Source organism: Pseudomonas ceruminis (assembly GCF_021602025.1).
GTDB classification, from domain to species: domain Bacteria; phylum Pseudomonadota; class Gammaproteobacteria; order Pseudomonadales; family Pseudomonadaceae; genus Aquipseudomonas; species Aquipseudomonas ceruminis.
The window spans coordinates 112,587-295,332 of sequence record NZ_BQHW01000006.1 but is presented as its reverse complement, the minus strand read 5'-3'; the positions used below and the strand labels follow the sequence as shown (position 1 = coordinate 295,332).

167 protein-coding genes, 1 other RNA gene and 1 pseudogene (1 of these 169 running past the window's edge) are annotated in these 182,746 nt (G+C 62.4%); 73 read left to right on the top strand and 96 right to left on the bottom strand.

Annotated features, from left to right (window positions below):
• Positions 1-46: 46 nt before the first annotated feature.
• A complete protein-coding gene (locus L6D80_RS10420) occupies positions 47-970 on the bottom strand; it encodes an AAA family ATPase (RefSeq protein WP_182387312.1) in 924 nt (307 codons plus the stop codon).
• Between the two features lie 581 nt (positions 971-1,551).
• Between L6D80_RS10420 and L6D80_RS10415 the strand changes: the two genes are divergently transcribed.
• Positions 1,552-3,267 (top strand): SulP family inorganic anion transporter, encoded by a 1,716-nt coding sequence (locus L6D80_RS10415; RefSeq protein WP_176514787.1) that lies wholly within the window; start codon positions 1,552-1,554, stop codon positions 3,265-3,267.
• Positions 3,268-3,420: 153 nt separating this feature from the next.
• On the top strand, positions 3,421-4,431 hold the full coding sequence (locus tag L6D80_RS10410) for a DUF4917 family protein (protein ID WP_176514789.1): 1,011 nt from the start codon (positions 3,421-3,423) through the stop codon (positions 4,429-4,431).
• 35 nt (positions 4,432-4,466) lie between these two features.
• Here the strand turns inward: L6D80_RS10410 and L6D80_RS10405 are convergent, their stop codons facing one another.
• Both L6D80_RS10405 and L6D80_RS10400 read right to left on the bottom strand, forming a co-directional pair.
• Positions 4,467-5,687, bottom strand: coding sequence for a class I SAM-dependent methyltransferase (locus L6D80_RS10405; protein ID WP_176514791.1), 1,221 nt, complete (start codon positions 5,685-5,687; stop codon positions 4,467-4,469).
• Positions 5,688-5,771: 84 nt separating this feature from the next.
• Positions 5,772-6,389 carry a TPM domain-containing protein gene (locus L6D80_RS10400; protein WP_176514793.1) on the bottom strand — a complete coding sequence of 206 codons (618 nt, stop codon included), beginning with the start codon at positions 6,387-6,389 and terminating at the stop codon, positions 5,772-5,774.
• Positions 6,390-6,579: 190 nt separating this feature from the next.
• On the opposite strand from L6D80_RS10400, the gene bglX reads away from it, so the two are divergent.
• The 4 genes from bglX (at position 6,580) to L6D80_RS10380 (ending at position 13,631) form a co-directional block, all read left to right on the top strand.
• A complete protein-coding gene (gene bglX, locus L6D80_RS10395) occupies positions 6,580-8,868 on the top strand; it encodes a beta-glucosidase BglX (protein WP_054899362.1) in 2,289 nt (762 codons plus the stop codon).
• Between the two features lie 81 nt (positions 8,869-8,949).
• Positions 8,950-10,707 carry an ATP-binding protein gene (locus tag L6D80_RS10390; RefSeq protein WP_054899361.1) on the top strand — a complete coding sequence of 586 codons (1,758 nt, stop codon included), beginning with the start codon at positions 8,950-8,952 and terminating at the stop codon, positions 10,705-10,707.
• The gene (locus L6D80_RS10385; RefSeq protein ID WP_176514794.1) at positions 10,701-12,035 is read left to right on the top strand and encodes a sigma-54-dependent transcriptional regulator; all 1,335 of its coding nucleotides are present in this window, start codon (positions 10,701-10,703) and stop codon (positions 12,033-12,035) included. Before L6D80_RS10390 ends, L6D80_RS10385 begins: the two co-directional genes overlap by 7 nt.
• A gap of 276 nt (positions 12,036-12,311) precedes the next feature.
• Positions 12,312-13,631, top strand: a complete 1,320-nt coding sequence (locus tag L6D80_RS10380) for an MFS transporter (protein WP_054899514.1) — start codon at positions 12,312-12,314, stop codon at positions 13,629-13,631.
• Positions 13,632-13,762: 131 nt separating this feature from the next.
• On the opposite strand, the gene L6D80_RS10375 is transcribed toward L6D80_RS10380, so the two are convergent.
• A complete protein-coding gene (locus L6D80_RS10375) occupies positions 13,763-14,515 on the bottom strand; it encodes a COG4705 family protein (RefSeq protein WP_054899359.1) in 753 nt (250 codons plus the stop codon).
• Positions 14,516-14,858: 343 nt separating this feature from the next.
• Here L6D80_RS10375 and L6D80_RS10370 point away from each other — a divergent pair, with 343 nt between their 5' ends.
• Both L6D80_RS10370 and L6D80_RS10365 read left to right on the top strand, forming a co-directional pair.
• On the top strand, positions 14,859-15,146 hold the full coding sequence (locus tag L6D80_RS10370; protein ID WP_176514796.1) for a hypothetical protein: 288 nt from the start codon (positions 14,859-14,861) through the stop codon (positions 15,144-15,146).
• 117 nt (positions 15,147-15,263) lie between these two features.
• Entirely contained in the window at positions 15,264-15,869 is a 606-nt protein-coding gene (locus tag L6D80_RS10365; protein ID WP_176514798.1) for a flavin reductase family protein, read from the top strand.
• On the opposite strand, the gene L6D80_RS10360 is transcribed toward L6D80_RS10365, so the two are convergent.
• Together L6D80_RS10360 and L6D80_RS10355 are read right to left on the bottom strand one after the other, a co-directional pair.
• On the bottom strand, positions 15,870-16,103 hold the full coding sequence (locus L6D80_RS10360) for a hypothetical protein (protein ID WP_054899356.1): 234 nt from the start codon (positions 16,101-16,103) through the stop codon (positions 15,870-15,872).
• Positions 16,104-16,159: 56 nt separating this feature from the next.
• Positions 16,160-16,453, bottom strand: a complete 294-nt coding sequence (locus tag L6D80_RS10355; RefSeq protein WP_054899355.1) for a putative quinol monooxygenase — start codon at positions 16,451-16,453, stop codon at positions 16,160-16,162.
• A gap of 202 nt (positions 16,454-16,655) precedes the next feature.
• Here L6D80_RS10355 and L6D80_RS10350 point away from each other — a divergent pair, with 202 nt between their 5' ends.
• Positions 16,656-17,576 carry an AraC family transcriptional regulator gene (locus tag L6D80_RS10350; protein WP_176514800.1) on the top strand — a complete coding sequence of 307 codons (921 nt, stop codon included), beginning with the start codon at positions 16,656-16,658 and terminating at the stop codon, positions 17,574-17,576.
• 35 nt (positions 17,577-17,611) lie between these two features.
• On the opposite strand, the gene L6D80_RS10345 is transcribed toward L6D80_RS10350, so the two are convergent.
• A complete protein-coding gene (locus L6D80_RS10345) occupies positions 17,612-19,249 on the bottom strand; it encodes a 5-guanidino-2-oxopentanoate decarboxylase (protein ID WP_176514802.1) in 1,638 nt (545 codons plus the stop codon).
• A 114-nt stretch (positions 19,250-19,363) separates the two neighbouring features.
• Here L6D80_RS10345 and L6D80_RS10340 point away from each other — a divergent pair, with 114 nt between their 5' ends.
• Entirely contained in the window at positions 19,364-20,239 is an 876-nt protein-coding gene (locus tag L6D80_RS10340) for a LysR substrate-binding domain-containing protein (protein ID WP_054899352.1), read from the top strand.
• Positions 20,240-20,303: 64 nt separating this feature from the next.
• On the opposite strand, the gene L6D80_RS10335 is transcribed toward L6D80_RS10340, so the two are convergent.
• Positions 20,304-20,918, bottom strand: a complete 615-nt coding sequence (locus L6D80_RS10335; protein WP_054899351.1) for an NAD(P)-dependent oxidoreductase — start codon at positions 20,916-20,918, stop codon at positions 20,304-20,306.
• 27 nt (positions 20,919-20,945) lie between these two features.
• On the bottom strand, positions 20,946-21,821 hold the full coding sequence (locus tag L6D80_RS10330; protein WP_176514803.1) for an MBL fold metallo-hydrolase: 876 nt from the start codon (positions 21,819-21,821) through the stop codon (positions 20,946-20,948).
• 101 nt (positions 21,822-21,922) lie between these two features.
• Between L6D80_RS10330 and L6D80_RS10325 the strand changes: the two genes are divergently transcribed.
• Together L6D80_RS10325 and L6D80_RS10320 are read left to right on the top strand one after the other, a co-directional pair.
• Positions 21,923-22,831, top strand: a complete 909-nt coding sequence (locus tag L6D80_RS10325; RefSeq protein ID WP_054899349.1) for a LysR family transcriptional regulator — start codon at positions 21,923-21,925, stop codon at positions 22,829-22,831.
• A gap of 94 nt (positions 22,832-22,925) precedes the next feature.
• Positions 22,926-23,099 carry a hypothetical protein gene (locus L6D80_RS10320; RefSeq protein WP_176514806.1) on the top strand — a complete coding sequence of 58 codons (174 nt, stop codon included), beginning with the start codon at positions 22,926-22,928 and terminating at the stop codon, positions 23,097-23,099.
• Between the two features lie 20 nt (positions 23,100-23,119).
• Here L6D80_RS10320 and L6D80_RS10315 read toward each other — a convergent pair whose 3' ends face one another.
• A complete protein-coding gene (locus L6D80_RS10315; protein ID WP_054899348.1) occupies positions 23,120-23,989 on the bottom strand; it encodes an isocitrate lyase/PEP mutase family protein in 870 nt (289 codons plus the stop codon).
• Positions 23,990-24,373: 384 nt separating this feature from the next.
• On the opposite strand from L6D80_RS10315, the gene L6D80_RS10310 reads away from it, so the two are divergent.
• On the top strand, positions 24,374-25,825 hold the full coding sequence (locus L6D80_RS10310; RefSeq protein ID WP_176514808.1) for an MDR family MFS transporter: 1,452 nt from the start codon (positions 24,374-24,376) through the stop codon (positions 25,823-25,825).
• A gap of 86 nt (positions 25,826-25,911) precedes the next feature.
• Here the strand turns inward: L6D80_RS10310 and ttgR are convergent, their stop codons facing one another.
• Positions 25,912-26,544, bottom strand: coding sequence for an efflux transport transcriptional regulator TtgR (gene ttgR, locus L6D80_RS10305; protein WP_054899346.1), 633 nt, complete (start codon positions 26,542-26,544; stop codon positions 25,912-25,914).
• A gap of 257 nt (positions 26,545-26,801) precedes the next feature.
• Between ttgR and ttgA the strand changes: the two genes are divergently transcribed.
• The 6 genes from ttgA (at position 26,802) to L6D80_RS10275 (ending at position 35,758) form a co-directional block, all read left to right on the top strand.
• The gene (ttgA, locus tag L6D80_RS10300) at positions 26,802-27,956 is read left to right on the top strand and encodes a toluene efflux RND transporter periplasmic adaptor subunit TtgA (RefSeq protein WP_176514815.1); all 1,155 of its coding nucleotides are present in this window, start codon (positions 26,802-26,804) and stop codon (positions 27,954-27,956) included.
• 3 nt (positions 27,957-27,959) lie between these two features.
• Complete coding sequence (ttgB, locus tag L6D80_RS10295; RefSeq protein WP_054899344.1) at positions 27,960-31,112, top strand: multidrug efflux RND transporter permease subunit TtgB; 3,153 nt, start codon at positions 27,960-27,962, stop codon at positions 31,110-31,112.
• Positions 31,109-32,563 (top strand): AdeC/AdeK/OprM family multidrug efflux complex outer membrane factor, encoded by a 1,455-nt coding sequence (locus L6D80_RS10290; protein ID WP_054899343.1) that lies wholly within the window; start codon positions 31,109-31,111, stop codon positions 32,561-32,563. Before ttgB ends, L6D80_RS10290 begins: the two co-directional genes overlap by 4 nt.
• A gap of 252 nt (positions 32,564-32,815) precedes the next feature.
• Positions 32,816-34,069 carry an OprD family porin gene (locus L6D80_RS10285; protein ID WP_176514818.1) on the top strand — a complete coding sequence of 418 codons (1,254 nt, stop codon included), beginning with the start codon at positions 32,816-32,818 and terminating at the stop codon, positions 34,067-34,069.
• Positions 34,070-34,217: 148 nt separating this feature from the next.
• Positions 34,218-35,141, top strand: coding sequence for a LysR family transcriptional regulator (locus L6D80_RS10280; RefSeq protein ID WP_054899341.1), 924 nt, complete (start codon positions 34,218-34,220; stop codon positions 35,139-35,141).
• A gap of 92 nt (positions 35,142-35,233) precedes the next feature.
• Positions 35,234-35,758, top strand: coding sequence for an Mpo1 family 2-hydroxy fatty acid dioxygenase (locus L6D80_RS10275; RefSeq protein ID WP_176514820.1), 525 nt, complete (start codon positions 35,234-35,236; stop codon positions 35,756-35,758).
• Between the two features lie 123 nt (positions 35,759-35,881).
• On the opposite strand, the gene pcaC is transcribed toward L6D80_RS10275, so the two are convergent.
• The 9 genes from pcaC to pcaR all read right to left on the bottom strand — a co-directional run bounded on the left by pcaC (position 35,882) and on the right by pcaR (position 45,395).
• Positions 35,882-36,274, bottom strand: a complete 393-nt coding sequence (gene pcaC / locus L6D80_RS10270; RefSeq protein WP_010952489.1) for a 4-carboxymuconolactone decarboxylase — start codon at positions 36,272-36,274, stop codon at positions 35,882-35,884.
• 10 nt (positions 36,275-36,284) lie between these two features.
• The gene (gene pcaD, locus L6D80_RS10265; RefSeq protein WP_176514822.1) at positions 36,285-37,076 is read right to left on the bottom strand and encodes a 3-oxoadipate enol-lactonase; all 792 of its coding nucleotides are present in this window, start codon (positions 37,074-37,076) and stop codon (positions 36,285-36,287) included.
• An 11-nt stretch (positions 37,077-37,087) separates the two neighbouring features.
• A complete protein-coding gene (locus L6D80_RS10260; RefSeq protein ID WP_054899338.1) occupies positions 37,088-38,440 on the bottom strand; it encodes a 3-carboxy-cis,cis-muconate cycloisomerase in 1,353 nt (450 codons plus the stop codon).
• 9 nt (positions 38,441-38,449) lie between these two features.
• Positions 38,450-39,739 carry an MFS family transporter gene (locus L6D80_RS10255; protein WP_054899337.1) on the bottom strand — a complete coding sequence of 430 codons (1,290 nt, stop codon included), beginning with the start codon at positions 39,737-39,739 and terminating at the stop codon, positions 38,450-38,452.
• Between the two features lie 141 nt (positions 39,740-39,880).
• Positions 39,881-41,086: a 3-oxoadipyl-CoA thiolase gene (pcaF, locus tag L6D80_RS10250; RefSeq protein ID WP_176514824.1), complete on the bottom strand. Its 1,206-nt coding sequence runs from the start codon at positions 41,084-41,086 to the stop codon at positions 39,881-39,883.
• Entirely contained in the window at positions 41,083-41,862 is a 780-nt protein-coding gene (locus tag L6D80_RS10245; protein WP_054899335.1) for a CoA-transferase subunit beta, read from the bottom strand. The genes pcaF and L6D80_RS10245 overlap by 4 nt, the downstream gene beginning before the upstream one ends.
• On the bottom strand, positions 41,859-42,719 hold the full coding sequence (locus L6D80_RS10240; RefSeq protein WP_054899334.1) for a CoA transferase subunit A: 861 nt from the start codon (positions 42,717-42,719) through the stop codon (positions 41,859-41,861). The genes L6D80_RS10245 and L6D80_RS10240 overlap by 4 nt, the downstream gene beginning before the upstream one ends.
• Positions 42,720-42,852: 133 nt before the next feature.
• On the bottom strand, positions 42,853-44,196 hold the full coding sequence (gene pcaK / locus L6D80_RS10235) for a 4-hydroxybenzoate transporter PcaK (protein WP_176514826.1): 1,344 nt from the start codon (positions 44,194-44,196) through the stop codon (positions 42,853-42,855).
• Positions 44,197-44,519: 323 nt separating this feature from the next.
• Positions 44,520-45,395 (bottom strand): pca regulon transcriptional regulator PcaR, encoded by an 876-nt coding sequence (gene pcaR, locus L6D80_RS10230; RefSeq protein ID WP_054899332.1) that lies wholly within the window; start codon positions 45,393-45,395, stop codon positions 44,520-44,522.
• 469 nt (positions 45,396-45,864) lie between these two features.
• Here pcaR and L6D80_RS10225 point away from each other — a divergent pair, with 469 nt between their 5' ends.
• Positions 45,865-46,065 carry a hypothetical protein gene (locus tag L6D80_RS10225; protein ID WP_054899331.1) on the top strand — a complete coding sequence of 67 codons (201 nt, stop codon included), beginning with the start codon at positions 45,865-45,867 and terminating at the stop codon, positions 46,063-46,065.
• 312 nt (positions 46,066-46,377) lie between these two features.
• The gene (locus L6D80_RS10220; protein WP_176514828.1) at positions 46,378-47,850 is read left to right on the top strand and encodes an inorganic phosphate transporter; all 1,473 of its coding nucleotides are present in this window, start codon (positions 46,378-46,380) and stop codon (positions 47,848-47,850) included.
• A 62-nt stretch (positions 47,851-47,912) separates the two neighbouring features.
• On the opposite strand, the gene L6D80_RS10215 is transcribed toward L6D80_RS10220, so the two are convergent.
• A complete protein-coding gene (locus L6D80_RS10215) occupies positions 47,913-49,385 on the bottom strand; it encodes a helicase HerA-like domain-containing protein (protein ID WP_176514830.1) in 1,473 nt (490 codons plus the stop codon).
• On the opposite strand from L6D80_RS10215, the pseudogene L6D80_RS30260 reads away from it, so the two are divergent.
• The 5 genes and pseudogenes from L6D80_RS30260 to L6D80_RS10195 all read left to right on the top strand — a co-directional run.
• Positions 49,321-50,568, top strand: a pseudogene (locus L6D80_RS30260) (HAMP domain-containing protein); the annotation flags it as partial. The gene L6D80_RS10215 and the pseudogene L6D80_RS30260 sit on opposite strands and share 65 nt — an antisense overlap.
• Before the next feature lie 93 nt (positions 50,569-50,661).
• A complete protein-coding gene (locus L6D80_RS30255) occupies positions 50,662-51,426 on the top strand; it encodes a methyl-accepting chemotaxis protein (RefSeq protein ID WP_371263284.1) in 765 nt (254 codons plus the stop codon).
• A 199-nt stretch (positions 51,427-51,625) separates the two neighbouring features.
• Positions 51,626-52,747 carry an N-acetylglucosaminyl phosphatidylglycerol synthase gene (locus tag L6D80_RS10205; RefSeq protein WP_176514834.1) on the top strand — a complete coding sequence of 374 codons (1,122 nt, stop codon included), beginning with the start codon at positions 51,626-51,628 and terminating at the stop codon, positions 52,745-52,747.
• The gene (locus tag L6D80_RS10200) at positions 52,740-53,504 is read left to right on the top strand and encodes an N-acetylglucosaminyl phosphatidylglycerol deacetylase (protein WP_054899326.1); all 765 of its coding nucleotides are present in this window, start codon (positions 52,740-52,742) and stop codon (positions 53,502-53,504) included. The genes L6D80_RS10205 and L6D80_RS10200 overlap by 8 nt, the downstream gene beginning before the upstream one ends.
• Positions 53,501-54,493 (top strand): glucosaminyl phosphatidylglycerol flippase, encoded by a 993-nt coding sequence (locus L6D80_RS10195; protein ID WP_054899325.1) that lies wholly within the window; start codon positions 53,501-53,503, stop codon positions 54,491-54,493. Before L6D80_RS10200 ends, L6D80_RS10195 begins: the two co-directional genes overlap by 4 nt.
• Before the next feature lie 184 nt (positions 54,494-54,677).
• On the opposite strand, the gene purU is transcribed toward L6D80_RS10195, so the two are convergent.
• Complete coding sequence (purU, locus tag L6D80_RS10185) at positions 54,678-55,529, bottom strand: formyltetrahydrofolate deformylase (protein WP_051098430.1); 852 nt, start codon at positions 55,527-55,529, stop codon at positions 54,678-54,680.
• 297 nt (positions 55,530-55,826) lie between these two features.
• Between purU and mvaT the strand changes: the two genes are divergently transcribed.
• Complete coding sequence (gene mvaT, locus L6D80_RS10180) at positions 55,827-56,204, top strand: histone-like nucleoid-structuring protein MvaT (RefSeq protein WP_054899324.1); 378 nt, start codon at positions 55,827-55,829, stop codon at positions 56,202-56,204.
• An 82-nt stretch (positions 56,205-56,286) separates the two neighbouring features.
• Here the strand turns inward: mvaT and sbcB are convergent, their stop codons facing one another.
• The 3 genes from sbcB to L6D80_RS10165 all read right to left on the bottom strand — a co-directional run bounded on the left by sbcB (position 56,287) and on the right by L6D80_RS10165 (position 58,639).
• Positions 56,287-57,723 carry an exodeoxyribonuclease I gene (gene sbcB / locus L6D80_RS10175; RefSeq protein ID WP_176514835.1) on the bottom strand — a complete coding sequence of 479 codons (1,437 nt, stop codon included), beginning with the start codon at positions 57,721-57,723 and terminating at the stop codon, positions 56,287-56,289.
• 46 nt (positions 57,724-57,769) lie between these two features.
• Complete coding sequence (locus L6D80_RS10170) at positions 57,770-58,135, bottom strand: PilZ domain-containing protein (RefSeq protein WP_054899322.1); 366 nt, start codon at positions 58,133-58,135, stop codon at positions 57,770-57,772.
• A 117-nt stretch (positions 58,136-58,252) separates the two neighbouring features.
• Positions 58,253-58,639, bottom strand: a complete 387-nt coding sequence (locus tag L6D80_RS10165; RefSeq protein ID WP_054899321.1) for a hypothetical protein — start codon at positions 58,637-58,639, stop codon at positions 58,253-58,255.
• Between the two features lie 214 nt (positions 58,640-58,853).
• On the opposite strand from L6D80_RS10165, the gene pyk reads away from it, so the two are divergent.
• On the top strand, positions 58,854-60,308 hold the full coding sequence (pyk, locus tag L6D80_RS10160) for a pyruvate kinase (protein ID WP_054899320.1): 1,455 nt from the start codon (positions 58,854-58,856) through the stop codon (positions 60,306-60,308).
• Between the two features lie 77 nt (positions 60,309-60,385).
• Here pyk and L6D80_RS10155 read toward each other — a convergent pair whose 3' ends face one another.
• Entirely contained in the window at positions 60,386-61,306 is a 921-nt protein-coding gene (locus L6D80_RS10155; RefSeq protein WP_176514909.1) for an iron-sulfur-binding ferredoxin reductase, read from the bottom strand.
• A 250-nt stretch (positions 61,307-61,556) separates the two neighbouring features.
• Here L6D80_RS10155 and L6D80_RS10150 point away from each other — a divergent pair, with 250 nt between their 5' ends.
• The gene (locus L6D80_RS10150; RefSeq protein WP_054899319.1) at positions 61,557-63,080 is read left to right on the top strand and encodes a fumarate hydratase; all 1,524 of its coding nucleotides are present in this window, start codon (positions 61,557-61,559) and stop codon (positions 63,078-63,080) included.
• 41 nt (positions 63,081-63,121) lie between these two features.
• On the opposite strand, the gene L6D80_RS10145 is transcribed toward L6D80_RS10150, so the two are convergent.
• Positions 63,122-63,994, bottom strand: coding sequence for a carbon-nitrogen hydrolase family protein (locus L6D80_RS10145; RefSeq protein WP_176514838.1), 873 nt, complete (start codon positions 63,992-63,994; stop codon positions 63,122-63,124).
• Positions 63,991-64,581 carry a GNAT family N-acetyltransferase gene (locus L6D80_RS10140; RefSeq protein WP_054899317.1) on the bottom strand — a complete coding sequence of 197 codons (591 nt, stop codon included), beginning with the start codon at positions 64,579-64,581 and terminating at the stop codon, positions 63,991-63,993. The genes L6D80_RS10145 and L6D80_RS10140 overlap by 4 nt, the downstream gene beginning before the upstream one ends.
• A gap of 115 nt (positions 64,582-64,696) precedes the next feature.
• Between L6D80_RS10140 and L6D80_RS10135 the strand changes: the two genes are divergently transcribed.
• Positions 64,697-65,095 carry a nuclear transport factor 2 family protein gene (locus tag L6D80_RS10135; RefSeq protein ID WP_176514840.1) on the top strand — a complete coding sequence of 133 codons (399 nt, stop codon included), beginning with the start codon at positions 64,697-64,699 and terminating at the stop codon, positions 65,093-65,095.
• A gap of 42 nt (positions 65,096-65,137) precedes the next feature.
• On the opposite strand, the gene L6D80_RS10130 is transcribed toward L6D80_RS10135, so the two are convergent.
• From L6D80_RS10130 to L6D80_RS10105, 6 genes are all read right to left on the bottom strand, one after another.
• Positions 65,138-65,716, bottom strand: a complete 579-nt coding sequence (locus L6D80_RS10130; protein WP_054899315.1) for a DJ-1/PfpI family protein — start codon at positions 65,714-65,716, stop codon at positions 65,138-65,140.
• A 79-nt stretch (positions 65,717-65,795) separates the two neighbouring features.
• Complete coding sequence (locus L6D80_RS10125) at positions 65,796-66,953, bottom strand: phospholipase D-like domain-containing protein (RefSeq protein WP_176514842.1); 1,158 nt, start codon at positions 66,951-66,953, stop codon at positions 65,796-65,798.
• A gap of 1 nt (position 66,954) precedes the next feature.
• On the bottom strand, positions 66,955-67,536 hold the full coding sequence (locus tag L6D80_RS10120) for a YceI family protein (protein WP_176514844.1): 582 nt from the start codon (positions 67,534-67,536) through the stop codon (positions 66,955-66,957).
• A 44-nt stretch (positions 67,537-67,580) separates the two neighbouring features.
• Positions 67,581-67,877, bottom strand: coding sequence for an amidase (locus L6D80_RS10115; RefSeq protein WP_176514846.1), 297 nt, complete (start codon positions 67,875-67,877; stop codon positions 67,581-67,583).
• The gene (locus tag L6D80_RS10110) at positions 67,874-68,953 is read right to left on the bottom strand and encodes a serine hydrolase domain-containing protein (protein WP_176514848.1); all 1,080 of its coding nucleotides are present in this window, start codon (positions 68,951-68,953) and stop codon (positions 67,874-67,876) included. The genes L6D80_RS10115 and L6D80_RS10110 overlap by 4 nt, the downstream gene beginning before the upstream one ends.
• 47 nt (positions 68,954-69,000) lie before the next feature.
• On the bottom strand, positions 69,001-69,888 hold the full coding sequence (locus L6D80_RS10105; protein ID WP_054899310.1) for an acyl-CoA dehydrogenase middle domain-containing protein: 888 nt from the start codon (positions 69,886-69,888) through the stop codon (positions 69,001-69,003).
• A 149-nt stretch (positions 69,889-70,037) separates the two neighbouring features.
• Between L6D80_RS10105 and olsB the strand changes: the two genes are divergently transcribed.
• Positions 70,038-70,793 (top strand): L-ornithine N(alpha)-acyltransferase, encoded by a 756-nt coding sequence (olsB, locus tag L6D80_RS10100; protein ID WP_054899309.1) that lies wholly within the window; start codon positions 70,038-70,040, stop codon positions 70,791-70,793.
• Positions 70,793-71,581 carry a lysophospholipid acyltransferase family protein gene (locus L6D80_RS10095; RefSeq protein WP_176514850.1) on the top strand — a complete coding sequence of 263 codons (789 nt, stop codon included), beginning with the start codon at positions 70,793-70,795 and terminating at the stop codon, positions 71,579-71,581. The genes olsB and L6D80_RS10095 overlap by 1 nt, the downstream gene beginning before the upstream one ends.
• A gap of 50 nt (positions 71,582-71,631) precedes the next feature.
• On the opposite strand, the gene L6D80_RS10090 is transcribed toward L6D80_RS10095, so the two are convergent.
• A complete protein-coding gene (locus tag L6D80_RS10090; RefSeq protein WP_054899307.1) occupies positions 71,632-72,216 on the bottom strand; it encodes an acyl carrier protein phosphodiesterase in 585 nt (194 codons plus the stop codon).
• Positions 72,217-72,368: 152 nt separating this feature from the next.
• Here L6D80_RS10090 and L6D80_RS10085 point away from each other — a divergent pair, with 152 nt between their 5' ends.
• Both L6D80_RS10085 and L6D80_RS10080 read left to right on the top strand, forming a co-directional pair.
• Positions 72,369-72,671, top strand: coding sequence for an ArsR/SmtB family transcription factor (locus L6D80_RS10085; RefSeq protein WP_054899306.1), 303 nt, complete (start codon positions 72,369-72,371; stop codon positions 72,669-72,671).
• Between the two features lie 18 nt (positions 72,672-72,689).
• Positions 72,690-73,739, top strand: coding sequence for an alkene reductase (locus L6D80_RS10080; protein WP_054899305.1), 1,050 nt, complete (start codon positions 72,690-72,692; stop codon positions 73,737-73,739).
• A gap of 67 nt (positions 73,740-73,806) precedes the next feature.
• Here L6D80_RS10080 and L6D80_RS10075 read toward each other — a convergent pair whose 3' ends face one another.
• From L6D80_RS10075 to L6D80_RS10065, 3 genes are all read right to left on the bottom strand, one after another.
• A complete protein-coding gene (locus L6D80_RS10075) occupies positions 73,807-74,634 on the bottom strand; it encodes a hypothetical protein (RefSeq protein ID WP_054899304.1) in 828 nt (275 codons plus the stop codon).
• 87 nt (positions 74,635-74,721) lie between these two features.
• A complete protein-coding gene (locus L6D80_RS10070) occupies positions 74,722-75,717 on the bottom strand; it encodes an NAD-dependent epimerase/dehydratase family protein (RefSeq protein WP_176514852.1) in 996 nt (331 codons plus the stop codon).
• A 49-nt stretch (positions 75,718-75,766) separates the two neighbouring features.
• A complete protein-coding gene (locus L6D80_RS10065; RefSeq protein WP_176514854.1) occupies positions 75,767-76,657 on the bottom strand; it encodes a LysR family transcriptional regulator ArgP in 891 nt (296 codons plus the stop codon).
• 90 nt (positions 76,658-76,747) lie between these two features.
• On the opposite strand from L6D80_RS10065, the gene L6D80_RS10060 reads away from it, so the two are divergent.
• The 10 genes from L6D80_RS10060 (at position 76,748) to L6D80_RS10015 (ending at position 90,524) form a co-directional block, all read left to right on the top strand.
• A complete protein-coding gene (locus L6D80_RS10060) occupies positions 76,748-77,347 on the top strand; it encodes a LysE/ArgO family amino acid transporter (RefSeq protein ID WP_176514856.1) in 600 nt (199 codons plus the stop codon).
• Between the two features lie 207 nt (positions 77,348-77,554).
• A complete protein-coding gene (locus tag L6D80_RS10055; RefSeq protein ID WP_054899300.1) occupies positions 77,555-78,151 on the top strand; it encodes a superoxide dismutase in 597 nt (198 codons plus the stop codon).
• Between the two features lie 329 nt (positions 78,152-78,480).
• On the top strand, positions 78,481-80,532 hold the full coding sequence (locus L6D80_RS10050; RefSeq protein ID WP_054899299.1) for a putative bifunctional diguanylate cyclase/phosphodiesterase: 2,052 nt from the start codon (positions 78,481-78,483) through the stop codon (positions 80,530-80,532).
• Positions 80,533-80,679: 147 nt separating this feature from the next.
• A complete protein-coding gene (locus L6D80_RS10045) occupies positions 80,680-82,017 on the top strand; it encodes an imelysin family protein (RefSeq protein ID WP_176514858.1) in 1,338 nt (445 codons plus the stop codon).
• 158 nt (positions 82,018-82,175) lie between these two features.
• On the top strand, positions 82,176-83,603 hold the full coding sequence (locus L6D80_RS10040) for a di-heme oxidoreductase family protein (RefSeq protein ID WP_054899297.1): 1,428 nt from the start codon (positions 82,176-82,178) through the stop codon (positions 83,601-83,603).
• Positions 83,604-83,622: 19 nt separating this feature from the next.
• A complete protein-coding gene (locus tag L6D80_RS10035; protein WP_054899296.1) occupies positions 83,623-84,687 on the top strand; it encodes an imelysin family protein in 1,065 nt (354 codons plus the stop codon).
• A gap of 2 nt (positions 84,688-84,689) precedes the next feature.
• Positions 84,690-85,787 carry a DUF1513 domain-containing protein gene (locus L6D80_RS10030; RefSeq protein WP_054899295.1) on the top strand — a complete coding sequence of 366 codons (1,098 nt, stop codon included), beginning with the start codon at positions 84,690-84,692 and terminating at the stop codon, positions 85,785-85,787.
• A gap of 213 nt (positions 85,788-86,000) precedes the next feature.
• The gene (locus tag L6D80_RS10025; RefSeq protein WP_176514860.1) at positions 86,001-87,149 is read left to right on the top strand and encodes an efflux RND transporter periplasmic adaptor subunit; all 1,149 of its coding nucleotides are present in this window, start codon (positions 86,001-86,003) and stop codon (positions 87,147-87,149) included.
• A gap of 13 nt (positions 87,150-87,162) precedes the next feature.
• Positions 87,163-90,207, top strand: a complete 3,045-nt coding sequence (locus tag L6D80_RS10020) for a multidrug efflux RND transporter permease subunit (RefSeq protein WP_176514862.1) — start codon at positions 87,163-87,165, stop codon at positions 90,205-90,207.
• A gap of 47 nt (positions 90,208-90,254) precedes the next feature.
• Positions 90,255-90,524, top strand: a complete 270-nt coding sequence (locus tag L6D80_RS10015) for an MFS transporter (protein ID WP_223849182.1) — start codon at positions 90,255-90,257, stop codon at positions 90,522-90,524.
• 89 nt (positions 90,525-90,613) lie between these two features.
• Here the strand turns inward: L6D80_RS10015 and L6D80_RS10010 are convergent, their stop codons facing one another.
• The 5 genes from L6D80_RS10010 to colR all read right to left on the bottom strand — a co-directional run bounded on the left by L6D80_RS10010 (position 90,614) and on the right by colR (position 94,323).
• Positions 90,614-90,847, bottom strand: coding sequence for a hypothetical protein (locus L6D80_RS10010; RefSeq protein WP_054899291.1), 234 nt, complete (start codon positions 90,845-90,847; stop codon positions 90,614-90,616).
• Positions 90,844-91,545 carry a lipopolysaccharide kinase InaA family protein gene (locus L6D80_RS10005; protein ID WP_054899290.1) on the bottom strand — a complete coding sequence of 234 codons (702 nt, stop codon included), beginning with the start codon at positions 91,543-91,545 and terminating at the stop codon, positions 90,844-90,846. Before L6D80_RS10005 ends, L6D80_RS10010 begins: the two co-directional genes overlap by 4 nt.
• Before the next feature lie 6 nt (positions 91,546-91,551).
• Positions 91,552-92,232: a class I SAM-dependent methyltransferase gene (locus L6D80_RS10000; protein WP_054899289.1), complete on the bottom strand. Its 681-nt coding sequence runs from the start codon at positions 92,230-92,232 to the stop codon at positions 91,552-91,554.
• A 113-nt stretch (positions 92,233-92,345) separates the two neighbouring features.
• Entirely contained in the window at positions 92,346-93,650 is a 1,305-nt protein-coding gene (locus tag L6D80_RS09995) for a sensor histidine kinase (RefSeq protein ID WP_176514864.1), read from the bottom strand.
• A complete protein-coding gene (gene colR / locus L6D80_RS09990) occupies positions 93,640-94,323 on the bottom strand; it encodes a two-component system response regulator ColR (RefSeq protein ID WP_003255215.1) in 684 nt (227 codons plus the stop codon). Before colR ends, L6D80_RS09995 begins: the two co-directional genes overlap by 11 nt.
• Before the next feature lie 181 nt (positions 94,324-94,504).
• On the opposite strand from colR, the gene L6D80_RS09985 reads away from it, so the two are divergent.
• Complete coding sequence (locus tag L6D80_RS09985) at positions 94,505-95,236, top strand: phosphatase PAP2 family protein (RefSeq protein WP_054899287.1); 732 nt, start codon at positions 94,505-94,507, stop codon at positions 95,234-95,236.
• Between the two features lie 93 nt (positions 95,237-95,329).
• Here the strand turns inward: L6D80_RS09985 and groL are convergent, their stop codons facing one another.
• The 5 genes from groL to L6D80_RS09960 form a co-directional block, all read right to left on the bottom strand.
• Positions 95,330-96,970 (bottom strand): chaperonin GroEL, encoded by a 1,641-nt coding sequence (groL, locus tag L6D80_RS09980; RefSeq protein ID WP_176514866.1) that lies wholly within the window; start codon positions 96,968-96,970, stop codon positions 95,330-95,332.
• A gap of 48 nt (positions 96,971-97,018) precedes the next feature.
• Entirely contained in the window at positions 97,019-97,312 is a 294-nt protein-coding gene (locus L6D80_RS09975; protein ID WP_009395550.1) for a co-chaperone GroES, read from the bottom strand.
• 237 nt (positions 97,313-97,549) lie between these two features.
• Positions 97,550-98,011, bottom strand: coding sequence for an FxsA family protein (locus L6D80_RS09970; RefSeq protein ID WP_054899285.1), 462 nt, complete (start codon positions 98,009-98,011; stop codon positions 97,550-97,552).
• Between the two features lie 66 nt (positions 98,012-98,077).
• On the bottom strand, positions 98,078-98,809 hold the full coding sequence (locus L6D80_RS09965; RefSeq protein ID WP_054899284.1) for a HugZ family pyridoxamine 5'-phosphate oxidase: 732 nt from the start codon (positions 98,807-98,809) through the stop codon (positions 98,078-98,080).
• Positions 98,810-98,932: 123 nt separating this feature from the next.
• The gene (locus L6D80_RS09960) at positions 98,933-99,943 is read right to left on the bottom strand and encodes a DUF481 domain-containing protein (protein WP_176514868.1); all 1,011 of its coding nucleotides are present in this window, start codon (positions 99,941-99,943) and stop codon (positions 98,933-98,935) included.
• A gap of 153 nt (positions 99,944-100,096) precedes the next feature.
• On the opposite strand from L6D80_RS09960, the gene L6D80_RS09955 reads away from it, so the two are divergent.
• Entirely contained in the window at positions 100,097-100,450 is a 354-nt protein-coding gene (locus L6D80_RS09955; RefSeq protein WP_082422700.1) for an MGMT family protein, read from the top strand.
• Between the two features lie 43 nt (positions 100,451-100,493).
• Positions 100,494-102,041, top strand: coding sequence for an AmpG family muropeptide MFS transporter (locus L6D80_RS09950; RefSeq protein WP_176514870.1), 1,548 nt, complete (start codon positions 100,494-100,496; stop codon positions 102,039-102,041).
• Between the two features lie 72 nt (positions 102,042-102,113).
• On the opposite strand, the gene L6D80_RS09945 is transcribed toward L6D80_RS09950, so the two are convergent.
• The 3 genes from L6D80_RS09945 to L6D80_RS09935 all read right to left on the bottom strand — a co-directional run bounded on the left by L6D80_RS09945 (position 102,114) and on the right by L6D80_RS09935 (position 104,993).
• Complete coding sequence (locus L6D80_RS09945; protein WP_054899281.1) at positions 102,114-103,358, bottom strand: MFS transporter; 1,245 nt, start codon at positions 103,356-103,358, stop codon at positions 102,114-102,116.
• Positions 103,359-103,550: 192 nt separating this feature from the next.
• Positions 103,551-104,393 carry a mechanosensitive ion channel family protein gene (locus tag L6D80_RS09940; protein WP_054899280.1) on the bottom strand — a complete coding sequence of 281 codons (843 nt, stop codon included), beginning with the start codon at positions 104,391-104,393 and terminating at the stop codon, positions 103,551-103,553.
• Positions 104,394-104,507: 114 nt separating this feature from the next.
• Positions 104,508-104,993: a YajQ family cyclic di-GMP-binding protein gene (locus L6D80_RS09935; RefSeq protein WP_012312882.1), complete on the bottom strand. Its 486-nt coding sequence runs from the start codon at positions 104,991-104,993 to the stop codon at positions 104,508-104,510.
• 102 nt (positions 104,994-105,095) lie between these two features.
• Here L6D80_RS09935 and L6D80_RS09930 point away from each other — a divergent pair, with 102 nt between their 5' ends.
• Genes L6D80_RS09930 through L6D80_RS09920 form a run of 3 tightly spaced genes read left to right on the top strand, consistent with a single transcriptional unit; the run spans position 105,096 to position 108,652 of the window.
• Positions 105,096-106,013, top strand: a complete 918-nt coding sequence (locus L6D80_RS09930; RefSeq protein ID WP_176514872.1) for a putative 2-dehydropantoate 2-reductase — start codon at positions 105,096-105,098, stop codon at positions 106,011-106,013.
• Between the two features lie 40 nt (positions 106,014-106,053).
• Entirely contained in the window at positions 106,054-108,084 is a 2,031-nt protein-coding gene (locus L6D80_RS09925; RefSeq protein ID WP_176514874.1) for a sensor histidine kinase, read from the top strand.
• Position 108,085: 1 nt separating this feature from the next.
• Complete coding sequence (locus L6D80_RS09920) at positions 108,086-108,652, top strand: cob(I)yrinic acid a,c-diamide adenosyltransferase (protein WP_176514876.1); 567 nt, start codon at positions 108,086-108,088, stop codon at positions 108,650-108,652.
• A 77-nt stretch (positions 108,653-108,729) separates the two neighbouring features.
• On the opposite strand, the gene L6D80_RS09915 is transcribed toward L6D80_RS09920, so the two are convergent.
• From L6D80_RS09915 to secA, 4 genes are all read right to left on the bottom strand, one after another.
• Complete coding sequence (locus tag L6D80_RS09915) at positions 108,730-109,674, bottom strand: Nudix family hydrolase (RefSeq protein WP_176514878.1); 945 nt, start codon at positions 109,672-109,674, stop codon at positions 108,730-108,732.
• Entirely contained in the window at positions 109,671-110,303 is a 633-nt protein-coding gene (locus tag L6D80_RS09910) for a glutathione S-transferase family protein (protein WP_054899275.1), read from the bottom strand. Before L6D80_RS09910 ends, L6D80_RS09915 begins: the two co-directional genes overlap by 4 nt.
• 154 nt (positions 110,304-110,457) lie before the next feature.
• Positions 110,458-111,675, bottom strand: a complete 1,218-nt coding sequence (gene argJ / locus L6D80_RS09905) for a bifunctional glutamate N-acetyltransferase/amino-acid acetyltransferase ArgJ (RefSeq protein WP_176514880.1) — start codon at positions 111,673-111,675, stop codon at positions 110,458-110,460.
• A 178-nt stretch (positions 111,676-111,853) separates the two neighbouring features.
• Positions 111,854-114,589, bottom strand: a complete 2,736-nt coding sequence (secA, locus tag L6D80_RS09900; RefSeq protein WP_054899273.1) for a preprotein translocase subunit SecA — start codon at positions 114,587-114,589, stop codon at positions 111,854-111,856.
• 293 nt (positions 114,590-114,882) lie between these two features.
• On the opposite strand from secA, the gene L6D80_RS09895 reads away from it, so the two are divergent.
• Complete coding sequence (locus L6D80_RS09895) at positions 114,883-115,338, top strand: DUF721 domain-containing protein (protein WP_176514882.1); 456 nt, start codon at positions 114,883-114,885, stop codon at positions 115,336-115,338.
• 62 nt (positions 115,339-115,400) lie between these two features.
• On the opposite strand, the gene lpxC is transcribed toward L6D80_RS09895, so the two are convergent.
• The 18 genes from lpxC to rsmI all read right to left on the bottom strand — a co-directional run bounded on the left by lpxC (position 115,401) and on the right by rsmI (position 134,813).
• Positions 115,401-116,312, bottom strand: coding sequence for a UDP-3-O-acyl-N-acetylglucosamine deacetylase (lpxC, locus tag L6D80_RS09890; protein ID WP_054899271.1), 912 nt, complete (start codon positions 116,310-116,312; stop codon positions 115,401-115,403).
• A gap of 112 nt (positions 116,313-116,424) precedes the next feature.
• Positions 116,425-117,621: a cell division protein FtsZ gene (ftsZ, locus tag L6D80_RS09885; protein ID WP_054899270.1), complete on the bottom strand. Its 1,197-nt coding sequence runs from the start codon at positions 117,619-117,621 to the stop codon at positions 116,425-116,427.
• 55 nt (positions 117,622-117,676) lie between these two features.
• Positions 117,677-118,933 (bottom strand): cell division protein FtsA, encoded by a 1,257-nt coding sequence (gene ftsA / locus L6D80_RS09880; RefSeq protein ID WP_051098537.1) that lies wholly within the window; start codon positions 118,931-118,933, stop codon positions 117,677-117,679.
• Positions 118,934-118,947: 14 nt separating this feature from the next.
• Positions 118,948-119,817 (bottom strand): cell division protein FtsQ/DivIB, encoded by an 870-nt coding sequence (locus L6D80_RS09875; RefSeq protein WP_054899269.1) that lies wholly within the window; start codon positions 119,815-119,817, stop codon positions 118,948-118,950.
• A gap of 6 nt (positions 119,818-119,823) precedes the next feature.
• A complete protein-coding gene (locus L6D80_RS09870; protein ID WP_054899268.1) occupies positions 119,824-120,780 on the bottom strand; it encodes a D-alanine--D-alanine ligase in 957 nt (318 codons plus the stop codon).
• Positions 120,777-122,225, bottom strand: coding sequence for a UDP-N-acetylmuramate--L-alanine ligase (gene murC / locus L6D80_RS09865; RefSeq protein ID WP_054899267.1), 1,449 nt, complete (start codon positions 122,223-122,225; stop codon positions 120,777-120,779). Before murC ends, L6D80_RS09870 begins: the two co-directional genes overlap by 4 nt.
• Positions 122,218-123,297, bottom strand: a complete 1,080-nt coding sequence (gene murG, locus L6D80_RS09860) for an undecaprenyldiphospho-muramoylpentapeptide beta-N-acetylglucosaminyltransferase (protein ID WP_176514884.1) — start codon at positions 123,295-123,297, stop codon at positions 122,218-122,220. Before murG ends, murC begins: the two co-directional genes overlap by 8 nt.
• Positions 123,287-124,498: a putative lipid II flippase FtsW gene (gene ftsW, locus L6D80_RS09855; RefSeq protein WP_176514911.1), complete on the bottom strand. Its 1,212-nt coding sequence runs from the start codon at positions 124,496-124,498 to the stop codon at positions 123,287-123,289. The genes murG and ftsW overlap by 11 nt, the downstream gene beginning before the upstream one ends.
• On the bottom strand, positions 124,498-125,844 hold the full coding sequence (gene murD, locus L6D80_RS09850; RefSeq protein WP_054899264.1) for a UDP-N-acetylmuramoyl-L-alanine--D-glutamate ligase: 1,347 nt from the start codon (positions 125,842-125,844) through the stop codon (positions 124,498-124,500). Before murD ends, ftsW begins: the two co-directional genes overlap by 1 nt.
• Before the next feature lie 6 nt (positions 125,845-125,850).
• On the bottom strand, positions 125,851-126,933 hold the full coding sequence (gene mraY, locus L6D80_RS09845; RefSeq protein WP_054899263.1) for a phospho-N-acetylmuramoyl-pentapeptide-transferase: 1,083 nt from the start codon (positions 126,931-126,933) through the stop codon (positions 125,851-125,853).
• The gene (locus L6D80_RS09840) at positions 126,933-128,300 is read right to left on the bottom strand and encodes a UDP-N-acetylmuramoyl-tripeptide--D-alanyl-D-alanine ligase (RefSeq protein WP_176514886.1); all 1,368 of its coding nucleotides are present in this window, start codon (positions 128,298-128,300) and stop codon (positions 126,933-126,935) included. The genes mraY and L6D80_RS09840 overlap by 1 nt, the downstream gene beginning before the upstream one ends.
• Positions 128,293-129,783 (bottom strand): UDP-N-acetylmuramoyl-L-alanyl-D-glutamate--2,6-diaminopimelate ligase, encoded by a 1,491-nt coding sequence (locus L6D80_RS09835; RefSeq protein ID WP_371263282.1) that lies wholly within the window; start codon positions 129,781-129,783, stop codon positions 128,293-128,295. Before L6D80_RS09835 ends, L6D80_RS09840 begins: the two co-directional genes overlap by 8 nt.
• Positions 129,780-131,513, bottom strand: a complete 1,734-nt coding sequence (locus L6D80_RS09830) for a peptidoglycan D,D-transpeptidase FtsI family protein (protein WP_176514913.1) — start codon at positions 131,511-131,513, stop codon at positions 129,780-129,782. Before L6D80_RS09830 ends, L6D80_RS09835 begins: the two co-directional genes overlap by 4 nt.
• Complete coding sequence (gene ftsL, locus L6D80_RS09825) at positions 131,513-131,806, bottom strand: cell division protein FtsL (protein WP_054899260.1); 294 nt, start codon at positions 131,804-131,806, stop codon at positions 131,513-131,515. Before ftsL ends, L6D80_RS09830 begins: the two co-directional genes overlap by 1 nt.
• Positions 131,803-132,750 (bottom strand): 16S rRNA (cytosine(1402)-N(4))-methyltransferase RsmH, encoded by a 948-nt coding sequence (gene rsmH, locus L6D80_RS09820; RefSeq protein WP_371419517.1) that lies wholly within the window; start codon positions 132,748-132,750, stop codon positions 131,803-131,805. Before rsmH ends, ftsL begins: the two co-directional genes overlap by 4 nt.
• Positions 132,747-133,202 carry a division/cell wall cluster transcriptional repressor MraZ gene (gene mraZ / locus L6D80_RS09815; protein ID WP_016395508.1) on the bottom strand — a complete coding sequence of 152 codons (456 nt, stop codon included), beginning with the start codon at positions 133,200-133,202 and terminating at the stop codon, positions 132,747-132,749. Before mraZ ends, rsmH begins: the two co-directional genes overlap by 4 nt.
• 308 nt (positions 133,203-133,510) lie before the next feature.
• Positions 133,511-133,870, bottom strand: an RNA gene (gene rnpB, locus L6D80_RS09810) — RNase P RNA component class A.
• A 67-nt stretch (positions 133,871-133,937) separates the two neighbouring features.
• Complete coding sequence (gene rsmI / locus L6D80_RS09805; protein WP_054899258.1) at positions 133,938-134,813, bottom strand: 16S rRNA (cytidine(1402)-2'-O)-methyltransferase; 876 nt, start codon at positions 134,811-134,813, stop codon at positions 133,938-133,940.
• Between the two features lie 188 nt (positions 134,814-135,001).
• Here rsmI and L6D80_RS09800 point away from each other — a divergent pair, with 188 nt between their 5' ends.
• The 5 genes from L6D80_RS09800 (at position 135,002) to L6D80_RS09780 (ending at position 138,767) form a co-directional block, all read left to right on the top strand.
• On the top strand, positions 135,002-136,819 hold the full coding sequence (locus L6D80_RS09800; protein ID WP_176514888.1) for a penicillin-binding protein activator: 1,818 nt from the start codon (positions 135,002-135,004) through the stop codon (positions 136,817-136,819).
• Positions 136,819-137,190, top strand: coding sequence for a YraN family protein (locus L6D80_RS09795; protein WP_054899256.1), 372 nt, complete (start codon positions 136,819-136,821; stop codon positions 137,188-137,190). The genes L6D80_RS09800 and L6D80_RS09795 overlap by 1 nt, the downstream gene beginning before the upstream one ends.
• 86 nt (positions 137,191-137,276) lie before the next feature.
• Complete coding sequence (locus L6D80_RS09790) at positions 137,277-137,870, top strand: phosphoheptose isomerase (RefSeq protein WP_012274070.1); 594 nt, start codon at positions 137,277-137,279, stop codon at positions 137,868-137,870.
• The gene (locus tag L6D80_RS09785) at positions 137,867-138,445 is read left to right on the top strand and encodes a BON domain-containing protein (protein ID WP_054899255.1); all 579 of its coding nucleotides are present in this window, start codon (positions 137,867-137,869) and stop codon (positions 138,443-138,445) included. The genes L6D80_RS09790 and L6D80_RS09785 overlap by 4 nt, the downstream gene beginning before the upstream one ends.
• 103 nt (positions 138,446-138,548) lie before the next feature.
• Positions 138,549-138,767, top strand: coding sequence for a YgdI/YgdR family lipoprotein (locus tag L6D80_RS09780; RefSeq protein WP_176514889.1), 219 nt, complete (start codon positions 138,549-138,551; stop codon positions 138,765-138,767).
• A 45-nt stretch (positions 138,768-138,812) separates the two neighbouring features.
• Here L6D80_RS09780 and L6D80_RS09775 read toward each other — a convergent pair whose 3' ends face one another.
• From L6D80_RS09775 to rplM, 7 genes are all read right to left on the bottom strand, one after another.
• Positions 138,813-139,244, bottom strand: coding sequence for a ClpXP protease specificity-enhancing factor (locus tag L6D80_RS09775; RefSeq protein ID WP_054899253.1), 432 nt, complete (start codon positions 139,242-139,244; stop codon positions 138,813-138,815).
• A gap of 10 nt (positions 139,245-139,254) precedes the next feature.
• Positions 139,255-139,878 (bottom strand): glutathione S-transferase N-terminal domain-containing protein, encoded by a 624-nt coding sequence (locus L6D80_RS09770; RefSeq protein WP_054899252.1) that lies wholly within the window; start codon positions 139,876-139,878, stop codon positions 139,255-139,257.
• A gap of 117 nt (positions 139,879-139,995) precedes the next feature.
• Positions 139,996-140,775, bottom strand: coding sequence for a cytochrome c1 (locus L6D80_RS09765; protein ID WP_054899251.1), 780 nt, complete (start codon positions 140,773-140,775; stop codon positions 139,996-139,998).
• Positions 140,775-141,986 carry a cytochrome b gene (locus L6D80_RS09760; protein ID WP_054899250.1) on the bottom strand — a complete coding sequence of 404 codons (1,212 nt, stop codon included), beginning with the start codon at positions 141,984-141,986 and terminating at the stop codon, positions 140,775-140,777. The genes L6D80_RS09765 and L6D80_RS09760 overlap by 1 nt, the downstream gene beginning before the upstream one ends.
• Positions 141,986-142,579: a ubiquinol-cytochrome c reductase iron-sulfur subunit gene (petA, locus tag L6D80_RS09755; protein ID WP_054899249.1), complete on the bottom strand. Its 594-nt coding sequence runs from the start codon at positions 142,577-142,579 to the stop codon at positions 141,986-141,988. Before petA ends, L6D80_RS09760 begins: the two co-directional genes overlap by 1 nt.
• A gap of 263 nt (positions 142,580-142,842) precedes the next feature.
• On the bottom strand, positions 142,843-143,235 hold the full coding sequence (rpsI, locus tag L6D80_RS09750) for a 30S ribosomal protein S9 (protein ID WP_054893989.1): 393 nt from the start codon (positions 143,233-143,235) through the stop codon (positions 142,843-142,845).
• Between the two features lie 14 nt (positions 143,236-143,249).
• Positions 143,250-143,678: a 50S ribosomal protein L13 gene (gene rplM, locus L6D80_RS09745; protein WP_008097538.1), complete on the bottom strand. Its 429-nt coding sequence runs from the start codon at positions 143,676-143,678 to the stop codon at positions 143,250-143,252.
• A gap of 258 nt (positions 143,679-143,936) precedes the next feature.
• Here rplM and L6D80_RS09740 point away from each other — a divergent pair, with 258 nt between their 5' ends.
• Entirely contained in the window at positions 143,937-144,977 is a 1,041-nt protein-coding gene (locus L6D80_RS09740; protein WP_054899248.1) for an NADP(H)-dependent aldo-keto reductase, read from the top strand.
• Between the two features lie 254 nt (positions 144,978-145,231).
• Positions 145,232-146,152 carry a GlxA family transcriptional regulator gene (locus tag L6D80_RS09735; RefSeq protein ID WP_176514917.1) on the top strand — a complete coding sequence of 307 codons (921 nt, stop codon included), beginning with the start codon at positions 145,232-145,234 and terminating at the stop codon, positions 146,150-146,152.
• 81 nt (positions 146,153-146,233) lie between these two features.
• Here L6D80_RS09735 and zapE read toward each other — a convergent pair whose 3' ends face one another.
• From zapE to L6D80_RS09720, 3 genes are all read right to left on the bottom strand, one after another.
• Positions 146,234-147,328, bottom strand: coding sequence for a cell division protein ZapE (zapE, locus tag L6D80_RS09730; RefSeq protein ID WP_054899247.1), 1,095 nt, complete (start codon positions 147,326-147,328; stop codon positions 146,234-146,236).
• Between the two features lie 85 nt (positions 147,329-147,413).
• Positions 147,414-148,763 carry a tryptophan--tRNA ligase gene (locus L6D80_RS09725; protein ID WP_176514891.1) on the bottom strand — a complete coding sequence of 450 codons (1,350 nt, stop codon included), beginning with the start codon at positions 148,761-148,763 and terminating at the stop codon, positions 147,414-147,416.
• A gap of 25 nt (positions 148,764-148,788) precedes the next feature.
• Positions 148,789-149,424 (bottom strand): alpha/beta hydrolase, encoded by a 636-nt coding sequence (locus tag L6D80_RS09720; protein WP_176514893.1) that lies wholly within the window; start codon positions 149,422-149,424, stop codon positions 148,789-148,791.
• A gap of 136 nt (positions 149,425-149,560) precedes the next feature.
• Here L6D80_RS09720 and L6D80_RS09715 point away from each other — a divergent pair, with 136 nt between their 5' ends.
• A complete protein-coding gene (locus L6D80_RS09715; protein ID WP_054899244.1) occupies positions 149,561-149,998 on the top strand; it encodes a Z-ring associated ZapG family protein in 438 nt (145 codons plus the stop codon).
• Positions 149,999-150,125: 127 nt separating this feature from the next.
• Here L6D80_RS09715 and L6D80_RS09710 read toward each other — a convergent pair whose 3' ends face one another.
• On the bottom strand, positions 150,126-151,322 hold the full coding sequence (locus L6D80_RS09710; protein ID WP_176514895.1) for a methionine gamma-lyase: 1,197 nt from the start codon (positions 151,320-151,322) through the stop codon (positions 150,126-150,128).
• A gap of 127 nt (positions 151,323-151,449) precedes the next feature.
• Between L6D80_RS09710 and L6D80_RS09705 the strand changes: the two genes are divergently transcribed.
• The gene (locus L6D80_RS09705) at positions 151,450-151,929 is read left to right on the top strand and encodes an Lrp/AsnC family transcriptional regulator (protein ID WP_054899242.1); all 480 of its coding nucleotides are present in this window, start codon (positions 151,450-151,452) and stop codon (positions 151,927-151,929) included.
• A gap of 147 nt (positions 151,930-152,076) precedes the next feature.
• Here L6D80_RS09705 and cysN read toward each other — a convergent pair whose 3' ends face one another.
• From cysN to L6D80_RS09690, 3 genes are all read right to left on the bottom strand, one after another.
• A complete protein-coding gene (gene cysN / locus L6D80_RS09700; protein ID WP_054899241.1) occupies positions 152,077-153,978 on the bottom strand; it encodes a sulfate adenylyltransferase subunit CysN in 1,902 nt (633 codons plus the stop codon).
• 16 nt (positions 153,979-153,994) lie between these two features.
• Positions 153,995-154,912, bottom strand: a complete 918-nt coding sequence (gene cysD / locus L6D80_RS09695; RefSeq protein ID WP_003251799.1) for a sulfate adenylyltransferase subunit CysD — start codon at positions 154,910-154,912, stop codon at positions 153,995-153,997.
• A 223-nt stretch (positions 154,913-155,135) separates the two neighbouring features.
• Positions 155,136-155,894, bottom strand: coding sequence for a Nif3-like dinuclear metal center hexameric protein (locus L6D80_RS09690; protein WP_054899239.1), 759 nt, complete (start codon positions 155,892-155,894; stop codon positions 155,136-155,138).
• Between the two features lie 168 nt (positions 155,895-156,062).
• Between L6D80_RS09690 and algW the strand changes: the two genes are divergently transcribed.
• Complete coding sequence (algW, locus tag L6D80_RS09685) at positions 156,063-157,223, top strand: Do family serine endopeptidase AlgW (RefSeq protein ID WP_054899238.1); 1,161 nt, start codon at positions 156,063-156,065, stop codon at positions 157,221-157,223.
• 185 nt (positions 157,224-157,408) lie between these two features.
• Here algW and L6D80_RS09680 read toward each other — a convergent pair whose 3' ends face one another.
• The 4 genes from L6D80_RS09680 to L6D80_RS09665 form a co-directional block, all read right to left on the bottom strand.
• Positions 157,409-158,173 (bottom strand): amino acid ABC transporter ATP-binding protein, encoded by a 765-nt coding sequence (locus L6D80_RS09680; RefSeq protein WP_054899237.1) that lies wholly within the window; start codon positions 158,171-158,173, stop codon positions 157,409-157,411.
• A 10-nt stretch (positions 158,174-158,183) separates the two neighbouring features.
• Positions 158,184-159,281 (bottom strand): amino acid ABC transporter permease, encoded by a 1,098-nt coding sequence (locus L6D80_RS09675; RefSeq protein WP_054899236.1) that lies wholly within the window; start codon positions 159,279-159,281, stop codon positions 158,184-158,186.
• A 10-nt stretch (positions 159,282-159,291) separates the two neighbouring features.
• Entirely contained in the window at positions 159,292-160,470 is a 1,179-nt protein-coding gene (locus tag L6D80_RS09670; RefSeq protein ID WP_054899235.1) for an amino acid ABC transporter permease, read from the bottom strand.
• Between the two features lie 67 nt (positions 160,471-160,537).
• Positions 160,538-161,566: an amino acid ABC transporter substrate-binding protein gene (locus L6D80_RS09665; RefSeq protein ID WP_054899234.1), complete on the bottom strand. Its 1,029-nt coding sequence runs from the start codon at positions 161,564-161,566 to the stop codon at positions 160,538-160,540.
• 333 nt (positions 161,567-161,899) lie between these two features.
• On the opposite strand from L6D80_RS09665, the gene L6D80_RS09660 reads away from it, so the two are divergent.
• Both L6D80_RS09660 and rhlB read left to right on the top strand, forming a co-directional pair.
• Positions 161,900-162,556, top strand: a complete 657-nt coding sequence (locus L6D80_RS09660) for an alpha/beta hydrolase (protein WP_176514897.1) — start codon at positions 161,900-161,902, stop codon at positions 162,554-162,556.
• 101 nt (positions 162,557-162,657) lie between these two features.
• Positions 162,658-164,118 carry an ATP-dependent RNA helicase RhlB gene (gene rhlB / locus L6D80_RS09655; protein WP_176514899.1) on the top strand — a complete coding sequence of 487 codons (1,461 nt, stop codon included), beginning with the start codon at positions 162,658-162,660 and terminating at the stop codon, positions 164,116-164,118.
• Between the two features lie 74 nt (positions 164,119-164,192).
• Here rhlB and moaE read toward each other — a convergent pair whose 3' ends face one another.
• The 5 genes from moaE to L6D80_RS09630 form a co-directional block, all read right to left on the bottom strand.
• Positions 164,193-164,639: a molybdopterin synthase catalytic subunit MoaE gene (gene moaE, locus L6D80_RS09650; protein WP_054899231.1), complete on the bottom strand. Its 447-nt coding sequence runs from the start codon at positions 164,637-164,639 to the stop codon at positions 164,193-164,195.
• A 2-nt stretch (positions 164,640-164,641) separates the two neighbouring features.
• Complete coding sequence (gene moaD, locus L6D80_RS09645; RefSeq protein ID WP_054899230.1) at positions 164,642-164,887, bottom strand: molybdopterin converting factor subunit 1; 246 nt, start codon at positions 164,885-164,887, stop codon at positions 164,642-164,644.
• Positions 164,887-165,357: a cyclic pyranopterin monophosphate synthase MoaC gene (gene moaC / locus L6D80_RS09640; RefSeq protein ID WP_054899229.1), complete on the bottom strand. Its 471-nt coding sequence runs from the start codon at positions 165,355-165,357 to the stop codon at positions 164,887-164,889. The genes moaD and moaC overlap by 1 nt, the downstream gene beginning before the upstream one ends.
• 138 nt (positions 165,358-165,495) lie before the next feature.
• Complete coding sequence (locus L6D80_RS09635) at positions 165,496-166,890, bottom strand: PhoH family protein (RefSeq protein WP_054899228.1); 1,395 nt, start codon at positions 166,888-166,890, stop codon at positions 165,496-165,498.
• 282 nt (positions 166,891-167,172) lie between these two features.
• A complete protein-coding gene (locus tag L6D80_RS09630) occupies positions 167,173-168,300 on the bottom strand; it encodes a polysaccharide deacetylase family protein (RefSeq protein WP_054899227.1) in 1,128 nt (375 codons plus the stop codon).
• A gap of 136 nt (positions 168,301-168,436) precedes the next feature.
• Here L6D80_RS09630 and yaaA point away from each other — a divergent pair, with 136 nt between their 5' ends.
• From yaaA to L6D80_RS09580, 10 genes are all read left to right on the top strand, one after another.
• Positions 168,437-169,216, top strand: a complete 780-nt coding sequence (gene yaaA, locus L6D80_RS09625) for a peroxide stress protein YaaA (protein WP_054899226.1) — start codon at positions 168,437-168,439, stop codon at positions 169,214-169,216.
• 946 nt (positions 169,217-170,162) lie between these two features.
• The gene (locus tag L6D80_RS09620) at positions 170,163-171,479 is read left to right on the top strand and encodes a nucleotide sugar dehydrogenase (RefSeq protein ID WP_054899225.1); all 1,317 of its coding nucleotides are present in this window, start codon (positions 170,163-170,165) and stop codon (positions 171,477-171,479) included.
• A 69-nt stretch (positions 171,480-171,548) separates the two neighbouring features.
• Positions 171,549-173,030 carry a glycosyltransferase family 2 protein gene (locus L6D80_RS09615; RefSeq protein ID WP_176514901.1) on the top strand — a complete coding sequence of 494 codons (1,482 nt, stop codon included), beginning with the start codon at positions 171,549-171,551 and terminating at the stop codon, positions 173,028-173,030.
• A gap of 37 nt (positions 173,031-173,067) precedes the next feature.
• The gene (locus L6D80_RS09610; protein ID WP_176514903.1) at positions 173,068-174,234 is read left to right on the top strand and encodes an alginate biosynthesis protein Alg44; all 1,167 of its coding nucleotides are present in this window, start codon (positions 173,068-173,070) and stop codon (positions 174,232-174,234) included.
• 12 nt (positions 174,235-174,246) lie between these two features.
• Positions 174,247-175,707: an alginate biosynthesis TPR repeat lipoprotein AlgK gene (algK, locus tag L6D80_RS09605; RefSeq protein WP_176514905.1), complete on the top strand. Its 1,461-nt coding sequence runs from the start codon at positions 174,247-174,249 to the stop codon at positions 175,705-175,707.
• A complete protein-coding gene (locus L6D80_RS09600; RefSeq protein ID WP_054899221.1) occupies positions 175,704-177,182 on the top strand; it encodes an alginate export family protein in 1,479 nt (492 codons plus the stop codon). The genes algK and L6D80_RS09600 overlap by 4 nt, the downstream gene beginning before the upstream one ends.
• Before the next feature lie 19 nt (positions 177,183-177,201).
• Positions 177,202-178,761 carry a mannuronan 5-epimerase AlgG gene (algG, locus tag L6D80_RS09595; RefSeq protein ID WP_054899220.1) on the top strand — a complete coding sequence of 520 codons (1,560 nt, stop codon included), beginning with the start codon at positions 177,202-177,204 and terminating at the stop codon, positions 178,759-178,761.
• 13 nt (positions 178,762-178,774) lie between these two features.
• Positions 178,775-180,217, top strand: coding sequence for an alginate O-acetyltransferase (locus L6D80_RS09590; RefSeq protein WP_176514907.1), 1,443 nt, complete (start codon positions 178,775-178,777; stop codon positions 180,215-180,217).
• Between the two features lie 7 nt (positions 180,218-180,224).
• On the top strand, positions 180,225-181,328 hold the full coding sequence (locus L6D80_RS09585; protein WP_054899218.1) for a mannuronate-specific alginate lyase: 1,104 nt from the start codon (positions 180,225-180,227) through the stop codon (positions 181,326-181,328).
• Between the two features lie 117 nt (positions 181,329-181,445).
• Positions 181,446-182,746, top strand: partial view of an MBOAT family O-acyltransferase gene (locus L6D80_RS09580; protein ID WP_054899217.1) — the 5' portion only. It continues 157 nt past the right edge of the window; the window shows 1,301 of its 1,458 coding nt (coding positions 1-1,301); its start codon is at positions 181,446-181,448; its stop codon lies off the right edge, out of view.

Sequence of the window (182,746 nt, the reverse complement as noted above, 5' to 3'; positions counted from 1 at the left end):
AACACGGAGAACCGGTCGAAAAAGCTCTCCGTACATGATTTTTCGGTCACTTTTCGTCCAATGACGCTGTAGGTGCCTGGAAAATTGCAACTTGCCGCGGCTGCACGACAAGTTGATCGGAGCATCCATAAGTCTCGTCAAATAGCGACTTGACGTTGACTAGAAAGTCGTGAGGCAAAGTTTGCTGACAGAGAGGACATGCATTATCGGAGTGGCTTAGGAAAGGTAATGCTTTTTCAACCCAATCTGAATTTCCCAGTTTCTGGATAAGGTCTGAAAGGTAAGAGTCACCGGAGGGTGTAATGACCTTAGCCAAGATAGGATCATTTTCGAGTATTGCGCCCGCGAAACTTATCTCAGGCAAGTTGGGAATTGGCTGCGCGTCCGAAGAGCTTAGCGCCTCGGCAGCTTCGGCTAGTTCTTTCTCCGTCCGGACTGGGCTTGTAGGGAGTGGGGTTTTTTCTAGCTGGTCTTTAAAGGCTTCCTTCTGCCTCGGGCCACGAAAACAAGCAGCAAGAGCGCCCTTTTCAACTCCCAACCTTATCTCCCAAAGAGCGTCCCTGTAAGCAGTAGTTGCTTTAGTATGTAGCTCGTCGACTTCAAAACGCTTCGAAGTTATGCGCTCGATTTCCTTACCTGCCGATTCTACGCTTTGCTGCAGTTCCGCAATCTTTTCTTTCGCGTCAATATTTCCTTCGTTCAGGGTGAAAATTCCAGGATGGTTATCATGGCTAAAATTCCGCTCAATGAACTTCTGGTTATACACAAAGACTTGATCCTGCTTAATCACTGGATCAACTTGACACGTCCGATATCGATTACCTGCTAGATCCTGCAAATAATCGCCAACAGTCGATTTTCCAGAGCCATTGAGACCATATACGAGGTTAATGCGTTTTAATGGCCCGAGAATGACGGGCTTGTCTTTGGGGTAGCTGGTGACGTCCTTTAATGAAATTGTGTTTATCATTTGAGCATTCCATTGACCGGCATGTGTTAATTTTTATTGGCAGATAAAGCTCGCTATACGGCGAAAACTATAGCAGCGTAATGGCGATTTCATAGCCCCATCCTACCGTAGCGGTGCAGGCGGGTCGGGGCAGGTTAATCAGCTCACTGTACGCGGCTCGCAGGTGCTTTCGGCTGCTCCGGCAACATCCGGGCTTTGCTCGACTGGTGAGTGAAGGATGGATCGGTGAGTGATGACGGCAGGGGCTGGGTTTGCGGGGGCTGGGGAGGGGCGCCCGGTTACACACTTACACACTTGTAAGGGGCTTCTGTCCTATAAAGGTTCGATTCCCTCTACCCGCTCCAGCCTTGCTTCTCTCAAGCACCCTTCCAGCGGCACTGCAAACACTCTTCATCCGGTGGGCAGATTGCCCTTGATGATGCGCCCCTCCTGCACGATATCCTCAAGACGGTTACGATCTTGGCCCATGGCCATCCCCCGCGTGTTCCGCTTGAATGCGCGGCGGACGAATCCACTTGCAAGCAAAACGGCTTAGGCGCATATGCTTTCTGGATTCGCGAAACATTTCGAAAGGACTGCGCATGTTTCTCTCACGCTGGCTACCGGGCCTCGCCAATCTGCTGCATTACCGCCGCGAGTGGTTCCACGCCGACCTACAAGCCGGCCTTTCGGTGGCAGCCATCCAGATCCCCATTGCCATCGCCTATGCGCAGATCGTCGGCCTGCCCCCGCAGTACGGCCTCTACGCCTGTGTCCTACCAATGATCGTCTATGCCCTGATCGGCAGCTCACGCCAGTTGATGGTCGGCCCTGACGCTGCCACCTGCGCGATGATCGCCGGTGCCGTGGCGCCGCTGGCCCTGGGCGACCCACAACGCATTGCCGAGCTGTCTGTGATCGTCACCGTGCTGGTCGGGGTAATGCTGATTGCAGCCGGACTGGCCCGCGCCGGGTTCATCGCCAGCTTCTTCTCGCGGCCTATCCTGATCGGCTACCTCAACGGGATCGGCCTGAGCCTGATCGCCGGGCAGTTGTCCAAGGTGGTGGGCTTCAAGATCGAGGGCGATGGTTTCATCCTCAGCCTGATCAACTTCCTGCAGCGCCTGAACGAGGTCCACTGGCTGACGCTGGCCATCGGCCTTGCCGGGCTGGCCTTGCTCATCGGCTTGCCACGGCGCTACCCGCGCCTGCCGGCGGCGCTGGTTACGGTAGCGGTGTTCACCGTGCTGGTTGGCCTGTTCGGCCTTGACCGGTTTGGCGTGGCCATCCTCGGCCCGGTGCCGGCCGGCATGCCGCAACTGGCATGGCCACAAAGCAACCTGGCCGAAACCAAGAGCCTGTTGCGCGATGCGCTGGGTATCGCCACAGTCAGCTTCTGCAGCGCCATGCTCACCGCCCGCAGCTTCGCCGCCCGGCACGGCTATGCGATCAATGCCAACCATGAGTTCGTCGCCCTGGGCGTAAGTAACCTGGCAGCCGGAATATCCCAAGGGTTCGCCATCAGCGGCGCCGACTCGCGCACCGCCGTCAACGACATGGTTGGCGGTAAGAGCCAACTGGTCGGCATCATCGCCGCCCTGGTGATTGCCCTGATCCTGCTGTTTTTCACCGCGCCGATGGCCTGGATCCCGCAGGCGGCGCTGGGAGCCGTGCTGCTGATGGCCGGGTGGGGGCTGATCGATGTCAGGTCGCTGGGGGTCATCCGGCGCCTCAGCCGCTTCGAATTCTGGCTGTGCCTGCTGACCACCGTCGGCGTACTGGGCCTGGGCGTCCTGCCGGGTATCGTGTTTGCCGTGACCCTGGCCATCCTGCGCTTGCTGTACACCATCTACCAGCCAACCGACGCAGTGCTGGGCTGGTTGCCCGGCACAGAGGGCCAGGTGGACATCCGCAAGCACAAGGAGGCTCGCACGGTGCCCGGGCTGGTGGTGTACCGCTTCGACGACGCGATCCTGTTCTTCAACGCAGACTACTTCAAGATGCGCCTGCTCGAGGCCGTGCAAAGCCAGGCCAACCCCCAAGCCGTGCTGTTCGATGCCGAAGCCGTCAGCAGCATCGATGTCAGTGGCATCGCCGCCCTGCGCGAGGTCCGCGACACCCTCGCCGCGCAAGGTATCTTCTTTGCCATCGCCCGTGCCCGTGGCACGTTTCTGCGCATGCTGGTGCGCTCGGGCATAGCGCGGGAGATGGAGGACAAGCTGCTGTTTGGCTCGGTGCGGGCGGGAATACGGGCGTACCGGGTGTGGCGCAACAGGCGCCAGGGTCAGGGCGACACTGTGCCCCACGCAGCCCCCTGACGTTCTTCGGCGGCTTTCGGCCGGTCAGCGCCAAGAGGGCCGCCAAGGGCCAGCGCAAGCAAAACGAGGCCGCTCGCCTGAACCCCGCCCTCGCACACCTTGCATGGCGTGCTAAAGTCGCCCCCGTTTCCCGCCCCACCGAATGGACCCAGCATGCCCGCACTCCACGCCCACCTCGCCACCTGGCCGGAACTCGCCCAACACCATCCCTGCGATGCCCTGCTGCTGGGCAACGGCGCCAGCCGCGCGCTGTGGAAACCGTTCGGCTATTTCTCGCTGTTCGAGCAAGCCCAGCGCGCCGGGCGCAAGAAAGGCCTGGCGATCAGCGACCAGGCCTTGTTCAAGTCGCTGGGCACAGAGCTGTTCGAGCCGGTGTTGAGCATCCTCAACCATACCGTGCGCGCCAACGCCGCCCTGGCGATCAACGCCACCGCGCCGCTGAACCGCTATTACTCGATCAAGGAAGCGCTGATCCACGCCGTGCGCACCGTGCACCTGCCCTGGCCGCTGATGCCGGCGGCCACCCTGGCGTCGATCAACCAGGCGCTGCGCGCCTATCGTAGCGTCTACACCAGCAACTACGACCTGATCCTGCCCTGGGCCGTGCAGCACGCCCCCCAAGGCTTCGCCGCGCTGTTCGACGAACAGGGTTTCTTCGATGTTCGCCGCACCCGCAGCCAAGGCACGCGGGTACTGCACCTGCACGGCGGCCTGCACCTGCTCAAACTGCCGGACGGCACTACCCGCCAGCGCAGCGCCGAAAGCGCCGAACTGCTCGACGGCTTTGCCGTGAACATTCCGGGGGAAGTGCCGTTGTTCGTCAACGAAGACCGCAGCGACGAGAAACTGCGGGCCATACGCCATTCGGACTACCTGGCCTGGTGTTTGGCCCAGCTGGCCCAGGAACGTCAGGGGCTATGCCTGTTCGGGCAGCACCTGGACAGCAGTGACCAGCATGTGCTCGAAGCTATTCGCCAGGCGCAACCGGCGCATCTTTCCATTGCCATCCGGCCACTGGGCGAGGCGTCGGTGCTGAATCAGAAGCGGCATTTCAATGAACGCTTCGGGGATTTGCCAGGGACTGCGCTGCATTTCTTCGATGCGAGTACCCACCCGTTGGGGCTGGCGGAGCTGGCGATTGAGGTACCCGTAACTCGCAGCTGAGACGGGCCGTGCTGCGAGCGTTCAATAGGCAGCAGTTACGCGGGGATCAACCCATCCGCGCGTAGCAACGTCTCCAGGCAATGTTCCTGTACCCCGTAGAACGCCTTCAGCTGCGCAATCTTCTCCAGCAGTGCTTGCGCCTCTACCGGCTGCTTGCGCTTGACCGCGAGAATCATCTTGTTCTTGTTAGTGTGTTCCAACGAGATGAACTCGAACACCTTGGTCTCGTAGCCACAGGCCTCCAGGTACAATGCCCGCAAGCTGTCGGTGAGCATTTCCGCCTGCTGCCCCAGGTGCAAGCCATACTGCAGCATCGGCTGCAGCAGCCCTGGGCTGTGCAGTTGCGGGCGGATCTGTTTGTGGCAGCACGGTGAGCACATGATGATCGCGGCATTGCAACGGATGCCGGTATGGATGGCGTAGTCGGTAGCGATGTCGCAGGCATGCAGGGCGATCATCACCTCGATGGCCTCGGGCACCACGCTGCGCACATCCCCGCACTGGAACACCAGGCCAGGGTGATCGAGCCGCGCAGCTGCGGCGTTGCAGAGGTCGACCATGTCCTGGCGCAATTCCACACCGGTCACCTGCGCTTCGCGCCCCAACGTGTTGCGCAAGTAGTCGTGCATGGCGAACGTCAAGTAGCCCTTGCCCGAGCCGAAATCGGCCACCCGCAACGCCTGTTCGGCCGGCACCGGCGCATTGGCCAGGGCGTGGCCGAACACCTCGATGAATTTGTTGATCTGCTTCCACTTGCGCGACATCGCCGGGATCAGCGCGCCCTGCGCATCGGTGACACCAAGGTCACGAAGAAACGGTCGGGACAGTTCCAGATAACGCTTCTTCTCTCGGTCGTGGCCGGTACTGGCAACAGCGTCGCGAGGCGCCTGCGCACCGTGGCGCTGGAGCATCGGCTTGCCTTTCTTGCTGAAAGTCAGTTGCACCTCACCGTCCGCGTCGAACAAGTGGGCATTGCGAAAGCCGTCCGGCAGCAACTCGGCGACCAGCGCCTGCGCCTGGTCCAGCGGCAGGTTGCGGGTGATGTCGCGGGTTTGGTGGCGGTACACCAGTGACAGGTGCACCAGCCCTTTGACCTGTACCGGCTTGGCGATGATGCGCTGCAGGGTCTGGTCACTGCCGACGTGGCGTGCCAGCACCAGCTTGACCAGGGTATTGCCGTGCAGGGCGGCATTGAGCAGGTCAAGAAACTGGGTGCGCGCATCCGGCGCGGTGGAAGCGGAAGTACTGGCGGACATGAAAAGAAGGTGCCTCGGATAGCGGGGAGCGCACAGCGCAATGCCTCGTATTCTACAGCCCGGTGCCTGCTTGTGGGAGCGCACTCAGTCCAGAATCACCAGGCGATTGGGCAGCTCGTTACGCGCATGGGTACGTGGCAGTTGCTCGCAAAGCCGTTCCCCGCATGCCTCGATGCACTCGACAAAGCCCTCCAAGGTACGGCCCTGACGCACCTGCTCGGCAAAGCGGGCGACCATTTGAGCACGCGCCTGGGCATCGAGGTGGCGGTCGATGCCCTGGTCTACCAGGATTTCCACATGCCGCTCTGCTTCGGCAACAAAGATCAGCACGCCGGTTGCTCCCACGGTGCGCTGCAGGTTCTGTGCGCTGAACTGCTCACGGGCAAGGCTCGATGCCCGCCAGCGGCGCAAGGCATCAGGTATGAGCCAAGCGGCCAGGCGCGGGTTGCGCAGCAGCAGGCACAAACCAATGAACAGCAATGCGTTGGCCACCAGCACCCCGCGCATACCGGGCCAGCCAAGCGACAGTTGCAACAGTCCCGGCACAGCCAGCGCCAGCACGGCGGCCCAGAACAGCGGCAGGTAGGCATAGTCGTCGGCACGTCTGGCCAGCACGGTCACCAGTTGTGCATCGGTGCACCGCTCGACCCGGGCAATGGCCTCGGCAATCAGGCGCTGCTCGTATTCGTTGAAGGGGGTCATGCCTTGGGTCTCTGGGTCGTTCTTATAGTTGTTGTCCCGGCATTCGGGTGTTCCTCTGCGAGCGACATATTCAGGCATAATCCGCCGCAGGAACAAATGCTCGCGAATCGTACAACAATAGCCGCCTGAAAACTTCGGCCGCGCACGTATCCGCGTGGATACGGCACAGGCCTCGACAACGGAATTGAAGATGAAACTGTCTTTGCTGGGCCTGGCCTTGGGCCTTGCCAGTCAGGTGGCGTTCGCCGCCCCCACCGCCCCGTCCCTGCAAGACAAGCAGGCCTTCATCGAGCATCTGATCAGCCAGATGACCGAGGCCGAAAAGATTGGCCAACTGCGCCTTATCAGCATCAGCCCAGAGATGCCGCGCGAGAAGATCCGCGAAGAAATCGCCGCCGGGCACATCGGCGGCACCTTCAACTCACGCACCGCCCCCGAGAACCGGCCGATGCAGGACGCCGCCATGCGCAGCCGCCTGAAGATACCGATGTTCTTCGCCTTCGACACCATCCACGGTGAACGCACCATCTTCCCGATCGGCCTCGGCCTGGCTGCCACATGGGACATGGACGCCATCGCCAAGGTCGGCCGCACCTCGGCCATCGAGGCCTCTGCCGACGCGCTGGACATGACCTTCGCCCCGATGGTCGACATCGCACGCGACCCACGCTGGGGACGCACCAGCGAGGGCTTCGGCGAGGACACCTACCTGACCTCGAAGATCGGCCAGGCAATGGTCCGCTCGTTCCAGGGCAGCAGCCCGGCCAACCCCGACAGCATCATGGCCATCGTCAAGCACTTCGCCCTGTATGGCGCAGTGGAAGGGGGCCGCGACTACAACACGGTCGATATGAGCCTGCCGAAGATGTACAACGACTACCTGCCGCCCTACCGTGCCGCGCTCGACGCCGGTGCCGGCGGGGTGATGGTTGCGCTCAACTCGATCAACGGCGTGCCGGCCACCTCCAACACCTGGCTGATGAATGACCTGCTGCGCAAGGAGTGGGGCTTCAAGGGCGTGACCATCAGCGACCACGGCGCCATCCAGGAACTGATTCGCCATGGCGTCGCGCGCGACGGACGCGAGGCAGCCAAGCTGGCGATCAAGGCCGGGATCGACATGAGCATGAACGACACCCTGTATGGCCAGGAGCTGCCAGGGTTGCTCAAATCCGGCGAAGTGAGCCAGGGCGAGCTGGACCAGGCCGTGCGTGAGGTGCTCGGCGCCAAATACGACATGGGCCTGTTCAAGGACCCGTACGTGCGCATCGGCAAAGCCGAAACCGACCTCAAGGAGTACTATGGCGAAGACCGCCTGCACCGCGACGCCGCCCGCGACGTGGCACGCCGCAGCCTGGTGCTGCTGGAAAACCGCACGCAAACCTTGCCCCTGAAAAAAGCCGGCACCATCGCCCTGGTAGGCCCATTGGCCGATGCGCCGATCGACATGATGGGCAGCTGGGCCGCCGACGGCAAGCCGGTGCACTCGGTTACCGTGCGCGAAGGCCTACGCCGGGCTGTAGAGGGCAAGGCCAAGCTGGTGTACGCCAAAGGCTCCAATGTCACTGGCGACAAGGCAATCCTCGATTACCTGAACTTCCTCAACTTCGATGCCCCGGAAATCGTCGATGACCCGCGACCGGCCGCCGTGCTGATCGATGAAGCGGTCAAGGCAGCCCAGCAGTCCGACGTGGTGGTGGCCGTGGTCGGCGAATCGCGCGGCATGTCCCACGAGTCGTCGAGCCGCACCACGCTGGAAATCCCGGCCAGCCAGCGCGAACTGATCAAGGCGCTCAAGGCCACCGGTAAGCCGCTGGTGTTGGTGCTGATGAACGGCCGCCCGTTGTCGATCGCCTGGGAGCGCGAGCAAGCCGATGCCATCCTCGAAACCTGGTTCGCCGGTACCGAAGGCGGTAACGCCATCGCCGACGTGCTGTTCGGCGACTACAACCCGTCCGGCAAGCTGGCCATCACCTTCCCGCGCTCCGTCGGGCAGATTCCGATGTACTACAACCACACGCGCATCGGCCGGCCGTTTACCCCAGGCAAGCCAGGCAACTACACCTCGCAGTACTTCGAAGAGCCCAATGGCCCGCTGTATCCGTTTGGCTACGGTTTGAGCTACAGCCACTTCGAGCTGTCGGGCCTGAGCCTTTCCAGCAAAGACCTCAAGCGCGGTGCCACCCTGGACGCCAAGGTCACTGTGAAGAACACCGGCAAGCGTGATGGCGAGACCGTCGTCCAGCTGTACCTGCAGGACGTTTCGGCCTCCATGAGCCGCCCGGTCAAGGAGCTGAAGAACTTCCAGAAGCTGATGCTCAAGGCCGGTGAATCGCGCACCCTGAGCTTCCGTATCAGCGAGGAGGACTTGAAGTTCTACAACGGCCAGCTGCAGCGAGTGGCGGAGCCCGGGGAGTTCGAGGTCCAGGTCGGGCTGGATTCCGAGGCCGTGCAGCAACAGCGTTTCGAACTGCTGTAAGGGTGTGCAGGCAGTGCCGACCCTATTGCCGGCAAGTCGGCGATAGGGTCATCAATGAAACCCCATCATCGGACTCGCCCCATGCTCTTATCCTTTCGCGCCCTGCGTCTGGGGCTGATCATCCTGCTGATTGTGGTGGGCACTGCGCTCAGCGCCGGCTGGGCCATGCACCAGGCCAAGCGTCAGGCCATGGAAGAAGATGCCCGCCGCGCCAGCCAGCAGTTGGGGTTGTACGCCACGTCGCTGCATACCCTGATCGAACGCTATCGAGCCTTGCCCGCGGTACTGGCGCTGGACCCGGAACTGATCGCCGCCCTGCGAGGGCCAATCAGTGAACCAGAGCAGGATGCGCTCAACCGCAAGCTGGAACGCATCAACGGCGCCGCCAACTCCTCCACCCTGGAACTGCTGGACCGGACTGGGCTGGCCGTAGCGGCCAGCAACTGGCGCCTACCTACCACCTATGTCGGCTCCAACTATGGCTTTCGTCCCTACTTCAAACAGACCCGCAGCCAGGGCACGGGCCGCTTCTATGCAGTTGGCGTGACCAGCGGGGTGCCGGGGTACTTCCTGTCCAGCGCGGTTACCGACGAACAGGGGCGCTTCCTTGGCGCCATGGTGGTCAAACTGGAGTTTCCCCAACTGGAACGCGAGTGGCGCCAGGGCAACGATATCCTGCTGGTCAGCGATGCCCGCGGCATCACCTTCATCGCCAACCAGGACGGCTGGCGTTACCGCGAGCTGCAACCGCTCAGCGGCGCGGACCGAGCCGAACTGGCCGCAACCCGCCAGTATGACAAGCAGCCGCTGGTACCGCTCAAGCATGAGGTGCTGACCCGTTTCGCCAACAGCAGCCACCTGAGCCGTGTGCTAGGGCCCGATGGGCCTGCCGAGTACTTGTGGGAAAGCCTGCCCCTGGACAGTGAAGACTGGACCCTGCACCTGCTGCGCAAGCCACAAGTGCTGGCTGACGGCCGCAACGCCGCGCTCGGGGCCGCTGCCGTGTGGCTGAGCCTGGTTTTCGCCGCACTGTTCGTCAGCCAGCGCCTGCGCCTGGCACGCCTGCGCCAGCGTAGCCGCGAGGAGCTCAAGCGCCAGGTCGAGGAGCGCACCCAAGAGCTGCGCACTGCCCAGGAGGGGCTGGTGCAATCGGCCAAGCTGGCCGCGCTCGGGCAGATGTCGGCAGCCATGGCCCACGAGATCAACCAACCGCTTACCACCCAGCGCATGCAACTGGAAACCTTGCGCCTGCTGCTTGACCACGGTCGCTACGACGAAGCGCGCCAAGCCTTGGAACCCCTGGAGCACATGCTGACGCGCATGGCCGCCCTCACCAGCCACCTCAAGACGTTTGCCCGCAACAGCCCGGTCGGTTTGCGCGAACGCCTCGACCTGGCGACCGTCGTCGATCAGGCCCTGCATCTGCTGGAAACACGCATCCGCGGCGAAGGCGTCGAAGTGGCCCTGTACCTGGCGCGTCCGGCCTGGGTGCGGGGCGATGCAATCCGCCTCGAACAAGTGCTGATCAACCTGTTGCGCAACGCCCTGGACGCCATGACCGACAAGCGCTACAAACGCCTTGAAATCCGCATCGAGCCCGAGCACGAGCTGTGGCGCCTGAGCGTCCTTGACTCCGGCGGCGGTATTGCCGACGCCGACCTGGCCAAGGTATTCGACCCCTTCTTCACCACCAAGCCGGTCGGTGAAGGGCTTGGCCTGGGTCTGGCTATTTCCTATGGCATCATCCACGAGGCCGGCGGCCAGTTGCATGCCGAAAACCTGCCGGGCGGTGCGCGCCTGAGCCTTACCCTGCCCCGCGACCTGGAGCCTGTATGTTGAATTCAGTGATCGTCGTCGATGATGAAGCAAGCATCCGCAGCGCCGTTGAACAATGGCTGAGCCTGTCCGGTTTCAGCGTGCAGTTGTTCGCCTGCGCCGAGGACTGCCTGGCCCACTTGCCACGGCACTTTGCAGGGGTGGTCATCAGCGATGTACGCATGCCTGGCATGGGTGGCCTGCAACTGCTCGAACGCCTGCAGGCTGATGACCCGGACCTGCCGGTGATCCTGCTGACCGGCCATGGCGATGTGCCGATGGCCGTGGAAGCCATGCGCAATGGCGCCTATGACTTCCTTGAAAAACCCTTCACACCGCAGCACCTGCTCGGCAGCCTGCGCCGCGCCCTGGAAAAACGCCAGCTGGTGCTGGAAAACCGCCGCCTGCACGAGCAGGCCGATCTCAAGTCGCGCCTGGAAGCCACGTTGCTGGGCATGTCCCAAGGCCTGCAGCAACTACGCCGGCAGGTGCTGGACCTGGCCAGCCTGCCGGTCAATGTACTGATCCGCGGTGAAACCGGCAGCGGCAAGGAACGCGTGGCGCGATGCCTGCATGACTTCGGCCCGCGTGCGAGCAAACCCTTCGTCGCACTCAACTGTGCTGCCATCCCGGAATCACTGTTCGAGGCGGAACTGTTCGGCCACGAGAGTGGCGCCTTCACCGGGGCCCAGGGCAAACGCATTGGCAAGCTGGAGTATGCCAACGGCGGTACGGTGTTCCTCGACGAAATCGAAAGCATGCCCCTTGCCCAACAAGCCAAGCTGCTGCGGGTCATTCAGGAGCAGAAACTGGAGCGGTTGGGCGCCAACCAGAGTATCAGCGTTGACCTGCGCATCATTGCCGCGACCAAGCCCGACCTGCTCGAAGAAGCGCGCGCCGGGCGCTTTCGCGAAGACCTTGCGTACCGCCTGAACGTTGCCGAACTGCGCCTGGCCCCCCTGCGCGAACGGCGCGAGGACATCCCGCTACTGTTCGAGCATTTCGCCCATGCGACGGCCGAGAAGCTTGGCCGCGCGACCACTCCGTTGTCAGGTGCGCAACTGGCGCAGTTGCTGTCACATGATTGGCCGGGCAACGTGCGGGAACTGGCCAATGCTGCGGAACGCCATGCCTTGGGGCTGGGTTCGCCAAACCTTGAGGGCTCACCCGGTGCCCAGTCACTGGGCGAGCAGATGGAAGCTTTCGAGGCGCAATGCCTGCGGGCCGCGCTGCGTTTGCACAGGGGAGAGATCAAAGGCGTCATGGAAACATTACAGCTGCCACGGCGGACGCTGAACGAAAAGATGCAACGGCACGGGCTGATACGCGAAGACTTCATCACACGGGAGTGAGCGGATATCCGCCTACCAACCCCCTTGAATGAGCAAGAATCCGCCTATTTCTACATTCACTGGCAGGCGCGGCTGATCATCTAGCGTTAAACACCGGATCCCGCCGATCAGGACGCTGCCCAGCTACAGCGCGGCCTCCAGGGGTAGCGCTTTGCGTCTTGGGGCAACCAGTGCCCCCAAATGAATCGCCACGCACCCATTTGGCACACCTTCTGCAATTGCCAGGGCAAGCTGCGCCCTGGCGCGCTCCACAAAAACAACGAGAAGGTATCCCTGATGGATAACGCCACCTCCCTGCCCGCCGGGGCGGCCACCGCGCCCGCCGCGGAAAAAACCACCGCCAGCCGCCTCAAGTCGATCTTCAGTGGCTCGATCGGCAACATGGTCGAATGGTACGACTGGTACGTCTACGCCGCATTCTCGCTGTACTTCGCCAAGGCCTTCTTCCCGGCCGGCGACTCCACTGCCCAATTGCTCAACACCGCCGCAATCTTCGCCGTGGGCTTCCTCATGCGCCCGATCGGTGGCTGGCTGATGGGCCTGTACGCCGACCGCAAAGGCCGCAAGGCCGCACTGATGGCCTCGGTACTGTTGATGTGCGCCGGTTCCCTGGTCATCGCCCTGACCCCGGGCTATGAAACCATCGGCGTTGCCGCACCCGTGCTGCTGGTCATCGCGCGCCTGATGCAAGGCCTTTCGGTGGGCGGCGAGTACGGCACCTCGGCCACCTACCTCAGCGAGATGGCCAGCAAGGACCGTCGCGGTTTCTTCTCCAGCTTCCAGTACGTCACCCTGATCTCCGGCCAGCTCATCGCCCTGGCAGTGCTGATCATCCTGCAGCAGACGCTGACCACCGAGCAGCTGTATGCCTGGGGCTGGCGCGTACCGTTCGTGATCGGCGCGCTGTGCGCGGTGGTTGCCCTGTACCTGCGCCGCGGCATGGAAGAGACCGCTTCCTTCACCAAGAAGGAAAAGGCCAAGGAAAGCCTGATGCGCACCCTGATGCGCCACCCCAAGGAACTGATGACCGTCGTCGGCCTGACCATGGGCGGCACCTTGGCGTTCTATACCTACACCACCTACATGCAGAAGTACCTGGTCAACACGGTAGGCATGAGCATCAGCGACTCGACCACCATCTCGGCGGCCACGCTGTTCCTGTTCATGTGCCTGCAACCGATCATCGGCGGCCTCTCTGACAAGATCGGCCGCCGGCCGATCCTGATCGCCTTCGGCGTGCTGGGTACCCTGTTTACCGTGCCGATCCTCACCACCCTGCACACCATCCAGACCTGGTGGGGCGCGTTCTTCCTGATCATGGCAGCGCTGATCATCGTCAGCGGTTACACCTCGATCAACGCCGTGGTGAAAGCCGAACTGTTCCCCACCGAAATCCGCGCCCTGGGTGTAGGCCTGCCCTACGCACTGACCGTTTCGATCTTCGGTGGCACCGCCGAGTACGTGGCGCTGTGGTTCAAGAGCGCTGGCATGGAGAGCGGTTTCTACTGGTACGTCACGGCGTGCATCGCCTGCTCGTTGCTGGTTTACGCCACCATGAAAGACACCAAGCAGCATTCGCGGATCACCACTGACTGACAGTGATCCAGCCCCTTGAAAAAGCGCCCCGAACTAGGGGCGTTTTTTTTTACGCTGAGAAAACGCCACCACCACGTTCAAACGGGCCGAACAGCGCAACCAATCGGCTCACCAGAAGCCGCGAAGCCAACTCAAGACATCTCCAACGCCTGGCGCGGGCCACGCCGTTGGTACCAGGTCGCCATCAGTACCAAGACCAGCAGCACGCCCCCCAGTACTGCCGAAGACCCGATCGTGCCGAAATCCAGCCCGCCTTTTTCGTGAGCCTTGGTCAGGAAATCACCCAGGGTTGCCCCGAACGGACGGGTCAGCACGAACGCGATCCAGAACAGCACCACGCCAGGGATTCGGGTCCAGGAACGCGCGAGTACCACCAGCCCGATCAGGCTGCCGATCAGCAGCGCACCACCGGCAAAACCCAGGCCTGAATCATCGGCAAGGTAATCACCCAGGGCAGTACCGAGCGTGTTGGAGAACAGAATCGCTACCCAGTAGAACAACTCGCCTGCGCGGGTCCTGATGCGGGTAACGTCAAGCGGGTTGCCGCTCAGACGCCAGACGAGGAAGGTCAGTAGCAAGATGCCGACCAGAATGGCCGAACCCGCCGCATAGCCCAGCCCCAGGGTACGGTCCATGAAATCGGACATGGTGGTGCCGGCGGTGCTGGTTGAGAGAATCACCAACCAGTAGAGCACCGGATGGTAGCGCCGCGAATACAGCTGGCCGAACAAGGTCAGCAGAAACACGCTGATCAACAGCATCGAGCTGACTGCATAGCCAACGTCTAGGGTCATCGACAGCAGGTCACCGGCCGTCTCGCCCAGCGTTGTGGCGCAGATCTTCATGACCCAGAAGGCCAAGGTGATTTGCGGAAGTTTGTTCATTGTTTGCCGCTCCATATTCAGGTGCGGCGATGGTGATGAGCAATGCTTGAAAAATCGGTTGGCGCTATATGAAAAAAGCGTAATGCCGTGCGCAAATACGATTTTTCGTTCTTAACCGCCCATTAATTCTGCCCCCCCATCCTGCAGTCCCTGGCGAAGCAATCAGTCACCTCGGGTTAACACGCTAGAAGATTACGGCGCCTACAGCGCTTCAGGCGCCGCGCCTCAACATATCGATTAAATTGATTTTTTAGCCCTATTTTTTGCGCTTTTTAATCAAATTAACAGGCGTAGCATTGAACCCATAGAAGCACAAAACCTCTCGAACCACGGAGCAACGACCATGAAAAACAAACTGATCCTCACCTTGGCCCTCTCGGTTTTCGCCACCGGCGCTTTCGCAGAAGATGGCTTTGACCGCACCAGTGCTCATAACTTCGCGGCCGCACAAAGCCAGGCAGCCACTTACGCTGAAGATGGTTTCGACCGCACTGGCGCCCAACGTTTCGCCGAAGACGGCTTTGACCGCACCGGCGCTCAACGCTTCGCCGAAGATGGCTTCGACCGCACCGGCGCTCAACGCTTCGCCGAAGACGGCTTCGACCGCACCAATGCCCACCGCATCAGCTGATCCCTGATGCGTGTCCCCGCCCGGCTTCGGCCGGGCTAGATCATTTGCAGGCGTGCACAGGCTTGGCACACTAGGCACCTCGTCCCCCAAGAGGTAGGGCCAGCAAGCCCAACGCAGATGTATTACTACGAACCCGCCAAAGGCCACGGCCTGCCCCACGACCCGTTCAATGCCATCGTCGGTCCTCGCCCGATCGGCTGGATTTCCTCCCACGACAGCCAAGGTCGGTTGAACCTCGCGCCCTACAGCTTCTTCAACGCCTTCAACTACATCCCTCCGATCATCGGGTTCTGCAGCGTCGGGCGCAAAGACAGCCTGAACAATATCGAGCAGACCGGTGAATTCGTCTGGAACCTGGCGACGCGGCCCTTGGCCGAGCAGATGAACCAGAGTTGCGCAGCCGTTGCGGCTGACGTCGATGAATTCCAGCTCAGCGGCCTCACGCCCGCAGCCTCGCGCATCGTCAAGGTGCCACGGGTAGCGCAAACCCCGGTGGCGTTCGAATGCAAGGTAAGCCAGATCGTCCAGCTCAAGCGCGCGGACCAGGCTTTGGTGCCCAGCTGGCTGATTCTGGGTGAGGTGGTGGCGGTGCACATTGCCGAGCACCTGCTCAAGGACGGCATCTACGACACCGCAGCCGCCGAGCCGATCCTGCGCGCAGGTGGCCCGGCGGATTATTTCGAGCTGGGCAACCTGTTCAAGATGGCCAGGCCCCAGGCCTGATCACCAGGTCAGCTCGCCTTCCTCGCCAACACCTTGAAGGCGCTCGAGCTCGGCGCAGGCGGCCTCGTCGGCCGCCACAGCGCTCTGGAACACCTGGCCATCCAGTACCTTGTGAAAGCGCGGAGCACCACCCGTGCCCAGTGCCTTGACGGCGATGGCGGCGTTGTAACCACCGCCCTCCACGGGGACCATCGCCGAAACCGCTTCGAAATGCGGGAATTCTCTACGTGCCATGTTGCTATCCGCGTCGTTGATCGAGAGGCGGCATTCTACCCTGAGTGGGCAGGCATTCAATCGAAGGTATGCAGGTCCAGGCTGCTGACCACCTGCGCCTGCACCAACTCACCGAACACCTCAAGTGTGGGTGAAGCGAAGTAGCCACTCATTGCCTGCTGGTCTTGCCAGCTACCGCTGAGCAACCACAGGTCGGCATCGGCCTGGGAGCGCTGCACGGTAAAGCTCAGGCAGCCGGGTGTGCGCAACGAGGGCTCGAGCAGGTCGCGCAGACGCGCGCCAAGTTCTGCCGAACGACCGCTGCTGGCACGGATGAAAGCCAAGTGGGTGACCGGTTGACGTAGGGTCATTTGCACAATCTCCTTGAAGCATGCAGGCGGAAAACCAGGCTGCCAAGGTTAGGGGTACGCGCGCGCGGGGCGTTAGGCTATTACTGCACAGGGATTGCCTGATCCTGCAGCGCGGCAGGATCAGGCAATCCCTGTGCAGCTTTCGACTAGCGCCCGCCATTGCCCAAACCTATGCTGCGTCGGTCAGCAGAGGAAAGCCATCATGACCACTCCCCCGTCCCTAGACCCCGCCCTGGAACTGCAACGCCAGGAGCTGGCCGAGCTGATCCTGCGCCATGCCGGCGAGCCACAGGGCACCGTCTCGGCCATCGACGACCTGTACCTGGTGCGTTACACGGAGAATGTGCGCTCAGTGCCGACCCTGGCCCTACCGGCGCTGTGCATACTGGCCCAGGGCAGCAAGAGCCTGTTCCTTGGTGACGAGCAATACGCCTACGACCCCTTGCACTACATGGTCGTGTCGGTGACCTTGCCCCTGAGCGGTGCCAGGCTCGATGCCAGCGCGGAAAACCCCAGCCTGGGCCTGCGCCTTGACCTGGACGCAGCCGAAATCAGTCAGCTGATCGCCGAAAGCGGGCCGATGCTGGTGCCCAACCTGCCGTCCGGCCGCGGCCTGTATGTGGAAAGGACCGATCCACAACTGCTCGATGCCTTGTTGCGCCTGATCCGCCTGCTGGACTCACCACGCGACATCGCCATGCTGGCGCCGCTGATCCGCCGAGAAATCCTCTACCGCCTGCTTCGCGGGCCGCAGGGCTACCGCCTGTACGAAATTGCCCTGGCCAACAGCCAGACCCATCGGGTGTGCCAGGCCATCACCTGGCTCAACCAACACTTTCAGCAACCGCTGCGCATCGAGGACCTGGCGCGGGAGGTCAACCTCAGTACCTCGACCTTGCACCACCGGTTCAAGGCCGTGACCTCGATGAGCCCTCTGCAGTACCAGAAGCAGTTGCGCCTGCAGGAGGCGCGCCGGCTGATGCTGAATGATGGCCTGGAGGCGGCAGTGGCGGGCTATCGGGTAGGTTACGAAAGCCCGTCGCAGTTCAGCCGCGAGTACAGCCGGCTGTATGGCGCGCCGCCGATCCGTGATGTGGCACGGCTGCGGGCAAGCGCTGGCTGACGTTTATCCAGGCCAGCGTGGGCGCCCGCTGGCCATCAGCCCAAGACTGCCGCTTGCCACTGGTGCTGATCGACCTGGATCAATGTCGGCCCCTTGCGCTCTGCCGCACGGCCAAGTGCAGCCAGCAGTTGCGCCACATCGCCGACCTCTTCGGCCTCAGCCCCCAAGGCACGTGCCACACCAATGAAGTCCGGGGTATGGATATCCACCCCGACTGGCGTGATAGCGCGGTTGACCATGTACTTCTTGATCTCTTCGTAGCCCTGGTTATTCCACAGCAGCACGATCAGCGGCACCTGCGCCTCCACCGCACTGGCCAGCTCCGGCAAGGTGAATTGCAGCCCACCATCGCCAATCAGGCACACCGCCGGTGCCCGTTCGGCCGGCTGCTCGGCACTGCCCAACCAGGCACCCATGGCTGCTGGCAGCGCATAACCCAAGGTGCCGTAACCTGTCGAAGCGTTGAACCAGCGGCGCGGCTGGTCCATGTCCAGCGTCAGGTTGCCGGTGTACACCGGCTGTGTCGAATCGCCTACCAGAATCGCATTGGGCAGGCGCTCGAGGATGCTGGTCAGCAGGCGGGTCTGGCTCAGGGTCGGCTGATCCCAGCTAGCGGCAAGCGACGCCCGCAGAAGCTGGGCACGCGCTGCGCCCCAACGTTCATCGCGCTGCGGCTGCGGCTGTTGTTGCAAGGCGTCGAACAACGCCTCGGCGGCGAGCTTGGCGTCAGCCACCAAGGCCAGTTCCGGCAGGTAGTTACGCACCGTCTGGTCAGGGTCGATGTCGACCCGCAGCAAACTGCCCGGGATCTCGAAACCACCCTTGAACGTCACGTCATAATCGGTCTCGGCCAGCTCGGTACCGATTGCCAGCACCACATCGGCTTCAGCCACCAGCGCACGGGTGGCGACCAGCGACTGGGTCGACCCGATCTGCAGCGGATGGTGGGACGGCAACAGGCCTTTGGCATTGATGGTCAACGCCACCGGCGCCTGCAGATGCTCAGCCAGGCGGGCCAAGGCAGGCCCTGCGGCCAGCGCCCCACCGCCTGCCAGGATCAACGGTTTATGTGCCTGGGCCAGGCGCTCGGCCATGCGTGCCACGGCCTGTGGCGCTGCCCCTGCCCGGCTGCTGCGCACCGGGCGGGCCGGCAACAGGTGGTCAGCCGGCTCGACCAGTACATCCAGAGGGATCTCGATATGCACAGGCCGCGGCCGGGCGCCCTCGAACACGGCGAAGGCGCGGGCCAGTACCTGCGGCAAGTCAGCGGCGCTCATCAAGGTGTGCGAAAACGCCGCCACGCCGGCCACCAACGCGCCTTGGTTGGGCAATTCATGCAACTTGCCACGGCCACCGCCCAGTTGATCCCGCGACTGCACACTGGAAATCACCAGCATGGGAATCGAATCGGCATAGGCCTGGCCCATGGCGGTGGTGATGTTGGTCATCCCAGGGCCAGTAATGATGAAGCAGACCCCCGGCTTACCCCGGGTCCGTGCATAGCCGTCGGCCATGAAGCCAGCGCCCTGCTCGTGGCGTGGCGTGACATGGCGAATGGACGAGCCCGCCAGGCCTCGGTAAAGCTCCACGGTATGCACGCCGGGGATGCCGAAGACATGGTCCACACCATAGCCTTCAAGGAGTTTGACCAGTACTTCGCCGCAGGTTGCCATCGAATTTCACCTTGGATCTTGTTGGAGTCTGTGCCCATTGGACCCAAGCCAACGCTATCGCCACAAGGTAAAAAAACACATACTAGCCATGTCCTTTAATCATGGCTTGCTGCAATGAAACGCCTTCCGCCGCTACCGGCCTTGCATACCTTCCTGGTCACCGCCCAGCACTGCAATTTCACCCGTGCCGCACAGCAGCTGCATATCACCCAGGGTGCCGTCAGCCGACAGGTCGCGGGCCTCGAAGCGCACTTGGGCTATGCCTTGTTCCAGCGCCAGGCCCGTGGCTTGAGCCTGACGCGTGAGGGCCAGGACTGGCTGCCACGCGTGCAGCAGATATTCGCCCTGATCGAACAAGGTGTGCGCGAAGTGGGTGGGCACAGCGCCACCTTGCAGCTCAAGGCGCCGACCTGCGTGATGCGCTGGCTGCTGCCGCGCCTGATGGAGTGGCAGGCCCTGCGCCCGGACGTACCGGTGGAATTGACCACCACGGTGCAACATGGCGTGGATTTTCGCCGCGAAGGCTTCGATGCGGCGGTGGTCTATGGCGACGCACCGAACCATGGGCTGCGGGTGCGCAAACTGTTCGACGAGCAGCTCACGCCAGTGTGTGCGCCTTCACTCTTGGCCGGGCCCGTGCCGCTGCAAGAGCTCGCGGACCTGAACCGCCACATGATGTTGCACCCCTCGCGTGATGAACATGACTGGCGGCTGTGGCTACAGGCCGCTGGAGCAACGCTCGAGGCACAGGGGCGCAAGCAGCATTTCGAAACGCTGGACATGGCAATGGCCATGGCCTCACAGGGGACTGGTGTGGCGATTGGCGATTGGGCCTTGATTGGCGATGACCTGCGCAATGGACGGCTGTGCATGCCGTTCGCGCTGAAGGTGCTGACCGGAAAAGGCTATTACCTGGCCTGCCAGGCGAGGAGCCTGCCACCGGGGCTGGTGGAGCTGATGGACTGGCTCGAGGACCGCGCCCATCAGTGAACGCCCTCGCCGCTGCCCCACCCCACAAGCCCCAGCACAGCACTTGTGGGGTAGGTTTGACCACTCAGTAGCCGACAGTAAAGCGCTGACGCGAATGCGCCGGTTTCTCCAGCTCATCGATCATGGCGATGGCATAGTCGGCAAAGCTGATCCAGCTCTTGCCTTCGGCCCCTATCAGCAGGTGGTCCTTGCCCAGCGTGTAATGGCCCGTACGCGCGCCTTCGACGAACTCCGCCGAGGGTGAGAGGAACGTCCAGTCAAGGTCCGCCTCCTTGCGCAATTGCTCAAGAAAAACCACCCCGGCACTGGCCTCGGCCTTGTACGCCTCAGGGAAATCAGGGCTGTCGATGACCCGATGCCCGGAAGGCAGCAGCAGGCTGCCGGCGCCGCCCACTACCAACAGCCGCTTGACCCCGGCACGTTTGACCGGCTCGATGATCGCGTGGGGCGAGAGGGTCGAGAAATGCGCGGCACTCAACACCGCATCGACGCCGCTGACAGCCGTTTGCAACGCATGGCTGTCCGTGGCATCCAGTGCCTTTACGGTAACACCTGGGCGCCCCTGCAAACGCGACGGGTCACGGGCAATGGCCACCACGTTGTGCCCGCGGCGCAACGCTTCTTCCAACAACTGGCTGCCGGCCCGGCCGGTGGCACCGATGATTGCGATCTTGCTCATGGGAAACTCTCCATCAGTTGAACGGAATTACCACTTCATCTCGCCCTTGGCGACCTTGGCGCCGAGCGCTAGGGAGCTTTCGTCGGCAAGGTCCGGGTAACGTTTCTTCATAGCGGCAATCAACGCGGTAGCGTCTTTCGCCCGGGCGGTTTGCGCATCGAATTCACGAATATAGTTAGCCGTGAAGCGCACCGCCTTCAGCGAGCGGTCACTTTGGCCCAGATAGTGGCCGGGGACGACGGTGCGCGGCGCGAGCGCTTCGATGTGCTCAAGCGTACCGAGCCAGTCGGCGTGGGACTTGGCCGATTGGGTATCGGCCATCCATACATGGATGTTTTCTGACACCACCACACCCCCGACCACCGCCTTGATCGACGGTATCCACACAAAGCTGCGCTGTGGTTGCGGGCCATCCAGGCCAATGACTTCCAGCGCTTGCCCCTCCAGCGTCAGGCGGTTGCCCGCGAGCACTTGGGGCACCACCAGCCGCACGGGCGCGTCGCCCCCCATCTGCGGCCCCCAGAAGGCCAGCTTGGCTTCCATCGTCTTGCGGATATGGTCAACGGTGGCCGCTGAAGCCAGCACCTTGGCATCTGGGAAGGCCTCGGTGAGCGTCGCCAGGCCAAAGTAGTAATCCGGGTCGCCATGGCTGATGTAGATGTTGGTCAGGCGCTTGCCGCTGGCACGTAGGCGCGCAACCAGTTGTTCGGCCTGGGCCTTGCCGAACTGGGCATCGACCAGAATGGCGTCTTTTTCGCCGCTGACAATCACCGAACTCACCGGGAAGATCGCCTCATGCCCTGGGTTGTACACGTCCAACCGCAGCGGCTCGGTAGCCTGGGCCTGCCCAGCCAGCGCAATACACGTCAGCACCAGGCTGCGTAATGGGGAGAAGATCGACATGCTCAAGACCGTCCAAGAAGAATGATCAACAGCATAGTTGCCCGATCCATCGCAAAAAATGCGATGCTCAGACATAGTTTGTTTCTAAAATCGGGCAAATCATGGACCGTCTCAACGCCATGCGCGTATTCGTCAGCGTCGTCGACCTGGGTAGCCAATCGGCGGCGGCAGATCACCTGCAGCTGTCCCGCCCCGTGGTTTCGCGCTATCTGGCAGAGCTTGAGGACTGGGTAGGCGCACGGCTGATGCAGCGCACTACCCGCAAGCTGAGCCTGACTTCAGCAGGCCAGCAGACCTTGCCCCGCTGCCGGCAAATGCTTGAACTGGCCGGTGACCTGCAAGCTGCTGTGCGCCAGCCGGACGAGGCGCCGCGTGGCAAGCTGCGCATCAGTGTCAGTACCTCCTTCGGCCAGGCACAATTGGTCGATGCCATCGCCGAATACGTGCGGCGCTACCCCGGCGTGAAAGTCGAGCTGCAAATGCTCGATCGCACGGTCAACCTGGTGGACGAGCGCATCGACCTGGCCATCCGCACCAGCAACGAGCTGGACCCCAACCTCATCGCCCGGCGCTTGAGCGTATGCCGCTCGGTGGTTTGCGCGGCGCCGGCTTACCTGCATGAACGTGGCACGCCCCAGCGAGTCGAGGACCTGAGCCAGCACAATTGCCTGACCCACGCCTACTTCGGCCACAGCCTGTGGCACTTCGAGGTAGATGGGCAGCAGGTCGCCGTGCCGGTGGACGGCAATATCAGCGCCAACGAGGCAATGACCCTGCAGAAGGCTGCGCTGGCCGGTGCGGGGGTGGCCATGCTGCCGAGCTACCAGGCTGCCCCGGCACTGCACAGTGGCGCGCTGGTGCGCCTGTTGCCCGAGGCACGCCCGCAGGAGCTGAACCTGAATGCGGTGTACACCTCGCGCAAGCACATGCCGGCGACCTTGCGCAGCATGCTGGATTTTCTCGCGCAATGGTTCAGCCAGGAGCCGGAATGGGATCGGGCGCTAGTGTGAACTGCCGCCCAACCGTGGCAGCAGCAACAGGCGCCAGCCAGCGTTTGGCCTATGCTTGAAGTATCACCTGTGGTCGAAGCAGGAGGTAAGCAACATGGGCATCAAATCCAGAAGAGTCGCCCTTGTCATGGCCTTGACTGCGGTTGCGGGGCTGTACGGCTCAGCCTGCTGGCGCGCCGAACTGCTGCGCAGCCAGCCAAGCGCCGCCGCCAGTTGCGAGCAGGAACACTGCGTGCCCCACACCGCAACCTTGAGCGCCGTTCGTTGAGCTGAACGGCGCCATGCCGGTCACTCTTCGACGCTCATGTATTCCTTGGCCCAGCGGATGTAGTCCTCGGGCTGGGTATAGGTGTGCGAAAGCTCGGTGGCGCTGAGGTTTTCAGACTTGTTCTGCTGGCCGCGCTGCAGCCGCAGGCAGTCGTAGGTCGCCTTGATCGAGGCGAAATAGGCCGCGTGGCCGTCTACCACGATACGCACGCCCAAGCGCGCCAGCCGCTCGTCGTCGCGCAGGTTGGGGTTGGCGTAGGTCACCAGCATCAGCGGCACACTCAGGTGCTCGGCAATCTGCTCAAGCTGCTCGAAATCCTTCACACCGACCATGCAGATACCGTCGGCACCGGCCTTCTGGTAGCTCTGGGTACGCACGATGATTTCTTCAGTGCTCAGTACGCCGGCATTGGTGCGGGCGATGATCGACAACGAGGAATCGACCCGCGCCTCAAGGGCCGCTCGGATCTTGCCGACCCCTTCCTCGACCGAGATCAGGTCGGTGGACTTGCGCCCGAACTGGGCTGGCAGCAGGGTGTCCTCGATGGTCAGCGCAGCCACGCCGGCGCGCTCCAGCTCGGTGACCGTGCGCATCACATTAAGCGCATTACCGTACCCATGGTCAGCATCGGCGAGCACGGGCAACTGGGCGACGCGACCGATTCGGGTGGCCTGCTCGACGAACTCGCTGAGGGTGATCAGGGCGAAGTCTGGCGCGGCCAGCACCTGTAACGATGCCACCGAACCACCCAGTATGCCGACTTCAAAACCCAGGTCGGCGGCGATGCGCGCCGACATCGGATCGAACACGGATGCCGTGTGATAGCAGGAACCTGAAGCGAGCAGCTCGCGGAAGGCAAAACGCAGATCTTGATGGGAAGCCTTGGGCATGATCACTCCGCTAATACGTGAAATTGAACGGTTGCTACCGACCCCTGTAATCGGGTCTACCTGACCTGTTCCAACCGTCGCCATCTGGGCGGTCATGCTCGACATGCAGGCAGAGGGATAAAAGGTGTGGGATACAGCGACCCGAAAATCCAGCGACATCAGGACGCACCAAGCTGGTGCAACCCCCGGATTTCAGCCTCTGCGGCCTGGCAACGATATCACGCAGCCATGCAGCACTGGATGAATGCGCCAATGCCGATCTTGCATAGGGGATGCAGATAGTACATAGGAAGCTACCTAAGTCGAGTTACAATCCGGAGAAATCGCGCCGGCCATTCGCACGCCCATGGCTACGCGCAGCTTTCGGCCAGACAAGGTATCTCCGTGACAGCCGCCCTACCCCCGACCGCCCTGCGCAATGTCCTCACGGCCTTGATGCTGGCCATTTTCCTCGGCGCCCTTGACCAGACCATCGTCGCCGTCTCCCTGCCAGCCATCTCTGCGCAGTTCAACGATGTCGGCCTGCTGGCATGGGTAATCTCCGGCTACATGGTGGCAATGACCGTGGCCGTGCCGATCTACGGCAAACTGGGCGACCTGTATGGCCGGCGGCGCATGATTCTCACCGGCATCAGTGTGTTCACCCTGGCCTCGATCGCCTGCGCCCTGGCCCAGGACATGCAGCAACTGGTCATGGCGCGGGTACTGCAGGGCATCGGCGCGGGCGGAATGGTTTCGGTAAGCCAGGCGATCATCGGCGACTTTGTGCCCCCGCGCGAGCGTGGCCGGTATCAGGGCTACTTCAGCAGCATGTACGCGGTGGCCAGCGTGGCTGGGCCGGTGCTGGGCGGCTGGTTGACCGAGTACCTGTCGTGGCGCTGGGTGTTCTGGGTCAACCTGCCACTGGGCCTGGTCGCACTCTGGGCGATCCGCCGCGCCCTTGCCGGTATGCCTGTGCAGCGCCGTCAGGCCCGCGTGGATTACGTTGGGGCCGTATTGCTGATCCTTGGCCTGGGCAGCCTGCTGCTGGGCATCACCTTGGTGGGGCAGGGTCACGCCTGGACCGCGCCGCCTGTACTGGCGTTGTTTGCCTGCGCGGGGTTAGGCCTGGCGTTGTTCATCGGTCACGAACGACGCTGCCAGGAGCCGTTGCTGCCCCTTGGCCTGTTCGGCAACCGGGTGGCTGTGCTGTGCTGGGGAGTGATCTTCTTCGCCAGCTTTCAATCGATCTCGCTGACCATGCTAATGCCCCTGCGCTACCAGGGCATCACCGGTGCCGGAGCGGACAGCGCCGCGCTGCACCTGCTGCCCCTGGCCATCGGCTTGCCCATGGGCGCCTTCACCGGCGGGCGCATGACCAGTTTCACCGGGCGCTACAAGCCACAGATTCTGGCCGGTGCGCTGCTGATGCCGGTGGCAATCTTCGCCATGGCCATCACTCCCCCACAGTCCGGGCTGCTCAGTGCGGTATTCATGTTGCTGACTGGCATCGCCTGTGGCCTGCAGTTTCCCACCTCGCTGGTGGGCACGCAGAGCGCGGTGGACATCAAGGATATCGGCGTGGCCACCAGCACCACCAACCTGTTCCGCTCGCTGGGCGGGGCCATGGGGGTGGCCTGTATGTCCAGCCTGCTGCTGATGCTGTTGCATCAAGGTGGCTTCGCGTTGCTAGGCAACCCGTTGCTGGGGAGTTTGCAAGCAGGGGAAGCCGATCCCGCCACCCAGGCGCGGTTGCTGGAGACCTTCCGCGAGCTGTTGCTGGGCAGTGCCGGGATCGCCCTGCTGGGGCTGCTGACCGCGTTGGCGCTGCCAGACCGGCAACTGCGGGGGCGCTAGGATTGCCAGGCCGCGTTGCGGCCCTTGGCGTTTAATCCTGCCTTAATTCACTTGGGAAACACTTCCTCACAAACCTTAACAAAGTGTCATTTGCGCAGCGCCGGGCTCAAGCGCAGCATATCCAGCACTGTGTCGACCCATTTTTCGGCATCGCGCAACAAATCGAAACTGTCCGGCAACAACAACCAGCGGCCGATCAGGCCATCGACATAAGCAAACAGGGCTACGGTTGCACGCTCGACGTCCAGCCCCGCGGGCAGTTGCTCACGGCGCACTGCATTGGCCAAGGCCCGGGTGATGCCCTCATGGCAATCCAGCACAGCGCTCTGGCGCTGCTGGCGGATTTCACACATGTCATCGGTGAACTCGCACTTGTGATGCAGGATTTCATTGATACGCCGGGTACGGGCATCGAGCACCAGCTCGTTGAACACTTGCAGCAGCAGCTTGCGCATGCAGCCAAGCGGGTCGAGTTCGTCCTCGCTTTCACTGGCGCGTGCCAGGTGGTCATGTGTTTCGTGCAGGCTGTCGAGCAGCGCCTGCACCAGTTCCGCCTTATTATTGAAGTGCCAGTAAATCGCCCCTCGGGTCACGCCCGCCAGTTCGGCGATGTCAGCCAGTGTGGTTCGCGCAACCCCGCGCTTGTAGAAGGCCTTTTCCGCCGCCTCGATGATCTGGGCGCGGGTTTCCTGGGCTTCTTCTTTGGTTCGACGGACCATGGCAGTACAACCTCATCTGGGCCCGCAGGCACTTCGCCTGTGGGGAAACCGCCGGGGGCACCTCTGCAGGGCGCCTACCGGATGGGCTAATCAAGGACCGGGGGACATACACAAGAACCACCCGACGCTATTTACAAACAACCGTGAATGTAAGTATATTCGTTAGTAAGCTATTTATCCACCCGATAGCATTTTTTCTGACAAGACTCTTCCATTACTCTTGAGCGTCTCCCTGCTCTTGCGACCCGAGGATCCTCATGCAATTCAAGCCAGCCGTTACCGCTCTGGTTTCCGCCGTCGCCCTGGCAACCCTGCTAAGTGGCTGTAAGAAAGAAGAAGCCGCGCCCGCAGCGCAGGCTCCTCTGGTCGGCGTCGTTACCTTGCAACCGCAACCCTTCACCCTGACCTCGGAATTGCCCGGTCGCACCAGCGCGTACCGCGTTGCCGAGGTGCGACCGCAGGTGAACGGGATCATTCTCAAGCGCCTGTTCAAGGAAGGCAGCGACGTCAAGGAAGGTCAGCAGCTCTACCAGATCGACCCTGCCGTGTACGAGGCGACCCTGGCCAATGCCCAGGCCAACTTGCAAGCGACCCGCTCGCTGGCCGAGCGCTACAAGCAGCTGATCGACGAGCAGGCGGTCTCCAAGCAGGAATACGACGACGCCAATGCCAAACGATTGCAGGCCGAGGCATCGCTCAAGAGTGCCCAGATCGACCTGCGCTACACCAAGGTACTGGCACCGATCAGCGGCCGCATCGGTCGTTCGGCCTTCACCGAAGGTGCCTTGGTCAATAACGGCCAGACCAACGCCATGGCCACCATCCAGCAGCTCGACCCGATCTACGTCGATGTCACCCAGTCCACCGCCGAGCTGCTCAAGCTGCGCCGCGACCTGGAAAGCGGCCAGCTGCAAAAGGCCGGTGACAATGCCGCTTCGGTGCAACTGGTACTGGAAGACGGCAGCCTGTTCAAGCAGGACGGTCGCCTGGAGTTCTCCGAAGTCTCGGTCGATGAGACCACCGGCTCGGTCACCTTGCGCGCCATCTTCCCCAACCCTGAGCACACCCTGCTGCCGGGCATGTTCGTGCATGCGCGGCTCAAGGCCGGGGTCAACGCCAACGCCATCCTGGCCCCGCAACAGGGCGTGACCCGCGACCTCAAGGGCGCGCCGACCGCGCTGGTGGTCAACCAGGAAAACAAGGTCGAACTGCGCCAACTCAAGGCCAGCCGTACCCTGGGCAGCGACTGGCTGATCGAGGAAGGCTTGAACCCAGGCGACCGCCTGATCACCGAAGGCCTGCAGTACGTGCGTCCGGGCGTCGAAGTCAAGGTCAACGAGGCCACCAACGTCAAGAAGCCAGGCAGCCCTGATCAGGCCAACGCGGCCAAAGCAGACGCCAAAGCGGAGTAAACCATGTCGAAGTTCTTTATCGATCGCCCGATCTTCGCCTGGGTGATTGCCTTGGTGATCATGCTGGTTGGCGCCTTGTCGATCCTGAAGCTGCCGATCAACCAGTACCCGAGCATCGCACCGCCGGCCATCGCCATCGCCGTGACCTACCCGGGCGCCTCGGCGCAGACCGTGCAGGACACCGTGGTACAGGTCATCGAGCAGCAGCTCAACGGTATCGACAACCTGCGTTATGTGTCCTCGGAGAGTAACTCCGACGGCAGCATGACCATCACTGCCACCTTCGAGCAGGGTACCAACGCCGACACCGCCCAGGTCCAGGTACAGAACAAGCTGAACCTGGCCACCCCGCTGCTGCCGCAAGAAGTGCAGCAGCAAGGTATCCGCGTCACCAAGGCAGTGAAGAACTTCCTGCTGGTGATCGGTCTGGTGTCCGAAGATGGCAGCATGACCAAGGACGACCTGGCCAACTACATCGTTTCCAACATGCAGGACCCGGTCTCGCGGACCGCCGGTGTGGGTGACTTCCAGGTATTCGGCGCGCAGTACGCCATGCGTATCTGGCTCGATCCGGCCAAGCTGAACAAGTTCCAGCTGACCCCGGTCGACGTCAAGACTGCGGTTGCCGCGCAGAACGTGCAGGTTTCCTCCGGCCAGCTTGGCGGCCTGCCAGCCATGCCAGGCACCCAGCTCAACGCCACCATCATCGGCAAGACCCGCCTGCAGACCGCCGAGCAGTTCGAGAAGATCCTGCTCAAGGTCAACAAGGACGGCTCCCAGGTGCGCCTGGGCGATGTTGCCGAGGTCGGCCTGGGTGGTGAAAACTATGCCGTCAGCGCCCAATTCAACGGCATGCCGGCGTCCGGCCTGGCGGTGAAACTGGCCACCGGCGCCAACGCGCTGGATACGGCAAAAGCCCTGCGCCAGACCATCAGCGACCTGGAACCGTTCTTCCCGCCAGGGGTGAAAGCGGTGTTCCCGTATGACACCACCCCGGTGGTCACCGAATCGATCAGCGGGGTTATCCACACCCTGATCGAAGCCGTGGTCCTGGTGTTCCTGGTGATGTACCTGTTCCTGCAGAACTTCCGCGCCACCATCATCACCACGATGACCGTGCCCGTGGTATTGCTGGGTACCTTCGGCATCCTTGCCGCCGCAGGCTTCAGCATCAACACCCTGACCATGTTCGCCATGGTCCTGGCCATCGGCTTGTTGGTGGACGATGCCATCGTTGTGGTGGAGAACGTCGAGCGGGTCATGTCCGAGGAAGGCTTGCCACCCAAGGAGGCGACCAAACGGTCCATGGAACAGATTCAGGGTGCCCTTGTGGGTATCGCCCTGGTGCTGTCCGCGGTACTGCTGCCGATGGCCTTCTTCGGCGGCTCTACCGGTGTGATCTACCGGCAGTTCTCGATCACCATTGTGTCGGCCATGGGCCTTTCGGTCCTGGTCGCGCTGATCTTCACCCCGGCGCTGTGCGCCACCATGCTCAAGCCGCTTAAAAAGGGCGAACACCATGAGGCCAAGGGTGGTTTCTTCGGTTGGTTCAACCGCAACTTCGACCGCAGCGTAAACGGCTACGAGCGGAGCGTCGGTGCCATCCTGCGCAACAAGGTGCCGTTCCTGCTCGCCTATGCGCTGATCGTGGTCGGTATGATCTGGCTGTTCGCACGCATTCCAACGGCGTTCCTGCCCGAGGAAGACCAGGGCGTACTGTTCGCCCAGGTACAGACCCCGGCTGGCTCCAGTGCCGAGCGTACCCAGGTGGTGGTCGACCAGATGCGCGAATACCTGCTCAAGGACGAAGCCGATACCGTAGCGTCGGTGTTCACCGTCAACGGCTTCAACTTCGCCGGTCGCGGCCAGAGCTCGGGTCTGGCGTTCATCATGCTCAAACCGTGGGGCGAGCGCTCCAAGGAAAACAGCGTATTCGCCCTGGCCCAGCGCGCCCAGCAGCACTTCTTCACCTTCCGCGATGCGATGGTGTTCGCCTTCGCCCCGCCTGCCGTACTCGAACTGGGTAACGCTACCGGCTTCGACGTGTTCCTTCAGGACCGCGGCGGTGTAGGCCATGAAAAACTCATGGAAGCGCGCAACCAGTTCCTGGCCAAGGCCGCACAGAGCAAGGTGCTCAGCGCCGTGCGCCCGAACGGCCTGAACGATGAACCGCAGTACCAGCTGACCATCGATGACGAACGTGCCAGCGCCCTGGGCGTGACCATTGCCGACATCAACAACACCCTGTCGATTGCGCTGGGTGCCAGCTATGTCAACGACTTCATCGACCGTGGCCGGGTCAAGAAGGTGTACATCCAGGGCGAATCGAACGCACGGATGAGCCCGGAAGACTTGCAGAAGTGGTACGTGCGCAACGGTGCGGGCGAGATGGTGCCGTTCTCCTCCTTCGCCAAAGGTGAGTGGACCTACGGTTCGCCTAAGCTGGCCCGCTACAACGGCGTCGAGGCGATGGAAATCCTCGGTGCCCCGGCCCCGGGTTACAGTACCGGTGAGGCCATGGCCGAGGTAGAACGTATCGCCGGCGAGTTGCCAGGTGGTATCGGCTTCTCCTGGACCGGCATGTCCTATGAGGAAAAACTCTCCGGCTCGCAGATGCCGGCACTGTTCGCCCTCTCGGTACTGTTCGTGTTCCTCTGCCTGGCGGCGCTGTACGAAAGCTGGTCGATCCCTATCGCAGTTGTGCTGGTCGTACCGCTGGGTATCATCGGTGCGCTGATTGCTACCAGCTTGCGCGGGCTGTCCAACGATGTGTACTTCCTGGTCGGCCTGTTGACCACCATCGGTCTGGCGGCGAAGAACGCCATCCTGATCGTGGAGTTCGCCAAGGAACTGCACGAGCAGGGCCGCAGCCTGTATGACGCGGCGATCGAGGCCTGCCGCATGCGTCTGCGCCCGATCATCATGACCTCGCTGGCCTTCATCCTGGGCGTGGTACCGTTGACCATCGCCAGCGGCGCCGGTGCCGGTAGCCAGCACGCGATCGGTACGGGTGTGATCGGCGGCATGATCAGTGCGACCGTGTTGGCAATCTTCTGGGTACCGCTATTCTTCGTCGCAGTGTCGTCGCTGTTCGGCAGCAAAGAGCCGGAAAAGGACGCCACCCCTGAAACTCCACGTTATGAGGCTGGGCAATGACCAAGTCTTTGTTGTCCCTGGCGGTAACCGCTTTCATTCTGGGCGGCTGCTCGCTGATCCCTGACTACCAGACCCCGGAGTCGCCGGTGGCTGCGCAGTGGCCGCAAGGCCCAGCGTACTCGCCGACCGAGTCGGCCGACGTGGCCGCCGCCGAACAGGGCTGGCGCCAGTTCTTCCACGACCCGGCGCTGCAGAAGCTGATCCAGACGTCGCTGGTCAACAACCGCGACCTGCGTGTCGCGGCCCTGAACATCGACGCCTACCGTGCGCAATACCGCATCCAGCGTGCCGACCTGTTCCCGGCGGTTTCCGCCAACGGCAGCGGCAGTCGTCAGCGGATACCGGCGAACATGTCGACCACGGGTGAATCGAACATTACCAGCCAGTACTCGGCCACCCTGGGTGTCAGCGCCTACGAGCTTGACCTGTTTGGCCGGGTGCGCAGCCTGACTGACCAGGCCCTGGAAACCTACCTGTCCAGCGAGCAGGCACGCCGCTCCACGCAGATCGCCCTGGTGGCCAGCGTGGCCAACGCCTACTACACCTGGCAGGCAGACCAGGCGCTGTTCAAGCTGACCGAAGACACCCTCAAGACCTACGAGGAAAGCTACAACCTGACCCGCCGCAGCAACGAAGTGGGTGTAGCGTCGGCGCTCGACCTGAGCCAGGCACGCACCGCCGTGGAAGGCGCGCGGGTCAAGTATTCACAGTACCAGCGTCTGGTTGCCCAGGACCTCAACAGCCTCGCCGTGCTGGTCGGTACGGGTATTCCGGCCGACCTGCCCAAGCCACTGGACCTCGATGCCGACCAGTTGGCTGAGGTACCCGCTGGCCTTCCGTCCGACATCCTCCAGCGTCGCCCGGATATCCAGGAAGCCGAGCACCTGCTCAAGGCCGCCAATGCCAACATCGGCGCAGCCCGTGCAGCGTTCTTCCCGAGCATCAGCCTGACCGCCAATGCCGGGACCCTGAGCCCGGACATGGGCGGGCTGTTCAAGGGGGGGTCGGGCACCTGGCTGTTCCAGCCGCAGATCAACCTGCCAATCTTCAACGCCGGCAGCCTGCGCGCCAGCCTGGACTACTCGAAGATCCAGAAGGACATCAACGTCGCCAAGTACGAAAAGACCATCCAGACTGCCTTCCAGGAAGTCTCCGATGGCCTGGCGGCGCGCAAGACCTTCGAAGAGCAGCTGCAGGCGCAACGCGACCTGGTGCAAGCGAACCAGGATTACTACCGCCTGGCCGAGCGCCGGTACCGCATCGGGATCGACAGCAACCTGACCTTCCTCGATGCCCAGCGCAACCTGTTCAGCGCACAGCAATCGCTGATCACCGATCGCCTGTCGCAGCTGACCAGCGAGGTCAACCTGTACAAGGCGCTCGGCGGTGGCTGGTACGAGCAGACCGCGCAAGCCAATCAGCAGGCATCGGTCGACACCGTAAAACGCTGATCCAACGGCAACAGCATCAAGCCCACCCTCGCGGTGGGCTTTTTGTTGCGACCTGGACTGGCAAACAATTAACCAACTGGAACATTCCGTTCGATTATCGCCCTCTTCCGCTTGCGGCGAATTGCCTCTCCCCCGCTCCTCCACGCACCATCGCCGTCAGCAACGTTGCCCAGGTTCATCACTAGCCCCGCACCTGCAGGCCGCACCCTGCAGCGCACCGGCTCGCCAATAAAAACAAGAGATCCACGACAGATGAGCATTTCGCACCCTGCACGCCAGCTGCTGCCCGGCCTGTTGGCCGTGTCCTGCGCCCTCCCCGCATCCGCCGCCGACAACGGGTTCTTCGAGGACGCCAAGGCTACCCTCAACCTGCGCAACTTCTACATCAACCGCAATTTCGTCGACCCGGCCTACCCACAAGCCAAGGGTGAGGAGTGGACGCAAAGCTTCATCCTTGATGCACGGTCCGGCTTCACCCAGAGCACAGTTGGTTTTGGCGTAGACGTACTGGGCTTGTATTCGGTCAAGCTGGACGGCGGCAAAGGCACCGCCAACACCCACCTGCTACCGGTGCACGACGACGGCCGCCCCGCCGACGATTTCGGCCGCCTGGCCGTGGCGCTGAAGGCCAAGTGGTCAGAGACCGAACTCAAGGTCGGTGAATGGATGCCGGTGCTGCCAATCCTGCGCTCGGACGACGGCCGGTCGCTGCCGCAAACCTTCCGCGGCGGCCAGTTGACCTCGAAGGAAATCGACGGCCTGACCTTGTACGCCGGTCAGTTGCGCGGCAACAGCCCACGCAACGATGCGAGCATGGAAGACATGTCGCTCAATGGCCGCGCGGCCTTCACCTCTGACCGCTTCAACTTCGGTGGTGGCGAATACACGTTCAACGACAAGCGCACGATGATTGGCCTGTGGGACGCCCAGCTCAAAGACATCTATCGCCAGCAATACCTCAACCTGGTTCACAGCCAGCCGCTGGGCGACTGGATCCTAGGCGCCAACCTCGGTTACTTCATCGGCAAGGAGGATGGGGCCAAACGTGCCGGTCAACTCGACAACCGCACCGCCTCGGCAATGCTGTCGGCCCGATACAAAGGCAACACCTTCTACGTCGGCCTGCAGAAGGTCAGCGGTGACGATGCCTGGCTGCGGGTCAATGGCACCAGCGGCGGCACACTGGCCAACGACAGTTACAACGCCAGCTTCGACAACGCCAAGGAACGTTCTTGGCAGGTGCGCCATGACTTCAATTTCGTCAGTGTCGGCATCCCGGGTTTGACCCTGATGAACCGCTATATCAAAGGCGACCATGTGGCGGCCGGTGGCGTCGAGGATGGCAAGGAGTGGGCACGGGAGACCGAACTGGCTTACGTGGTGCAGGCAGGTAGCTTCAAGGACCTGTCGGTGAAGTGGCGTAATTCCACGATGCGCCGGGACTTCAGCACCAACGCGTTCGATGAGAACCGGCTGATCGTGAGCTATCCATTGAATCTGCTGTGAGCTCACAGGCCTCTTTGCGGGCTCACCCGCAAAGAGGCAGGCTGGCCCATGAAATAACAAAAACGAATAACAACCTAAATAAACCTTCGTTGACGACATAAGATGTAACCGATTAAATCTAGCCCTGTTTTCCATCGCAGAGCTCGACATGGACCTTCGCCAACTGCGCTATTTCATCGCCCTCACCGAGTACCGCAGTTTCGTCCGCGCCGCCGAGGCCATGGGCATCACCCAGCCCGCGTTCAGCCGTGCCATCCAGGGCCTGGAGCAAACCTTCGGCTGCCCGTTGGTCGACCGCGCCAGCAAAGCCCTGCAGCCAACCCCGGAAGGCCTGGTAGTACTGCAGCACGCCCGTCGCCTGGTACAAGGCGCCGCGCAGCTCAGTAACGAAGTGCTGCAGATGACCAAGCTCGATGCCGGCGAACTGCACTTTGGCAGCGGTCCGGCCCTCGCCGTGCGCCTGGTCCCGGAGGCACTGCGCCATTTCATCGGCAACCACCCTGGCATCCGCACCGCACTGCTGGTGGACAATGCAGAACGCCTAGGACAAGCGCTGCGCCGCGAGCAAATCGAATTCTTCGTCGACGACATTCGCCCGTTCGAAGCCGACCCCAACTTCCATACCGAAACCCTCAGCCCCCGCCCGGGCCTGTTCTTCTGCCGCCCTGGCCACCCCTTGCTGGCCAAGGACAGCCTGTCGACCAACGATCTTTTCGCCTACCCGCTGGCCAGCGCCCTGCTCGCCCCCGGCGTACGCAAACGCCTGGCCAACCTGAGTGGACGCAGCGACTTTACCCCGCACCTGCAGACCGAGCACCTGGCGGTGTTGCGCAGTGTGGTGCAATCCACCGATGCCATCGGTACCGCCAGCGAGGAAGCCGTCGCCGAAGACCTCGCCGCCGGGCGACTGGTACGCCTGCACTGGCGCAACCTGCCACCGGCGCTTGAGGTACTGAGCGTGCGCTGTGGCGTGGTCACCCGCAGCGGCTACCGCCTGTCGCCCGCCGCGCGGGCAATGATCGAAACCTTGGTGGAGCTGGATGCGCCCCTGCGGACTGCTGCCATTCGCTGAAGTGATGATAGTGGTGGGCTGCAGGCTATTCTGAGCACTATAGGCCAGCACAGGCCCAACCCTGCACAACGGCCACCCAGGGAGGAACAACAATGAAAAACCTCGTCGAACACCTGAGCCAGTACGCCAACTACCACCGTGACCCACGCAACATAGCCACCCACTTCGTCGGCATTCCGCTGATCGTGGTGGCAGTGACTATCCTGCTGTCCCGCCCGGGCTGGGACGTGGCGGGCCTATGGCTGTCCCCTGCCCTGCTGGCAGCTGCGGCCTCGGTGTGGTTTTACTTGCGCCTGGACCTGCGCTTTGGGCTGGTCATGGGCCTGTTACTGGGCCTGTGCCTGTGGCTTGGCCAGGCACTGGCGGTGCAGAGCACAGCACTGTGGCTCAGCGCCGGGCTGGGGGCGTTCGTGGTCGGCTGGGTCATCCAGTTCGTCGGGCACTATTACGAAGGCCGCAAGCCGGCCTTCGTCGACGATGTCAGCGGCCTGATCATCGGGCCATTGTTCGTGGTCGCGGAAGCGGCGTTCATGCTTGGCTTCTGCCCAGCGCTGAAACGGGCCGTGGAGGCCAATGCGGGGCCAGTGGCGCTGCGGCAGAAGAACGCTGCTGCATGAACATGCAGTGATTCGGCTGGCCGTTTCGCAGGCAACACCTCCCCCCCCTCAGCGCAACATCACCGTTGCACTGAGGGGGGGGCAGCAGGCCTGCCACGTGAAACGGCCGGATCAGACTATCAATTACTGCCGCGACTCCACGCCCAACTCATCCCACACCGACTCCGCCAGGTGGAAGGTGGCATTGGCGGCCGGGATCCCGCAGTAGATTGCGCTTTGCATGAGCACCTCCTTGATCTCGTCACGGGTCACACCGTTGTTGGCGGCTGCCCGAAGATGCAACTTGAGCTCGTCGTTGCGGTTCATGCCGATCAGCATGGCGATGGTGATCAGGCTACGGGTGTGCCGCGGCAGCCCCGGACGGGTCCAGATATCACCCCAGGCATGCCGGGTGATCATCTCCTGGAACTCGCCATTGAAGTCGTTGAGCTTCTCCAGGCTGCGGTCCACATGGGCATCGCCGAGCACCGCGCGGCGTACTTGCATGCCGGCGTCGTAACGTTGCTTCTCATCCATCGCAAATTCCTCAGCGGGCCAGCAGGAAGTCGAGTACGCGACGGCTGAATGCCTCGCCAATCTCGACATTGGACAGGTGCGCTGCCGGGAACTCAGCGTACTTGGCCCCCAGGATAGCGTCCTGCAGGAAGCGCCCATGTTCAGGCGTGGTGACCACGTCCTCGGTACCAGCGACGACCAATGTCGGCACCTGGATACGGTTCAGTTGCGCACGGTAGTCGGCATCGCGCACCGCTGCGCAGTTGGCGGCATAGCCCTCAGGGGAGGTTTGCGCGAGCATCTGGCAGATGCGCTGGGCCTGGGCCGGTTGGGCCTGGGCGAAAGCAGGGGTGAACCAGCGGGCAATGGAGGCGTCACGCAGATCCGCCATGGCTTGCTTGCCGCCCTTGAGCACGGTGTCGATGCGGGTGTTCCACACCTCGTCATTGCCGATCTTCGCAGCCGTGTTGCACAGCGTCAGGCTGTGCAGGCGCTGGCCTGCATGAATACCCAGCCACTGCCCGATCAGACCGCCCATCGACAGACCGACGAAGTGTGCCTGGGGGATATCCAGGGCATCGAGCAGCGCCAGCACATCGCGACCCAATTGCTCGATGCTGTAAGGGCCTTCAGTGACCAGCGAGGCACCGTGACCACGGGTGTCGTAGCGCAGCACACGCAGGTGCTCGCTCCACAGTGGAATCTGACGGTCCCACATGCCCAGATCGGTGCCGAGGGAGTTGGACAATACCAGCACCGGCGCGTCGTCCGGGCCGTCGAATCGATAGTTCAGTACGCCATCGGCCAGTTGCAAATGCGCCACAGCGGTCTCCTTCAGGCAGTCAAACGTTGATGTTCAGCCACGGCGCGCGCCACCCAGACGCGGGCCTGGCCCAGGTAATGGGCCGGGTCTAGCAGACGGTCGAGTTCTTGCTCGGTCAGCTCGGCGGTGACCTGCGGCTCGTCACCGAGCACGGCGCGCAACGGGCGCTGTTCGGCCACGGCGCGCTGGCAGCATTGCTCCAGCAGATGATGGGCGCGGTCGCGGCCCACGCGCTGGGCGAGGACAATGCTCACCGCTTCGGCCAGCACCAGGCCCTGGGTCAGGTCAAGATTGCGGCGCATACGCTCGGCGTCCACCTCCATACCCTCGGCAATCACCTGGGCCTGGCGCAGCGCGCCGGACACCAGGCAGCAGATGTCCGGCAGGGTTTCCCACTCGGCATGCCACAGGCCGAGACTGCGCTCATGTTCCTGCGGCATGGCGGTGAACAGTGTCGAGAGCAGGCCCGGCACGCGGGTGGCAGCGCCGATCAGTACTGCCGCCCCCACCGGGTTGCGCTTATGCGGCATGGTTGACGAACCACCCTTGCCGGGCGCCGAAGGCTCGAACACTTCCCCGGCCTCGGTCTGCATCAGCAGGCTGATATCACGGCCGAACTTGCCCAGGCTACCGGCAATCAGGCCCAGCACAGCGGCAAACTCCACCAGGCGGTCGCGCTGGGTATGCCAGGGCTGCTCGGGCAGGTTCAGCTTGAGCTGTTCGGCCAGGCCCTCGGCGACCGCCATCGCCTTGCTGCCCAGCGCCGCAAGGCTGCCAGAGGCGCCGCCGAACTGCAGCACCAGCAGACGCGGGCGCAGTTCCTGCAGCCGTTGGCGATGCCGAGTGATGGCGCCGAGCACGCCTGCCAGCTTCATGCCCCACGTCACCGGTGTTGCATGTTGCAGCCAGGTGCGGCCTACCAAGGGCGTATCGGCATGCTGCAGGGCCTGGTGCGACAGGGTGTCGGCCAACTTGGCCAGGTCGGCCTCGATCAACGCGAGGGCGTCACGCAATTGCAGCACCAGCCCGGTGTCCATCGCGTCCTGGCTGGTGGCCCCCAGGTGCACATAACGTTCGGCCTCCGGCACACCACTGGCGATCACCTTACCCAACGCCTTGACCAGCGGGATGGCCGAGTTGCCTGCCGTGGCAATGGCATCGGCCAGCGCACGGGTGTCATAGCGCTCGGCCTGGCAGGCGGCCTCAATGGCGGCCACCGCGCTGTGGGGCACCAACCCAGCGCCGGCTTCGGCGCGGGCCAGAGCCGCCTCGAAATCGAGCATGCCTTGCAGGCGGCCACGGTCAGAGAACACCTCGCGCATGGCCGGCGCGGTGAAGTAGGCGTCGAACAATTGGTGGGTCATGCAGCGTCCTTAGTCATCATGGTGCAGGTACGCCGCCTGTTTCGGCAGGCGCAGGCTAAACAGGAAAGCGATTGCCATCATGGCCGTCACGTACCAGTAGAAGGTGTTTTCCATGCCCAGGGTTTTCAGGCCAAGCGCCACGTATTCGGCCGACCCCCCGAACACCGCGTTGGCCACCGCATACGCCAGGCCTACGCCCAACGCGCGCACCTGCGGCGGGAACATCTCGGCCTTCACCAGGCCGCTGATCGAGGTGTAGAAACTGACGATGCACAGCGCCAGGGTTACCAGCACGAACGCCATGAACGGGCTGCTCACGGTCTTCAACGCCATCAGCAACGGCACGGTGAACAGCGTACCCAAGGCCCCGAAGAGCAGCATCGAATTGCGTCGGCCAATGCGGTCAGAGAGCATGCCAAAGAACGGCTGCAAGACCATGAACAGGAACAGCGCACCGGTCATCACGTAGCTGGCGTTCTTGGCCGTCATGCCGGCAGTGTTGACCAGGTACTTCTGCATGTAGGTGGTGAAGGTGTAGAAGATCAGCGAGCCGCCAGCGGTGTAACCAAGCACGGTGATGAAGGCTGCGGCGTGGTTGCGGAACAGGCCTTTGATGGAACCGGCGTCCTTGTCCTTGCGGGTTTCGGCGCTGCTGGTTTCGTGCAGCGAGCGGCGCAGCATCAGCGAGATCAACGCCGCGACGGCGCCGACCACGAACGGTACACGCCATCCCCAGGCACGCAGTTCGTCTTCGGTCAGCAGTTGCTGCAGGACCACCACCACCAGCACAGCCAGCAGTTGGCCGCCAATCAGGGTCACGTACTGGAACGACGCGAAGAAGCCACGCTGGCCACGCAGCGCCACCTCACTCATGTAGGTCGCGGTGGTGCCGTATTCGCCCCCCACCGACAGGCCCTGGATCAAGCGGGCGAGCAACAGCAGCGCCGGCGCCCAGGTGCCGATGCTCGAGTAGGTGGGCAGGCAGGCGATCATGAGCGAGCCGAAGCACATCATCAGCACCGAGATCATCAGCGAATTCTTGCGGCCATGGCGGTCGGCCAGGCGGCCGAAGATCCAGCCACCAATGGGACGCATCAGGAAGCCCGCAGCAAATACACCAGCCGTATTGAGCAACTGCACGGTGGGGTCGTCGGAGGGGAAGAAGGCCGGGGCGAAATAGATCGCGCAGAAGGCATAGACGTAGAAGTCGAACCATTCCACCAAGTTGCCGGAAGAGGCACCGACGATGGCGAAGATGCGTTTACTGCGTTCTTCACCGGTGTAATAGGCTGAGGTCATGACGGTTTTACTCCTGGAAGGTCCTAGGTAAGTCTAGACATACCTAGTAACACACCGTTCCGCTTCAGGGGCTAGCAATTGGCCTTGTGTCGTACAACACCGGCCGCTTCGCGGGTAGACCCGCGAAGCGGCCGACGCAGGTTAAACGCGCTCGATGGCCAGCGCCAAACCTTGGCCGACGCCCACACACATGGTCGCCAAGGCCTTGCGACCACCCTGCTTCTCAAGTTGATGCAACGCCGTCAGCACCAGGCGCGCACCACTCATGCCCAGCGGATGGCCCAAGGCGATTGCGCCACCGTTCGGGTTTACCTGCGGCGCATCATCAGCCACGCCCAACGCGCGCAGCACTGCCAAGCCCTGGCTGGCGAACGCTTCGTTGAGTTCGATCACGTCGAAATCGCTTACCGCAACGCCCAGGCGCTCGGTCAACTTGCGTACGGCTTGCACCGGGCCGATACCCATGACCCGTGGCGCCACACCCGCGCTGGCCATGCCCAGCACCCGGGCACGCGGGGTCAGGCCGTGCTGCTTCACCGCTTGCGCCGAAGCCAGGATCAAGGCCGCCGCACCGTCATTGACACCCGAGGCGTTGCCGGCAGTGACAGTCTTGTCCGGGCCATTGACCGGCTTGAGCCGTGCCAGTGCCTCAAGTGTGGTTTCCGGGCGCAAGTGCTCATCGTGCTCGACGAGGGTTTCGCCTTTCTTGTGGGCGATACGCACCGGCACGATCTCTTCGGCGAAGAAGCCGGCAGCCTGGGCCGCCGCGGCCTTCTGCTGACTGCGCAGGGCAAAGGCATCTTGGTCAGCGCGCGAAACCTGGTAATCGTCGGCGACGTTATCAGCCGTTTCAGGCATCGAATCCACGCCGTACTGGCTTTTCATCAGCGGGTTGATGAAGCGCCAGCCGATAGTCGTGTCTTCCAGCTTCATGTTGCGCGAGTAGCCGCTCTCAGCCTTGCCCATGACAAACGGCGCACGGGACATCGACTCGACGCCGCCGGCGATGGCCAGCTCCATCTCACCGCTGGCGATGGCACGAAAAGCAGTGCCGATGGCGTCCATGCCCGAAGCGCACAGGCGGTTGAGGGTCACGCCGGGGATGCTCTCGGGCAGGCCGGCCAGGAGCAACGCCATCCGCGCCACGTTGCGGTTGTCCTCACCGGCCTGGTTGGCGCAACCGAAAAACACTTCGTCGAGTTGCTCCCACTGTACCGAGGGGTTGCGCTCGATCAGCGCCTTCAGCGGCACCGCCGCCAGGTCGTCGGCACGTACGCTGGCCAGGGCGCCGCCGAAGCGGCCGATGGGGGTACGGATGGCGTCACAGATGAATACCTCACGCATCATGCTTCTCCTGCTACCTGGCCATGAGCAACGGCGGTACGGGCTTCCAGATCGCGTAGTGCGCCCAGCTCGACATCGGTCGGCGCGCTGGTGCTTTGTACGTTTTCAGCGAAACGGATTGGCCAGCCGGTGGCGGCGACAATCTGCTCGCGGGTCACCCCTGGGTGGATCGAGGTCACGACGAATTCGTGGGTACCAGCCTCCGGCTCCATGATGCACAGGTCGGTGATGATACCGACCGGCCCTTCGCCCGGCAGGCCCAGCCGCTTGCGCGAATCCCCGCCTTCACCGTGGCCGACCGAAGTGATGAAGTCGAGCTTGTCGACAAACGCACGTGGCGACTGTTTGAGGATGATCAGCACCTGCTTGGCCGAGCCAGCGATCTCCGGCGCGCCACCGGCGCCCGGCAGGCGGGTCTTGGGCGCATGGTAATCACCGACCACGGTGGTGTTGATGTTGCCGAAGCGATCGACCTGGGCTGCACCCAAAAAGCCAACATCGATACGGCCCCCTTGCAACCAGTAGCGGAAGATCTCGCCAGTGGGCACCACTGTATCAGCGGTTTCGGCCAGCTCACCGTCGCCGATCGACAGGGGCAACACGCTTGGCTTGGCGCCGATCGGGCCGGACTCGTAAATCAGCACCACGTCTGGCGACGAGGTCAGGCGCGCCAGGTTGGCGGCCTTGGACGGCAGGCCAATGCCGACGAAGCAGACAGCCCCGTTACGCAGGCGACGGGCAGCGGCAACGGTCATCATTTCAGAGGTGGAGTAGCTCATTGTGCAGCCTCCGCGGTGCTGGCCAGCTTGGCCTTGAATTCATTGAAGTCGGCGGTACCACGGATATAGGTGTCGATCCAGGCGCTGAACGACTCGCGGTTGCGCGCGATCGGGTCCCAGTCCTGATAGAAGCGGTTGTCACGCTCGTAGTAGCCATGGGCGTAGGACGGGTGCGCGCCCCCCGGGACCAGGCACACGGCGCTGAGGGCCCAGGTCGGCAGCACACAGGCGTTCATCGGGGCCTGCAGGTCATCAACGATCTCTTCGACGGTGACGATGCAGCGCTTGGCTGCAAGGGCCGCTTCTTTCTGCACGCCAAGGATGCCCCACAACAGTACATTGCCTTTGCGGTCGGCCTTCTGCGCGTGGATTACAGTCACATCCGGGCGCACCGATGGCACGGCGGCCAGCACTTCACCGGTGAACGGGCAAGTGACGCTCTTGATCAGCGGGTTGACCTTCGGCAGGTCGGAACCTGCGTAGGCACGCAGCACCGCGAACGGCAGGCCGGACGCACCGGCAACATAGGCATTGGCAAGGTCGGCGTGGCTATGCTCTTCGATGTCGATCGCATGCGGCCATTGCTTTTCGACCGCATCGCGCAGGCGGTGCAGCGACCCTACGCCCGGGTTCCCCCCCCACGAGAAGATCAGCTTGCTGGCGCAACCGGCGCCGATCAACTGATCGTAGATCAGGTCCGGGGTCATGCGTACCAGCGTCAGGTCGCGCTTGCCCTGACGGATGATCTCGTGGCCGGCAGCGGTCGGGATCAGGTGGGTGAAGCCTTCGAGGGCGACGGTATCGCCGTCCTGGATGAACTGCTTCACGGCGTCGTGAAGGGGGAGAATTGCAGCCATGTGGAGACTCCTGGTCAGGGTGCTACGTTGAACTCAGATTAAGGAGACAGGTGGGTGACTTACAATCCGATAATCGACTATTGGTGCGATTATCGAACGATTTGTTGTCTCCCTATCCATTCCCTGCTTCCAGTCAGGTCGCGTCTGCGTGGCTGACCAGCCCCTTCACGATCACCCCCACCGTCGCCAACGCCGCTGGCACCAGCAGCGCCGTCAGCACTTGCTCGAAGTTCCAGCCCAGGCCCAGCAGGGTAGCGCCACTCCAGGCCCCTAGAATCGCGCCGAAGCGCCCGATACCCAGCATCCAGGACACACCCGTGGCACGCCCCTGGGTCGGATAGAACCGCGCCGCCAACGAAGGCATCGCCGACTGCGCGCCGTTCACGCACATCCCGGCAATGAGCACCAGGGCCGCCAGCAGGGTAATGTTGCCCAGGCTCTGCCCGACTGCGTAGGCAAATACGCCCGCCAGCAAGTAGAAAACGCCGATGACCTTGTGCGGGTTGTAGCGGTCCATGGCCCACCCCACTGCCACTGCACTGAGCACGCCACCGAACTGGAACAACGCACCGATGAACGCCGCCTGTTCCATGCTCGCGCCACTGTCGCGCATCAGCGTCGGCAGCCAACTGGTCAGCAGGTAGACGATCACCAGGCCCATGAAATAGGTCAGCCACAGCAGCAAGGTGCCCAGCCCATAAGTACCGGAGAAAATCACGGCGAAGACATTGCGCGCCGCCACGGCTTTCTGTTCCGGTACGCTGAAGCTGGCTGCCTGCGCCACGACGGCGGGGGCAATCGGTGCCAGGGTCTTGCGCACCTTGTCAGTACCACGGTTGCGTACGACCAGAAAACGCGCCGACTCCGGCAGCCACACCATCAGCACCAGCGCCAGCAACAGCGGCAGCACGCCACCGATCACCAGCAGGCTGTGCCAGCCGTACGCCGGGATCATCTTGGCGGAAATGAACCCACCGCCCGCCATGCCCAGGTTGAAGCCGCAGAACATGCTGGTCACCAGCAACGACTTGAGGCGCTCCGGGGTGTATTCGGACAGCAGCGTGGTGGCGTTGGGCATCCCAGCGCCCAGCCCCAGGCCCGTCAGGAAGCGCAGCACCAGCAACTGGTCGACGTTGCCGGCATAGGCCGAGGCCAGGCTGAAACCACCGAACACCAACACCGCCCCTACCAGTACACCCTTGCGCCCGAAGCGGTCGGCCAGTGGCCCGGAACCCAAGGCGCCGAACACCATGCCGATCAACGCGGCGCTCATCACCGGCCCCAGGCTGGCGCGGTCGATCCCCCACTCCTGGGACAAGGCCGGCGCGATGAACCCCATGGCCGCCGTGTCCAGACCATCGAGAAAGACAATCAGGAAGCAAAGGATCACCACCCGCCATTGATAACGCGACAGCGGTTGTTCATTGATGAACGACTGAACGTCGAGACAGTTCCCGACAGATTGGGGTTTGTTCATTGTTGTTATCCAGTGATTGGGCACGGTCAAGCCACTGCACAAGCGCAACCAGTACAGGGTTCAATGTCGAAGAAGTGCGGCCTGGGTCAGCCTGGATACAACGGTACTGCGTGCGGGTGCGGCCGCAGCAGCGAAAGGACAGTAGTCATGGTATGCGTCTCTTATGTTTTTTGTTCGGTCGGCAAAGCCGACCGTTGCGAGAGACATTAATCAGTGGATGACGGGGGCGCAATTCGCCTGGCGCGACACTGTGCGTTTATCGAACAGGAAACGGCCGGCGTGTTCGATAACAGCGCACGGCGCCACCTGAACCCGAACGTGCTTCAGCCAAACAGTTGGTGACAAAGGTCACGGCTGCAAGCCAGCAGGATCGGCAGGAATCGCTGTTCCAGTTCGCTACGGCTCACACGCCCTACATGGGTACTGACATTCAACGCCGCCAATACCTGGCCCGAGGCGTCGTAGATTGGCACCGCGATAGACCGTAGTCCCTGCTCCAGTTCCTGATCGACCACGCACCAGCCCTGCGCGCGCACCTGTTGAATGCAGGCGAACAACGACTCGGCATCATGCAGGGTACGGCTGGTGCGGGCCTTGAGGTCAGCACGGTCGAGGTATTCACGTAGGCTCGTATCGTCCATCGCCGCCAACAGGATACGGCCCATGGAAGTGCAATAGGCCGGCAAGCGCCCGCCCACCGACAGGTCGACCGATATCAGCCGCTCGACCGTAGCCGAGCGGGCTATATAAAGAATGTCGTCACCTTCGAGCGTGGCCATGTTGGCGGCTTCGTGCAACTGATCGCTGATGCGGTCCAGGTAAGGCTGGGCCGAGACCGCCAGTGGCGTCGAAGACAGGTAGGCATGCCCAAGGGTCAACACCTTGGGCAGCAACGAGTAGGTGCGCCCATCGGTGGTGGCATAACCGAGCTTGATCAGCGTATGCAGGCAGCGGCGTACGGCTGCCCTGGGGATCTCGGTACGATGGCTTATCTGCGCGATGGTCAGGTGGCGCTTGCGCTCCTGGAAGGCCTGGATGACAGCAAGGCCCCGTGCCAGCGAGGTCATGAAATCCGGATCACCGGTAAAGGCCTGGATGCGCTTCGCCGGGGAGGCCACGATGGGCGGCGCCATCGCAGGCACGCTCGGACGCGCAGGATCGGCACTGGCAGATTCGTTGCCCGTGGTTTCGTCACTCATCGCTCACCTCAAAAAATCGCAGCCTCGTGCGATTATCGAACAAACGGCCGATAATCGCAATTGACCGCTGACACGTTTGCTTATACCTTTCTCCTGCCACTTGTGGCTTCTTTGGAGAGACTGGTCAGGTACCCACCGTAGAAGTCCCCAGGCAACGGCCTCGCCTTGTGCGAGGCCGTTTTTCATTACGCGCTGCCTTGCCTTCAACCGTCACGAACTTTCCCTCCACGGTTCGCTCAAACTTTGCACGGGCAGGCACCTACCGGACAACTTCTGTCACTTGATGTCAGCATGGGTAAATAACGCTGTTTGGCGATTTGCCGATTGCTATAATCGCTAGTGCTGGCCCGGATCAACTGGCCCGGTAATAGAAGCACCCGCCTGGGCTTATCCGCCAACTGGCGCATCATGCGCATGGGCAACTTGCACCTGCAGGGGCATCGACCCTTCTACTTATTTAGGTACTACTGTGACGAAAGATGAACTGCGCGCGGAACTTGAGCGCCAGGCTGAACGTTACAAGGAAGTTTACGGTGGTGAGGTCACCACCTATGCCGCTCAACCGGACCCTGAACGCAAACCCTGGCGCAAACGTGCCACGGTTCAGGACCAGGCCTTCAGCCAGGAACTGGAAAAAATGGAAAAGGAGCTGCGCAGCGAGGAATCCTGAGCCGTCGCTCACCGCCACTGCGTCGCGGGCCGTTGCCCACGACGCGGCTTATCCTTACCGAAAGGCTGAGGATGAAATGGATTTATACAAATTTCATACAACCGTTTGAACTCTAGCCGCAACGGCTCATTCTCAGACGTTTGAAGATTTTTTGCTGTTTTCGGTTTTTTTAGCGGAAGGTTTTTGGCTTTAACGGGGCGACTGCCGCCGCCTGAAGCCATTTGCAACGCTGCCATCGGTCAGCAGCGGGTGCATCGATTGCCAAGGTTTTCTGGCATAATCCGGCCCCCCTATGACCGCCAGACAACCTTCATGATCGATTTATTCAGCGGACTGGATGCCTGGGTATTGGTGAGCCTGCTGCTTGCCCTGACCTTCGTGCTCGCATTCGAGTTCATCAATGGCTTTCATGACACCGCCAACGCGGTAGCCACCGTCATCTATACCAAAGCCATGCCACCACACCTGGCCGTGTTCTTCTCCGGGGTGTTCAACTTCCTCGGCGTTCTGCTCGGTGGTGTCGGGGTGGCCTACGCCATCGTTCACCTGCTCCCGGTCGAACTGCTGATCAATGTGAATACCGGGTATGGCTTGGCCATGGTCTTCTCGTTACTGGCTGCAGCCATTACCTGGAACCTGGGCACCTGGTACTTTGGTATCCCCGCCTCCAGCTCGCATACCCTGATCGGTTCGATCCTCGGCGTAGGCCTGGCCAACGCGCTGATCAACGACATTCCCCTGGGTGACGGCGTCAACTGGCAGAAGGCGATCGACATCGCCATGTCGCTGGTGGTCTCGCCCATGGCCGGCTTCGCCATTGCTGCGCTGGTGCTGATCGGCCTCAAGTGGTGGCGCCCGCTGTCGAAGATGCACAAGACGCCCGAACAGCGTCGCAAGCTCGACGACAAGAAGCACCCGCCGTTCTGGAACCGCCTGGTGCTGGTGATTTCGGCAATGGGCGTAAGCTTCGTGCACGGTTCCAACGATGGTCAGAAAGGCATCGGCCTGATCATGCTGGTGCTGATCGGCATCGTACCGGCCAAGTTTGTGCTCGACCTGAACAGCACCACCTACCAGATCGAGCGCACCCGCGATGCGACGATGCACCTGAGCCAGTTCTACCAGCGTAACGCCGCCACCCTGGGCGAGTTCCTGGCCCTGGGCAAGGCGCAGTCCAGCGACCTGCCAGAGCAGTTCAGTTGCAACCCGCAACAAACCGAGCCGACCATCGCCGCACTGCAGTCCTCGCTGCAAGGCGTGACCGATTACCGCGCCCTGGATGCTGAAAAGCGCGTCGAAGTACGCCGCTACCTGCTGTGCCTGGACGACACGGCGAAGAAGGTCGGCAAGCTCCCAGGCCTGGATGCGCGTGAAAAGGCTGATCTCGACAAGCTGCGTAAAGACCTCACCGCCACCACCGAATATGCGCCCTTCTGGGTGATCGTGGCCGTAGCCCTGGCCTTGGGCCTGGGCACCATGGTCGGCTGGAAGCGCGTGGTACTGACCGTAGGCGAGAAGATCGGCAAACAGGGCATGACCTACGCCCAAGGCATGTCGGCGCAGATCACCGCGGCGTGCGCCATCGGCATGGCCAACGTCTTCGCCTTGCCGGTTTCCACTACCCATGTGCTGTCCTCCGGCGTGGCCGGCACCATGGTCGCCAACAAGAGCGGCCTGCAGGGCGGCACCGTGAAAACCATCCTGCTGGCCTGGGTGCTGACCCTGCCGGCATCGATGGGCCTGGCAGCCGGCCTGTTCTGGCTGGCGTCCAAGGCGCTTGGCTGAGTCACCGCTCCAACAGAAAAGGCGCCTTGCGAGGCGCCTTTTTTTTGAGCAAGCGCTGGCGATTACCGCTTCTTGCCCCCCAGCAACGACCCCATCAGCCCACGCACCAACTGCCGCCCCAGCTGATTGGCTGCCTGGCGCACCGCGGACTTGATCGCCTGCCCAGCCGCACTCTGCAGAAACTCCCCCGCCTTGTCGGCCAGGCTTTCTTCTGCCTTCGGCACCGGCGCAGGCTCCACGGGCTCTCTCTTGCGCTGGGTGAGCATTTCGTAGGCCGACTCCCGGTCGATAGGTTTGTCATAACGCCCCAGCAAAGGTGACGCAGCGATCAACGCCGTGCGCTCGGTCGCACTCAATGGGCCTATACGCGACTGCGGCGGCGCGATCAGGACGCGCTGCACCATCGCCGGCGTGCCCTTTTCCTCCAAGGTACCCACCAGCGCCTCGCCTATACCCAGCTCGGTCAGCACCGCCAGGGTGTCGAAGGCCGGGTTAGGACGGAAGCCGTCGGCCACGGCCCTGAGCGACTTCTGCTCCCTGGCGGTGAATGCCCTCAAGCCATGCTGAATACGCAAGCCCAACTGAGCCAGCACGGTATCTGGCAGATCACCCGGCGACTGGGTGACGAAATACACACCGACACCCTTGGAGCGAATCAGCCGTACCACCTGCTCCAAACGGTCCTGCAGCGCCTTGGGCGTACCATTGAACAGCAGATGGGCTTCGTCGAAAAACAACGCCAGTACTGGTTTGTCAGCATCCCCGCGCTCCGGCAACTGCTCGAACAACTCGGCCAGCAACCACAGCAGGAAGGTGGCATAGACCTTGGGCGCCTCATGCACCAGCCGGCTGGCATCCAGTAAATGGATCCGGCCACGGCCGTCACCCTCGGGCCGCAGAAGGTCTTCCAGTTGCAGCGCCGGCTCGCCGAACAGCGCTTCGGCACCTTGCTGTTCCAAAGTTGCCAGGCGCCGCAACAGCGCCTGGGTCGAGGCAGAGGTCATCAGCGCACTGTCTTCACCTAACAACTGTGGGTTGTCTTTAAGGTGCGCGAGCAGCGCCTTGAGGTCCTTCAAGTCCAGCAATAAAAGGCCTTCTCGATCGGCCACCTTGAACGCTGCGTAAAGGGCCGCCTGCTGGCTGTCGGTCAGCTCCAGCAGATTGCCCAGCAGCAGCGGCCCCATTTCGCTGAGGGTGGTGCGCAATGGGTGGCCCGATTGCCCGGCAATATCCCACAGGGTTACCGGATAGGCCTGCGGGGTGTACCCCAGCCAGGGCATGCCGGCAATCCGCTCGGCCACCTTGCCCTGCGGCGAACCGGCCGCGCCGAGCCCGCACAGGTCACCTTTCACATCCGCCGCAAACACCGCCACGCCCGCATCACTGAAACTTTCCGCCAGGTGCTGCAAGGTCACGGTCTTACCCGTGCCGGTGGCACCGGCAACCAGCCCATGGCGATTTGCCAGGCGCATGGCTTGCTTGATGGGCTGGCCATCAAGGCCGCCTCCTACAACTAAGTCCGAAGATTCCGACATCTTTTCAATCCTCTACTCAAGCTTTACCGCATTTCGGCCGATACCTCGGGGTGATATTGCCTTTGAAGACAGGAACAACCCAAAAGGACGTCCCGGGATGTTGCACTGTTTTATAGCTGTATTCGTGCGAACGCCCGATAAAAACCTTAGCGGAATCGATTACGTCATGAACAAAAGCCTGCGTTTCAGCCACAAAATCCTATTGGCCGCCTCACTGATCGTGATACTCGCCTTCAGCCTTTTCACCCTTTACAACGATTATCTCCAGCGTAATGCGCTCCGCGAAAACCTGGAGAATTATCTGGCTGAAATGGGCACCTCCACTTCGAACAATATTCGCAACCTGCTCGAAGGCCGTATCAAGCTGATCGAGAACCTGTCGCAGAACATCGCCCTGCAACCTGCCAACGCCGAAACGCTGATGGGCCAGAACGCCTTGATCTCCAGCTTCCTCACCGTCTACCTGGGCAAGGTCGACGGCGGCTTCAGCGTGCGCCCCGACACCAAGATGCCTGACGGCTACGACCCGCGCCCCCGCCCCTGGTACAAGGACGGCATGAACGCTCAGGGCGCCCTGCTCACCGAGCCTTACATCGACCTGACCACCAACAAGATGGTCATTGGCATCATCAGCAAAGTGGCCTCCAGCGTCGGCGTCGTCGGCGGCGACCTGGACCTGGACGGCCTGGTGCAAATCATCAACTCGCTGAACTTCGGCGGCATGGGTTACGCCTTCCTGGTCAACGACCAGGGCAAGATCCTGGTCCACCCGGACAAGGCGCTGGTCATGAAGTCGCTGTCGGACCAGTTTCCGCAGCACACCCCCAAACTCTCGGGTGAGCTGACCGAAGTGCAGGTCGACGGCCAGACGCGCCTGCTGACCTTCACCCCCATCAAGGGCCTGCCATCGGCCAACTGGTACATCGGCCTGTCGGTAGATAAGGACAAGGCATTTGCCATGCTCAGCACCTTCCGCACCTCGGCGGTGATTGCCACCGTCGTCGCGGTGGTCATCATCATCGGTCTGCTGGGCCTGCTGATCCGTGCCCTGATGCAGCCATTGCTGACCATGACCCGCGCCATGGAAGACATTGCCGAAGGCGAAGGCGACCTGACCAAGCGCCTGAAGATCCACAACCACGACGAGTTCGGCATCCTCGGCACTGCCTTCAACCGGTTCGTCGAGCGCATCCACAGCTCGATCACCGAAGTGTCCTCTGCCACCGAACAGGTCAATGAAGTGGCGCTGCGGGTAATCAGCGCCTCCAACTCGTCGATGGCCAACTCCGACGAGCAATCCAACCGCACCAACAGTGTGGCCGCGGCCATCAACGAACTGGGCGCTGCCGCCCAGGAAATCGCTGGCAATGCCGCTCAGGCCTCTCAGCATGCCAGCTCGGCGCGCCTGTTGGCCGAAGAAGGGCAGCAGGTGGTGGAGCGCAATATCGCTGCGATGAATCGGCTGTCCGACCTGATCGTCACCTCCAGCGCCCATATCGAGACGCTCAACAGCAAGACCGTGAACATCGGACAGATCCTCGAGGTGATCACCAGCATTTCCCAGCAGACCAACCTGCTGGCACTCAATGCCGCGATCGAAGCGGCCCGCGCCGGTGAAGCGGGGCGTGGTTTCGCCGTGGTGGCTGACGAGGTGCGCAACCTGGCGCACCGTACTCAGGAATCGGCGCAGCAGGTGCAAACCATGATTGAAGAACTGCAGGTGGGTGCCCGCGAGTCGGTCGACACCATGGGCCAGAGCCAGCGCCACAGCCAGGACAGCGTGCAGATCGCCAACCAGGCCGGCGAACGCCTGGACAGCGTGACCGTGCGTATTGGTGAGATCGACGGCATGAACCAGTCGGTGGCCACAGCCACTGAGGAACAGACCGCCGTGGTCGACTCCATCAACATGGATATCAACGAGATCAACATGCTCAACCAGGAAGGTGTCGAGAACCTGCAGGCTACCCTGCGGGCCTGCTCGGACCTCGAGCAGCAGGCCACCCGCCTGAAGCATCTGGTGGGCAGCTTCCGGATCTGAAGCCAAGCTACAGGCTACAAGCTTCAAGGCTCAAGTCAGGCGCAGGCGCTGCCTCGCCCTACTGGTAGCTTGTAGCTTGTAGCGTGAAGCTCACAGCTAATCCAACCGAACAAACTATCCTTCAGGAAGGTCAACCTTTAGGCGCGTCATCGCCGGCCCATTACAGCCGGATGACAGACCCGAAGACGATCCCGGAGGGATGCTGATCGTGCACATCGCTGACATCACCATGTTCTACGCCCCCGCCAGTGGCGGCGTACGTACTTATCTTGATGCCAAACACCATCGCCTCGGCGCCCTTCAGGGCGTACGCCACAGCCTTTTGATCCCTGGCGCCAGCGCGCGCCACGCCGATGGCATCTACCAGGTCCCAGCCCCTCCCCTGCCCTTTGGCAACGGCTACCGATTCCCGGTGCGGCTGGCCCCCTGGTGCAATGTGCTGCGCCGCCTAAAGCCTGACCTGATCGAAGTCGGCGACCCCTACCTGACCGCCTGGGCGGCGCTGGAAGCGCGGCGCCAGCTCGATGTACCCGTGATTGGCTTCTACCATTCCGACCTGCCGTTGCTGGTGAGCAATCGCATGGGCAACTGGTTCACACCCAATGTGGAAGCCTATGTCAGCAAGCTGTACGGCAATTTCGACCGGGTGCTCGCCCCCAGCCAGGTCATGGCCGACAAACTGCGCCGCCTGGGCGTGCGCGATGTGCATGTACAGCGCCTGGGCGTCGACCTGGCCACCTTCAACCCCATGCACCGTGACCTGCAGTTGCGTGCCGAGCTGGGCATCCCCGACACCAGCCGGCTGCTGGTCTTCGCTGGCCGTGGCTCACGGGAAAAGAACCTGCCCATATTGCTCGACTGCATGCAGCGCCTTGGCCGCCCTTACCACCTGTTGCTGGTGGGCTCCAACATGCCGGCCAACGTACCCGACAACGTCAGCGTGATCGACCGTTTCTGCACACTCCCGGAGGTCGCCCGCCTGGTGGCCAGCGCCGACCTGCTGGTGCATGCCGGCGACCAGGAAACGTTCGGCCTGGTCATCCTCGAAGCCATGGCCAGCGGGACACCGGTGGTCGCAGTACGTGCAGGCGCCTTCGGTGAAATCGTCAACGAGCAGTGCGGGCGCCTGTGCCGCGCCAATGATGGCCTGGCCATGGCCACGGCAGTGCGCGAAGCCTTCGAGGAAGGGGTACGCAAGCTCGGCGCTCAGGCGCGCCAACATGTAGAGCAGCATTATTCCTGGGACAACGTCGTCAACGGCCTGCTGCAGCACTATCAGGCCGTACTGGGCCACGAGACGAAGGTGCGCGCCCATGGCTGAGGGTAATGACGCACCGCGCAGCCTGATGCTGGTGCTGCACGACATCGCGCCAGAAACCTGGCCGGACTACCAGCCGTTCGTGCAGGCGGTGGATGAAATGGGCAATGTGCCCATGACCTGGCTGGTGGTGCCCGACTTCCATCACCGCAATCCACTGGCGCAGTCCCCCAGCTTTTGCCGCCTACTGGAAAAGCGCCTGGCACGGGGCGACGAGCTCGCGCTGCACGGTTTTTTCCATGCCGACGACGGGCCTGCACCCGGGGGGCTGGGTGAGTATTTCATGCGCCGCATCTATACCCATGAGGGTGAATTCTATGGGCTCGACCAGGCGCAAGCCTTGCAGCGCCTGGAAGAAGGCCTGGCGTTGTTTGCCCGGCAGGGGTGGCCGGTATCCGGGTTCGTCGCCCCTGCCTGGCTGATGAGCGAAGGCACGCGCCAGGCCTTGCGCCAGCTGCCGTTGCGTTATACCAGCACGCCACAGCACCTGTACCGCTTGCCGGACTTTACCGCGTTCGATGCCCCCGGCCTTGTGTGGAGTGCCCGCAGCGCCTGGCGCCGTGGCGTGTCGCGGGTGGTCTGTGACTGGCAGTGCAGGCGCTGGCGTGCGGCAGAAACCTTGCGTCTGGGGCTGCACCCGGTGGACATGCGTCACCGCTCATCACGCCATTACTGGTTGCGCACGCTCGACAACCTGCTGCTGCAAGGCCGTGAACCGCTGACCAAATCGGCCTGGCTGGAGCGCCAGGTGGTCGCATGAACCGTCTGGGCTGGCTGGGCCTGGCCCTGCTGTTTGCAGTGCTGGTCCCGACCGTGCTGGGCGGCAACGAACTGCTACCCAGGCTCAAGGCCTTCGACCCTGGGCTGATGCTCATACTCCTGGGCATGATATTGACCTGTTGGGTCATCAATGCCATACGCCTGCGCCTGCTGCTCGGTCAGCAGGGTGCCCGGTTGGGGCACATGCGCAGCCTCGGCGTGGTGATGGCCACAGAGTTCGCCATCTGCACCACCCCCGGCGGTAGTGGCGGGCCTCTTGCACTGATGGCCTTGCTTGCGCGCGATCGTATCGGTCCCGCACGCAGCGGCGCGGTGTTCGCCATGGATCAGTTGAATGACTTGGTGTTCTTCTTCTGCGCGATGCTGGCGATTGCCGGATACGCCCTGTTCCACAGCCTTGGCCGCAGCCAGGAAAGCATGTTGCTAGGTAGCGCCCTGTTGCTGTGCTCGGCCTTAGCAGTCATCGTCGCGCTGCTACGTTACCGGCGTGCCGTGATGCGCTTCAACGGGCGGATGCTGCAGCGCGTGGGCATGTCCGAACGGCGCAAGCGCCGTTGGGCTCGCAAACTCTTGCACTTCATCGACGCCCTGGCGCAAACCTGGCAACTGCCCAAGCGCACCCTGGCCCTGGTATTCACCCTCACCTGCGCGCACTGGAGCCTGCGCTACAGCGTGTTGTACCTGGTGTTAAGGGGGTTGGGCGTGGAATTGTCGTGGATCCCGAGCTTTCTGGTGCAGATGCTTTCGCTCAGCGCCGGGCAGTTCAGCCTGTTGCCAGGCGGTGCTGGTGCTGCCGAGCTGACATCAGCCAGCCTGCTCTCGCCGCTGGTGGGCAGCTCGACCGCCGCGGCGGCAATCCTGATCTGGCGTGCAGTCACTTACTACTTTTATCTGCTTGCCGGGGGCCCGGTGTTTGTTTGCCTGTTGGCGCGGCCGCTGCTGGAGCGTTGGCGGCGTCAGACGGGTTGAGCTGGCGCCAGAGCTCGGCAGCGCCGGGGAAGTCGGTACCGTCTTCCTCGCTCAGGGCGTCGGGGTCGAAGCGGGCCAGGCAGCCTTCACCGAGGGTCGCTGGTGGCAAGGCGGTGGGCTTGTTGCGGGAGTTTGCCATTACATCCCTCAAAGTAATGGGGCTGCGCTGCAGCCCCCGGGTGTGTCAGTCGAACACCACCGTTTTGTTGCCATGCACCAGCACGCGGTCTTCCAGGTGATAACGCAAGCCGCGGGCAAGCACCATCTTCTCGACGTCACGGCCGAAGCGGACCATGTCTTCGATGCTGTCAGCATGGCTGACACGTACCACGTCCTGCTCGATGATCGGGCCGGCGTCCAGCTCTTCCGTCACGTAGTGGCAGGTTGCACCAATCAGTTTCACCCCACGCAGGGCGGCCTGATGGTAGGGCTTGGCGCCGACGAACGAGGGCAGGAAGCTGTGGTGGATGTTGATGACCTTCTCGGCGTAATCCTGGCACAGTTGCGGCGGCAGGATCTGCATGTAGCGCGCCAGTACCACCACATCCGCCGCATGCTCCTGAACCAGGCGCGACACTTCGGCAAACGCCGGTGCCTTGTCTTTCGGGTCGACCGGTACATGGAAGAACGGGATGCCATGCCACTCGACCATACTGCGCAAGTCGTTGTGGTTGGAAACAACACAAGGAATCTCGCAATCCAGTTCGTCCGTGTGCCAACGGTGCAACAAATCGGCCAGGCAGTGGGACTCACGGCTGGCCATCAGCACCACGCGCTTCTTCTGGGCCGAATCGGTAATGCGCCAAGTCATGGAGAACTCTTCGGCAATCGGCGCGAACGCTTCGCGGAACGCCTCGATACCAAAGGGCAGAGATTCAGCGCGGATTTCATGGCGCATGAAGAACCAACCACTCTGTTCATCGGAGTGGTGGCTGGCTTCGTTGATCCAGCCATTGTACAAGGCCAGGAAATTACTGACTTTCGCCACGATGCCTACGCGGTCGGGGCAGGCGATCACCAGACGATAGGTGCGCATGAATTAAGACTCCAGAACTTCGCAAAGGCGCCCATTCTAGCGGCCCTCCCGGAAAAACGCAGTAATCATTGCACCCTGCGCAGCCGGCGCCACTACCGGCCGCTGCCGCAGCAGCAGTCAGCGACCGCATGATGACAATCACACTGCCTTGCACGCCCTTATGTAAATTTTTCTTAACCTAGCGATAATTTGTCACAGCACAATTAACAGTTGAGTGCCTGATTAATATGTTTACTTGAGAGTATGGCCTGTCTATTATTGCCCCACACATCCCGAACACGCATTAAGGAACACTCCATGTCCCTGATCAACGAGTACCGCGCTACCGAAGAAGCCATCAAGGAACTTCAGGCCCGCCTGGCCAACCTGTCGCAGGATGACAAGCTGAAAAAAGAACTGGAGTTCGAAGGCAAACTGCGCACACTGATGGGTGAATACTCCAAGTCGCTGCGCGACGTCATCGCCCTGCTCGACCCCGAGTCGAAACTGAGCAAAGCACCGCGCGGTGCCGCCAAGACCACTACCACCAAGCGTGCGCGCAAGGTCAAGCAATACAAAAACCCGCACAACGGTGAAGTGATCGAAACCAAAGGCGGCAACCACAAAACCCTGAAAGAATGGAAAGCCAAATGGGGTGGCGATGTGGTTGAAGGCTGGGCAACTCTGCTGGACTGATAGTCCACGCCCCGCCTTGCATATTGCAAACAAAAACGCCGGCTCGATGCCGGCGTTTTTGTTTGCCATTCAAATAAGCGATTCAAAGACTGATGGCAAATTGCTCACGGCGCTCAAGGGCATGGGCCTGCCAAGCTTCCAGTACACGCCGCCCCGCTTCACCGGCAGTGGCCCAGGCGCTCTGCAGGGCCCGCTCGAAGTCGCCCAGCGTGTTAGGTGCGCCCCACTGCGGATCACTCAGCCGCTGCTGGCAGAAACCATACCAGCGCTGACGCTCCTCGTGGCTCAAGGTGTCCGGGAAGTTGCGCGCCCGGTACCGGAACAGTAATTCAGGCAAGCGCGGATCATCGAACATCCAGTGGCCCTGGGCCAACTGCGCAGGGTCCAGCGTGCGAACTTGCTCGCACAGGCGCCGGTCACGGTCCCCAACAAAACCGTCATACAACTGCTGTTCCGGATCTTCACTCGGGGCAAAATCCTCTTTGCCGTAGATATGCTCAAGCTTGTATTGCCACGCTTGCTGTTGATGGGCCAACGTTTCACCGCGTGTTTGCAAAAGCGCCAAATCGATACCGAGCCGTTGTTGATCCACCGGGCGCAACACCGAGAGCGGCGCCAGCACCGGGCAGCGATTGATCTGTACTAACTTCAGCGGTACCGGTAATTGGCCTTCAGACAATTCCTCATGCCGCGTGTACAGACGCTCACGAAGTACGTCGGCACTTTCCCTTAATAACGGTAGGGTTTCCTGGTGCAGGTCGCACACAATCAGTGCGTTGCGATTACGCGGGTGCCAGGCCAACGGCAAGACCACCCCCAGATAATTACGCGCCGCCGAGAACCGGCCGGATATATGTACCAACGGCTGCAACAAACGGATTTGCTCCATCACTTTGTGCTTGCTGCGCAACTGGAACAGCCATTCATACAATTTGGGTTGTTTCTGCCGTATCAGACGCGCCAGGGCAATGGTGGCCCGCACGTCGGAAAGGGCTTCATGCGCGTGCCCATGGTCAATGCCATTGGCTTGGCTGAGCAGTTCCAGACGCAAACTGGTGCGCCCGTCCTGTTGTGGCCACTCGATACCCTCGGGCCGCAGGGCATAGGCCGTGCGCACCACGTCAATTAAATCCCAGCGGCTGTTGCCACCCTGCCATTCCCGGGCATACGGGTCGAAGAAGTTGCGGTACAGGCTATAACGGGTGACTTCATCGTCGAAGCGCAGGGTGTTGTAACCGGCGCCGCAGGTGCCTGGTCGCGCCAACTGTTCATGTACGCGGGTCATGAACTCAGCCTCGCACAGGCCCTGGCTGGCCAGCTGCTGCGGCGTGATCCCGGTCACCAGGCATGCTGCCGGGTGGGGAAGAATGTCATCGGATGGGCGGCAGTAAAGGCTGATCGGCTCATCGATCTCATTGAGCTCGAAGTCGGTGCGCAGACCAGCCACCTGCAGCGGCCGGTCACAGCGCGGGTTGATGCCGGTGGTTTCGTAGTCGTGCCAGAAAATGCTGGAGGTCACGGGGTCGTCCTGTTTCAAGGTCGCCCCGATTCTAGCGGACCTGACCTCAGACGGAAGCGTTGGCCGGGCGGAAACTGAAATAGTCGCGTAGCGAGCGCACAAAATCTTCGTATTCGCGCGGTGCCTGCAGCAACATGAACCCCGCATCGTAATGGCCTGGGGTCTGATCTTCGCGGCACCACAGGCAACTGGCCGTCAGCTGGATGAACTGGAAGCCGCCACCGGTGAGGGGCAAGCGCAATTGCAGTTCAAAATCCGGCCCGACCAGTATGGGTAACTGGCTGATCAACATCAGGCCGTCTTCAGAGGCATTACCTAGCTGCCCGATCAGTTGGCCGGTGAACGCGTTATAGACCTTGAGTACACAAGGTAGCTGGTGGCGCTCGATATGACGCTGGTTGAACGTAGTCACAAGTGCAGTCCGTACCCGGTGCCAGGAATACGCGGTACTGGCGGTTGTTGTAACAGCTGGTTAACAGATTAGCGCAGCGCGCGCGGCAAATCTCGTGAAATCAACCATACCTTTGCATTAACGCCAAGGAGCAGTAGTCACCGGGCTGGCCACCGCCGGTTCGCCAGCGCGATAGTGCCCTAGCTTCTCCAAGGTCTGCAGGCGGGCCTTGGCCCGGTAGGCGTATTCGTTGCGGGGGTACTGCTGGATCAGGTACTCATAGGTTTGCGCTGCATCCACAAAAAGCTTCTGGCGCTCCAGGCATTGTCCGCGCAGCAGCGACACTTCCGGGTGGATGAACGGCCTTGCGCGGCTGGTGCGGTCGACCTGCGACAATTCCAGCATGACCCGCTGGCAATCGCCACGGTCGTAGGCGCGGTAGGCATTGTTCAAGTGATGGTCCATGGACCAGCGGGTGCAGCCGACGGCGCTGGCCGCCAAGGCTAAAACGATCAGGGCTCGCATGGGGGATCTCCTTTGGTAGGCAGTTTATCGGCCTTGCGGGATTTTTCTTCAACCTCCGGCTGCAAGAGAGGCACCGGCGCTCATGCGCCTGTAGCGTGCCGCCTGTAACTTGCCGCTGCCCTACCTGGGTTACTTGCAGGTAGTGCAACGGAACAATGACTACAGCGCGATTCAGGAGTAGCCTTTCGCTGCGCTTCACTATAGGAGTCTGTGCATGACCATCCGCCGTACCAAAATCGTCGCCACCCTTGGCCCCGCCAGCAATTCGCCGGAAGTGATCGAACAGCTGATCCTTGCCGGCCTGGACGTGGCACGCCTGAACTTCTCCCACGGCACCCCGGACGAGCACAAGGCGCGCGCCCGCCTGATCCGTGACATCGCCGCCAAGAACGGCCGCCATGTCGCGCTGCTGGGCGATCTGCAGGGTCCGAAGATCCGCATCGCCAAATTCAGCAACAAGCGCATCGAACTGAAAGTCGGTGACAAGTTCACCTTCTCCACCGCCCACCCGCTCACCGAAGGCAACCAGGACATCGTCGGTATCGACTACCCGGACCTGGTCAAGGACTGTGGCGTCGGTGACGAGTTGCTGCTCGACGATGGCCGCGTGGTCATGCGCGTCGAAACCGCCACTGCCGATGCCCTGCATTGCGTGGTGATCATCGGCGGCCCGCTGTCGGACCACAAGGGCATCAACCGCAAAGGTGGCGGCCTGACCGCTCCGGCCCTGACCGAAAAAGACAAGGCCGACATCAAGCTCGCCGCGCAAATGGACCTGGACTACCTGGCCGTTTCCTTCCCGCGTGATGCCAAGGACATGGAATACGCTCGCAAGCTGCGTGACGAGGCAGGTGGCAGTGCCTGGCTGGTCGCCAAGATCGAGCGTGCCGAAGCCGTTGCCGACGACGAAACCCTCGACGGCCTGATCGCTGCTTCCGACGCCGTGATGGTTGCCCGTGGCGACCTGGGCGTGGAAATCGGCGACGCCGAGCTGATCGCCATCCAGAAGAAGATCATCCAGCACGCCCGCCGTAACAACAAGGCGGTGATCGTGGCGACCCAGATGATGGAGTCGATGATCCAGAACCCGATGCCGACCCGCGCCGAAGTCTCCGACGTGGCCAACGCCGTGCTGGATAACACTGACGCGGTGATGCTGTCGGCCGAAAGTGCCGCTGGCGCTTATCCGATCGAAGCCGTACAGGCCATGGCCCGCATCTGCCTGGGTGCCGAAAAGCACCCGACCAGCCAGAAGTCCAGCCACCGCCTGCACACCACCTTCGAGCGCTGCGACGAAAGCATCGCCCTGGCGGCCATGTACACGGCCAACCACTTCCCGGGCGTGAAAGCGATCATCGCGCTCACCGAGAGTGGCTATACCCCGCTGATCATGTCACGCCTGCGTTCGCACGTGCCGATCTTCGCGCTCTCGCCGCACCGTGCCACCCAGGCGCGTGCCTCGATGTTCCGCGGCGTCTACCCGATTGCCTTCGACCCGGCGTCGCTGCCGGCCGACAAGGTCAGCCAGGCAGCGGTCGACGAGCTGCTCAAGCGTGGGCTGGTGGAGCAAGGTGACTGGGTCATCCTGACCAAGGGCGACAGCTACCACACCATCGGTGGCACCAACGGCATGAAGATCCTGCACGTGGGTGATCCGCTGGTTGGCTGATCCCGTACCGGGCCGCACTGCGGCCCATCGCCGGCGAGCCGGTCGGCGATGGGCCCAGCTCAAACAACCTATTGCTCTCAGGCATGCTCGACAAATACATCGGCAAGCACCTGATTCCTCGGCACCCCCGCAATGAACAGCCGCCGGGCAAACCGCTCGACACTTCCAGGTGCGCCACATAGCAGCGCAATGGTCTGCCGTGACGACGGTCGCAACCCCGCCAGCGCTTCATCCAGCTGATTGACCAGCACCCGTTCGACACTCACGCCTTCACGTTCCAGCAAAGGCTCAGCCAGGTAATGCCCCGCGTGGTCATGGGCCACATGCATCACCCTGATCTCGCCGCCATGGCCCTGCCGCACCGCCTCGCGCAAGATGCCCCACAGCGGCGCAAGCCCGGTACCCGCCGCCAGCAGCCACAACGGCCGTGCGTGCCAGTCGGGGTCGTAGTGCAGCGCCCCACCCCTGAGTTCACCCAGGCGCAGCACGTCGCCCACCTGCAACTCCCGCGCCTTGTCGCAAAAGGCACCGGGCCGCCGGCAGTCGATATGGAATTCGAGGAAGTCGTCCTCACCCGGCAGGCTGGCCAAGGAATAAGGCCGCGCAACGCTACCGTTCCACAACACCAGATGCTGGCCAGCCTGGTAACGCAGCGCACGCTCGGGGCGCAGGCGCAAGCGCAGCACATCGCCATACCAGTCCAGCGCACACACCTGCGCGGCAATACCATCCTGCACCGGGTCGAACACCGCCACGCGCAGGTCGCTTACCACTCGGCACTGGCACGCCAGACGCCAGCCCTGGGCATGCCTGTCCAATGCCAAGGCCTCGGGCAAGGCATCCGTCGGCTGCCCGTCCAGGCAGTGCACCAGGCAGGCATGGCAACTGCCAGCCCGACAGCTGTACGGCACATTCAGGCCTGCCTCGTTCAGGGCATCGAGCAGGTTGCTGCCAACCGGCACCGTCCAGCGGCGCTCACCCACACACAGCTCTGGCATCTTCATTACATCCCCGGGTATCTATCGCCACTCTAAGGCAAGCCGTCATCGGCAGCAAAAAGGATGCCGAGCCCCCTGCCGACCAAGGTCCAGACCGTCCGCAGGTGTTTCGCCCACCGATGCGCGCTATACTGCCGCGCCTTTTTGCGTTGGCCTGACCTGCCAACGCCTTGCCAGGCGTTTCGACACGCTGGTCGGCACCGTCGGAAAGCCTTTACGAATGTTCCCGTCTTTAAGAGGAGCGCGCTGCATGACCGTGATCAAGCAAGACGACCTGATTCAGAGCGTCGCCGACGCCCTGCAATTCATCTCGTACTACCACCCCGTCGATTTCATCCAGGCGATGCACGAGGCCTACCTGCGTGAAGAGTCGCCCGCTGCGCGTGACTCCATCGCCCAGATCCTGATCAACTCGCGCATGTGCGCCACCGGCCACCGCCCGATCTGCCAGGACACCGGTATTGTCACCGTATTCGTCCGCGTAGGCATGGATGTGCGTTGGGACGGCGCCACCCTGAGCGTCGACGACATGATCAACGAAGGTGTGCGTCGCGCCTACAACCTGCCTGAAAACGTCCTGCGTGCTTCGATCCTGGCCGACCCGGCGGGTGCCCGCAAGAACACCAAGGACAACACCCCAGCCGTCATCCACTACTCGATCGTCCCCGGCGACAAGGTCGAAGTCGATGTCGCCGCCAAAGGCGGTGGTTCCGAGAACAAGTCGAAGATGGCCATGCTCAACCCGTCCGACTCGATCGTCGACTGGGTACTCAAGACCGTCCCGACCATGGGCGCTGGCTGGTGCCCGCCTGGCATGCTCGGCATCGGCATCGGTGGTACCGCCGAGAAGGCTGCAGTCATGGCCAAGGAAGTGTTGATGGAGTCCATCGACATTCATGAACTCAAAGCCCGTGGCCCGCAGAACCGCATCGAAGAGATCCGCCTGGAGCTGTTCGAGAAGGTCAACCAGTTGGGCATCGGCGCCCAGGGCCTGGGCGGCCTGACCACCGTGCTCGACGTCAAGATCATGGACTACCCAACCCACGCCGCCTCGCTGCCGGTGTGCATGATCCCCAACTGCGCCGCCACCCGTCACGCGCACTTCGTGCTCGACGGCTCTGGCCCTGCCGAGCTGGAAGCGCCGTCGCTGGACGCCTACCCGGAAATCGTCTGGGAAGCTGGCCCAAGCGCCCGTCGCGTCAACCTCGACGACATTACCCCAGAAGAAGTCGCCAGCTGGAAGCCGGGCGAAACCATCCTGCTCAACGGCAAGATGCTCACCGGCCGCGATGCGGCGCACAAGCGCATGGTCGAGATGCTCAACCGTGGCGAAGCGCTGCCGGTCGACCTCAAAGGCCGCTTCATCTATTACGTCGGGCCGGTCGACCCGGTCGGTGACGAAGTGGTAGGCCCCGCCGGCCCGACTACCGCCACCCGTATGGACAAGTTCACCCGCCAGATTCTTGAACAGACCGGCCTGCTGGGCATGATCGGCAAATCCGAGCGTGGCCCGACCGCCATCGAAGCAATCAAGGACAACAAGGCCGTGTACCTGATGGCCGTGGGTGGCGCCGCCTACCTGGTGGCCCAGGCGATCCGCAAGTCCAAAGTTCTGGCCTTCGCCGAGCTGGGCATGGAAGCGATCTACGAGTTCGAAGTCAAGGACATGCCGGTCACCGTCGCGGTGGACAGCAACGGGGAGTCGGTGCACATCACCGGCCCAGCCCTGTGGCAGAGCAAGATTGCCGAGAGCCTGGCTGTTGAAGTGAAGTAAGGCAGTTGTAACAGTGACGGCCCCTCGGGGCCGTCGCCGTTTCAGAGGATCCGTTCGAACTGCTCTGGCCAATCGCGCCGGGTAAACACCTGCCCCTGCTCCCTGACCCGCCGAACCTCAGCCAGATTGAGTTCGCACACCAGCCACTGGCTGTTGACCGGGTTCAGTTCCTCACTCAGGGCAACCACACCATCCCCCGGCATTCCATGATCCGGCGGCACGAATAGCCCCGAACGCCCGGTGTTTTCATCCAGTGCCGGCGACCAGGCTGCCTGGCCCACGGTCGTGGCCTGCAACACCGCAATCTGGTTCTCCAGCGCACGGGCCTGGGCGCCGATGCGCACACGGTGGTAGCCGGCCGCGGTATCGGTGCAGCTGGGCGCCAGAATCAGGTCCGCCCCCGCTTCAGCCATGCCCCGCGCCAGCATCGGAAATTCATTGTCATAACAGATCAGAATACCCAGGCGCCCCAGCTCGGTATCGAACACCTTCAGCCCCTGCCCCGCCGCAATGCCCCAATGCTCACGCTCGAAGCGGGTCATCATCAATTTGTCCTGATGCCCTAGCACACCCTCTGGCCCGAACAGCCAGGCGCGGTTACGGTAGTGTCCGTCACTATCGAGCACAGGCAGGCTACCCGGTTGCAGGTACACGCCCCACCGCCGGGCAATGCTTGCGCACAGCGCCAGCCAAGGTGCAATCAAGGGCTGGATGCCAGCGATCGAAGCTTTCAGATCGCCCCGCTGCCCAGCAGGCAACTGGCCACTGAGCACCAGACCGGCGTATTCCGGCAGCAGCAACAGCTGGGCGCCCGACGCTGCCGCTTCGGCGCACACACCTTGCAGGTGCGCGGCGTAGGCATCCCAGGTTTCATGCAATTCGATCGCGTACTGGCAGGCCGCCAAACGGATCATATGGGCAACTCCTTGAGCCAGAACGACATGATCTTTTCAGACGCGGCCTGCTCATCCAGGTCGCGCCAGGCATAGGTGGTGCGCAATGAAGGGTCATGCAGGAAGCCGCGGTTACGCCAGAACCCCTGCAACGGTTTGTAATTGGCTGGCCGCCGAGGGTGAACGCCGGGGCGCTCGACGGCGCAGAAGGCGCAGTAGTCGAATTCGGCAAGCTTGTGGGCGTAGGACTCGCGTTCGATGAAAAAACGCACACCCAGGCCCTGCCCACGGTAGGCGGGCAGTACCAGCGATTCGCCGAAGTAGTACACGCAGGCAGGGTCACGGCCCTGGGCGAGGAACGGCTGTTGAAACTCGGGCGCCCCGTCCACCAGCGGTAGCCCCGTGGAGGCGCCGACGACTTCGTCGTTGTCCAGAGCCAGTACCACCAGGCTGCGGCCGGAGTGGGCATAGCGTGCCAGGTAGTCGGCCTCGTACGCCGGGTCACCGTCATACAGATAGGGAAACTCGCGGAACACAGCCAGGCGCAGGCGAGCGAGGTCATCGATGTAAGGCGCGATAGCGGCGCCGTGCAACAGGCGTATTTGCATGCTTGGCGGTCGTTTTGTCGATGTGGATGACGCGCTCGGCTAAGCCGGGCTTGAGGGGAAACCCTATCATCCGACCCAACGCAGCGCCTTTCCCCTACACGACAGGAAATGTTCCATGACCGCTACCGAACTGGTAAATGCCTACTACGCAGCTTTCAATGCCGGTGACATGCCTGCCTTTCTCGCCCTGCTCAGCGAAGACGTGATCCACGACATCAACCAGGGAGAGCGGCAGATGGGCAAAGCCAGGTTCGCCGCCTTCATGGGCAAGATGAACCGCTGCTACCGCGAGCGCCTGACCGACATCGTGGTCATGCAGAATGCCGACGGCAGCCGCGCTGCAGCGGAGTTCACCGTGCATGGAGAATATCTCGTCGATGACGAGGGGTTACCGGCAGCCAACGGGCAGACCTATGTGCTGCCGGCGGGGGCGTTTTTCTATCTCCACTGCGGGAAGATCGCCCGGGTGACCAATTACTACAACCTCAACGACTGGGTCGAGCAAGTGGGATAAAGCCAGTGGCCTCTTCGCGGGAGTACCCGCGAAGAGGCCTTCTCAGGCAATACGCGTGCCCAGCACCTTCAGGAACGCCGCCAACCACGCCGGGTGCGCAGGCCATGCTGGCGCGGTCACCAGGTTACCGTCGACATGGGCCTGGTCCACGGCAATGTCGATGAACGTGCCCCCCGCCAGCCGTACTTCCGGTGCACAGGCCGGGTACGCACTGCACTCGCGCCCTTCAAGCACCCCGGCTGCCGCCAGCAGCTGCGCGCCATGGCACACCGCCGCTATCGGTTTGCCCGCCTGGTCGAACGCCCTGACCAGTTCCAGCACGCGCTCGTCCAGGCGCAGGTACTCCGGTGCGCGCCCACCCGGAATCAGCAAGGCATCGTAGCTTTCAGCACGGACCTGAACGAAGTCATGGTTCAAGGCAAAGTTGTGCCCAGGCTTCTCGCTGTAGGTCTGCTCGCCCTCGAAATCGTGGATCGCGGTGCGCACGGTCTGCCCCGCAATCTTCTCCGGGCACACTGCATGCACGGTGTGGCCGACCATGCTCAAGGCCTGAAACGGCACCATCGCCTCGTAATCCTCGACGTAGTCGCCCACCAGCATGAGAATCTTCTTCGCCGTCATCGCATCCACTCCTTCGGTTAAGGGGAACAATCACTGCACGATAGTCTGCTTCTGTGCGTGTGGATATGGCTCTGCTGCTTTAATCGCGACGGTCGAGCAGGTTGACCACCAGCCGGTCCAGCCAGCCCCACACGCGCTGTTTCACCCGACGCCAAAGCGGCCTTGCATTCCAGTGGTCAAGGTCGACCTCTTCGCTCAGGGCGAAATCATGCTCGAAGCTGGCCCTGACCGCCGCCGTCAACGACGGGTCCAGTGCCTCGACGTTGGCCTCAAGGTTGAAACGCAAGTTCCAGTGGTCGAAATTGCACGAGCCGACGCTGACCCAATCATCCACCAGAACCATCTTCAAATGCAGGAAGCACGGCTGGTACTCGAAGATTCGCACCCCCGCGCGCAGCAAGCGGGGGTAGTAACGGTGGCCGGCGTAACGTACCGACGGGTGATCGGTGCGCGGGCCGGTGAGCAGCAGGCGCACATCGACCCCTTTGCTCGCCGCCCGGCGTAACGAGCGGCGCACGCTCCAGGTCGGCAGGAAATAGGGCGTGGCCAGCCAGACACGTTGCTTGCCGCTGTTGAGTGCACGCACCAGCGAATGCAGAATGTCCCGATGCTGGCGGGCATCGGCATAGGCCACCCGGCCCATGCCCTGGCCCTGCGCCGGCACCTTGGGCAGGCGTGACAGGCCGAAACCTTCGGGGGGCCGCCAGGCCGTGCGCCGGTTGTTGGCATGCCACTGGCGATTGAACAGCAGTTGCCAGTCGCCGACCACCTGGCCTTGCATCTGCACCATCACCTCGTGCCACTCGCTGCTCGCCTCGCCCGGCGTCCAGAACTCATCGGTGACCCCGGTCCCCCCCACCACCGCCCAACGTTCGTCCACCAGCAGCAGCTTGCGGTGATCGCGATACAGGTTGCGCAGGCCGCGGCGCCACCGCAGACGGTTGTACCAACGCAGGTAAACCCCCGCGTCCCGCAGGCGTTGGCGCAAGGCGGAGGTGAACGCCAGGGAACCGTAGTCATCGAACAGGCAGCGTACCCGCACCCCGCGCCGGGCCGCGAGCGTCAGGGCTTCGACCACAGCTTCGGCGCAGGCGCCGGCCTCGACCAGGTACAGTTCCAGATCGACCTGGGACTCGGCCCCCCTGATCGCCTGGAGCATGCGAGGAAAGAATTCGGGGCCGTCGATCAACAGTTCGAACTGGTTGCCATCCCGCCAGGGGAAGACCGGCCCTGGCATGTCAGCGAGCGTTGAAGATCAGCACCGCATTGACCGGCACCGAAGGGTTGATGGACTTGAGCCTGGCGAATTTACGCAGGCTTTCCAGCCCGGGCAGCAGGCCATAATCCTCCGCCCGCAGGACCAACGGTTCGAGGGTGACCACTTGAAAGCGCCGCTGGTCCAGACGGGTTGCCAGCAACAAGGCGTTATAGCTGTGCGACTGGCCATGCAAGGTGACGGTCAGCGGCAGGCGCAACTCGATCTGCGCGCCGTCGGCAAGGTCATTGATCGGCCGCAGGTCGAGCTGGGCCTTGACCGTCGCTTCGGCAAAGCGCCCCACCTCGAACAGGTCGTCACGCATGCGCTCGTCGCGCAGCGGGATGCCGCTGCTCACCGAGTCCATCTCGATCCGCAGCCCGGCTGTGCCTTTGCGGTCGACACTGCCATGCAGGACCAGAAAACGATGCACCTCGGCCGTGTCGCCGTTCTTGCCGGTGACGAAAGAAAGCCGTGAAGACTCGCCATCGAGGTGCCAATTGGCGTGGGCGGGCAGGCATAAAGCCAGCAGCAGTGCGGGCAACAGACGGGGCAACTTGAACATGACAGATCTCGTGAAACCAGACCGCCAACCTTACCCGCCCGTCTTCATGGCAGCAAGCGGCAGCCCGCCTGCGGGCCTTGCCAGGTCGCCTGATTGCGCCGGCCCAACCCGGTCGCACTGACCAGGCGCTGCTGGCTGTCTTCCTCCAGCGTGCTCAACGCCAGCCACTGCTTCACGTAACCCCGGCAATAGGCCGCGTTGAAGCCCATGACGAAACGACACGAACAGTACTCCTTGGCCGAATAGGCCGAGAGGATGCCCGGAAAGTCCGCCAATGCCTGGCGTTCCAACCAGGCCCAGCCCAGCAAGGCGACGAGCACAGCCAGCAAGAGGCGCTTCATGCACCCTCCTTGGCCAATGCAGCCAGTATCCGCTTGAGCAGCTCGTTATGGCTGTAACTGCCATCCCGGTCGTCGGCGTAGCGGACCACCACCAACCCTAAGGCGGGCAACACGTACAGGGCTTGCCCCCAATGGCCAAGGGCAGCGTACGTGTCCGTCGGTGCGTCAGGCCAAGGGCGCGCAGCCCCCGCCAATGGCTGGTTGAGCCACCAGTGGCCGCCTGGGTTGGCTTCGCCGGGCACGGGCTGGGCCTGGCTGAACAATGTGCGGTTGAAGGCCACCCAACTTGCCGGTAACAGCTGTCGGTCACCCCAGCGTCCTTCGCGCTGCATCAGCAGGCCGATCCGCGCCAAGTCGCGGGCACTGAGGTAGAGGTAGGAGGAACCGACAAAGGTACCCGTGCCATCACGCTCCCACACGGCGCTGTCGATGCCCAGCGGGGTGAACAGCGCCTGCCAGGGGTAGCCGGCATAGGCGCTGGCATCGAGCATGCCGCGCAATGCGGCGGCCAGTACGTTGCTGTCGCCGCTGGAGTAGAGAAACTGCTGGCCAGGCGGTTGCGCAGCCGGGCGCGCTGCCGTGTAGGCAGCCATGTCGTTGCGCCCGCGGGTGTAGAGCATGGCCACCACTGAAGACTTCAGCGGCGCGTATTCGTAGTCTTCCTGCCAGGCCAGGCCACTGGCCCAGTGCAGCAGGTCGGCAAGGCGCACATCGGGGTGCGCCTGTAGCGGCGGGTAATAGCGCGCCGCAGGGTCCTGCAGTTGGAAACGCCCCTCCCCTTGGGCGACCCCCAGCACCGTGGCGAGCACGCTCTTGCTCACCGACCAGGTGAGGTGGGCCGTCTGTGCCGTGGTAGGGGCGGCGTAGCGCTCGTAGAGGATGCGGCCGTCGCGGATGATCAGCAGCGCGTCGCTGCGGATGCCGCTGCGCTCGGCGGCGTTGCGCGGGGGAAAGGCATAGGTGTCCACGGCCTGCCAGTCACGGCCCGTGCTGTCGACCTTCCAGTCCGGCAGGGGCCAGTCCTCGGCCCAGGCAGTGCCCACAGCCATCGCCAATATCAGCAAGCATGCCTTCATCGCCAGGAGCCCCGAGCGTCAACCAATCGCCCAATCCTGGCAGGCGCTCATGACAGTCCTGCAGCGCTCCACGCCTTGGCCAAACGCTTTTCCCGAGCGGCCGCGGCCAACGCCAATACCCCCTGATCCCGCTGCCATAGCTGCGCCCACTGCTCCGGCCCGGCGAGCAACGCCTTGTCGACTGCGCCCCTGAGCCCCTGAAACTGAGCGAACAAGCCTCCCAGCAACAAATGGCACCCCACACTGTCCGCACACTGTCGGCTTCCCTCGGCACACCCTGCCAACAAACCCAGCAGACGCAAGCGTAAATCCTGCGGCCAGCGGCACTCCTGCCCCACCCCGTACAGCCAGGCAACCATCGCCGCGAGCACGTACAAGTCCTCCAGCGAGCGGAACGGTTTGACGTAGGCATCCCAGCCATCACCGGCCAACAGCTCACAGGCCGCCTGCTGCACATGCAGGCGGCCATGGCCCACCTCTGGCATCAACGGCAACGTCGGCAATGCCTCCAGCGTCACCCCAGGCTCACCGGGGTAGACCACCGCCAGGCTGAGCCGCGGCGTCTCGCCGGGTGCTTCACAGCGCGCCGCCACCAACAACCATTCGGCGTCCAGCCCGGCGGTGACGAAATCCTTGTTGCCCGTCAGGCGCAGGCCCTCAAGCCGGGTGTGCATGTCAGCCGGGCGCACGCTGCGCCGCTCGGTGGCGCACAGCGCGCCGAGGCTGGCCGGGGCACTGGGCCAGAGCACCCGCAGGGCGGCCTGGTAGCCCATGAGGAAGGCCAGGCCAGGGGTGGCCATGGCCCGCCCACCCAGCACCGCCAGTTCGAAAGGCGCGGCGCCACCGAGGCGTTCAAGCTGTGCGTTGTAAGTCTCGCCCAACGTGCCAGCCAGGGGCTGACGAAGGGGGTCGTTGAGTCGTTGCAACCAGGCCATCGAACGCTCCTTTCATAGGCGCTTGTCGGGTGGTGTCACGCAAGCATCACCAAAGATTCACAGAGGTGACACCGCGCCTACCTAGGCTGACTTTGCACAACAAAGCCGCCCGGCCGCAACCCTTCATGGCTGGCTTATGGAGACTCGCAATGACTCGGATCGCTCGCTCTGGCGACAACAGCACTGAACGCCGTCTGCAAGCCGAACGCCTGGTCGGCGCCGTGGCCTTGCAGGAAGCACAGGCCCTGCGCTTCAAAGTGTTCAGCGCAGAATTCAAGGCCAAGCTCAAAGGCGCCGAACAGGGCCTGGACATGGATGACTACGACGTACATTGCCGCCATATCGGGGTGCGCGACCTGAGCACCGGCGAACTGGTCGCCACGACCCGCCTGCTCGACCACCAGGCCGCCAGCAGCCTGGGGCGCTTCTACAGCGAAGAGGAATTCAGCCTGCATGGCCTGTTGCAATTGCAGGGGCCGATCCTTGAGCTGGGCCGCACCTGTGTCGATCCTGACTATCGCAACGGCGGCACCATCGCTGTCCTCTGGGGCGAGCTGGCCGAAGTGCTCAACGAAGGCCGCTACAGTTACCTGATGGGCTGCGCCAGCATCCCGATGCAGGATGGTGGCGTGCAGGCTCATGCGATCATGCAGCGCCTGCGCGAGCGTTACCTGTGCACCGAACACCTGCGCGCCGAGCCGAAGAACCCGCTGCCCAACCTGGCTCTGCCAAACAACGTCATCGCCGAGATGCCACCGCTGCTCAAGGCCTACATGCGCTTGGGTGCGAAGATCTGCGGCGAACCTTGCTGGGACGAAGACTTCCAGGTCGCCGACGTGTTCATCCTGCTCAAACGCGACGACCTCTGCCCGCGCTATGCCCGCCACTTCAAGGCGGCGGTCTGATGCCCAAGCTGCGGGTCATTGCCCGCCTCTCACGGCTGCTGCTGGTGTTGCTGTTCGGCCTGCTGATGGCCAGCGCGATCGCCCTCGGCGAACGCCTGGGCGTGAAGACCTCCCTCGAACGCCGCCAGCGCTGGACCTGCCTGTTCATGAAGCGCCTGGTCGCCGCCCTGCCCTTCGAGGTCCGGGTGCTCGGCGAGTTGCCCAAGCGGCCGATGCTGTGGGTCAGTAACCACGTGTCCTGGACCGACATCCCGCTGCTGGGCATGCTGCTGCCGCTGTCGTTCCTGTCCAAGGCCGAAGTACGCCACTGGCCGCTGGCCGGGTGGTTGGCAGAGAAGGCCGGCACGCTGTTCATCCGCCGCGGCGGCGGCGACAGTCAGCGCTTGCGTGAACAGATCGCCGGGCAGCTAGGCCTGGCCCGCCCCCTGCTGATCTTCCCCGAAGGCACCACGACCAGCGGTCGCAGTTTGCGCACCTTCCATGGCCGCCTGCTGGCAGGTGCCATCGACCGTGGTGTGGCGGTGCAGCCGGTGGCTATCCAGTATTTGCGCGGTGGCCAGATCGACCCGATTGCGCCGTTCGTTGGGGATGACGATCTGGTATCCCACCTGATGCGTCTGTTCGCCCAGCCCCGAGGCGAGGTGTGCATTCACCTGCTGCAGCCGATCGCTAGTGTAGGCAAGGAACGTGCGGTGCTGGCGTTGCAGGCGCAGCAGGCAATACACCTGGCGTTGTTCGGGGTTGACGACGTTGAAGCCATGCCACGGCGTCAGGCACGGGCGGCCTGATTGCGTGCAGCCTCAGTGTCGGCGATGGGAATAGCCAGGCGAACAGGCAATCAGGCGTCAGCCATCCGTCCCGCGGCGGCAAACGCCTGCAGCTGCGGATAGAACGCGCGAAAGTCCGCCAGCAGCGGCTCATACAGCCGCTCCAGCTCATCCATCACACCCACCATGCCCTCGGGCCTGGACAAGCGCCGACCTATGCCGTTGAACACCTGCTCCAGCGTCGCGAAGTCACTGTACGCGCCCAGCCAGTCATCCGCCGCCATGTACGGCGCAATGCGTGCCAACCGGCCGGGTAACTGCGGCTCGGCGAGCAACACCCGATAGAACTCACCGGTAAACTGCTCCAGCGGCTGCGCGGCATAATCGTCCCAGTGCCGGGCCAGGCAATGGTCGAAAAACACATCCAGCACGATCCCGGCAAACCGCCGCCGCTCGCGCGGAAAGCGTGCCAGGGCGGCCAGCACCAGAGGGTGCCGGTCGGTGTAGCTGTCGATGTGCCGATGCAGGCGGATGGCCGCCTCCAGCGCAGGTGGGAAGCGCCCTTCCAGCGTGCCTTTGACGAAGTCGCCGTACAGGCTGCCGAGCAGTTGTTGCGGCGCAGGGCCGCCCAGATGCAGGTGAGCGAGGTAGTTCATGGGCGCAGTTTAGCACTGCACGCTTTTATATCGTTATAACGCGATATAGCGATTCGCACTCAGTTCAGAACTTCTTCATATTTCTATATCGCCTGAAACCGATTTATATTTCGCTCCATCGCGATATACCGCTACACCTTGAGCCTCACACCATGCCTCTCGATCTCGACGAAATAATAAAAGCCTTGGCCCACCCGGTCCGGCGAGAAATCCTCAACTGGCTGAAAGACCCGGCCGCGCAATTTCCTGACCAGCATCACAGCACCGAGCACGGTGTCTGTGCCGGGCAGATCGACCAACGCTGCGGCTTGTCGCAGTCGACGGTGTCCGCCCACCTGGCCACGCTGCAGCGCGCGGGCCTGATCAGCAGCCAGAAGATCGGCCAGTGGCACTTCTTCAAACGCGACGAAGCCACCATCCAGGCGTTCATCGAACAACTGCGCCAAGCGCTTTGACAAGGCAGGTAAACCGTTATGACCACGCTTTTCGATCCGATCACACTGGGCGACGTGCAACTGCCCAACCGCATCATCATGGCCCCGCTCACCCGCTGCCGCGCCGACGAGGGACGAGTACCCAACGCGCTGATGGCTGAATACTACGTGCAGCGCGCCAGCGCAGGCCTGATTCTCAGCGAAGCGACTTCGGTCACGCCGATGGGCGTTGGCTATCCCGACACGCCGGGCATCTGGAACGATCAACAGGTCCGGGGCTGGAACAACGTGACCAAGGCCGTGCATGGCGCCGGCGGCCGTATCTTCCTGCAGCTGTGGCATGTGGGGCGTATCTCCCACCCCAGCTACCTGAACGGTGAGCTGCCGGTAGCCCCCAGCGCAATCCAGCCCAAAGGCCATGTCAGCCTGGTGCGCCCGACCACCGAGTACCCGACCCCACGCGCCCTGGAAGCCGAAGAAATCGCCGACATCGTCGAGGCCTACCGCAGCGGTGCCGAAAACGCCAAGGCCGCAGGTTTCGACGGGGTGGAAATCCACGGTGCCAACGGCTACCTGCTCGACCAGTTTTTGCAGACCAGCACCAACCAGCGCACCGACCGCTATGGCGGCTCTGTGGAAAACCGTGCTCGCCTGCTGCTGGAAGTGACGGACGCTGTGATTGATGTATGGGGTGCCGGACGCGTGGGCATGCACCTGGCACCACGGGCCGATGCGCATGACATGGGCGACGCCGACCGTGTCGAAACCTTTACCTACGTGGCGCGGGAACTGGGCAAACGTGGCATCGCCTTCATCTGCTCGCGGGAAAAGGAAGCCGACGACAGCATCGGCCCGCAGATCAAGGACGCGTTCGGCGGCCCTTACATCGTCAACGAACGCTTCGACAAGGCCAGTGCCAACGCGGCGTTGGCCAGTGGCAAGGCAGATGCGGTGGCCTTCGGCGTGCCGTTCATCGCCAACCCCGACCTGCCAGCACGCCTGGCTGCCGATGCGCCGTTGAACCAGGCGCATCCGGAGACCTTCTATGGCAAGGGGCCGGTGGGGTACATCGATTATCCGCGGCTTTAAGTGAGGCCCCCAGGGCCGCGTTGGGGCCCTAATCGCCGGCAAGCCGGCGATTAGGGTTCAGGAGACCTCAAGGCCGGGCGTTGATCTGCTGCTGCAGGTTCTGGATTTGGCTCTGCAGGGTATTGATGCTGCGCGTGGTCTGCCCACGGAACGCATCGAACTCCTGCACAGATGCCCCGCTGGCAGCCGCCGCAGCTGGGCGGTTGTCCACCTGGCTCTTCAACACCAGCACATCCTGCGCCAGGCTATCGATCGCCGCCTTCGGGTTACCCTGCTTCTTCAACGCGGCCACTTCGTCGCTCAAGCTCTTGAGCTGGCCGTCAAGTTTGCCGCCATCCACCTGGCCCGACTTCAACGCCGCCAGTTCGCCATTCACAGCCTTCAACTGCGCCTGCAACTGAGTCTGCAATTCGGTGACGGCCTTCTGTTGCTCGCGGGTATCGGCCAGCACTTGCTCCAGGCGCTTGCCCAGGTCGCCCGCCTGCCCCGCCACGCCTTGCTGTTGCTTGCCCTGCTCGGCCAGGCTGGCCTGCAGTTGGCGTATCTGCAGCTTCAGCGCCTCGCTGCCGGTGGTGCTGGAGGACTCGCTGGCCTCGACCTTGCCGCTGATGGCCTGCAGGCGCCCTGCCGCTTCTTCGCTGATGCGGGCAAAGCTCTCCTGGGTCGCCACCAGTTGCTGCTCCATCAGCGAGATCTGCTGAAAGCTCCACCAGCCAAGCCCCGCCAACGCAATGAACGATGCCCCCAACAGCGCCCACAAGGGGCCGGTACTGGCAGGCTTGGCGGCCTTCTGCCGGCTGCGCGCCACGTGTGCAGGCAACAGTTCGTCATCATCAGGGGTCCCTGCCCGCAAGGCGGGTACATCGTCGAAATCGTCGTGGGCATCGTTGCGCATGGATAGTGTCAACCGCAGTGGTAGCAAAGAGGCATGAGTATAAACCGCTCACGCGGCGCACTGATGACCATCATCCGTGCGCCAGGTTCACTGGCCAGGGGGCTGATGCTTCCACCAGGCGCAGAATTCATCCAACGCGGTCCACAGGCTGACGGTGGGCTGGTAATCCAGGTACTGGCGGGCACGGCTGATATCCAGGGTGAAATCGCGGCTCATCACCTGCATCCCCAGGCGCGACAGGGTCGGCTGCGGCCGCCCGGGCCAAAGCATGCAGGCAGCCTCGTTCAGCGCGGCCAGGCTGTAGGCCAGCCCGTAGGCGCGATAACGGGTGACCTGCGGCAAGTGCATCTGACGCATCACGTAGTTGACCACATCCCACAGCGGCAGCGGCTGGCCATTACTGATGTTGTAGGCCTGGCCCAGCGCACGGTCATCGGCAAACAGCGCCCTGAGCAAGGCTTCGTTGAGGTTATGAACGCTGGTGAAATCGACCTTGTTCAAGCCGTTGCCGATAATCGCCACCCGGCCCTTGCGCTGCATCTGCATCAGCCGCGGGAAAATACTGGCATCACCGGCACCCGTGACAAAGCGCGGGCGCAGCGCCAGCACCTCCAGGCCAAACTCCTGGGCGCCGAAAACCTTTTGCTCGGCCAGGTACTTGGTCCGCCCGTAGTGATCGTGGAACCGGCGCGGTACCTGGTCCTCACGGATGTCCAGGCGTGAATGGCCGTTGAAATAGATGGACGGCGACGACAGGTGTACCAGGCGGCGTACATGTTCCTTCAGGCAGCCCTCGACCACGTTCTCGGTGACCACTACATTGCCCTGGTGAAAATCCTGGTAGCGCCCCCAGGTGCCCACCGCCCCCGCGCAGTGCACCACGGCTTCGACGCCCTGGCAAAGACGCCGGGCAAGTTCGGCGTCCCCCAGGTCGCCGGGAATGAACTGCGCGCCGCGCTTGACCAGGTGCTCTACCCCCTCGGCACGCCGGCCGCTGACCCGCACGTCCAGGCCCTGCTCCAGGGCAAAGCGCGCGAAACGCCCCCCGATGAAGCCGCTCGCGCCAGTGACCAGAATTTGCATGTAAGACTCCGCCTCGCCAGATTTCAGATGCAACTGACGCCGGTCGCCCCTACAAGGGCACCAGCCAATGCTGTGCCGTGAAGCGCAAGTGTTCGGTCAGTTGCGCGAGCAGGTGCCCGCCATTGCGCCAATGATGCCAGTACAGCGGCACATCGATGGGGGTATCGGCACATATTTCCACCAGTTGCCCGTTGCCCAACTGCTCACGGGCCTGCAGTTCAGGGACCAGCCCCCAGCCAAGGCCCGCTTCGGTCATGCGCAGGAAACCTTCGGAGGAGGGGCACAGGTGATGCAGGAAACCATCCTCGATGCCCAGCGATGCCAGGTAACGGTGCTGCAGAAAGTCGTCCGGGCCATAGACGATGGCAGGGGTACGTGCCAGACGCTTGACCTCGAAGCCCTGAGGAAAATGCCGCGCCATGAACGCCGGGCTGGCCAGTGCCCGATAGCGCATGGCACCCAGCGGCAGGCTGCGGGCCCCGGCCACCGGCCGCTCGCTGCCACACAGGCAGGCTGCCACTTCACCGGCACGCATGCGCTTGAGGCCAACTTCCTGGTCCTCTACCACCAGTTCGGTGAGCACCCGCTGCTCGGCGCAGAACGTCCCGACCGCACTCGCCCACCACGTGGCCAGGCTGTCGGCGTTGAGGGCGATACGCAGGCGCTCCGGCATGCCCTCTACATCCAGTGCCGGCACCTGGCGCTGCAGGTCACGTTCGAGCAAACGCACCTGTTGCACATGGTTGAGCAATTGCCGCCCCACCTCAGTCGGGCTCGGCGGTGTGGCGCGCACCAGCACCGGCTGGCCAACCCGAGCCTCGAGCAGCTTGATGCGCTGGGAAATGGCTGATTGCGACAGCCCCAGTACCTGCGCTGCCCGCTCGAACCCACCTTGCTCGATGACCGCGGCGAGGGCAGCCAGCAGCTTGTAATCGAACATCGATTTTCCTAATGACTGATCAGCGTTATTTGTTTTTCTTATACAGCCTAGCCACGGACAATGGCCAGCATCTTCTCTGGAGTATCTGCCATGTGGCAAAGCTATCTGAACGGCATGCTGGTCGCCTTCGGCCTGATCATGGCCATTGGCGCACAGAACGCCTTCGTCCTGGCGCAAAGCCTGCGCCGCGAACATCACCTGCCAGTCGCAGCGCTGTGCATTGTCTGTGATGCCCTCCTGGTGGCGGCCGGTGTATTCGGCCTGGCCACGGTGCTGGCGCACAACCCGACGCTGCTGGCCATCGCCCGCTGGGGCGGCGCCGTATTCCTGATCTGGTATGGCGCCAAGGCCTTGCGCAGCGCCTGTTCCAAACAGAGCCTGCAACACCAGGAAGGCCAAGGCATACGCTCCCGCCGCGCCGTACTGCTCAGTGCCCTGGCGGTGACCCTGCTGAACCCCCATGTGTACCTGGACACCGTGCTGCTGATCGGCTCGCTCGGCGCTCAGCAGACCGTGCCCGGCGCCTATGTGGCCGGAGCCGCCAGTGCCTCGGCGCTCTGGTTCACTACCTTGGCGGTCGGCGCCGCATGGCTGGCGCCCTGGCTGGCACGTCCGGCTACCTGGCGTATGCTCGACCTGATGGTGGCGGTGATGATGTTCGCTGTGGCGGCGCAACTGATCTTCACGTGACGTGAAGCGGCCTTACGTCCGCCCGTCGGCCCCGGCCAACCGCTCTGGAACCTCTATTCCCTATCTTTGTTGCGTGGTTATGCGCCGGGGCTGGTGCTATGATCCAGCCCTTGCGTCGCAAAGAGTACAAACTCGCCGACGCACATAGGGCCGCCCGTGATCGGCCTTGCGCAAACCGCGAACTAGACCTGAATCAGGAGATCTACCATGGCTTTTGAATTGCCGCCGCTGCCGTACGCCCATGATGCCCTGCAGCCGCACATCTCCAAGGAAACCCTGGAGTATCACCACGACAAGCACCACAACACCTATGTCGTGAACCTGAACAACCTGGTCCCAGGCACCGAATTCGAAGGCAAGACGCTGGAAGAGATCGTCAAGACCTCTTCGGGCGGCATCTTCAACAACGCCGCTCAAGTCTGGAACCACACCTTCTACTGGAACTGCCTGGCGCCAAACGCTGGCGGCCAGCCGACCGGTGCCCTGGCTGATGCCATCAACGCCGCTTTCGGCTCCTTCGACAAGTTCAAGGAAGAGTTCACCAAGACTTCGGTTGGCACCTTCGGTTCCGGCTGGGGCTGGCTGGTGAAGAAAGCTGACGGTTCCCTGGCCCTGGCCAGCACCATTGGCGCCGGCTGCCCGCTGACCAGCGGCGACACCCCGCTGCTGACCTGCGACGTCTGGGAACACGCCTACTACATCGACTACCGCAACCTGCGTCCGAAGTACGTCGAGGCGTTCTGGAACCTGGTCAACTGGAAGTTCGTTGCCGAGCAGTTCGAAGGCAAGACCTTCAAGGCCTGATTCCCTCAGCCTTGATTCAGAAAACCCGGCCATGTGCCGGGTTTTTTTATGGGGTTTCATTCAGGCTCAGCGGTGTACCCGTGGGCGTGGGCTTGCCTCGTGAAGAGGCGCGTCACCGATACTGCAAAGTTGCGAGCCGCAGTTTACCCCGTAGCTCTTGCTCCCCCCGCATACCGCGCTAACATCAAACGTCTGGACGTTCGCTACAGCGCACTCAAGTTGCAGGGTAAGGCAACCGATACACTGCTCAGTACAGCCCCAACGGCCGATAGTGTATTGCCAACGATAATGGCAAAATGATGTCACGCGCATGGATTAAGGAAACCCCATTGAAGCTGGAATTGCGGAACAGCTTATCGGTCAAGTTGCTCAGGGTCGTACTCCTTTCGGCGCTGGCGGTTGGTGTCGTCCTTAGTTGCGCGCAGATCGTCTACGACACCTACAAGACCCGCCAGGCCGTCAACAACGATGCCCAGCGCATCCTTGACATGTTCCGCGACCCATCGACCCAGGCGGTCTACAGCCTTGACCGGGAAATGGGCATGCAGGTCATGGAAGGTCTGTTCCAAGACGAATCGGTGCGCAAAGCCTCCATCGGACATCCCAACGAAACCATGCTGGCCGAGAAGTCCCGCCCTTTGCTGGACACCTCGATGCGCTGGCTGACCGACCTGATCCTCGGCCAGGAACGTACCTACACCACGCAACTGGTCGGGCGCGGGCCCTACAGCGAATACTACGGCGACCTGAGCATCACCCTGGACACCGCCGCCTACGGTGAAGACTTTCTGCTCAACGCCATCATCATCTTCATTTCCGGTGTGCTGCGGGCCTTGGCCATGGGCCTGGTGCTGTACCTGGTCTACCACTGGTTGTTGACCAAGCCCCTGTCGAAGATCATCGAGCACCTCACCCAGATCAACCCTGATCGCCCAAGCCAACACCAGATCCCGCTGCTCAAAGGCCACGAGAAGAACGAGCTGGGCATCTGGGTCAACACCGCCAACCAGCTGCTGGCCTCGATCGAGCGCAACACCCACCTGCGCCATGAAGCCGAGAACAGCCTGCAGCGCATGGCTCAGTACGACTTCCTCACCGGCTTGCCCAACCGCCAGCAATTGCAGACACAGCTGGACAAAATCCTGGTCGACGGCGGCCGCCTGCAACAGCGTGTGGCGGTGTTGTGCGTAGGCCTGGACGACTTCAAGGGCATCAACGAACAGTTCAGCTACCAGGTTGGCGACCAGTTGCTGTTGGCCCTGGCCGATCGCCTGCGCGCTCACAGTGGCCGGCTGGGCGCCCTGGCACGCCTGGGTGGTGACCAGTTCGCTCTGGTCCAGGCCAACATCGAACAGCCCTATGAAGCCGCAGAACTGGCACAGAGCATCCTCGACGACCTGGAAGTGCCGTTCGGCCTGGACCATCAGCAGATCCGCCTGCGTGCGACCATCGGCATCACCCTGTTCCCCGAGGACGGCGACAGCACCGAGAAGCTGCTGCAAAAAGCCGAGCAGACCATGACCCTGGCCAAGGCGCGTTCACGCAACCGTTACCAGTTCTACATTGCCAGCGTCGACAGCGAGATGCGTCGGCGCCGCGAGATGGAAAAGGACCTGCGCGAGGCGTTGACGCGCAACCAGCTGTATCTGGTTTACCAGCCACAGATCAGCTACCGCGACCACCGCGTGGTCGGCGTTGAAGCGCTCCTGCGCTGGCAGCATCCGGAGTTGGGCATGGTTCCGCCAGACCAGTTCATCCCGCTGGCCGAGCAGAACGGCAGCATCATCAGCATCGGCGAGTGGGTGCTCGATCAGGCCTGCCGGCAACTGCGCGAATGGCACGACCTGGGCTTCGCCGAACTGCGTATGGCCGTCAACCTGTCGACCGTGCAACTGCACCACAATGAGCTCCCAAGGGTGGTCAACAACCTGCTGCAGGCCTACCGCTTGCCGCCGCGCAGCCTCGAGCTGGAAGTGACCGAAACCGGTCTGATGGAAGACATCAGTACCGCCGCCCAGCACCTGCTCAGCCTGCGCCGCTCAGGGGCGATGATCGCCATCGACGACTTCGGCACCGGTTACTCGTCGCTGAGCTACCTCAAGTCGTTGCCACTGGACAAGATCAAGATCGACAAGAGCTTCGTCCAGGACCTGCTTGACGACGATGACGACGCCACCATCGTTCGGGCCATCATCCAGCTGGGCAAGAGCCTGGGGATGCAGGTGATCGCCGAAGGGGTGGAAACCGCCGAGCAGGAGAGCTACATCATCGCCCAAGGCTGCCATGAAGGTCAGGGCTACCACTACAGCAAACCGCTTTCGGCCCGTGAGTTGACCCATTTCCTCAAACAGGCGCAGCGCAATCAGGTTTCCGCGCTGTAAGCCATTCCCCTGGGTTACACACCGTGACGCGCATTTACATGAATTGCGTGCCGCGCCCCTTTACAGCAAATGCAAATCTTTCGCATGATGTTGCGCTTTCACGTGCCACGCCACACTGTCCAACCACACGACGCAGGGAAACCAATAATGATTCGAATGCCTCTGGCCTCCGCCAGTCTGCTGGCCATCGCCATCGCTCTCGCCGGTTGCGGTGAAAGCAAGGACGGCAAGGCTGCCGCCCCGCAAGCACAGGCACCTGCTGCCGCCAGCACCGCTGCTGCGGCGCCGGGGGCCGTCGACGAAGCGGCCGGCAAGGCCGTGGTCAAGCATTACACCGAGATGGTCTACACCGTTTACAGCGATTCGCTGAGCACCGCCAAGACCCTGCAAAGCGCCATCGACGCGTTCCTCGCCAAGCCCAATGACGAGACCCTGAACGCCGCCAAGGCCGCCTGGGCCGCTGCCCGCGTTCCATACCTGCAGAGCGAGGCGTTCCGCTTCGGCAACACGATCATCGACGACTGGGAAGGCCAGGTTAACGCCTGGCCCCTGGACGAAGGCCTGATCGATTATGTCGACAAGAGCTACGAGCACGCCTTGGGCAACCCGGCGGCCAACGCCAACATCATCGCCAACACCGAGATCCAGGTGGGCGAAGAGAAGATCGACGTCAAGGACATCACCCCCGAGAAACTGGCCAGCCTGAACGAGCTGGGCGGTTCCGAAGCCAACGTCGCCACCGGTTACCACGCGATCGAGTTCCTGCTCTGGGGCCAGGACCTGAACGGCACCGGCCCAGGCGCGGGCAACCGCCCGGCGTCGGACTACCTCGAAGGCCAGGGCGCCACGGGCGGCCACAACGACCGTCGCCGCGCCTACCTGAAAGCGGTTACCGAGCTGCTGGTCACCGACCTCGAAGAGATGGTCGGCAACTGGGCGCCGAACGTAGCCGACAACTACCGCGCCACGCTGGAAGCCGAGCCTGCGGCCGATGGCCTGCGCAAGATGCTGTTCGGCATGGGTAGCCTGTCGCTGGGCGAACTGGCTGGCGAACGCATGAAAGTCTCGCTGGAAGCCAACTCGCCAGAAGACGAGCAGGACTGCTTCAGCGACAACACCCACTACTCGCACTTCTACGACGCCAAAGGCATCCGTAACGTCTACCTGGGTGAGTACACCCGTGTCGACGGCACCAAGCTGACCGGCCCGAGCCTGTCCGAACTGGTGGCCAAAGCCGACCCGGCGACCGACGCGACCCTCAAGGCCGACCTGGAAGCCACCGAAGCGAAGATCCAGGTCATCGTCGACCATGCGCTCAAGGGTGAGCACTACGACCAGCTGATCGCTGCCGACAACGCTGCCGGCAACCAGATCGTGCGTGACGCCATCGCCGCCCTGGTCAAGCAGACCGGCGCGATCGAGCAGGCGGCTGGCAAGCTGGGCATTGCCAATCTGAACCCGGACACCGCCGATCACGAGTTCTGATCACGCCGTTGCGGTGCTGAAAGAGGCGGCCTTCGGGTCGCCTTTTTTCTGTTCGGGACGGGTACATTTTCATCCGGCAATTGCAAATTGCTCTTATTCAAACACCCCCAGCCTGCTAAGCTTGCACGCCGGTTTTTCGCCCACGCCCAGGATTTTGCATGTCCTTGTCGCTGTTCAGACTCCCTACCCTGCTGCTGGCCCTCGCCCTCGCCGCCTGTGACGACGCCCCGCGTTTCACTCAGGCCGAGCCGGGCGAAGCGCTGTCGGGTGGCCAGGCGACTGTCCAGCGCAGCGATCGCAACGCCTTTTCCATGCCTTCGGCCAACCTGTCGCCCGAGCGGCGCCTGGACTTTGCCGTGGGCAACAGCTTTTTCCGCAGCCCATGGGTGATTGCCCCCTCCACCACCACCGCGCGCGACGGCCTCGGCCCGCTGTTCAACACCAATGCGTGCCAGAACTGCCACATCCGTGACGGCCGCGGCCATCCGCCAGAACTCGGTGACAGCAACGCGGTATCGATGCTGGTGCGCCTGTCGATTCCAGACCAGCCCTACTTGGCCAAGGAGATCGAGCGCATCGGCGTGGTGCCCGAACCGGTCTACGGTACTCAGTTGCAGGACATGGCCATCCCCGGCGTGGCCCCTGAAGGCAAGGTGCGGGTGACCTATGACCAGCAGACCGTCACCTTCAAGGATGGCCACCAGGTCGAGTTACGGCGCCCGACGCTGCAGATCACTCAGCTGGGCTACGGGCCGATGCACCCCGACACCCGGTTCTCGGCACGGGTGGCTCCGCCCATGATCGGCCTGGGCCTGCTCGAAGCCATTCCAGAGGCCGACATCCTGGCCAATGAAGACCCTGACGACCGCAACCGCGATGGCATTCGCGGACGAGCCAACCGGGTATGGGACGACGCCCAGGGCAAGACGGTAATCGGCCGTTTCGGCTGGAAGGCCGGGCAGCCCAACGTCAACCAGCAGAACGTGCACGCCTTTGCCGGTGACATGGGCCTGACCAGTACCCTGCACCCCAAGGACGACTGCACCCCAGCCCAGCTCGACTGCCTTGCCGCGCCCAATGGCGACGGCGCCGACGGTGAAAAGGAAGTCAGCGACAACATCCTGCGCCTGGTCACCTTCTACACCCGCAACCTGGGTGTACCGGCGCGCCGCGACGTCGGCGCCCCGCAGGTCTTGGCCGGCAAGAACCTGTTCTACCAGGCCGGCTGCCAGGGCTGCCACATCCCGCAGTTCACCACCGCCGCCAATGCTGCCGAGCCGGAGCTGGCCGGGCAGGTCATCCGCCCCTACAGCGACCTGTTGCTGCACGACATGGGCCCAGGTCTGGCTGACGAGCGCACCGAATTCGCCGCCAACGGCCAGGACTGGCGCACCCCTCCCCTGTGGGGCATCGGCCTGACCGAAGCCGTCAGCGGCCACACCCAGTACCTGCATGACGGCCGCGCCCGCAACCTGCTCGAAGCCGTGCTCTGGCACGGCGGCGAAGCCCAGGCCGCGCGCGACCATGTATTGACCTTCAATGCCGAGCAGCGAGCCGCGTTGCTGGCGTTCCTGAACTCACTTTAATACGCGCAAGGAGCCGGGCATGTTCCGACCCAAACTGTTGTTCACCAGCCTCGCCGCACTCGCCCTCGGCGCCTGCTCACCGCAGGACCCGCAGGCCGTGACCTCGGCCGCCATCGCCAAGCAGGTGATCCTGCCGACCTACAGCCGCTGGGTCGAAGCAGACCGTCAGCTGGCCAGCAGCGCCCTGGCCTACTGTGAAGGCAAGGAAAGCCTGGAAACCGCACGCGCCGACTTCCTCAATGCGCAAAAAGCCTGGGCCGAGCTGCAACCCCTGCTGGTCGGCCCGCTGGCTGAAGGCAACCGCGCCTGGCAAGTGCAGTTCTGGCCCGACAAGAAGAACCTGGTCGGCCGCCAGGTCGAGCAATTGGTCAATGGTGACAAGCCGGTCGATGTCGCTGCCCTGGGCAAGGCCAGTGTCGTGGTACGTGGCCTGTCGGCCTACGAGTACATCCTCTTCGATAGCAAGCCGGACATTGCCACCGCCGAGCAGAAAGCGCGCTACTGCCCGTTGCTGGTCGCTATTGGTGAGCACCAGAAGGCGCTGGCCGAAGAGATCCTCAAGGGCTGGAACAGCACCGACGGCATGCTCTCGCAGATGACCAAGTTCCCTAACCAGCGTTATGCCGACTCCCACGAGGCCATCGCCGACCTGTTGCGCGCCCAGGTGACCGCCCTGGATACCCTGAAGAAGAAGCTCGGTGCGCCGATGGGCCGCCAGAGCAAAGGCATCCCTCAGCCGTTGCAGGCCGAAGCCTGGCGCAGCCATTCTTCCCTGAAAAGCCTGGAAGCCAGCCTCAAGGCCGCTCAGGCCGTGTGGGTCGGGGTAGACAACCAGGGCCTGCGCGGCCTGCTGGGCAGCGACCAGAAAGCCCTGGCGCAGAAGATCGACGACGCCTACGCTACCGCCCTCAAGCTACTGGCCGACAACCAGAAGACCCTGGGCGAGCTGCTGGCCGACGACGCAGGCCAACAGGCGCTCAACCAGATCTACGACAGCCTCAACGTCGTCCACCGCTTGCATGAAGGCGAGCTGGCCAAGGCGTTGAACATTCAGCTGGGCTTCAATGCCAACGACGGTGACTGATCATGCTGCGACGCCAGGCCCTCAAACTCGGTAGCGTATTGCTCAGCGCCCTGACCCTGGGCGGCTGGAGCCTGTTCCGCAACAAAGGTAGCGAACCCCTGCTGCTGTCGGCGCGTGACGATGGCGACGGCAAGCACTATGCGGTCGGGTTTCGCCTGGACGGCACCCAGGTGTTCAGCACCCAGGTGGCGCAACGTTGCCACGCGATCATCAACCACCCCGAACTGCCGATCGCCGTGTTCGTCGCACGCCGCCCAGGCACCGAAAGCTACTTGGTCGACCTGCGCGACGGGCGCCTGCTGCAGACCGTCACGTCGCAACCGGACCGGCACTTCTATGGCCACGCCGTGATCCACAAGGGCGGGGAATGGCTGTATGCCACCGAGAACGACACCACCGACCCGGGGCGTGGCGTCCTGGGTGTCTACCGTTTCGAAGGCGAGCGCCTGGTGCACACCGGCGAGATCCCGACCCACGGCATCGGCCCCCATGAGGTGGCCTGGCTGCCGGATGGCGAGACCCTGATCGTGGCCAACGGCGGCATCCGCACCGAGGCTGAGAGCCGGGTCGAGATGAACCTCCATGCCATGGAGCCGAGCCTGGTACTGATGCAGCGCGACGGGACCTTGCTGAGCAAGGAAACGTTGGCCCAGCCGATGAACAGTGTGCGCCACCTGGCGGTGGGCAGTGATGGCACCATCGCCGCCTGCCAACAGTTCATGGGCGATGCTGACGAAACGGCCGAATTGCTGGCGATCAAGCGTCCAGGCGAGCGGTTCACCGCCTTTCCGGTCCCGGAACACCAACTGCAGGCGATGGCCCAGTACACCGCCAGCGTCGCCATCCATAGCGACCTGCGCCTGGTGGCACTGACCGCGCCACGGGCCAACCGCCTGTTTGTCTGGGACCTGGACAGTGGCGCGGTACGGCTGGATGCACCGATGCCTGATTGCGCGGGAGTCGGCGCGGTGAAAGACGGCTTTGTCGTCACCTCCGGGCAGGGGCGGTGCCGCTACTATGATTGCCGCAAGCAGGAGCTGGTCGGCCAGCCGATGGACCTGCCTTCCGGGTTCTGGGACAACCACCTGCACTTGGCCTGACACCGGGCCGCCTGCACCGGCTCATCGCCAGCAAACCGGTTCCCACAGGTTCACGCAATTCCTGTGGGAGCGGGCTTGCCGGCAACAGGGCCCTCCCCGCCAATATCTCCCCATCCTGGCAAAAACAGTCAATACTTCCCCAACCACACGTGGGCAGGATCGCCCGTTGTCGTGCCTAAACCAATAACAACCACGCATCCAAGGAACTGGACTATGCTGCGCCGCCGCATGCTTATCATGTTGGCCGTGGTTCTGCTGATCGTGCTGGCCCTGGCGGGCTACAAGGCCTTCTCGATCTACCAGCAGATCCAGATGTTCACTGCCCCCAAGCCCCCCATCACCGTGGCGGCAGCCGTGGCCGAAGAACGCCAGTGGCAGGAGCGCCTGCCCGCTGTGGGCAGCCTCAAGGCCCTGCAAGGCGTCGAGTTGAGCCTTGAGGTGGAAGGCACCGTCAAATCCCTGCACTTCGACTCCGGCCAGCCAGTCAAGGCGGGGCAACTGTTGCTGCAGCTCAACGATGACCAGGAATCGGCCCTGCTCGGGACTGCCCAGGCCGACCTGGGCCTGGCAAAGGTCGATTTCGGCCGTGGCAGCCAACTGGTGGGCGACTCGGCCATCTCCCGCGGTGAATATGACCGCCTCACCGCGCAATATCGGCGTAACCAGGCGGTGGTCGACCAGCTCAAGGCGTCCAAGACCAAGAAAAGCATCAGCGCCCCGTTCAGCGGCACCATCGGCATCCGCCAGGTGGATGTCGGCGACTACTTGGCCGCAGGCACGGTGATCGCCACCTTGCAGGACCTTTCCAGCCTCTACGTCGACTTCAATGTGCCCGAACAGGCCCTGCCGCACCTGAGCCTCGGCCAGCAGGTGCTGGTGCAGGTGGCCGCTTACCCGGGCCAGACCTTCCCCGCGAGCCTCAGCGCCATCAACCCCAAGGTCGAAGAGAGCACGCGCAACCTGCTGATACGCGCCACCTTGGCCAACCCGGACGGCAAGCTGCTGCCCGGCATGTTCGCCAATTTGCTGATTTTGCTGCCCGACCCACAGGCACGGGTGGTGGTGCCGGAAAGCGCCATCACCTACACGCTGTATGGCAACTCGGTGTATGTCGCCACACCGCGCAAAGACAAGGACGGCAACCCGATGCTGGACGACAAGGGCCAGCCGCAACTCAGCGCCGAGCAACGCACCGTGCAGACCGGCGAACGCCGCGCGGGTGTGGTGGTGATCAGCAAGGGGCTCACGGCGGGTGAGCAGGTGGTGACCGCCGGGCAGCTCAAGCTGACCCCCGGCGCCGCTATCCGCCTCGGCCAGGACACAGCACTCAAACCCGAACAGAGCGCTCCGCGCGCAGACTGACCAGGAGGCTGGCATGGCGTTCACCGACCCGTTCATCCGCCGCCCGGTACTGGCCAGCGTGGTCAGCCTGCTGATCCTGCTGCTAGGCTTCCAGGCCTGGAGCAAGCTGCAGATTCGCCAATACCCGCAAATGGAAAACGCCCTGATCACGGTGACCACCGCCTACCCTGGCGCGAACGCCGAAACCATTCAGGGCTACATCACCCAGCCGCTGCAGCAGAGCCTGGCCAGTGCCGAAGGCATCGATTACATGACCTCGGTGAGTCGGCAGAACTTCTCGGTGATCTCCATCTACGCGCGCATCGGCGCCGACAGCGACCGGTTGTTCACCGAGCTGCTGGCCAAGGCCAACGAAGTGCGCAACAAACTCCCCCAGAACTCCGAAGACCCGGTGCTCAGCAAGGAAGCCGCCGATGCCTCGGCGCTGATGTACCTCAGCTTCTACAGCAAGGAAATGAGCAACCCGCAGATCACCGACTACCTGTCGCGGGTCATCCAGCCCAAGCTGGCCACGTTGCCAGGCATGGCCGAGGCGGAGATTCTCGGCAACCAGGTGTTTGCCATGCGTATCTGGATCGACCCGGTGAAGCTGGCTGGCTTTGGCCTGTCGGCCACCGACGTGACCAATGCGGTACGCCGCTACAACTTCCTGTCTGCCGCCGGTGAGGTGAAGGGCGAGTACGTGGTCACCAGTATCAACGCCAGTACCGAGCTGAAATCGGCCGAGGCCTTCGCCGCCTTGCCGGTCAAGACCAGCGGCGACAGCCGCGTGCTGCTGGGCGATGTGGCGCGGGTCGAGATGGGCGCAGAAAACTACGACACGGTCAGTTCGTTCGACGGTACCCCGTCGGTGTATATCGGCATCAAGGCGACCCCGGCAGCCAACCCGCTGGAAGTGATCAAGGAAGTTCGGCGCATCATGCCCGAGCTGGAAAGCCAGCTGCCCTCAGCGCTCAAGGTGTCGATCGCCTACGACGCCACCCTGTTCATCCAGGCCTCCATCGACGAAGTGGTCAAGACCCTCGGTGAAGCGGTGCTGATCGTCATCGTGGTGGTGTTCCTGTTCCTCGGTGCCCTGCGCTCGGTACTGATCCCGGTGGTGACGATTCCCCTGTCGATGATCGGCGTGCTGTTCTTCATGCAGATGATGGGCTACTCGCTCAACCTGCTGACCCTGCTGGCCATGGTGCTGGCCATCGGCCTGGTGGTGGACGATGCAATTGTCGTGGTGGAGAACATCCACCGGCACATGGAAGAAGGCAAGTCGCCGTTCGACGCGGCCCTTGAGGGCGCTCGGGAAATCGCGATGCCGGTGGTGTCGATGACCATCACTCTGGCTGCCGTCTATGCGCCGATCGGCTTCCTCACCGGGCTTACAGGGGCCTTGTTCAAGGAGTTCGCCCTGACCCTGGCCGGGGCGGTGATCATTTCCGGCATCGTGGCCCTCACCCTTTCACCGATGATGTGCGCCCTGCTGCTGCGCCGGGAGCAGAACCCCAGCGGCCTGGCCCATCGCCTTGACCAGCTGTTCGAACGCCTGAAGGTACGCTACCAGCGCCTGCTGCACGCCACCCTCGACAGTCGGCCGGTGGTGCTGGTGTTTGCCGTGATCGTGCTGTGCCTGATCCCGGTGCTGCTCAAGTTTACCCAGAACGAACTGGCGCCCGCCGAGGACCAGGGGGTGATCTTCATGATCAGCAGCTCACCGCAGCCGGCCAACCTTGATTACCTCAACGCCTACACCGACCAGTTCACACCACTGTTCAAAACCTTCCCCGAGTACTACTCGTCGTTCCAGATCAATGGTTTCAATGGTGTGCAGAGCGGCATTGGTGGTTTTTTGCTCAAGCCCTGGAACGAGCGCGACCGCACCCAAATGGCGCTGCTGCCGCTGGTGCAGGCCAAGCTTGAGGAAATCGGCGGCCTGCAGATTTTCGGCTTCAACCTGCCCTCGTTGCCCGGCACCGGCGAGGGCCTGCCGTTCCAGTTCGTGATCAATACCGCTGGCGACTACCCGGCACTGCTGGAGGTGGCCCAGCGCATCAAGACGCGCGCCCAGGCGTCTGGCAAGTTCGCCTTCCTCGACATCGACCTGGCCTTCGACAAGCCCGAAGTGGTGGTCGATATCGACCGGGCCAAGGCGGCGCAAATGGGGGTGTCGATGGACACCTTGGGCGGCACGCTGGCGACCTTGCTGGGCGAGGCGGAAATCAACCGCTTCACCCTGGAAGGACGCAGCTACAAGGTAATTGCCCAGGTCGAGCGGCCGTACCGCGACAACCCCGGCTGGCTCAACAACTACTACGTAAAGAACGACCAGGGCCAACTGTTGCCGCTGTCGAGCCTGATAACACTCACCGACCGCGCCCGCCCGCGCCAGCTCAACCAGTTCCAGCAGTTGAACGCGGCGATCATCCAGGGCGTGCCTATGGTCAGCCTGGGCGAAGCGCTGAAGACCGTGCAGGACATCGCCCGCGAAGAGGCCCCGGAAGGCTTCGCCTTCGACTATGCCGGCGTCGCCCGCCAGTACGTTCAGGAAGGCAGCGCGCTGTGGGTTACCTTCGGCCTGGCACTGGCGATCATCTTCCTGGTGCTGGCAGCGCAATTTGAAAGCTTCCGCGACCCGCTGGTGATCCTGGTGACGGTGCCGTTGTCGATCTGCGGGGCGCTGCTGCCGCTGTTCCTGGGTATATCGAGCATGAACATCTACACCCAGGTCGGGCTGGTGACCTTGATCGGGCTGATCAGCAAGCACGGCATCCTCATCGTCGAGTTCGCCAACCAGTTGCGTGAGGAACGCGGCCTGAGCGTGCGCGAGGCGATCGAGGAAGCGGCGGCCATTCGCCTGCGGCCGGTGCTGATGACCACGGCGGCGATGGTGTTCGGCATGGTGCCGCTGATTCTCGCGACCGGAGCGGGGGCGGTCAGCCGTTTTGACATCGGTACGGTGATTGCCACCGGGATGTCGATTGGCACGCTGTTTACCTTGTTCGTGCTGCCTTGTATCTACACCTTGCTGGCGCACAAGACAAACGCCAAGGAACCTATAACAGCCTGACCCGGCCTCTTCGCGGGCTTGCCCGATGGAACAGCTAGGCCTGCCTCATGATACCGATGATTTTATGTACAGCAGGAACGACGATGGTACGCCCCGCTGCGGCTACGCAAGCATTAGCCCGCTATCCGCAGCAGGCAGGGGCAGCAGCGTCGCTCAACACAACAGTGCTCTTTGCCGGGGGTGGTTTCGCAGGCACTTTGATTGCGTCAGCTGAACATCTGCTTCCATTGAGCTTGGGGATTCTGTTGTTGGGCAGCGCCATTAGCGGTTTCCTGCTGCTCACGTGCCTCAAAGGCAACAGCCTGCAGCACTGCTGACTTCTGCAGCAGAGGCCAGAAAGACAAACAAAAAAATGCCAGAGGCCCCGCAATCGCGAGGCCTCTGGCATTTCTAGCTCCCGTAAGGTTCAACCAAAAGGCCGTAACCCCTGACGCAAACCAAACAGGAACAGCAAAAGGTCCTGGTCCGGCGCAACCTGTGCCTGCTGCTGCGGTTTCGCTTCCCGCGGCAACGCGCACTGGTCGGCCATTTCAGCCTTGCTGAACACGGTCGGCCTGGGCTCTTCCCAGGCCGCGACCGCAGCGGTGGTTACCGCCAGGCCAGCTACCAGGAACAAAGCTCGAGCGATTTCTAGTTTCATTGCCCTAACCCTTTGACAGCGCTGCCAAACGCCATCTGGTAAAAGTAGAGCAGCGATTGCCATTCTGCGTCATTGAGCGACGAATGGCGGCGCAGCTGACGCAGGTCGTTGCCCGCTGCACGCTGACAACTGATACGGCGCCGGCATTTTTCAAGGTCGAGCAGCGCCACTTCAACACGGGCCTGTTCGCCTTCGCCGATCACCTTGATGAAAACGTGCTTGCCATAAAGGCAGCCATGCTGCCAATGCCCCCGGTGCATGCGCGCCAGGTTGTCGGCCAGCTCCTTGAGCATGCGCTCGTGCACCACCTGGGGATAACGCTCTCGCGCCCCTTCAGCGTGCCAGGTGTCAAGCTCGACAAAACCTTCCAGCGCCTCACTGACCAGCAGCGCCCGCCATTGGTGATCGGCATCACGCTCGGCACCGCAGAAGACGATACGCGGTACGCGCACACCCAGCTGCTCGAAGCTGTTCAACGCATCGAGTTCACGTAGCACGGTCGGCCTGCCGAAGGGGTGCATCAGGCTGCGATAGATATGCCCGACCTGCCGCTTGGCATACAGCAGCTTGCCATTGGCGTCGTTAAGACGCTGCACACCGCTTTCGCCACCACGCCGCTGGTTAGGCTCCTCGACCCATTCGCCCTGCTGACGCCAGTAATAATCGAACCGTGACTCCCCATTCTGGGTTACAGCCATCAAACACTACCCCTTACGTAATACATAGACTCGCCACATGGCATAGAACGGCAGGAAGTCGAGGCGTTCCTGGATTCTGAAGCCGGCGGCCTTGAATTCTTCTTCAACTGTCTCCGCCGGTAACACAAAACGGTTCTGGTAGCTGTCCTGCTCCGCCTTGGCACTGCGCCGTTGCTCGAGCTTCTTGCGCCGCCAGGCCTTGAAGTTACCGTCCACCCACAATGACAGGATTACACTGTCACGGCTAACCCTTTGAAACTCAGAGAGAATTCTTTTGCGGTGAGCCGCTTCGCCGATGTGATGGAACAACCGCATGCAGAAGATGCTGTCTACGGCGTTATCCGGCAAATCGATGTCGAACGCCGATGTCTGCAAAGGCCGTACCCGCGCAACCACTTCTGGCGGTTGTGCCTTGCAGGCTGTCTCGATCATCGCCTCGGAGTTATCGGCGCCAATGATCACGCGGTTCGGCTTTTCCGCCAGCAATGGCCAGAAGCGTCCCGCGCCGCAGGGTAGGTCCAGCACCAACCCGGGTTCTCCCGCCAGCGCCAGTGCTCGACGCGCCAGTTGCTCATCGCGCTGGTGAGACAGGCGACGCGCCAGGCCGTCCTGGTGCTTGAGGAAGTACTCCTGCGCATGTTGCTGGTCGTACTTCTGGGAAAATTCGAGTTTGATCGGGCTACGCATTGGGCATCTCCTGGCTCCAGTGCGCTCACCTTAGGTAAAGAAGCGTAGGTAACAGGTCATGCCCGTGTGAAAAAAATGTTATGCGCCGAACGACATGTTTCAGCGCATGGCTGTCACAGTTGCGAGGGGTCGGTTTTCTCCGCGCTCTGGCTAAGGTCGACCTGGAAGCGGCATCCGTGCGGTGCGGTGGATGTCAGGGTCACGCGCCAGCCCTGGTCGTCGCAGATGCGCTGCACCAGCGAAAGGCCAAGCCCAAGGCCCTCACCTCGCCGCTCGTCACCCCGGACGAAGGGCTGGAACATCGCCTCGCGCTGCTCTTCAGGGATACCCACGCCACTGTCCTCGACGCTGAAGCCCTTGGGGTCCAGGCTCAGGCGGATATAACCGCTGTCGGTGTAATGCGCAGCGTTGCGCAGCAGGTTACCCATCACCGATTGCAGGAAGGTGGCGTTGTACAGCAGCGGGCCAGCACTGACACGGCCATCGTAATACAGCGCCAAGCCCTTCTGTTCGATGGTATCTCGCCACACTCCAATCAGGTCATCGGCGACCTCGCACAGCGTAGCCTGGGACGCTACAGCCCCCTGATCGCGCTGGGCACGTGCCAGCATCAGGAAGGTCTTGACCAGCTCGCGCATTTCTTCGGTGGCGCGGGCTATGCGTTCCACCTGGTTGCGCGAACGGGTATCCAGGTTCGGGTTTTCCATAAGCAGTTCACAAGAGGTGGCCAGCACCATCAAGGGCGTACGCAGCTCATGGCTGACATCGCTGGTGAACAGCCGCTCCCGGGTCAAGGCATCGCGCAGACGCCCCAGCGTATCGTCGAACGCCACCGCCAACTGGCCGACTTCGTCCGCTGCATAGTCCGGCGCCAGCGGCGGCGCCAGGCCAAGCAACTGGTCGCGGTGACGGACCTGGCGTGCCAGGCGAATGACCGGTGCCATGACGCGCCGCGCCAACAGCCAGCCCAACACCACAGCCAGCACCAGGCTGAGCACAAAGCCTACTACCACGACGGCGAACAGCACCCGCTCTCGCTCCTCGAAATCGCTCTGGTCCTGCAGCAGCACATAGCGCCGGCCATCGACGATCTCGACCATGGCGTGGTAGGACAGTTGGTCGCGAAATACCTCATGGAAGCCGACATCGAGGTGGCGCAGGTCCTTGGGCAATTCGAAGTCGTCGCGCCCACCGCTGAAGTAGAACAGTTGGTCTGGACGAGGGCGATGGCTCCAGTCGCTGACGCTGTCCTTGCGCAACAGCCGTTGCAGGTCACCGCCCAACACCGAGGAAATCAACCGCTCCTCGACCAAATGCACTGTGGCGACAATGCCGAAGGCGAAGGCGCCGGCAACCAATGCACTCATCAACGCAAAAGCGATGATGATGCGCTGCGCCAGGCTTTGTTTAAACTCCATCGCGGCCCTCGGCGAGGCGATAGCCGACGCCATGGACGGTATGCAGCAAGGGCTTTTCGAACGGTTTGTCGATCACCTGACGCAACTGGTGCACATGGCTGCGCAAGCTGTCGCTGTCGGGGCAGTCGTCACCCCACAAGGCCTCTTCCAGCACCTCGCGGCGCAAAACGTGCGGGCTTTTCTGCATCAATACGGCAAGTAGCTTCAGGCCAACCGGGTTGAGCTTGAGCAAGCGCCCCTGACGGGTCACCTCAAGGGTATCCAGGTCGTAGCTCAGGTCTGCCACCTGCAAGGTGCGGCGCCCGCCACCCTGGGCCCGGCGCAGCACCGCTTCGATACGCGCGGCCAGCTCCGACAGCGCGAACGGTTTGAGCAGATAGTCGTCGGCGCCGGAGCGGAACCCCTGCAAACGGTCGTCCAGCTGGTCGCGGGCCGTGAGCATGATCACCGGCGTATCGCGGCGAGCGTCCTCACGCAGGCGCTTGCACAGGGTATAGCCGTCGATCCCGGGCAGCATGATGTCGAGCACGATCAAGTCGTAGTGCTCGGTAGCGGCTAGGTGCAGGCCGGACAGGCCGTCCTGGGCACAATCGACCGTATAGCCTTTCATGCCCAGGTAATCGGCCAGGTTGGCGAGGATATCGCGGTTGTCTTCAACCAAAAGAATACGCATCGGGTTCTCCTGTGCGGCGCTTCGCTGTGGTGCGCGGCAGGCGCAGCTTAAGGCCATCACCTGGACAGTGCCAGCCCTAGTGCAAATTCAGTGAACTTGACAGTTTTTTCACTGATCCTTCACGGACACAGGATAGCGGGCAGTCAACAATGCCCGGTCTTTTTCGCGCCCTGGAGTCGTCATGCAACAACGCATTCGTCCTCGTCCGATCAACCCCTGGCTGTATCTGGGCATCCCGCTGGCAACTGCGCTGGCGTTGGTGCTGCTTGAACTGACTTCGGTTGACATGGACGTGGCCTACCTGTTTTTCGACCAGGCAGCCGGCGAGTTTATCGGCCGCCACAGCTACTTGCTGGAGAATGTCCTGCATGATGGGGTCAAGCAGGGGGTGATCGGGCTCGGGCTGTTGGCGGTCGCAGCCTTCGCCTTGAGTTTTTTCTGGAAGCGGCTGTTCAGCTGGCGCCGCGAGCTGGGCTGCCTGGTGCTGGCGTTGGGCGTGTCCACGGCCTTCGTCACGCCGCTGAAAAAGGTCACCCAAGTGCAGTGCCCGTGGAGCCTGAGCCAGTTTGGTGGCAAGGAAACCTACAGCAAGCTGCTGGAGCCTCGCCCGCCTACCGACAAGCCGGGCCTGTGCTGGCCAGGTGGGCATGCAGCCACCGGCTTCTGCCTGTTCGGGTTGTTCTTCATGTTGCGTGACCGGCGCCCACGCCTGGCACGGGTAGCGTTGGCGGTGGCCTTCGTGGCCGGGTCGGTGCTGTCGGTGGGCCGGATGATGCAGGGCGCGCACTTTCTGTCGCACAACATCTGGACGGCCGTGTTCTGCTGGTTGATCGGGTTGGGCGCTTACTACCTTGTGCTGTATCGCCATGCAGTTGCCGAGCAGGATACTGCCCAGCCAGTCAATGCAGGCTAGACACGGGGCGGCTGCGCGGCCCATTCCCAGCCAGACGAAAAAGCCCCGGTTCTTTCGAACCGGGGCTTTTGAGGGTGCTGGGGTAAGGCTGGCTTACATCATGCCGCCCATGCCACCCATGCCGCCCATGTCAGGCATGCCACCTGCTGGCTTGTCTTCCGGCAGGTCGGCAACCATGGCTTCGGTGGTGATCATCAGACCGCCGATCGAAGCAGCAGCTTGCAGTGCCGAACGGGTGACCTTGGCTGGGTCCAGGATGCCCATCTCGATCATGTCGCCGTACTCGCCGCTAGCAGCGTTGTAGCCGTAGTTGCCCGAACCCTGCTTGACCTTGTCGGCCACAACGCTTGGCTCGTCGCCGGCGTTGGCAGTGATCTGACGCAGCGGCGCTTCAACAGCGCGACGCAGCAGGGCGATACCGACGTTCTGGTCTTCGTTGTCGCCTTTGAGGTCGACAATGGCAGCCAGAGCACGTACCAGGGCAACACCACCGCCAGGTACCACGCCTTCTTCAACGGCTGCACGGGTAGCGTGCAGGGCGTCTTCAACGCGGGCCTTTTTCTCTTTCATTTCAACTTCGGTGCCAGCACCGACCTTGATCACGGCAACACCGCCAGCCAGCTTGGCCAGGCGCTCTTGCAGCTTCTCACGGTCGTAGTCCGACGACGTTTCTTCGATCTGGGCACGGATCTGCTTGACGCGTGCTTCGATGTCAGCGTCGACGCCAGCGCCGTCGATGATGGTGGTGTTTTCCTTGGACAGGATGACGCGCTTGGCGTTACCCAGGTGCTCCAGGGTGGTGGTTTCCAGGGTCAGGCCGATTTCTTCGGAGATGACCTGGCCACCGGTCAGGACGGCGATGTCCTGCAGCATGGCCTTGCGGCGGTCGCCGAAGCCAGGTGCCTTGACTGCGGCAACCTTGACGATACCGCGCATGTTGTTGACGACCAGGGTCGCCAGCGCTTCGCCTTCAACGTCTTCGGCAACGATCAGCAGTGGGCGACCGGCCTTGGCAACGGCTTCCAGAACTGGCAGCAGTTCGCGGATGTTGGAGATCTTTTTGTCAACCAGCAGCAGCAGCGGGCCTTCCAGCTCGGCAACCATGGTGTCCGGCTTGTTGACGAAGTAGGGCGAAAGGTAGCCACGGTCGAACTGCATGCCTTCTACGACGGACAGTTCGTTTTCCAGGCCCGAGCCTTCTTCAACGGTGATCACGCCTTCTTTGCCGACTTTTTCCATGGCTTCGGCGATGATTTCACCGATGGAGTTGTCGGAGTTGGCGGAAATGGTACCGACCTGAGCGATGGCCTTGGAGTCGGCGCATGGCTTGGACAGGTTTTTCAGCTCGGCAACAACGGCAGCAGTGGCCTTGTCGATACCGCGCTTGAGGTCCATCGGGTTCATGCCGGCAGCGACGGCTTTCAGGCCTTCGTTGACGATGGCTTGAGCCAGAACGGTAGCGGTGGTGGTGCCGTCACCGGCAGCGTCGTTGGCCTTGGAAGCAACTTCCTTGACCAGCTGGGCGCCCATGTTTTCGAAGGCGTCCTTGAGCTCGATTTCTTTGGCGACGGAAACGCCGTCCTTGGTGATGGTCGGCGCGCCGAAGCTCTTGGCCAACACCACGTTGCGGCCTTTCGGGCCGAGGGTCGCTTTTACTGCGTCAGCCAGTACGTTGACACCAACCAGCATTTTCTTACGGGCGGAATCGCCGAATTTTACGTCTTTAGCAGCCATGATCGTTTAATCCTTGAAATTCTTTGGAGTAACGGGAAGTCGGGGAAATCAGCCTTCGACAACGGCGAGAATTTCGTTCTCGCTCATTACCAGCAGGTCTTCGCCATCGACTTTCACGGTGTTGCTGCCCGAGTAAGGGCCGAAAACCACTTTGTCACCCACTTTGACGGCCAGCGCACGTACTTCGCCGTTGTCCAGGATGCGACCGGTGCCGACGGCGACGACTTCGCCGCGGTTTGGTTTTTCAGCGGCCGAACCCGGCAGGACGATACCGCCAGCGGTTTTCGATTCTTCTTCGCTGCGACGGATGACTACGCGGTCATGCAGAGGACGAAGCTTCATTGTCGATCTCTCCCAAATTGTGGTTTTCATCGGCCGGTAGACACCGGCGGGTTGATGCAGTCCGGCGTTGCCGGGGGTGGTCCGCAACGGGCGAACCACCTGTGTAATGTCTGGTGTCACCACCAGAAACCTTGCGGTGACCACATACATGAGGCCGCCATATTCAATTACAAGGCTTGCCTCGGAAAAATTTTCATTAGCCTGAAACAGTTGGGGCCGCAAAGCGGCCCCAGGGTGTTACTTGTCACGGCGTTCGTATTCGCCTTCGATCACATTGGGCCGGTGGCCGCTGTCACGCGGCTGTGCCTGGAACGGGTCGTCCTGAAACGCGCGCTGGCGCATGGCCTGCGCCTCTGCGCGCTGGCGCAGCTTGCGCGCCGCCAAGTGGCGGGTGAACGGCAGCAGGCAGAGCACCCCGAGCACGTCACTGATGAAACCTGGCAGCAGCAGCAGGCCACCGCCCACCGCCATCATCAGGCCCTGGAACATGTCCTCGGCAGGCAGTTCGCCGCGCTGCAGGCTTTCACGGGCACGCAGGGCCGTGGCCAGTCCGGCCACCCGCATTACCAGTACGCCCAAGGCAGAACCGGCGATGATCAACAGCAACGCCGGAAAGAAACCGATGGCTGCGCTGACCTTGACGAAGACGAACAGCTCCAGCACAGGGAAAAGCAGAAACAACAGTAGAAAAGCACGCATCAAGGATTCCTCGACGGAAGACAATCTTCCCTTACGACCATCAAATGGATGCGTGCGCTCGATTTTTCAAGCTTCGACTTCTGTCGCAGTGGGCCATTGGTCGGCGCGTGCAAGCAAAACCAAGGCTTCGCGAACTTGTGTCGGGGTATTGCAGGTGCCTGGGAACGGCAGCCAGTAGATGCCCTGGCCGATGCGCAGGTGCATGCCCTCGCTGTCGATACCGACCATGTGCGCCGTGGCGCCATCCGGCAAGCCGCTCAGCGCCACGTAGTGGGCGATTGCGTTGGCGTGGTCGCTGTTCATGTGTTCGATCATGCTGGCCTCGGCCTTGCCCGCGAACGGGTTGGCAAGGGTCACCTGGTCCAGCCAGTGGATCGCGCCAAAACCGCCGATGTAGCGGTGGCGCACAGGCTCCAGCACCCAGAAATCGAAATCGTGGGCCTTGTGGTAGTTGGCGGCCTCGGGGAAGTAGCGGTAATAGCGTTCGGCGGCCGCCTCGATGACGCTTTCATCGACCAGCTTGCGCGCCTGGGCCATCACAGTGAGGCGGCCAACGGCCTGCACATCCTCGGCTTCACGCTCGCCCACCAGCAAAGAGCACTTGGGGTCTTTCTGCAGGTTATGGGTGTGCTGCGCGATGCGGCTGATGAGGATCAGCGGGTTGCCATCGGCATCCAGGCAATACGGCACCACCGACCCGAAGGGGAAACCTGGCATCGACTTGGAATGGGTCGAGAGCACGCCGCGGTATTCCTTGAGCAGCAGTTCCCGGGCGGGGCGGATGGCGTTCTGACTCACGTCTGGTTCCTCGGCAGTAACAAAGCAGTTGCAAGCTATAAGCTACAAGCCACACGAAAAAGCAAGACAGGGACGCCACCTTCCTCACTTTTCAACAGGTAGCTTGCAGCGCGCAACTGACCTTTACCAGGTCACACCAAAGCCTGCGGTATAGCGGGTCTTGTCCAGGTCGCTCTCACGGGTGCCGGTGATGATGTCCTTCTCCGCCTTGAGGTTGAGCGAGGCCCATTCGGTGACCTTGTAGCGCAACCCGACCTCGGCATCGAGCGAGTAGTCAGCTACGCCGCCCAAGGGTTTGGCGAACTCGCCATTGGTGAACAGCTGCACGTTCTTGCCAATCAGGTACCGGGTGTAGTCCCACTTCACCGCCGCTGAGTAGAAGTTGTCCTTGGCGCCATCCTGATATTCGAAGTCGGTACGGTTGATCAACGAACCGAGCGAAAACGCGCCAAGCTCGTCATCCCAGAACTGGTAGCCTGGGCCAGTACCCACGGTGCGCTGACGGGACAGGTCCTCGACGTGATCACGCTTGTATTCCAGCCGGCCCTGCCAGAACCACTTCTCGGTGATGAAGCGGTCGAGCGCGTACTCGGCGCTCCAGTTGTCGGTGGTGGTGACATCGTCCTTGGTTTCGCGGTTGTATTCGCCTTCGGCGTTATGGCGCCAGCGGCCGTGCCGGGCAGTGGTCTTGAAGCCGATGTCATAGTCGTCGGTGTCGTTTTCGGCACGCTTGTAATCCATCGCCACGTCGACGTTACCCTTCCAGATCAGGTCCTCGACTACTGGCTTGGGCTTCATGATCTGGTGAATGCTGGCCAGCTCGACCGTTTTCGGCGCTTCGCCATTGGCCAGGGTGACCTTGCCCGCTTCGGCCGCTTTCAGCGACTTGGCCTTCTCACCGTTGTAGGCGTCCTGCTTGACCAGCAGTTCCTGGTCGCTCTCCAGGGTCTGGACCTGTTTCCAGTCCAGGGAGATCGAACCACCGTAGGGGGTTTCCAGCAGCAACTTGCCACCGTCGAACACTCTGATCTTGCCGCTGAGTCGATCGCCGTTCTTCATCCAAACGGTATCGGCGAACACTGGGGCGGTGCACAGGGAGGCAGTCATCAGGCACAACAAGGATCTAGAATACATAAGCGGACTGTGGGTTCGATTTGACGAAAAAAGCCGGGCATTATCCAGATACCGACGACCAGAGCAAGGACAGACCCAGAACCATGCCATTGAGTTCAACGCTCATTTGCCGCGACCACTCGTCCGGTTTCACGCCAGGCCAGGGCTGCCCTGATGTCTGAGCCTTACGCGCACGCATCGGAATCGCCCGAGGCCCGACGAACGGCGTTGTATTCCGTGCTTGGTCAAGTGCCTGAAGGCAAGGTCGTCAGTTACGGCCAACTCGCCGAACTGGCAGGGCTTGGCCGAGCGGCACGCTGGGTCGGGCGCACCCTGGGGCAGTTGCCGGCCGATACCCGATTGCCCTGGCACCGCGTGCTAGGCGCAGGGGGGCGGTTGAGCCTGGCGTCGGGCACGCCATCAGGTGATGAGCAACGGGCACGGCTGCGTGCAGAAGGTGTGTATGTAACCAATAATCGTGTGGATATGACGCGCCATGGCTGGCGCCCAATGGAGCACAGCGGTTAGAGTGCGCGCTTTGTTTTCGTAAACTTGAGGCAGATGTTGGCCCATGCCCCGTAAAACCTGGCGCGCTGCGCTCGCTGCCTATGCCAGCCCGTCAACCCAGGTACTTTTGCTGCTTGGTTTCGCCGCCGGCTTGCCCTACATGCTGGTGTTTTCGACCCTTTCGGTGTGGCTGCGCGAAGCGGGCGTGGCCCGCGAGACCATTGGCTATGCCAGCCTGATCGGCTTGGCCTATGCGTTCAAATGGGTATGGTCGCCCTTGCTCGATCAGTGGCGCCTGCCGCTGCTCGGTGGCATGGGGCGCCGTCGTTCGTGGCTGCTGCTGTCCCAGGCCCTGGTGGTGATCGGCCTGGTGGGCATGAGCCTGTGTGACCCTCAGCAGCATCTTTCGTGGCTGATTGCGCTCGCGGTACTCGTCGCTTTTGCCTCGGCCACCCAGGATATCGCCGTCGATGCCTATCGCCTGGAAATCGCCGACGATCAACGCCAGGCTGCGCTGGCGGCCAGCTATATGGCTGGCTACCGGGTAGCGGCCCTGCTCGCCACCGCCGGCGCCCTGTTCTTCGCCGAATGGTTTGGCTCCACCGGCTTCAGCTACTTGCACAAAGCCTGGGCCGGCACCTATGTGTTGTTCGGCTTGATGATGCTGCCTGCCCTGTTCACCACGCTGGTCATGCGTGAGCCGCCGGTACCGCTGCGCACCCAATTGTCGGCTGCACGCTACGGCCTGGTCCATCAACTGGCCTCGGTGTTCGTGCTGATCATTCTGCTGGTGTCGGTGCCCGCAAGCTTCACCCAGTTCTTCAACACCGACTGGGCCAGCGTCATCTTCGGCGATGCCACGCCACTGGACCTGCTGCTCGAAGACCGCGCCTTCTTGAGGCTGATCCTCTACGCCTCGCTGACCTGGGCCTGCCTGTCGGGTATGGGGCGCCGCGGCCTGGCGCCCGTGCTGACCCCCGTCAACGACTTCATCGTGCGTTACCGTTGGCAGGCCCTGCTGCTGCTAGGGCTGATCGCCACCTATCGCATGTCGGACACGGTCATGGGGGTAATGGCCAACGTGTTCTATATCGACATGGGCTTCACCAAGGACCAGATCGCCAGCGTCAGCAAGATCTTCGGTCTGGTGATGACCCTGGTTGGCGCGGGGGTCGGTGGCCTGCTCATCGTCCGTTTCGGCATCCTGCCGATCCTGTTCATCGGCGGCGCCGCCTCGGCGGCGACCAACATCCTGTTCCTGATGCTGGCCGACATGGGGCCGAACCTGGAGATGCTGGTGGTGACCATCTCGCTGGACAACTTCAGCGCGGGCCTGGCCACTTCAGCGTTCGTCGCCTACCTGTCGAGCCTGACCAACCTGAAGTTCTCGGCCACCCAGTACGCCCTGCTCAGCTCGATCATGCTGTTGCTGCCGCGCCTGATTGGCGGCTATTCGGGGGTAATGGTGGAGAAGTTCGGCTATCACGACTTCTTCCTGATAACCGCGCTGCTGGGCGTGCCGACGCTGATCCTGATTGCACTGCACTGGCACCAGGAAGTGCGGCGTGGCAAGCAGGCGCCCGTCGAGGATTCAGCGGCCGAGCGGCCTTGATGGAGGGCTGAAACCTGTTACCGGCCAGCGCGTGGGCAAGCCCGCGAACTGGCCGGTAACAGGCGCTCAAGCTTACTGGGCCACAGCGCCTTCCCCGCGCGGCCCACCGATCACAAACCACAACGGCCACAGCGCCAGCGCCCCGGCAATACCCGCCGCCAGTGCGAAATGCAACAGGCTCGCACCCGCGCCAATCATCGCCATCACCGCGCCGCCCAACCCCAGCAGGGCAATGGTGATCATCCCCAACATGGCCGAAACCAGGCCCTTGCTCTGTTCGCTGGAGAACAGCGTCATGCGGTACAACACCGCGTTGGCCACGCCCAGGCCCAACGCATACAGCGACATGCCTGCGACCACGCTAGGCACCGTCGGCCAGTACCAGGTGGCCAGCACCATCAGGCTCAAGCCGGCCAGGTAGGGCCACAACGCCCCTCGCACCAGCGCCGCCAATGGGTAGCGGTCAGCGATGCGGTTGATGATCAGGTTGCCCAGGATCAGCCCGCCAAACACTGGCAGTTGCCACAGCGCATAGGCCATGGTGCTCAGCCCCTCATCATGGATGAGCAAGACAGGCGACAGGCCGATCCAGCCGATCAGGGGCAGGCCGACCAGGCCCAGCGCGGCGCTGCCAGCAACGAAACGGCGATTGGCCAGCAACTGCCCGTACCCCGCAAGCAACGGCAGCAGATGAATCGGCGTGAACGCCAGGCGTGAGCCATCACGACGCTCCACCCCCAACGTCTCGGGCATCAGGCGGTACAACAGCAGCCACGTCAGCACCGCGCCAATGGCGAACGCCACGAACAACCAGCGCCAGTCCAGCCACTGCAACATCAGGGTGCCCACCAGCGGGCCAAGCAGCGGCGAGAGCAAGGCGATGTTGGCCAGCAGGGCCATCATGCGTACCGCGTCCGCCTCGCTGAACGCCTCGTTCAGCGCCGGATAGCTGACCGTCACCACGAAGCCCAGGCCAACCCCCTGCAACAACCGTAGCAGGTTGAACAGGCCAATATCCTGAACCCAGTACGTGGCGAGGCAAGCCACACCGAAGAAGATGCAACCGGCCAACAGCAGCGGGCGGCGACCGTAGCGGTCGGCCAGCGGGCCGATCAGCCACTGCAGCACCACGCCACCGAGCAGGTACAGGTTGAGTGCGTGGGGGATGTATTGCGGGCTGGCGTTCAGGTGGTCGACCACCACAGGCATCGCCGGCATGACAGCGTCGCTGGCAAGGTAGGTGAGCAGCTCGAACAAGGCCAGGGTCAGGCCGAACAACAGGGCCCTGAGGGGAGTGATATACAGCAGTGGCTTCATGATGGCTTTCGGGTAGAGACAGGTGAGGCCAGCCTATATGCCAGAAACGGCACGGGTTGGCTGTGAACAAGTGTAATGGCACACAAAAAGCGAGGGCCGCTGCGCGCCCCTTTCGTGGCACCTTGCCGCTCCTGCACGGGGCGGCCTGGCGTCGCGAAAGGGGCGCACAACGGCCCCCGCTACAGCCCAGTGTTACTGCGCAGTGGTTTCCTGCACCACGCGAATCACACGCTGCGGGAAGGGAATATCGATCCCCTCGGCTTTCAACCGGTCACGCGCCTGCTCGTTGAGCATGAACATCACATCCCAATAGTCCGCCGTCTTGGTCCACAAGCGCAGCGATACGGTGATCGAGCTGTCGCCCAGGGTCGCCACCACTGCCTGCGGCGCAGGGTCGGGCAACACACGTGGGTCTTGTGCCAGTTCCAGCAGCACATTACGGGCTTTTTGCAGGTCAGCCTCGTAATCCACACCTACATCGAACACAACCTTGCGCGTTGGCTGGCGGTTGGTGTTGGTGATGATGCCGTTGGACAGGCTGCCGTTGGGCATGATGACCGTCTTGTTGTCACCGGTGCGCAGCACTGTGTGGAAAATCTGGATGCTGTCGACGGTGCCTGCGACACCCTGCGCTTCGATCCAGTCGCCGATGCGGAATGGGCGGAACATCAGGATCAGCACGCCGCCGGCGAAGTTCGCCAGGCTGCCCTGCAAGGCCAGGCCAATGGCCAGGCCTGCGGCACCAATGGCCGCGACGAACGAGGTGGTCTCGATGCCGATCATCGACGCCACGCTGACCAGCAGCAGCACCTTCAGCACGATGTTGGCCAGGGTACTGATGAAGCCTTGCAGTGCCAGGTCGGCGTTGCGCAGCCCCACCAGCTTGCCCAACCGGGCGCTGACCTTGTTGATGATCCACCAGCCGACCGCCAGGGTCAGCAGCGCCAGCAGCACACGGCTGCCGTATTCCATGATCAAGGGGATCCAGGTCTGCGATTGGCGAACCAGCTGATCGACTTCAGCGTTCAAATCCATATTCATCTCCTGATGCCGAGCGGCAAGTACACAGTAAAGCAGCCACCAGCGGTTCAGCGGCCATGAACCCCCATGGACATCATCGCGCCATCGGGGTTCCTGGCGCTCCCTGGATCAGTCGCGGAAGTTGTTGAACTGCAGCGGCATGTCGAATTCCTTGGCACGCAAGGCAGCAATGGCCTCTTGCAGGTCGTCACGCTTTTTGCCGGTGACACGCACCTGCTCACCCTGGATGGCGGCCTGGACCTTGAGCTTGGCATCCTTGATGTGGGCGACGATCTTCTTCGCCAGCTCCTTGTCGATGCCTTCACGGAACTTGGCTTCCTGCTTCATTTCCTTACCGGAAGCGTAGGCGTCCTTAGTTTCCAGGCATTTGACGTCGATCTTGCGCTTGACCAGCGCCAGGCGCAGGATCTCGATCATGGCCTCGAGCTGGAACTCGGCCTCGGCGGTCAGCAGCACGGTTTGTTCCTTCTCCTTGAACTCGAAGCTGCCCTTGCCCTTGAGGTCGTAACGGCGGTCGAGTTCCTTGATGGCGTTTTCGACGGCGTTCTGCACTTCGTGCTTGTCCAGTTCCGATACCACGTCGAACGAAGGCATGGTTGTTCTCCATAAAATAAAAGCGCGCTCAGTCTGAAGATGGAGCGCGTCGGGGTTAGAAGGTTAAAATGCGGTCTCATTATAACGGGTTGCGAAACGCAGATGAGCAGCACCTGGCATATTCTCGGCGCCGGTAGCCTTGGCAGCCTTTGGGCGTGCCGCTTGGCACGTGCAGGCAAGGCGGTACGCCTGATTCTGCGCGACGGGCAGCGGCTGCAGGCGTATCAGCAGGCCGGCGGGCTGACATTGGTCGAGCAGGACCACGCCAGGATGTACGCCATCCCCGCCGAAACGGCCGAGGGCGACGGGCCGATCCACCGCCTGCTGCTGGCCTGCAAAGCGTACGACGCCGCTCCCGCAGTTGCCCGCCTGGCGCCACGCCTGGCCGCTGACGCGGAGATCGTCCTGCTGCAGAACGGCCTGGGTAGCCAGGATGATGTCGCAGATCAGGCCCCACTTGCCCGTTGCATCTTCGCCTCCAGCACCGAGGGCGCCTTCAGCGAAAGCGATTGGCGGGTACGTTTTGCCGGCCAGGGCTTCAACTGGCTGGGTGACCCGGGCAACCCCGGTGTGCCGCAATGGTTCGACGACCTGCATGACGCGGGCATTCCCGCCCAATGGTCGGTGGACATCCTCACCCGTCTGTGGCGCAAGCTGGCGCTCAATTGCGCCATCAACCCCCTGACCGTGCTGCACGACTGCCAGAACGGCGGGCTGCTGGGGCATCTGGACGAAGTCGACAGCCTGTGCGCCGAACTGGGCGAACTGCTGCGCCAGTGTGGCCAGCCCAAGGCTGCCGATGACCTGGGCGAGGAAGTGCAACGGGTGATCCTTGCCACGGCGGCCAACTACTCTTCCATGTATCAGGACGTGCGCGCTGGTCGGCGTACCGAGGTGCATTACCTGCTGGGTCACGCCTGCCGTGCTGCAGAACGCCACGGTATGGCACTGCCACAGCTGGAACACCTGCACCAGCGCCTGGTCGATAACCTGCGAGCTCGCGGCTTGCCCTGCGCCTGACGCGACCCCTTCACAACCGAATACGGACATTGCCTTGCCCATGACCCTGCGCCAACGCCTGGAAAACCTCCCGGTCGGGCAGAAGCTGCTGGCGGCCCTGCTGGTGCTGCTGGTGACCATACTGCTGGTGGCCAACCTGACCTTCATCAGCGCCGCCTACTGGATCACCCAGGAGAGCATGGCGCCGCAGGCACTGCAGACCATCGGCCGCCTGGTCGCCAACCCACAACTGTCGGCACGCGCCGGCGACTCTCCAGAAAACGCCACGGCACTGCTCAATGAACTGGATAGCTACACGCCGCTGCGCGCCGCCGCGGTGTATGGCGGTGATGGCCGCCTGCTCGCCCAACTGCAGCATGGTGAACCCATGGCGCTGCCCAAGCGTTACCGCAACATCGATGGCTGGCGCCTGATGGAATTTCGCAGCACCCAGTTGATTCGTATCCCCCGCGAAGCCAGCCCACCTGCGCACTTGCTGCTGGTGGCCAGCAGCGAGCTGCCGACCGCCTTCTACACTGGCACCCTCAGCGCCAGCCTGGCGATCCTGGTGTTCAGCATCCTGCTGTGGCTGGTGATCGCACGGCAGATCAAACGCCTGATCACCCAGCCGATCAACCAGCTCGAAGAGCTCAGCCGCCAGGTTACCCGCGAAGAGAGCTACGCGCTGCGCGCCAAACGTGGCAACGACGACGAGATCGGCAGCCTGGCCGAGGCCTTCAACACCATGCTGTCGCGTATCGAGGCGCGCGAACAGCAGCTCAAGCGCACCCGCGACGAATTCCAGAGCGCCTTTGATCAGGCCCAGGGCCTGGCCGAGGAAACCCGCCACACCAACCGCAAGCTCGAGTTGGAAGTCCAGGTGCGCAGCAAGATCGAGAAGAAACTCACGGGCTTTCAGAACTACCTCAACAGCATCATCGACTCCATGCCTTCTGCGCTGATCGCCCTCGACGAACAACTCTACGTCACGCAATGGAACCAGGAGGCCACGGCACTTTCCGGCACACCGCTGGACGAAGCGCTGAACCAGCCCATCTTCATCGCCTTCGAACCGCTCAAGCCCTTCCTGCCGCAGCTCAAGGAGACGGTGGAGAAACACCGTGTCGCGAAGATCGAACGGGTCACGTGGCCCAAGGGAGACGACTCACGGCATTACGCATTGACCTTCTACCCCCTGATGGGCGGTGGCGGCCGTGGCGTGGTGATCCGTATCGACGACATCACCCAGCGCCTGTCGCTGGAAGAAATGATGGTGCAATCGGAAAAAATGCTCTCGGTGGGCGGGCTGGCGGCCGGCATGGCGCACGAGATCAACAACCCGCTCGGGGCGATCTTGCACAACGTGCAGAACATCCGCCGACGCCTGTCACCGGAGCTGCCACGCAATCAGGAACAAGCCAGCGAGCTGGGCATCGACCTGCCCACCGTCAACCGCTACCTGGAAAGCCGGGAGGTGCCGCAATTGCTCGACGGCATTCAGCAAGCTGGCGCCCGGGCTGCGAAGATTGTCACCCACATGCTCAGTTTCAGCCGCCGCAGCAACCGCCAGTTGGCCCCATGCGATTTGCCAGCGCTGATCGACCAGGCAGTGGACATCGCCGGTAACGACTTCGACCTGACCATCGGCTTCGACTTCAAGGGCCAGGCCATCGTCCGTCAGTTCGACCCCAACCTTGGGCCGGTGCCCTGCACCGCCAACGAATTGGAGCAGGTGCTGCTCAACCTGCTGAAAAACGCCGCCCAGGCCATCCACCTGCGCCCACAGCCCAGCGAGCCCGGGCGTATCACTCTGCGCACCAAGCTCAATCCGCCGTGGGCCGAGATTCAGGTCGAGGACAACGGTATCGGCATGCCCGAAGCGGTACGCAAACGCACCTTCGAGCCGTTCTTCACCACCAAGGAAATCGGCCAGGGCACTGGGCTTGGGCTATCGGTGTCATATTTCATCATTACCAACAACCACAAGGGGCAGATGGAGGTGCAGTCCACGCCCGGCCAGGGCACGTGCTTCACTCTGCGCCTACCCCTCGGCCAGCCGGCAGCGGCGACGCCAACCACAACGGAGGCATGACATGGGCTATCGCCTGTCGAAGATCTACACCCGCACCGGCGACAAGGGTGAAACCGGCCTGGGCGATGGACGCAGGGTACCCAAGGACCACCCGCGTATTGAAGCGATCGGCGAGGTGGACAGCCTCAACAGCCAGCTTGGGCTGCTACTGGCAGGCCTGGATGAGCACGGGCTCAAGGAGGTCAGCGAAGTTCTGGCACCATGTCAGCACCGTCTGTTCGACCTCGGCGGCGAGCTGGCAATGCCTAGCTACCGAGCGCTGAACATGGCCGAGGTAGAGCGCTTGGAAGCCGCCATCGATGTGTGGAACGACGAGCTGGGGCCGCTGAAGAACTTCATCCTGCCCAGCGGGTCGGCACTGGTCGCCCAGGCCCATGTATGCCGCAGCCTGGCGCGTAGTGCGGAACGGCGCTGCCAGCAGTTGAATGCCGTGGAGCCACTGGAGGGCGCGGGGCTGGCGTATATCAATCGCCTTTCCGACCTGCTGTTCGTGGCGGCGCGGATCATCGGGCGGCGCCAGGGAGTGGCCGAGGTGTTGTGGCAGGCGGCAGAGCGCCCTCTGGGCTGAGCCCAATCGCCGACCAACCGGCTCCCACAGCCACTGCGCGGGTCACTCACTAGAAGGCCCGCCCAGCGGCCCCTGGGTCAGGCCTCAGGCCAGAACGCTCGAATTCCGGCCACACCCTGCGCCCCGGCTTCCCAGGCTCGCCCACGCTCATCTGGGCCCACCCCGCCCAGCAAGAACACGGGATGGCTGAAGCCCGCGATCAAGCGCTGCGCCTCATCCCAACCCAGCGGCGCCGCCTCGGGGTGGGTCTGAGTCGGCTGCACCGGCGAGAGCGTGACGAAATCCACGCCCATCTGCTCGGCCAGCGCCAGCTCCTCGGCGTTGTGGCAGGAGGCCGCCAACCAGCGGTCCTTGGGGAACGGACGGCCCTTGGCCGCGTATTTGCGCAGCTGCGCCGCAGTCAGGTGCCAGCCGGCCGACGGGAAGTCGCCCAGCCATTCCAGAGGCCCCTTGAGCATCAGTTGCGCCTTGCCGGCGCACAAGCCCACCGCATCCACCGCCACATCGCGGTATTTGGGGTCGTACATGTCCGGGGCGCGCAGTTGGATCAGGCGGATACCGGCAGCCACTGCCTTCTGGATGCCCTTGAGCAGTTGTGGCACTTCCAGGCCGTCCGGGGTGATCAGGTACTGGTCTGGCAGGCGCGCAGCGGCCACGATTGGCTTGTTCGCCTCGGGAAAGGTGTACTGCGACAAGTCACGCGGCATCACCCACTCCAACGGCTGGCCTTCGGCACCGTGTGGTTCGCCGGTAAAGGCGTCGACCTCGCGAACATCCAGCAATACCTGCTTGTCCGGGTAATCGTGGCTGACCTTGATCAGCGCCCGCGAGCGGGTCACTTCGATGCCCAGCTCTTCGCGAAGCTCGCGGGCCAGCGCCGCTTCGACGCCCTCGCCCTCCTCCACCTTGCCGCCAGGGAACTCCCACAGGCCGCCCTGGTGCTGGCTGTCGGCTCGGCGGGCAATGAGAATACGGCCGTCAGTGCCGCGAATGACTGCTGCTGCTACATGAATCCGTTTCACCCTTCACGCTCCGCCAGGCCAGCTTGTTGCCAGGCCTTGAAGGCCGGCCACTGGTAAATGGTCTCGATGTACGCCGCAGCCTGCGCTGGGACTGCCACACGGTAGGTGCGCAAGCGCACGGCCACCGGCGCGAAGAAAGCGTCGGCCAGGCTCGGCTTGCCGAACAGGAACGGCCCACTGTCCTTGGCCACCAAGCGGCATTCAGACCACAGTGCGACGATACGGTCGATGTCCACCTGCACGTCCAGGGGGATGCTCTCCAGTGCCTCATCCCGCGACAGGTCGAATGGCATGGCACCGCGCAGGGCGAAGAAGCCACTGTGCATCTGCGCGCAGGCCGAGCGGGCCTGGGCACGAGCGGCCACGTCGGCAGGCCAGAGTTGGGCCTCGGGGTGGCGCTCATTGAGGTATTCGGCGATGGCCAGCGAATCGGCGATCACGCCGTGCTCGCTCTTGAGCAGCGGTACCTTGCCGGTGGAGGAGAAGGCGAGAAGGCGCTGACGGGTATCAGGCTGCTTGAGTTTGATCAGGGTTTCTTCGTAGGGAACGCCGGCCAGCTCGAGGGCCAGCGCGCCGCGTAGCGACCAGGAAGAATACAGCTTGTCGCCGATGATCAGGTGATAGCTCATGGGTCGGCTCCATCAGAGGTGTATTGCAGAACCCGCAGGCTGCTGCGCAGCCTTTCGCGGGCAAGCCTGCTCCGACAGGGGCTGCGCCGCTCCTTCAGGGTGTGCAACACCTGTGGGAGCGGGTTGCCCGCGAAGAGGCCTTCGGATCAGTGCATCAGGTACGGTATTCGGCGTTGATCTTCACGTACTCGTGGGACAGGTCAGTGGTCCAGATGGTTTCGCTGCACTGGCCACGGCCCAGCTCGATACGGATGGTGATCTCTTCCTGCGCCATCACGGCCGAACCTTGCTCTTCGGTGTAACTCGGGCTGCGGCCGCCTTTGCTGGCGATGCAGACGCTGTCCAGGTACACATCGATCAGGCTGACATCCAACTCAGGTACGCCGGCACGGCCCACGGCGGCCAGGATGCGCCCCCAGTTAGGGTCGGAGGCGAACAGCGCGGTCTTGATCAGTGGCGAGTGGGCGACAGCGTAGCCGACGTCCAGGCACTCCTGGTGATTACCACCGCCGTTGACCTGCACGGTAACGAACTTGGTAGCGCCTTCACCGTCTCGGACAATGGCCTGGGCCACTTCCATGCACACTTCGAAGACTGCTTTTTTCAGGGCTTCGAACAGGTCACCGCTGGCTTCGGTGACTTCCGGCAGGTCGGCCTTGCCGGTGGCGATGAGCATGCAGCAGTCGTTGGTCGAGGTGTCGCCATCGATGGTGATGCGGTTGAACGACTTGTTGGCGCCGTCGAGCATGAGGTCCTTGAGCACCGCTGGGGCGACCTTGGCGTCGGTAGCGATGTAGCCGAGCATGGTGGCCATGTTCGGGCGGATCATGCCGGCACCTTTGCTGATGCCGGTCACGGTGACGGTCACGCCTTCATGCTGGAACTGGCGGCTGGCACCCTTGGGCAGGGTGTCGGTGGTCATGATGCCGGTAGCGGCTTCGGCCCAGTTGTTTTCCGACAGGTTGTCCAGCGCAGCCTGCAGGGCACCTTCGATCTTCTCGACCGGCAACGGCTCGCCGATCACACCGGTGGAGAATGGCAGCACCGCTTCGGCAGGCACACCGGCCAGCTCGGCCAGCTTGGCGCAGGTACGCTCTGCGGCGGCCAGGCCTGGCGCGCCGGTACCGGCGTTGGCATTACCGGTGTTGGTCAGCAGGTAGCGCACGGTGCCCTGCACACGCTGCTTGGAGAGGATCACCGGTGCTGCGCAGAATGCATTGAGGGTGAACACGCCCGCCACGCTGGAGCCTTCGGCGCAGCGCATGACCACTACATCCTTGCGCCCTGGGCGCTTGATGCCGGCAGAAGCGATGCCAAGTTCAAAACCCGGCACCGGGTGCAGAGTGGGCAAAGGACCAAGACCAACAGCCATTAGAGCGCTCCTAGAAAAACGGTGAAATGATGATGGAAGAGCGAGGCCGCTTCGCGTCCCATACGCGGCACAAGGCCGCTCCCACAAGAACGCACGCGGTCCCTGTGGGAGCGGCCTTGTGCCGCGTATGGGCCGCACAGCGGCCCCGGTTTTGTCACGTTACTGCGGGTGGATCAGATCATTCAATCTGACCATGGCAGTGCTTGAACTTCTTACCCGAACCACACCAGCACGGTTCGTTGCGGCCCAGCTTCTGATCGTTACGTACCGGGGCAGCGGCCACGGCCACTTCAGCGCCCTCTTCGCTCAGTTGTTCGCTCTCCAGGCCGGGTGCGGCCGCATGCTGGAACTGCATGCGGCTGGCCAGTTCCTCGGCTTCGCGGCGCAAGCGAGCTTCCTCTTCGACCGGGTCTTCGCGGCGCACCTGAACGTGCGACAGCACGCGGATGGTGTCGCGCTTGATCGACTCAAGCAGCTCCTGGAACAGGGCGAAGGACTCGCGCTTGTATTCCTGCTTCGGGTTCTTCTGCGCATAACCACGCAGGTGGATACCGTGACGCAGGTGGTCCATGGTCGACAGGTGGTCTTTCCACAGGTCGTCCAGCACGCGCAGCAGGATCTGCTTCTCGAAGGTGCGCAGGGCATCGATACCGGCCTGGTCTTCCTTCTCGGTGTAAGCGCTGGTGATCTCGTTCAGCAGCTTCTCGCGCAGGGTTTCCTCGTAGAGGTGCTCGTCCTCGTCAAGCCACTGCTGAATCGGCAGTTTCATGGCGAAATCGCTGGAAAGCGCAGCTTCCAGCCCAGCCACGTCCCATTGTTCAGGCAGCGATTGCGGCGGGATGTGCTGGCTGATGGTAGCGTCGAGCACTTCCTTGCGGAACTCTTCGATGGTGTCGCCGATGTTTTCGGCCGCCAACAGGCTGTTGCGCATGTGGTAGATCACCTTGCGCTGTTCGTTGGCCACGTCATCGTATTCGAGCAATTGCTTACGAATGTCGAAGTTGCGGCCTTCGACCTTGCGTTGGGCCTTTTCGATGGCGTTGGTGACCATACGGTGCTCGATGGCCTCGCCGGACTGCATGCCCAGCGCCTTCATGAAGTTCTTCACCCGGTCAGAGGCGAAGATGCGCATCAGGCTGTCTTCCAGCGACAGGTAGAAGCGGCTGGAGCCCGGGTCGCCCTGACGGCCGGAACGGCCACGCAGCTGGTTGTCGATACGACGGGATTCATGGCGCTCGGACGCGATCACATGCAGGCCGCCCGATTCGATCACCTGCTGGTGACGCTTCTGCCAGTCGGCCTTGATCTGTGCGATCTGCTCGGCAGTGGGGTTATCCAGCGCAGCCACTTCGGCTTCCCAGTTGCCACCCAGCAGGATGTCGGTACCACGGCCGGCCATGTTGGTGGCGATGGTCAGCGCACCTGGGGCGCCGGCCTGGGCGATGATCTCGGCTTCCTTCTCGTGGTACTTGGCGTTCAGTACCTTGTGGTCGATACCTTCTTTTTTCAGCAGGTTCGACATGTGCTCGGAGGTTTCAATGGTCGCAGTACCCACCAGCACGGGGCGGCCGTGGGTCATGCTTTCCTTGATGTCGGCGATGATCGCGGCGTATTTCTCGTCCGCGGTCAGGTACACCAGGTCGTTGAAGTCCTTACGCGCCAACGGCTTGTTCGGCGGGATGACCATCACGTTCAGGCCGTAGATCGACTGGAACTCGAACGCTTCGGTATCGGCGGTACCGGTCATGCCGGACAGCTTGGTATAGAGACGGAAATAGTTCTGGAAGGTGGTCGAGGCCAGGGTCTGGCTCTCGGCCTGGATGTTCAGGTTCTCTTTCGCTTCGATGGCCTGGTGCAGGCCTTCGGACAGACGGCGGCCCGGCATGGTACGGCCGGTGTGCTCGTCGATCAGCAGGACCTGGCCATCCTGAACGATGTACTCGACGTTGCGGTGGAACAGTTTGTGCGCGCGCAGGCCAGCGTAGACGTGGGTCAGCAGGCCCAGGTTATGCGCCGAGTAGAGGCTTTCGCCTTCGGCCAGCAGGCCAGCCTGGGTGAGCATCTCTTCGATGAACTGGTGACCGGCTTCGTTGAGCTCGACCTGGCGGCTCTTCTCGTCGATGGTGAAGTGGCCTTCCTGAGTAACCTGTCCTTCGACTTCTTCGATGTGCTGGGTCAGGCGCGGGATCAGGCGGTTGATCTCGATGTACAGCTTGGAGCTGTCTTCGGCCTGGCCGGAGATGATCAACGGGGTACGGGCTTCGTCGATGAGGATCGAGTCGACTTCGTCGATCACGGCGAAGTTGAGTTCACGCTGGAACTTCTCTTCCTGGCTGAACGCCATGTTGTCGCGCAGGTAGTCGAAGCCGAACTCGTTGTTGGTGCCATAGGTGATGTCGGACGCGTACGCGGCGCGCTTTTCTTCAGGCGGCTGGAAGGCAGAGACGATGCCGACGGTGAGGCCGAGGAATTCGTACAGCGGGCGCATCCAGTTGGCGTCACGGCGGGCCAGGTAGTCGTTGACGGTGACCACGTGCACGCCCTTGCCGGAAAGCGCGTTGAGGTAAACGGCCAGGGTACCGACCAAGGTCTTGCCTTCACCGGTACGCATTTCTGCGATCATGCCCTCGTGCAGGGTCATGCCGCCGATCAGCTGCACGTCGAAGTGGCGCATGCCCATGACGCGCTTACCGGCCTCCCGGGCCACGGCGAAGGCTTCAGGCAGCAGTTGGTCCAGTGTCTCGCCTTTGGCCAGGCGCTCCTTGAACTCTGCGGTCTTGCCCCGCAGTTGCTCATCGGAGAGGGCCACCATCTTCTCTTCGAAGGCATTGACGATGTTCACCGTCTTGAGCATGCGTTTGACTTCACGCTCGTTCTTGCTTCCAAAAAGTTTTTTTAACAAAGGCGCAAACATATCGGCAGGATCTTCCACACGTAGGGATGGAGGGCGGCCCCATGAGTCGCCCGTGCAGCCCTGAGGCCGCATGCGAACGAGCATTCTACCCGGAAACGATGGTGAGGAAAGTGGTGGATTTCCACGATGCTGGCACAGCGCTTTGGCGGGGGCGTTTCTAAGATAAGGGCATTTTCCCTGAGTTCAACCCAGAGGTTGATGAAACGTATCAAGAACGGTGCTTGTTGCTGATTGGGCCGGTCCAGGCACCAGTGGTGGTAGACTGCGTATCTTGTAACCTCATGCGTATTCCCATGGCCTACAAACCCTCCCCCGCCCAGCCACCGTCCGCGTTGCTGCGTCAGGTCCGCCCATTGCGCCTGCTGCTGAACCAGGCCGAGCGCCTGGAGCACCTGCAGCGCTTGCTGGAAAGCCAGCTGCAACCGGCTGCCCGCGAGCATTGCCATGTGGCCTCGTGGCGCGATGGCACCTTGCTGCTGGTGGTCACCGATGGGCATTGGGCCACACGCCTGCGCTACCAGCAGAAGCGACTGATGCGTCAGCTCCAGGCACTGGAGGCGTTCGGCAACCTGCAGCGCATTCTGTACAAGGTGCAGCCGCCATTGGTTCCGGCCAGACGCGGCGGCAACGTGACCACGCTGTCGAACACGGCAGCCGAGAGCATTCGCGGCTCCGCAGAGGGCATCAGCGACCCTAGGCTGCGCGAGGCCCTGCAGCGCCTGGCCAGTCATGCCAAGGGCAAAAGCTGAACCTGCGGCCATAAAAAAGGCCACCCGAAGGTGGCCTTAATCACTAGAGAGAGTGTTCGAACTTACACGGCCGCAACAGGGCGCATATAAGAGATCGGTGCCGTACTGGCATCTTCGAAAGTGACCACTTCCCAGGCATCGGTTTCTTTGATGAGCTTGCGCAACAGCTGGTTGTTCAGCGCGTGCCCGGACTTGAAGCCCTTGAACTCGCCGATCAGGCTGTTACCCAGCAGGTACAGGTCGCCGATGGCATCGAGGATCTTGTGCTTGACGAATTCGTCTTCGTAGCGAAGGCCGTCTTCGTTGAGCACACCGTCTTCGTCCACCACGATGGCGTTCTCGACACTGCCGCCCAGCGCAAGGTTGTGCTTGCGCAGGTACTCGATGTCACGCATGAAGCCGAAGGTGCGGGCGCGGCTGACTTCCTTCACGAAGGACGTGCTGGAGAAGTCGACGCTTGCACTCTGGGTCCGGTTGCGCAGCACCGGATGATCGAAGTCGATCTCGAAGCTCACCTTGAACCCTTCGAAAGGCAGGAAGGTAGCGCGCTTGTCGCCCTCCTCCACTGTCACTTCACGCAGGATGCGGATGAACTTCTTGGCTGCGTCCTGCTCTTCCAGGCCGGCAGACTGAATCAGGAATACGAAGGGACCGGCGCTGCCATCCATGATCGGCACTTCCGAGGCGGAGAGCTCGACGTAGGCGTTATCGATGCCCAGGCCCGCCATGGCGGAGAGCAGGTGCTCGACCGTATCGACCTTGACGTCACCGTTGACCAGCGTGGTGGACATGGTGGTCTCGCCAACGTTGGCCGCACGCGCCGGGATTTCGACCACAGGGTCGAGGTCGGCGCGACGGAAAACGATGCCGGTATCGACAGGCGCAGGCTTGAGGGTCAGGTAGACCTTCTCCCCGGAGTGCAGGCCGACGCCTGTGGCACGGATGGTATTCTTCAGGGTGCGTTGTCTAATCATGGCATTGGCCGCTTCAGCGCAAATTGCGAACAGGTATCAACAAAGGCTGGGGATGATAACAGACCCGGCCTTTGCTGAACACCAATCACCCTTATACCCCTGATAAATTCCATTAATCGGCCTGACGACGCAGGAAGGCCGGGATATCCAGGTAGTCCAGGTCATCCTGAGGGTTGAGTTTAGCTGCTGCCGCGGCACCTGCATGGGCCTGGTTGCGCATGACGGTCGGACGCTCCAGGTCACGGTAGTTAACCGCTGGCTGCTCCTGGCGAGCCGGGGCCGGGTTGGAGGACTCGTACACCTGCTGAGCCGTCTGCAGGGTATTGTCGACCACTTTGACCGGCTTCTCGATGCGCGCGCCCAGACCGGTGGCAACCACGGTCACGTGCAGTTCGTCGCGCATGTCCGGATCGATCACGGTGCCGACCTTGACCATTGCGTGGTCGGAGGCGAAGGCTTCGATGATGCTACCCACATCGGAGTACTCACCCAGCGACAGGTCAGGACCTGCGGTGATGTTCACCAGGATGCCGCGGGCGCCCTGCAGGTTGACGTCTTCGAGCAGCGGGTTGCGGATCGCCGCTTCGGTGGCTTCACGCGCACGGTTCGGGCCGCTGGCGCAACCGGTACCCATCATCGCCATGCCCATTTCACCCATGACGGTGCGCACGTCGGCAAAGTCGACGTTGATCATGCCTGGGCGCTTGATGATGTCGGAGATGCCGCGCACGGCACCGGCCAGTACGTCGTCAGCCTTGGCGAAGGCAGACAGCAGGCTGGCATCCTTGCCCAGGATGGTCAGCAGCTTCTCGTTGGGGATGGTGATCAGCGAGTCGACGCTCTCAGCCAGCATGCGGATGCCTTCATCGGCAATCTGCATACGTTTGCGGCCCTCGAACGGGAACGGGCGGGTCACCACGGCAACGGTGAGAATGCCCATTTCCTTGGCCACTTCGGCGATGATCGGTGCCGCACCGGTACCGGTACCGCCACCCATGCCGGTGGTGATGAACACCATGTTGGTGCCCTGCAGCACCTCGGCGATGCGCTCACGGTCTTCCAGCGCGGCCTGGCGGCCGACTTCCGGATTGGCGCCGGCACCCAGACCTTTGGTCACGCCGGTACCCAGTTGCAGGATGGTGCGTGCGCCGATGTTTTTCAGCGCCTGTGCATCGGTGTTGGCGCAGATGAACTCGACGCCTTCGATGCTGCTCTTCACCATGTGGTTGACGGCGTTGCCGCCGCCACCGCCGACGCCGATCACTTTGATGACCGGGCTTTGCGGGACGTTGTCTACGAGCTCGAACATTTTCCCTCTCCTTACAGTTCTCTAGTTGTCGCGCCTACCACTACTGCTTTGAAACTTAGAAGTTGCCCTGGACCCACCGCTTGAAGCGCTCAAGCACTGGGGCCTTCGGTTCATCGCCATAGCTGTTGCTGCTGCTGTTACCGGTCAGGGGCAGGTCCTCGGTCTGCTTTTGCAGGCCGTAGGTGAGCAAGCCCACGCCAGTGGAATAGATCGGGTTGCGCACCACGTCGCTCAGCCCCCGAACGCTGTGCGGTACGCCCAGGCGTACCGGCATGTGGAAGATTTCCTCGGCCAGTTCCACGGCGCCTTCCATCTTCGCGGTGCCGCCGGTGAGGACGATGCCGGCCGGCACCAGGTCCTCGTAGCCGCTGCGGCGCAGCTCGGCCTGAATCAGGGTGAAGAGCTCGTCGTAACGTGGCTCCACCACTTCTGCCAGGGCCTGGCGCGACAGCTCGCGCGGCGGGCGGTCGCCGACGCTCGGCACCTTGATGGTCTCACCGGCGCCGGCCAACTTGGCCAGGGCACAGGCGTAGCGGATCTTGATTTCTTCGGCGTACTGGGTGGGCGTACGCAGCGCCATGGCGATGTCGTTGGTCACCTGGTCGCCGGCAATCGGGATCACCGCCGTGTGACGAATGGCGCCTTCGGTGAAGATGGCGATGTCGGTGGTGCCGCCACCAATGTCCACCAGGCACACGCCCAGCTCTTTTTCGTCGTCGGTCAGCACCGAATAGGCCGACGCAAGCTGCTCGAGGATGATGTCGTCGATTTCCAGGCCGCAACGGCGTACGCACTTCTCGATGTTCTGCGCCGCGTTGACGGCGCAGGTGACCACGTGGACCTTGGCCTCCAGGCGCACACCAGACATGCCCAGCGGCTCGCGCACGCCTTCCTGGTTATCGATCACGTAGTCCTGCGGCAGGGTGTGCAGCACGCGCTGATCGGCCGGGATGGCCACGGCCTGCGCCGCATCGAGCACACGCTCGAGGTCGGCCAGGCTGACCTCACGGTCGCGGATGGCGACGATACCGTGGGAGTTCAGGCTGCGGATGTGGTTGCCGGCCACGCCGACGAAGGCCGAGTGAATGCGGCAGCCAGCCATCAGCTGGGCTTCTTCCACCGCCCGCTGGATCGACTGCACGGTCGACTCGATATTCACCACCACGCCCTTCTTCAGGCCGCGGGACGGATGGGTGCCGATACCCACGATCTCCAGGGTGCCGTCTTCGCCCACTTCACCCACCAGCGCCACCACCTTGGAGGTGCCGATGTCCAGCCCGACGATCATTTTGCCGCTATGCGCGTTTGCCATGGTCCTGCCTCTCTCTAATTCTTCGCAACGGCGGGTTGGGCCGTCGTCGGTGCGTTCGGTTCCCGCCAACCAACGGCAAGTCCGTTGGCGTAACGCAGATCAATGCGGGCGATGTTGGTGATCTGCTCTTTGAGTGTCTTGTCGTAAATGGCAATGAAACGGCGCATCTTCTCCACCAGGTGGTCGCGCCCCAACAGCAGCTCGATACCCGGGCCGGTGCTGCCAGCACCGGTGGTCAGGAACCAGCTGCCTCGCTCGCGCAGCTCCAGGCGAGCGATGGAAAAGCCCAAGGGGCGCAGCATCTGGCTCAGTACCTGATACTGCTGCATGACTTGTTGCTGAGCACGCTGCGGGCCGAACAGCTGCGGCAGGTGCTCGTAGTTGGCCAGCTCGCGGGGGGTGAAGGCCTGGCCCTGGTTGTTGAGCAAGGCTTCGTCGCCCCAGCGCGCCACCGGCAACTGTTCTTCCAGGCGGATCACCACTTCGTCCGGCCACACCCGGCGCACTTCCGCGTGGGCGATCCAGGGCATCTGCTCGAGCTCGGCACGCATCGCCGTCAGGTCGACGCTGAAGAAGCTCGCGGCCACGTAGGGCGCGATCCGCTGCTGCACCGCCTGCTGGCTGATGTAGCTAAGGTCGCCCTGCACGGCGATCTTGGTGATCGGCCGATCGGCATACGGCATCAGGCGAATAGCGCCTTCGTAGGCACCAAAGCCTGCTGCTACCAGCAATACCGGCCACAGCAAGCGCTTGAGGCCACCCAGGCTCGGCCGCGGCAGGCGCGCCGATACGGGCTCGTCAGCCACCAGTCGGCTGGCACCACGTGGCACCGGCTTGCTGCGGCCGGTAACGGGTTGCTGCTGACGTATCATCGCGCCTTGCATGGTTTGTTAACCTCGCGTCTCAACGCTGTCGGCCAGGATTGCCAGCACCAGTTGCTGGAAGTCCAGGCCGGCCGCGCGGGCCGCCATGGGCACCAGGCTATGGTCGGTCATGCCGGGTGCGGTGTTGACTTCGAGCAGCCAGAACCGGCCCTGCTCGTCCTGCATCACGTCCAGCCGGCCCCAGCCTTCGATGCCGATGGCATCGCAGGCGCGCGCGGTCAGGTCGATCAGCTCCTGTTCCTTGGCACTGTCCAGGCCGCATGGGATGCGGTACTGGGTGTCATTGGCGATGTACTTGGCGTCGTAGTCGTAGAACACGTGCGGGGTGCCCAACGCGATCGGCGGCAGCACCTGGCCACGCAGTACCGCGATGGTGAACTCGGGGCCGTGGATCCACTGCTCGACCAGTACCTCGGAATCGTATTTGGCGGCGTCCTGCCAGGCAGCAACCAGCTCTTGCTCGCTGTTCACCTTGGCCATGCCGATGCTAGAGCCTTCATGGGCGGGTTTGACGATCAGCGGGAAGCCCAGTTCCCTGCTGGCAGCAACACAATCATTTGCGCTGGCCAGCACGGCGTGACGCGGTGTCGGAATACCCAGGCTCTGCCACACCTGCTTGGTGCGCAATTTGTCCATCGCCAGGGCAGACGCGAGGATGCCACTGCCGGTATAGGGGATGCCCAGGCACTCGAGCAGGCCTTGCATGCTGCCGTCTTCACCGCCACGGCCGTGGAGGATGATGAAGGCGCGGTCGATCTTCTCGCGCTGCAAGCGCACCAGCAGGTCGTCACCTACGTCGATGGCGACCACGTCGACACCGGCGCTGGTCAGCGCCTCGATCACCGCAGCGCCAGATTTCAGCGACACCTCACGTTCGGCGCTCTTGCCGCCGTACAGCACGGCAACGCGGCCGAACGCCTTGACGTCCAGGGTCGAGTGCAACTTGTCGTAGGCGCTGGTCATTTCGACTTCTCCTGCTTGGCGCCTGCGAACAGCGGGCTTTTCATCAATTGCGGGGCCAGGCCACCAACGTCGCCAGCACCCTGACACAGCAGGATGTCGCCGGCACGCAGCAGCGGCTTGACCAGCGGCGCCAGCTCGGCACCACGGTCGATGTAGATCGGGTCCAGCTTGCCGCGCTGGCGGATGCTGTGGCACAGCTGACGGCTGTCAGCACCGGGGATCGGCTCTTCACCAGCCGGGTACACCTCCATCAGCAACAGCACGTTGGCATCGCCCAGCACCTGCACGAAGTCGTCGTACAGGTCACGCGTGCGGCTGTAACGGTGCGGCTGGTAGACGATGACCAGGCGGCGGCTTGGCCAGCCGCCACGCACGGCCTTGATCACTGCGGCCACTTCCGTCGGGTGGTGGCCGTAGTCGTCGACCAGCATCACGCTGCCGCCATCGACAGGCAGCTCGCCGTAAACCTGGAAGCGGCGGCCGACACCCTGGAAGCCAGACAGGCCCTGGACGATGGCTTCGTCACTGATGCCTTCGTCCGTGGCAATGGCGATGGTGGCCAGGGCGTTGAGCACGTTGTGGTTGCCGGGCATGTTCACCGACACGTCCAGCGGCTCGCGGTCGCGGCGCAGCACGGTGAAGTGGGTCTGCATGCCCTGTTGGCGCACGTTGATGGCGCGGATGTCGGCCTCTTCGCTGAAGCCATAGGTCACCGTCGGGCGCTTGACCTGCGGCAGGATCTCACGCACCACCGGGTCGTCCAGGCACATCACGGCCAGCCCGTAGAACGGCAGGTTGTGCAGGAACTCGACGAAGGTCTTCTTCAGCTTGTTGAAGTCACCTTCGTAGGTGGCCATGTGGTCGGCGTCGATATTGGTGACCACGGCGACCATCGGCTGCAGGTGCAGGAAGCTGGCGTCGCTTTCATCGGCTTCAGCGATCAGGTAGCGGCTGGTGCCCAGCTGTGCATTGGTGCCGGCGGCGGTCAGGCGGCCACCGATGACGAAGGTCGGGTCCAGGCCGCCGGCGGCGAACACCGAGGCCAGCAGGCTGGTAGTGGTGGTCTTGCCGTGGGTACCGGCAACGGCCACACCGTGGCGATAGCGCATCAGCTCGGCGAGCATCTCGGCACGCGGCACCACCGGGATGCGGCGTTCAAGGGCAGTTGCCACTTCCGGGTTAGCCGGGTTGATAGCGCTGGACACCACCAGTACATCGGCATTGGCAGCGTTTTCGGCGCGGTGGCCGACAAAGATCTCGGCACCGAACGACTCAAGGCGCTCGGTGACTGGCGAGGCCTTGAGGTCGGAGCCCGACACCTGGTAACCCAGGTTCAGCAGTACTTCGGCGATCCCGCACATGCCCACACCGCCGATACCGACGAAGTGAATGCGGTTGATCCGGCCCATCTTCGGCTGGGGCATGGCTTTCTGGCTCTCAACCATGGGCCACCTCCAGGCAGATATCGACCACGGTGCTGGTTGCGGCAGGTTTGGCCAGGCGCCGTGCGGTGCCGGCCATGGTGTTGAGTTTCTCGGGTTGCATCAGCACCTCGTTCAGGCGTTCAGCGAGCTGCGCTGCGCCAGTTGTCGCTTGTGGCATGAGGAAGGCGGCGCCTTCCCGAGCCAGATATTGGGCGTTGTGGGTCTGGTGGTCGTCGATGGCATGGGGCAACGGCACCAGCATCGAAGGCAGGCCCGCCGCGGCGAGTTCGCTGACGGTCAAGGCACCGGCCCGGCACACCACTATGTCTGCCCAGCCATAGGCGTGGGCCATGTCCTTGATGAACGGCTCTACCTGAGCCTCGACACCTGCCTCGTGATAACGCTCGGCGGTGACCGCCGCGTGATGCTTGCCGGCCTGATGGAACACCTCGGGCCGCAGGTTCGCGGGCACCTCGGACAGGGCCTTAGGCAACAATTTATTCAATGGTTCCGCACCCAGGCTGCCACCCATGACCAACAAGCGGGCACGGCGCTCGACCAGCGGCGCACGCTGGGCATCCATGAACAGCTCAGGACGTACCGGGTTGCCGGTGGTGCGCAGCTTGTCGCTGGCCTCGAACGTGCCGGGGAATGCTTCGCAGACGCGCGCCGACAACGGCACCAGCAGGCGATTGGCAGTACCGGCGCGGGCATTCTGTTCGTGGATCACCACGGGCACGCCGCACAACCGCGCAGCAACCCCGCCTGGGCCGGTCACATAACCGCCGAAGCCGAGCACGCACACCGGGTTGAGCTGACGAATGATGCGCCGCGCCTGGAACACTGCCTTGACCAGGGTGAACGGCGCCTTGAGCAGCGACAGCTTGCCCTTGCCGCGCAGGCCGCTGACCTGGATCAGGTGCAACGGCAATCCGGCCTGGGGCACCAGTTCGTTTTCGATGCCGCGCGGCGTACCGAGCCAGTGCACGCTGTAGCCGCGGGCCTGGAATTCACGCGCGCAGGCCAAGGCGGGGAACACATGCCCCCCGGTGCCGCCAGCCATGATCAGTACGTTTTTACCGTCAGCGGCCATGACTGGTCTCCTCGGCAAAATCGCTTTCACTGAATTCGTGTTCTTCGCTGCCCAGGTGCGTACGGCTCTCCCATTCGATGCGCAGCAACAAGCCCACGCAGGCACAGCAGATCACCAGCGAGCTGCCCCCGTAGCTGAGGAACGGCAAGGTCAGGCCCTTGGTCGGCAGCAGGCCGACGTTCACGCCGATGTTGATCAGGAACTGGCCAATCCACAGGAACGCCAGGCCGAAGGCCATGTAGGCGGCAAAGAACTGCTTGGCCTTCTCGGCCCACAGGCCGATATACAGCGCGCGCACGGTGACGAAGACGAACAGGGCGATGGTCACCAGCGAGCCGACCACGCCGAGCTCTTCGGCCAGCACCGAGAACACGAAGTCGGTATGTGCTTCAGGCAGGTAGAACTGCTTCTGGACACTGTTGCCCAGCCCTACCCCCAGCCACTCACCGCGGCCGAAGGCGATCAGTGCCTGAGTCAACTGGTAACCAGAGCCAAACTGGTCGGACCAGGGATCGGTGAAGGTAATCAGACGGGCCATCCGGTAAGGCTGCGCCTGCACCAACACGAACACCGCCACCACCGCCAGCACCACCATCAGGCTGAAGCGGAACAACCCCACGCCACCTAGGAACAGCATGGCAGCAGCGGCGCCCATCATCACCACGGTCGCCCCGAAGTCTGGCTCCATCAGCAGCAAGCCGGCCATCGGCAGCAGTACGATGAATGGCTTGAAGAAGCCCATCCAGCTTTCGCGCACCTCGGTCTGCCGGCGTACCAGGTAGCCGGCAAGGTAAATGACCACGAAGACCTTGGCGATTTCCGAAGGCTGGACGTTGAAGAAGCTGAAGCCGATCCAGCGCATCGAGCCGTTCACTTCACGGCCGATGCCGGGCACCAGCACCATCACCAATAGGCCGAAGGCCCCGACCAGCATCATGAAGCCCATGCGTTGCCAGGTGGCGATCGGCACCATCATGGTGGCGCCGCAGGCAACCAGCCCGAGGGACACGTACACCAGGTGGCGGAACATGTGGTAAAGCGGGTTGCCGGACTGCACTGCGGCCACTTCCGAGGACGCCGAGGTAATCATCACTAGGCCCAGGCCAAGCAGGGCGAGGCAACCGGCCAGCAGAGGAAAGTCCAGATCGATGCCCCGGCCGCTGATCAGCGGCGAAGGATAGGGCTTGAGGACGCCAAAGATCATGCCAGCTCCCCCGCCGCCTGGGCGAACAGGCGCCCGCGTTCTTCGAAATTCTTGAACATGTCGAGGCTGGCACAGGCCGGCGACAACAACACCGCATCACCGGCCAGGGCCAGTTCGGCGCATTGCTGCACGGCCTCGTCGAGGGTCTTGACCCGTACCAGCGGCGTGGCATCGCCCAAGGCCTCTGCCAGGCGCTCGGCATCGCGACCGAGCAGCACCACGGCGCGGCAGAAACGTGCCACTGGCTCTCGCAGGGCGGCAAAATCGGCGCCCTTGCCATCACCACCGGCGATCAGCACCAGCTTGCCTTCGATATCCGCTCCCAGGCCCTCGATGGCGGCCAGGGCAGCGCCCACGTTAGTGGCCTTGGAATCGTCATACCAGTTCACGCCGTTGCGCTCGCGCACCCACTGGCACCGATGGGCCAAGCCACCGAATTCGCGCAGTGCCTGGAGCATCGGCGCGAAGGGCAGGCCGGCAGCATGCCCCAGGGCCAGGGCCGCCAAGGCATTGCTCTGATTGTGGGCACCACGAACTTTCAGCTCGCGCGCAGGCATCAGTGCCTCGAATTCGAAGGCCAGGTACTTTTCGCCATCGACTTCGCGCAGGCCAAAGGCCTTGAAGTCCGGTGCATTGAGGCCGAAGGTCCAGCACGGACGGCCTTCCACCGGCAATGGGCGGCTCAGGGCATCCTGGCGGTTTACCACCACCTGGCGGGCACCACGGAAAATCCGGTGCTTGGCCAGGTGATAGGCCGGCAGGCCGCTATAGCGGTCCATGTGGTCTTCGCTGATGTTCAGCACGGTCGCCACTTCAGCGTTGAGCTGGTCGGTGGTTTCCAGCTGGAAGCTCGACAGCTCCAGCACATACAGCTCCACGTCATCACTGAGCAGGTCCAGCGCTGGTGTACCCAGGTTGCCGCCAACTGCTACACGCTTGCCCGCCTTGGCAGCCATTTCGCCCACCAGGGTGGTGACGGTGCTTTTGGCGTTGGAACCGCTGATGGCAACGATCGGGGCTTTGGCATGACGGGCGAACAGTTCGATGTCGCCGGACAGTTTCACGCCACGCGCCGCCGCCTGCTGCAAGGCCGGGGTAGCCAGGGCCAGGCCGGGGCTCACGTACAGCTCCGTGGCACGGCACAGGAAGTCCACGTCCAGCTCACCACAGCGCACTTCCACCTGCGGGTAATGACGGCGCAGGGAGTCCAGTTCCGGCGGTTGCTCGCGGGTGTCGGCGACCGCAAAGGCAATGCCCCGGTTCGCCAGGAAGCGAACCAGGGACATGCCGCTCTTGCCGAGGCCGACAACGATGCGGAATTGGTCGGAAGCGATCAGTGACACGCTCGTCTACCTCAGTTTCAGGGTTGCAAGGCCGATCAGCACCAGAATCACGGTGATGATCCAGAAACGGACGATCACCCGTGGCTCAGGCCAACCCTTGAGTTCAAAGTGGTGGTGAATCGGCGCCATGCGGAACACGCGCTTGCCGGTCAACTTGAAGGAGGCGACCTGGATCACCACCGACAGGGTTTCCACCACGAAGATGCCCCCCATGATGAACAGCACGATTTCCTGGCGCACGATCACGGCGATGGTGCCCAGCGCAGCGCCCAGCGCCAGCGCGCCGACGTCACCCATGAACACCTGGGCCGGATAGGTGTTGAACCACAGGAAGCCAAGGCCTGCGCCGATCAGCGCGCCGCAGAACACGATCAGCTCGCCCGAGCCCGGCACGTAGGGGATCAGCAGGTATTCAGCGAATTTCACGTTACCCGACAGGTAGCAGAAAATGCCCAGGGCACCGCCGACCATCACCGTGGGCATGATCGCCAAGCCGTCGAGGCCATCGGTCAGGTTGACCGCATTGCTGGAGCCAACGATGACGAAGTACGTGAGGACTACGAAACCAACGCCCAGTGGGATGGTGACATCCTTGATGAACGGCACGATCAACGTGGTTTCGACGCTGGTCGGCGCCGTCATGTACAGGAATACTGCCGCCCCCAGGCCAAACACGGACTGCCAGAAGTACTTCCAGCGGCTCGGCAGGCCACGTGAGTTCTTTTCAATGACCTTGCGGTAGTCATCCACCCAGCCGATGGCGCCGAACAGCAGGGTCACGATCAGCACCACCCACACGTAGCGGTTGGACAGGTCTGCCCACAGCAGGGTGCTGACGCCAATGGCAGACAGGATCAGGGCGCCACCCATGGTCGGGGTGCCGGATTTGGACAGGTGCGATTGCGGGCCGTCATTACGAACGGCCTGACCGATCTGGCGGATCTGCAGGGTACGGATCATCCACGGGCCCAGCCACAGCGCCAGCGACAACGCGGTCAGTACACCAAGGATCCCGCGCAGGGACAGGTACTGGAAGACCGCGAAGCCTTTGTGGAACTGTTGCAGATACTCAGCCAACAGCAGCAGCATTAATGTTTCTCCCCGCTGGCACCGCACAATGCCGCCACGACGTTTTCCATCGCAGCGCTGCGCGAGCCCTTGATCAAAATAGTGGTATTGCTGGCAGTCTCGGCACGAACGGCGTCGATCAGCTCAGCTTGAGTCGCGAAATGACGGCCATTGGCGCCAAACGCCTTGACCGCATGTATCATGTTGGAACCTACCGCATACAGGGCATCGACCTTGCCGCGTGCGTAATCGCCTACCTGACGGTGGCCTTCTTCCGCCCACTGGCCCAATTCGCCGATATCCCCCAGCACCAGGACGTTGCGCCCGGAAAAGCCGGCGAGTATATCAATGGCGGCGCACATCGAGGTGGGATTTGCGTTGTAACTGTCATCGATCACGCGCACGCCGTTGGGCGCGACTTGCGCCACAGTGCGACCCTTGACCGGTTGTACTGCGTTCAGCCCGGCGGCGATCCCGCTCAGGCTCAGACCAACGGCATGCGCCGCTGCTGCGGCGGCCAGCGCGTTGCTGACGTTATGCTCGCCCAGTACATTGAGCTGCACGGCCACCGATTCACCGGCGCCATTGAGCGTGAAGGACGGGCAGCCACGGGCATCACGGTCGATGCCGGTGGCGTAGAAGTCGGCTTGCGGGTTGCTGCGGGCGAAGCTGATGACGCGGTGCGCGCCGGCCCGCGCCTTCCAGATGGAGAAGGCTTTGTCGTCCAGGTTGAGAATGGCCGTGCCACCCTCGCCCAGCCCTTCGAGGATTTCGCCCTTGGCCTCGACGATTTTTTCCGGCCCGCCGAACTCGCCGACATGGGCGGTACCGGCGTTATTGATGATCACCACCTGCGGTTGGGTCAGGCCGACCGTGTAGCGGATTTCGCCAATGCGCGAAGCGCCCAGTTCAATCACCGCAGCGCTGTGCTCGGGGGCGATTTCCAGCAGGGTCAGCGGTGCGCCGAGGTCGTTGTTGAGGTTGCCACGGGTGGCGTGCACCGGGCCACGGGTGCGCAGGATGCAGGCGAGCATCTCTTTTACCGTGGTCTTGCCGCTGGAACCCGTGATAGCGACCACCGGTTTGTCGTAGCCAGCGCGGTTCAGGGCGCCGAGTTGGCCGAGGGCCAGACGACTGTCGGCGACGACCAACTGCGGCAAGTCGACATCGACCACTTCACGCTCCACCAGCGCGGCGACAGCCCCCTTGGCCTTCACGTCGGCCAGGTAATCGTGGCCATCGAAACGCGGCCCCGCGAGTGCGACGAACAGTTGCCCGGCAGCGACGCTACGGCTGTCGATGCTGACACCCGTGAAGCTGGCGTCGGCACCGACCTGTCGAGCACCCAGTGCTGTGGTCAGCTGGCTGAGTGTCATGGGCTTAAGCATGTGGAGCCTCCCAGGCTGCAAGTGCCTTTTCGGCTTCGATCAGGTCGGAGAAGGCATGGCGTTCGCCATGGATCTCCTGGTAATCCTCATGGCCCTTGCCGGCCAGGACGATGACGTCGTTGGCGGCGGCGCAGGCAATCAGGTGCGCGATGGCTTCGCCACGGCCGGCGACGAACTCGACGTCGAGGGGCTTGGTGAAGCCGGGACGGATGTCATCGAAGATACCCAGCGGGTCTTCGGTGCGCGGGTTATCGTCGGTGACCAGCACGCGGTCGGCCAGGCGCTCGGCCACTTGAGCCATCAACGGGCGCTTGCCGCGATCACGGTCACCGCCACAGCCGAACAGGCACAGCAGTTGGCCGTGAGCATGCGGGCGCAGAGCTTCGAGTACCTTCTCCAGCGCATCTGGGGTGTGGGCGTAATCCACCACCACCAGCGGCTTGTCCCCGCCACCCAGGCGCTGCATGCGGCCAACCGGGCCTTGCAGTTGCGAGGTGACCTTGAGGATTTCGTCCAGCGAATAGTCCAGGGCCAGCAGCGTTGCCACGGCCGCGAGCATGTTGCTCAGGTTGAAGCGGCCGAGCAGCTGGCTGCGCAAGGTACGTTCGCCCTGGGCTGTGACGAGGGTGGCGCGCACGCCATCGTCATCGAAGCTGGCGTCACGGCAGTACAGGGAGGCGTCCGGGTTTTCCAGGCTATAGCTGAGCAACCGGCTTTCGACATGGTCGGCGCTGGGGCGACGGGCGAAGTCGGCTGCCAGGCGACGGCCGAACTCGTCATCCAGGTTCACCACCTGACAGCGCAGGCTCGGCCAGGCGAACAGCTTGGCCTTGGCAGCCTCGTAGGCCTGCATGCTGCCGTGATAGTCCAGATGATCGCGGGACAGATTGGTCATCACCGCGATATCGAATTCCAATGCCGCTACACGGCCCTGCTCCAAGGCATGGGAGGACACCTCCATGGCCACGGCCTTGGCACCGCCCTTTTTCAGGTCATAAAGGGTCGACTGCACTGCGATCGGGTCTGGGGTGGTCAGGCGGCCGCTCTGCAGTTCGCCATAGAAGCCGGTGCCCAGCGTGCCGATCAGGCCACAACGCTGACCGAGCGCGTCCAGGGCCTGGGCCACCAGCTGGGTGACACTGGTCTTGCCGTTGGTGCCGGTAACGCCCACCAGGTTCAGTTGACGGCTCGGCTCGCCATAGAAGCGACCGGCGATGTCCGACAGCTGGCCGATCAACCCTTTGACTGGGATCAGCGGGGCATCGGTGATCGGCAGCACGTTGGCGCCCTGCTCTTCATAAGCGACCGCGGCGGCACCACGGGCCAGGGCGTCGGCAATGTGATCGCGGCCATCGACCTTGGCCCCTGGCACGGCCAGGAACAGGTCGCCCGGACGCACGGCACGGCTGTCCAGGGTCAGTTCGCGGATCAGCGGATCACGGCTGGCGTGGGCGAAAAGCTTGCTCAATGGCATCGTCATCATCCACGCCCTCCCTTGGCGGGTACTGCATTGACTTGTTGCTGATCGGTCGACGGCGGCAGGTTGTCCGGCGGCACGTTCATCAGCCGCAGGGTGCCCGACATGACCTTGCTGAACACCGGCGCCGAGACCAGGCCACCGAAGTAGCCGCCCTTGCTTGGCTCATCGATGACCACGACGATGGCGTACCGCGGGTCGCTCATCGGGCCGAAGCCTGCGAACAGCGAGCGGTAGGCGTTTTCGGTGTAGCCCTTGGACCCAACAGTGGCCTTGCGCGCCGTACCCGACTTGCCCGCCACGTGGTAGAACGGCACCTGGGCGCGGAACACCCCGCGTGGCGCCTCGATCACCTGCTGCAGCATGCCTTGCACGGTTTCGGCGGTTTCCTTGGGGATCGCCTGGACCGACTCAGGCGCCTTGTCGACCTTGAGGATCGACAGCGGCACCATCTTGCCGTCGTTGGCCAAGGCCGCGTAGGCATGCACCAGTTGCAAGGCGGTAACCGACACGCCATAGCCATACGACAGGGTGGCCGTTTCGGCCTTGCGCCATTCGCGGTGGTTAGGCAGGTTGCCAACACGCTCGCCCGGGAAGCCAAGGCCGGTGTATTGGCCCAGGCCGACCTGGGACATGACGCGATAGATGGCCTCGCCACCGATGTCGAAGGCGATCTTGCTCATGCCGACGTTACTGGAGTTGATCAGGATACCGGTCAGGTCGAGGATCGGGCCTTCGCTCCGGGACACGTCCTTGATGGTATAGCGGCCAATCTGCAGGCTGCCCGGATACACCTCGACCTTGTCAGTCGGTTTCCAGCGACCGCTCTGCAGCGCGGCGCTCATGGAGATCGGCTTTACCGTCGAGCCCGGCTCGAAGACGTCGATGATCGCCCGGTTGCGCATCGCGGCGGGGAACATGCTGCGGCGGTTGTTGGGGTTGTAGGTCGGCTGGTTGACCATGGCCAGGACTTCACCGGTCTTGACGTCCATGATCACCAGGCTGCCAGCCTTGGCGTCCTGCTCGGCGATGGCGTTGCGCAGCTCGCGAGTGGCCAGGTATTGCAGGCGCAGGTCGATGGACAACGCCAAGGTCTTGCCGGCCTTGGCGTTCTTGGTAACCTGAATGTCCTTGATCAGCCGGCCACGCCGGTCCTTGATCACCTGCCGCTTGCCGGGCACCCCCGCCAGCCATTCATCGTAGGCCAGTTCCACCCCTTCACGCCCATGGTCGTCCAGGTCGGTGAAGCCCACCATGTGCGCGGTGACATCACCCGCCGGATAGAAGCGACGGAACTCCTCGAGGCCGTACACGCCCGGTACTTTCAAGTCGAGCACGTGCTGGCCCTGCTCCGGGGTCAGGCCACGGACCAGGTAGATGAATTCCTTGTTGGCCTGCTGGGTAAGGCGCTCGGTCAACTGCTGGGCGTTCTGCCCGAGCGCAGCAGCCAGTTGTGGCCAACGCTCCCGGGAGGCTTGCATCTCCTTGGGGTTGGCCCACAGCGTGGTGACTGGCGTACTGACGGCCAGGGGCTCACCGTTGCGGTCGGTGATCAGGCCGCGGTGTGCCGGAATGGGAATGTGGCGCAGGCTACGGGCATCGCCCTGCCCTTTGAGGAAGTCACGGTCCACCACCTGCAGGTCGACGATACGCCAGCAGATGGCACCGACCATCACGGCCAGCAGGCCGATCACCACGCGGAAGCGCCAAGGGTAGAGTGCGCCTTCGAGCTTCATCATGGCGCCACCATCCGCACTTCGTCTGCCGCAGGCACACGCATCTTCAACTGCTCGGAGGCCAGGTTCTCGATGCGGCTGGAGGCAGTCCACGTGCTCTGTTCGAGAATCAGCCTGCCCCACTCGGCCTGGGCCTTGTCGCGCTCGTTCAACTCACCGTACAGGGTGTTGAGCAATTGGCGATTCCAGTGGGCGCTGTACGATACCGCGATGGCCGAAACGAGCACACCGACAAACAGCAGAAGCATCAGGAAGCTTCCGCCTGGCAAAGGTTTGGCAAACAGCCGGCTCACCGAAGCTTCTCCGCCACACGCATCACGGCGCTGCGCGACCGCGGGTTGGCTTTGAGTTCTGCCTCAGAGGCGAACTGGGCCTTGCCGATGAGCTTGATCTTCGGCTCGAAGACCTTGTGCTGCACCGGCAGGTTGCGCGGCAGGTTATCGGCCTCGCCCTTGACCAGCTTGCGCATGAACAGTTTGACGATGCGGTCTTCGAGTGAGTGGAAACTGATCACCGCCAGGCGACCGCCGATTTCCAGGGCCTGGAGTGCAGCCTCAAGGCCCGCCTCGAGGTCACCCAGCTCGTTGTTGACGTGGATGCGCAGGCCCTGGAAGGCGCGGGTCGCCGGGTTCTTACCCTTTTCCCACGCCGGGTTGGCAACCTTGAGCACGTCGGCCAGGTCGGCGGTGCGGGTGAACGGCTGTTTTTCGCGGCGTTCGACCACCGCACGCGCCATGCGCCCGGCAAAGCGTTCCTCGCCATACTCCTTGAAAACGCGGGCAATTTCTTCCACCGGCGCGGTGGCGATGAACTCGGCGGCGCTGATGCCCTGGTCGGGGTTCATGCGCATGTCCAGCGGGCCGTCATTGAGGAAACTGAAGCCGCGCTCCGGGTCGTCCAGCTGTGGCGAGGAAACCCCCAGGTCAAGCAGGATACCGCTGACCTTGCCGGCCAGGCCGCGCTCGGCCACCTCGGCCCCCAGCTCGGCAAAGCTGCGTTGCACAATGACAAAGCGGCCGTCTTCGGCCGCCAGCGCTTGCCCGGTGGCAATCGCTTGAGGATCTTTATCGAAGCCCAGCAGCCGCCCTTGCGGCCCGAGCTTGCTGAGAATCAGGCGGCTATGGCCACCTCGCCCGAAGGTACCGTCCAGATAGCAACCGTCGGCGCGCAGGGCCAATGCCTCGACAGCTTCGTCGAGCAGGACGGTGATGTGGTTGAAGCCGCTATCTATGGTCACAGGATCAGGTCACGCAAATCGTCGGGCATAGCGCCCGGTTGTTGGATAGCTGCGAGGTCGGCTGCCGAAACCACGTTCCAGGCATCCTCATCCCACAGCTGGAATTTGTTCAGTTGCCCCACCAGCATCGCCTTCTTGTCCAGCTTGGCGTACTCCCGCAGGCGGGGCGGTACCAGGAAACGCCCACTGCCATCGAGCTCCAGGTCAACCGCGTTACCGATCAGCAAACGCTGCAGGCGGCGGTTTTCCTCACGCAACGACGGCAAGGCGCGCAACTTGGCTTCAATCTGCTCCCACTCATCGAGGGGATAAACACACAAGCAGGGGTCTACCGCGTCGATGGTCACGATCAGTTGACCATTGCAACGCGAATCGAGCTCGTCACGGTACCGGCTCGGCATGGCGAGACGGCCCTTGGCATCGAGGCTGACGGCGTTGGCTCCGCGGAACACGGCTGCGATTCCCCACAATGTTAGCTTTTTTGTGTCAGAAAACCCACTTCATCCCACTTTCTGCCACTTGCGCACACTATAGGAATCCGCCCGCCGCACCGTCAAGGCACGTTCATAAGGAAAACCCTTACAGGACCGAGATTTAGCGCAATATAGGAAGGAGGAAGGAGTACCAGCAGATGAAAAAAACGTGAAAAATCAAACCCACTCAAACGAATGCCGTTCGAAGTTAAAGTAAATTATTAAGAGTAAGATTTTTTCGGTATTACCAAGAAGGATCTGCTATCGATTGAGCAGGAGGGAGAGAGGTGGAGAGTCGATCTGTAAGCCGGGTTTTGTCGAGGACAGTCATTCCTCTACGACGGCCATCACTGGACGCCTCTAGCAACCTACCCGGTTCCGACGCGGGCCACGCCTGATGGAACCCTATTTGGTCTTGCTCCGAGTGGGGTTTACCTAGCCACGAACTGTTGCCAGCCGTGCGGTGCGCTCTTACCGCACCTTTTCACCCTTACCGGCACCGAAGTGCTTAGGCGGTTATTTTCTGTGGCACTTTCCGTAGGCTCGCGCCTCCCAGGCGTTACCTGGCACTCTGCCCTATGGAGCCCGGACTTTCCTCCCCCCTCTTTTGCGGAACAAAAGAAGGCAGCGACTGTCCGATCGACTCTCCGCCGACAAGGTTAACGGCAGGCGCGCCCGAGAACAAGTGATTGCGCAAATTATATCAAATAGCCACTACTGTGCTTTCTGCTTGTCCAACGCCAGTTGATACAACAGGTTCTTGCGAACACCCGTAATTTCAGACGCCAATGCAGCCGCACGTTTGAGTGGCAATTCGGCAAGCAACAAGTCCAGTACACGCTGGGCGTCGGCGCTGATGCCCTCTTCGCCCTCTGGCGCGCTCCAGCCGCCTACCAGTACCACGCACTCACCGCGCTGCTGATTGCTGTCTGCGGCCACGAATGCCTGCAGTTCACCGAGCGGTAAGCCCTTGAGCGTTTCGAAAGTCTTGGTCAGTTCGCGGGCGAGCAGCGCCGGGCGCTCGGCGCCAAATACCAGCGCCATGTCCTCAAGGCACTCGAGGATACGATGAGGCGCCTCATAGAAGATGAGCGTGCGCGGCTCTTCCTTTACCTGTTCCAGGCGCGCGCGACGCCCCGCAGCCTTGGCAGGCAGGAAACCCTCGAAAATGAAGCGGTCTGAGGGCAAGCCTGCAGCGGACAGCGCGGCGATCAAAGCGCACGCGCCCGGCACGGGCACTACCTGCACGCCCGCGGCCCGCGCCTGACGCACCAGGTGGTAGCCGGGATCGGAAATCAATGGCGTACCGGCATCGGACACCAACGCCACATCCTCACCGGCCAGCAGCTTGGTAATGAAGCGCCCGCCTTCGTCGCGCTCGTTGTGCTCGTGGCATGCGGCCAATGGTGTGTCGATACCGAAATGTTGCAGCAGACGAATAGAATGCCGGGTGTCCTCGGCGGCGATCAGGGCGACATCCGCCAGCACCTTCAATGCCCTGGCGCTCATGTCGTCAAGGTTGCCGATGGGGGTAGCGACCACATAGAGCGTCCCCACGGTAGATTTCGAAGCCCCTGCCACGTCTGTCACTGCGCACACCTGTCTTTCGGATCAAAGGCGCCATTGTAGCCCGAGCGCCGGTAACAGGGCGCAAAGAACTTCGCCCGCAGCCCGCACCGAGCCACCTATAGTTAAGGTTCTGCATCACGCAAGATCGCGCCCCGGCCACCGCTTCGGTACAATTGCCGGCCAACTTGATCGAGTAACAGGACCTTTACATGATCGCTTGCCTGCGGCTGTTCACAGCCCTCTGCCTCGCCGCCCTGCTGGCAGCCTGCGCCAGCTCGCCCTCATCCAGCCTGGGCGAACTGCCACGCACCCCGGACGCCAGCATCGAGCAACTGCTCGAAAAGGCAGCCAACAGCAAGTCCTCAGAGGAGGCAGCCCTGTTGCGCCTGAGCGCTGCCGACCTGGCTTACAAGCAGAAGGATTACCCGCGCGCCGCACGCATTCTCGAGCAAGTGCCGATGGACACGCTCAAACCCGCCCAGCAGATCTTCGCCGCAACCCTAGGCGCGGAACTGGCGATGAGCCGCAATCAGCCCAAAGCGGCACTCGCTGCCCTCTCCCACCCTAGCCTGCAACACATCGCCGAACTGCCGGAGGAGCAACAGGTCCGCACCTACAGCGTGCATGCCGCCGCGTTCGAGGCGGACGGCCAGGCCATGGCCGCCGCCCAGCAGCGCATCCTGCTCGCCCCCCTGCTCAGCGGCCAGGCTGCCAGCGCCAACAATGACGCTATCTGGGCGCTGGTTGCCGCGCTGCCGGCAGATCAACTGCAGCAGCCTGCCGGCAACGAAACCCTGGCTGGCTGGACCAGCCTGGCTTTGGCCGTGAAAAGCGCTGGCACCCTGGAGCAGCAGCAGGCGGCCATCGATACCTGGCGCAAACAGCACCCTGACCACCCGGCCGCCAAGCAATTGCCACTGGCGCTGACAAAGCTCAAGGAACTGGCTAGCCAGCCGCTGACCAAGATCGGCCTGCTGCTGCCTCAGGAAGGCCCGCTGGCTGGCGTCGCCCGCGCGCTGCGCGACGGCTTCATGGCCGCCCACTTCCAGGCCCAGCAAGCCGGTCAGCAAGCTCCGGCGGTACAGGTGTATGACAGCTCGCGCATCGGCTCGCTCGACGATTTCTATCGCCAGGCCCAGGCCGACGGCGTCCAGCTGGTGGTCGGCCCGCTGGAAAAACCGCTGGTGAAAAAACTCGCGGCCAATGCGCAACTGCCCATCACCACCCTTGCCCTGAACTACGCCGATGCCGGCCAGAAAGCCCCGCCTCAGCTGTTCCAGTTCGGCCTCGCCGCCGAGGACGAGGCCCGCGAAGTTGCACGGCGCGCCCGCGCCGACGGCATGGTCCGCGCCGTGGCCCTGGTACCGAGCGGTGAATGGGGCGATCGCGTGCTCGCCGCCTTCCGCCAGGATTGGGAAGGCAATGGCGGCACCGTCCTTGCTGCCGAGCGCATCGCCCAACCGGTCGCCCTCGCCCAGCAGATCGCCAACCTGTTCCAACTGCGCCAGAGCGAGGGCCGCGCGCAGAGCCTGCAAAGCACCGTAGGCGGCACCCTTGCCGCGCAGCCATCGCGCCGCCAGGACATCGATTTCATCTTCCTTGCCTCGACCCCGCAACAGGCGCAGCAGATCAAGCCGACCCTGAACTTCCAGTACGCCGGTGACGTACCGGTCTACGCCACCTCGAACCTGTACAGCGCCAGCGGTGACGTCAACCAGTACAACGACATGAACGGCATCCGCTTCTGCGAGACCCCCTGGCTGCTCGACACCACCAACAGCCTGCGCCAGCAGGTAGTGCAGCAGTGGCCGCAAGCTGCCGGCAGCCTCGGCCGCCTGTATGCCATGGGCGTCGACGCCTACAGCCTGGCACCGCGCCTGGGCCAACTCAAAGCATTGCCGGACAACCGCGTGCAAGGCCTTTCCGGCAGCCTGAGCATGAACCCCAGCCAGCGCATCGAACGTCAGTTGCCGTGGGCGGAATTCTCCGGCGGCCAGGTCAAGCGCCTGCCGGATACCGCCCGCTGATGCCTGAAGCATCGCCCTGCAGCGCCGGTCAGGCCGCAGAAAACCATGCCCTTGAGTACCTTCAGGGGCATGGCTTGCAGCTGCTGGCGCGTAACTGGCGATGCAAAGGTGGCGAGCTTGATCTGGTCATGCTCGACGCCGATACAGTAGTATTCGTCGAAGTCCGCTACCGGCTGCACGCGGCCTTCGGCGGCGCCCTCGACAGTATCGACGGACGCAAGCAGAAGCGCCTGGTGCTAGCCGCCAGCCTGTTCCTGCAGAAGGAGTCCCGCTGGGCCAATTACCCATGCCGCTTCGACGTTGTCGCCCTGCAGGGCAGCCAGCATGCAGGCCGACCGCTTCAATGGCTGAAAAACGCCTTCGAATGCTGAACCCACTTCGATTTTTTTGCTCTATGTATCGCGGGCTGGTCCCTGTTGCGCGTTGCGCCGGCCACCGCCCCACTTAAGGTCACCAGATGGACATGCAATCCCGAATTCGCCGGCTGTTCCAGGCCAGCATCGACACCAAGCAACAGGCAATGGACATCCTGGCACCGCACATCGAGCAGGCCAGCCTGGTCATGGTCAATGCGCTGCTCAACGAGGGCAAGATGCTCGCCTGCGGCAACGGCGGCTCCGCCGGCGATGCCCAGCATTTCTCTTCGGAGCTGCTCAACCGCTTCGAGCGCGAGCGCCCGAGCCTGCCGGCAATCGCCTTGACCACCGACAGCTCGACGCTCACCTCGATCGCCAACGACTACAGCTACAACGAGGTTTTCTCCAAGCAGATTCGCGCCCTGGGCCAGCCCGGCGATGTACTGCTGGCGATTTCGACCAGCGGCAATTCGGCCAACGTGATTCAAGCGATCCAGGCGGCACATGATCGCGAAATGATTGTCGTAGCATTGACCGGACGTGACGGCGGCGGTATGGCTTCGCTGCTGCTGCCCGAAGACGTGGAAATCCGCGTACCGTCGACGGTCACCGCTCGTATCCAGGAAGTCCACCTGCTGGCGATCCACTGCCTGTGCGATCTGATCGACAGCCAACTGTTCGGGAGTGAAGAATGATCCCCAAGCGCCTCGGCCTGATGGCCTTGACCCTGTGCCTGAGCGTTACCGGTTGCAGCTCGGTACTGACCTCGACCCGCAATTCACCGATCGAGGACGATCGTGGCACACGCACCATCGGCAGCAAGATCGACGACTCGCTGATCGAAACCAAGGCGGCGGTCAATATCGCCAAGGCCAACCCTGATCTGGACAAGGGTTCGCATATTGTCGTCAGCAGCTACAACGGCATCGTCCTGCTCGCCGGGCAAACCCCGCGCGCCGACCTCAAGAGCCTGGCCGAACAGACCGCCAGCCAGGTACAGCGGGTGAAGAAGGTGCATAACGAGCTGCAGGTCATGCAGCCCTCCTCCATCCTCGCACGCAACAACGACGCCTGGCTGACCACCAAGATCAAGGCGCAGATGCTGACCGACAATGCCGTGCCCAGCTCACGCATCAAGGTAATCACCGAGAACGGTATCGTCTACCTGCTCGGCCTGGTGACACAGCAGGAAGCCAACTCCGCCACCGCCGTAGTTCAGGGTGTGTCTGGCGTGCAGAAGATCGTCAAACTGTTCGAATACATCGACTGATTCGAGTGATGGCCGTACTGGCATGCTCATGGCCTAGACCGCGAATGGGCCAGTACAGGCCTCACCCACAGCTCCACCCTTTCAGAACCTCAGGAAACATCGCATGAAAAAGCTTCTGCTGCCTGCGCTGCTCGCCGGCGCCTTCGCTACTTTGGCCGGCTGCTCCACTCCAAGCCTGATCACCCTTAACGATGGCCGCGAAATCCAGGCTGTCGACGCACCGCACTTCGAGAAAAAAACCGGCTTCTACGAATTCCAGCAGCTTGATGGCAAACGCACCCGCATCAATAAAGACCAGGTGCGCAGCATCAGCGACCTGTAATTTCAGGCCCGCAAAAAAAGGCGACCCTTGCAGGTCGCCTTTTTTTTACTTGACCACTTTCAGGCTCGGTCGGCCACTTGGACGCGGCGGCTGGCCGCCCCCTTCGGGCGGACCATTGTCATCAGGCTCTAGGCCTTCTTCCTCCAGCTCTTCGCCTTCTGCCAACGGCGGCTCAAGCTCGAAGACCATACCCTGGCCATTCTCGCGGGCGTAAATGCCGAGAATGGCACCTACCGGTACGAACAACGAATGGGCGACGCCACTGAAGCGGCCCTCGAAGCTCACCGCGTCGTTGTCCATGTGCAGGCTGCGCACGGCACTGGGGGAAATATTCAGGACGATCTGGCCATCACTGGCGAAACCTTGCGGCACCTGGACTGCCGGGAACTCGGCGTTGACCAGCATATGGGGCGTGCAATCGTTGTCGACGATCCACTCGTACAGTGCTCGAACCAGATAGGGGCGACTGGAGTTCATCAACGGCTCCTTAAAGCTTGCGCATTTCACGTTCAACGGAGGACAGGCTTGCCAGAAACGGCTCGCGGGTGAACTGTCGCTCCATGTAATCCAGCAGCGGCTTGGCCTGCCGCGGCAATTCGATACCCATGACCGGCAAACGCCAGAGTATGGGCAATAGACAACAATCAACCAGGCTTTGCTCATCGCTCATGAAGCAGGCGAATTCGTTGAACAATGGCGAGACGCCGGTCAGGCTCTCGCGCAGTGCCTTGCGCGCCTCGGCACGCGCGGCATCACTGCTGCGCGGGTCGAGCACGGTATCCGCCAACGAACACCAGTCACGCTGGATCCGATGCACCAGCAAGCGGCTGTTGCCACGTGCTACCGGATAAACCGGCATCAGTGGCGGATGTGGGTAACGCTCCTCGAGGTATTCCATCACCACGGTCGACTCATACAACGCCAGGTCACGATCGACCAGGGTCGGCACGCTGCCGTAAGGGTTCACTTCAACCAGTTTGGGTGGCAGGCGATTAGGATCGACATCGATGACCTGCACGCTGATACCTTTCTCGGCGAGAACCAGGCGTACCCGATGAGAATAATGGTCAGCGGGGTCGGAATAGCAGGCTAACCTGTTGGTCGCGCCCATGTAGCGCCTCCTCGCAAGGGATGCTTGTGAAACTGTAAATGAAAACGCGCCCGGGGCACCCTAGCAAGATCGCTAGGGTGCCCCGGGCGCGTTCAACAACCAGAAACTACTGCGTGATCAGTGCACGTCCTTCCAGTATTCGCGCTTGAGCAAGTAGGCAAATATGAAGAAGAAAGCCAGGTACAGCAACACATAGGTACCGATGCGCTGGCTTTCCAGTTTGACCGGGTTGGCCGAATAGGCCAGGAAGGTCACCAGGTTCTTGACCTTCTCGTCGAACTGCTCGGCCGTCAGGGTACCGGAATTCGGCGTGATGGTCAGCTGGTCGCAGGCCTCATGCGTCAGCGGGCTGCCAGTCAAAGGGTCGAATTGCTTCTTGCCATCGACCACCATCTGCACCTGCTTGCAACCAATGACCTGGTTGCCTTGCAGGCCAACCAGCACGTTGGGCATGCCAACGTTCGGGAACACCTTGTTATTCACCCCATAAGGGCGCGACGGGTCCTCGTAGAAGCTGCGCAGGTAGGTGTACAGCCAATCGGTGCCGCGCACGCGGGCGACCAAGGTCAAGTCAGGAGGCGCAGCACCGAACCAGGTCTTGGCATCACTGGGCTTCATGCCGATGTTCATGTGGTCCCCGATCTTGGCACCCGTGAACACAAGGTTCTCGAGCATCAGCTCATGGGGGATGCCCAGGTCATCTGCAACACGCTCGTAACGCTGGAACTTGGCGCTGTGGCAGCCCATGCAATAGTTGGCAAAGGTCCGCGCCCCATCCTGCATGCCCGCCTTGTCGGTGAGGTCGATATCGACTTTGTCCAGCTCCTGGCCATGTTCGGCCGCGAAGGAAAAGGCAGGCATCACTGCCAGCAAAAATACTGCAATCAACTTTTTCATCAGCCAGTCACCCTTTCCGGAACCGGTTTGGTCTTCTCAAGCCTTGTGTAGAACGGCATCAGCAGGAAGTAGGCGAAGTACAACACCGTGCACACCTGCGACAACAAGGTGCGCCCAGGCGTAGGTGCCAGTACCCCCAGAACACCGAGGATGATGAAGGCTATGCAGAACACCAGCAGGAAGACCTTGCTGAGCCAACCCTTGTAGCGCATCGAGCGCACCGGGCTGCGGTCGAGCCATGGCAACACGAACAGCACCGCGATCGCAGCACCCATGGCGATTACGCCGAACAGCTTGTCGGGCACGGCACGCAAGATCGCGTAGAACGGCGTGAAGTACCAGACCGGCGCAATATGCTCAGGCGTCTTGAACGCGTTAGCCTGCTCGAAGTTGGGTTTTTCCAGGAAGTAACCGCCCATTTCCGGGAAGAAGAACACCACCGCGCAGAACACGAAGAGGAACACCACCACGCCGACAATGTCTTTGACGGTGTAGTACGGGTGGAACGGAATACCGTCGAGTGGGATGCCGTTTTCATCCTTTTTCTTCTTGATGTCGACGCCATCCGGGTTGTTCGAACCCACCTCGTGCAAGGCCAGGATGTGCAGCACGACCAGGCCGAGGATCACGATGGGCAGGGCCACGACGTGCAGTGCGAAGAAGCGGTTCAGGGTAATGCCCGAAATCAGGTAGTCGCCACGAATCCACTGGGTCAGGTCATCGCCAATCACCGGAATGGCACCGAACAGCGAGATGATCACCTGTGCCCCCCAGTACGACATCTGCCCCCAAGGCAGCAGATAACCCATGAAGGCCTCAGCCATCAGTGCCAGGTAGATCAGCATGCCGAACAGCCACACCAGTTCGCGCGGCTTCTGGTAGGAGCCGTAGAGCAACCCACGGAACATGTGCAGGTAAACCACGATGAAGAATGCCGAAGCACCGGTGGAGTGCAGGTAGCGCAGAATCCAGCCGTACTCCACATCACGCATGATGTACTCGACCGAGGCGAAGGCCTCTTCTGCCGAAGGCGTGAAGCTCATGGTCAACCACACGCCGGTGACGATCTGGTTCACCAGTACCAGCAGGGCGAGGGAGCCAAAGAAATACAGGAAGTTGAAGTTCTTGGGCGCGTAATACTTGCTGAGGTGGTCTTCCCACATTTTGGTGGCGGGGAAGCGAGCGTCAATCCAGTCCATGAACTTGCTCATCATGCTTTCTCCTGGTCGACGCCGATGACAATGATGTCATCCGACTCATAAGAGTGCGGCGGCACTGGCAGGTTGAGAGGCGCCGGCTGAGACTTGTAGACGCGCCCGGCCAGGTCGTAGTGTGAGCCGTGACACGGGCAGAAATAGCCACCCACCCATTTGGGGCCAAGGTCGGCAGGTGCGACCTCCGGGCGGAAGGTCGGCGAGCACCCAAGGTGCGTACAGAGGCCGACGAGAATGAGGATTTCCGGCTTGATCGAACGAACCTCAGGGTCGACGTAGGTCGGTTGTACCGACGCTTTCGATTCTGGGTCGGAGAGCTCTGCGGTGAGTTTCTTGAGGTTACCGAGGATTTCGTCCGTTCGCCGCACGATAAACACAGGTTGGCCGCGCCACTCAGCGACCATCTGCTGCCCAGGCTCGACCTTGGCAATGTTGACCTTCACCGGTGCACCAGCGGCTTTCGCCTTGGCACTGGGAAACCATGACCCCACGAACGGTACCGCAGCCCCCACTGCCCCCGCCGCCCCGACCACGGATGTCGCGGCTACGAGGAAGCGGCGCCGGCCTGCGTTGACGCCGTCATTGCTCATTCAGTCCTCTCCCATCAGCTTGCTTGGCCTGTTGAACCAGGCCTGTACTTAGGTTATGTCTGTGGCACTAAAAGTTGGCCGCCATGGTAAGAAACAAGTCCACACACTGACAAGGTGATTACCCCAGGTACGGGCTAGAACCCTCGCTTTGCTTGATCTGCGTCTATGCGACGAGCTGCCACGGACATGCTGACAGGTTAGTTCAAGACATAAAAAAAGCCCGGTTCCAAAGGAACCGGGCTTTTTCGACTGCCGAAGCGGTATTAACGCTTGGAGTACTGAGGACGCTTACGCGCTTTACGCAGACCCACTTTCTTACGCTCAACTTCACGAGCGTCGCGGGTGACGTAGCCAGCACGACGCAGAGCGCCACGCAGGGTTTCGTCGTATTCCATCAGAGCGCGGGTGATACCGTGACGGATCGCACCGGCTTGACCGCTGACACCACCACCGGCAACGGTGACGTAGATGTCGAACTTCTCAACGGTCTCGGTCAGCTCCAGCGGCTGGCGAACAACCATGCGAGCGGTTTCGCGGCCGAAGAAGGTGTCCAGAGGACGGTTGTTGATGGAGATGTTACCAGTACCCGGACGCAGGAAAACGCGAGCGGTTGCGGTCTTGCGACGGCCAGTGCCGTAATTTTGAGTCGCCGACATAATGAACTATCCCGTTAGATCTTCAGTTCTTGAGGCTGCTGAGCAGTGTGTGGGTGAGCAGCACCCGCGTACACTTTCAGCTTGCGGTACATGTCGCGACCCAGCGGGTTCTTAGGCAGCATGCCTTTGACCGCGGTTTCGATAACACGCTCAGGGGCCTTGGCGATCAACTTCTCGAAGTTGATTTCCTTGATACCGCCCGGGAAGCCGGAGTGGGAGTAGTACATCTTGTCGGAAGACTTGGCGCCAGTTACACGGATTTGCTCGGCGTTGATGACGACGATGTAGTCGCCGGTGTCAACGTGAGGGGTGTATTCTGGTTTGTGCTTGCCACGCAGACGGCTAGCGATTTCGGTAGCCAGACGACCCAGGGTCTGGCCAGCGGCGTCGACTACGAACCACTCGCGCTTTACTGTTTCCGGTTTAGCAGTAAAAGTTTTCATTCTCTAAAGCCTCAGAGGCCGCCCAGCGAAAAATAGACGGCGAATCTTACTGGATAGTGCACAGCTTGCCAAGGGCAAGCGCGCAGCCGAACACAGACGCTTTTGGGGGCTCGGGTCGGGCACGCCAATGTTCGACGGGGTTCTTCCTGCGTGGTGGTGCATCACTTCCGCCACACGGAGAGGGGCCGAATTATCCAGATTGCGCGAAAAATTTCAACCTGCTTTTATGGGCTTCTTTTGCCAAGGAGACACTTCCCGATGGAATACCGCAAGCTCGGCCGTACCGACCTCGACGTCAGCGCCCTGTGCCTGGGCACCATGACCTGGGGTGAGCAGAACGACGAGGCCGAGGCCTTCACCCAGATCGCCCTGGCCAAAACCCACGGCATCAACTTCATCGATACCGCAGAAATGTACCCGGTCCCTCCCCGCCCAGAGACCTACGCTGCCACCGAACGCATCATCGGCAACTGGTTCCGCCAGCACGGTGACCGCGATGACTGGGTCCTCGCCAGCAAGGTCGCAGGCCCAGGCAACGGCATCAGCCATATCCGCGACGGCCAGCTCAAGCACAACCGCCAGCACATCGTCGCCGCACTGGATGAAAGCCTCAAGCGCCTGCGCACCGACCGCATCGACCTGTACCAGTTGCACTGGCCCGAGCGCAGCACCAATTTCTTCGGCAAGCTGGGCTACCAGCACCTGGCCAATGACCTGTTCACTCCCTTGGAAGAAACCCTCGAAGTCCTGGACGAACAGGTGCGTGCCGGCAAGATCCGCCACGTTGGCCTGTCCAACGAAACGCCGTGGGGCACCATGAAGTTCCTGCAACTGGCCGAAACCCGTGGCTGGCCGCGCGCGGTGTCGATCCAGAACCCGTACAACCTGCTCAACCGCAGCTTCGAGGTGGGCCTGGCGGAGGTGGCGATCCGCGAGCAGTGTGGGCTGCTTGCCTACTCACCGCTGGCGTTCGGCATGCTGTCGGGCAAATACGAAAACGGCGCCCGCCCCGAAAAGGGCCGCCTGACACTGTTCAGCCGTTTCTCCCGCTACTCCAACCCGCAGACCGTGGCCGCCTGCAGCCGCTATGTGCAACTCGCCAAGGCCCATGGTCTGGACCCGGCGCAGATGGCCTTGGCGTTTGTCACCCGTCAGCCATTTGTGACCAGCAACATCATCGGTGCGACCGACCTGATGCAACTGGAGAGCAACCTCAGAAGTGCTGAGCTGAACCTGAGCGACGAGTTGCTTGCTGCCATCGAGGCGATCCATCAGGAGCAGCCCAATCCGGCGCCTTGAGCCGAACCAGCGCCGACTGGTTCGCGGGTAAACCCGTCCTAGCAAGGCCTGCGGCCCCTATGGGCGCGGGTTTACCCACGAACAGGGCAGCTCGATGCTGCGGGGTAGACACAATCGCCAAAAAATAAGACGATCCAGCCGGTGATTGACCACTCTACCCTATAAGAACAATGACAATGATGTTTACCCAACCCTCGGCGTCGCTGCGGCGCGTCAGCATCCTGGCCATTGACAAAGTGTTTGCATCAACACTGATGCAGGCCAAGGATTTCTTCCACCTCGCCAGCCTGCGCTACAGCAAGCAGTTGGGCCTGGGCGTGCAGCCCATGTTCGACATCAGCCTGGTGAGCCCGGACGGTCAACCCGTGGACAGCTTCAGCCATGTTCAGCTACCGGTCGACGGTGGCCTGGACGATGCTGACGTGATCATCCTGCCGGCTTTCTGGGAAGACTTCGACAACCTGCTGGCACGTTATCCACAGGTCCTGCCGTGGCTGCGCGAGCAGCATGCCCGCGGCGCGGTGTTGTGCGCCGAAGCCAGCGGGGTGTTCTGGCTGGCCGAGTCCGGCCTGCTCGACGGCAAGGAGGCGACCACCTACTGGCGTTTCTTCGCCAGCTTCGCCGAGCGTTTCCCGAAGATTCGTCTGAACCAGGACAAGCACCTGACCGATGCCGACAACCTCTATTGCGCTGGCGGCACCACCTCGGCCTGCGACCTGTACATCTACCTGATCGAGCGCTTCTGCGGCGCCAACGTGGCCCGCGCCGTGGCCCGCGACATCCTCTACGAAGTGCAGCGCAACTACACGCCGGGGCGAATGGGCTTTGGCGGGCAGAAGCTGCATCAGGACTTGATCATCCTGCAGATCCAGCATTGGCTGGAGGAACACTTCGCCGACAAGTTCCGTTTTGAGGATGTGGCCCGCAACCACGGCATGAGCATCCGCAACTTCATGCGTCGCTTCCAGGGTGCGACCGGCGACAAACCATTGCATTACCTGCAGCGGCTACGGATCGAAACGGCCAAGGGGTTGCTGTCGAGTACGCGCAAGAGCATCAAGACCATCAGTTATGAGGTCGGCTACGACGATGCCAGCTTCTTTGCACGGTTGTTCCGCCAGCATACGGAGCTGTCGCCGAACCAGTATCGGCAGCAGTTCATGCAGGAAGCCTGACAGGCTTCCTGGCGGCAACAAAGAGCAAAAAAGCCAAAGCCGACCGCAGCCTGCTTTGGCTTTTTCGTGAAACTTGGCCCCTTAGGGCTTGTGCGCGCGCGACAGGAATTCGTGCGACTGCATTTCCAGCAACCGGCTGAGGGTACGCTGGAACTCGAAGCTCAACCGCCCGCCGGTGTACAGGTCTTTGAGCTCCACCTCGGCCGAGATGATCAGCTTGACGTTGCGGTCGTAGAATTCATCGACCATGTTGATGAAGCGTCGGGCAATATCGTCGGTGGTGACGCCCATCTGCTCGACGTTGCTCAGCAACACGGCATGGAAGATCTTGCCCAGCTCGATGTAGTCGTTCTGACTGCGGGGGCCATCGCACAGCGCGCGGAAGTCGAACCAGGCGACATCGTCGCAGGTGCGCAGGGCATGGATCGGCCGGTTCTCGATCATCAGCACGTCGTTGTCGACGGCCTGGGTGCATTCTGGCGTCAGCGCCTTGAAGCTCGCGCGCATGCTTTGCTCGGCCGCCTCGTTGAGCGGGTAGTGGAACAATTCGGCCTGCTCCAGGTGGCGCAGGCGATAGTCGACCCCGCTGTCGACGTTCACCACGTCGGTGTATTGCTTGATCATGGCGATGGCCGGCAGGAACCGCGCACGCTGCAGGCCGTCCTTGTACAGGCCGTCAGGGACGATGTTGGAGGTTGCCACCAGCGATACGCCGTTCTTGAACAGCTCTTCCATCAAGGTGCCAAGGATCATGGCATCGGTAATGTCCGAGACAAAGAACTCGTCGAAGCAGATGACCTTGGCCTCTTCGCTGAACCGCTTGGCGATGATGGTCAGCGGGTTCTTTTCACCCTTGAGGGTTTTCATCTCTTCGTGGACGCGCTTCATGAAGCGGTGGAAGTGCGTGCGCATCTTCTGCTTGAACGGCAGCGCCTCGAAGAAGGTATCGACCAGGTAAGTCTTGCCGCGGCCTACCCCGCCCCAGAAATACAGGCCCTTGACCGGCGTCTGTTCCTTCTTGCCGAACAGCTTGCCGAACACGCCCGGCTTGTTGTTCTGCGCAGCGATCAGGTCGTCGTAGAGACGCTGCAGGTGACGCACTGCAGTTTCCTGCGCCGCGTCATGGAAGAAGTCGGGACGTTTCAGATCTGCTTGATATCGTTCTAGGGGCGTCATGATTTCGTTAGCGAGGCAACAAAAAACGGGCCGTCACTGTAGCGACCGGCCCGCTTAATGGCAATCAGACTTGCGTCAATATGCCTCAGTCCTGCTGTGGAGCCAGGGCCTCACGCAGGCTTTGAATGGCCGCATCACGCGCCTCAGCGCTGTCGAACTGCGGCCCGTCGGCAACTTGCTCGCCGCCCAGCCACAGGCCAAAACCCAGGCCCTCGACGCGCACATCGGCTTCACCGCCCTGCTGCAATTGCTTGCTCACAGCGCCAGCACTCTTGCCGTCGGCGAAGCGGTGCGACAGCAGCAGTTGCTCGCCATCGGCGGCCAGCAGACGGAACCGGAAGCTGCCGTCTTCATCGCGGAAGCTGACGAAACGCGCGCTCTTGGCGGCCTTCTTCTTCACTTCGGTACTGGCCTGCACGCTGCTGCGGAACGAGCGCAGGCCAACGGCTTCGCGCAGTTGCTCGAGGAACGGCGTGGCAATCTTGCGGGCCTTGGCGGCACCGGCCAGCAGGATGTCCTCCAGGTCCGAAGGGCGCGAAATCAGCTGATGGTAGTGCTCGCGCTTCTCGGCGAGCTGGCCGTCGAGCAGTTGGAACAGACGCTGCTTGGCCTCGCCCCAACCCAGACCCTGCAGCAGTTCTTCGCGGAACTCAGCGCACTGCGCCGGCGTGGAGAACGCCTGGAACAGGGTGAACAGGTGGGCATTGTCCGGGTCCTTCGCTTCGCCAGGGGCGCGCGAGTCGGTGACGATGCGCGAAATGGCGTCCTTCATGTCCTTGGCGGTGGTGAACAGAGGGATGGTGTTGTCGTAGCTCTTGGACATCTTGCGACCATCCAGGCCCGGCAAGGTGGCAACACTTTCCTCGATCACCGCCTCAGGCAGGGCGAAGAAGTCCTTGCCCTGGCCGAACAGGTGGTTGAACCGCTGGCCAATGTCACGGGCCATTTCCACGTGCTGGATCTGGTCGCGACCGACCGGCACCTTGTGCGCGTTGAACATCAGGATGTCCGCGGCCATCAGCACCGGGTAGCTGTACAGGCCCATGGAAACGCCGGCGTCCGGGTCTTCGCCGTTTTCGAGGTTTTTGTCCACCGACGCCTTGTAGGCATGCGCACGGTTGAGCAGCCCCTTGGCGGCAACGCAGGTCAGCAGCCAGGTCAGCTCCGGGATTTCGGGAATGTCGGACTGGCGGTAGAACGTTACCTTTGCCGGGTCCAGGCCACCGGCCAGCCAGGTGGCGGCGATTTCCAGGCGCGAGCGCTGGATGCGCAGCGGATCGTCACACTTGATCAAGGCGTGGTAATCGGCCAGGAAGTAGAACGAGTCGGCACCAGGCTGTTGACTGGCGAGGATCGCCGGGCGAATGGCGCCCGCGTAGTTGCCCAGGTGCGGGGTGCCGGTGGTGGTGATACCAGTGAGAATGCGCGTGGTCATGGGTGTTCGCTTATTCAGGCTTGGCTCAATTCGAAAGGCGCGGCAGCAGCAGATCTTTCAGATCGGTCAGCTTGCCATGGAAGAAGTGACCGCATTCTGCCACTTTCAGCAGCTCATGGGGGCGCGACAGCGCGTCGGACCAGTCGTAAACGAGCTGGGGAGCGACGACTTCGTCGGCGTCAGGCTGGACAACGGTGATCGGACAACGCTGCGGCAGCGGGAACGCCCCGCTCAGGCGCATCACCGCTGGGGCGATCATGAACAGGTGTTGCAGCGCGACCCCGGCGCTTTCCAGGCGCCCGGCCAGGCTGGTGGCGACAAACCCACCAAAGGAGAAGCCCATCAGTACCAACGGCAAGGCCGGGTGCTTCTCGCGCAACCAGGCTGCGGCGGCCTCGGCATCGGCCACTTCACCGGCGCCCATGTCGTGGCTGCCGGCGCTCTGGCCGACACCGCGGTAGTTGAAACGCAAGGTCACGTAGCCTGCGTCCCGGGCCGTGCGCTGCAGGGTCGAGACCACCTTGTTGAGCATGGTGCCGCCCTGAACCGGGTTGGGGTGGCAAATCAGCACCGCACCGCGGGCATCGGCCACGTCCAGGTACAAGGCTTCCAGCTGGCCCACTGGGCCATCGATGAACAAGGGGGTTTCGCGGACAAGCAAGGCACTAACTCCGTGACCTCGAAGGGGGTCGATTCGTCTAGGTGAGGAATTCTGTTCTGATTTGCGATCGCTCGCGGTATACAGCGCAGGTCTGAGCCGTTAACGTAAAGCAAAGCCGTTTATAGAGGAAGGACTCGTGGAACTCTCGCTCCTTGTTTGGTTGTTGCCAACCCTGGCCCTGGTCATCGGTGTGGCGGTCGGTTTCATCGTAGCCCGCCTGCTGCCCAATGCCGCGCCGAGCAGCACCCAACGCCAGCTGGACGATATCCAGCAGCGTTTCGACACCTATCAGAATGAAGTGGTCACCCACTTCAACAGCACCGCCGTGCTGGTCAAGAAGCTGACCCAGAGCTACCAGGATGTCCAGGATCACCTTGCCGAAGGCGCCAACACGTTGGCCCTCGACGACGTGACCCGTCAGCGCCTGCTGGCTGCCCTGCACTCCGAGTCGGCCCAGGCGCCACGTGACCGCCTCACACCGCCCAAGGATACCGCCGAAGTGCCACGGGACTATGCGCCGAAGTCGCCAAACTCGCCGGGCATGCTCGACGAGAGCTACGGGCTCAAGCGTTGACCCGCTGACCATGAAAAAGGCCTCGCAAGAGGCCTTTTTTGTGGGTCGGATTCACTGGCCTCTTCGCGGGCCAGCCCGCGCCCACACGCGCTTGCGCTGCGCGCGGCGAAGCGGCCAGCCAGGCGACCTAACTGCAGACCTGCAGTGCCTGCTCGACATCCGCCAGCAGGTCCTCGATATCCTCCAGCCCCACCGACAATCGCACCAGCCCCTCCGATATGCCGTGCTGCGCCCGCTCCTGCGGTGTATAGCTTGAATGGGTCATGCTCGCCGGGTGCTGCGCCAGCGATTCTGCATCACCTAGGCTCACCGCCCGGGCAAACAGCTGCAGGCCATTCATGAAGCGTCGCCCAGCCTCAATGCCCCCCTGGAGCTCGAAGGCAATCATCCCTCCCGGCAAACGCATCTGCCGCTGTGCCAGTGGGTACTGGGGGAACGACGGCAATCCGGGGTAGTGAATAAGCTCCACCTGCGGCTGCCGTGCGAGGAACTGCGCCACCTGCAAGGCGTTGGCACAATGCCGGTCCATGCGCAGCGCCAGGGTCTTGAGCCCGCGCATCAGCAGCGCCGCGTCATGTGGCGACAGCACCGCCCCGGTCATGTCTTTCAGCCCTTCAAGGCGAATGCGGTCGACCAGCGCCTTGCGCCCCACCACCAGACCCGCCGTGATATCACCATGGCCACTGAGGTACTTGGTGGCCGAATGCACCACCAGGTCCGCCCCCAGCTCCAGTGGTCGCTGCAGGTACGGCGTGCAGTAGGTGTTGTCGACCACCACCAGTACCTCATGCCCCCGCACTGCCTCGGCCACCGCGGCAATGTCCACCAGGTGCATGTTGGGGTTGGCCGGGGTTTCGAAGTAGATCATCCGCGTTTTGCCGTTGATCGCCGCTTTCAGAGCCTTGGCATCGTTGAGGTCGACATGGCGAATCTTGACCCCGAATTCGCCAATGCCGTGGTGCAGGAAAGCGAAGGTGCAGCCATACAAGGTGCGCCCGACAATCAGTTCATCGCCGGGCCGCAGCAGGGTCCAGATGGTCGAGGTAATCGCGCCCATCCCCGAGGCCAATGCCAACCCGGCCTCACCGCCCTCCAGCGAAGCCATGCGCTGCTCCAGCAAAGCCAGTGTGGGGTTGGAGATGCGGCTATAGAAATGTCCAGCCTCCTCCCCGGCGAAACACGCAGCGCCGTACTCGACAGTAGGGAAGGCATAGGTAGCGGTCTGGTACACCGGTGGCACCAGGGCACCGCCATGGGAAAGCGGGTCGTAGCCATGGTGGATGGCACGGGTGGAAAAACCGGTGTTGTTATCGGAGCCGCGCATGGCAACAGCCTCTGGTGGTTTGTTATAAGCTTATGCCACCGAGCTGCCTGATTCATTTCAAACTCGCACACGCAAATGGCCACTTTTTGGAACAAAACCAATAAATAGCCGAACAGGAGGGCAAGACATGCCCGCAAGCCTCGACCGCACCGACCGCGCCCTGCTCGCCGCCCTGCAGGACAACGCCCGCCTTACTGTTTCCGAACTTGCTGACCAGGTTGCCCTGACCACCTCCCCCTGCTGGCGACGGATCAAGTTGCTGGAAGACAACGGGTTCATCACTGGATACCAGGCCATCCTCTCGCCCAAGTCGCTTGGGTTTGGCGTGACCGCGTTCGTCAGCATCATGATGGATTCGCACACCAAGGACATGGCGCAGGCGTTCGAACAACGGCTAATGGAAATTCCCGAGATTGTCGCTTGCCACAACATCTCCGGGCGCTATGACTTTTTGCTGGAGATCCTGGCGCGGGACCTGGAATCGTTCGGGGAATTTACCCGGGAAGTGCTACAGCGTTTGCCCGGGGTGAAGGAAATCTACTCGAGTTTTTCCTATAAGGCGGTGAAGGAAAGGCGGGTGATTCCGGTGTCGGAAACGCATATTTGAACCCGCTTTGCCTGAGGAGCTAGCCCTAGGTCGTGCGCCAACTCGAAGCACGGCGCGTCGTTGCACCACGCGCAAGCCTCGGTCAAAAATGCGCCTTTCAAGAACGAAAAACCCCGCCGAAGCGGGGTTTTTCCTGCAGGCTAGCGCTTAGATCGCACCGCGCTGACGCAGCACATCCAGCACCTGCTTCACACCTTCTTCGACGCTGGTGCGCTGAGTATCGATCACCAGGTCAGCATCCAGCGGTACATCGAACGGGAAGCTTTCGCCCGGGATGTTCTCGCCACCGGCAGCGTACAGGCCTTGCGGGTCGCGCTCACGGCAAGCCAACGGCGAGGCCTGAACGTAAACAGTCACCAGGCGCTCCTTGCCGATCAGCGCCTTGGCCTGCTCGCGACCTTCGGCGTCAGGGGCCACGAACGCTGCCAGGGTCAACAGGCCGGCTTCGTTGAACTGGCGCGCCACATGAGCGGCGCGGCGCCAGTTTTCGGTGCGGCCGGCGCGGTCCTGCGGCAAGCCCTTGTTCAGGTCGTGGCGCAGGTTCTGGCCGTCGAGCACGTATACCGCTCGGCCCATGTCGAACAGCTTGCGCTCAACGGCATAGGCCAGGGTGCTCTTGCCTGCGCCGGACAGGCCGCTGAACAGCACGGTGGCAGGCTGCTGACCGAAGCGCAGGGCGCGCTCTTCGGTGGAGACGTGGGCTTGCTTGCCATGCTGGCCGGTGCTGCCGTGCGGCAGTACTGGCGGCGCGATGATCATGCCGGCGCCAACGGTGCCGTTGGTCAGTCGATCGATAACGATGAACGCACCGGTGGTGCGGTTGCTGTCGTAACCGTCCAGGGCAATGGCGGCGTCCAGGGCAACCTTGACGCGGCCGATCTCGTTCAGTTGCAGTGCGCTGGCAGCGCCCTGCTCCAGCGTATTCACATCGACCTTGTGAGTGATGCTGGCAATCGAGCCCGGCACATAGCTGGTGGCACGCTTGATGTCGTACTTCTTGCCAGGAAGCATCGGCTCCTCGGCCATCCACACGAGCATGGCGTCAAACTGGTCGGTTACCGGCGGTACGTTGTCGGCATGCACCAGCAGGTCACCCCGGGAGATGTCGATCTCGTCTTCCATGGTCAGGGTCACGGCCTGGCCTGGGCCGGCGTTCTCCAGCTCACCTTCGTAAGTGACGATGGACTTGACCCGGCTGCTCTTGCCCGACGGCAACACGACGATGTCATCACCCTTGTGCACCACACCGCTGGCGATGGTGCCGGCAAAGCCGCGGAAGTTCAGGTTCGGACGATTGACGTACTGCACCGGGAAACGCAGGTCAGTGAAGTTGCGGTCGGCCGCCACTTCCACGGTTTCGAGGATTTCCATCAGCGCAGGGCCGGTGTACCACGGCGAACGCTCGCTGCGGTTGACCACGTTGTCGCCCTTGAGCGCCGACATCGGCACGAAGTGCAGGCTGCTCGGCGTCAGGTTGATGGCTTCGGCGAACTTCAGGTAGTCGGCCTTGATTTCCTCGAAGACGCCTTCATCGAAGCCTTTGAGGTCCATCTTGTTGATCGCGACGACGATGTGCTTGATGCCCAGCAACGAGGCGATATAGCTGTGGCGGCGGGTCTGGGTCTGCACACCGTAGCGGGCATCGACCAGGATGATCGCCAGGTCGCAGGTCGAAGCGCCGGTGGCCATGTTGCGGGTGTACTGCTCGTGGCCCGGGGTATCGGCGATGATGAACTTGCGCTTGGCGGTGGAGAAGTAGCGGTAGGCGACATCGATGGTGATGCCCTGCTCGCGCTCGGCCTGCAGGCCGTCAACCAGCAACGCCAGGTCGACTTCTTCGCCGGTGGTGCCGGACTTCTTCGAATCACGGGTGATGGCCTCGAGGTGGTCCTCGTAGATCATCTTCGAGTCGTGCAGCAGGCGCCCGATAAGGGTGCTCTTGCCGTCATCCACGTTGCCGCAGGTAAGGAAACGCAGCAGTTCTTTACGCTCGTGCTGAGCCAGATAAGCGAGGATGTCTTCGCTGATCAAATCGGATTGGTGCGACATGGAGTAACCCTGAAAATTAGAAGTAGCCCTGACGTTTTTTGTCTTCCATGGAACCGGCGCCATCGTGGTCGATGACTCGGCCCTGGCGCTCGGAAGTGCGCGTCAGGAGCATTTCCTGAATGATGTCGGTCAGCGTCTCGGCTTCGGACTCGACAGCGCCCGTCAACGGGTAGCAGCCCAGGGTACGGAAACGCACCTTCTTCTTGACGATGCGTGCTTTCTCTTCCTCGGAGAGGTGCTCGAGGATGCGCTCGTCGTCGATCATGATCAGGGTGCCGTTTTTCTCGATGACTTCACGCTCAGCGGCGAAGTACAGCGGCACGATCGGGATACCTTCGAGGTAGATGTACTGCCAGATGTCCAGCTCGGTCCAGTTCGACAGCGGGAAGACGCGGATCGACTCGCCCTTGTTGACCTTGCCGTTGTACACGTTCCACAGCTCGGGGCGCTGGTTCTTCGGGTCCCAGCGGTGCTTGCTGTCCCGGAACGAGTAAACGCGCTCTTTGGCCCGCGACTTCTCTTCGTCGCGGCGCGCGCCACCGAAGGCGGCGTCGAAACCATGCTTGTCCAGTGCCTGCTTGAGGCCCTGGGTTTTCATGATGTCGGTGTGCTTGGAGGAGCCATGGGTGAATGGGTTGATGCCCTGCGCCACACCCTCGGGGTTGACGTGGGTGATCAGCTCCAGGCCCATTTCCTCGACCATCTTGTCGCGGAAGCTGTACATCTCCTGGAATTTCCACTGGGTGTCGACGTGCATCACCGGGAACGGCAGTTTGCCCGGGAAGAAGGCCTTGCGCGCCAAGTGCAGCATCACGGCGGAATCCTTGCCGATCGAGTACAGCATCACCGGGTTGTCGAACTCGGCGGCCACCTCGCGGATGATGTGGATGCTCTCCGCCTCCAGCTGTTTCAAGTGCGTCAGTTTGTCGACCATGGCTACTCACGAAAAACGATCTTATGGACGGCCAGCGGGCCGTGTTCGAGCGAGTCACTTTATCACAGCGGGTGATTCTATTTAGGAGGCGGGATAGATCGAAACAATCTAACGATATGACTGGGGGTTTGGGCCAGCGTGTCCGCTCTCTTCGCGGGTAAACCCGCCGCTACAGGGGCCGCGCGGCCCCGGTAAGCGTGCCCGCGAAGAAGGCAACACCGATTCAGATCGGGTTCGGACAGTCGATGAACAGGTGCTCAACGGCAAACCGCCGCGCCAGGTAATCGCCCAACGCCTGCACCCCATAGCGCTCGGTGGCATGATGCCCGGCGGCAATGAAGCTGACCCCATTCTCGCGTGCGCTGTGATAGGTCTGCTCGGACGCTTCACCGGTCAGGTACAGGTCCACCCCGCCCGCTATCGCGGTGTCGATGTAACCCTGCCCGCCGCCGGTGCACCAACCGATCCGGCGGATCATGTCGTCACCTTCGACCAACAACGGCTCACGCCCCAGGACTTCCTGCACGCGCCGGGCGAAATCCCGTGCGGTCATCGGCTCGGCCAGCGAGCCGACCAGCCCGACCACCTTGGGGTTCTCTGGGTCCAGCGGCCCTTCGACAATGATCTCCAGCTGCCGCGCCAACTGCACGTTGTTGCCCACCTCCGGGTGCACGTCCAGCGGCAGGTGGAACGCCAACAGGCTGATATCGTTGCTCAGCAAGGTTTTCAGGCGGCGCTGGCGAATGCCGGTGACGCACGGATTCTCGCCCTTCCAGAAGTAACCATGGTGCACCAGCACCAGGTCGGCCTCAGCCTCGACGGCGGCGTCCAACAGGGCCTGGCTGGCCGTTACACCGCTGACTATACGGCTGACCTGCGGCCGGCCTTCGACTTGCAGACCGTTGGGGCAATAGTCCTGGATCTTCGCACTGCCCAGGTAGCGCTCGGCTTCCTCGACCAGGGTGGTTAGAGCGACGGCCATGAAAATCTCCTCGAAAACTGCGCTTTTCTCGGGCACAACGCTTAGCGAACGCCCGTATAATGCCGGCCATTATGGGCCGTCGCCGGCACTGGGGGAACCGGTGTATGATCGCGCGCGTTCATGCCCCACTGCGCGGCCGCTGGCCTGTGCTCTTTCCAGGATTCATTCATGTTCAAGGCGTTGCGTTACTTTGGCTGGCCCCTGCTCACCGGCGTACTGATCGCCATGCTGATCATCCAGCGCTTCCCGCAGTGGGTCGGCCTGCCCAGCCAGGATGTCAACCTGCAACAGGCGCCACAGACCACGCAGATCATGCAGGGCCCGGTGTCCTACGCCGACGCCGTGACGTTGGCCGCCCCGGCGGTGGTCAACCTGTACACCACCAAGGTAGTGAACAAGAACGCCCACCCGCTGTTCGAAGACCCGCAGTTCCGCCGTTTCTTCGGCGATAACCTGCCCAAGCAGCGGCGCTGGGAGTCGAGCCTGGGTTCGGCGGTAATCATGAGCCCTGAAGGCTACCTGCTGACCAACAACCACGTCACCAGCGGCGCCGACCAGATTGTGGTTGCGCTCAAGGATGGCCGCGAAACCCTGGCGCGGGTGATCGGCAGCGACCCTGAGACCGACCTCGCGGTACTGAAGATCGACCTCAAGAACCTGCCGGCGATCACCATCGGCCGCTCCGACAACATCCACATCGGTGACGTCACGCTGGCCATCGGCAACCCCTTCGGCGTTGGCCAGACCGTCACCATGGGCATCATCAGTGCCACTGGCCGCAACCAGCTGGGTCTGAACAACTACGAAGATTTCATCCAGACCGACGCCGCGATCAACCCTGGCAACTCCGGCGGTGCACTGGTCGATGCCAACGGCAACCTGGTGGGCATCAATACCGCGATCTTCTCCAAGTCGGGCGGTTCACAGGGCATTGGCTTCGCCATCCCGGTCAAACTGGCCCTGGAGGTGATGAAGTCGATCGTCGAGCATGGCCAGGTGATCCGTGGCTGGCTGGGCATTGAAGTTCAGCCTTTGAGCCAGGAGCTGGCTGAATCGTTCGGCATGCAGGGCCGCCCAGGGATCGTAGTGGCGGGGATTTTCCGTGACGGGCCGGCGCAGAAGGCAGGCTTGCAGCTGGGTGATGTGATCCTGAGCATCAATGGCGAACCGGCAGGTGATGGGCGCAAGTCGATGAACCAGGTGGCGCGGATCAAGCCCAACGAGAAGATCACCATCGAGGTGGTGCGCAATGGGCAACAGCTGAAGCTGGTGGCCGAGGTAGGGCTGCGCCCACCGCCAGCCCCGGCGGCGACTCAGGAAGAAAAGTAAAGACCGCGGTGTTGCGAGCCAGGCCTAGGGCTGGCGCAGCGGGAGCACCCTCGTCGCTTGCAAACGATGCTGGCACCGGCGTCGCCGGTGTTCGCGGGGCAAGCCCGCTCCCACATCAAGCAGGGTTAGCCTTGCGCTTTGGATCGGCTGGCCGGCGATTGGGCCGCTAAGCGGCCCCGCCTGCATCAATGCAGGATCTGGCTCAGGAACAACTTGGTCCGGTCACTGCGCGGCCGGTCGAAGAAATCATCTGGCGCCGCCTGTTCCACGATCTCCCCCTTGTCCATGAAGATCACCCGGTTCGCCACGGTCCGGGCAAAGCCCATTTCGTGGGTTACGCAGAGCATGGTCATGCCGTCCTCGGCCAACCCCACCATGGTATCGAGCACTTCCTTGACCATCTCCGGGTCGAGCGCCGAGGTCGGCTCGTCGAACAGCATGATCTTCGGCTTCATGCACAGCGCCCGGGCAATCGCCACACGCTGCTGCTGGCCACCGGACAACTGCCCGGGGAACTTGTGCGCCTGCTCGGGAATACGCACACGCTCCAAGTAGTGCATGGCGATCTCCTCCGCCTTGCGCCGCGGCATCTTGCGTACCCACATGGGCGCCAGGGTGCAGTTCTCAAGGATGGTCAGGTGGGGGAACAGGTTGAAGTGCTGGAACACCATGCCCACCTCACGGCGGATCGCCTCGATCTGCTTGAGGTCGTTGGTCAGTTCCACGCCATCGACCACGATGCGCCCCTGCTGGTGCTCTTCCAGGCGGTTGAGGCAGCGGATGGTGGTGGACTTGCCCGAGCCGGACGGCCCGCACAACACAATACGCTCGCCCTGACGTACGTTCAGGTTGATGTCCTTGAGCACATGGAACTGGCCATACCACTTGTTCACGCCCTGCATCTGGATGATGCCTTCGGGGCCGGCAGGCTGCTTGATCGCTTCACTCATATAGAAACTCCTAACGCTTGTGGCCAGTGTCCAGCTTGCGCTCCAAGTGCATGGAGTAGCGGGACATACCGAAACAGAAAATCCAGAACACCAGGGCAGCGAACACATAGCCTTCAGTGGCCATGCCCAGCCAGGCCGGGTCGGCAGCGGCTTGCTTGACGCTGTTGAGCAGGTCGAACAGGCCGATGATGATCACCAGGCTGGTGTCCTTGAACAGTGCGATGAAGGTGTTGACGATGCCGGGGATCACCAGCTTGAGCGCTTGCGGCAGAATCACCAGGCCCATCGAGCGCCAGTAGCCCAGGCCCATGGCTGCGGCCGCTTCATACTGGCCCTTGGGGATGGCCTGCAGGCCGCCACGCACCACTTCGGCAACGTACGCCGACTGGAACAGGATCACGCCGATCATGGCCCGCAGCAGCTTGTCGAAGCTCATGCCTTCGGGCAGGAACAACGGCAGCATCACCGACGACATGAACAGCACCGTGATCAGCGGCACGCCGCGCCAGAACTCGATGAAGGTCACACACACCACCTTCACTGCCGGCATGCGCGAACGCCGCCCCAGTGCCAGCAGGATGCCCAGCGGCAAGGCGCCGACAATGCCCACCGTGGCAATCACCAGGGTAAGCATCAGACCGCCCCACTGGCTGGTTGCGACGTTCTGCAGACCAAAGCTGCCGCCGTGCAGCAGCAGGTAGGCCAGGATCGGGTACAGCACCAGGAAGCACAGGCCATACGCCGCCTTGCGCGGGAAGCGCCTGATGAACAGCGGCGCCGCGCCGAGCACCGCCAGCCACACGGTCAGGTCTACACGCCAGCGCAGTTCCACCGGGTAGTAGCCATACATGAACTGGCCGAAACGCTGCTGCACGAACACCCAGCAGGCCCCCTCCTTGGTGCAGTCGGCACGGGTGGTGCCGACCCAGTTGGCATCGATGAACGCCCACTGCACCAGTGGCGGTACGATCAGCCACACCAGGTACACGGCGAACAGGGTCAGCAGGGTGTTGAGCCAGCTGGAGAACAGGTTTGCACGCATCCATGCGAGCACGCCGACGGTCTTCACCGGTGGCGGCATGTCAGGTTTGAAAACATGGGCATTCACGGGCGTATCCTCACCGCTCGATCAGCGCGATGCGCTTGTTGTACCAGTTCATCAGCAGCGAAATGCTGATGCTGATGGCGAGATAGACACTCATGGTGATGGCGATCACCTCGATGGCCTGGCCGGTCTGATTGAGCACCGTGCCGGCGAACAGCGACACCATCTCCGGGTAGCCGATACCGGCGGCCAGCGAGGAGTTCTTCGCCAGGTTCAGGTACTGGCTGGTCAGCGGCGGGATGATCACGCGCAGCGCCTGGGGGATGATCACCTTGCGTAGGGTCGGGCCTTCACGCAGACCGAGCGAACGGGCGGCCTCGGTCTGGCCGTGGCTGACCGAACGAATACCCGAACGCACGATTTCTGCGATGAACGCAGCGGTATAGATGGTCAGCGCCAGGGTCAGCGCCAGCAACTCGGGGATCAGCACCCAGCCGCCAACGAAGTTGAAGCCTTTGAGTTGCGGTACTTCCCAATGCACGGGGTTGCCGAACACCAGCACACAGGCGCCGAGGATGCCGATGAACAGCGCAAGCCCCACCCAGAACGTGTGAAACGGTTGACCGGTTTCGTTGAAGCGTTTGTTGGCCTGGCGCACCATCACCACAACCGCGACGATCGCCAGGGCCAGGGCAATGACGAACGGCCAAAAGCCGTCTGCCATGGAGGCCCCCGGCATGTTCAGGCCCCGGTTGCTGATGAAGAAGGTGTCGTTGACGTTGATGCTGCCCCGTGGCCCCGGCAGGGTCAGGAATACCGCGAAGTACCAGAACAGGATCTGCAACAGTGGCGGGATGTTGCGGAACGTCTCGACATACACCGTCGCCAGCTTGTTGATCATCCAATTCGGTGACAACCGCGCCACGCCGATGATGAAACCCAGGACCGTAGCCAGGATCACACCGATGAAGGTCACCAGCAGGGTATTGAGCAAGCCGATGACGAACACCCGTGCATAGCTGTCGGACTCCACATAAGGAATCAGGTGCTGGGCGATGCCGAAGCCGGCACTGCGGTCGAGAAAGTCGAAGCCAGAGGTAATCCCCCGGTGTTGCAGGTTGGTCTGCGTATTGTGAAACAGGTACCAGCCCAAACCCACCACAAGGACGATCGTGAGGATCTGGAACAGCCACGCGCGCACACGTGGATCGCTCAGGGAAGGCCCCTTTTGTGCGCCGATTCGATTTTGCATGAAGTGCCCCGGACAGTAGGGATTCGAACAGCCTGCGGCGGCGGGATGCCGCCGCAGGGTGCAGCTATCAGCGCACCGGTGGTGCGTACTGGATGCCGCCGTTGTTCCACAGGGCGTTCATGCCACGGTCGATCTTCAGATCAGTGCTCTGGCCCAGGTTCTTCTCGAACACTTCGCCATAGTTACCCACTTGTTTGACGATCTGCACTACCCAGTCCTTGGGCAGTTTGAGGTCCTTGCCGTACTCACCGTCAGCGCCCAGCAGGCGGGCATTGTCCGGGTTCTTGGTAGACTTGGCCTCGGCCTCGACGTTCTTCGAGGTGATGCCCGCCTCTTCGGCGTTGAGCATGGCGAACAGGGTCCACTTGACGATGCTGAACCACTCCTCGTCGCCCTTGCGCACCACAGGGCCCAGCGGCTCCTTGGAGATGGTTTCCGGCAGTACCACATAGTCGGTCGGTGCGGCCAGCTTGGACCGCTGGGCGAACAGCTGCGACTTGTCCGAGGTGAGCACGTCGCAACGGCCGGACTCCAGGGACTTGGCGCTTTCGTCAGAGGTGTCGAAGGTAATCGGCGTGTATTTCAGGCCATTGGCGCGGAAGTAGTCGGACACGTTCAGTTCGGTGGTGGTACCGGCCTGGATACAGATGGTCGCGCCATCGAGCTCCTTGGCGCTGGACACGCCGAGCTTCTTGTTGACCAGGAAGCCGACGCCGTCATAGTAGGTGACACCGGCGAACACCAGGCCCATGCCAGCGTCACGCGAGCTGGTCCAGGTGGTGTTGCGCGACAGCACATCGACTTCGCCGGACTGCAGGGCGGTGAAGCGTTCCTTGGCGTTGAGCTGGCTGAACTTGACCTTGGTGGCGTCGCCGAACACTGCGGCGGCCACGGCGCGGCAGACATCGGCGTCGATACCGACGATGGTGCCTTTGGCATCAGGTACCGAGAAGCCTGGAAGACCGTCGCTCACGCCACACTGGACGAAGCCCTTCTTCTTCACCGCATCGAGCGTGGCGCCGGCCTGGGCATTGCTCACCGCGCCCAATGCGGCGGCAGCGGTGAGGACTGCCAGGGTGGTTTTCAACATCTTCATTCACAACCTCCAAATCGCTCTTGTTGTACCGAGCCGGAATTGCACCGCACCCTTATGAGGCGCATCCGACCCGTGCTGGCTTGTTATTGGGTCAATTGGCGCAATGGGCTGTTCTTTGACAGCCTTCACTCGCAAAGGGTGTTACCGTCTGGGTTTATCCCTTCGCGTCGAAGGTTCCATAGCAAAGCGCGTACCACACTCGAAGGCTGTAGCGTTTAAGCAGTCGTCAAGTAGCAAAAGTTGTATTGTTGCGACATTCTTTTTCTGACAATTAATTCCAACGCCTCTTTTTTACGCACTTCAGAATAAAGCGCGCACACTTTCGGAGCAGTCATGACCAACCCGCTGATTCTCGAACCTCAGAAAACCGCAGACGCCTGTGTGATCTGGTTGCACGGCCTGGGCGCAGACCGTTACGACTTCCTACCGGTTGCCGAATTCATGCAGGAGCGTCTGCTCAGCACCCGGTTCATCATGCCCCAGGCACCCACCCGGCCGGTCACCATCAATGGCGGCTATGAAATGCCCAGCTGGTACGACATCAAGGCCATGTCCCCCGCTCGCGCCATCGATGAGGCGCAGTTGGAGCAATCGGCCGAGCAGATCATCGCCCTGATCGAAGCCGAGCAAGCCAAGGGTATCGACCTGGCGCGCATCTTCCTGGCCGGTTTCTCCCAGGGTGGCGCCGTGGTGCTGCACACCGCCTATATAAAGTGGCAGGCAGCGCTGGGTGGTGTGATCGCCCTGTCCACCTATGCACCGACCTTCAGCGAAACCCATCAACTGAGCGCCTGCCAGCAACGCACCCCGGCCCTGTGCCTGCATGGCGTGCACGACCCCGTGGTGATTCCGTCCATGGGCCGCACCGCCTTCGAGTACCTCAACACCTGGGGTGTGGCCGCCCGCTGGCATGAATACCCGATGGAACATGAAGTGGCGGTCGAAGAGTTGAGCGACATCCACGACTGGCTGAGCAAGCAATTGCAATAAGCAGGGCTCGCCTGTAGTTGTGGGCGTATTCCGCTACGCCGCGCCCGGTTCTTGCATTACACTGCCGGGCGTACATTCCTTAACCAGTTGACGAGACGATCGTGCTCAAGGCACTCAAGAAAATATTCGGCAAGGGAGACGCCGCGCCTCAGGCCGCCGCTCCTGCTGCCAGCGTCACGCCGCCTGCGCCTGCCGCAGCACCCCTGGCTCAGCACGCGCCGCAGCACGACAAGCCGCGCACCCACACCGGCGACAAAACCCAAGCGCACGCCGCCGCGCCACATGCCGAAAAGCCGGCCAAGGACAAAGCGCGCCGCGAACGCAAGCCCAAACCCCAGGCCAGCCTGTGGAAACCGGAAGACTTCGTCGTCGAACCGCAGGAAGGCAAGACCCGCTTCCATGACTTCAAGCTCTCCAACGAGCTGATGCACGCCATCCACGACCTGGGCTTCCCGTACTGCACGCCGATCCAGGCGCAGGTACTGGGTTACACCCTGCGCGGCAAAGATGCTATCGGCCGCGCCCAGACCGGCACCGGCAAGACTGCCGCGTTCCTTATCTCGATCATTTCCCAGTTGCAGCAAACGCCGCCGCCCAAGGAACGCTATATGGGCGAGCCGCGTGCACTGATCATCGCGCCGACCCGCGAGCTGGTGGTGCAGATCGCCAAGGACGCCGCCGCCCTGACCAAGTACAGCGGCCTGAACGTGATGAGTTTCGTCGGTGGCATGGACTTCGACAAGCAGCTCAAGGCCTTGGAAGCACGCCACTGCGACATCCTGGTGGCTACCCCAGGGCGACTGCTGGACTTCAACCAGCGCGGCGAAGTGCACCTGGACATGGTCGAGGTGATGGTGCTGGACGAAGCCGACCGCATGCTCGACATGGGTTTCATTCCCCAGGTACGGCAGATCATTCGCCAGACCCCGCCCAAGAGCGAACGCCAGACCCTGCTGTTTTCCGCCACCTTCACCGACGATGTGATGAACCTGGCCAAGCAGTGGACCACCGACCCGGCCATCGTCGAGATCGAGCCAGAGAACGTCGCCAGCGAAACCGTGGAACAGCACGTGTACGCGGTGGCCGGCAGCGACAAGTACAAGCTGCTGTACAACCTGGTAACCCAGAACAAGTGGGAACGGGTGATGGTGTTTGCCAACCGCAAGGACGAAGTGCGACGCATCGAGGAAAAGCTCGTGCGCGACGGTATCAATGCGGCCCAGCTGTCGGGCGACGTACCGCAGCACAAGCGGATCCGTACCCTTGAGAGCTTCCGTGAAGGCCGCATCACCGTACTGGTGGCCACCGACGTTGCGGGACGGGGCATTCACATCGACGGCATCAGCCACGTGATCAACTTCACCCTACCGGAAGACCCGGACGACTATGTGCACCGCATCGGCCGTACCGGCCGTGCCGGTACCAGCGGTGTGTCGATCAGCTTTGCCGGCGAGGATGACTCGTACCAGCTGCCCGCTATCGAAACCCTGCTGGGGCGCAAGATCAAGTGCGAGATGCCGCCGGATGAACTGCTGAAGCCGGTGCCGCGCAAGCATCACTGATGCAGCGTTGCTTTGCAGCCCAATCGCCGGCTTGCCGGCGATCCAGGGCTTGGCCCTGAAGAGCTACGCCTTCTCTACCATCGCCCCGCCGCTTCCTGATCGCTCTGCTTGCCTTCCACCCACCGCGGCCCCTCCTGGGTATTCTCCTTCTTCCAGAACGGCGCCCGGGTCTTCAAATAATCCATGATGAAGTTGCAGGCATCGAATGCTGCCTGCCGATGGGCGCTGGCCACACCGACGAACACAATCGGCTCGCCCGGCTCCAGCGCACCGATGCGGTGCAACACCTCAACCTTGAGCAAGGGCCAGCGCTGCTCGGCCTCGACCACGATCTTGGCCAGGGCTTTCTCGGTCATACCGGGGTAATGTTCGAGGAACATGCCCGCCACATCCCGACCATCGTTGAAATCACGCACATAGCCGACAAAGCCGACCACGGCGCCCACGCCGACATTGGCGGCGTGCATGGCGTTGACCTCAAACCCCGGGTCGAACGTCGTTTCCTGCACTCGCACCGCCATCTTCAGCCTCCGGTTACCGGTGGGAAGAACGCCACCTCATCGCCTGTTTGCAGCGGCTCGTCGAGCCTGCACAGTTCCTCGTTGCGTGCGCACATCAGGTTCTGCTCGGCCAGCACCTCATACTGACCGCCTTTGGCCACCAGGGCCTGGCGCACATCGTCAACCACCTTGAAGTCACCGTCCAGGCGCTCGGCATCCACGCCGAGGCACTCGCGATAACGGGCGAAATACATCACTTTCACATTCATCACGCCTGCACCTTGTAGTGGCCGCTCTTGCCGCCTACCTTCTCCAGCAGGCGCACCTGCTCGATCACCATGCCCTTGTCCACGGCCTTGCACATGTCGTAGATCGTCAACGCGGCAACGCTGGCGGCGGTCAGTGCTTCCATCTCCACCCCGGTCTGCCCTGCCAGCTTGCAGCGGGCGACGATACGCACGGCATCTGCCCCCTCGGCGCTCAGCTCGACCTTGACGCTGGTCAGCATCAGCGGATGGCACAACGGGATCAGGTCACTGGTCTTCTTCGCCGCCTGGATCCCGGCAATGCGCGCCACGGCGAACACATCGCCCTTGGGATGTTCGCCGTCGACGATCATCTGCAGGGTCTGCGGCAACATGCGCACCCGCGCCTCGGCAGTGGCCTCGCGCTCGGTCACGGCTTTTTCAGTGACGTCGACCATGTTGGCCCGCCCCTGGGAATCAAGATGTGTCAGCACTGCTCTGCTCCTGTGAAGGGAACCCAAAGTGTAAACCTGTGGGTCAGGTTTGAGCAGCGGAATGTACTGGCAGTGGTGACCTCTTCGCGGGTCGAACCCGTAATGAGGCCGGGCGGCGCACCGCCCGGCTCGAAAGGTTTACAGATGCGACTCGGCGTACTCGGCCAGCACCGAGCGGGGCACGCCCTGCAGGGTGATGTGCACGCCATGGGGGAAGTCCTTGAAGCGCTCGGTCAGATAAGTCAGGCCCGAGCTGGTCGCGGACAGGTAGGGGGTGTCGATCTGCGCCAGGTTGCCCAGGCAGACCACCTTGGAGCCAGAGCCGGCACGGGTGATGATGGTTTTCATCTGGTGCGGCGTCAGGTTCTGGCACTCGTCGATCAGGATCAGGCTTTGCTGGAAGCTGCGGCCACGGATGTAGTTCAACGACTTGAACTGCAGCGGTACCCGCTCGAGGATGTATTCGACGCTGCCATGGGTGCTTTCATCATCCATGTGCAAGGCTTCGAGGTTGTCGGTGATGGCGCCCAGCCAAGGCTCCATCTTCTCCGCTTCGGTGCCCGGCAGGAAGCCGATCTCCTGGTCCAGCCCCTGTACGCTACGGGTGGCGATGATACGCCGATAGCGCTTGCTGACCATGGTCTGTTCGATCGCCGCGGCCAAGGCCAGGATGGTCTTGCCGGAACCGGCGGCACCGGTCAGGTTGACCAGGTGGATATCCGGGTCGAGCAGGGCGAACAGCGCCAGGCTCTGATGGATGTCCCGCGGCTTCAGCCCCCAGGCCTCCTGGTGCAGCAGCGGCTCCTGGTGCAGGTCGAGCAGCAGCAACTCGTCGTTGCGTATGCCCTTGATCCAGCCAACGAACCCTTGCTCATCGATGATGAACTCGTTGACGTGCACCGCCGGCAGGTTGTCGATCAATTGCACCCGATGCCAGGTGCGGCCACGCTCCTGGCGGGTATCGACCTTGCTGACCCGGTCCCAGAACGAGCCGGAGACTGAGTGGTAGCCCTTGGACAGCAGCGACACGTCATCCACCAACTGGTCGGTGCTGTAGTCCTCGGCCGCGATACCACAGGCGCGCGCCTTCAGGCGCATGTTGATGTCTTTGGTGACCAGCACCACGTCCAGGTCGGTGCGCTTGGCCCGCAGTTCCAGCAACTGGTTGATGATGATGTTGTCGTTGAGGGTTTCCGGGAGCAGCTTGTTCGGTTCGTTGCGCGGGCTCATCAGGATCGACAGGAAGCCTTTGGGCCCACTCTTGTTACGTTGGATCGGCACGCCCTGCTCGACATCGCTGGGCGAAGCGTCACCGAGGGTCTGGTCGATCAGGCGGATGGCCTGGCGACATTCGGCGGCGATGGTCTGTTTACCGGTCTTGAGCTTGTCGAGTTCCTCCAGCACCGTCATCGGAATGGCGACGTGGTGCTCCTCGAAGTTGAGCAAAGCGTTGGGGTCGTGAATCAGGACGTTGGTATCGAGCACATAGAGGATTGGCTTGCTGGAGGAAGGGTTGCGTCCTTGGTCATCCATACTCGGGTCACCTTATGTCGAAGCCACACGGCGCGGTCTGCTGCGCCGCAGAGTGACTGCCGTTCTCCCCGTATCCGCGTTGCTACGGGCGGGAAGTGAACCTGGCAAGGTGGGCCTGGATGACGCCACCTGTGCTGCAGGAATCGGCTGTCTGGTTTCTTCATACAGCAAAAACGATGACTAAAAAAAGCATTTTTACGTGCTGGTGAAGTTTATTTTTCCGATTGACGAACAGCCCTTGGCGCTCGGGCCAGACGGGACTACAGTCAGAAGTCAGACCCTCTATTCGTGCGCGGCATATTCGTGGCAATCCTCCCAACCGATACCGCTCTGGGCGGTGTTGCGCAGCAGCCATTCGACCGCCGTCTGCGCCTTGGGCAGGGCATCGTGGAACTGGATCACCCCCTTGCGCCACAGCAGCATCAAGGTCACCACCCGCTGGGCCGAGGCCTCAGCCGTCAGCGGGCCATCATCCTGTCCATCTATATCCCATAGCGACACCTGCAGCTGCTGGCTGGCCATGAACGCCTCGCCATCGGCCCGGCGCTGTCCGTAGGGGGGGCGGAACAGCGGCACGTACTGCTCAGGCAGGTCTGCCTGGACCCGCGCCTGGCTGCGCTTGAGCGAATCCTGCCAGCCCTGCCATTGCGCATGGGAGCGGTACTCCCAGCCTTGTATACCCACGCACTGCCCGCGGTAGAGCTCGCCCAGGGCGTTGCCAGGCGCGGCGTCGCGGCGCTGCTGCAAGCGGTTGCCCAACACGAAGAAGGTGCCCTGCATCTTCTGCTTGCGCAGATAGGCCGTGAGCGTATCGGTGGTCCCCCCCTCAGGCCCAGGCCCCCCCACGAACGAGAGCAGGAACATACGGTCGTTCAATTCGTCGCCGTTGCGTTCACGGTTGGACAGCCGTTCAACCTCACTGCTGATCTGCGGCAACACCGCTGCCTTGCGCAACTGCTCATTCAGATAGCGCACATGAAACTGGTGGCTGGGCTCGATCCAGCCGGTGTAAAACGTGCCGACATCAGCGGCGAACGTAGCTGCTTTTGTGCGCAGATCAGCCATGGATTCGACCAGATAGCAGAACGAGGCATCCTGCTCGCAGCTGCGCTGCGCCTGCTGGTAACCCTGCCACAGCCGCTGCCACATGCGCGCCCGCAGGGCCCGTATCTTCTGTAGGTTGATCTGTCGCAAGCCCAGGCGAGCCGCCAGTGCACCGTCATCAAGCAGCTCGCTTTCATGCAATACCCGGGCAAATGAAAGAATCTCCGCGCGCGAGGCGACATCGAACAGCGCTGGGCTGTCCAGTTGCTCCGGCCACAGGCTGCGGTCGAGGCTGGCCGGGGGAACAGGGGCAGCCTGGACGACCCAGCTCAACAACGAGGCCAGCAAAGCAGCGGCAATGCGCACGATCGGTCTCTCCGTGACAACGAAACGCGCACTATAGCGCCTGCTTCGGCGATGGTCTGTGACTATTGTCGTCATAGTTTGGCGTTCCCCTCCCCGATCCGTAGAATCCCCGGCAACCATTCCAGGAGCCGACCCGATGCTGACGGTGATTTCCCCCGCCAAGACCCTCGACTACGACACCAAACCGGTGACCGAGCGTTTCACCCTGCCCCAGTACCTGGACGACTCCCAGGAACTGATCGTGCAACTGCGCGAACTTTCACCTGCACAGATCAGCGAGCTGATGCACCTGTCGGACAAGCTGGCCGGCCTTAACGCCGCACGCTTCGGCAGTTGGACCCCGGACTTCACCCCGGCCAACGCCAAGCAGGCATTGCTGGCCTTCAAAGGTGATGTGTACACCGGCCTGGATGCAGAAACCCTGGGCGAAGACGACTTCACCTATGCCCAACAGCACCTGCGCATGCTCTCCGGCCTCTATGGCCTGCTGCGCCCACTCGACCTGATGCAGCCCTACCGCCTCGAAATGGGCACCAAACTGGCCAACGCCCGCGGCAAGGATTTGTATGCCTTCTGGGGTACGCGCATCAGCGAATGGCTGAACCAGGCCCTGGCCGAACAGGGTGACGACGTGTTGCTGAACCTGGCCAGCAATGAGTACTTCAGCGCGGTGAAACGCAGCGCCTTGAAGGCTCGGGTGATCAACGTCGACTTCAAGGACTACAAGAACGGCCAATACAAGATCATCAGCTTCTATGCCAAGAAAGCCCGGGGCATGATGAGCCGCTTCGTGATCGAGCAACGCATCAATGACCCGGAGCAACTCAAGGCATTTGCTGTGCAGGGCTACTACTACAGTGCAGAGCAGTCCAAACCTGATCACCTGGTGTTTTTGCGCGACCAGCCTGCCGATTGATTGCCCAAGCCGCGGTAGCCAGCTTGGGGGGAGTATTCAGGCCCCTGGGTTGCGCTATCGCGCCCGCAAGCGCTCCGCGCTTTGTAGCTATTCGGTCTTGCGAACAAGCTTTTCTACGGTGCTCAGCACAACGCTTGCCCAATCGAGCGCCTTCTTCCTTCCCCCCCTGCTAACGCGGCCAACGCTGCAGGCAAACCGCCTTCACTACAGCCTGCAAAACCGCGAACCATAGCGCCACCATGCCAAACAAATGGCGCCACAAAACCGTCAACCCTATCTTTATCGCCAAACGTCATAAGACCGTTCGTACTTTTTTGACGAATTTTGAAAAAATTTTTTCGATGCTGGCATTAAAACATCCCGCTTCACGCTCGCCCTTTATACACAGGGGTAAAAGACCTGCGTGCTATCAATATGAAAGTATTTGCCACTGAAAAATTATTTAGAAATCTTTCATGGAGGCCGAACCCACCCAGGAACTTCTCCTATGACCTATCGCTCATAGTGCCGTAACGAATTTCATGCACTCACGGTGTGAGAGATGACTTACAGATGACAACCGGCAGGTATCAAACACCCGCCCCAACAACTTCTACAGGTGCCACAGGTTCCCCTGAACGCCCTGTCCATGCAGGAGAGTCGCGCCCCCTTTAACTCGTCCTAGTGGTTGATTTCAAAGGGTTTTTCCACTTGAAAAAACAAGCACAGCAACGCGCCAAGTAGCGCATTGCAATGAAGACGGCTGCATTTCAGGGCACGCCTTTAAATAAACGGCTAATAACTGCCTACTTTGAGTGCATAACTTTGTGCGCTCCAGATTTATTCATGCCTGCGCGCGGTGAAGTGTGCATTCGCCAGGGAGCCGTGCGCCTTAAAACTGTTGTTAATCAATCCGGTCCGGCTCTTCCCGGAAGAGCTGGCGTGATAAACACATGAGGTGATAGCGATGCGTATCAGCATCTTTGGTTTGGGTTATGTGGGTGCGGTCTGTGCAGGTTGCCTGACGGCGCGAGGTCATGACGTGATCGGTGTGGACGTGTCCCGCACCAAAATCGACCTGATCAACCAGGGCAAGTCGCCCATCGTCGAACCTGGCCTGGAAGCACTGCTGCAACAAGGCATCGCCAACGGCCGGCTGCGCGGCACCACCGATTTCGCCGAAGCCATCCGCGCCAGCGACGTATCGATGATCTGCGTCGGCACCCCCAGCAAGAAAAACGGCGACCTGGGGCTGGAGTACATCGAATCGGTGTGCCGCGAAATCGGGTATGTGCTGCGTGACACCACCCGCCGCCACACCATCGTGGTGCGCAGCACCGTGCTGCCAGGCACGGTCAAGAACGTGGTCATCCCGATTCTCGAAGATTGCTCGGGCAAAAAGGCCGGTATCGACTTCGGCGTGGCCGTCAACCCTGAGTTCCTGCGTGAAAGTACCGCGATCAAGGACTACGACCACCCACCGATGACCGTCATTGGCGAACTGGACAGCGCCAGCGGCGATGTGCTGCAAAGCCTGTACGAAGAACTCGATGCACCGGTGATCCGCAAGCCCATCGAAGTCGCCGAGATGATCAAGTACACCTGCAACGTCTGGCACGCCACCAAGGTCACCTTCGCCAACGAAATCGGCAACATCGCCAAGGCGGTCGGTGTCGACGGCCGCGATGTGATGGACGTGGTCTGCCAGGACAAGGTACTGAACCTGTCGCAGTACTACATGCGCCCAGGTTTTGCCTTCGGCGGCTCGTGCCTGCCCAAGGATGTACGCGCCCTCACCTACCGCGCCGCCAGCCTCGACGTGCGGGCACCGCTGCTCGATTCGCTGATGCGCAGCAACGAGTCGCAGGTGCAGAACGCCTTCGAACTGATCGAAGCGCACGACAAGCGCAAGGTGGCCCTGCTTGGCCTGAGCTTCAAGGCCGGCACCGATGACCTGCGTGAAAGCCCGCTGGTGGAACTGGCCGAGCGCCTGATCGGCAAGGGCTATCAACTGGACATCTACGACGAGAACGTCGAGTACGCCCGCGTTCACGGGGCCAACAAAGAGTACATCGAGTCGAAGATCCCGCACGTTTCCTCACTGCTCAACGCCAACTTCCAGAAGGTCATCGACAACGCCGACATCATCGTCCTGGGCAACCGCGACGAGCAGTTCCGTGCGCTTGCCGAGCACGCGCCGGCCGGCAAGCAAGTGATTGACCTGGTCGGTTTCATGGGCAAGACCACCTGCCCGACCAGCCGAACCGAAGGCATCTGCTGGTAAGCCCTCGGCCGGGCAGCGCAGGCCACCCTGCGCTGCCCTTCCTTCAAGAATTCTCGACGGATGCTGAACATGCAAAGGCTGCAGAACGTGCTGTTGCAGTGCGCCGGTTGGTTGCTCTACATGAGTTTGCTCATGCTGATCGCCCTGGCCTTGCCGGCCGACATCTTCGACTCGCAGTCGAAGCACTTCATCTTCCTGGTCGGCGCCGTCGGCATCTGGCGCTACTCCATGGGCGCCACCCATTTCATCCGCGGCATGATCTTCCTGTACGGGGTGTACCCGTACCTGCGCCGCAAGGTGCAGAAGATGGGCGAGACCGCAGCGCCATCGCACGTCTACCTGATGGTCACCAGCTTCCGTATCGAAGCCCTGACCACAGCCCAGGTCTACAGCTCGGTGATCCGCGAGGCGATCGACTGTGGCTACCCGACCACCGTGGTCTGCTCGCTCGTGGAAATGTCCGATGAGCTGCTGGTGAAAAGCCTGTGGGCCAAGTACAACCCGCCAGCCCACGTAAGGCTCGACATCGTGCGCATTGCCGGTACCGGCAAGCGCGACGGCCTGGCCTATGGTTTTCGCGCCATCTCGCGGATGCTACCGGACGACAATGCCGTGGTGGCGGTGATCGACGGCGACACCGTGCTGGCCGAAGGCGTGGTTCGCAAGACGGTACCGTGGTTCAAGCTGTACCCGAACGTGGGTGGCCTGACCACCAACGAGTTCTGCGAAGTGCGTGGCGGCTACATCATGAGCGAGTGGCACAAGCTGCGCTTCGCCCAGCGTCACATCAACATGTGCTCGATGGCCCTGTCCAAGCGTGTGCTGACCATGACCGGGCGCATGTCGATGTTCCGCGCCAGCGTCGTGACCAACCCCGAATTCATCGCCGACGTCGAAAGTGACTCGCTGATGCACTGGCGCCTGGGCCGTTTCAAGTTCCTCACCGGCGACGACAAGTCCAGCTGGTTCAGCCTGATGCGCCTGGGCTACGACACGTTCTACGTGCCGGACGCCGCCATCAACACCGTCGAGCACCCGCCGGAGAAGAGCTTCCTCAAGGCCAGCCGCAAGCTGATGTACCGCTGGTACGGCAACAACCTGCGGCAGAACTCGCGCGCGCTGGGCCTGGGCATGCGGCGCCTGGGTTTGTTCACCAGCATCGTGCTGTTCGACCAACGGGTGTCGATGTGGACCAGCCTGCTGGGCCTGACCGTGGCCGTGATTGCCAGCCTCAAGTTCGGCCTGGGCTTTTTGCTGGTGTACCTGCTGTGGATCGGCATTACCCGCCTGATCCTCACCATCATGCTGCTGTGCTCGGGGCACAGCGTCGGCCCGGCCTACCCGCTGATCCTCTATTACAACCAGATCGTCGGCGCGCTGATGAAGATCTACGTGTTCTTCCGCCTCGACAAGCAGTCCTGGACCCGCCAACCGACTGCCCTCAAGCGTGACCTCGCCAGTTTTCAACAATGGTTCAACACCTGGTCCTCGCGGACCATGACCTTCTCGGCTGCCAGCATCTTCGTCGCTGTGCTGTTCATGGTCGTGTGAGCCCAACCCGGATCGGAACTAACAGGAACAAACCATCATGAATACCGCCGTGAACGTCAATGTCGTGCATGAGTCCGAAGCCCAGCGCCAACATGCGCGGGTGCGCATCCCGGCCAAGCTGCGCTTCCTCGATGCCAAGCGACAAGCCCACGAAGTGAAGGTCGACGACCTGTCCGCGGGTGGCCTGAGCTTCCATACCCAACAGCAGCTGTCGGTTGGCGAAGTACTGCGCGGGCGCCTGCAGTTCGTGGTCGACAACCTTGGCCTGTCGATGGACATCGAGTTCCAGGTACGCTCCTACAACACCAGCAACGGCCGTACCGGTGCGCAGTTCCAGAACCTTGAACCCCGCGACATCGCCACCCTGCGCCACATCATCACCAGCCACCTGTCAGGCGAGCTGATCAGCATTGGCGATGTGCTCAGCACCCTGCAGCGCGACAACTTCACCAAGGCACGCAAGCAGAAGGACGGCGGTTCCGGCCTGTCCGCCTTCGGCCGCCTCAAGGCGGTGACCGTAACCCTCGGCGTGTTCGTGGTCGGCGTGGCCGCGTTCGGCTTCGTCGCCAAGTCGCTGTACGGCATGTATTTCGTCAGCCATGCCGAGGCCGGTGTGGTCGCGGTACCGACTACCAGCGTCACCATGCCCCGTGACGGCACCGTCAGCAGCCTGGTGCAGAGCGGTGGCCAGGTGGTGAAAGGTGCGCCGCTTGCCAGCTTCAGCACCAGCATGCTGGACATGCTCAAAGGCCACCTGGACGACTCGCAGCTGGAGCCGGCCAAGGTCGAGGAACTGTTCGGCAAGCAGCTCTCCGGCACCCTCACCAGCCCCTGCGATTGCGTGGTTGCCCGCCAACTGGTGGACGACGGCCAGTATGCCGCCAAGGGCCAGCCGATTTTCCAGCTGATCCCGCGCACCACTAACCCGATGATCGAGGCACGCTTCAGCTACCGCCAGTTCGACGAAGTCAAGCCAGGCACCCGGGTCAACTTCCAGGTGGCCGGCGAAGACGAAGTGCGCACCGGCCAGATCGTCAGCAGCGCCAGCCTGGACGGCGAGAACCTCGCCTCGGACATTCGCGTGCAGATCAAACCCGACAGCGGCCTGCCCGCTGAACTGGCCGGGCGCCCGGCGTCGGTCAACAGCGACCGTGGCCCCTCCTTCAACTGGCTGATCGACAAAGCCATGGCCCGTGGCCTTTAAGAGGACAAGTCGATGACGAGCAGACAACGCGGTACCTGTCGGCAAGCCGGCGCCCACAGGGTTCGTGTGAACCTTGGACTGTGCGCGTTGACCGCCGCGATGGTGCTGGCCGGCTGTGCGGGTCTGCCCGACCAGCGTTTGGCCAACGAGGCCCTCAAGCGCGGTGACACCGCGCTGGCCGAGCGCAACTACAAGGCCCTGGCCGACCTGGGCTACAGCGACGCGCAGGTAGGCTTGGCCGATATCAAGGTTTCCAGCGGTGACCCGGCGCAATTCAAGGAAGCGGAAGCCACCTACCGGGCCGCTGCCGCCACCTCGCCCCGCGCCCAGGTGCGCCTTGGCCGCCTGCTGGTGGCCAAGCCAGACAGCAACCAGGCCGAACGCGAAGAGGCCGAGATGCTGCTCAAGCTCGCCGCCGAGCAGGGCGAGAACAAGACCCTGATCCCGTTGGCAATGCTCTACCTGCTGTATCCGCAGAGCTTCCCCAAGGTCAATGCGCAGCAGCAGATCGATCAGTGGCGCACCGCCGGCTACCCCGAAGCGGGCCTGGCGCAGATTCTGCTCTATCGCACCCAAGGCACCTACGACCAGCACCTGGACAACGTCGAGCAGCTCTGCAAGCAAGCCTTGAGCACCCTGGACGTGTGCTATGCCGAGCTTGCCACCGTCTATCAAAAGCGCGGCCAGGCCGAGCAGCAGGCAGCCCTGCTGCAACAGCTGAAATCCGCCTATGCCCGCGGCACCGTACCGGCCACACGGGTCGACAGCGTGGCCCGTGTGCTGGCCGACCGCAGCCTGGGCCAGACTGACGAAAAAACCGCCAAGGACCTGCTCGAGCACATCGCCCCGGCCAACCCCGCGTCCTGGGTCAGCCTGGCGCAACTGCTCTATGACTTCCCCGAGCTGGGCGACACGGACCAGTTGATGGCTTACATCGACAAGGGCCGCGAAGCCGAACAGCCCCGCGCCGAACTGCTGCTGGGGCGCCTCTACTACGAAGGCAAGAGCGTCCCGGCCGATGCCCAGAAGGCCCAGCAGCATCTGCAGGCTGCCGCCGATGCCGGTGAAGTCAGTGCCGACTACTACCTCGGCCAGTTGTACCGCCGTGGCTACCTGGGCGACGTCGAGCCGCAGAAAGCCGTCGACCACCTGCTCAGCGCGGCGCGCGGTGGCCAGAACAGCGCCGACTACGCCCTCGCCCAGTTGTTCAGCGAAGGCCATGGCATCCGCCCCGAACCTACCAACGCCTGGGTGTTCGCCCAACTGTCGCAGGTCAACCCGACCCCGCAATCGGCCGAGCTGCTGCAGCAACTCGACCAACAACTGACGCCCGAACAGCGCAGCCAGGCCCAGAACCTGCTGGCGCAGGAAAGACAAGCCCGCGGCAGCATGGCCCAAGGTGGCCGCAGCACGCTGGCACTCGATGCCCTGCAAGACGAAGACCCTGAAGTAGACGGTGAGGACTCGCTATGACGCTCAACCCCTTCGTGAAAGCCGGCATAGGCCTGAGCTTCGCCCTGCTGTGGTCGTGCCCGACGCTGGCCGACATCACCGCCCAGAAAAACTTCGGCATGGAGGTGAAAATCACCGGCCAGTCCGAAGACGACCGCGACCTCGGTACCCGCCCCGGCGGTGACGTCAACGGGCTGGGCCTGGACCTGCGCCCCTGGGTGTACGGCGAGCGCGGCAACTGGAGCGCTTATGCCATGGGTCAAGCCGTCGCCGCCACCGACACCATCGAAACCGACACCCTGCGCCAGAACGACGACGGCACGACCACTGATACCGGTGACGACAGCCGCAAGCCGGACAAAAGCTACCTGGCCATGCGCGAGTTCTGGGTCGGCTACAGCGGCCTCACGCAGTACCCCGGCGAACAACTGCGCCTGGGTCGCCAGCGCCTGCGCAGTGACGATGGCATGTGGCGCGACACCAACATCGAAGCGCTCAACTGGACCTTCGACACCACCCTGCTCAAGGCCGACCTTGGGGTGGCCCAGCGCTTCAGCGAATACCGTACCGACCTGACCGAACTGGCCCCCGAAGACAAGGACCGCACGCATGTCTACGGTAACGTCGCCACGCAATGGACGCCCGGCCACTGGGTCGGCCTGCGAGCCCACCACACCCATGACAGCGGCAGCCTCAAAAGCCCCGGCGAAACCATCGATGCGCTCGACAAGACCCGCACAGGCGACCTCACCTGGCTGGGTCTTGAAGCCAACAGCGACGCCTACAACTGGCGCAACGACCATACCGTCAACTACTGGGGCAGCCTGACCTGGCTGACCGGTGACCGCGACACGCTCAGCAGCCAGCAGGTCGGCGACGACCAGGTGGCCACCGGCAAGCAGAGCGGCAACGTCAACGCCTGGGCCACGGACCTGGGCATCCGCCTGCGCCTGGACCCCAACTGGCAGGTCGGCGCGGCCTACGCCCGTGGCAGCGGCGGCGGTGGCGACGACGGTTCGAACAACTTCGAGCAGACCGGCCTGGAGAGCAACCGCTCCAACTTCACCGGTACCCGTTCGCGCGTGCACCGCTTCGGCGAAGCCTTCCGCGGCGAGCTCGGCAACCTGCAGGCAGCCACCCTGTTTGCCTCGTGGCAACTGCGCGAGGACTACGACGCCAGCTTCATCTACCACAAGTTCTGGCGGGTCGACGGCGCGCAGAACATTGGCTCCAGTGGGATCAACGCGGCGGTCAACGACAACGGCGTGAACCGCCCGCTGATCAATGGCGAAAAAGACCTCGGCCAGGAAATGGACGTGGTCGTTACCAAGTACTTCAAACAAGGCCTGCTGCCGGCCTCGATGAGCCAGGCGATCGACGAGCCGTCCGCGCTGGTGCGCCTGCGCGCCGGTGTGTTCAAGCCCGGCGACGCCTATGGCAAGGAAGCGGATTCATACATGCACCGCGCCTTCGTCGACGTGATCTGGCGCTTCTGAGGCCGGGAGAGGACCTGCAATGAACCTTCACCCGCACTTACGTCACAGCCTGTTGGCCAGCGCCTTGCTGCTGGCTTCGGGCCTGGCCGCCGCCGCAGAGCCTGCGGTGGTCGCCAAGGAGCTGCAGCAGGCCAAGACCTACACCGTGTCCAGCGCGCCGACCGAGCCGCTGCACATGGACCCGCCCAAGCTCCCCGATTTGAGCGGCTACACCGCCGAGGCCGTGCAGCAGAAAATCGACCGCAGCCACAAGGGCAAGGTCAGCGTGCGCCGCATGCTGCAGGAAGAGTCGCTCAAGGAGTTCATCGGCGGCGACAACAAGGCCGCCGAGTGGGTGCAGCGCCAGCACGGCATCCCCCAGGCGATCTTCGTCGACGACGGCCATGTCGACCTGGTCGAACTGAGTAAAAAGGTGCCCAGGCAGTACCTCAGCGAAGTGCAGCCGGGCGTGTACCTGGCCCGCTTGCCGATCGTGATCGGGCAGAAGGGCATCCTCGAGATCGACGGCAAGGTCAAGCAGCTGCGCCTGTCCCAGGAAGGTGGCTCGTTCCTGGTCAACGACGGCAAGCTGTTCATCAGTGACACGCAGGTGACCGGCTGGCGCGAAAAGGACAACGGGCCGGCAACCTTCCGCTCGCCCAAGGAGTTCCGCCCGTTTCTGTTGTCATGGGGCGGCACCGAGACCTACATCGTCAACACCCGGATGGCCAGCTTCGGCTACGCCAAGTCCAAGTCGTATGGCGTGAGCATTTCGCAGTACACGCCGAACATGGCCAAGCGCATGGGCCGCCCTGAGCCGACGGGCTGGATCATCGGCTCGCAGTTCAGCGACATGTGGTACGGCTTCTACTGCTACGAAACCCAGGATTTCGTGGTCAAGGACAACACCTACCGCGACAACATCGTCTACGGCATCGACCCGCACGACCGCTCGCATCGGCTGATCATCGCCGGTAATACGGTCCACGGCACCAAGAAGAAGCACGGGATCATCGTCTCGCGGGAGGTCAACGACAGCTGGATCATCAACAACAAGAGCTACGACAACAAGCTCTCGGGCGTGGTGATCGACCGTAACAGCGTCAACAACCTGGTCGCCTACAACGAGATCTACCGCAACCACACCGACGGCATCACCCTGTACGAAAGCGGCGACAACCTGATCTGGGGCAACAAGCTGATCAACAACCGCCGCCACGGCATCCGCGTGCGCAACAGCGTGAACATCCGCCTGTACGAAAACATCGCCATGGCCAACGGCCTGGTCGGCGTTTATGGACACATCAAGGACCTGTCCGACACGGACCGCGACATCGCCCTCGACCCGTTCGACACCAAGGTTTCGCTGATCGTGGTGGGCGGTGAGCTGGCAGCCAACGGCTCCGGGCCACTGTCAATCGACTCGCCGCTGTCGGTGGAGCTGTACAAGGTCTCCATGCTCGCCCCGCGCAAGGCCAACGGCATCAGCCTCAATGGCGTGCTTGGCGAGCGCCAGGAGGAAATCCTCGACCTGCTGGTGCGCCAGCAGAAGGCCGTGCTGATCGACCCGGTCGAACGCCAGACCGAAATGATCGATTAAGGAAGCCCCGACCATGACCCCACACCTGATGAAACTGCTGGGCCTGTCCGCCGCCCTGCTGGCCATCGGCCAGGCCGTGCGCGCCGACGAAGTGAAGGCCCCAACCTTCAGCGCCGAGCCTTGCTGCCAGCTGTGCCCCGAAGCGCATGACCCCAGCCGCTACACCACACGCTATCAACAGAACTTCACCACCTTGGTGCAGGCCCAGGGTGACTGGCTGTTCCGTACCCGCGAAGACCTGCGCACCGAGTTCAATACCACGCCCGCCGGCTACAAGCGTCTGCAGCAGGTGCACGACGCGTTCAAGAAGCGCGGCGTGGAACTGGTGGTGGTGTACCAGCCCACCCGTGGCCTGGTGAATCGCAACATGCTCAAGCCGGACGAGAAAGCCGCTTTCGACTACCAGAAGGCCTTGGGCAACTACCAGGCCATGCTCAAACGCTTCGCCAGCATGGGCTACAACGTGCCCGACCTGTCGCCGCTGACCAACGAACAGTTGGCCGCCGCCGACCAGGGCAAGGACTTCTACTTCCGTGGCGACCAGCACTGGACGCCATACGGCGCCGAGCGCGCGGCCAGGATCGTGGCCGACACCGTGCACAAGATGCCGGCCTTCGAGGGCGTCCCGCGCAAGGCATTCGAAACCCGTAAGTCCGGGCGCATGGGCAAGACCGGCACCTTGCACAACGTCGCTGGCCAGCTGTGCGGCACCAGCTATGCGGTGCAGTACATGGACCAGTTCGCCACCGAACCGAAAGGTTCGAGCGGCGGCGGCGATGACCTGTTCGGTGACAGCGGCAATGCACAGATCACCCTGGTCGGTACCAGCCACAGCGGCAAGAACTACAACTTCTCGGGCTTCCTGGAGCAATACATCGGTGCCGACGTGCTCAATGTCGCCTTCCCCGGCGGCGGCCTGGAGGGCTCGATGATCCAGTACCTGGGCAGCGAGGAATTCCAGAACAACCCGCCGAAGATCCTCATCTGGGAGTTCTCCCCGCTGTACCGCCTGGACCAGGAAACCATCTGGCGGCAAATCCTCGGCCTGCTCGACGATGGCTGTGATGCGCGCCCGGCGTTGATGAGCGCCAGCAGCACCCTCAAGCCTGGCAAGAACGAGCTGATGGTCAATGGCAAGGGCGGCGTGATCAAAGACCTGATCAACCGCAACCTGCAAATGGACGTCAAGTTCGAGGACCCGTCGGTGAAAGTGCTGCAGGCCACCTTGTGGTACCTCAACGGCCGCCACGAAGACATCAAGCTCGAGAAGCCGGAAACCTCCGACACCGACGGCCGCTTCGTTTTCCAGATGCGCGAGGACGAGGACTGGGCCAGCCAGAACCTGTTGGCCTTCGAGGTTCAGGGGCCGGAAAAAGGCACCCAGAAGGTCGAGGCCAAACTCTGCAAACGCAACAACTTCGCCGTGCCTGCGCAAACAGCGCAGGCCGGCCAGTGAGGCGACCATGACTGCATTCAAGCGAATCTTCAGCCCTGCCCTGCTCACCCTGGCGTTGTTTGGCGGCGCCGCGCAGGCCGCGCTGGTCCCCCCTCAGGGGTACTACGAGGGCATCGAACAGTTCAAGACCAGCGATGGCAAGTTCCGCTGTGAGCCCGCGCCCAAGCCCTACACCGGAGCACTGCAATTTCGCAGCAAGTACGAAGGCTCGGACAAGGCACGGGCAACCCTGAACCTCGACTCGGAACAGGCCTTCCGCGACTCCACCAAAGACATCACGACCCTTGAGCGTGGCGTGGCCAAGATGGTCAACCAGTACATGCGCGACGGCCGCCCGGCCCAGCTCGACTGCACCCTGACCTGGCTCGGAACCTGGGCGCGGGCCGATGCCTTGATGTCTACCAACTACAACCACACCGGCAAATCCATGCGCAAATGGGCCCTGGGTAGCATGAGCGGCTCCTGGCTACGCCTGAAGTTCTCCAACTCGCAGCCGCTGGCTGCGCACCGGGATGAAGCACAGTTGATCGAAAAATGGTTCGCCCACCTCGCCGAACAGACCGTGCGCGACTGGAGCAACCTACCGCTGGCGAAGATCAACAACCACAGCTATTGGGCAGCCTGGTCGGTGATGGCCACCGCCGTGGCCACCGACCGCCGCGACCTGTTCGACTGGGCGGTGAAGGAATACAAGGTCGGCGCCAATCAGGTCGATGACCAAGGTTTTTTGCCCAACGAAGTCAAACGCAAGCAACGCGCCCTGGCCTACCACAACTATGCCCTGCCGCCGTTGGCGATGATCGCCAGCTTCGCCAAGGCCAATGGTGTGGACCTGCGCAGCGAAAACAACTTCGCCCTGCAGCGCCTGGGTGAAGGCGTACTGGCCGGCGCCCGCGACCCCCGCCTGTTCGCTGCCCGCGCGGGTGAAAAACAGGACATGAAGGACCTCAAGGTCGACAGCAAGTACGCCTGGCTCGAGCCCTGGTGCGCGCTGTACCAGTGCGTCGGCGACACGCTCGAGCGCAAGCATGGGATGCAGCCATTCGACAGCTTCCGGCTGGGCGGCAACCTGACCCGGGTCTATGACCCGAGCGCGGCTTCGAAGAAATAACGCCAAACCCTGTGGGAGCCGGCTCCCACAGGAATACGAGGTGCCTTCCGGTTCTTGGACTGGGGGGTTTGGGGGGCGTTTTGCCCTGGATGCTGTGAACCATTTAGGAGAACCGGGATGGTCTTCTCGTCCAACGTGTTCCTGTTCCTGTTCTTGCCGATCTTTCTCGGCCTGTACTACCTGAGCGGGCAACGCTATCGCAACCTGCTGCTGCTGATCGCCAGCTACATTTTCTACGCCTGGTGGCGCGTGGACTTTCTCGCCCTGTTCGCCGGCGTCACCCTGTGGAACTACTGGATCGGCCTCAAAGTCGGTGCCGCCGGGGTCCGAACCAAGCCTGCCCAGCGCTGGCTGCTGCTGGGCGTAGGCGTGGACCTGGCGATCCTTGGTTATTTCAAGTACGCCAACTTCGGCATCGACAGCCTCAACGCGATCATCACCTCGTTTGGCCTGGAGCCGTTCATCCTCACCCACGTGTTGCTGCCGATCGGTATCTCGTTCTACATCTTCGAATCGATCAGCTACATCATCGACGTGTACCGCGGCGATACCCCAGCAACGCGCAACCTGATCGACTTTGCAGCGTTCGTGGCGATTTTCCCGCACCTGATCGCCGGCCCCGTGCTGCGCTTCAAGGACCTGGTCGACCAGTTCAACAACCGTACCCACACCCTGGACAAGTTCTCCGAAGGCTGCACCCGGTTCATGCAGGGCTTCATCAAGAAAGTGTTCATCGCCGACACCCTGGCGGTGGTCGCCGACCATTGCTTCGCCCTGCAACACCCCACCACCGGTGACGCGTGGCTAGGCGCCCTGGCCTACACCGCACAGCTGTACTTCGACTTCTCCGGCTACAGCGACATGGCCATCGGCCTGGGCCTGATGATGGGCTTTCGCTTCATGGAGAACTTCAAGCAGCCCTATATCAGCCAGTCGATCACCGAGTTCTGGCGCCGCTGGCACATCAGCCTGTCGACCTGGCTGCGCGACTACCTGTACATCACCCTGGGCGGCAACCGCAAAGGTACCTTCAACACCTACCGCAACCTGTTCCTGACCATGCTGCTGGGCGGGCTGTGGCACGGCGCCAACTTCACCTACATTCTCTGGGGCGCCTGGCACGGCGTGTGGCTGGCCATCGAGCGGGCGCTGGGCATCGACACCAACCCGCAACGCTTCAACCCGGTCAAATGGGCCTTCACCTTCCTGCTGGTGGTGGTTGGCTGGGTAATCTTCCGCGCCGAGAACCTGACCGTGGCCGGCCGCATGTATGGCGCCATGTTCAGCTTTGGCCAGTGGCAACTTTCCGAACTCAACCGCGCCCAGCTGACCGGGCTGCAAGTCGCCACCCTGGTCATCGCCTACCTCACCCTGGCGTTTTTTGGCCTGCGTGACTTCTACCGCAACGCCAAACCCAC

Excerpts from the sequence above, each read along its gene's own strand:
- L6D80_RS10205 (WP_176514834.1), top strand. The coding sequence starts at position 51,626 with ATGCTGATCGTGCACATCGCTGACATCACCATGTTCTACGCCCCCGCC.
- L6D80_RS10045 (WP_176514858.1), top strand. The coding sequence starts at position 80,680 with ATGATTCGAATGCCTCTGGCCTCCGCCAGTCTGCTGGCCATCGCCATC.
- L6D80_RS10365 (WP_176514798.1), top strand. The coding sequence starts at position 15,264 with ATGTATTACTACGAACCCGCCAAAGGCCACGGCCTGCCCCACGACCCG.
- L6D80_RS10120 (WP_176514844.1), bottom strand. The coding sequence starts at position 67,536 with ATGTTCAAGTTGCCCCGTCTGTTGCCCGCACTGCTGCTGGCTTTATGC.
- rplM (WP_008097538.1), bottom strand. The coding sequence starts at position 143,678 with ATGAAAACTTTTACTGCTAAACCGGAAACAGTAAAGCGCGAGTGGTTC.
- L6D80_RS10165 (WP_054899321.1), bottom strand. The coding sequence starts at position 58,639 with ATGCGAGCCCTGATCGTTTTAGCCTTGGCGGCCAGCGCCGTCGGCTGC.
- L6D80_RS09665 (WP_054899234.1), bottom strand. The coding sequence starts at position 161,566 with ATGAAGATGTTGAAAACCACCCTGGCAGTCCTCACCGCTGCCGCCGCA.
- L6D80_RS10385 (WP_176514794.1), top strand. The coding sequence starts at position 10,701 with ATGTTGAATTCAGTGATCGTCGTCGATGATGAAGCAAGCATCCGCAGC.
- purU (WP_051098430.1), bottom strand. The coding sequence starts at position 55,529 with ATGCGCACCTATCGTCTGGTGATCGCCTGCCCCGACCGCGTAGGCATC.
- ttgB (WP_054899344.1), top strand. The coding sequence starts at position 27,960 with ATGTCGAAGTTCTTTATCGATCGCCCGATCTTCGCCTGGGTGATTGCC.
- L6D80_RS09660 (WP_176514897.1), top strand. The coding sequence starts at position 161,900 with ATGACCAACCCGCTGATTCTCGAACCTCAGAAAACCGCAGACGCCTGT.
- L6D80_RS09585 (WP_054899218.1), top strand. The coding sequence starts at position 180,225 with ATGACTGCATTCAAGCGAATCTTCAGCCCTGCCCTGCTCACCCTGGCG.
- ftsA (WP_051098537.1), bottom strand. The coding sequence starts at position 118,933 with ATGGCAAACGCGCATAGCGGCAAAATGATCGTCGGGCTGGACATCGGC.
- L6D80_RS10405 (WP_176514791.1), bottom strand. The coding sequence starts at position 5,687 with ATGTCCGCCAGTACTTCCGCTTCCACCGCGCCGGATGCGCGCACCCAG.
- L6D80_RS09930 (WP_176514872.1), top strand. The coding sequence starts at position 105,096 with ATGAGCAGCACCTGGCATATTCTCGGCGCCGGTAGCCTTGGCAGCCTT.
- L6D80_RS10380 (WP_054899514.1), top strand. The coding sequence starts at position 12,312 with ATGGATAACGCCACCTCCCTGCCCGCCGGGGCGGCCACCGCGCCCGCC.
- L6D80_RS09590 (WP_176514907.1), top strand. The coding sequence starts at position 178,775 with ATGACCCCACACCTGATGAAACTGCTGGGCCTGTCCGCCGCCCTGCTG.
- L6D80_RS09600 (WP_054899221.1), top strand. The coding sequence starts at position 175,704 with ATGACGCTCAACCCCTTCGTGAAAGCCGGCATAGGCCTGAGCTTCGCC.
- L6D80_RS09870 (WP_054899268.1), bottom strand. The coding sequence starts at position 120,780 with ATGACCAGCGCCTACGACAAGTTGCACTCGACCCTGGACGTCAAGGCG.
- L6D80_RS10360 (WP_054899356.1), bottom strand. The coding sequence starts at position 16,103 with ATGGCACGTAGAGAATTCCCGCATTTCGAAGCGGTTTCGGCGATGGTC.
- L6D80_RS10115 (WP_176514846.1), bottom strand. The coding sequence starts at position 67,877 with ATGAAGCGCCTCTTGCTGGCTGTGCTCGTCGCCTTGCTGGGCTGGGCC.
- mvaT (WP_054899324.1), top strand. The coding sequence starts at position 55,827 with ATGTCCCTGATCAACGAGTACCGCGCTACCGAAGAAGCCATCAAGGAA.
- groL (WP_176514866.1), bottom strand. The coding sequence starts at position 96,970 with ATGGCTGCTAAAGACGTAAAATTCGGCGATTCCGCCCGTAAGAAAATG.
- cysN (WP_054899241.1), bottom strand. The coding sequence starts at position 153,978 with ATGTCGCACCAATCCGATTTGATCAGCGAAGACATCCTCGCTTATCTG.
- L6D80_RS10065 (WP_176514854.1), bottom strand. The coding sequence starts at position 76,657 with ATGTTCGATTACAAGCTGCTGGCTGCCCTCGCCGCGGTCATCGAGCAA.
- L6D80_RS10060 (WP_176514856.1), top strand. The coding sequence starts at position 76,748 with ATGTGGCAAAGCTATCTGAACGGCATGCTGGTCGCCTTCGGCCTGATC.
- L6D80_RS10070 (WP_176514852.1), bottom strand. The coding sequence starts at position 75,717 with ATGCAAATTCTGGTCACTGGCGCGAGCGGCTTCATCGGGGGGCGTTTC.
- L6D80_RS10095 (WP_176514850.1), top strand. The coding sequence starts at position 70,793 with ATGCCCAAGCTGCGGGTCATTGCCCGCCTCTCACGGCTGCTGCTGGTG.
- algK (WP_176514905.1), top strand. The coding sequence starts at position 174,247 with ATGACGAGCAGACAACGCGGTACCTGTCGGCAAGCCGGCGCCCACAGG.
- L6D80_RS09875 (WP_054899269.1), bottom strand. The coding sequence starts at position 119,817 with ATGCAAGGCGCGATGATACGTCAGCAGCAACCCGTTACCGGCCGCAGC.
- L6D80_RS10110 (WP_176514848.1), bottom strand. The coding sequence starts at position 68,953 with ATGAAGGCATGCTTGCTGATATTGGCGATGGCTGTGGGCACTGCCTGG.
- argJ (WP_176514880.1), bottom strand. The coding sequence starts at position 111,675 with ATGGCTGTTGGTCTTGGTCCTTTGCCCACTCTGCACCCGGTGCCGGGT.
- L6D80_RS09940 (WP_054899280.1), bottom strand. The coding sequence starts at position 104,393 with ATGGATTTGAACGCTGAAGTCGATCAGCTGGTTCGCCAATCGCAGACC.
- L6D80_RS10090 (WP_054899307.1), bottom strand. The coding sequence starts at position 72,216 with ATGAACTACCTCGCTCACCTGCATCTGGGCGGCCCTGCGCCGCAACAA.
- murC (WP_054899267.1), bottom strand. The coding sequence starts at position 122,225 with ATGGTTGAGAGCCAGAAAGCCATGCCCCAGCCGAAGATGGGCCGGATC.
- pcaR (WP_054899332.1), bottom strand. The coding sequence starts at position 45,395 with ATGAGTGACGAAACCACGGGCAACGAATCTGCCAGTGCCGATCCTGCG.
- L6D80_RS10020 (WP_176514862.1), top strand. The coding sequence starts at position 87,163 with ATGGCGTTCACCGACCCGTTCATCCGCCGCCCGGTACTGGCCAGCGTG.
- L6D80_RS10335 (WP_054899351.1), bottom strand. The coding sequence starts at position 20,918 with ATGAGCAAGATCGCAATCATCGGTGCCACCGGCCGGGCCGGCAGCCAG.
- L6D80_RS10255 (WP_054899337.1), bottom strand. The coding sequence starts at position 39,739 with ATGACCTCAGCCTATTACACCGGTGAAGAACGCAGTAAACGCATCTTC.
- ttgR (WP_054899346.1), bottom strand. The coding sequence starts at position 26,544 with ATGGTCCGTCGAACCAAAGAAGAAGCCCAGGAAACCCGCGCCCAGATC.
- L6D80_RS09830 (WP_176514913.1), bottom strand. The coding sequence starts at position 131,513 with ATGAAGCTCGAAGGCGCACTCTACCCTTGGCGCTTCCGCGTGGTGATC.
- L6D80_RS10105 (WP_054899310.1), bottom strand. The coding sequence starts at position 69,888 with ATGGCCTGGTTGCAACGACTCAACGACCCCCTTCGTCAGCCCCTGGCT.
- L6D80_RS10000 (WP_054899289.1), bottom strand. The coding sequence starts at position 92,232 with ATGCGTAGCCCGATCAAACTCGAATTTTCCCAGAAGTACGACCAGCAA.
- L6D80_RS09760 (WP_054899250.1), bottom strand. The coding sequence starts at position 141,986 with ATGAGCAAGTTCATGGACTGGATTGACGCTCGCTTCCCCGCCACCAAA.
- L6D80_RS10220 (WP_176514828.1), top strand. The coding sequence starts at position 46,378 with ATGATCGATTTATTCAGCGGACTGGATGCCTGGGTATTGGTGAGCCTG.
- olsB (WP_054899309.1), top strand. The coding sequence starts at position 70,038 with ATGACTCGGATCGCTCGCTCTGGCGACAACAGCACTGAACGCCGTCTG.
- L6D80_RS10200 (WP_054899326.1), top strand. The coding sequence starts at position 52,740 with ATGGCTGAGGGTAATGACGCACCGCGCAGCCTGATGCTGGTGCTGCAC.
- L6D80_RS10370 (WP_176514796.1), top strand. The coding sequence starts at position 14,859 with ATGAAAAACAAACTGATCCTCACCTTGGCCCTCTCGGTTTTCGCCACC.
- L6D80_RS09705 (WP_054899242.1), top strand. The coding sequence starts at position 151,450 with ATGCCCGCAAGCCTCGACCGCACCGACCGCGCCCTGCTCGCCGCCCTG.
- yaaA (WP_054899226.1), top strand. The coding sequence starts at position 168,437 with ATGCTGACGGTGATTTCCCCCGCCAAGACCCTCGACTACGACACCAAA.
- L6D80_RS09770 (WP_054899252.1), bottom strand. The coding sequence starts at position 139,878 with ATGGGCGCGACCAACAGGTTAGCCTGCTATTCCGACCCCGCTGACCAT.
- L6D80_RS09775 (WP_054899253.1), bottom strand. The coding sequence starts at position 139,244 with ATGAACTCCAGTCGCCCCTATCTGGTTCGAGCACTGTACGAGTGGATC.
- L6D80_RS09970 (WP_054899285.1), bottom strand. The coding sequence starts at position 98,011 with ATGCGTGCTTTTCTACTGTTGTTTCTGCTTTTCCCTGTGCTGGAGCTG.
- L6D80_RS09610 (WP_176514903.1), top strand. The coding sequence starts at position 173,068 with ATGAATACCGCCGTGAACGTCAATGTCGTGCATGAGTCCGAAGCCCAG.
- L6D80_RS10330 (WP_176514803.1), bottom strand. The coding sequence starts at position 21,821 with ATGTCGATCTTCTCCCCATTACGCAGCCTGGTGCTGACGTGTATTGCG.
- L6D80_RS10245 (WP_054899335.1), bottom strand. The coding sequence starts at position 41,862 with ATGAGCTACTCCACCTCTGAAATGATGACCGTTGCCGCTGCCCGTCGC.
- L6D80_RS09960 (WP_176514868.1), bottom strand. The coding sequence starts at position 99,943 with ATGTATTCTAGATCCTTGTTGTGCCTGATGACTGCCTCCCTGTGCACC.
- L6D80_RS10315 (WP_054899348.1), bottom strand. The coding sequence starts at position 23,989 with ATGCCCAAGGCTTCCCATCAAGATCTGCGTTTTGCCTTCCGCGAGCTG.
- L6D80_RS10030 (WP_054899295.1), top strand. The coding sequence starts at position 84,690 with ATGCTGCGACGCCAGGCCCTCAAACTCGGTAGCGTATTGCTCAGCGCC.
- L6D80_RS09835 (WP_371263282.1), bottom strand. The coding sequence starts at position 129,783 with ATGATGACGATGCCATTGAGCAAGCTTTTCGCCCACGCCAGCCGTGAT.
- L6D80_RS10035 (WP_054899296.1), top strand. The coding sequence starts at position 83,623 with ATGTTCCGACCCAAACTGTTGTTCACCAGCCTCGCCGCACTCGCCCTC.
- L6D80_RS09955 (WP_082422700.1), top strand. The coding sequence starts at position 100,097 with ATGTCTGAGCCTTACGCGCACGCATCGGAATCGCCCGAGGCCCGACGA.
- L6D80_RS10390 (WP_054899361.1), top strand. The coding sequence starts at position 8,950 with ATGCTCTTATCCTTTCGCGCCCTGCGTCTGGGGCTGATCATCCTGCTG.
- L6D80_RS09765 (WP_054899251.1), bottom strand. The coding sequence starts at position 140,775 with ATGAAAAAGTTGATTGCAGTATTTTTGCTGGCAGTGATGCCTGCCTTT.
- L6D80_RS09785 (WP_054899255.1), top strand. The coding sequence starts at position 137,867 with ATGATCCCCAAGCGCCTCGGCCTGATGGCCTTGACCCTGTGCCTGAGC.
- L6D80_RS10285 (WP_176514818.1), top strand. The coding sequence starts at position 32,816 with ATGAGCATTTCGCACCCTGCACGCCAGCTGCTGCCCGGCCTGTTGGCC.
- pyk (WP_054899320.1), top strand. The coding sequence starts at position 58,854 with ATGACCATCCGCCGTACCAAAATCGTCGCCACCCTTGGCCCCGCCAGC.
- L6D80_RS10420 (WP_182387312.1), bottom strand. The coding sequence starts at position 970 with ATGATAAACACAATTTCATTAAAGGACGTCACCAGCTACCCCAAAGAC.
- petA (WP_054899249.1), bottom strand. The coding sequence starts at position 142,579 with ATGAGCAATGACGGCGTCAACGCAGGCCGGCGCCGCTTCCTCGTAGCC.
- L6D80_RS10075 (WP_054899304.1), bottom strand. The coding sequence starts at position 74,634 with ATGCGCAACGATGCCCACGACGATTTCGACGATGTACCCGCCTTGCGG.
- L6D80_RS09950 (WP_176514870.1), top strand. The coding sequence starts at position 100,494 with ATGCCCCGTAAAACCTGGCGCGCTGCGCTCGCTGCCTATGCCAGCCCG.
- L6D80_RS09615 (WP_176514901.1), top strand. The coding sequence starts at position 171,549 with ATGCAAAGGCTGCAGAACGTGCTGTTGCAGTGCGCCGGTTGGTTGCTC.
- L6D80_RS09735 (WP_176514917.1), top strand. The coding sequence starts at position 145,232 with ATGCAGGCCAAGGATTTCTTCCACCTCGCCAGCCTGCGCTACAGCAAG.
- L6D80_RS10350 (WP_176514800.1), top strand. The coding sequence starts at position 16,656 with ATGACCACTCCCCCGTCCCTAGACCCCGCCCTGGAACTGCAACGCCAG.
- L6D80_RS09975 (WP_009395550.1), bottom strand. The coding sequence starts at position 97,312 with ATGAAGCTTCGTCCTCTGCATGACCGCGTAGTCATCCGTCGCAGCGAA.
- L6D80_RS09995 (WP_176514864.1), bottom strand. The coding sequence starts at position 93,650 with ATGGAGTTTAAACAAAGCCTGGCGCAGCGCATCATCATCGCTTTTGCG.
- L6D80_RS09935 (WP_012312882.1), bottom strand. The coding sequence starts at position 104,993 with ATGCCTTCGTTCGACGTGGTATCGGAACTGGACAAGCACGAAGTGCAG.
- lpxC (WP_054899271.1), bottom strand. The coding sequence starts at position 116,312 with ATGATTAGACAACGCACCCTGAAGAATACCATCCGTGCCACAGGCGTC.
- L6D80_RS10400 (WP_176514793.1), bottom strand. The coding sequence starts at position 6,389 with ATGACCCCCTTCAACGAATACGAGCAGCGCCTGATTGCCGAGGCCATT.
- L6D80_RS09740 (WP_054899248.1), top strand. The coding sequence starts at position 143,937 with ATGGAATACCGCAAGCTCGGCCGTACCGACCTCGACGTCAGCGCCCTG.
- L6D80_RS30255 (WP_371263284.1), top strand. The coding sequence starts at position 50,662 with ATGGCCAACTCCGACGAGCAATCCAACCGCACCAACAGTGTGGCCGCG.
- L6D80_RS10410 (WP_176514789.1), top strand. The coding sequence starts at position 3,421 with ATGCCCGCACTCCACGCCCACCTCGCCACCTGGCCGGAACTCGCCCAA.
- L6D80_RS09680 (WP_054899237.1), bottom strand. The coding sequence starts at position 158,173 with ATGAGTGAAGCGATCAAGCAGCCTGCCGGCCCCGAAGGCATCATCCAG.
- L6D80_RS10340 (WP_054899352.1), top strand. The coding sequence starts at position 19,364 with ATGAAACGCCTTCCGCCGCTACCGGCCTTGCATACCTTCCTGGTCACC.
- L6D80_RS09920 (WP_176514876.1), top strand. The coding sequence starts at position 108,086 with ATGGGCTATCGCCTGTCGAAGATCTACACCCGCACCGGCGACAAGGGT.
- L6D80_RS10150 (WP_054899319.1), top strand. The coding sequence starts at position 61,557 with ATGACCGTGATCAAGCAAGACGACCTGATTCAGAGCGTCGCCGACGCC.
- algG (WP_054899220.1), top strand. The coding sequence starts at position 177,202 with ATGAACCTTCACCCGCACTTACGTCACAGCCTGTTGGCCAGCGCCTTG.
- moaD (WP_054899230.1), bottom strand. The coding sequence starts at position 164,887 with ATGAATGTGAAAGTGATGTATTTCGCCCGTTATCGCGAGTGCCTCGGC.
- pcaK (WP_176514826.1), bottom strand. The coding sequence starts at position 44,196 with ATGAACAAACCCCAATCTGTCGGGAACTGTCTCGACGTTCAGTCGTTC.
- L6D80_RS09985 (WP_054899287.1), top strand. The coding sequence starts at position 94,505 with ATGCAACAACGCATTCGTCCTCGTCCGATCAACCCCTGGCTGTATCTG.
- L6D80_RS09910 (WP_054899275.1), bottom strand. The coding sequence starts at position 110,303 with ATGAGCTATCACCTGATCATCGGCGACAAGCTGTATTCTTCCTGGTCG.
- pcaC (WP_010952489.1), bottom strand. The coding sequence starts at position 36,274 with ATGGATGAGAAGCAACGTTACGACGCCGGCATGCAAGTACGCCGCGCG.
- moaE (WP_054899231.1), bottom strand. The coding sequence starts at position 164,639 with ATGGCGGTGCGAGTGCAGGAAACGACGTTCGACCCGGGGTTTGAGGTC.
- L6D80_RS09790 (WP_012274070.1), top strand. The coding sequence starts at position 137,277 with ATGGACATGCAATCCCGAATTCGCCGGCTGTTCCAGGCCAGCATCGAC.
- L6D80_RS09620 (WP_054899225.1), top strand. The coding sequence starts at position 170,163 with ATGCGTATCAGCATCTTTGGTTTGGGTTATGTGGGTGCGGTCTGTGCA.
- L6D80_RS10145 (WP_176514838.1), bottom strand. The coding sequence starts at position 63,994 with ATGATCCGTTTGGCGGCCTGCCAGTACGCGATCGAATTGCATGAAACC.
- L6D80_RS10010 (WP_054899291.1), bottom strand. The coding sequence starts at position 90,847 with ATGAAACTAGAAATCGCTCGAGCTTTGTTCCTGGTAGCTGGCCTGGCG.
- pcaF (WP_176514824.1), bottom strand. The coding sequence starts at position 41,086 with ATGATGCGTGAGGTATTCATCTGTGACGCCATCCGTACCCCCATCGGC.
- L6D80_RS09710 (WP_176514895.1), bottom strand. The coding sequence starts at position 151,322 with ATGCGCGGCTCCGATAACAACACCGGTTTTTCCACCCGTGCCATCCAC.
- L6D80_RS10080 (WP_054899305.1), top strand. The coding sequence starts at position 72,690 with ATGACCACGCTTTTCGATCCGATCACACTGGGCGACGTGCAACTGCCC.
- L6D80_RS09725 (WP_176514891.1), bottom strand. The coding sequence starts at position 148,763 with ATGACCACGCGCATTCTCACTGGTATCACCACCACCGGCACCCCGCAC.
- ttgA (WP_176514815.1), top strand. The coding sequence starts at position 26,802 with ATGCAATTCAAGCCAGCCGTTACCGCTCTGGTTTCCGCCGTCGCCCTG.
- L6D80_RS10215 (WP_176514830.1), bottom strand. The coding sequence starts at position 49,385 with ATGTCGGAATCTTCGGACTTAGTTGTAGGAGGCGGCCTTGATGGCCAG.
- L6D80_RS10280 (WP_054899341.1), top strand. The coding sequence starts at position 34,218 with ATGGACCTTCGCCAACTGCGCTATTTCATCGCCCTCACCGAGTACCGC.
- L6D80_RS10195 (WP_054899325.1), top strand. The coding sequence starts at position 53,501 with ATGAACCGTCTGGGCTGGCTGGGCCTGGCCCTGCTGTTTGCAGTGCTG.
- L6D80_RS10275 (WP_176514820.1), top strand. The coding sequence starts at position 35,234 with ATGAAAAACCTCGTCGAACACCTGAGCCAGTACGCCAACTACCACCGT.
- L6D80_RS10135 (WP_176514840.1), top strand. The coding sequence starts at position 64,697 with ATGACCGCTACCGAACTGGTAAATGCCTACTACGCAGCTTTCAATGCC.
- cysD (WP_003251799.1), bottom strand. The coding sequence starts at position 154,912 with ATGGTCGACAAACTGACGCACTTGAAACAGCTGGAGGCGGAGAGCATC.
- rpsI (WP_054893989.1), bottom strand. The coding sequence starts at position 143,235 with ATGTCGGCGACTCAAAATTACGGCACTGGCCGTCGCAAGACCGCAACC.
- L6D80_RS10415 (WP_176514787.1), top strand. The coding sequence starts at position 1,552 with ATGTTTCTCTCACGCTGGCTACCGGGCCTCGCCAATCTGCTGCATTAC.
- L6D80_RS10130 (WP_054899315.1), bottom strand. The coding sequence starts at position 65,716 with ATGACGGCGAAGAAGATTCTCATGCTGGTGGGCGACTACGTCGAGGAT.
- L6D80_RS09800 (WP_176514888.1), top strand. The coding sequence starts at position 135,002 with ATGATCGCTTGCCTGCGGCTGTTCACAGCCCTCTGCCTCGCCGCCCTG.
- L6D80_RS10155 (WP_176514909.1), bottom strand. The coding sequence starts at position 61,306 with ATGCCAGAGCTGTGTGTGGGTGAGCGCCGCTGGACGGTGCCGGTTGGC.
- L6D80_RS10320 (WP_176514806.1), top strand. The coding sequence starts at position 22,926 with ATGGGCATCAAATCCAGAAGAGTCGCCCTTGTCATGGCCTTGACTGCG.
- secA (WP_054899273.1), bottom strand. The coding sequence starts at position 114,589 with ATGTTTGCGCCTTTGTTAAAAAAACTTTTTGGAAGCAAGAACGAGCGT.
- murG (WP_176514884.1), bottom strand. The coding sequence starts at position 123,297 with ATGGCCGCTGACGGTAAAAACGTACTGATCATGGCTGGCGGCACCGGG.
- L6D80_RS10375 (WP_054899359.1), bottom strand. The coding sequence starts at position 14,515 with ATGAACAAACTTCCGCAAATCACCTTGGCCTTCTGGGTCATGAAGATC.
- L6D80_RS10025 (WP_176514860.1), top strand. The coding sequence starts at position 86,001 with ATGCTGCGCCGCCGCATGCTTATCATGTTGGCCGTGGTTCTGCTGATC.
- L6D80_RS09895 (WP_176514882.1), top strand. The coding sequence starts at position 114,883 with ATGGCCTACAAACCCTCCCCCGCCCAGCCACCGTCCGCGTTGCTGCGT.
- L6D80_RS10240 (WP_054899334.1), bottom strand. The coding sequence starts at position 42,719 with ATGGCTGCAATTCTCCCCCTTCACGACGCCGTGAAGCAGTTCATCCAG.
- L6D80_RS09945 (WP_054899281.1), bottom strand. The coding sequence starts at position 103,358 with ATGAAGCCACTGCTGTATATCACTCCCCTCAGGGCCCTGTTGTTCGGC.
- L6D80_RS10005 (WP_054899290.1), bottom strand. The coding sequence starts at position 91,545 with ATGGCTGTAACCCAGAATGGGGAGTCACGGTTCGATTATTACTGGCGT.
- L6D80_RS09635 (WP_054899228.1), bottom strand. The coding sequence starts at position 166,890 with ATGGATGACCAAGGACGCAACCCTTCCTCCAGCAAGCCAATCCTCTAT.
- L6D80_RS10015 (WP_223849182.1), top strand. The coding sequence starts at position 90,255 with ATGATACCGATGATTTTATGTACAGCAGGAACGACGATGGTACGCCCC.
- L6D80_RS09690 (WP_054899239.1), bottom strand. The coding sequence starts at position 155,894 with ATGGCCGTCGCTCTAACCACCCTGGTCGAGGAAGCCGAGCGCTACCTG.
- L6D80_RS09780 (WP_176514889.1), top strand. The coding sequence starts at position 138,549 with ATGAAAAAGCTTCTGCTGCCTGCGCTGCTCGCCGGCGCCTTCGCTACT.
- L6D80_RS10140 (WP_054899317.1), bottom strand. The coding sequence starts at position 64,581 with ATGCAAATACGCCTGTTGCACGGCGCCGCTATCGCGCCTTACATCGAT.
- L6D80_RS09840 (WP_176514886.1), bottom strand. The coding sequence starts at position 128,300 with ATGCTTAAGCCCATGACACTCAGCCAGCTGACCACAGCACTGGGTGCT.
- L6D80_RS09795 (WP_054899256.1), top strand. The coding sequence starts at position 136,819 with ATGCCTGAAGCATCGCCCTGCAGCGCCGGTCAGGCCGCAGAAAACCAT.
- colR (WP_003255215.1), bottom strand. The coding sequence starts at position 94,323 with ATGCGTATTCTTTTGGTTGAAGACAACCGCGATATCCTCGCCAACCTG.
- ftsZ (WP_054899270.1), bottom strand. The coding sequence starts at position 117,621 with ATGTTCGAGCTCGTAGACAACGTCCCGCAAAGCCCGGTCATCAAAGTG.
- mraY (WP_054899263.1), bottom strand. The coding sequence starts at position 126,933 with ATGCTGCTGCTGTTGGCTGAGTATCTGCAACAGTTCCACAAAGGCTTC.
- algW (WP_054899238.1), top strand. The coding sequence starts at position 156,063 with ATGTTCAAGGCGTTGCGTTACTTTGGCTGGCCCCTGCTCACCGGCGTA.
- L6D80_RS10325 (WP_054899349.1), top strand. The coding sequence starts at position 21,923 with ATGGACCGTCTCAACGCCATGCGCGTATTCGTCAGCGTCGTCGACCTG.
- L6D80_RS10345 (WP_176514802.1), bottom strand. The coding sequence starts at position 19,249 with ATGGCAACCTGCGGCGAAGTACTGGTCAAACTCCTTGAAGGCTATGGT.
- L6D80_RS10055 (WP_054899300.1), top strand. The coding sequence starts at position 77,555 with ATGGCTTTTGAATTGCCGCCGCTGCCGTACGCCCATGATGCCCTGCAG.
- L6D80_RS09925 (WP_176514874.1), top strand. The coding sequence starts at position 106,054 with ATGACCCTGCGCCAACGCCTGGAAAACCTCCCGGTCGGGCAGAAGCTG.
- L6D80_RS10040 (WP_054899297.1), top strand. The coding sequence starts at position 82,176 with ATGTCCTTGTCGCTGTTCAGACTCCCTACCCTGCTGCTGGCCCTCGCC.
- L6D80_RS10355 (WP_054899355.1), bottom strand. The coding sequence starts at position 16,453 with ATGACCCTACGTCAACCGGTCACCCACTTGGCTTTCATCCGTGCCAGC.
- L6D80_RS10125 (WP_176514842.1), bottom strand. The coding sequence starts at position 66,953 with ATGCCAGGGCCGGTCTTCCCCTGGCGGGATGGCAACCAGTTCGAACTG.
- bglX (WP_054899362.1), top strand. The coding sequence starts at position 6,580 with ATGAAACTGTCTTTGCTGGGCCTGGCCTTGGGCCTTGCCAGTCAGGTG.
- L6D80_RS10290 (WP_054899343.1), top strand. The coding sequence starts at position 31,109 with ATGACCAAGTCTTTGTTGTCCCTGGCGGTAACCGCTTTCATTCTGGGC.
- zapE (WP_054899247.1), bottom strand. The coding sequence starts at position 147,328 with ATGACGCCCCTAGAACGATATCAAGCAGATCTGAAACGTCCCGACTTC.
- L6D80_RS10260 (WP_054899338.1), bottom strand. The coding sequence starts at position 38,440 with ATGACCCACCAATTGTTCGACGCCTACTTCACCGCGCCGGCCATGCGC.
- L6D80_RS09670 (WP_054899235.1), bottom strand. The coding sequence starts at position 160,470 with ATGCAAAATCGAATCGGCGCACAAAAGGGGCCTTCCCTGAGCGATCCA.
- L6D80_RS10085 (WP_054899306.1), top strand. The coding sequence starts at position 72,369 with ATGCCTCTCGATCTCGACGAAATAATAAAAGCCTTGGCCCACCCGGTC.